A 230686-nucleotide genomic window follows, 5' to 3' on the forward strand; every position below is an offset into this window, starting at 1 on the left:
CGTAGTGGGGAACCGCGGTGTTCGGGTCAGGCATCGGGCGCCGACCACCAGAAGGAGAAGATGACCAGTTCCTCGCCCCGGTCGGCGAACACCTCGTGGACCGACTGCGAGGGAAAACCGACCACCGAGCCGGGGGCGACGGACGACCGCTCCCCGTCCACCATCAGGGTGCCGGAGCCGGCCTGGACCACCCAGATCTCCCGCACCGCGTGCTGGTCGGGGGAGCTGGTTCCCCCGGGCGGCACGGTGAAGCGGGCCATCTTGAACGGCACCGACGAGAAGCACGAGCGCGCGAAGTCCGCCTCGGCGACGGTGACTCCGTCCGGCTCGACCTCGGTGGGCAGGAAGGGCAGCAGAGCCCGGTATGCCTCGGCCGGTTGCTGATGGACCGTCATACCGCGTACCTCGTCTCACCGAGCATGCTGTTCAGGATCACCGCGCTGCGCCACGCGAGCAGGCTCAGATTGGGATCGGCGACTCCCCAGGAGTGCCGCGCGCCGTTCTGGAGGTAGATCCGGTTCTCCGAGGGCCCGTCCCAGGCCAGGGAGAAGTCGTCACGGACGTCGAGGAGCCCGTCGGTGCGCCGCAGCCGGGGGGCCAGGGATGCCATGAACTCGGGCAGCTCATAGGCGTATCCGGTGCACAGGATGACGATGTCCGCGGCGAGTGCGGCGGGGGCGTCGAGGCCAGAGGAGTCCGTGAAGTCCGTGAACAGCTTCCACTCGTCGGGGCCGCCTTCGAGAGCGGTCACCGTGCAGTCCGGCAGGAAGCGCAGCCTGCCGGGGGCGTTCTCGATGAACTCGTCGCGATAGCTCAACCGGTAGATGTCCTGGAGGACTTGGAGGTCGATGCCGTCACTGGTGTACTTCTGCCGCTCCAGCAGCCGGGCCTTGTGGTCCGCGGGCAACCCGTGGAAGTGGCGGACGTACTCGGGGCTGTAGAGGTCGTTGGCGAACGGCGAGTCGTCCATGGGCAGGAAGGACTGGCGCCTGCTGGCCCAAGTGACGCTGTGTGCCGAGCCGTTGGTCGCGAGGTGGCGGACGATCTCCGCCCCGCTCTGGCCGCCGCCCACCACGACGACGCGGCGGCCGGAGACGTCCGGGGCGCGCAGCAGGAACTCCCCGGAATGAAAGACCGTCGGCCCGAGGAAGGGGCGGAACGGCTCGGGGACGCTCGGGGTGAGGCCGGTGCCGAGCACGAGGTGACGTGCCGTCACTTCGCTCTCGTCCGTGCGTACATGGAACGCCCCGTCGTGGAAGTCCACGGTCCGCACCTCGGCGCCGAAGGTCAGATTCGGCAGCTGTCCGGCGACCCACTGGAGGTACTGGTTGAACTCCGTGCGCAGGACGGCCGGGAAGTCCGCCGCGAGGAACCGGTAGAGACGTCCGGTCGTGGACAGGAACGACAGGAAGGAGAACGGGCTGGTGGGGTCGACGAGGGTCACCAGGTCCTTGAGCAGCGAGACCTGCAAAGTGGCCTCGGGCAGCAGCAGACCGGGGTGCCAGGAGAAACTCTCCCGGCGTTCCAGGCAGGCGCCGCGCAGCCCGTCGATCCGGTGGGCGAGGGCGGCCAGGCTCATGTTGGCGGGCCCGACGCCGACGGCGGCGTAGTCGAGTATGTGATCGCTCACGGTGCGCGTCCCGGGGTCAGACGGCGACGACGGCGTCGCCGAGGGCCTGCCAGCGGTCGAGCGCGCCCTGCGGCGAGTCCGCGGTGAACAGGGCGTGACCGAGGCGCGAGCGGCAGTCCTCGACACCGGGGATGAGCTCGCCGGGCGCGAAGTACACGGAGGTCTCCGTCACTTCGGGCAGCGCCGCCATGTCCTGCCAGCCCGTCAGTTCACGGTAGGAGGACCGGCCCTCGGCGGAGAAGAAGCGGATGCCGGCGCTCTTCGCCTGCGGGTCGGCGAAGGCCCCGGCCTCGTCGAGGTCCAGTCCCAGGGAGGTGGCGATCGCCACCTTGGGCAGGCTGACACCGGTGACGAGCCGCAGAAGTTCCACGATCCGGTCGCCGGGCAGGCGCGCGCCGATCTCGATGAGGACAGGCCCCTCGGCGGTCAGCCGCAGCTCGCAGTGGAACGGGCCGCTGGTCAGATGTACGGCGCGGACGACGTCGACGACATACGCCTCGACGGCCTCCAGGATGCCGGAGTCGACCTGGGCCGGGGTGAGATGGCCCATCTCCACGAAGTCGGGCTCGGGGCCGAGGAGCGTGCGGGTGAGAGCCACCAGGGTCACCTCACCGCTGTCCAGGACATAGCCGTCGGCGCTGAACTCGGGGCCCGCGACGTACTCCTCGACGAGCACGCGGTGTTCGTGCAACTGGCCCATGTCCGGGACAGGGTCGGTGACCAGACGCTGGAAGGCGGCGGCGAGCTGGTCCATGTCGTCGGCCCGGCTGACATGGATGCTGCCGGAGCAGGCCACCGGCTTCAGCACACAGGGAAAGCCGACGTGGGCGGCCGCGGCGCGCAACTCCTCGTCGGAGGTGGCCTGGGCGAAGCGCGGTGTGCGCAGGCCCGCTTCGGCCACCGCGGCCCGCATGACGCTCTTGTCGCGGACACGGTCGACCGTCTCCACGGGCAGGCCCGGCAGGCCGAGCGCGGCGGCGACGCGAGCGGTCGCCGAGACATAGATGTCGGACCCGGCCAGGACCGCCTCGAAGGGCTCCTGGTCGTGCAGTTCGCGGACCGCGGCTTCCAGCGCCGCCTGGTCGTTGGTCTCCACCGTCAGCACCGTCTCGGCCGCGCCGCGCACGGCGTCGGAGAGCCGGCGGTCGCCCGTGTCGGCGGAAGCCACCACGACCCGCAGCCCCATCTCGGCCGCGACACCGATCAGGGTGGCGCCTCCGGAAGAAGCGGGTTCGACCACGACGATGCGCGCAGGCTGAAGGGGATCTATGCGTGACAAGGCGAATTCTCTCGGGTCAGAGGAGGGCCGGGCCGGCCTTGTGGGCTGTACGGGCCCGGCGAACCGTTTGTTCTCCGGCGGGGCGGACATCGGAGGCGTTCGTGTGTCGCGCCGTGATCTTTCTATCCGGGGAGCTTGATCGCGGTCAATGCCTGACGGGAAGAATGTCTGCCAATTGGCGTGTGAGCCGCATAACCTCCTGCATCTGGTTGGATTTTTGAATGTTCTGGGCCGTGCAGCCGCCCTTGCAGGATCGCGGCGCCACGCTTTCGGGGCGGCACGCTTCGGGCGGATGTGCCGCGAAGACGCAAGTGCCATAGTCGGGACCGATGTTGATCACTCCGCACAGCGAGGTGGCAGGCATGTTCACGACTCGACCGACGCTCCAGGGCTTCCGGTGCGCGGCTCTCGGCGGGGCAGGCGCCGAGGAAGCGGCGTGAAAGCAATCCCCGCGGGGCCGATGCCCCCTGCCCCCTGCCTGAACACACCATGGGGCAGCTGAGCAACAACGTGAGCCTCAACGAGCCGATGCACATCTGTGGCGGGTCGTTCCGCCACAACTGCCCCGACACCTCCACGACCCGGCGGCACATGCACGCGTACAAACCCCGGCGACCCGGAGTTGGGGCAGCAGTTCGATCTCCCTGCTCTCCAGCTTCGGGTCGACGCCGGTGTTCAACGCTCGTTACGGATGCGTGGCCAGCGGATCGAGGAACGTCAGTACGGAGGCGTCCTCCTCGATCAGCGGGGTGAGGGCGGCGTTGAACGGGGCACCGTACGGGGCGTCCAGGTGTGTCTTGAAGGCGTCCTCGTCCCGGTAGACCTCGAAGATCCAGTAGGCGCGCGGGTTTGCCGCCCTGGTGTAGACGTCGAAGGTCAGGTTGCCTTCCTCTTCGCACACCTTCAGGGCGTAGTCCCGGATCAGGCGGGCGACCTCGTCCTCCGTTCCCTCTCGGGCGGTGAACTCGGCGAGCAGGGTCTTCTTCACGGTGTCGTGTCCTTGTCAGTGGGTGGAGTCGAGGTGCCGGACGACGGCCTTGTCCAGGTTCACCGAGCCGATCTCTCGCATGCAGGCAAGCCGGGCTCCCTGTGCCGACCGACAGACCGTCAGGCATCGCCGGCGGTCGCGAACTGCGCCAACTGGTCCTGCCATGGCGGGTTGGGGCCGGCAACCGAGCAGGTCAGGGCCGCGACCTGCGCGGCGAACAAGCAGGCTGCCTCGACATCGCCGAGACGCAGGTCCGTCAGCCTGCCGCCGAGGAGTCCGCGGGTACCGAGGTGGTGCAGTAGTCCCGCGGTGAAAGAGTCCCCTGCACCGACCGTGTCGACGACCGGCGTCGCCACCGCGGGCACCTGCACCCGCTCCCCGTCGAGTGAGGCCAGGGCGCCGTCGGCACCCCGCGTGATCACGACGAGCCGCGCACCGGCAGCGTGCCAGACGTCGCACGCCTTCTCGGGCGGCGTTCCGGGCAGGAGGAGTTCCAGGTCGTCCTCGCTCAGCCGCAGTACGTCCGCGAGGGCGCACCAGTGCGCCAGCCGGGCGCGGTAGACCTCGGGGTGCACCAGGAGCGGGCGGACGTTGGGGTCGATGCTGATCGTGGCCCGAGGCGCGGCGGCAGCCAGGAAGTCCTCCACCACGGCCGCCCCGGGCTCCTTGACCAGGGCCAGCGAGCCGGTGTGCATACAGGCGGTGTCGGCCAGGTCCACCTCGGCCAGTTCCTCGCCCGTCCACTGCCAGTCGGCGGTGGCCTGCGCATGGAAGGAGAACGCAGCCCGACCCTCGACATCCAGTTCGGCGACAGCCAGCGTGCTGGGCTCGGCGGCCGCGACGGCGTACGACAGGTCCACGCCGGACGCCTCGAGACGGGCCCGGAACAGGCGGCCGAACACATCGCCGGACAGGCGTGCGAGGAAGCGGGCCGGGGTGCCCAGCCTGGCCAGGGCGACCGCCGTGTTCGCGGGTCCGCCGCCGGGCAGTACCCGCAGGGCGAGCTCATCCGGGACGCTTGCGGGTTCGGTGAAGGCGTCCGCGACGCACTCTCCCAGGACGGTGATCTGACGCGGACTCATGGGCTGCTCTTCTCTCGGAATGCGCTGGCAAAACGGGCACGTCCCGGGCAGTCGCAGAACGGCTTCGGGCGGACGACGGTCGCGGGCGTTGCCGATTTGTGACGGGTGCAAGGCATTGACGTTGCCGGGGACCGGAGTCCATCATCCTCGCCAAGCAGTGTCAACGATGACATAAGTCAACGATGACACCGAGGGACGGCATGCCCCGATGCCGGCCGTTCGCCCGCGATCCCGCAGGAGTCGTTCATGTCACGCATCTCTCGTCTGCCCTCCTCCTTGATCAGAGCCGCTGCCTGCACGGGTGTCGCAACCCTCGCCCTGACCGCCTGTGGATCCGGATCCGGATCGGGCACTGCGAGCACCGGCTCGGGCAGCGTCAAGGTCGGTCTGATCACCAAGACCGACACCAACCCGTTCTTCGTGAAGATGAAGGAGGGCGCGGAGAAGGCCGCCAAGGAGAACGGTGCCCAACTGTCCACCGCGGCAGGCAAGTTCGACGGGGACAACGCCGGTCAGGTCACGGCCATCGAGAACATGGTCGCCGCCGGCGTGAAGGGCATCCTGATCACCCCGAGCGACTCCAAGGCGATCGTGCCCGCGATCCAGAAGGCCCGCGCCAAGGGTGTCCTGGTCATCGCCCTGGACACCCCGACCGAGCCGGAGAGCGCGGTCGACGCCCTCTTCGCCACCGACAACCTCAAGGCCGGCCAGCTGATCGGCGAGTACGCCAAGGCCGCCATGAAGGGCAAGACGGCGAAGATAGCTGCTCTCGACCTGGCGCCGGGCGTCTCTGTCGGAGTCCAGCGGCACAACGGTTTCCTGAAGGGCTTCGGCGCCACCGACAAGGACGTCGTGTGTGCCCAGGACACGGGTGGTGACCAGGCCAAGGGCCAGACCGCAATGGAGAACTGCCTGCAGAAGGCGCCCGACATCAACGTCGTCTACACCATCAACGAACCGGCGGCCCTGGGTGCGTACACCGCGCTGAAGGCCAAGGGCCGGGAGAAGGACGTCCTGATCGTCTCGGTCGACGGCGGCTGCACCGGCACCCAGGCCGTCAAGGACGGCAAGATCGCCGCGACTTCGCAACAGTACCCGCTGAAGATGGCCGCCGAGGGCGTCAAGGCCGTCGTGACGTACGCCAAGGACGGCAAGAAGGCGTCCGGTTACACCGACACCGGCGTCACCCTGATCACCGACAAGGCGCAGGACGGGGTCACGTCGAAGGACACCGCCTACGGCCTGGACAACTGCTGGGGCTGAGCCGTTCACCCGCCCCTGGCCGCCATTTCCAAACCCCTCAGCGGGGCGGCCGGCCCCACCTCCCCGACCGGGGACGGCCGCCCCCTTGTCCTCCCACCGGGACTTCTGTCTTCCGACAAGGACTTCGCATGACAGCCACGACCACGCCGTACGCCGAGCTCAAAGCGCCGACCACGGCCCGCAGACTGCTCACGGCACCGACCACCGGCCCTCTGGTCGCCCTCCTTCTCGCCTGCGCCTTCTTCGGCCTCTCGACCGACCAGTTCCTCACCGGCGGGAACTTCTCGCTGATCGTGCAGCAGGTCATGGTCGTCGGCACGCTCGCCATCGGGCAGACACTGATCATCCTCACCGCGGGCATCGACCTGTCGTGCGGTGCCGTGATGGCGTTCGGCAGCATCGTGATCGCCAAGATGGCCGCCGAGGGAACCCTGTCCCCGCTCCTCGCCATCGCGCTGGGCATAGCCGTCTGCGGCGGATTCGGGCTGCTCAACGGGCTGTTGGTGCAGAAGATCCCGCTGCCGCCGTTCATCGTGACCCTCGGCATGCTCAACGTGGCGTTCGCGCTGACCCACATCTACTCCGAGGAGCAGACGGTCACCAGCCTGCCCGGCCCGCTGACGGCCCTCGGGCAGACCTTCCCGCTCGGCCACACGGACATCACCTACGGCTCCCTGGTCACCATCGCCCTGTTCCTGCTGCTCGCCTACGCGCTGAGCAACACCGGCTGGGGCCGGCACGTCTACGCCCTGGGCAACAGCCAGGAAGCGGCGCGGCTGAACGGCATCCGCACCTCGCGACTGACCATCGGCATCTACACCGTGGCGGGTCTGCTGTACGGCATCGCCGCCCTGCTGCTCATCTCCCGTACCGGAGTCGGCGACCCGCAGGCCGGGCAGACCGACAACCTCGACAGCATCACCGCCGTGGTCCTCGGCGGCACCAGCCTGTTCGGCGGACGCGGATCGGTGCTGGGCACCTTCATCGGCGTCCTCATCGTCGGCGTCTTCCGCAACGGCCTCCAACTGATGGGCGTCGCCTCCATCTACCAGACCCTGATCACCGGCGTCCTGGTGATCCTCGCGGTGACCGTCGACCAGATCTCCCGGAAGAAGGCACGATGACCGCCACCACTTCCCCCACGCCCGTTCTGCAGGCCCGCGGTCTGGTCAAGCGCTACGGCCACGTCACCGCCATCGACGGCGCCGACTTCGACCTTCTCCCCGGCGAAGTCCTCGCCGTCATCGGCGACAACGGAGCGGGCAAGACCAGCCTGATCAAGGCACTCACCGGCGCAGTGGTCCCGGACGCGGGCGAGATACGCCTCAACGGGGAGCCCATCACCTTCTCCGGCCCGCAAAGCGCCCGCGCCCACGGCATCGAGACGGTCTATCAGGACCTCGCCGTGGCCGCCTCCATGGACATCGCCTCGAACATGTTCCTCGGGCGCGAGCTGCGCCGCCCCGGCGTCCTCGGCAGTGTTTTCCGCATGCTGGACAAGAAGCGCATGCGCCAGGAGGCCGCCGAGCACATGGCCGACCTGAAGATCGGCCTGCGCTCGCTGACGCAGTCGGTGGAGACGCTCTCCGGCGGACAGCGGCAGGCCGTGGCGGTCGCCCGTTCCGTCGCCTGGGCCCGCAGCGTCGTCGTCATGGACGAGCCCACCGCCGCGCTCGGTGTCAAAGAATCCGGTCAGGTCCTGGACCTCATCCGCCGAGTCCGCGACAAGGGCATGCCGGTCGTTCTGATCAGCCACAACATGCCCCACGTCTTTGAGATCGCCGACCGGATCCACGTCCACCGGCTGGGCCGGCGTGCCGCCCTCATCAACCCCTCCGACTACTCCATGGCCGAGGTCGTCGCCATCATGACCGGCGCGCTCAGCATCGACGAGGCCGGAGATACTGTCGTAGCGGATTCGGAGGCCGCGAAGGCCGCCGGAGTCCAGGCCACCTAACAGAACAACCCAGCTCTCGCAGTTTCCGGCCGAGGCCGCGGCCGGAACCGAGAGCCCACAGGAGACGGTTTCCTCCATGGCAGCGAACCGCCGCCCCACCCTGGCCGATGTCGCCCAAGAAGTCGGCGTCAGCGCCAAGACGGTCTCCCGAGTCCTCAACGAGGACGGACCTGCCTCCGCGCAGACCAGGGCACAGGTACTCGCCGCAGTGGCCAAGCTCGGCTTCCAGCCGAACCTCATGGCCCGCAACATCCGCGTCGGCGGCCCGGACACCACCATCGGCCTGGTCATCCCCGACCTCGCCAACCCCTTCTTCGGAGCCGTGGCCCGCGCCATCGAGGACACCGTCCGCGACCGAGGACTGACCTTGCTCATGGGTTCCTCCGCGGACGACCCCGATCGCGAACGTGCCCTGACGGACAAGTTCCTCGCCCGGCGCGTCAGCATTCTGATCGTCGTGCCGTCACTCGGCGCCGACCACTCCGACCTCAAGTCGCACCGTACGGCGGGGCTGCCCGTCGTCTTCCTCGACCGACCAGGAGTCGGCCTGTCCACGGACAGCATCGTCAGTTCCAACCGTGCGGGGGCCCAAGACGGGGTCGCCCACCTGATCGCCCACGGGCACCGACGTATCGGATTCGTCGGCGACCTGCCCGTCAAGCTGTACACCCGCCGCGAACGCCTCGCCGGATACCGCGCGGCCCTGAAAGAAGCCGACATCCCCTACGACCGCTCGCTTGTCGCCAGCGCACACGACCAGCAGGGGGCGGAGGCCGTGACCTCCCAACTCCTCGAACTGGCCGATCCCCCCACCGCCCTGTTTGCCGGAAACAACATCATGGCGTTCGGAATAGTCGCCGAACTCGCCCGCAGCAAGCGCAAGGACGTCGCTGTCGTCGCCTTCGACGACGTATCACTCGCCGAGGCACTGGAACCGGCCCTGACCGTCGTCGCCCAATGCCCCGAAGAAATCGGCCGCAGTGCGGCGGCCACCGCCCTGACCCGGCTCGACGGCGACCGTTCGCGGGCTCGCACCATCACTGTTCCCACCCAGCTGATCGTCCGAGGCTCGGGGGAGCAACCCGCGCCCAAGGCGTAGGCGGCAGGTGATCCAGCCGGGGGGCGAAGGCTTCCTCCCGCCTTGGGAGGGGGAGGCATCTGCGAGCTCCGGTGGCGCGGGAGTGAGAGCGTCCGATCGGTAGTCTGCTGCCTGATCAGGGCGATCGGAGCCGAGCTGAAACGCCCCAGATTCTCCCCACGGCGGATCCGGAGGACTGTCCGGACCGGCCTACGCACGCAAACACCGAGGTGAGAGATGTACTTCACCACTCGACCCACGCTTCAGGGCACCTTCGGCATGGTGTCCTCCACGCACTGGCTCGCCTCGCAGTCGGCGATGGCCGTCCTGGAGGGCGGCGGCAACGCGTACGACGCCGCCGTCGCCGCCGGTTTCGTCCTGCACGTCGTCGAGCCGCACCTCAACGGACCCGCGGGCGAGGTCCCGATCATCCTCGCCCCGGCGGGCGGCGACGTGCGGGTGCTGTGCGGGCAGGGTGTCGCGCCCGCAGGAGCGACGATCGACCACTACAAGGGACTCGGTTTGGATCTCGTACCCGGTACCGGGCCGCTCGCCGCCGCCGTACCGGGCGCGTTCGACGCCTGGATGCTCCTGCTGCGCGACCACGGAACCAAGTCGCTCGCCGACGTCCTCACGTACGCCATCGGGTACGCCGAGGACGGCCACGCGCCCGTGGAGCGCGTCGGCGAGACGGTCGAGACCGTGCGCGAGCTGTTCGAGACGGAGTGGACCTCGTCGGCGGAGGTGTATCTGCCGGGCGGGGGCAGGGCCCCGAGACCCGGCGAACTGTTCCGCAATCCCGCCCTCGCCGCGACCTGGCGGCGGCTGCTCGCCGAGGTCTCCGCGGAGACGGACCGGGTGGCTCAGATCGAGGCCGCGCGGAGGGTCTGGCGCTCCGGCTTCATCGCCGAGGCCCTGGTACGCCAGGCCGAGCGGCCCACCATGGACACCAGCGGCGAGCGCCACACCGGCACGCTGACGGCCGCCGACCTCGCCGACTGGTCCGCGACCTACGAGGCCCCGGCGACGTACGACTGGCGGGGCTGGACCCTGTGCAAGGCGGGCCCCTGGAGCCAGGGCCCGGTCCTCCTGCAGCAGCTGGCCCTGCTGCCGCCCGAGCTGCCGCGCTACGGCTCCGCCGACTACGTCCACCTCCTCGTCGAGGGCTGCAAGCTCGCCATGGCCGACCGCGAGGCCTGGTACGGGGACGCGGCCGAGGTGCCGCTCGACGAACTGCTGTCCGAGCCGTACAACGCCGCCCGGCGCGCCCTCGTCGGCGACAAGGCGTCGTACGAGCTGTGCCCCGGCAGCCCCGGAGGGCGCACCCCGCGGCTGAGCGGGCACGCGCGCGTGGTGGCGGACGGGGAGCCCGGCTTCGACGCGCTGGCGGTACCCGGCGCGGGCGAACCCACCGTGGCCCGGGCGGCCACGGAACCAGGGGTGGCACCGGACGGCGGAACCCGGGGCGACACCTGCCACCTCGACGTCGTCGACCGGTGGGGCAACATGGTCGCCGCCACCCCCAGCGGCGGCTGGCTGCAGTCCAACCCGGTCGTGCCCGAGCTGGGCTTCCCCCTCGGCACCCGGCTCCAGATGGCCTGGCTGGAGGAGGGACTGCCCAATTCCCTGACGCCGGGCCGCCGTCCGCGCACCACGCTGACCCCCTCGCTCGCGCTGCGCGACGGGGTGCCGGTCATGGCGTTCGGCACCCCGGGCGGCGACCAGCAGGACCAGTGGCAGACGCACTTCTTCCTGTCGGTCGCGCTCCGCTCCGAGGTGCGCGGCGGCCTCGACCTCCAGGGCGCGATCGACGCCCCGAACTGGCACAACGACAGCTTCCCCGGCTCCTTCTACCCGCGCGGCATGCGCCCGGGTAGCCTCACCGTCGAGTCCCGCATGGACGAGGCGGTCGTAGAGGAGCTGCGCCGCCGAGGCCATGACGTCCTGGTCGACGAGGCCTGGTCCGAGGGCCGGCTGTGCGCGGTCGCGCGGGACCCGCGGACGGGGGTGCTGTCGGCGGCGGCGAACCCGCGCGGGATGCAGGGGTACGCGGTCGGACGCTGATCACCGAACCCCCCGAATTCATCGCGATTCCATCCGGAGTGCACCGGGCGGGTGAGGATTGTCAGTGGCGCGTGCTGTCATGGAGCCATGATCGAAGACATCGAAACCATCGACGAGTTTCTCGCCCACCGCACGTCGGACGTCGAAGTAGCAGTACGCAAGGCGGCCGCCGCCGAGATCATGCCGCGCTTCAGGCAGCTCGCCGCGCACGAGATCGACCAGAAGTCCGGCCCGCACGACCTGGTGACGGACGCCGACCGCAAGGCCGAGGAGTACCTCACCGAGGCCCTCACCGCGCTGCTGCCCGGCTCGGTCGTCGTCGGTGAGGAGGCGGTGCACGCCGATCCGGCGACGTACGACGCGATCCGTGGCGCGGCGCCGGTCTGGATCGTCGACCCTGTCGACGGGACCAGGCAGTTTGTGCACGGCGACCCCGGATTCTGCACGCTGGTCGCGCTCGCGGTGGACGGCGTCGTGCGCGCCTCGTGGACGTTCGCTCCCGCGCGCGACGAGTTCGCCACCGCGATACGCGGCCGGGGCGCCGTGCTCGACGGCGTTCCCCTGCGCTCCGGCTCGCCCGAGCCCGGCCGCGACCTGGACATCGCCACGTCCCACCCGGACTACACCACGGACGAGCAGAAGCGCGCGCTCCTGGGCCTGCGCGTCGAGGGCGTCGCCCCGCGCGCGTGCGGCTCGGCCGGCCTGGAATATCTGGCCATCGCCCGCGGCGAGCTGGACGGCGTCGCCTTCTCCTGGGAGGCCGCCTGGGACCACGCCGCGGGTCTGCTGCTGGTCGAGGAGGCGGGCGGCGCGCATCTTACCCTCACGGGGGAGCCCTTCCGCATCACCGGGGGCAACGCGCTGCCGTTCACGGCGGCCCGGGACGAGGCCACGGCCCGCCGGGTGGTGGCGCTGCTGGCGGCCGGAGCCTGATCACCGAGCCCGGCGCGCCACCGGGCTCGACCCGCTACCCAGCCCGGCGGATCACCGGCCTCCCGCGTTCCCAACCGCCCGCGCCGCCAAGGCTGTCAGTCCTCCGGCATATCCTGATCCTCAGAGGCCATCGGCTGACAAAGGAGTCCGAAGGTGCCGTCGATGCTCGATGTGGTCGTGGTGGGTGCGGGGCCCAACGGACTGACCGCTGCCGTGGAGCTGGCCCGCCGGGGCTTCTCCGTGGCCGTGTTCGAGGCGCGGGACACCGTGGGCGGGGGAGCGCGCACCGAAGAGCTCACACTGCCCGGTTTCCGGCACGACCCGTGCTCGGCGGCGCATCCGCTGGGCGTGAACTCGCCGGCGTTCAAGGCGATGCCCCTGGAGCGGTACGGCCTTCAGTGGCTGCACGCCGAGCTGCCCATGGCGCACCCGTTCCCCGACGGCACGGCGGCGGTGCTCTCGCGGTCGGTGGCGGAGACGGCAGCCTCGTTCGGCCCACGCGACGCCGGTGCGTACCGACGACTGGTCGCGCCCTTCCTGCCCAAGTGGGACACGCTGGCCCACGATTTCATGTCGCTGCCGCTGACGGCACTGCCCCGCGACCCGGTCACCCTCGCCCGCTTCGGCCTCGTCGGTCTGCCGCCGTCGACGTGGCTGACGCGCCGCTTCCGCGACGAGCGCGCCAAGGCCCTGTTCGCCGGGCTCGTGGCGCACGTCATCGCCCCGCTCGACGGGATCGCCACCGGCGCCGTCGGCCTCGTCTTCGCCCTGGCCGCGCACGCCGGCGGCTGGCCGGTCGCGCGCGGTGGCTCCCAGTCCATCTCCGACGCGCTCACCGCGTACCTCAAGGACCTCGGCGGCACCGTCCACACCGATTACAAGGTCAAGCGCCTGGACGACCTGCCGCCCGCGCGCGCGTACGTCTTCGACACCTCACCCACCGCACTGGCCCGGATCGCGGGCTTCGGGCGGTACTACGAGCGCTACCGCTACGGGGCGAGCGTCTTCAAGATCGACTACGCGCTGGACGGCCCCGTGCCCTGGACCGCCAAGGAGGCCCGCACCGCCGGGACCGTGCAGGTCGGTGCCAGCAGCGCGGAGATCGACACCGCGCTGCGGGCGGCCTCCCGCGAGGGCCGGGCGCCCGACGTGCCCTTCCTGATCACCGTGCAGCCCAGCGTCGTGGACCCTTCCCGGGCGCCCGACGGCAAGCAGGTCTTCTGGGTGTACGGGCATGTTCCGAACGGCTGGACCGGGGACCTCACGGACGCCATCGAGCGGCAGCTGGAGCGCTTCGCGCCGGGCTTCCGCGACCGCGTACTGGCCCGCGCGACCGCGGGGCCGCCCGAGCTCGCCGCCCGCAACGCCAACTATGTGGGCGGTGACATCGCCTGCGGCGCAGCCTCCGGGCTTCAGCTCCTGCTGCGCCCCAAGCTGTCCCTGTCCCCGTACAGCACCCCGCACCCGGCCGTCTTCCTCTGCTCCTCGGCCACCCCGCCGGGGCCCGGCGTGCACGGCATGTCGGGGCACAACGCGGCGAAGGCCGTCTGGAGGAGGCTGAGGCAGCCATGACCACGATCACGCTGGTCCAGGGCGACATCACCCGCCAGAGCGTCGACGCCATCGTCAACGCGGCGAACTCCTCGCTGCTCGGCGGCGGCGGAGTCGACGGAGCCATCCACCGCCGGGGCGGCCCCGCCATCCTCGCCGAGTGCCGCAAACTGCGTGCTTCCCTCCCCCACTCTCGGCTTCGCTCGAGCGGGGGGACCCCCATCGGCAAGGGCCTGCGCACCGGCCAGGCGGTCGCCACCACCGCGGGCGAGCTGGACGCGCGCTGGGTGATCCACACCGTCGGCCCGCGGTACTCCCACGAGGAGGACCGTTCGGAGCTGCTGGCCTCCTGCTACCGGGAGTCACTGCGGATCGCCGACGAGCTCGGCGCCCGTACCGTCGCGTTCCCGGCTGTCTCCGCAGGTATCTACGGGTGGCCGATGGAGGACGCGGCCCGAATCGCCGTGGAGACGGTGCGGGCGACGGGAACGTCGGTCGAGGTGGTCAGATTCGTCCTCTTCGACGAGCGGGCGTACGAGGCGTTCGCCGCGCAGGTCGGCTGACCTCGACTGGCCGGTCTTGGCCGCTCTCTTGTGCCGTGATGCCTCGCCGAGCGTTCCCTGCGCCCGCCGCGAGGGCCGGTGCGCGCCAACGCCTTGTCCAGCAAGGGTGCGCCACTCCAGGCCTTGCGCAGGTCAGGGTGTCGCCCCTATAACCATCCTGCATGCTTCGGTGGGGATGGCCGGAAATGGCAGTTTGCCACCGACCAGGGGGGTCCCCAGCTCCGCCGGGATCAGCAGCAACACGCGCAGACCGACGGAGACATGAGGACATGACCGACGACGCCTTTCGCGATGCCATGACCCGCCTTGCTGTCGACCCGGCCTTCAGGGCCCAACTCGACGGCGACACCGACGACATCTCACGAAGACTTGGCCTGACGCCCGAGCAGGTCGCCGAGCTCCGTCGGCTTCGTGTCGAATCCGGCACCGCCGAGGGGCCGGGCACGCTCGACGCGAGGCTGTCCAAGTCGTCCCTCTTCTTCGGCGGTGCGGCACACGCGCTGGCGCACCACGACGTGTCCGCCGAGCACGCGCCCGTCGACCACACGCCCGTGGACCACGCGCCGGTCGAGCACGGGGCGCACGATGCCGGCGCCGGCGACGCCACGGCGCCGCACGTGGGTGAGGCCGACCCGGGCGACTATCGGAACGGGACTGGCGCCTTTGACCGCGGTGCGTCCGACTCCGTCAGTCTGATCGGCGGGCAGCTCGACAATGCGGCCCTGGGCAGCGGAGATGGCCTGCTGGGCGACCCCGCCGGTGCGGGCGGATTCGGTGACTTCGGGGGCTTCGGCGGCGAAGGCGCGGGTGGCTTCAGCGGTGGTGAAGACGGCTTCGGCGCCGGGGGCGCGGACGGGTTCGGCGGAAGTGAAGGCGGCCTGGGCGGCTTCGGTGGGGGCGAAGGCGGCTTCGGGAGTTTCGGGGGTTCCGGCGGTGGCTCTGAAGGTGGCTTCGGCGGCTTCGGCGACGGTGGGGGCGGCGGGTCGGAGGGGAACTTCGGCGGCTTCGGTGGCTTCGGGGGGCACGACGGGAGCGAGGGCGGCTTCGGCGGTGGTCACGGCGGAGGCGACGTCGGTGAGTTCGGCCATGGCGGCATCTATGAGCGCGGCGAAGGCGAAGGCGGAGACGGCGGTGGTGAGGGCGGAGGCGGCGAAGGAGGCGGCGGCGACGGCGGCAGCGGGGGCGGCGGCGACCAGGAGAACACCGGCCGGCGACCCGGTGGTGGCGAAGGCGGCGGTGGCGGCGGTGGCGGTGGTGAAGGCGGCGGTGGAGGAGAGGGCGGCGGAGGCGGCGGTGGTGAAGGCGGCGGTGGTGGTGAAGGCGGCGGCCACGGCGGCGGTGGCGGCGAAGGCGGCGGCGGTGGTGGCGAGGAAGGCTCCGGACACGGTGGCGGTCCCTCCGGCGGTGGCGGTGGTGGCGGCGAAGGAGACGGCGGAGGCGGCGGCAGCCAGGAGAACACCGGCCGTCGGCCCGGCGGCGGTGGTGAGCCCGGCGGCGGTGGTGGTGAAGGAGACGGCGGCGGCAGCCAGGAGAACACCGGCCGGCGCCCCGGTGGCGGTGGCGAGCCCGGTGGTGGTGAAGGCGGCGGCCGCGGGGGTGTCCTCGGCGGTTCCGAGAGCATCCGCGGCGGCGTGACCGCCCCCGGAGCGGGCGGCATCAGTACGCATCTGTCGCCTTCCGGACCCGGCACCGCCGCACCCGGCGGTGGCTTCTCCGACGGCACGTTCACCAGTGGTTCCGGAGCGGGCTGAGCCGGATGCTGTGCCATGTCTGTCGCGTTCACGTACGGCGCGACTTCCCTTACTGCCTGCACTGCGGCACGCTCCGCCGTGGTGCGGCGCCGACGTCGTTCGCCGCGCCCCAGCTGCGCGGCGTCGGCGATCCCGCACTGCTCGTACCGCTGACCGGTCCGGTGACGACGCTGGGCCGGGACGCGGACAACGACGTCGTCCTCTCCGACGGCAGCGTGTCGCGTCGGCATGCCCGGATCGTCCGCACCGAGGCAGGCTTCCGGATCGAGGACCTGGACTCGTTCAACGGCACGGCGGTCGGCGGAGTCGACCTGCACGGAGGCTCGGCGCACCTCGCCGACGGCGCCCACCTGTCCGTCGGTGATGTCCGCCTGGTGTTCGAGCAGCCCCGCGATGCCCGGGTCGGCTCACGCACCATGGTCGTCGGCACCCAGCTGACCCAACTGCCCACCGCCCTCCAGGAGGAGGTGCCGGAGGCGACCGGGCCACTCACCGCGCGGCCACGCCGCCGCTCGGGGTGGGCGCTCAAGCAAGTACCCACGGAGCGCGGTGAACCGGGCTGGGTGCTGAACAACACGCGGACAGGCGTCTATCTGCGGCTGGACGAGCGCGAGGTGTTCCTCTGGAACGCCGTCGACGGCGAGAACACCGTACGGGATCTGCTGTTCGCCTACGCGGACCGCTTCGGTGAGCTCGCGTTGCCGCGGATCGAGGCCGCGCTGGCGGCGTTCGCGGACGCGGGACTGCTGCGCGGCCTGCCCGGCCGTCCCGGGGAGGAGCAGACCAAGGGCTGGCGGCGGGCCGGGCGTGCGCTCTACCGGGCCCTGCTGAAACTGGAGGTGTCCGTACCGGGCCTCGACGGCGTCGTGACCCGCCTGTACAGCGCGTTCGGCTGGCGGTTCTTCACCAGGACCGGGGTGACGCTCGTCTGGCTGTCGGTCGTCGGTGGTCTCGTCTCGTTCTTCACGGCGCAGCGACGGCAGCACCTGCTCGACTTCGGCGGAGCCGGCGTCTGGGGCCCGGTGACGCTGGCCGCGGGGTATGTCTCGGCCCTGATGGTGCATGAGCTGACGCACGCGCTGGCCGTGAAGTCGTACGGCCGCAAGGTCCGGCGCGGCGGGTTCCTGCTCATGATGGGGATGCCCTTCGCGTTCGTGGACACGAGCGACATGTGGTTCGGCTCCCGCTGGTCGCGTGTCGTGGTGGCGCTGTCGGGACCGGTCTCGACAGCGGCGCTGGCCGGCTGGTGCGCGGTGGGCGCCGCCTACCTCCCGGCCGGTCCGGCCTCGGCCGTGCTGTTCCACCTGGCTTTCGGTCTGTACCTGAACACGCTCTACAACTTCAATCCCCTGATGCCGCTGGACGGTTATCAGGCGCTGACCGACGCGCTGCGGGTGCCACGGCTGCGTGAGGAGGCGAGCGCGTACTTCCGCAAGGGGCTCTGGCAGGACCTGCGGGCGGGCCGCCGGCCCGGACCGCGCCAGACGGGAATGGCCGCCTACGGTCTCGCGGTCGTCGCCGGTACGTACGGCTTCCTGGTACTTGCCCTGCTGGCCTGGCGTTCCCGGATGGGGGACCTGTTGCACGGACGGGTGTCCGCGCCGTGGGATGCCGTGATCGTGGCGGTCGTGGTCGGCCTGGTGGCGTTCCCGGTGTGGGCCGCACCGGCGCGCTGGCTGATACGCCTGGTGAAGCGGCGGCGCGAGGCCGGCGGCGGTCCGGCGTCCGTGCCCACCGGCGCGGCCGTGGAGGGGGTGGCATGACGGGAGGTGCGGACGGCGCCGGCGAGTGGGCCGTGCCCGGCTACCTTGCCGTACGGACGCTCGGCGAGGGCGCCGGCGGCCGCGTCGTACTGGCCCGGCACGGGGCGACGGGCGTACCCGTCGCCGTCAAGTACCTGAGTGACCGTCTCCGTGACGACCAGGAGTTCCTGGCCCGCTTCCGGGCCGAGGCGCGGCTGCTGGGCGATCTGCGGCACCCGTGTGTCGTACGGCTGTACGAGTATGTCGAGGCGCGCCGGGGTGCCGCGATCGTGATGGAGGCGGTGAACGGAGTCAGCCTCCGTGAACTGCTGCGCGCGCGGGGGGCGACCGGTCCGGAGGCCGCCCTGGTCCTGCTCAAGGGTTCGCTGCTGGGGCTCGGTGCGGCCCATACGGCGGGAGTGGTCCACCGCGACTACAAGCCGGAGAACGTGCTGGTGCGTGCCGACGGTTCGAGTGCGCTCGCCGACTTCGGGATCGCCGTACGGGCCGGCCGTGAGACGGAGGCCGCGGGCACGCCCGCCTATATGGCGCCCGAGCAGTGGCGCGGTGAGCCCGCGGCACCGGCGGGCGACGTGTACGCGGCGGCGGCGGTGTTCTTCGAATGCCTGACCGGTCGGCGGCCGTTCGCCGGTGACGATGTGACGGCCCTGCGCCTGCAGCACCTGAGGGCACCCGTGGCGCTGGACGACGTGCCCGATCCGGTCCGTGGCCTGCTGCGCAGGGGCATGGCCAAGGACCCGGCGGACCGGTCCGGAATCGAGGCGTTCCTCGCCGATCTCGAACGGGCCGCCACCGAGGGGTACGGCGCCGACTGGGAGGAGCGCGGACGCCGTCGGCTCGCTGAACTCGCCGCCCTGGCAGCCCTGTTGTTCCCGTTCGCCATCACACCGGCCGTCTATGAGGCCTCGCGCGCGCTGACCGTACTGGGCCGGCTGAAGCGCGGCGGCTGGAAGGCGGCTGCCGGGGCTGCCGCGCTCGCCGTGGTCGCCGGCGCGGTGACCGCCGCGACAGCCGGCCCGCACGACACGACGACGACCGCGGCCAGTTCCACACCGACGGGATCCTCCGGTACGACCCCGTCCGCCCTCTCATCCCCCTCCGCTTCACTGTCCGCCTCGCCCGGGGCGACCCCGTCCTCGGCCGACGGATCACCGTCCGGTACCCCCTCAGCGGGCCCGTCGCCCGGGGAGACGTCGGACACCCCGTCGACGAGCGTCACACCGCCCGTCGTATCGACGTCCCCGACGACCGGAACCTCGGCCGCGCCGACCCCGGGAACGGTCACGGTCACCATCGGCTCCTGGAGCCGCGGGCAGAACCCCGGCACGCTGATCGCCGACGTCACCGTCCGGACGACCGGCACCGGACCCCTGACGCTGACGGCGGACTTCTACGTCAACACGCCCGCCGATCCCTACGGTTCCCAGACCCGGACGCTGTCGGGCAGCACGCAGTACGCGGTGAGCTTCGAGGCCGACTTCTCGAACCACCCGTGCAGGGGTACGTGGATCGTCGCTCTCACGAGCAGTCCCCAGGCCGCGGACGGGACACAGACGGCTTCCGTGGACGCGCCGCCGTGCTGAACGGCGACGACGTCGAGGCGCCTGTGCCGTACATGGCGCCGATGCCGTACATCGAGGAGAGCACATCGACACATCGACACATCGAGGAGAGCGGGTCGACATGACGACAGCCGCCGTGGTCGCCGGGCGTCCTCTTTCCGGCTGGTCACGTGACACCCGCTGGGGCACCTGGTACGCCCTGTGCCCGGAGTCCGCCGACGCACCGCCGCTCGGCGCGTTGCGGATCGACCGTGCGCTGCTGATGCCGGAGGGAGCACGTGAGCGGCTGGCGAGCGCGGTGCTCGCCGTGGGCAGGCTCCGGCTGCCCGGTGTACCGGCCACGGTCGATCTCGTGGCGGAGGCCGGGGAGGTGTGGCTGATCACCGCGCGGCCGCCGGTTCCCACGCTCGCGGACCTTCTGGCCGCCGACGGCCCCCGACCGGACGCGGGCAGCGTGGCGAGCGTCCTCAACGAGACCGCCCAGACGCTGCTCGCCCTGCACGGGGCCCGACTTGCCCACGGTTCGCTCACCGTGGACAACGTCGTGCTCGCCCCGGACGGCACCGCCCTGCTCGCCGAGTCGGCGCTGGGCATCGCGCTGGGCGACGACATGCCCACGGCATCCGCCCAGCGCGCCGACCTCGCTGCCTGGGCGGCTGTCGCCCGGACACTGGGCGACGCCTGGGCGGCGGCCGGTACTCCGGAGGCCGACCTGTTCGCCCGCTGCGCCGCCACCGCCGAGTCCGACGGCCTCGTCGCCGCCCGCGCGGTTCTTGTCGCCGGGCGCGCGGTCCTCCCCGCGGACTTCCTGCGGCGCACCGCGCTCCGCGCGGCGGCAGCCGCCGCGTCCGCGGACCTCACTCCGCCGGTGACGCGGGACGCGCCGCCCGCCGTGGGGGATACGGCCGGCGAAGCACCCACCGCCCCGGACCCTGACACCGCGGTCCCGGGGCGGGACGACCATGCCGGATTCCCCGCCGTGCCGGACACACAGCTCACGGTCCCGGGGCGGGCCGACCGTGACTCACGCCCCGCCGCCCCGGACGAGCAGGCCACCGTCCTGGGCAAGCGAATCCGCACCCCCGACGCGTTTCGCGCACCAGCCATGGAAGGAGACAACGAGCAGGCCACCGTCCTGGGCAAGCGAAACCGCACCCCCGACGCGATGCGCGCACCAGCCACGGAAGGAGACGGGGACGGCGACATCCTGCTGCGCTTCGGCCCCGGCGTCCCTGCCGACGAGCAGGAGACGCTCCGCGCCCTGTGGCGGGCCGCCGCCCCGGCACCGGCCCGTGAGCGACGACGACGGCGCGCCTGGTTCGGGGCGACCGTGGTCCTGACAGCCCTCGCCGTCGTGGTCTGGCTGTTGCTGCTGCGCCCGACCGCCGGACCGACTGTCACGGCCGCCGAAGTCCAGGCGCCCACCCGGCAGTTGCACTGCGGCCAGACCGCCGACGTCATCGGCGTCATGACCACCGACGGTCGCCGAGGTCCGGTGACCTACCGCTGGCTGCGCAGCGACGGTCACGACTCCGGTGAGCTGATCCACACGGCCCGCCGTGGCGACCGGAGCCTCACCGTTCACCTGCGCTGGACCGTCCGCGGCTCCGGCAGCTTCCAGGGGACCGCCCGCCTCCAGGTCCTGCATCGGAGTGGCTCGGACAGCGGAAGCGCTCCGATCGAGGCGGAAGGCAGCTTCAGGTACTCCTGCCCCTGAGACGTGGGTGAACCCTTCCACGACGGTGGGGACCGCGCGTCCCGCTAGCCGAGCTTCGAGACCTGGTAGTGGCTGATGTACCAGCCGTCCTCCAGGTGTGACACCAGTACGCCGAGGCTGACGCCGAGGGTGGGCCGGTCGGTGAAGGCGAAGTCGACGTCCAGATAGCCCAGTACGAGGTCGTCGGCGGGGCGCCTGGTCTCGAGAATCCGATACGTGGCCGTCATTCCGAGGGGCTGGGAGTCGTAGTAGGCGGCGATGCCCGGCCTTCCGACGCTGTAGGGGTGCAGTCCCTGGAAGATCGCGTCTTCGGTGAACTGGGCGGCGACCTGCTGCGGTTCGTGCCCGTCGACGGCGGCCTTCCACCGGTCGAGGACGTCACGCAGGATCGCCTCACTGTCTGTCGTTCTGTTCATCGGGGTTCTCCTCTCGGCGTGTGTCTTCAGTGGCCGGCGCTCATGCCACCGTCGACGTGGAGGATCTCGCCGGTGACGAACGGGGCGTTCTCCAGGTAGATCACCGCGTCGACGATGTCGCTCGGCTCGCCCATCCGGCCGACCGGATGCAGGGCGGCGAGGGCCTCATGGGTCTCCTCGGGGTGCATGGGCGTCTTGATGGTGCCGGGTGAGACGGCGTTGCTGCGGATGCCGCGCGTGGCGTACTCGATGGCGAGGGACTTGGTGGCGGACTGCAGTCCGCCCTTGGTCAACGAGGCAAGCACGGAGGGGACGTTGGAGTTGGCGTTGTCGACCAGGCTGGTGGTGACGTTGACGATATGGCCGTCACCATGGGCGAGCATGTGCTCGATGGCCAGCTGGGTGATGCGGAAGAAGCCGGCGAGGTTCACACCGGTCACGGCGGCGTAGTCGTCCTGGGTGTAGTCGGTGAAGGGCTTGGCGACGAAGACGCCCGCGTTGTTGACCAGGGTGTCGATACGGCCGAATCGCTCGATGCCGGCGGCGACGGCGCGTTCGGCGGTGGCGGGGTCGGCGATGTCACCCTGGACGGTCAGGATGCCCGCGTCGTCGGAGGGTTCGATCGTGCGCGAGATGGCGACGACGGCGTGGCCGAGCTTGCGGTAGGCGTCGACGAGGCCCGCGCCGATGCCCTGCGAGGCGCCGGTGATGACGGCGACCTTCTGGTCCTGAGAGCTCATGATGATCTTCTCCGGGATGAACGAGTGGGAGTGGGAGTGGGGTTTCCCGACCGGCTCCTCGTTACTAGCCGACCGGTCGACTAAATGGAACGTAAGTCGCCCGGCGAGACGAAGTCAAAGGTCGGAAGGGCCCAGCCCAGGACCGCTTTCCTCCCTGCTGGGAGGCGCGGCCTTCCAGCGCAGGTCAGGCGCAGGTCAGCGGGACCGGTGCGGATCGCCCTCGGGCAGCCAGGCGTCCGGGGCGTGGATCCCGAGGTCGCCCACGCCGGTGCAGAGGGCGTCGATCACGGCGAGCACCGCGGGGCGGTCCTCGCCCTCGCGCCAGACCAGGGACCAGGTCCAGTAGATCTCTGGTGCGACGACCGGGCGTCGGACCAGGTCGTGCGGCAGGGGAGTGGCCTGGCCCTTGGGGGAGTTGACGACCGGGCGGTCGCTGCGGCGGACGTGGTCGAAGAACGCGGGTCCGGTGATGCCGCCGTCCGAGATGCGTACCGCTCGGGCCCCGGTGTCCTGGGCCAGCAGCTCCCCGTAGACGTTCCAGGACGACCAGGAGGTGGTGTCGTCGTCGAGGAGGACGACCGTGTCCCGGGCGGGCACGTCGCTCGTGTCGTCGCCGGTGGCAACGGCGTAGAGCCGGTCGGCGCCGATGAGCCGGGCGTGCAGGCCGCTTCGCTCCAGGTCCTCGGTCCGCACCCAGCACACCGCGAGGTCCAGGCCGCCGCCGGCGACCCGGGCGGCCTGCGTGTGCGAGGGGGCGATCCAGGCGTCGATGTGGAGTTGGGCCACCGCGGCGGTGCGCGCGGTCAGGTCCGGCGGGAGCCAGTTGACGTAGCCGAGCCGTACCGGTTCCGACCCGGACAGCCGACCGGCACGCCGCTGGAGGTCGTCCGCCCGTTCGAGCAGGGCGCGGGTGTGCGGGAGCAGGGCCGCACCGGCCGGGGTGAGGGAGACCGAACGGCGGTCGCGGTCGAACAGCCGTACGCCGAAGTCGCGTTCCAGTGCCTTGATCTGCTGGGACAGGGAGGGGCCCGCGATGAGCAGGCGCTCCGCGGCCCGGCCGAAGTTCAGTTCCTCGGCGACGGCGACGAAGTACCGCAGTTGGCGCAGCTCCACGCCCGTCATGCTACGTCGGTGCGAGGCCACGCCTTCCAGCAGGGAGGAAGCCGGTCGTGGCGGTGCCCGTGGTGCGGGCGGACGATGAGTAAAGGGAAGCCCGGCGGCCTGAGACGGTCAACGATCACCACCAGCGGCGCTCCGGTCCCCGCCGGACGCCCCATCGAGCGGAGCGGGACCATGCGAGAGTTCCTGGTCGAGATCACCACCACCGTCCCCGAGGGCACCAGCCAGGACGAGGTCGACCGGCGGCGCGCGGCCGAAGCCGTCCGCGCCGGGGAACTGGCGGGCACCGGCAACCTGGCGCGGCTCTGGCGCCCGGTCGGTGAGCTGCGCAGCGTCGGCATCTGGCGGGCCGCCGACGAGGAGGAGCTCCACGAGAAGGTGCTCGGCACGCTCCCGCTGCGCCCGTGGATGACTCTCACCGTCACCGCACTGGAGCCCCATCCCAACGACCCGGGCCGGACCGACGCCACGCAGTGACGGCACGCGTTTCCGTTCCCCGCCCTCGCCGCGGGGGCGCACCTGCGCTCCACGGACGCCGCCGTGCTGCGTATCGGCTTCCCGCGCGACATGGTGGTAGTGCGAGACACCGCCCCGGTACGACAGTCCGCGCCTGCGGAAACCGTCCCGGACACGGGCGGACGCGGGCGGGCGCGGTGCCTGACGGAGCCGAGCCGCGGTCGGCCGGCCGTTCGCGGTTCCGGTCCCCGGAGTGACGTGCCGCCGACGACCCCGACTCGTCACCGACGCCTCAGACGTGGAGCCCGTCATGACCACACCGCAGGACCTGTTGATCGTCACCATGGATGTCGAGTCCAGCCGTCCTGTCGATCCGGGCGACCTCTCGCTGGCTCTCGCGGGAGCCGAACTGGTCGACCTCCTCGACGCCCAAGCCCTCACCCTGGACGGCGACCGCATCGTGCCCGGCGCGCACTGGACCATGGATGACCCCCTGCTGGACGAGGCCGTGTCGTCGCTCACCCGGCAGAGGCCGTACGAGTCCGTCGAGGACTGGCTGTGGCGGCGGGGCCGCGGCCTTTCCGCGGCCTACCGCGCCGTCCTGCACGCGGAAGGACACGTCACCCGGCGACGCCGCCGCTGGATTCCCGTCCGGACCGGCCCCACGACTCTGGTCGACTCGCCGGCCCGTCGCCACGCCGCCGACCGCTGGACGTCGGGCGAGCCCGTCCTCGCAGGCTTCGCGGCCGCCGTGGGCATCCACCATGAGCCGACCGAGCCGACCGAGCCGACCGAGCCGACCGAAGAGCCCGCGAACCTCGCCGACGACGCGGTCGTGACCGTACTGGCCGCCGTTCATCACGCCGTGACGGAACTGGAAGGCGTACGGCAACGGCGAAGCGTCGAAGAGGCGGCCTTCGACAACATCTGGCGAGGCCAGTGAGGCGCATCAGTCATGTCGACGCGATGCCTTCGCCCGCAGCGGCGGGCCCCCGGGTGATCGTCCCGAGCCCGCGCGGTCATGGCACGGCCCGGAGCCGTCAGCCGTCAGCCGTCAGCCGTCAGACGCCGGCCACGGCCTCCCGTGGCGCGCGAGCGCCGAGCAGGGCCAGGCAGTTCGCCCACAGGGGGCCGAGTCGATGGGTGCTGTTGTAGAGCTTGGCGAACAACACCTGGCCCTCCAGCTGGGCGACCACCGCCCGTGCGGCCTCCCGGGTGTCGGTCGCGGTGATCTCCTCGCGCTCAAGGGCCTCGGCGATGACCGAGTCGACCAGCTCGACCTGCGCGTCGAAGATCTCCTGAAGCCGTGCGCGGATGGCCTCGGTGTGGTTGCTCAACTCCAGGGTGAGGTTCCCGAACAGGCAGCCCGAGACGGTGCCGCAGCCCTGCTGGCCGGCGCGCTGGCCTGCCTCCGTCTCCTCGAACAGCAGGCGCAGCCGTTGCAGTGGTTCCTCGCCGCTGTTCAGGATGCGTGTCCAGGTGCGCCGCTGGCCGGCCCAGTGCTCGTCGATCACGGCCAGGGCGAGAGCTTCCTTGGAGGCGAAGAAGTAGTAGAAGCTGCCCTTGGGTACGCCTGCGGTCTTGCAGATCTCGGCCACGCCCAAGGCCGAGTAGCCGCGCAGCTCGATGAGCGACTGCGCGGCGCTGAGGATCTTCTCCCTGGCGTCGCTGGTCCGTCCCATGGGGCAAGTGTACGACCGGTCGTCTATCACCCATATGGACTGATAGGCCCGCGTGTTCAGGATGCGTTCAGGGTGTGACTGCCACGTTGATCATCATGCCGTCGAGGCATGCGCACTGCTGAGCCACCCCCCACGCAGGAGAATTGAACATTGGACAAGTCGGAACTCGTCACCGATCCCAGCGTCACCGGTCCGAGGGTCGCCGATCCCGGCACCTATGTGATGAAGAAGCTGCCGGAGGTGACCCTGGCCTTCTGGGTCATGAAGATCGCCGCGACGACACTCGGCGAGACGGCGGGCGACCTCTTCGCCCAGACCCTCAAGCTGGGCTACTTCCTCACCACCATCCTGCTGTTCCTGATCTTCGTGATCACGCTGGTCGTGCAGCTCAGGTCACGCCGGTACAACCCGTTCTTCTACTGGACCGTGATCCTGTCGACCAGCATGGCCGGCACCACGATGTCCGACTTCATGAACCGTGACGCCAGCGCCAAGTACCTCTCGGGCGGCGCCACTTCGCTCGGCTGGGGGCCGCAGGGCCTCGGGCTCGGGTACCCCGCGGGTGCCGCGATCCTGATCTCGCTGCTGATCGTCATCTTCGCCGTCTGGCGGATGACCGGGCAGACGTTCGTCATCCGCGACATCGTGACCTTCCGGGGCGAGGCCCTCTTCTGGGCGGCGATCCTCGTGTCGAACACGCTCGGCACCTCCATGGGCGACTTCCTGTCCGACAGTTCCGGACTCGGTTACGCGGGCGGCGCGCTGCTGGTGGGCGGCGTGCTCGCGGTGCTCCTCGCGCTGACGCGTGTGCCGGTCGTGCCGAATGTCCTGCTGTTCTGGTTCGCCTTCGTGCTCACCCGCCCCCTCGGCGCCACGGCGGGTGACTTCCTGACCAAGCCCGTCGCCAAGGGTGGTCTCGACCTCGGTACGCCGGGCTCCTCGGCCGTGCTCCTCGCGATCCTCGTCGGCCTCATGGGCTACGCCCACGTCAAGGAGCGGCGGTCGTAACGGGTGACTACCAGCCGGGCAGTGTCTCGGCCAGCAGTCGCAGCAGGTCGCCGGTGGCGTCGACCGCGCCGAGCGCGGGCAGCGCGCCCAGGGCGAGGACGGCCGCCCCGATGGGCCACAGGTCGGGCGGCGGAGCCGTCTGCAGCGCCGCGATCCGGCGGGTGACGGCATGCTCGGAGAAGTGCAGGGCGCAGCCCGTGCGGGCGCGCTGGGAGATGAGGGCGGCGCGGGCGAGGGCGCGCGCGGTGGTGCGGCGGTCGCCGACGCTGCCCGCGGCCACCTCGTCGGCCCAGCGCTCCAGCAGGAACGTGACGGTGGTGCGCACCGGCACGAGCAGCGGGTTGGCCGCGGCCGCCAGGGCGACGGCGGTGGACAGCGCCGAGTGCCGGTGGGCGAGATGAGCGCGCTCGTGGGCCAGCAGGACGCGCCGCTCCGCGGGCTCCAGCGCGCCGAGCATCGCGGCCGTGACCAGGATCCGGCCCGGCGTCCCGGGAATCGCGAAGGCGTGCGGCGTCGAGGAGGCGGCGACGATGAGTTCGCTGTCCGGCGGGTGCCCTTCGCACAGCCGGAGCAGGATCCGGCGGGTCGCGTAGTGCGCTCGTACCGCATGGAAGAGCCGGAAGGCGATCACGCCGAGGGCGGCGACCGCCACGACGGCGATGGTCTCCGGGACGGGCTCGGGCAGTGCGCGGCCTTCCTCGCTGGCCTCCGCGGCCACCGAGGGGGCCCGGTTGATCAGTGTGGCGGAGAGCAGGAACAGCGCCCAGGTGGAAGCGGCCGCGGTCAGGACGCCGGCGACGGTGAGGACGCGGGCCGCCAGCGCGGGCGACACCCGCCTGCCCACCTGCGGTGCGACCGCGGGGAGCAGCAGCGACAGGACGATCGGAACGTAGACGTCGATCCTCATGGCCCGTTCCCCCCGAGGAGGTCGCGCAGGGCCTCTTCCTCCTGGGGGCTCAGCCCGGTGACGAACTGCTGGAGGGCCGCGATCGGGTCGGGTCCGCGGTCGAGTGCCTCGTGCATGGCCTCGGCGGTCAGCTCCGCCGCGTTCTTGGCGGGCCGGTATGCGCCGCGCCGTCCGTCCACGTCACGCAGGACCAGACCCTTGTCGTACAGGCGCTTGAGGATGGTGTGCACGGTGTTGTAGGCGAGACCGCCGCCGATCTCGGCCTGGATCTCGGCGGGCGTCAGTGCGTCGTCGGTGGCCCACAGGGCGGCGAGGACTTCGCTCTCCAACTCGCCCGCGCTGCGCCGTTCCGCTCTGCCGTGGGGGCCTGTGCCAGCCATGTCCGTCACCTTACAGCGCGTAGGGGCACGCGGACCGGTGCGGACATCCGGATGGCCTTCCCGGCCTGCACCGGTGGCCGGTACGCGCTAATTTGGCGGTGTTTTCCCGGCTCCCGCCCTCACCCTACGTCTTGTAGGGTGAGGGAGACCCTACATCTTGTAGGGCTGAAGGGTGGACGATGGCCAGGACCTTGAACGTCCCGCTCGTCGGCGCCAGGCGCCACGGCCCGCCCCTGGCTGCCCGTGGGTCGAGACGTCCCGGCGGCGAGCGCTGGCTGGTCCTGGTCGCGGCCGCCTTCACCCTGGCCCAACTCGTTCTCGTACGCCCCGGAATGGGCCTCGGCTGGGACGAGACCGTGTACGTCAGCCAGGTCAGCCCGCACGCCCCCGCCGCGTTCTTCAGCGCACCGCGCGCCCGCGGCGTCCCGCTGCTCGTCGCGCCGATCGCCTCCTGGTCGTCGTCCACCACGCTGCTGCGGGTCTACCTCGCCCTGCTGTCCGGACTCGGCCTGTTCCTGGCGCTGCGCGTCTGGCGGGGGCTGTTCCCGATACGCGTGCTGGCGTCGGCGGGCGCCCTGTTCGCGACGCTGTGGGTGACCCTGTTCTACGGCCCGCAGGCCATGCCCAACTACTGGGTCGCGATCGGCGCCCTGGCCGGCGTCGGCTGCTTTCTGCGCGCCCAGGCGGACCGCTTCGACCGGGCGGCACTGTGGGGAGCGGGCCTGAGCACCGCCCTGATGGCGTGGATGCGGCCCACCGACGCGATCTGGGCGACGCTGCCCCTCCTCGTCCTCGTCGTGGCTGTTCGCCGATGGCGCCGGCCACGACTGCTTCTCGCACTCGTCGCGGGCCTGGTGGCCGGAGCGGGCGAGTGGATCGTAGAGGCGTACGTTGGCTACGGCGGCCTCGGTCAACGGCTCGCCGACGGCTCCCGCATCCAGGGCGGGCTGGGCTGGAACATAGCCGTCGGCGACCAGATGCGCAGCCTGGGCGGACGCGCGCTGTGCCGCCCCTGCACCGGGGCGATGCCGAACCCGGTGGTGATGGTGTGGTGGTTCGCGCTGCCGCTGCTCGCCGTCCTCGGACTCGTGGTCGCCGTCAAGGCCCGGCGCACGGCGGGCACGCTGCTGCTCCTGGCCTGCGCCACGACGGCGGGCACCCCCTATCTGTTCATGATCGGATACTCCGCCCCGCGCTTCCTCCTCCCGGTCTACGCCCTCCTCGCGATCCCCGTCGCCGACGCCCTCGTCCACCTGGTCACCACCACGAGCCGGGCCTGGCGCCCGGTGGCCGTGACCTTGGTGGCGCTCGGCGTCGCCGGGCATCTGGCAGTGCAGTTCGCGGTGCTTCAGGCCACCGTGCAGCGCACCACCGTCTCCCACCGGGGCTGGGCGAGCACGGCGGCCGAACTGCACCGGCTCGGCATACGGCCGCCCTGTCTGCTGACCGGCCATCAAGCCGTACCGATCGCCTTCTACGCCGGCTGCTCCTCCGTCGCGACCAGCGGCCACAACGCCAACACCACCCCGTCGGACATCGTGCGGGCCGCACAGCGCGAACCGGTCGCCGTGGTCACCACCCCGGCAGGACGCCCGCCCGCGTACGCCCGCGACTGGGCCTCGCACCGCGCCGGTGACCTGCGTGTCTACGTCGCCCCAGGGGCCGGAGGCGGAACGGTATGAGCCTTCCGTCCGGCGCCCCTTCGACAGCCGTCGACAGTCCCGCGTCCACCAGCGGCCCGGTGTCAGCCGGCCGACGGCTCTCCTGGCCCGCCGGAGTCACGCTCGTGGTGGTGCTGTGCGCGGTGTATCTCGCCCGGCGTCACTGGCCGGTGATCGAGACCGGAGCGGGCCGGCTCGCCGTCGCCGACCGCGGCTGGCTGCTGGTGGCGGCCGCCGCCACCGTGGCGACCTGGGCGTGTTCGGCGCTCGCCCAGCAGGGCGCGGTGGCCCGGCCGTTGCCCACCGGGCGTCTGGTCGCGGTGCAGTTCGCGGCCTCCGCCGCCAACCACGTGCTGCCCGCCGGTATCGGGGCGGGCGCCGTCAACCTGCGCTTTCTGACCCGGTGCGGGCTGCCCGTCACCCGGTCGGCGACCGCGCTCGCGGTCAAGGCCACCGCCGGGACCGTGGTGCGAGGCTGTCTGATCGCCGCGCTCGCGCCGGCCTGTCCCGGCGCGCTCCGCTTCCCGCACGTCTCCGCGACGGCATGGGCGGTGACGGTCGCGGTGGCCGCCACCGCCGTGGTCCTCGTGTCCGGGCCGCTGCGGCGCGCGCTGCGGGCCGTGCTGGCGGATGTCCGGGCCGTACACGAAGTTCCCGCGCGGGCGGCCGCGTTGTGGGGCGGCTCGCTCGCCTTCGCCTCGCTGCACGCCGCCGTGGTCATCGCCGTCACCCAGGCCATCGACCTGCCGCTGCCCCCGGCCCAGGTGGCACTGGCCTACCTCGCCGCGAGCAGTGCCGCCGTGCTGCTGCCCACCCCCGGCGGCTTCGGCTCCCTGGACGCCGCACTCGCCCTGGCCCTCACCCTCGCCGGAGCACCGGGCAGCGCGGCGGCGACGGCGGTTCTCGGCTACCGGCTGCTGACCGTGTGGCTCCCGCTGCTCCCGGGGCTGCTGGCGCTGGGAGTGCTGGTGCGCCGCCGGGTGCTGTGAAGGACCGTACGGATCAGGTGAGTTCGAGGCGGTAAGCGTGCCCAGCCGTACGCCAGGAGTGATCCCGCACGCAGTCAGGATGTGTTCAGACTCCGGCTGCCAGGGTCGGGCCTCATGACTGAGACTTCTGAGACGTCCGGGGCGTATCTCCGCACCGAGGCCGCCCCCGGCCACCGCCTGCGCTGGAACAAGGTTCCCGAGGTCACCGCGTTCTTCTGGATCATCAAGGTGCTGTGCACGACGGTCGGCGAGACCGCGGCGGACCTTCTGAACGAGAAGCTGAACATGGGCCTGACCGGCGTGTCGCTGCTGATGAGCGCGCTGCTGGTGGTGGTCCTCGTCGTCCAGTTCCGTACGAAGGTCTACAAGGCCGGCGTCTACTGGCTCGCCGTGGCCCTGATCAGCGTCGTCGGCACGCTGATCAGTGACAACCTCACCGACAACCTGGGCGTGCCGCTGGAGACCAGCACCGCCGTGTTCGCCGTCGCCCTCGCCGTGGTCTTCTTCGTCTGGTACCGCCGTGAGCGGACCCTGTCGATCCACAGCATCGACACGACCGCCCGCGAGGCCTACTACTGGCTGGCGGTGCTGTTCACCTTCGCGCTGGGCACCGCGGCCGGTGACCTCGTCGCCGAGAAGATGGCTCTCGGCTACTGGGTGTCCGCCGTCCTGTTCGGCCTCGCCATCGCCGCGGTCGCCGTCGCGCACTTCGCGCTCGGCCTGAACGCCGTACTCAGCTTCTGGATCGCGTACATCCTCACCCGGCCGCTGGGCGCCTCCGTCGGCGACTACCTGTCGCAGCCGACCGGCGACGGCGGCCTGGGCTTCGGCACCGTGATCACCAGCGTGCTGTTCCTCTCGGTCATCCTCGGCCTGGTCGTGTACCTCTCGGTGACCCGCCGGGACGTCACCGACGCCGACCGGCTCACCCCGCGGGAAGGCTGACCACGAACGTCGCGCCCGAGGTGTGCCGCTCGTCGTGGTGCACCTCGCCGCCGGCGGAGCGGGCCAGGCGTCGCGCGAGCGGCAGCCCGAGGCCCGCTCCGCCGTGTCCGTCCCCGGGATCGGCGCGGCGCCCCGGCTGGAAGAGCTCCGCCGTAAACGACGCGGGTACTCCGGAACCGTCGTCCTTGACCTCGACGCTTACGCCGCCCGGGTGGGCGCGGGCCCGGATCTCCACCCGGGTGTGCGCGTGCCGCAGCGCGTTGTCGAGCAGGGGGCTGACGATGCGCTCCAGGAGGGCGTCCGGCACCCCGGCCGACAGTGCGCTGTCCCGCCCGGTGACGACGACCTTCACCTTCACCTTCTCCGCCTTCTCCGTCTTCGCCGCGCGGTCCGCGAGCCGTCTCAGCACAGGCAGCACGTCGGTCGTGCCAGGGGCGGAGGCCGCGCTGTCGCGGGCTTCGTCCAGCAGCGTGTCGCAGATCGTGCGCATGGACTGGGCGGCGTCGGCGATGGCCTCGTGCGTGGTCCGGGTGTCGGCGGCGGAACGGGGTCGGGCCTGCCACCAGTCGAGCTCGGCGATGATCCGGGCGAGCGGATTGCGCAGCTCGTGCGACAGCTCCCGGGTGAGCTGCTGCTCGTGCCGCAGCAACGCGCGGATACGGTCCAGGAGCGCGTCCAGCGATCCGCCCAGCTGGGCGAGTTCGGTGGGCCGGGCCACGCTCCCGAAGCGTTCCTCGGAGGCTATGGCGCTCCACTGGGTGGCGTGCTCGGTCATGGTGCGCACGGGACGCAGCGCGCGCCCCACCGCCAGGCGCGTCAGCGCGTACGTACAGGCCAGCATGACGGCGTCGAGCGCGAGCGACGCGAGGAGCAGGGCCTCGGCCGAGCTGCGGTAGGGGGACAGGTCCAGCGCGGTGACGACGGTCGCGGCGCCCTGGTCGCCGGGCACCGGCCGTGAGCACAGCCGGACCGCGCCGTGGGCGTGAGCGGTGACGCAGTGCGGGCCCGTGCGCGCGGCCAGCTGGTCGGCGGCGCGGGTCAGCGGGCCGGTGGCGGTGGCGGACGGGGGCTTTTCGAGGAGCCGGTCGCCCGCGTAGATCCATACGTTCGTGTCGAGGAGTTCCTCGCCCGGCGTCTCCAGCACCCGCACCTTGGGACCGCTGGCATCGATGGTCGCGGCGACGGCGGCGCCCCGCGTACGCAGTTCGTCGTCCGCCTGGTGCTGAAGGTGGCGCTGGACGACGGTGTTGAACGCGACGGTGAGGATCACCATCAGCAGCGTGGCGGTGGTCAGCGCGACCAGGGAGAGCCGGCCCCGCAGGGTGCGCGGCCACGACCGGGAGACGAACGCCCTCATGACAGGCGGTGCCCGATACCGCGCGCGGTGGTCACGGTCAGCTCGCTGCCGCTGTCCCGGAGCTTGCGGCGCAGCCGGGTCAGATACTGGTCGAGCGTGTTGTCACTGACCTGGGCGCCCTCGGGCCAGCCCGCCCTGATCAGCTCCCGTCTGCGCACGATGTCCCCGGACGCCGCCATGAGCGCCGCCAGCAGCCGGAACTCGGTGGGAGTCAGGCCGACCCGGGTGCCCTGGACGGTCAGGCTGTGCCCGACCGGATCCAGGATCAGATCACCGGTCGTCGCGGTCGGGACGGAGCCGGTGCGCTTGAGGGCCGCCCGCAGCCGGGCGGCCAGCTCGGTGAGATGGAACGGCTTGGGCAGATAGTCGTCGCCTCCGGCCGAGAAGCCCGCCAGCCGGTCCGTGAGGTGGTGATGGGCCGTCAGGAAGATGACGGGGGAGAGGAAGCCGCCCGCCCGGAGCGCCTGGCACACATCGCGCCCGTCCGCGTCGGGCAGCCCGACGTCGAGCACGGCCGCGTCGACGTCGTCCCCGGCCAGCCGCAGCGCGGTCGCGCCGTCCTGCGCGGGCACGGTGTCGAAATCCTCGTCCCGCAGTCCGCGCAACAGGACGTCACGCAGGGCGTGATCGTCCTCGACGACCAGGATCCGGTGCCGCATGCCCCTCCCTCACCTTTTCTCGTACGGCGTTGCCTCGGCGAGTTGTGGCGCGACCAGCAGGGGCCTCAGCCGCGATCCCGTGAGGCGGTGCGCCAGCGTCTCGGGGACCCGCCGCAGCGCCGCCGTCAGCAGCATCGCGATCAGCGTGCCGACCAGGACCCCGGCCACCACATCGTGCGGGTAGTGCACGCCCACCCAGACGCGCGACACGGCCATCGCGCAGGCGGCCACCATCGCGACGGTGCCGAGGCGGCGGGAGACGAAGAGCAGGGCGACGGCGGCCGCGGCGGCGATGACCGCGTGATTGCTCGGGAACGACCAGTCGCCCGGCGCCGGACACGCCTCCAGCGTCTTCACCCGCAGGCTCTGACAGGGCCGGTCCTCGCGCACCAGCATCTTGAACACCGAGTTCACCGCGTACGCCACGACCACGACCACCGGCACGGCGAGCGCGCTCAGCGCGGCCCCGGCGCTCACCCGCCGCGCCTGCCACCAGCCCAGGAGCATGAACACGGCGAACAGCCCGAGCCCGTACGTCGACCAGGCGGACACCAGGCTGTCCAGCCACGAGGGGGAGTCCTGGGCGAGGTCCACCACATACGTGTAGGCGGAGCCGTCGATCGAGGAGCCGTCGAACGCGAGGATCATCCCTGGACCCCCTTCTCCGCGGCGGTGGCCCGGCGGGAGCGGTAGAGCTCGGCGGCGAGCGGGAGCAGGGACACGACGACGATCAGGGCGATCATCGGGAGCAGATACCGGTCGACGTTCGGGATCGAGGAGCCCAGTGCGTATCCGCCGAGTGTGAGGCCAAGGCTCCAGACGAGTCCGCCGATCACCTGCCAGAGGGTGAAGGTCCGCACGGGCACGTGCAGCGCGCCCGCCATGGGGTTCAGGACCGTACGCACCACGGGGACGAAGCGGGCCAGCACGATCGCCTTCGCATGGCCGTAGCGCTCCAGCAGCTCTTCGGCGCGCTGGGCCCCCGCGTGCAGCCGGGGCGAGCCGCTGCGCGCGAGCAGGGCGCCGCCGGCCTTCCGTCCGAGCAGGTAACCGCACTGCGAGCCGGCCAGCGCGCCCACCGCGGCGGCGACCAGGAGCGGGCCAAGGGACAGCTTCAGGCCGCCGTGACCGGACCCGGTGCACAGCAGGCCCGCCGTGAACAGCAGGGAGTCACCCGGCAGGAAGAAGCCGATCAGCAGGCCGGTCTCCGCGAACATCACGACACCGACGCCCAGCACACCGAAGGCGGCGAGCAGGGACTGCGCGCTGAGAACATTCACGGCGAGCTGTGACGCTGCGAACATGGATGCGGCCATTGTCGCGGGCCCTCTCATACTGGACGGGCGGGTACGGTCGACACGTACCCGAGTGACTACAATCCTGTAGACGGTCTACTGAACTGTAGACGATGGCGGGGTGAGGATCGTTCCCATGACCAGCGCGAAGGACGAACGCCGACCGGCGGGCGAGCTCGAGGCCAGCGTGATGGCCGCTCTCTGGGCCGCCGGGGCACCGATCACGCCCGGGCGTGTGCAGCTGGAGCTGGACTCGGGTCTGGCGCGTACGACGGTGACGACGATCCTGTCCCGGCTGCACGAGAAGGGCATCGTCGGCCGCGAGCGGCAGGGCCGGGGCTACGCGTACTTCCCCATCCAGGACCCGCACGGTCTCACCGCCCGGCGCATGCACAGCGAACTCGACCGGGACGACGACCGCGAGACGGCCCTGGCCCGGTTCGTCGCCCAGCTCAGTCCCGACGACGAGCGCCTGCTGCGCGATCTGCTGGAACCGGGTGAGGCATGACGGCTCTGCTGCTGATCCCGCTGCTGGTGCCCTTCGCGGTGCCGGCGCTGGCCCGCCGCTGCCTCGGCCGTCTCGCACCCGTGACCGCGCTGTGGACGCTGACGCTCGCCGTCGTGGTGCTCGCCGGAGCCTCCGTGGCCGCGCTGGGCGCGCTGCTTCTGACCGGCCTGTTCAAACTGCCGGTCTTCGCGGGCCTCGGCGATCTCGTCCACCCCCTGCGCACCGCCTCGGACCTGGTCGTCCTGCCCGCGGCGGCGGCCGCCACCGGCGCGCTCACCATCGGAGCCTGGACCCTCGGGCGTTCGGCCCTGCGCCAGCTCCGCGCCTTCCGCACCGCCCGCACCGAGGCCGACCGCCGCCCCGCCGCGGGTGACCTGTGCGTCATCGAGTCACCGCACCCGGACGCGTACGCCCTGCCGGGCCGCCCGCACCGGATCGTCGTCACCACCGCGATGCTCCGCAGCCTCGGCGCCGACGAACGCGAGGCGCTCTTCGCTCACGAGCGGGCCCACAACGCGGGCGGCCACCACCGCTTCCTCCTCGCGGCCGAACTCGCCGCCCACTGCCACCCCGGCCTGCGCCCGGTCCGCCCGGTCATCGCGCTCGCCGCCGAGCGCGCCGCCGACGAGGCCGCCGCCGTCGCGGTGGGGGACCGGCGCCTGACCGCCCGCGCCATCGCCCGCGCCGCCCTGGCCACCACGGCGTCCCATTCCACCCGCCCCGACTTCGCCCCCGCGGCCACCTCGGGCCCCGTACCCCAACGCGTCGCGGCCCTCCTCGCTTCCCCGCCCCGCCGCCACCGCGCCGCCCCCTGGATCGCCCTACTCCTCGCCACCTGCGCGGCCGCCTCCGCCGGAGCCTCGGCGACCGGCATCCTCGCCTTCCATCACGAGGTAGAGATCGCCCAGGGCGAAGAAACCCCCTGACGCCTCAAGCTGACGGCTCCGCGGGGATCGCGGGGCGCAGCCCCGCTCTTAAGGGGCGCGAGGAACTGCGCGAGCAACCCCCACAGCCCCGCACCCAGACAAACAACGCCGACCCACCCCCACCCAAGGGGCGCGAGGAACTGCGCGAGCAACCCCCACCCACCCGCACCCGACACACAGCCCCCACCCACCCCACGGGGTCTGGGGCGGAGCCCCAGGAACGGGATGGGACGGGTAGGGGCGGCGGGGGCGAAAAACCCCGCGGGGCTAGATGCGGCCCCGCCGCCCCCCTCCCGCACGGCTCCCCAACACACCGCCCACAACCGCCCCGCCCGCGAGCACCACCGCGAGCACCCCGAACCCGTACGCCAATGTCCCCACCGTGGCGACCACCGCAACCAGCAACGGCCCACCCGCATCCCCCAGTTCACGCCCCAGCTCAGCGGCACCCATCGTCTGCCCGAGCCGCTCCCGAGGAGTACCGCCCGCCAGCGCGGCAAAACCCAGCGGAGTGATCAGCCCCGTGCCGACGCCGATCAGCGCGGCCGCGAGCAGAACGCCCGTCAGCCCGGGCAGCATCGCGCAGACGAGCCCCGCGGCGGCGGTCAGCAGCCCGGCACCGATCCCCACGCGGGCGGTCAGCCGGCCCGCGTCCAACGCCCGCCCGGCGCACGGCTGGACCACCGCCGCACAGGCCGCCAGGACCGACACCGCGGCACCGGTCGCCACCGTGCCGAGCCCCACCGCCGCCCCGGAGACGGGCAGGAACCCCACCCCCACGGACAGCGCGGCCGTCGCACCCGCGAGCGCCGCCGTCGGGGTGAGAAACGCGGGATCGGCCAGCCGGCGGGCCAGGTCGAGCACGGTCTGCCGGGTACGCGGCAGCGGCGGCACGCGCGGCACGGAGAACAGCGCCCATACGGCGACGACCGCGCCCAGCACGGTGAGCACGCCGAACAGCAGCCGCAGCCCGCCGGCCCACACGAGCACACCGCCCAGCAGCGGCCCGAGCGTGTAGCCGATGGACTTGTAGAAGCCGTAACTCCCGTACGCCCGCCCGTGCCCCGCCGCCGGACTGAGGCGGGCGACCAGCGCGGAGGCCGCCGGCGAGAACGCGGAGGCCGCCGCGCCCTGACCGAGCCGGGCCGCCCACAGCAGGCCGGGCCGGTCCACCACGACGTACAGCGCGGACGCGGCGGCGAAGGCGACAAGCCCGCCGAGCAGCACGGGCCGGGCGCCGACCCGGTCGGCGAGCGTGCCGAACACCGGCTTCAGCAGCACCTCGGCCCCGTCGTAGAGGGCGAGCAGTCCGCCCAGGACGAGGAGCGAGGTGACCCGGTCCTCGGAGCGCCCGCCCAGGTTCGCGGCGATGCCGTGCGCCCCGAACGCGGTGGTGAACCCGGCGGCGTACAGCGGCCACATCTGCCGCGCGGGCGCCGCCGCCGTCACCTCACTCGGGCGCGTCACTGAGGCCGAGCCGCAGATGCTCCACGTGGAAGACCGCCTGGTCGAGGAGTTGGGCGACATGGTGGTCGTGAAGCGCGTACACCACCGAGCGGCCGCTCCGCTCGCCGACGACCAGGCCCAGGTTGCGCAGCAGACGCAGCTGATGCGAGCAGGCGGACTGCTCCATGCCCACCGCCGCGGCCAACTCCGTGGCCGGGAGCGGTCCTTCGCGCAGCCGGGCGAGGATCAGCAGGCGGGAGGGGGTCGACAGGGCCTGGAGCGTGGTGGCCACCTTCGCGACGTTGGCCGCGTCCAGACGTACACGCGGGGTGGCGTCCTGCGCGGCGGTGACGGCTCCATGACCCATGGGCGGTATCTTACCCACCGTGCATGAAGATATGAATGAGTCTTCATGTGTTCCTGTATGGTCTCCGCGTGACTCCCACTCTCGCCCCGCCACCCGTCACCGAGCCCCCCGCCCCGGCGCCCCCGCGCCGCCGCACGCGCCTCCTCGCGCTGCCCGAGGCCCGCTGGGCGCTCCTCGCGACCGTCGCCTTCCTGCTCGCACTCCCGCCGCACCTCGGCGGCGCGCCGGGGTGGACGTACGGCCCGCTCTACGCGATCGCGTACGCCGCCGGAGGCTGGGAGCCCGCCCTCGAAGGGCTGCGGGCGCTGCGCGAGAAGACCCTGGACGTCGACCTGCTGATGATCGTCGCGGCGCTGGGCGCGGCCGCGATCGGGCAAGTCCTGGACGGTGCCCTGCTGATCGTCATCTTCGCCACCTCCGGAGCCCTGGAGGCCCTCGCCACCGCCCGTACCGCCGACTCCGTACGGGGTCTGCTCGACCTCGCGCCGACGACCGCGACCCGGCTGACGGACGCGGGCGAGGAGACCGTGGCGACTTTCGAACTCGCCCTGGGAGACGTGCTGTTGATCCGCCCGGGGGAGCGGATCGGCGCCGACGGGCAGGTCCTGGACGGGGTGAGCGAGGCCGACCAGGCGACCATCACCGGTGAACCGCTGCCGGTCGTCAAGCGCCCCGGCGACGAGGTCTTCGCGGGCACGCTCAACGGCACCGGCGCGCTGCGTGTCCGCGTCGAGCGCGACCCCGGCGACTCGGTGATCGCCCGGATCGTCACCCTCGTCGAGGAGGCCTCCCGCACCAAGGCGCCGACGCAGCTGTTCATCGAGAAGGTCGAACAGCGGTACGCGGTGGGCGTGGTGGCCGCCACCCTCGCCGTCTTCGCCGTGCCGCTCGCCTTCGGGGCGGACCTCACCGGCGCGCTGCTGCGGGCGATGACCTTCATGATCGTCGCCTCGCCGTGCGCGGTGGTGCTGGCCACCATGCCGCCGCTGCTCTCCGCCATCGCCACCGCCGGACGGCACGGAGTCCTGGTCAAGTCGGCCCTCGCCATGGAACGCCTCGGCGAGATCGACATGGCCGCGCTCGACAAGACCGGCACGCTCACCGAGGGCGCGCCCGAGTTGACGGCTGTCCGTCCGGCGCCGGGCTCGGGCCTGGACGAGGACGCCCTGCTGGCCCTGGCGGCCGCCGCCGAGCACGCCAGCGAACATCCGCTCGCCCGCGCGATCGTCTCCGCCGCCCGGTCCCGTGGCCTGCGCCTGGCGCCCGCCGACGCCTTCACGGCGCGGCCGGGGCACGGCGTCACCGCCACGGTCGACGGCCACGCCGTCAGGGTCGGCCGCCCGGCCGCGCACCCCCACACCGGCGACGGCACGGTCGTCCTCGTGGAACGCGACGGCACCCCCGTCGGCACCCTCACCCTCACCGACCGCCTCCGCCCCGACGCCCCCGCAGTCGTCTCCGCGCTCGCCGCCCTGACCGGCACCACACCCGCGCTGCTCACCGGCGACAACCCGCGCGCCGCCGCCCAGGTGGCCACCGCCACCGGCATCACCGACGTACGCGCCGGTCTCCTCCCGCAGGACAAGGTCGAGGCCGTACTCCAACTCGCCCACCGCAAGGTGCTGTTCGTCGGCGACGGAGTCAACGACGCCCCCGCCCTGGCCGCCGCCCACGCCGGGATCGCGATGGGCCGCGCCGGGTCCGACCTCGCCCTGGAGACCGCCGACGCCGTCGTCGTCCGCGACGAGCTGGCCGCCATCCCCGCGGTCGTACGTCTCTCCCGTGCCGCCCGCCGCCTGGTCGCCCAGAACCTGGTCGTCGCCGGTACGTTCATCACGGCCCTGGTCCTGTGGGACCTCCTCGGCCACCTTCCGCTCCCGCTCGGCGTCGCGGGCCACGAGGGCTCCACCGTCCTGGTCGGCCTGAACGGACTGCGGCTGCTGCGGGAATCCGCGTGGCGGAAAATGGACGCCGGCTAGCCGCAGGCAGCGCCACGTACATGTCGTATTCTCGCCAGCCCCGTCCTCGCGTGTGTCCGATGCTTGAGACATGCAGAACGCGATGCACACGGACACCGAGCGCTGCGTGCGCGCCGTCCAGTCGAAGGACGCGCGCTTCGACGGATGGTTCTTCACCGCGGTGCTGACCACCAGGATCTACTGCCGGCCCAGCTGCCCGGTCGTGCCGCCGAAGCCGGAGAACATGACGTTCCTCCCGAGCGCGGCCGCCTGCCAGCAGGCCGGATTCCGGGCCTGCAAGCGCTGCCGCCCGGACACCAGCCCCGGCTCACCCGAGTGGAACCAGCGAGCCGACCTGGTGGCCCGCGCGATGCGCCTGATCGGCGACGGCGTGGTGGACCGCGAGGGCGTGCCGGGCCTGGCCACCCGGCTCGGCTACAGCACCCGCCAGATCGAACGGCAGCTACTGGCCGAGCTGGGCGCGGGACCGCTGGCGCTCGCCCGGGCCCAGCGCGCCCAGACCGCGCGGCTGCTCATCGAGACCACCGCGCTCCCGATGGCGGAGATCGCCTTCGCGGCCGGGTTCTCCTCCATCCGCACCTTCAACGACACCGTGCGCGAGGTCTTCGCACTGTCGCCGAGCGAGCTGCGCACCCGCGTGCCCAGGAAGCGGGCGGCGGGTATCGCGGGAGCGGGCGCGCCGGGGGTTCTGAGCCTCCGGCTCCCCTTCCGCGCCCCCCTCAACCCCGACAACCTGTTCGGCCACCTCGCGGCGACCGCCGTACCCGGCGTCGAGGAGTGGCGCGACGGGGCGTACCGGCGCACCCTGCGCCTGCCCTACGGCCACGGGATCGCCGCGCTCACCCCGAACGCCGACCACGTCGCCTGCCGCCTCAGCCTCAGCGACCTGCGCGACCTGCCCGTCGCGATCAGCCGCTGCCGCCGCATGCTCGACCTGGACGCCGACCCGGTCGCGGTCGACGGCCAGCTGCGCACCGACCCGCTGCTCGCCCCGCTCGTCGACAAGGCGCCGGGCCGCCGGGTGCCGCGTACGGTCGACGAGGCCGAGTTCGCCGTACGAGCCGTGCTGGGCCAGCAGGTCTCCACGGCCGCGGCCCGCACCCACGCGGCCCGCCTGGTCACCGCGCACGGCGAACCGGTCGAGGACCCGGAGGGCGGCCTCACCCACCTCTTCCCGTCCTCCGAGGCGCTCGCCGCACTCGACCCCGAGTCGCTCGCGATGCCGCACACCCGCCGCACCACGTTCACCACGCTCGTACGCCAACTCGCGGACGGCACTCTCCACTTGGGCGTGGAGAGTGACTGGGCCGAGGCCCGCGCCCGACTGCTGGCGCTGCCCGGTTTCGGCCCCTGGACGGTCGACGTCATCGCGATGCGCGCCCTCGGCGACCCCGACGCCTTCCTCCCCACCGACCTCGGAATCCGGCGCGCCGCCCAGGAGTTGGGCCTGCCCTCGACCCCGGCCGCGCTCACCGCACGCGCGGCAGCGTGGCGGCCGTGGCGGGCGTACGCGGTCCAGTACCTGTGGGCGACGGACAGCCACCCGATCAACTTCCTCCCGGTATGAGCCCGTTGGGCCGAAATTCATTCAAGGACACAGGACACTCAGTGAAACAGCACACGGTCATCGACAGCCCCTACGGCCCCCTCACCCTCGTCGCCGACGACGGCGTCCTGTGCGGCCTCTACATGGTCGGCCAGCGCCACCGTCCGCCGGAGGAGAACTTCGGCGAGCGCGACGACAGCCTCTTCGACGAGGCGGAAGCCCAGCTGAAGGCCTACTTCGCGGGCGAGTCGAAGGACTTCACCCTCGAACTGCGGATGGCCGGCACGCCCTTCCAGCGCAGTGTCTGGGACCAACTGCGCCGGATTCCCTACGGCGAGACCCGCTCGTACGGTGAACTGGCCGAAGCCCTGGGCAACGTGGGCGCCTCCCGCGCGGTCGGCCTCGCCAACGGCAAGAACCCCATCGGCATCATCGTCCCCTGCCACCGCGTGGTCGGCGCCAACGGCAGCCTCACGGGATACGGCGGCGGCCTGGACCGCAAGAAGCGGCTGCTGGACTTCGAAAGCGGAGCGGCTCTCTTCTAAGCGGTCTCCCCTAGACCGCTTAGCTGTTGCCCAGCCCGAGCAGAAGCTTGGGCAACGCCGTGCCGATCGGCTCCCGTAGGACCTCGTCGGCGCGGTCGTCGTACGGTGTCGGCTCGGCGTTGACGATGATCAGGCGGGCCCCGTGGTCGGCGGCGACACCGGCAAGCCCGGCGGCGGGCTGCACCTGCAGACTGCTTCCGACGGCGATGAACACCTGGCAGGCCTTGGTGATGGCAACGGCCTCGCCGAGGACGACGGGGTCGAGCCGCTCCCCGAACATGACGGTCGCCGACTTGAGGATGCCGCCGCACTCCAGACACGGCGGGTCCACCTCACCGGCCTCGACCCGCGCGAGGGCGTCCTCCATCGGTCCCCGAGCATGGCACTTGGTGCAGACGAAACTCCTTGCGGTGCCATGCAGTTCGAGCACCTTCCGCGCCGGCATCCCGGCGAGCTGATGCAGCCCGTCCACGTTCTGCGTGATCACCCGCACCGGCACTCCGGACCGCTCCAGCTCGGCCACGGCCCGGTGCGCGGCGTTCGGCTCCGCCTGAAGCGCGCGGTTCTTGCGCCGCATCTGCCACGAGCGGCGCCGGATCTCCGGATCGCCCATGTAGTAGTCGTACGCGACGAGCTTCTCGGCCTCCGGGTCGCGCCGCCACAGCCCGTTGGGGCCGCGGTAGTCCGGGATTCCGGAATCGGTGGAGATACCGGCGCCGCTCAGAATGGCGACGAGGGGCTTGGTCATGGGACTGAGGGTAGGTCGGGGGACGAGGGGGCGGCGAATGGATATCGCTGGTCGCGTTCTGGTTCCTGGCGGGAGTCGGCGGGCCGCAGTTGTTCGCGGTGGGCCGGGAATCCCGGCGTTCAGCTACGGAGCCGGAGCGCGTCGAGCGCCTCGTCCAGCGTTGTCGCGGCCATGATCAGGGAGAGATGGGTGAACGCCTGCGGGAAATTGCCGAGTTGCTCGCCGCTGGGGCCGATCTCCTCGGCGAACAGGCCGACGTGGTTGGCGTATGTCTGCATCTTCTCGAAGGCGTAGCGGGCCTGCGGAAGGCGTCCCGCGCGGGCGAGGGCGTCGACGTACAGGAACGTGCACAGGCTGAACGTTCCTTCGGAACCGCGCAGTCCGTCGGGGGAGGCCTGGGGGTCGTAGCGGTAGACGAGGCTGTCGGAGACCAGGACGCGGTCCATGGCGTCGAGGGTGCTGAGCCAGGCCGGGCTCCGGGGGGCCAGGAATCCGACGCGGGGGGCGAGCAGCAGGGAGGCGTCCAGGACATCGCCGCCGTAGTACTGGACGAGGGCCTGCTCCTTCTCGTTCCAGCCGCTCTCCATGACCTGTTCGAGGATCGCGTCCCGCGCCTTCGTCCAGAGCACGGTGTCGGCGGGCCTGCTGAACTCGGCCGCCATTTTCAGACCGCGGTCGAAGGCGGCCCAGCACATCACCCGGCTGTAGGTGAAGTCCTTGCGGCCGCCCCGGGTCTCCCAGATGCCCTCGTCGGGCCGGTCCCAGGAGTCGGCGAGCCAGTTCAGAGTCGAGGCCAGGCTCTTCCACGCGTGATAGCCCGCCTGTTCACCGACCGTGCGGCCCTCGGCCAGGGCGTAGAGGGCCTCGCCATAGATGTCGAGTTGCAGCTGGTCGGATGCGGCGTTGCCGGCCCGGACCGGGTACGAGCCGCGGTAGCCCTCGAAGTGCTCCAGGATCTCCTCCGTCAGATGAGGGTCACCGTCGACCCGGTACATGATCTGGAGGGGTTCGTCGTCCGGTCCCTCGCGGGCACCGAGGCGGTCGCGGAGCCAGTGGGTGAAGCGGGTCGCCTCCTCCACGAAACCGAGGTCGAGCAGGGCCCGTACCGACAGCGAGCCGTCCCGCACCCAGGTGTACCGGTAGTCCCAGTTGCGTTCACCGCCGACCTGCTCGGGCAGCCCCATGGTGGCGGCGGCGACCGGTGCGCCCGAGGGGGCGTAGGTGAGGAGCTTGAGGGTGATCGCGGAGCGGTGCACCATTTCTGTCCAGCGGCCCTGGTAGCGCGAGGTGCGCACCCACTTCTGCCAGAAGTCGACGTTCTCCCAGAGCTCTTCCGTGATCCGCTCGGTGGTGGGTGGCGGCGGCATCTCTCCACCCGGCGCGCACACGGTGAACACCACGCCCGCCGTCTCTCCGGCGTTGAGGGTGATGCTGCCCCGGACGTCCTGCCCGTCCTGTTCGAGCGGGATGCTGCCCTGAAGGTAGGCGGTCGTCCCCGGAGCCTGGAACGTCGCGGTGTTCGTGTCGGGCGCGAGGTCGAGTGTGTGGGTGGCCCGCGCGTAGTCGAACCGCGGCCGGCATTCGAGGCCGAAGCGCACGGTGCCGCGCACCGAGCGGACGACCCGTACCAGGCTGTGCCGGTCGGTTGCCGTCAGGCCCGTTTGGACCGGCATGTGGTCGATGACCTCGCCGACCCCGTCGGGTGACATGAAGCGGGTCACCACGAGAGCGGTGTCCGGGTAGTAGAGCTGCTTCCAGGTTCCCTCGGGGTGCTCGGGCGCGAGGAGGAAATACCCGCCCCCATCGTGGTCGAGCAGGGCGGCGAAAACACTCGGCGAGTCGAAGCGCGGTGCCGCGAACCAGTCGATCACACCCTGGGACGACACCAGCGCCGCGGTCTGCAGGTCCCCGACGAGCCCGTGGTCGGCGATGGGCGGATAGCGATCCATGCTGATCTCCTTGTCAGGCTGCCTCTGCTTTGACCCGCCCCGAACGGACCGCGTCGACGAGTGCCTGGTGGTCCTTCTCGTTCTGGTCGGCATAGCGCTCGGCGAACGTCACCAGCGCCCGGTCGAAGACGTCGCCCCCGCCCAGATACGAGGCGATCGCGATCCGGTCGCCCGACCTCGCGTGCGCGCGGGCCAGCGTGGCACCGCACAGCGAACCGAAGGCCCGCAATCCCCTCGGCACCATCGTCTCGGGCTCGGCGATGCCCTTCCAGTCCCGCAACTGCCGTACGTAGAAGTCCCGTCGGCCGCCGTCGATGCCGTCGGCCCGTTCCCAGCCCAGGAAGATGTCGCTGGTGGCCTGCATGAGCCGCTGGCCGGCGACCACGCGCTCGCCCTGCGTCCGGTAGCCGCTGGCCCCGGCGAACGGCGCCAGCACCGACTCGTCGGCCTCCTTGGCCTGGAGAAGCAGCGGATCCGTGTTGTCCCGGCCGAGCAGGAGGATGATCCAGCAGCGGGTGCCGACGCTCCCCACCCCGACCACCTTGCGGGCCACGTCGACCAGCCGGTACTGCTCCAGCAGGAACCGCCGGTCCGACGGGAGGCTCTGACCGTAACGTTCGATCAACCGGCGGATCTGCTTCTCCAGCTCGGCGCGTTCGACGTCCGGAAGCAGGTCCTGGAGCGGCGTGATCAGCGGCGGATCCGGGGCGATGCGGACCTTCCCGTCGACGAGGTGGGTGAGCTTGCCGAAGGCCTGGAGACTGTCCCGGGTGCGTGCCTTCGCCACCGACTGGGTCCAGCGCTGGCGGGCCCGCGTGCTCACGTCTTGGACGAAGTGCTCCCACACCCAATCCTCGTCGAACTGGGAGTACCACACGGGGAGATTGCCCATGGTGGCGAAGCGCCGCATCCACTTGCGGTACGACCGCACGGCCGACATCACGATGTCGGCCCGCTCCCTGGTGCTGAAGCCGTTCGCCCGGCCCGCGATGACGAGACTGGCGGACAGCCGCTTGACATCCCACTCCCACGGGCCGGGCAGTGTCTCGTCGAAGTCGTTGATGTCGAACATCATGCGGCGCTCGGGCGAGCCCAGCAGCCGGAAGTTCAGCAGGTGCGCGTCGCCGCACAACTGCGCTCTGATCCCGCTCCGTGGGGTGTCGGCGAGGTCGCCGGCCATGATGGCGGCGGCCCCCCGGTAGAAGCGGAAGGGTGACTCGGTCATCCTGCCGTAGCGGATCGGTACGAGCTCCGGCACCCGCGTCGCCGACTGCGCCTCGATGATGTCCACCGGGTCGGGCCGCTTGTCCGTGGGCGCGAACTCGGAGTGACTGGAGCGGGGTACGGCAGAGCGGGCGTCCTTGCCGAGTGCGGCGCGCTCCTGCGGTGTTCGGTGCCGGGTGTCGCCGTCGGCCGGGTGGTTGGCGGTCATTGCAGTCGCTCCGCGATGTGGTCACCGACGCGCAGGGCGTTGGCGATGGCGGTCAGCGAAGGGTTGACCGCTCCGATGCTCGGGAAGAAGCTCGTGTCGACGACGTACAGGTTGTCGAGGTCGTGGGCCTTGCAGTTGACGTCGAGGGCGGAGCCGGCGGGGTCATTCCCGAAGCGGACCGTGCCCGCCTGATGCGCGGTGGCACCGATGGGCATGCCCTTGTGCAGGTAGATGCTGTGCGACAGAAGATGGTGTTCGTGCATGCCCAAGTGGCTGAGCATGCCCTGCAGTTTGTGCCGCAGGCGTTGCAGCCCGGCGATGTTGTTCTTCTCGTCGAGGGCCAGGTGGATGCCGCCGTCCCCGTCCAGGGTGACGCGGTTGTCGGCGACGGGCAGATCCTCTCCGCACAGCCAGAAGTCGACCGCGTGGTGGGCGAGTACCTCGAACGGCATGTCGGGAGTGACGGCCCCGGCCCAGCGGGGCGCTTCGCCGTGGATCTGCGCGGAGTCGGACTTGCCGAGCATCTGGATGCCGCCGAGGGGATAGTCCCAGTCGTCGGATCCCAGGTACCAGTCGTGCAGCGCCAGGGTCTTCTGGAACCTGGTGTCGTTCGGCTCCTTGGAGACGGCCATCAGGGCCAGGTTGTTGTGCCGCATGTAGTGCCGGCCCACCACGTCCGAGCTGTTGGCCAGGCCCTGCGGATGGCGGTCACTGGCCGAACGCAACAGCAGAACGGCGGAGTTGACGGCTCCGCAGGCGACGACCACGATGTCGGCGCTGAATTCCACGGTCGAGGCGTCCCCGTCGCCCACCGTCGCGACGACAGAGGTGACACTGCGCCCGGTCGCATCCGTTTCCAGGCGCCGCACGTCCGCGTGGGTGACCATCTCGACGTTGGCGTGTTCGAGGGCGGGGTCGACGCAGATGACCTGCGCGTCGGACTTCGCGCCGACCAGACAGGGGAAGCCGTCGACGCGGTCGCAGCGGATACAGGCGCTGGTGTGTACGGCCCGGCCCCGGTCGTCCTGGGTGAGGTTCACCCCGATCGGCAGGTGGAAGGGGTGTAGCCCCTGCTTCTCCAGATCGTGGCTGAGTTGCTGGATGCGCGGCTCGTGCTGGACCGGCGGGTAGGCGTACTGGCCGCTGGTGGGACCCTCGGTCGGGTCCTCGCCGTGCCGGCCGTGGACGAGATAGAGGTGTTCGGCCTGTGTGTAGTACGGCTCCAGGTCCTCGTAGCGAAGCGGCCAGGCGGGGGAGACGCCGTCGTGGTGGCGGAGTTCGCCGAAGTCCTCGGGGCGCATACGGAAGAGGGCGGCGCCGTAGAACTTGGTGTTGCCGCCCACGTAGTAATTGACCTCGGGCGGGAACTGGTTTCCGTGTTTGTCGAACCAGAACTCCGGGGCGCGGTATTTCCCTTTGACGAAGACCGCGGTGGAATCCCAGTTGTCGCGTTCGCGGGGCAGATAACCACCGCGTTCGAGAAGGAGAATCCGTTTGCCGGTGGGCGCCAGTCGGTGGGCGATCGTGCCACCGCCCGCACCGGTGCCGATAACGATGACGTCATAGTGCTGCGCGTCGGCCATGCCGGCCACCGTCCTTGGAACATGGTTCGGTATTGCCGGGTGAAGAGGGCGTCAACCCCACCAACCAACGTAGCTCCGGGCCATGTTTCCGGCGAGTTGGGCTAGTCGGGTGAGCCGAGGCGCCGGGCCACGGCGGGTTCCCGTGCGATGACGGCGCCAGTGGTGATGCCGACGGCGACGACGACGCAGAGTCCGATCAGCCACGACAGCACGGTGAAGACCGCGCCCAGCGATCCGTACCGGTCCAGGCTGTGGTTGAGCGCGGTGGGCACGTACAGCTTGGCCACCACCGCCAGCACGGTCATGGCAATCCCGGTGATGAGCGCGCCGGGCAGCAGCGGCAGCCAGGGGACGCGGGCGGCCAGCAGCAGGTGCTGGGTCCACCACCAGACGCCCACCTGGGTGACCAGCACCAGCGGCAGGCCGAGCCACAGCCCCGCGCCGAATCCGTTCCGCAGCGGTCCCTGCAGGGCGATCACGGCCAGGAAGGCCACGAGCCACACGAGCCATCTCCATGCGACGATCCGCGCGCTCGTTTTCGGCAGCCGCCAAGCGCGCTGGCAGAGCCGCTGCATCGCACGGCTGCACGCGGTGGCGGAGAGCAGCACCATCAGTGCGCTGACCAGCCCGGTGCTCTGCCGCAGGCTTCCGGAATCGGCGTTGTAGACCATCTTCAGCTGCTGGTCGGCGGCGCCGTTGATACCGAGGACGTCGTGCACGGAGTCGACGATCTGGTTGCGCAGGCCCTCCGGTGCGAAGGAGGCGACCACGAACAGCAGGGGAACGGCGGTCAGGAAGGCCTGGGCCGCCAGCCGCGTCGCGGAGTCCAGCAGGTTCACCGCGATCAGGTGGGAGGTGAGGCGGGTGATCACCGGGAACCGCTCCTCGGCGCTGTTCCGCAGCCGCAGCAGCCGGGCCCCCGTACTCGCCGCCCGCGCGCGCCAGCGGCCCGCCCTGCCACTCGTGGGCGAGCCGGATCCTCTGCCTGCGTGCATCCTGCTCCCCGGGTCGGGCCTGGGTTCCACGCCCCCGAGGCGTGCCCGCGCCACCAGGGTGCCGCCCGGGGCGGCCGCCGGGCCTGCGGCGCGAGCGCCGTTGCGCCGTACGGGGGAAGAGGCCGCCGGTGGCGTTCCGGGCGGAACCGCGGATTTGTGGGTGCGGACGGGGGCGGTGACGATGGGATCATGCGCGCTTCCGGCGCCGCCGTGGGGCTCGCGAGGCCGCATGGAGGCAGGGATGGTCCTTGACCTGGTTCTCATCGGCCTGGCGATCGCCTTGAACCCGTTTCCGGTCACCGGATTCGTCCTGGTGCTGTCCACACACAACGGGATCTGGAAGGGGCTGGCCTTCATCCTCGCGTGGCTGGCCTGCTTCGTCGGGATCCTCGCCGTGGTGCTGCTCATGACCGGCGGGGAGCCGCCACCGCCGAAGTCTCCGCCCTCCACAGCCGCGCTGGCCGCCAAACTGGCCATCGGCGTCGGACTCGTCTGGTACGCGGAGCACGCCCGCCACACAGCGGGCAAGCGGCAGAAATCCTCCGGGCTGCTGTCGAGGATTGACACGATCTCCCCGTGGACGGCGGCCGGGCTGGCGTTCCTCCTTCAGCCGTGGGGCTGCGTGGCCGCCGGTGCCGCCACGGTGGTGGAGGCCGACCTCTCCCGTCCCGCCTCGTACGCCGTCTTGCTGGGTTACTGCCTGCTGGCCAGCTCCAGCCTGTTGACGATGGAGATCTACGCGACCTTCGCCCCCGACGCTGCCCGCGAACGGCTCGGGAGGCTGCGCACGTGGCTGGAAGGCCATCAGGACCAGGCGATCGTGAGTCTGTCGCTGGTGCTGGGGATCTGGCTGGTGAGCAGGAGCATCTACGAGCTGACCGCCTGAGCCGGGTCGGCCGTCACAGGATCGCGAGGGGATTGACCGGGGAGCCGGTGGCCGCGGACAGCCGGAGAGGGGCGATCACGCAGAGGAACGACCAGCGGCCCTCCCGGACGCAGATCGGCGCGAGGTCCTCGAACCGCAGATAGTCGAGCAGATGCAGTCCCATCGCGTGGATGGCGAGCACATGCACCGGGAACGCGACCCCCTCCGCGGCGCTGGGGGCCGTGTCGTTGTTGCCGTCACTGCCGAGGACGGCCACCTCCCGCTCGGCCAGGAACTCCATGGCGGTCGGATGGAGTCCGGCACGGGCGCCGGCCGTGTCCCAGGGGCCGAGCTCCTCACGGCGCCGGCGGTGCCCGACCCGTACGAGCAGGATGTCGCCCCGGCCCACCCGGAGCCCCTGCCGTGCCTCGGCGCCGACGAGGTCCTCGGCGGTCACGTGAGATCCGGGTTCGAGCCAGGACACGCCGTGCACCCGGGGGATGTCCAGGAGCACCCCGCGACTGACGATGCCGTCGCGGGCCAGGTCGACGGACAGGTCGCTCGCTCCGTCCGGCGACAGGACGTCCGCCGCCGGTATGCCGCCGTGCAGCGTGCCGTCGTAGATGACGTGGCACAGTGCGTCGAGGTGGCTGTCCACATCGCCGTGAACGTTCATGGCGAAGCGGTCCCGCGCGAACTCCAGGCCGATCGAGTCCGGTTCACCGCCGGCCGGAGCGGTGAGCCGGTGCTCGGCCGGATCGGCGTCGTCGGGTCCGGGACGGGTGTTCACGGGGGCGGCGAGCGACACCGTACGTCCCGACCGCACCTCGCGGACGGCCGCCAGCACCTGTTCTTCGGTGATCGTGTCCAGAGCGCCCCGGTGCGTGGCACCGCCGGGGGCCGTGTCGCGCAGGCGTCGGTAGAGCGACCGGAAGTCGGATTTGCTCAGCTCGTCGGACGTCCCCATGCCTCCACCCTCCGCCAGTCGGCGGATTCCGGCACGCCGAGTTGCCGGGTCCGGCAGTCGCCGCGTTAATGGATGAGCGACCGGTCCGGACCACATGCCGGCGCGCACCGCACCGATACGCGGAGGTCCGGATGGACATGATCCACGTCCGGGCGGTGTGCCCGCCGGACCTCACGGAACGCACCATGGCCCTGCTGAGCGCCGAGCCGTGCGTCCTGAACCTGCTGCTGCACGGGGGCAGCGTACGCAACCCCGACGGCGACGCCGTCGAGTGCGACGTCCTCACCGGAGCCGCGAACGAAGTGCTGCGCGGACTGCGGGACCTCGGACTGGAACGCCGTGGCTCCATCATCCTCGCGCCGGTCGACGTCGCGTTCTCGCAGCGCGCGGCCAAGGCCGGTGCCGAGGAGCTCGGGGCCCAGACGCGCGCTCCGGTGTGGGAGCAGGTGGAGGCCCGGATCCGGGCCGAGGGCAGTTACCCGCCGAGCTTCTATCTCTTCCTCGTCATCGCCGGAATCATCGGCGCGGTGGGCATCATCACCAACTCCCAGATCCTCATCGTCGCGGCCATGGTGGTCGGACCCGAGTACGGGGCCATCACCAGCGTCGCCCTCGGGATCGACCGCCGCTCCCGGCCGAGGATCCGGCAGGGCCTCATGGCCCTGCTCGTGGGCTTCCTCCTGGCCATTGCCGCGACCTACCTCTTCTCCCTCCTCGTCCGGGGCTTCGGGCTCCAACCGAGGGCCTTCGAGCTGGGACTGCGGCCCGTCTCGAATCTGATCAACACCCCCAACTTCTTCTCGGCCGTGGTGGCGGTGCTGGCCGGGATCGTCGGCATCGTCTCGCTGACCGAGGCCCGCACGAGCGCACTGCTCGGCGTCTTCATCTCGGTGACCACCATTCCGGCGGGAGCCGACATCGGGGTCTCGTGCGCGTACGCCAGCTGGGACGAGGCCTGGGGTTCCCTGCTCCAGCTGCTGCTCAACATCGTCGTACTGATCGTGGTCGGGACCGGCACGCTCAAGTGCCAGCGGGCGCTCTGGCGGCGGGTGAGCGAGCGCCGGCACGAGCACGCGGTCAGACGGCCGGCGTAGGAGTGGGCGGCGTAGGAGTGGACGGCGTGGCAGGGGCGCCGGTGTCCAGGAACTCGCGGATCGCGAAGGCGATCAGCACGATCACTCCCGTCCACACCACGACCCCGATCGTCGGGTAGTTCCAGGCGAACAGGACGATCGCGGCGACCGCGAGGATCACGCCGCCGATCCACCGCTTGAAGCGGTGCACGAACCGGCCGACCGCACCCAGCGGGAGCCCCGCCGACACGGCGACGTCGCGCAGGGCGCCGATGCCCTTCTGGCAGCCCGTACGGGTGAGGACGGCGACCCGGGACGGGCCGATGAGGAAGGCGCCGAGGGCCGTCGCGAGAGCGAGCGCACCGACCGCCCGGATGCCGGAGCGCAGGAACTTGACCAGCGCGTCGAACACCGCGCTGGCGGCGGCCTCGGACGCCCCGACGGGCAGATGGTCGAGATAGACCGACCGCATGAGGGCGAGTGCGACGCCGAGCACCAGCATGGCGACGAACACCCCGAGCGCGACCCCGATCAGCGCCCGGCGGCGGTGGACGGCCAGGTACACGCCCAAGGCGGCGATCAGTACGGCGATGATGGGGAGCCAGGTGCCGATGATCTCCAGCAGCCTCAGATACGTCTTGATCTTGCCGACGTCCTTGGACGCGAACACCACGAAGTCCGTGTGGACGGCCGGGATCCGAGCGGCCGGCTTGAAACCGGCACTGACCAGTTGGTCCTTGACCTGGGCCACGATCGGTCCCACGTCGATGGCGACCTGACCGTTCTTGACGGACACCGCACCGCCGGACTCGCCCGTGAGGGCCTTGTCCAGGGCGCTGTGGACCCGGCGGTTCGCGTTCACCCAGACGGTGTCGAAGGCGTTGCTGGAGACCACCCGTTCCACGGTGCCGCTGACCAGACTCTTCAGGCCGCTCGTGATCGGGCCCTTCAGGTCGCCGAGCAGTTGGGACGCCCTCGGTGGGGCACCCTTCTCGGCCGCCGCCTGCTCCAACTGCTTGACCAGCGCTTCCACGTCGATCTGCGCCAGGACCTCGGTGGTGACCCGGTTGGTGACCGCCTTCTGCACATCCGGATTGCTCGCCAGCGGCCCCACGGTGGCGACGTAGCGGTCCGTGTCCCGCACGATGCTGTTCGCCCAGACCGCGACGACGGCCAGCAGTGACAGCAGTGAGGCGAGGAGAATCAGCAGGACCGAACCCGTCGACCGGAGCCAGTGGTGCCGCGCGGCCCCCGGCGGCCCGGCGCTCTCCAGGGCGCTGACCCGGTGCCGCAGTTCGTCCAGCTCGTTGCGCTCCCGCGCCGAAAGCTGTTGGTCGCCGGACGGCTCTACGGGGTGTTTGTCCGGGTCGGGTGGGGGCGGGCTGCTCGTCATGGTTACAGGAGATCCGTACGGATCTGATCCCGCGACCTGAAACCCGCCCTGTGGGTGAATGACGCATCGAAGTGCGGCGGCTTCCGTCCGATGATGCAATGGCATTCGGGGACGAGAGATCCATGGCAAGTGGGGACAGGGGGAATTCCGTTACCAGCCAGGGGTGAAGCCGTGAGCGAAGAATTCGTTGAAATGGGACCGATCGATTACGTGGTCGTCGAGTTTCCCGGCAACCGGATGACCGGTGAGGGCTTTCCTCTGCTGGTCGATCTGGTGGACCGCGGCCTCATCCGCATCCTCGATCTGATGTTTGTCAGGAAGGATGAGGACGGATCCGTGGTCGGCCTGGAAATCGCCGATCTCACCGGCGACGGAGCTCTGGACCTGGCCGTCTTCGAGGGCGCATCCTCCGGCCTGCTCGGCCAGGACGACATCGAGGAGGCGGCCACCGCCCTGGAGCCCGGCAACTCCGCCGGAATCCTGATCTACGAGAACCTGTGGGCCGCGCCCTTCGCCACCGCCCTGCGACGCGGCGGTGCGCAACTGGTCGCCTCCGGGCGGATCCCGGTGCCGGCCGTGCTGGCCGCGCTGGACGCCACGGACTAGGCCCTGCTCGAAGCGACGGTGCCGCGATGCGCGCTTTGGCGTCATCCGCCTCGGCGTCATCCGGAGAACGACAGGTCGGCGCGGGCGGCTGCCGTCCCGCAGCGCGGAAGGCAACGCGGTGACGGAAGACCAAGTGCTCGTCGGCCTCGGCCTGATCGTCGTACTCGCCGCCGCTTCCCAGCTGGTCGCCCACCTTCTGCACATCCCCGCGCTGATCGTTCTGCTGCCCGTCGGATTCACCGCCGGCGCGCTGACGGACGACGTCAACCCCGAGCGGCTCCTGGGCAGCAGCTTCTCGCCACTGGTCTCGCTGGCCGTCGCGGTGATCCTCTACGATGCCGGGCTCGGCCTGGACCTGAAGAGGTTCAGGGCCCACACACGCCGGGTCGTGGTGCGGCTGATCTGGTGGGGCACCCTGGTCACCTGCGTTTCGGCGGCGCTCCTGGCCATGCCGCTGCTCGGGATGTCACAGGGCGCGGCCGTGATGCTCGGAGCGATCCTGATCGTGTCCGGGCCGACCGTTGTCGGCCCGCTGCTCAACTTCGTCCGTCCCACGGAACGGTTGCAGCGGATCCTCATCTGGGAGGGGTCGCTGATCGATCCGGTGGGCGGCATCCTCGGCGCGCTGGTCTTTCACGGTGTCACGTCCGGAGGGCGCAGCGGCTTCGCAAGCGAGATCGGCCACTTCGCCGTCAGTATCGCGGTGGGAGTGGTGGGGGGTGTCGCCGGAGCGGCCGTACTGACGGTGGCGCTGCGCAGGCTCCGGCTCGGCGAGGTGCTCGGCACCACGGTGCAGCTCGCCGCGGTGGTCGGGGTGGCGGCCGCCTGCGACGTGGTCCGGGACGACACGGGACTCATCGCCGCCGTTCTGATGGGGCTGGCGGTGGCGAACCTGCCCGGCTTGGACGTCTCTGCCCGAAGGCCGTTCTTCGAGACCCTCGTGAATCTGGTCATCGGACTGTTGTTCATCTCCATCTCGGCCACCGTCAGCCCGCACTCCCTGCGGCATGTCCTGCTGCCGGCGCTGGGTCTCGTGGCGGTCCTCGTACTCGTCGTCCGTCCCCTGGTGGCGCTTGTGTCAGCGCTGAGGACCGATCTGACGGCCGGGGAACGGGGCTTCCTCGGGTGGATGGCGCCCCGCGGAATCGTGGCCGCGGCCACCGCCTCGACGTTCTCGTCCTCACTGGTCGACAAGGGCATCGGTGGCGCCGCCAAGATCCTCCCGGCCACGTTCGTGGTGATCGTGGCCACCGTCACGCTGTACGGGCTGAGCGCGAGGCCCGTGGCCCGACGGCTGGGCGTGGTGCGCTCGGCGCGTTCCAGGCCCCTGCTGGTGGGCGGCGATCCATGGGTGGTCGATCTGGGGCTGGCCCTGCGCTCGGCGGGGCTGGACGTGGTCATGTGGGCAGGGCACGAGGCGGAGCGCGACAGCATCAGGGCCGCCGGGATCGAACTCGCCCCCGGAGAGCTGTTCGCCGCGGCCACGGGCGCGGGCGCGGAGCTCGAAGGCCTTACCGGGGTGCTGCTCCTCACCGGCGAGGACGACTTCAACGCGCTGGCGTCGATGAACCTCGAGGGCAGCGTGGAGGGGACGGTCTACCGTCTCGGGCCGCCCGTGGAGAGTCAGGGCGTCATCGCCCCCTACACAGGTGGCCAGGTGCTCTTCGGCCCGGAACTGACCGGACCCGAACTGACGCGCCGCTACGCCCTGGGCGCCCGTGTCGTGACACATCGCGTCGACGGTCCCGTCCCGGCGGGGCACACCGTGCTGTTCCTGGTGCGCGGGGACGGCCGGCTGCTTCCCGTCACGCGTGGCGGCGGTCCGACGCCGCAGGGCGGAGACGTCGCCGTACTCCTGAGCGCCTGACCGGTCAGCGGGCCCGGCCGAGGCGCTCGACGGCGGCCCATACCCGGGCGAGATTCGCCGGAAAGGCGGCTGTGGCATCCAGGGTCATGCCCGGCTCGTCCGGTTCCAGTGGCTCCAGCGTCTCGAACTGCGAGTCGACCAGCCGGGCGGGCATGAAGTGACCGGTGCGCCGGGACACGCGGTCCCACGCGGTGTCCCGGTCCAGGGCGAGGTACAGGCACCAGAGCCTTGAGCCCGCGGCCGCCCGGAACTCGTCGCGGTACCGGCGCCTGAGGGCCGAACAGGCGACGACCAGCCCCTCGCCGGCCTCGGTGGAGCGCCGGATACGGTCGGCGAGGCCGCGCAGCCAGGGCTCGCGGTCGGCGTCGTCCAGGGCGTGGCCGGCGGCCATCTTGGCGACATTCGCGGCGGGATGGAAGTCGTCGCCCTCCACGAACGGCAGGCCGAGCCGCTCGGAGACCGCCTTGCCGACGGTGGTTTTCCCGGAACCCGCTACGCCCAGGACCACGACGACCGGCGGCCCGTCCCAGGCCCCGGTCATGGGTTCTCGGGCTCCCGTCCGGCCGCCGTCTGCCGCAAGTCCGCCTCGGTGAGGGGCTGGAGGGCGCCGCGGGTGTCCAGCCGGTAGAGCAGGACGAGGGGCGGTCCGACGAGCACCACCGCGATGACCGTGACCAGCATCAGCCAGCGCAGCGTCGTCGACGCTCCGGCCGCCTGGGACACGGTCAGCGAGGTGGGAATGAGGTAGGGCCGCTGAGCCAGCCCCCACGCCAGGACGACGAGGGCCACGCTGCCGACCGCGGTGACTCTCGCCCAGCCTGTCGCGGTGCGGTAGAGCAGTCCGGCGGTGGCCAACGCGCTGACGACGGCGACCAGGACGAAGGCGAGACCGATTCCGCTGGTCAGCCCGTCGTGCACGTAGGGCGCGTCGTTGTGGGTCACGGCGAGGCCGACGACCGCCAGCACGGCGAGGACGCCGAGGCTGCACCAGGCCCGCAGCCGGAAGTAGCCGACGAGGTCGGGGGCATCGAAGCGGCGGGCGTCGGCGGTCAGGAACACCGCCCCGAGGAAGGCGGTCGCGGCGACAGTGAGCAGCCCGGCGATCACGGAGGTCCCGTTGGCCCATGCGTGGGCGGTTGCGTTCGTGCCGGGAGCCACCTGGCCCGTGGCGATCCCCCCGATCGCCGCCCCGAGGAAGAAGGGCGTCAGGAGCGAGGAGACGGCGAAGACGGCGCCGTAGACCCTGCGCCGGGCGAGCCGCCGCGTCGGTTTGCGCAGCGCGAAGCCGGCTCCGCGCAGGACGAGTCCCACGGCCGCGAGCGCCAGGGGGAGCCACATGGCCGAGAAGACCGTCTCGAACAGGACCGGGAAACCGGTCCATGTGATGACCAGAACGAAGATGAGCCAGACGTTGTTGGTCTCCCACACCGGTTCCATGGCGTGGTCGATGAGCCACCGGGGGCGTTTGCCGCGTTCGGCGCCGCCGGCGACGAGGTCCCAGAATCCGGCGCCGTAGTCCGTGCCGCCGGCGCACGCGTAGGCGGCCACGGCGGCCAGCAGCACCCAGGCGACGACATCCTCGATCATTCGTCCCCACCCCTGTCCGTGCCCGCGGTCGTGGACAACGGGCGGGGCCCGTAGGGGGTGTCGCCCTCCAGGTCCTCGGCCAAGGCTCCGGCGAGGACGCCCTCGTCGGCCAGCCGCCACCGTCTGCTCATCTTCAGCAGGATGGCCAGGAAGGAGCCGAGGACGAGGACGTAGACGACCACGACGATGCCGAACATCGTCCACAGAGACGCGGCGCGGGTGCCCGTCACCGCCTCCGAGACCCGCATGTTCTGGTAGACGATCCAGGGCTGCCGGCCCACTTCGGTCGTGATCCAGCCGCACTCGACGGTCAGCAGGCAGGCGGCGCCCGCGACAGCGGCGCTCCGGAAGAACCAGCGCGACCTGGGCAGTTCACGGCGGCGCAGCCAGCACCAGCCGTACCAGAGCGCGAGCAGGATGAGCAGGCTCCCGATGGTCACCATGATGTCGAACGCCCAGTGGGCGATGGTGGCCTGGGTCGCCGTCGGGCGGTCGCTCGCGGGAACCGATGTCAGTCCGGTCACCTTGGTGTCCGGGCTGAACCCGGCGAGGATCGAGTCCAGTTGGGGGATCTTGATCCCGCCGGAGATCGACCCGTCGGGATGCAGCCGCCCGAACATGTACTCCGGCACGTGGGTGTCGGTGTTCCAGACGATTTCGGTGGCCGCGAACTTCACCGGCTGCTTGTGGAAGACGGAGCGGGCGATGGCGTCCCCGAGCATGAACTGCACGGGGGTGAGGATCGCGGCGACGGTGAACGGCACGGTGAAGCCGAGCCGGTGGTAGCGGTCCCGGCGGCCCCGCAGCAGACCGACCGCGTACACCCCGGCGACGACATACCCGGCGGTCAGGACCACGCCGACCACGAAGTGCCAGTACTCGGGGCCGAACATCGGGGTGAAGACCGCCTGCCGCACATTGACGTTCACGGGCTTGCCGGACGCGTCGAGCGTGAAGCCGCGGGGCGTGTTCATCCAGGCGTTCGCGGCCACGATGCCGAACGCCCCCATCAGGGCGGTCAGCGGCAGGGGCAGTGCGAGCCAGAAGTGCGTCCACGGCTTGAGCCGGCGCCAGCCGTAGAGATAGATGGCGATGAGGATCGCTTCGAGGAAGAACGCCCATGCCTCGATCCCGAAGCCGAGGCCGAAGACATCGCCCCACCGGCCCATCATCCCCGGCCACAGCAGACCGAATTCGAAGGAGAGCACGGTGCCCGTCACGATGCCGATGGCGAACTGGACGGCCATGACCGCCGACCAGCGCCGCGCGAGCAGCAGGGCGACGGCATCGCCCTTGCGCAGCCCGCGGTAGTGCATCAGGAGGGTGATGGCGGGCAGGGCCACGCCGAAGGGCACGAGCAGGATGTGGGAGGCCAGGGTGAAGGCCATCAGCTCCCGGGCGGGCAGCAGTTGTGGTGGGCCTTCTGCCAGAAAGTGGTCGATCACGCTGTTCACATGGGCCTCGGCGGCTCGTACCGGACGGCTTCGAAGGAGCGGGCTTCAGCCACCGGTGGCGAAACCGGGGAACAGCGTCATTCCGCCGTCCACGTAGATCGTGGTCCCCACGACATAGTCGAAGAGGTCGGATGCCAGCGCGGCCACCACGTTCGCGATGTCGTCCGGGTCGCCTACGCGGCGGTAGGGGACGAGCCGGAGCAGCTCGGCCTCGGCCTCGGGGGTGTCCCAGGCGCTGCGGTTGATGGGCGTGCGAATCGCTCCCGGAGCAACGGCGTTGACCCGGATCCGGTAAGGCGCGAGCTCCTGCGCGAGGGTCGCCATGAGCATCTGCACCCCGCCTTTGGACGCCGCGTAGTTCACGTGGCCCGACCAGGGGATGATCTGGTGGACCGAACTCATGCAGATGATTTTCCCGGCGGAACGGGAGACCTCCGGGACGACACCCCGCCGCAGGAATTCCTTGGCCGCTTCGCGGGCGCACAGGAATTGGCCGGTCAGATTGACGTCCAGTACCTTGTGCCACTGCTCCATGGTCATATCGGTGAGGGGGGCATCGCGCTGGAGCCCCGCATTCGCCACCATGACGTCGATGGTCCCGAATTCCTGGACCATTCGGGAGACCATGTCGGTGACCTGGTCCTCCTGCGACACGTCCGCCTCGTGTGCGTAGGCGCGGACGCCGAAGCCCTCGATTTCGCGCACGACCTCTTCCGCGGCGTCCCGCCCGGCCACGTAGTTCACCACCACATCGGCGCCCGCTCGCCCCAAGCCGATCGCGGTGGCCTTGCCGATGCCGGAATTCGCCCCTGTCACGAGAGCCTTCTGCCCCTTGAGGACCTGGGGGGCCGGGGGCAGGTGGCTTTCGGTGCCGCTGGTTTCCACGCGTGTCTCCCTGTGGGTGCTGCCGCGGATATTCGGAGGAATCCGCCCCACAACGAAAGCACTGATGGGTCCCTACGGCCTGGTGGCGCGTCGCCTGTCAGCCGGTCGTGGTGCTGTCCCGGGCTGAACGGACCAACACCCACCTGCCGGGTTGCCGGGGACGGTGCGTTCGGCTAGCCGGTGGTGCTGGAGTCCCGGCTGGTTCCGACGCACAGTGCCCAGATGACGAAGGCATCCACGGCGATCAGCACGCTGGCCCACACGGGGGAGTACGGCAGCCACATGAAGTTGGCGATCATCGACAGGCCTGCCAGGGCGATACCGACCACGCGTGCCCACATGAGTCCACTGAAGACCGCGATGCCCGCCAGGACGACCAGGACGCCGAGGAGCATGTGGATCCAGCCCCAGCTCGTCAGGTCGAAGCTGTAAGTGTAGTTGCGGGTGGTGACGAAGACGTCGTCCTCGGCAATGGCGGCGATTCCTTCGAATATCGCCATCGCTCCGCCGAAGATCATCATGACCCCGGCGAAGGCGGTCCAGCCGGTCGCCCACACTCGTGCGCCGCTTCCGGTTTCGTGTTGGTGCATACCACTTGTCGTCATTTCGAGCTCCTACCGCGTAGGCCTCGCCACTGACCTGGGACCGGTCGGTGGCCCACGATTCAGCTTGCCACGAGAGTGGCCGACCGGCAGAACTCAGGGATTTCCGCAGGGCAGCACCGAGGTCGGTGTGCGGGGGAATTCATACGGTGCTCCAATAGAAGTATCCGGTGCGCCGAGAATTGCGCGTCGGCCAGGGGAGTTGTCTATTTCCCAGCCTTTCGCGAGAAAAGGAAACTGCCGTGCCAGGTCTCCTCCGCGGGGTCGCCCGCACCGCCGTAGTGGCCGGTACGGCGACCGCCGTATCGGGCCGTGTGTCACGCCGCCAGCAAGGGCGATGGGCCCAGCAGGAAGCTCAAGAGGCCGCGCCGCCGGCCCCCGCCCAGCAGGCCCCCGCGCCGCCGGCCGACGACATGAGCAGCAAGATCGAGCAGCTGAAGCAACTCGGGGAGCTCAAGAACCAAGGAGTCCTCACCGAGGCCGAATTCGAGGAGCAGAAGCACAGGATCCTCGGCTGAGCGATCACTCCTCATCCTGCTGACCGTCCCGGTCAGCCCACCCGGTGGCCGTTCTCCAGCTCCGCCGTCCCCGAGCTCTCCGCGAGGACGTCGAGCCCGGCAAGGACGCGCCGGCCCAGGGCGCCCGGCAGATACTCGGCGAGTTCCTCGCGCGGCACCAGCCGCCAGGACAGCAGCTCCTCCTCCTGGAGGCGGATCGACTTGAGGTCGTCCTCGGCGAGGACCCCGCCGTCGTAGAGGTAGGCGACCACCGGCGGCCGCGCCGCGCCGTGCACCCAGTCGACCGCGAGGAGCCGTCCGAGTTCCACGTCGAGGCCGATCTCCTCGGCCGTCTCGCGCCGGGCGCCCTGGCGCGGGGTCTCCCCGTCGTCCGACTCGACGGTGCCGCCCGGAAGGGCCCAGCCCTCACGGTAGTTCGGCTCGACGAGCAGCACACGGCCTTCGGCGTCGCGGAAGAGGGCGGCGGCCCCGGCGAGGACGCGGGGCAGGCCGGCGATGTACGTGGCGAAGTCTGGAGTGGTCATCCGCGAAGCGTAACGAAGCGGTCATCCACCGTGGGTGACGAGGCCGCGCAGCCGTTCCTCGGACTCGCTGCCCGGCTCGGCGAAGTGGCAGATCAGGCTGAGGCGGGGTGCCTCCTCCAACGCCAGCCGTACGTACGACACTTCGAGGTCGCCGACCTCCGGGTGCCGGTAGCGGCGTACCGAGGAACGGAACTCCACGACGTCGTGGGTCTCCCAGACCTCCGCGAAGTAGGGGCTGGTTTCGAGGAGTTCGGCGACCAGTTCGGAGAAGCGCGGGTTGTCGAGTTCGTACGCCGCCTGCTGGCGCAGCAGCCCGGCCATCCAGCGGGCCTCCCGCTCCCACTCCGGCATCAGAGCGCGGATCTCCGGTACGCGGAACAGCATCCAGGCGCTGTTGAGTTCGTGGCGCGGGCGGTCCAGCAGGGCCGTGCCGAGGATGCTCTCCTGCGCGGGGTTCCACGCGAGGATGTCGAAGCAGCGGTCGATGACGAACGCCGGGTTGGGCATGAGCTTGGCCAGGAAGGTGCGGACGGTGTCCGGGACCTCCAGCGAGCGCTCGGCGGGCTCGGGTGCAGGAAGGCCCGCCAGCCGGAAGAGATGGGACCGCTCCACCTCGTCGAGCTGGAGGACGCGGGCCAGGGCCAGCAGGATCTGCGGGGAGACATTGATGGCACGGCCCTGTTCGAGCCAGGTGTACCAGGTCAGGCTCACACCGGAGAGCAGGGACACCTCCTCGCGGCGCAGCCCGGGGGTACGGCGACGGCCGCCCTGCGGCAGCCCGGTTCCCGCGGGGTCGGCGCGCTCCCGGCGGGAGCGCAGGAACGCCGCGAGGGCCTTGCGGCCGTGATCGTGCGGTGCGGCGGCGAGCGCCTTGCGGTGGTGGTCGCCGGTGCCTGGTTCTGATCCTGGTGTCGCTGCCACCAGTAAATTCTGCACTCTTCAACGGGGCCGCTGCCTGGCGGAGGGTGGGCGGGAAAGCGAACTCCCTGGTGAAAGGCGGCCCTTGTGGCTGAGCTGACCCCTCCCCGAACCGTTCTGATCACCGGCGCCACCGGCGGTGTGGGCGGCGCCCTCGCGCGCAGGCTGAGCGCCGACGGCTGGATCGTGTACGCGGCCCATCGCAAGCCCGCGGATGCCGGACCCCTGCGCGACGCCGGGCTGACCCCCGTCCTCCTCGATGTGACCGACGAGGAGTCCGTCGCCGCCGCCGCGGACGTCGTCGGCCCGCGTCTCGACGGTCTGGTGAACAGCGCGGGCATCATGGGGCAAGGCCCTGTCGAGCTGGTGCCGGCCGAGGCCTGGCGCCGCCAGTTCGAGATCAACGTGATCGGTCAGGCGGCGGTGATCCGCGCCTTCCTGCCCGCCCTGCGCGCGGCCGGCGGCCGGATCGTGAACCTCGGTGCCGTGTCCGCCCGCGTCGCACCGCCCTTCTTCGGGCCGATCGCCGCCTCCAAGGCCGCCCTCGCGGCGCTCACCCAGGCCCTGCGGATGGAACTGCGCCACCAGGGAGTCAAGGTCTCCCTGGTCGAGCCCGGCGCCATGGACACCGCCATCTTCGGCACGGCGGACAAGGCGGGCGCCGACATGGGCTGGGCGGGCTCACCCCAGACCCAGCACCGCTACGCGGGCGCCCTGGACGCCGTACAGGCCGCTGCGGCCCGCCAGCCCCTGGGACCGGTCGCCCCGGCCGTCAACGCCGTCGTACGCGCCCTGACCGCGCGCCGCCCCGGCACCCTCTACACCACCGGACGCGACGGACGGGCCCTCGCCCTGCTGCGCTTCCTCCCGGACGGGCTGCGCGACCGCCTGATGCTGCGAGCGATGGGGGTGACGGCCGAGGTGTTCAGGACGAGCACGGCCGCGACAGTGGGCTAGGCCTCCTCGGCCCCCACCAGTGCGACCGTACGCGACGCCAGCTCGCTGATCCGCACCCCGTCGAAGCCGAACACCGCACTGCGGACGGTGTCCTCCAGCGGGTCCTTCCACTGGGAGGGGATCGCCTCGGCCCCGCACAGGACGCCCGCGACGGAGCCCGCGGTCGCCCCGTTCGAATCGGTGTCCAGGCCGCCGCGGACGGTCAGCGTGATGGTGCGGGTGAAGTCGCCGTCGCCGTACAGAAGCCCGGCGGTGAGGACGGCGGCGTTCGGGATGGTGTGGATCCAGCCGAGCCCGGCCGTCTCCTCGGCCACGGTGCTGAGTGTGTCCTCCCAGGTCATCCGGGTCTCGTGGAGCGTGAGCACCCGGCGCACGGTGCGGGCGAGGCGGCAGCTCGCCGGGATCACCGTCAGTGCGGTGTCCAGCGCGTGCCGCACGGTCGGCGCGGTGAACGCCGCCGAGATCAGCGCCGCCGCCCACATCGCGCCGTACACGCCGTTGCCGGTGTGTGAGAGGACGGCGTCCCGGCGGGCGAGGGAGGCCGCGCGGCGCGGCAGCCCCGGGCAGGTCCAGCCGTAGACGTCGGCGCGGATGAGCGCGCCGATCCACTCCTGGTAGGGATTCTCGTACGTCGCTGTCAGCGGCGGTTTCAGCCCGTTGGCGAGGTTGCGGTACGCGGCCCGCTCCGCCGTGAACGTCTGGAGATACGGCAGCCGCAGCAGCCACAGGTCACCGACCTGCTCCGTGCTGAAGGAGAAGCCGTGGGTCTCCAGCAGGTCGAGCCCGAGAATGGCGTAGTCGACGTCGTCGTCCCGGCAGCTGCCGTGGATGCGGCCGCGCACGCAACTCCGCCACTCGGGCCGCAGCTCGAACTCTTCGCCGCCGCCGTCGCCCGAGGGCTCGGGGAGGTAGTCGGTGAGCGGCAGGGCCGCGGCCTGCCGCAGATAACGGTCGATCCGATCCCGCGTCCAGTGGTCGCCCTGCTCGACCGGTTTGCCGAGCATGTTGCCCGCGATCCGGCCCAGCCAGCCCCCGAGGATGCGGTCGGCGAGCTCAGTGCCCACAGGGGTCATAGCTCCGGTTTACCCAATTCCGGGCGGGCAAGCGCGGTAATCCGGCAGCCGGGCGATTCCGGGGGCCACATGGTTCCGGGGGCTGGGCGGGGCATGACGGCGGGGGCTTCCTCCGGTTAAGGTCACAGCGGCGCGACTGCCTTGACTTGAGCAAGGCCCGGAAAGCAAGGGGAATGCAAGGTGGCGGACGCTGCTGTGAATCGGACTCCGCGTGTGCTCATCGCCGCGGACAAGTTCAAGGGATCGCTGACGGCCGTGCAGGTCGCCGAGCGCGTGACGGCCGGACTGCGCCGGGTCGCGCCGCGCGTCGAGGTCGAGGCTCTGCCTGTGGCCGACGGCGGTGACGGCACCGTCGACGCGGCGGTCGCGGCCGGTTTCGAGCGGCGTGAGGTGCGGGTCGCCGGGCCGCTGGGCGACGAGGTCACGGCCGCGTACGCGCTGCGCGGTGACACCGCGGTCGTGGAGATGGCCGAGGCGAGCGGGTTGCAGCGGCTGCCCGCCGGGGTCTTCGCACCGCTCACGTCGTCGACGTACGGCTCCGGGGAGCTGTTGCGGGCCGCGCTGGACGCCGGTGCGCGCACGATCGTGTTCGGCGTCGGTGGCAGTGCCACGACGGACGGCGGTGCGGGCATGCTGTCCGCGCTCGGCGCGCGCTTCCTGGACGCGGACGGCGAGCCGGTGGCTCCCGGCGGTGCCGCGCTGCGTGACGTCGTGACCGCCGACCTGTCCGGTCTGGACGCCCGGCTCTCCTCGATCGACTTCGTCCTCGCCAGCGACGTGGACAACCCTCTGACGGGCCCCAAGGGCGCCCCCGCCGTCTACGGCCCCCAGAAGGGCGCGAGCCCCGACGACGTGGCCACCCTGGACGCGGCGCTCGCCCACTTCGCCACCGTTCTGGAGAAGGCCATCGGGCCCAAGGCCGCCGAGTACGCGGCGGCGCCCGGGGCCGGGGCCGCGGGCGGTATCGGATACGGGGCCCTTGTGCTGGGCGCCCGCTTCCGGCCCGGTATCGAGGTCATGCTCGACGTCCTCGGCTTTGCGCCCGCGCTGGAACGCGCCACGTTGGTGATCACCGGCGAGGGTTCCCTCGACGAGCAGACCCTTCATGGCAAGGCTCCCGCCGGTGTCGCCGCCGCCGCCCGTGCGGCCGACAAGGAGGTCGTCGCCGTCTGCGGCCGCCTCGCCCTCCGCCCTGCGGCGCTCGGCAAGGCCGGCATCCGTCGCGCCTACCCACTGACCGACGTCGAGCCCGACGTCGCGAAGTGCATCGCCGACGCCGGCCCGATCCTGGAACGCGTCGCGGAAAACATCGCCCGGGACTTCTTGACCACGTAGCCGCGCTGACGGGGGCTTTTTCGCCCCCGCCGCCCCTACCCGTCCCATCCTCCAGGGGCTCCGCCCCCAGACCCCCGCTAAAAGATTGCGCAGTTCCCCGCGCCCCTTTTAGGGGCGCGGGGAACTGCGCAATCTTTTGGACCAGCCCCCACCCACCCGCACCCAAAGAACCCACCCCGCGGTCGAAGGGGAACCCGAAGGGCCCCGAACCTCGTAGGTTCGGGGCCCTTCGGTCACACACAACGGCTCGGCTCCCGCTACGGCAGCTGCGCCGCCCGAGCTTCCCGCCGGTTGTCCCGGAAGTTGTTCACCCTCCGAGCCGTGGCGAAGAGGGGAATCACCGCACCCATGACGAGCTGCAGCGCGCAACCGGTCTGAAGGAGCAGCTGGCCGCTCGGGGCGTCGAAGGCCCAGGCCGCCAGAAGCCCCATGCTGAGCACGATCCAGGACAGCATCGCCACCGCGAGGCGCCCCCGCGGCTTCGGGTACTCGACCCGGCTCACCATCAGCCACGCGGTACCGATGATCGCCATGAGCGTGGCGACGAACGGCAGCTCCAGCAGCACGATGGAGACGACGGTCAGCGCACCGAACGGCGAGGGCATGCCCTGGAACGTGCCGTCCTTGACCGTGACGCAGGAGAACCGCGCCAGGCGGAGTACGACCGCCAGCAGGACCACGATGGCCCCCACCGCCGCCACCCGCTGGTGCGCGTCGTCGGCGACCATGCCGTAGACCAGGACGAAGTACGCCGGGGCGAGACCGAAGCTGATCAGGTCCGACAGGTTGTCCAGCTCGGCGCCCATGGGGGAGGAGCGCAGCTTGCGGGCGACCAGACCGTCGAAGAGGTCGAAGACCGCCGCGCAGAGCATGAGGATGACGGCCGTGGCCGCGCTGTGGCGGGCCATGCCCGTCGACTCGTCGTTGCCCGTCAGGTGCGGGATCAGGATGCCGGTGGTGGTGAAGTACACCGCCATGAAGCCGCACGTGGCGTTACCGAGCGTGAGGGTGTCCGCTATTGAGAGGCGGAGCGAGAGGGGCATCTCCGCCTCGTCGTCCACCTCGTCTGCCTCCGGCACCCAGCCTGCCTGTGTCTCGGGATCAATCACGGTCAATTCGAGTCACCCCAGCCACGGTCTTCTGACCGACCTCCACATCGACCTCGACACCCTCGGGGAGGTAGATGTCGACGCGCGAGCCGAAGCGGATCAGACCGATCCGGTCGCCCTGCTCGACCTTCGTACCCTGAGGGATATAAGGAACGATACGACGGGCGACCGCGCCGGCGATCTGGATCATCTCGATGTCACCGAGCTCGGTGTCGAAGTGCCAGACGACGCGTTCGTTGTTCTCGCTCTCCTTGTTGAACGCCGGAACGAACCCACCGGGGATGTGCTCGACCGACGTCACCGTGCCGGAGAGCGGCGCGCGGTTGACGTGGACGTTGAGCGGGCTCATGAAGATCGCGACGCGGGTGCGTCCGTCCTTCCACGGCATGATGCTCTGCACCACACCGTCGGCGGGCGAGATGACCCGGCCCTGGGCGATCTCGCGCTCGGGGTCGCGGAAGAACCACAGCATGCCCGCCGCCAGCGCGGTGGCGGGTACGGCCACGGCCTTGGCGGCGCCGGAGCGGCGCGCCTTGACCAGGCTGAGTGCTGCGGTGGCAACGGTCGGGAGAAGCCACGGCGATGCTCCGCGCGCGAGGCGGACCCGGCCGCGTGGTGCAGAGGTTTGGCTGTGGGGCATGGATGACCTTCGTAGCGGATGATGCCGCGCTGTAACGGGGGACGGCGGCTTTCCCGGGATCGTACCGGTCGCGGGCCGCAACTGGGCAAGCCAGGAAGCCGAGTCGGCGGCCGAAGAGTGTTGACGGGGTGTGATCTTCTTCTCGAAGAAAACACCCCGAACCCGGACATCTAGCCCTGGAGTCGATACTCTTCGAGCAACCTGCGCCCGATGATCATTTTCTGGATTTCAGCGGTTCCTTCACCGATCAGCAGCATCGGGGCCTCGCGGTAGAGGCGCTCGATCTCGTACTCCTTGGAGAAGCCGTAGCCGCCGTGGATCCGGAAAGCATCCTCCACGACTTCCTTGCAGTACTCGGAGGCGAGGTACTTCGCCATCCCTGCTTCGAGGTCGTTTCGTTCCCCAGAGTCCTTTTTGCGTGCCGCGTTCACCATCATGGCATGGGCCGCCTCGACCTTGGTAGCCATCTCGGCCAGCTTGAACTGGATGGCCTGGTGCTGGGCGATCGGCTTGCCGAAAGTGTGACGCTGCTGGGCATAGGAGACGCCGAGCTCAAATGCACGCTGTGCGACGCCGCAGCCACGTGCCGCCACATTCACGCGGCCGACCTCGACTCCGTCCATCATTTGGTAAAACCCACGGCCCGTGGTCCCGCCGAGCACACGATTGGCCGGAATGCGCAGTCCGTCCATGATGAGTTCGGTCGTGTCGACGCCCTTGTAACCCATCTTGTCGATCTTCCCGGGAATGGTGAGGCCGGGGCGGACCTCTCCGAAGCCGGGCTCCTTCTCGACCAGGAAGGTCGTCATCGACTTGTGGGGCGCCGTGCCCTCCGGGTGACCTTCGTCACTCCGGACGAGGACGGCCACCAGGGTCGACGAGCCGCCGTTCGTCAGCCACATCTTCTGACCGTTCAGGACGTACTCGTCGCCGTCCTTGACCGCCTTCGACGTGATCGCCGACACATCCGAGCCAAGACCCGGCTCCGACATGGAGAACGCGCCGCGCACCTCACCGAGCGCCATGCGCGGCAGGAAGTAGTCCTTCTGCTCCTGCGTGCCGTGCTGCTTGAGCATGTACGCCACGATGAAGTGGGTGTTGATGATGCCGGAGACCGACATCCAGCCGCGGGCGATTTCCTCCACGCACAGCGCGTAGGTGAGGAGCGACTCGCCCAGGCCCCCGTACTCCTCGGGGATCATCAGGCCGAAGAGGCCCAACTCCTTCAGCCCGTCGACGATCTGCTGCGGGTACTCGTCGCGGTGCTCCAGCTCGGTGGCGACCGGGATGATCTCCTTGTCCACGAAGTCGCGGACGGTGGAGAGGATCTCCTGCTGGATGTCGGTCAGACCGGCGGTCTGGGCGAGTCGCGCCATGGCTACTTCTCCTGCTCCTTGAGCTGGGGGCGGCCGGGCTGCTCGCCGCCGCGCTCCTTGATGTACGTCTCGGTGGGGACCATCACCTTGCGGCGGAACACGCAGACCAGCGTGCCGTCCTGCTTGTAGCCCTTGGTCTCGACGTAGACGATGCCGCGGTCGTTCTTCGACTTCGACGGCGTCTTGTCGAGGACCGTCGTCTCGCCGTAGATCGTGTCGCCGTGGAAGGTCGGCGCCACGTGACGCAGCGACTCGATCTCCAGGTTGGCGATCGCCTTGCCCGATACGTCCGGCACGGACATGCCCAGCAGCAGCGAGTAGATGTAGTTCCCGACTACGACGTTCTTGCCGAAGTCCGTCGTGTTCTCCGCATAGTTGGTGTCCATGTGGAGCGGGTGGTGGTTCATCGTCAGGAGACAGAAGAGGTGGTCGTCGTACTCCGTGACCGTTTTTCCGGGCCAGTGCTTGTAGACCGCGCCGACCTCGAACTCCTCGTAGGTGCGTCCGAACTGCATGGTGCTCAGGCCTCCGGGGCTTCGAACTTGCTGGTGCGCTGCATGCCGGCGGCCCGGCCCTTGCCCGAGATGACGAGCGCCATCTTGCGGCTGGCCTCGTCGATCATCTCGTCGCCGAGCATCGCGGAGCCCTTCTTGCCGCCCGCCTCGGACGTGCAGTAGTCGTACGCGTCCAGGATCAGCTCGGCGTGGTCGAAGTCCTCCTGGGAGGGCGAGAAGATCTCGTTGGCCGCGGCGACCTGGTCCGGGTGCAGCACCCACTTGCCGTCGAAACCGAGGGCGGCGGCACGCCGCGCGACCTCGCGGTAGCCCTCCTGGTTGCGGATCTGGAGGTAGGGGCCGTCGATCGCCTGGAGGTTGTTGGCGCGGGCGGCCATCAGGATCTTCATCAGGATGTAGTGGTAGGCGTCCGCCGGGTAACCGGGCGGCTGCTCGCCCACGACCAGCGACTTCATGTTGATCGACGCCATGAAGTCGGCCGGGCCGAAGATGATCGTCTCGACACGCTGGGAAGCCGTGGCGATCTCGTTGACGTTGTTCAGACCCTGGGCGTTCTCGATCTGCGCCTCGATGCCGATCTTGCCGACCTCGAAGCCCATCGTCTTCTCGATCTGGGTCAGCAGCAGGTCGAGCGCCACGACCTGCTGGGCGTCCTGGACCTTCGGCAGCATGATGCAGTCGAGGTTCTGGCCCGCGCCCTCGACCACGGTCACGACATCGCGGTACGTCCACTCGGTCGTCCAGTCGTTGACGCGCACGACCCGCGTCTTGCCGGTCCAGTCGCCCTCGTTGAGGAACTTGACGATCGTGTGCCGCGCCTCGGGCTTGGCGAGCGGGGCGCACGCGTCCTCCAGGTCGAGGAAGACCTGGTCCGCGGGGAGGCCCTGGGCCTTCTCCAGGAAGCGGGGGTTGCTTCCCGGCACCGCGAGACAGGAGCGTCGCGGGCGAAGCCGGTTCACGGGGGCGGGCGTGGTCATGCGGGGACCTCCAGGGGGTCGAGCTTGTTCGCTTTCCGGATCTCGTCGACGATACGGCCGATGATTCCGGTGATGTCGAAGTCCTTCGGGGTGAAGACCGCGGCCACTCCCGCGGCCCGCAGCTGTTCGGCGTCGGCGTTCGGGATGATCCCGCCCGCGATCACCGGTATGTCGGCGGCGCCGGCCTCGCGCAGCCTGTCCAGCACGTCCGGCACCAACTGGGCGTGCGAGCCGGACAGGATGGACAGACCGACACCGTGCACGTCCTCGGCGACGGCCGCGGCCACGATCTCCTCGGGCGTCAGCCGGATGCCCTGGTAGACCACCTCGAACCCGGCGTCGCGGGCCCGCACGGCGATCTGCTCGGCGCCGTTGGAGTGCCCGTCCAGGCCCGGCTTGCCCACCAGGAAGCGGAGCTTGCCGACGCCGAGGTCCTTCGCGGTCCGCGCCACCTTTTCGCGGACGAGCGCGAGCGCGGTGCCCTCCTCGGCGGTGACCGCGACGGGCGCGGACGAGACGCCGGTGGGGGCGCGGAACTCGCCGAACACCTCGCGCAGCGCCCCGGACCACTCGCCGGTCGTGACGCCGGCGCGGGCGCACTCCAGGGTGGCCTCCATGAGGTTGTCGGTGCCCTTGGCGGCCTCCTTCAGCCGCTCCAGCGCCTTGCACGGGCGCGGGTGGTTGAAGGGCGGCTGGTAGCGGGTGTCGCGCCAGTGCTGGAGCGCGGAGATGACCCGGGCCTCGACCGCCGGGTCGACCGTCTGGATCGCCGCGTCCAGGTCGGCCGTGAGCGGGTTCGGCTCGGTCGACTCGAAGATGTTGACGCCGACGATCTTCTCCTGCCCGGACTCGATACGGGCGCGGCGCTCGGCGTGCGAGGAGACGAGCTGCGACTTCAGGTAGCCCGACTCGACGGCGGCCATCGCGCCGCCCATCTCCTGGATGCGGTCGATCTCGGCCAGCGACTCCTCCACCAGGGAAGCGACCTTGGCCTCGATGACGTGCGAGCCCTCGAAGATGTCCGCGTACTCCAGCAGATCGCTCTCGTACGCGAGCACCTGCTGCATACGCAGCGACCACTGCTGGTCCCAGGGCCGGGGCAGGCCCAGCGCCTCGTTCCAGGCGGGCAGCTGCACGGCACGCGCGCGTGCGTCCTTCGAGAGGGTCACGGCCAGCATCTCGAGGACGATCCGCTGGATGTTGTTCTCCGGCTGCGCCTCGGTCAGACCGAGGGAGTTGACCTGGACGCCGTACCGGAAGCGTCGCTGCTTGGGGTCCTCGATGCCGTACCGCTCGCGCGTGATCTTGTCCCAGATCCGCCCGAACGCCCGCATCTTGCACATCTCCTCGATGAAGCGGACGCCCGCGTTCACGAAGAAGGAGATACGGGCGACGACTTCACCCTTGCGGTCCTCGGCGATCTGCCCGGACGCGAACACCGCGTCCAGGACGGCGATCGCGGTGGACATCGCGTACGCGACCTCCTGGACCGGGGTGGCTCCCGCCTCCTGCAGGTGGTAGCTGCAGATGTTGATCGGGTTCCACTTGGGGATGTGGTTCACCGTGTACGTGATCATGTCCGTCGTCAGACGGAGCGAGGGACCCGGCGGGAAGACATGCGTCCCCCGCGACAGGTACTCCTTCACGATGTCGTTCTGGGTCGTCCCCTGGAGCTTGGTGATGTCCGCACCCTGCTCCTCGGCGACAACCTGATAGAGCGCCAGCAGCCACATGGCGGTGGCGTTGATCGTCATCGAGGTGTTCATCTGCTCCAGGGGGATGTCCTGGAACAGGCGGCGCATGTCACCGAGGTGCGACACCGGCACGCCGACCCGGCCGACCTCGCCGCGGGCGAGGATGTGGTCGGGGTCGTAGCCGGTCTGCGTCGGCAGGTCGAACGCGACCGACAGGCCGGTCTGCCCCTTGGCGAGGTTGCGCCGGTACAACTCGTTGGACGCCTCTGCGGTGGAGTGACCGGCGTACGTGCGCATGAGCCACGGCCGGTCCTTCTGGCGCTCAGTCATCTAGGGGACCTCAGATGTTCCGGAAGCGGTTGATGGCGTCGATGTGCTGGGCGCGCTTCTCCTCGTCGCGCACGCCCAGGCCCTCGCGGGGCGCCAGCGCGAGCACGCCGACCTTGCCCTGGTGGAGGTTGCGGTGCACGTCGTACGCGGCCTGCCCGGTGTCCTCCAGGGAGTACACCTTGGAGAGCGTCGGGTGGATCTTGCCCTTGGCGACCAGCCGGTTGGCCTCCCAGGCCTCGCGGTAGTTGGCGAAGTGCGAGCCCACGATCTTCTTCAGAGACATCCACAGGTAGCGGTTGTCGTACTCGTGGTTGTAGCCCGAGGTCGAGGCACAGGTGACGATGGTGCCGCCCTTGCGGGTGACGTACACGGAGGCGCCGAAGGTCTCGCGGCCCGGGTGCTCGAAGACGATGTCCACGTCCTCGCCGTCCGTCAGCTCACGGATGCGCTTGCCGAAGCGCTTCCACTCCTTCGGGTCCTGGGTGTGCTCGTCCTTCCAGAACTTGTAGCCCTCGGCGCTGCGGTCGATGATCGCCTCGGCGCCCATCGCCCGGCAGATGTCCGCCTTCTGCTCGCTGGAGACGACACAGATGGGGTTGGCGCCACCGGCGAGCGCGAACTGCGTGGCGTACGAGCCGAGGCCACCGCTCGCGCCCCAGATGAGGACGTTGTCGCCCTGCTTCATGCCGGCGCCGTTGCGGGAGACCAGCTGCCGGTACGCGGTGGAGTTGACCAGACCCGGAGCGGCGGCCTCCTCCCAGCTCAGGTGGTCCGGCTTCGGCATCAGCTGGTTGGACTTGACGAGGGCTATCTCGGCGAGACCGCCGAAGTTCGTCTCGAAGCCCCAGATGCGCTGCTCGGGGTCGAGCATGGTGTCGTTGTGGCCGTCGGAGGACTCCAGCTCGACGGACAGACAGTGCGCGACGACCTCGTCACCGGGCTTCCAGGCGTTGACGCCCGGGCCGGTGCGCAGGACGACGCCCGCGAGGTCGGAGCCGATGATGTGGTACGGCAGGTCGTGGCGCTTGGTGAGCTCGCTGAGCCTGCCGTAGCGCTCCAGGAAGCCGAACGTCGCCATCGGCTCGAAGATCGAGGTCCAGACCGAGTTGTAGTTGACGGAGGAGGCCATGACGGCCACCAGGGCCTCGCCCGGGCCGAGCTCCGGCACCGGCACGTCGTCCAGGTGGATCGACTTGCGGGGGTCCTTGTCGCGGGTGGCGAGCCCGGCGAACATCTCCGTCTCGTCCTTGTGCACGGTGATCGCGCGGTACGACTCGGGGAGCGGAAGAGCGGCGAAGTCGGCAGACGTGGCCGTCTGCGACTGAATCGCGTCCAGGATTTCCTTCACGGTGTTGCCTCCGGCGATGAGCGTCCGAGGGAAGACGCTGAGGGTTACGTCGGTGCTGCTGCTGGGTGTGAGGGGTGTGCCGTCGGTTCGGCGGAGGTGGTGCTGTGGCAGCGCTTGGTTGGCGCAGGAGGTTGCCTGTGACGCAGGCGTCCGGGCGCGCTCGCCATTGGCTTGCGGGGACAGCCGGCGTACGAAAGGTCTCTGCACGCCGGCCGCCCGGACACCTTCAACGTATGGCACGGCGTGTCACCGTGCAAGGCACGGAGTGCCAGAAGTTGCGCTCAGGTGAAATCTTTACGTAACACGTGAGCGATGATCGATCAGAGCGCGCGATGATCGATCGAATGCGGGGCGCAAAAACGCCGGACGTGCTCAAAATGAGCCCGTCCGGCGATTGAGGAAAAGCGGCGGAGCCGCGGTTCTGTGAGAGAAGTCGCTACGACCGTTCCCTGAGCGCCTGCTCGATGGTGGCCATCACCTGATCCAGCGGGGCATCGACCCGGGCCACGGTCACCAGCACGTCCCCCTCCGTGAAGGAGGAGGCCGACGCCGACCGGGGTGGGGTCTCCCGTCCCGCACCGATCCCGGTCCCGAACGTCTTCCGCACGATCGCGAAGGCGTGGTCCAGCTGGGTCTCGACATCGCCCTGCCCCCCGGCCCGCAGCCAGCGGCGCAGCACGTGGTTGTGCGCCGTGACCACGGCCGACGCGGCGACCTCCGCGAGCAGCGGATCGTCGTTGGCGTCGTCGTCGTGCGCGTGCTCGTCGAAGTGGCCCAGGAGATAGCGGGTGAAGAGCCGCTCGTAGCGGGCCACCGAGGCGATCTCGGCCTCCCGCAGCGTCGGCACCTCGCGCGTCAGCTTGTAGCGCGAGACGGAGATCTCGGGCCGGGCCGCGTACATCCTCATGACTTCCTTGATGCCACGGCACACCGTGTCGAGCGGGTGCTCGTGCGGCGGCGCCGCGTTGAGCACCGCCTCGGCCCGGATCAGGGTGTCGTCGTGGTCGGGGAAGATCGCCTCTTCCTTGGAGCGGAAGTGGCGGAAGAAGGTACGACGGGCAACCCCGGCCTGGGCTGCGATCTCGTCGACGGTGGTCGCCTCGTACCCCTTGGTCGCGAACAGCTCCATGGCCGCGGCCGCCAGCTCCCGGCGCATCTTGAGCCGTTGCGCGGCCGCGCGACTGCCCGCGGCACTTTCCGGTGCGTCGGGCGTAGCTGGTGTACGTGAGGACTTGGCGGGCTGGGACATGACCCGAACGTACTGCATGTGTGCAGGAGAGCGCGCATGTCCGGGGATCCCCCCGCCCTCCACGGGCGGGGGGCTTCCGGGCGGGCCGAGCAGTCCGCCCCAGTCGGCGCTGTCTCGCAGCCAGTCGCCCGGACGCTCAGCGCCGGGCATATTCGCGGAAGCCGCGGCCCGTCTTGCGGCCGAGGCAGCCCGCGGCCACCAGGTGCTCCAGGAGCGGCGCCGGGGCCAGGCCCGGGTCGCGGAACTCACGGTGCAGAACCTTCTCGATGGCCAGCGAGACGTCGAGCCCGACCACGTCCAGGAGCTCGAACGGGCCCATCGGGTACCCGCCGCCCAGCTTCATCGCCGCGTCGATGTCGTCCAGCGACGCGTAGTGCTCCTGCACCATCTTGATCGCGTTGTTCAGGTACGGGAACAGCAGCGCGTTCACGATGAAACCGGCCCGGTCGCCGCAGTCCACCGGGTGCTTGCGGATCTTCGCGCAGACCTCGCGCACGGTGGCGTGCACGTCGTCCTCGGTCAGCACGGTCCGCACGACCTCGACGAGCTTCATCGCCGGCGCCGGGTTGAAGAAGTGCATGCCGATCACGTCCTGCGGGCGCGAGGTGGCGCGGGCGCAGGCGACGACGGGCAGCGAGGAGGTGGTGGTGGCCAGGATCGCGCCGGGCTTGCAGACCTTGTCGAACGTGGCGAACAGCTGCTGCTTGATCTCCAGGTCCTCGGCGACCGCCTCCAGCGCCAGATCGACGTCGGCGAAGGCGTCGTACGAGCCCGCCGGGGTGATCCGCTCCAGCGTCTGCGCAGCCGCCTCGGCCGTCATCCGGCCCTTGTCGACGGAGCGCGAAAGCGACTTGCCGATACGGGCCTTGGCGGCCTGCGCCTTCTCCTCGCTGCGGGCGGCGAGGACGACCTCGTAACCCGCCTTCGCGAAGACCTCGGCGATACCGGACGCCATCGTGCCGGAGCCCGCGACGCCGACCGAGCGGATCGTGCGGCCCTCGACCAGCGCGGCGCCCTCCAGCGGCGTCAGCGCGTCCCGCACGACGGCGGCGCTGCCGGGAGCCTCGTACGAGTAGAAGCCGCGCCCCGACTTCCGGCCGGTCAGGCCCGCCTCGCTGAGCTGCTTGAGGATGGGCGCGGGAGCGTGCAGCCGGTCCTGGGACTCGGCGTACATGGCCTCCAGGACCGTACGTGCGGTGTCGACGCCGATCAGGTCGAGCAGCGCCAGCGGGCCCATCGGCAGTCCGCAGCCGAGCTTCATGGCGGCGTCGATGTCCTCACGGGAGGCGTACTTCGCCTCGTACATCGCGGCGGCCTGGTTGAGGTAGCCGAACAGCAGCCCGTCGGCGACGAATCCGGGACGGTCGCCGACCGCGACGGGCTCCTTGCCGAGCTCGATCGCCAGGTCCGTGACGGCGGCGACGGCCCCCGGCGCGGTCAGCACCGACGAGACGACCTCGACCAGCTTCATGGCCGGGGCCGGGTTGAAGAAGTGCAGGCCGAGCACGCGCTCGGGGTGGGCCGAGTCGGCGGCGAGGCGCGTCACGGACAGGGCGTTGGTGCCGGTCGCGAGGATCGTCTCGGGGCGCACGATGGTGTCGAGCGCCCGCAAGACCTGCTGCTTGATGTCGTACGACTCCGGGGTCACCTCGATGACCAGGTCGGCGTCGGCCGCGGCCTGCAGATCGGTGAACGTGCGGAAGCGGGCCAGGACGTCGGCGCGCTCCTGCTCGGTGCAGCGCCCGCGCTGCACACCGCGGGCGGTGGAGGCTTCGAGCGCCGTGACGGCCTGGGCGGCCGCGGCCTCGCTGATGTCGATGCCGATCACTTCGCGGCCGGCCCGGGCGAGGACCTCGGCGATGCCGGTGCCCATGGTGCCGAGGCCGACGACGGCGACGGTCTTGAGCTGGGACAGAGGGGTGTCGGACAGGGGAGTGGCCATCGCGGGACTCCAGAGAGAGGGTGACGACTGAGGAGCGCACCCGGGTACGCCAACGGGCGCACACAGTGCGGAGGATGCGGGTGTTGCCGGGCTGACGAGCGCACACGCCCGGTGCCGTCCGAGGGCGCCGAAGAACGGACGCCGCGCGGAACGGTGATGCCGACCGGCCCTGTCCCGGAGCCGTGTCGTACGCAGATACCTGAAGTACCGAACCGACTGCTCTCGCGGTGACTGCGTCACCAGGCCACCGCAAGTAAGAGGCGAGTGGGTAACTCGCTCGTCTGAGCTTAACCCGCCAGTAACGAGCGCGCCAGCCCCTGAGTTTGTGATGTACGTCCCGGCGCCTCACAGGTTTCTCTAGGCTCGCCGCCATGGACGAAGCGTTGCGATCACTCACGGAACGTGTACGGAGCGAGGCCGGGGGCTCGGCGGTGTACGAGCGGCTTGTGGCGGCCGAGGACCCCGAAGAGCTCGCGGCCTCGCTGACGGAGCCCGGACAGCCGCTGTGGGCCCGGGAGTTGGTCGCCTTCCGGCTCGGGGTCGCCGGCGACCGGCGGGCCTTCGAGGCGCTCGTCCTGCTGCTCAACCACCGCGACCCGCAGCGCTGCGCGTCCGCCGCCCACGCCCTGGCCCGGCTCGGCGACCCCCGTACGGCCCGCGCGGCGGCCGCGCTCGCCACCAACGAGCTGCGCGTCGCCTACGCGCTCCACCCGGTACGGCTCCTGGTCGAGCTGCGCGCCCCCGAGGCCGTGCCCGCGCTGATCACCACCCTGGAGCGCAGGCTGCGCCCGCACGACCCGTACCGCAGGGTCGCGCTCGCGTGCGTCGAGGGACTGGGAGCCCTGGGGGACGCACGCGCGAGACCTGTCCTGAACGAGGCGCTGGCGCATCCGGCACTCGCGGAGGCGGCCGTGCGTGCGCTGGCGTGGCTGCCCAAGGAGTAGGGCACGGCCAAGCTCGCCCGGCTACCGATGCGCCGGTCGCCAAGCATGCGTGGATGCGAAACCCCGGGCGCGGGTCAGCCGATGCCCACGCCGGTGAGCGCGCGCACGTACCGCACCTCGGGCACCGCGACCCCGTCCACCTCGAAGGGCTCTTCGGCACCGTCGGGACCGAAACCGGCCCGCTCGTAGAAGCGGCGGGCCGGGGTGTTCTCCTTGAGCACCCACAGCAGCATCCGCCCGTGCCCGGCCGCCGCACTCCGGGCGGCCGACTCGCTCAGCAGCGCGCGCCCCACGCCCTCTCCGACCCGGTCGGGACACACATAGATCGCGTACAACTCGACGTCCTCGGCGCGGACTTCGCCGTCCCGGTACGGCCCGTGGCAGGCCCAGCCGACCACCTCGCCGTCCTGCTCCGCGACCAGGTTCACCACGTCGCCGTCGCCCTGCTCGAAGCGCGCGCGTCGCCGTGTCTCGTCCTCGTCCACGCTGAGCGCGTCGAGGTAAGGCTGCGGTATCAGCCCCTTGTACGCGCTCTGCCAGCCCCGGACGCGGATCTCGGCCACGCGTCGGCAGTCGTCCAGGGTCATCTCACGGACACGGAGTCCGCTCACTCGCCGACCACCGCATACGCCTCGATCTCCATGAGGAACTCCGGGCGGACCAGCGCGGCGACCTGGACCGCGGACGCGGCCGGGAGGCGGTCGGCGGGTATGTGCGCGTCCCGGGCGGCGCGGACGGCCGGCATGTGAGCCATGTCCGTGACGAAGAAGGTGAGTTTGACGACGTCGTCGAACGTGGCCCCCGCGGCGGCGAGGCACCGGCGCAGGTTCTCGAAGACCTGGCGGGCCTGCGCGTCCGGGTCGCCCTCGCCGACGAGCTTGCCGTCCTCGTCCAGGGCGAGCTGGCCCGAGACCGCGACGAAGCGGCCCGTGCCCATGACGACGTGCGTGTACGCGGTCGCGGGGGCGACCCCGTCGGGGGCGGAAATGCGCGTCAGCTCACTCATGCGTCCATGGTGGACCATGGGTCTGACAACGCCCCCGACGGGCCGCCGCTCGGGGAGGGTTCAGCCCCGGAAGCCGAGCAGTCCGTGCAGCGCCGAGCCGCGCGAGGAGGTGGATGCCGCCTTGGTGCTCAGCGGCTCCGGGTCGGGCAGTGTCTCGCACACCGCGTCGATCTCGCCACCGCTGTGCGGCACCTTGCCGTCGGTCAGATAGGCCGCCAGGTACTTGTCCAGGCAGGTGTTCCCGCTCAGCGTGATGCCGTGGTTCCCGCCGCCCTGTTCGACGACCAGGCTGGAGCCGCGCAGCTGCTGATGGACGGTGACACCGCCTTCGTACGGGGTGGCCGCGTCGTTCGTGGCCTGGAACAGCAGTGTCGGCGGCAGGGCGTCGTTGGAGACGTCCACCGGCTGGAGCGATTCCGTCGGCCAGAAGGCGCACGGTGCATTGTACCAGGCGTTGTTCCAGGTCATCAGCGGCGCCTTGTCGTACACCGCCCAGTTGTCCGCGCGCCACCGGTTCCAGTCGTGCGACCAGGAGGTGTCACGGCACTGCACCGCGGTGTAGACGCTGTAGCCGTTGTCGCCCGAGGCGTCGACGGCGCCGAAGTTGTCGTACGCCTCGACGAGCGGGTCCGTGTTCTTGTCGTTCACATAGGCCGCGAACGCCTCGGCGAGGTAGGGCCAGTAGCCGTTGTAGTAGCCGCCGGGGATGTAGGTGTCCTCCAGTTCGGAGGCGCCCACCTTCTTCTGTGCGGGCTTCTTGGCGAGCGCCGCGCGCATCGCGTACCACTTGGTCTCGACCTTGGCCGGGTCGGTGCCGAGCTTGTACGTCGCGTTGTGCTTGGCGACCCAGGCCAGGAAGGCCAGGTGGCGGTCGTTGAAGGCGTAGTCCTGACCGATGTTGTCGTCGTACCAGACGCCGCTGGGGTCGACGATGGAGTCCAGGACCAGGCGGCGTACGCGGTTCGGATAGAGCCTCGCGTACACGGCGCCGAGGTAGGTGCCGTACGAGTACCCGAAGTAGTTGATCTTCTCGGCGCCGAGAGAGCCGCGGATCGAGTCCATGTCCTGGACCGCGCTCACCGTGTCGATGTAGGGCAGCACGCTCGCGTACTTCTTGCCGCACGCATCGGCGAAGGCCTTGGCGCGGTCCAGGTTGGCCTTCTCTATGGCCGGGGTGCTGGGCACGGTGTCGGGGCGTACCGCGTTGAAGTGCCCGGGCATGCAGTCCAGGGCGGGCTTGCTCGCGCCCACGCCACGGGGGTCGAAGCCGATGACGTCGTACTGCGCGGCCACCTTCTTCGGCAGCGAGGACGCCACGAAGCCGGCCAGCTTGAGCCCGCTGCCGCCGGGACCGCCGGGGTTCACGAGCAGCGGCCCCTGGTACGTCTTCGCGGTGTGCGGAACGCGCGAGAGCGCCAGTGTGATCTGCGGGCCGCTGGGGTGCGAGTGGTCCAGCGGCACCTTCAGTGAGGCGCACTGCAGCGTCGGATAGGCGCTGGTGCCGCACTTCTTCCAGGTGGGCTTCGCGGTCTGGGTGGTGCGCGGTGCGGTCGCGGAGCCGGCGCTCGCGTCGGCGGGGATCGACGTGATCATCCCGGCCACCACGGCGGCAGCTCCGCACAGAGCAGCTGCGCGTTTCTTCACAAGGCCTCCCAGGACGGAGGATTCTGAGCCGTGCACGCCACGGCCTTCGCCGCATCGTCCCGGAGAGGGGGGCCGGAAGAACCCGTTCTGGCAAGACTTGACCCGATTGCGTCGCGGGATGCGCTCGGATGCCGTCAGAAGTGTTTCGGATGCCGTCGGAAGTGTTCACGGACGTCGTCTGAAGTGTTCAGGGACGTCGGCCGAGCGGCTTCGAAGGAGTCGTCAGAGCAGCGTGAGCTGGGTCGGCTCCTGGGGCGCGGGCGGCTCGGCGGGGGCGGTGATCCTGCGGGGCATCCCCGCGCGCGCGGGACCGATGCCGTACTCCTGGGCCAGCTCGTGGACCTGACGGGTGATCCGGCGCTGGTACCACTTCGGGGCGTAGGCGCCCTCGGCGTACAGCCGCTCGTAACGGCGTACGAGGTACGGGTGGTGGTGCTCCAGCCAGGCCATGAACCACTCGCGGGCGCCGGGCCGAAGGTGCAGCACCAGTGGCGTCACCGAGGTGGCGCCGGAGGCCGCGATGGCGCGTACGGTGGCGCGCAGCTGGGCCGGATGGTCGCCCAGGAAGGGGATCACGGGGGCCATCAGGACGCCGCAGCCGATGCCGTGGTCGGTCAGGGTGCGCACGACGTCCAGGCGGCGCTCCGGGGCCGGTGTGCCCGGCTCGACGGTGCGCCACAGCTCGGGGTCGGTGAAGCCCACGGAGACGGAGATGCCGACGTCGGTGACCTCGGAGGCCTGCTTCAGGAGGTCGAGGTCGCGCAGGATCAGCGTGCCCTTCGTCAGGATCGAGAAGGGGTTCGCGTGGTCGCGCAGGGCCGCGATGATCCCGGGCATCAGCCGGTAGCGGCCCTCCGCCCGCTGATAACAGTCGACGTTGGTGCCCATCGCGATGTGCTCGCCGTGCCAGCGGCGCGAGGCGAGCTGGCGGCGCAACAGGTCCGGCGCGTTGACCTTCACCACGATCTGCGAGTCGAAGTCGAGTCCCGTGTCGAGGTCCAGATAGCTGTGCGTCTTGCGTGCGAAGCAGTAGACGCACGCGTGCGTGCACCCCCGATAGGGGTTGACCGTCCACTCGAAGGGCATCCGGGAAGCCCCCGGCACCCGGTTCACGATCGACCGCGCCCGGATCTCGTGGAAGGTGATCCCGCGGAACTCCGGAGTGTCGAAGGTGCGGGTGGTCACCGCGTCCGCGCCGAACAGCGCGGCGTCCGTAGCGGGGTCCCCGGCGGGGCCCACTGTGAGGTTCTCCCAGCGCATGACGCCTCCTCGATAGCACTGGCCACAGAATAGAACACATGTTCCCTTGATCGTGCGACCTCGTTTTTCGTGCCCTACCGGGACCCCCGATTTGGGTGGCTCGACCGCCTGGTGGTTGGCTGGCCGCACACCCCCGAGGAACCAATTGCTGGAGGAAGTGCCATGGCGCAGGTCGAGGCCACGACGGAGCGGGTCATCGCGGCGGACGCGGAGGCGGTGTTCGACGCCCTGGCCGACTACAGCGGCACGCGGGCGAAGCTGCTGCCCGAGCACTTCAGTGAGTACGAGGTGCGTGAGGGCGGCGACGGTGAGGGCACCCTCGTCCACTGGAAGCTCCAGGCCACCAGCAAGCGCGTCCGTGACTGCCTGCTCGAAGTCACCGAGCCCACCGACGGCGAGCTCGTCGAGAAGGACCGCAACTCCTCGATGGTCACCACCTGGCGGGTCACCCCGGCCGGCGAGGGTAAGTCGCGTGTCGTGATCAGCACCGTCTGGAACGGCGCGGGCGGCGTCGGCGGCTTCTTCGAGAGGACCTTCGCGCCCAAGGGACTCGGCCGGATCTACGACGCGGTGCTCGACAAGCTCGCCACCGAGGTGGAGAAGTAGCCCAAGAGGCGACTCCGCGAGGGCGCACCGTCCAAGAGGCAACTCTCCAGGGCGTGTTGCGCCCTCACCGTTTCGAGTGGATCTCCCTGTCGTGCGACGGTACGCCGTAACTCGTCGCGCTTACTCGCAGTTGTCGCGATAAGCGGGAATTGTGCAGTAGGCGCGACGAGGGGAGCGGTACGTGGGCGGGATCACTCTGGTGAAGGACCAACCGGCTGCCGCGCCCCCGCAGAAATCCACTGAGGCGCCGGCCGGGCCTGTCCAACTCGGACCGCGCCAGGTGCGGTTGGTCTTCTTCGGACTCATGCTCGCCCTGCTGCTCGCAGCCCTGGACCAGATGATCGTGGCCACCGCGCTCCCGAAGATCGTCGGGGAGCTGCACGGCCTGGACAAGATGTCCTGGGCGATCACCGCCTATCTGCTCACCTCCACCGTCGGACTCCCCGTCTACGGCAAGTTCGGCGACCTCTTCGGCCGCAAGGGCGTCTTCCAGTTCGCGATCGCCGTCTTCGTCGTCGGCTCGGCGCTCGCCGGATGGTCGCGCACCATGGACGAGTTGATCGCCTTCCGCGCGATCCAGGGCATCGGCGCGGGCGGCCTCATGATCGGCGTGCAGGCGATCATCGCGGACATCGTGCCCCCGCGCGAACGCGGCCGCTTCATGGGCCTGATCGGAGCCGCGTTCGGCCTCGCCTCCGTTGCCGGCCCTCTACTGGGCGGCTACTTCACGGACCACCTCTCCTGGAGGTGGTGTTTCTACATCAACGTGCCCTTCGGCCTGGTGACGCTGGCCGTCGTCACCGTCGTACTGAGGCTGCCGAAGCCCACCGCCAGGGGACGCGTCGACCTGCTCGGGGTAGTGCTCCTCGCCGCCGCTTCAACGTGCGTGGTGCTGCTCACCAGTTGGGGCGGCACCGAGTACGCGTGGGGCTCGCGGGTCATCCTGGGGCTCGGGGCGGGCGCGCTCGCCGCGACGGTCCTCTTCTTCGTCGCCGAGCGTTTCGCGGCCGAACCCCTCATCCCGCTGCGGCTGTTCAGGGACGGGGTCTTCAACGTCACCGCGCTGGTGGGCCTGGTCATCGGCGTGGCCCTCTTCGGAGCCGCCAGTTACCTGCCCACGTTCCTTCAGATGGTCGACGGGGCCAGCGCCACCGAGTCCGGGCTCCTGATGCTCCCCATGATGGGCGGCATCGTCGGCACCTCGGTCGTCTCCGGGCAACTCATCAGCCGCACCGGCCGCTACAAGGTCTACCCGGTCCTCGGCAGCGCCCTCTCCGCCGTCGGCATGTGGCTGCTGTCGCGCCTCGAAGCCGACACGCCACGCCTGCACTACAGCATCTGGATGGCCGTGCTGGGCGCGGGCATCGGCATGGTGATGCCGGTTCTGGTCCTCGCCGTGCAGAACTCCGTACGCCCGGCCGACCTCGGTACCGCGACCAGTGCCAACAACTACTTCCGGCAGATCGGCGGCAGCGTCGGAGCCGCCGTCTTCGGCACGCTCTTCGCGGGCCGGCTCGCCGACGCGCTCGCCGATCGCCTCCCCGCGCGCGCGGGCACCGGAATTCCGGACTCCAAGTCCATCACCCCCCAGCTCGTCCACGCGATGCCCGCCGCCCTGCGTGACGACTACATCGGTGCCTACGCGGACGCCATGCCGCGGATCTTCCTCTACCTGGTGCCGGTGCTCGTTCTCGGCCTGCTCATCGCCTTCTTCCTCAAGGAGAAACCGCTGGTGTCCCACAACGCTCCCACCGCCGACCCGGAGTCCGCGCAGGTGAACGCCCAGATTCCGCACGCCCGTTCGGCGTACGCCGCCGGGATTCCCGTCTGCGGCACGGTGCAGCACCCCGACGGCACCGTCGTGCCACGCGCCGCGCTCACCCTCATCGACGTCGCGGGACAGCAGATCGGCCGGGGCGCCAGCGGTGAGGACGGGCGGTACGCGCTGTCCACGCCCGGCTCGGGGTCGTACATCCTGATCGCCGCGGCGGGCGGCCACCAGCCGCAGGCCGTCTCGGTGACCGTCGGCGAACGTCCCGTGGAGCTGGACGTCGTGCTCGGCGGCGCCGGACGCCTCGCCGGAAGCGTGCTGACCGCGGACGGCACCCCGGTGCGCGAGGCCACCGTCACGCTCACCAATGTGCACGGCGAGGTGGTGGCCACCACCCGCAGTGGGCGCGAAGGCGGCTATGTCATCACGGAGCTGGTGGCGGGCGAGTACACCCTCGCCGCCAGCGCCCCCGCGTTCCGCCCGGCCGCGCTCCCGGTCACCGTCCAGGCCGCCCGCGAGACCCGCCAGGACGTCGAACTCGCCGGCGGCGCCGTGCTGCGCGGCACCGTACGGGCGGGCGGCGGACGGCCCGTCGAGGACGCGCGCGTGACGCTCCTGGACGCCGCGGGCAATGTGGTGGACACGCTCACCACGGGCGCTGAGGGAACGTTCCGGTTCGTCGACCTGTCCTCCGGCGAGTACACCGTCATCGCGGCCGGCTATCCGCCGGTGGCCACCGTGCTCCAGGTAGCCGGGGGCGGCAGGACGGAACGGGACTTGCAACTGGGGCATGAAGACTAGGGAGGACTGGACAAGACCAGGGAGACAAGACGGGATGAGACCACTGGGGATGGGGGCGTGACGGACCGGGCGGGTGGGGCGTGAGGCGGCCCGCCGTGCGCCGGAGCCGCCCCCGGAGAGGTCAATTCCCGTATTGCCACACATGGCAACGGGCCACCGCCGTACGGTAGTGGAGGCGGCACAGATCTTGCGGAGCCGTGGGAAGAAAGGGCCTGGGCCATGGACCGTGGCACCGAAGCGGGCGCAGCTCCCAGCCGTGAAGCTGGCAACGGCGCGGCGGAGCACGCCGCCGTCGGCCGCATCCCGCTGGCCGTGGTGACCGTGGACCGTGACGGTCTCGTCTCGCACTGGAGCACCGGCGCCAGGCGCCTGTTCGGCGCCCCCAAGGAGGACGCGGTGGGCCGCCCCGCCGTCGACCTGCTCCCCGTCTCGGGCGCGCTCCCCGAGGACGACGACACAGCGCCCTACGGGGCCTACGCGGCGTACGACGGACTCGGCCCCGACCTGGAGTCCTCCCTCGACGGACGGCTCTCCTACCCGGCCGCCGGGCGGGCCCGCCTCACGGCGGCCGGTCACGACCGGATCGACGTCCTGTGGTGGGCCTATCCCCTGGTGGGGCCCGGACGGGAGCGGCTGCTGGTGCTCGCCGCCGACGCGGCCGCGATGCGCCACGAGGGCGACGGCAGCGACGGGGCGGCCGTCGAGCGCATCGCGCCCGGCTTCGCGCTGCACACCGACTTCCCCGGTGCCGAGGCGCTGGCCCGCCGGCTCCCCGAGATTCTGCCCAGCATGAGCGTGGGCGAGAGCGCCCGCATCGTCGCGCAGGTACTGGAACTGGGCTATCCCGTCCTGGAGTTCAGCCAGAACGACCGGGTGCCCGTCACCCCCGACTGGGGTGTGCCCCGGCGGACCGAGCGCAAGGCGCGCCGTGAGCGGGCCGCCCGCGCGGCGGCCTCCGGCGCGCCCGTGCCGCAGGACGTCGTGGACGACGGCGAGGACCTCGAATACGTCGCCGTGCGCGAGCGCCTGGAATTCCTCAACGACGTCAGCGGCCGCATCGGCACCTCCCTCGACCTGACCCAGACCATTCTCGAGGTCAGCCGCGCCGTCGTGCCGCGCTTCACGGATGTGGCGGGCACATACCTGCGCGAACAGGTCGTCGCCGGTGAGGGTTTCCCCGAAGGGGTACCCGACACCACCACCATGTGGCACCGGGTTGCCCTGGAGCACACGGACGAGCCCGGCCGCTGGGACGACGTCGTGCCGGTCGGCGAGGCCATGCCCTTTCCGGCGCACACACCGTTCTTCCAGTGCATGACCACCGGTGAGCCCGTCCTCGTGCCGCACATCAGTGAACAGATGGGGCACATGATCGCCGCGCAGTTCGAGAAGCGCGACATCAGGCCGCTCATCACCAACCGCTCCATGCTGGTCGTGCCCCTGAAGGCCCGCAATGTGGTCCTCGGGTTCATGATCCTGCTGCGCCACCCCGAGCGCGTCGAGTTCAATGACATGGACCGGGTCACCGGCGCCGAACTGGCCGCCCGCGCGGGCCTCGTGCTCGACAACGCGCGCATGTACACCTACCAGGAGAGCGTCGCCGAGACCCTCCAGGACAGCATGCTGCCGCACATCGCGCCCCGCATGGCCGGCTGTGACATCGCGACCCGCTATCTGCCCGGCACGCTCCTCGGGCGCGTCGGCGGTGACTGGTTCGACTCGGTGAAGCTGCCCGGCTCGCGCACCGCCCTGGTCGTCGGCGACGTGATGGGCCACGGCCTCAACTCGGCCGCGATGATGGGCCAGTTGCGCACCGCGGTCCAGACCATGGCCGCGCTCGACCTGCCGCCCGCCCAGCTGCTGCGCAACCTGGACGACCTGGCCCAACGGCTGGGCGACAACTACCTCGCGACCTGTCTGTACGCCGTCTACGACCCCATCGCCGGGGAGCTGCAGATCGCCAACGCGGGCCACATCCCACCCGTTCTGGTCCGTGCCGAGGACGGACGCAGCGAGCTGCTCGAACTGCCGACGGGCGCGCCCATCGGAGTCGGCGGAGTGCCCTTCGAGGCGGAGCGCGTGCGTGTGGCGCCCGGCGACCGGCTCGTGATGTGCACCGACGGACTGGTCGAGGTGCGCGGCGAGGACATCGGCGTCGGCCTCGCGACGCTCTGCGAGTCCGCGGCCCACCCGGCCGCGTCCATGGACGACGCCTGCGACACCATCATCAGAGCGCTCAACACCCGTGGTGGCCGCAAGGACGACGTCGCCCTGCTGATGGCCCGGCTCAACGGCATCGCCTCCGAAGCCGTCGCCGAGTGGCGGCTGTCGCTGGACCCGATCGAAGTGGGCAGGGCACGCGCGGTGGTACGCGAACAGCTGCATGTGTGGGGCCTGGCAGGCCTCGCCGACAGCGCCGAGCAGATGGTCAGTGAGCTGGTCACCAATGCCGTACGGCATGCGCACAGCCGTCAGATAGAGCTGCGGCTCGTCCGGGGCGACACCCTGCTGTGCGAGGTGGACGACGACGACCACACGCTGCCGACGCTGCTCAGCGCGGGACCCGGCGACGAGTTCGGGCGCGGCCTGCGCGTCGTCAGCACGCTGGCCCGCGAGTGGGGGACCAGCCGGACCAGCGCGGGCAAGACCGTGTGGTTCGAACTGACGCTCCCGCGTCGCTGACGTGTTCCCGCGCCGCCCGGGAAGGGCGGGGCGCACGCGGTGTGCGAGGGCGTACGGGTATCGAATGAGCCGTGAAGGAATGCGCCGCCCGCTTGTCGCTTCGCGCCGGGCGCGATAGACCGATCTGGCCTGCCAGGTCCCGGCGGGCCGAGGTCGCAACCTGGGGAGCGGGCATGAGTGTGACGAGCCGGTACAGGCAAGCCTGGGAGGGCTTCTGGAGCGAGGCCTCCGACGAACAGGGGGCGGTCTTCTGGGACTCCGAGCCCGCGCTGACCGTCGGCGTTCATCTCGCCCTCTTCGAACCGTACTTGGCCGCTCCCGGCCTGCCGGTCGTGGACCTGGGCTGCGGCAACGGCACCCAGACCCGCTTTCTGGCCGACCGCTTCCCGCACGTCGTCGGCGCCGACCTGTCGGCCGCGGCGCTGGACCACGCCCGCCACGCCGACCCGGCGGGGCAGGCCGTGTACCGGCTGCTCGACGCGGCCGAGAAGACCGAGGCGCAGACGCTGCACGCGGAGCTCGGCGACGCCAACCTCTATATGCGGGGTGTGCTCCACCAGGCCGAGCCGGACGACCGGCAGCCGTTGGTGGACGGCCTGGCGACGCTGGTGGGGGAGCGCGGCCGGGTCTTCCTCGTCGAACTCGCCGAGGCCGCGGGACTGGTGCTGAGGGGCCTTGCACAGAGCGCCGACGGCCCGCCACCCAAGCTCGCCCCGGTCTTCCGGCACGGCATCGCCCCCGGCGAGGTCGCGGACGCCGCCGTCCCCGAGTACCTCCGCGCCGCGGGCCTCACGGTCCTCGCGAGCGGCGAAACCCCCCTGGTCACGACCGAGTACACGGCCGACGGCTCGCGTATCGAACTGCCGTCGAAGTGGCTGGTGGCGGGGCGTACCGGGTGATGTCAGTGGTCTGGGCCGGTGAGACTTATCCACAGGCTCTGCCGGGCCCGGGCCGAAGCGCGTACGGTTTCGAGCATGAAGATCCTCATCAGCGCCGACATGGAAGGCGCCACGGGTGTGACCTGGCCGGCCGACGTGCTGCCGGGGACTCCGCAGTGGGAGCGGTGCCGCTCGATGTTCACCTCGGACGTGAACGCCGCCGTGCTCGGCTTCTTCGACGGCGGCGCCGACGAGGTGCTCATCAACGAAGCCCACTGGACCATGCGGAACCTGCTCCTTGAGCGGCTGGACCAGAGAGCGGAGATGCTCACCGGGCGGCACAAATCGCTGTCCATGGTGGAGGGAGTGCAGCACGACGACGTGGACGGCATCGCCTTCGTCGGCTATCACGCGGGCGCCGGCATGGAGGGCGTCCTCGCGCACACCTACCTCGCGAACTCCCTCACCGGCGTATGGGTCAACGACATACGGGCCAGCGAGGGGCTGCTCAACGCGCACGTCGTCGCCGAGTACGGGGTGCCGGTCGTCCTGGTCACCGGCGACGACGTGGCCTGCGAGGACGCGCTGGGGTACGCCCCCGAGGCGCTGAAGGTCGCCGTCAAGGACCATGTGTCCCGCTACGCGGCCGTGTGCCGAACGCCCTCCAGGACGGCCGCCGAGATCCGGGCCGCCGCCAAGGAGGCCGCCTCGCTGGCGGTGCGTCACGAGCCGGTCGTCGGCGGCCCGTTCACGATCTCGATGGAGTTCGACGCCGAGCACCTGTCGATGGCCGCCACCGTCGTGCCCGGTGTCGAGCGCATCGGGGAGCGCAAGGTGGCGTACACCAGCGACACCATGTACGAGGGGATTCGTACCTTCAAGGCGGTCACCACGATCGTCTCGGCCGCGGTGGAGGAGCAGTATGGCTGACGCACACGCTCTCGACGATGACGCGCCGGCTCTCGGCGACGACTCACTCGCTCTCGACGAAGTCGTCCGGTTCACCTCCGATCTCATCCGGATCGACACGACCAACCACGGCGGCGGGGACTGCCAGGAGCGCCCGGCCGCCGAGTACGCCGCCGCGCGGCTGGCCGAAGCGGGCCTGGAACCCACACTCCTGGAGCGTACGAAGGGGCGTACGAACGTCGTCGCCCGCATCGAGGGCACCGATCCGTCCGCCGACGCGCTGCTCGTCCACGGCCATCTGGACGTCGTGCCCGCGCAGGCGGAGGACTGGAGCGTGCACCCGTTCTCCGGGGAGATCCGCGACGGGGTCGTCTGGGGGCGCGGCGCGGTCGACATGAAGAACATGGACGCGATGATCCTGGCCGTCGTCCGTGACTGGGCGCGCGGTGGGGTACGGCCTCGCCGTGACATCGTCATCGCGTTCACCGCCGACGAGGAGGCGAGCGCCGAGGACGGCTCGGGGTTCCTCGCCGACGAGCACCCCGGTCTCTTCGAGGGCTGCACCGAGGGCGTCAGCGAGTCGGGGGCCTTCACCTTCCACGACGGTGGCGGCAGGCAGTTGTATCCGATCGCCGCGGGCGAGCGCGGCACCGGCTGGCTCAAGCTCACCGCACGTGGGCGTGCCGGGCACGGCTCCAAGGTGAACCGGAGCAACGCGGTGACGCGACTCGCCGCCGCGATCGCCCGGATCGGGGCGTACGAGTGGCCGCTGCGGCTCACCCCGACCGTGCGCGCCGCACTGACCGAACTCGCCGCCCTCTACGGCATCGACGGCGACCTCGCGGACCCCGAAGGCATGGACACCCTCCTGGACAAGCTCGGGCCGGCCGCCGCGCTCGTCGAGGCGACCGTCCGCAACAGCGCCAACCCGACGATGCTGAGCGCCGGTTACAAGGTCAACGTGATTCCGGGGGAGGCCGTCGCGTATGTGGACGGCCGCTATCTGCACGGCTGCGAGGACGAGTTCCGCACGACCCTCGACCGGCTCACCGGACCGGACGTGGAGTGGGAGTTCCACCACCGCGAGGTGGCCCTCCAGGCGCCGGTGGACTCCGTGACGTACGTGAAGATGCGCGCGGCCGTCGAGGAGTTCGCGCCCGAGGGGCATGTGGTGCCGTACTGCATGTCGGGCGGCACGGACGCCAAGCAGTTCTCGCGCCTCGGCATCACCGGATACGGGTTCGCGCCCCTGAAGCTTCCGGAGGGCTTCGACTACCAGGCCCTCTTCCACGGCGTCGACGAGCGCGTGCCGGTCGAGGCGCTCCACTTCGGCGTCCGTGTCCTCGACCGCTTTCTGCGCACGGCCTAGGGGGACGAGATGCAGACCCTTGCGTACGGTTCGTGGCCCTCGCCGATCGACGCGACGCTCGCCGCCGCGCACGACGGGCACCCCGAGTTCGTGGGCTTCGTCGGCGACGAGGCCTGGTGGACCGAGCCCCGGCCCACGGAAGGCGGGCGGCGCACACTCGTACGGCGGAAGGCCGACGGCACGGAGGAGCCGGTACTGCCGGCCCCCTGGAACGTACGCAGCCGCGTCATCGAGTACGGCGGTCACCCATGGGCCGGGGTCATGCGCCCCGAGGGCCCCCTGGTGGTCTTCGTGAACTTCGCCGATCAGCGGCTCTATCGGTACGAAGCCGACGGCGAACCACGTCCGTTGACCCCCGTGTCACCCGTGGGCGAGGGACTGCGCTGGGTGGACCCGCAGTTGATGGTGGAGCGGGGTGAAGTGTGGTGCGTCCTTGAGGAGTTCACCGGGGACGGGCCGACGGACGTACGGCGCGTCGTCGCCGCGGTGCCGTTGGACGGATCGGCGGCGCAGAACCGGGACGCCGTACGGGAACTGACCGACGGGCGGCACCGGTTCGTCACGGGCCCTCGGATCTCGCCCGACGGCAGGCAGGCCGCCTGGCTCGCCTGGGACCACCCACGGATGCCGTGGGACGGGACGGAGGTGGTCCTGGCGGATGTGGCCGAGGACGGCACGCTGCACGCCGTGCGGTCCGTCGCCGGCGGCCCCGAGGAGTCCGTGGTCCAGGCCGACTGGGCCCCCGACGGCACCCTGCTGTATGTCAGTGACCGCACCGGCTGGTGGAATCTGTACCGGCTCGGCCAGGACGGCGAGGGGACGGCCGTCTGCCCGCGCGAGGAGGAGTTCGGCGGGTCGCTGTGGCGGATCGGGTACCGCTGGTTCGCGCCGCTGGCGAGCGGGCTGATCGCCGTCGTGCACGGACGCGGCGCCACCGCGCTCGGGATACTGGACCCGGAGACCGGCGAGGTCGTCGACGCGGCGGGCCCCTGGACCGAGTTCGCCCCGACGCTCGCCGCGCACGGCAGCAGGGTCGTGGGTGTCGGCGCCAGCCCCCGCAGCGCCTACGAGGTCGTCGAGCTGGACGCCAGCACCGGGCGGGCCCGGGTGATCGGCGCCGCGCACGACGACCCGGTGGACCCGGCGCACTACCCGGAGCCGCAGATCCGCACCTTCAACGGGCCCGCGGGGCGCGAGATCCACGCGCACATCTATCCACCGCACCACCCCGGCCATGTCGCCCCCGGCGACGAGCTGCCGCCGTACGTCGTCTGGGCGCACGGCGGCCCCACCGGCCGGGCGCCCCTCGTCCTCGACCTGGAGATCGCCTACTTCACCTCGCGCGGGATCGGCGTCGCGGAGGTCAACTACGGGGGGTCGACGGGACACGGGCGGGAGTACCGCAACCGGCTGCGCGAGCAGTGGGGCGTCGTCGACGTCGAGGACTGCGCGGCCGTCGCGCACGCGCTCGCCGAGGAGGGCACCGCCGACCGGCGGCGGCTCGCCATCCGCGGGGGCAGCGCGGGCGGCTGGACCACGGCCGCGTCCCTGACGAGCACCGATGTGTACGCCTGCGGCACGATCCTCTATCCGATCCTCGACCTCGTCGGATGGGGTTCGGGGGAGACCCATGACTTCGAGTCGCGGTATCTGGAGACGCTGGTCGGGCCGCTCGCGGAGGTGCCAGGCCGGTACGCGGAGCGGTCGCCCACCGAGCGCGCCGACCGGGTCACCGCACCGTTCCTGCTGCTCCAGGGGCTCGACGACGTCATCTGTCCGCCCGCGCAGTGCGAGCGGTTCCTGGCCCGGCTGGAGGGGGAGGGGCGACGCGTGCCGCATGCCTACATCGCGTTCGAGGGCGAGGGGCACGGCTTCAGACGGGCCGAGACGATGGTGCGGGTCCTGGAGTCCGAACTCTCGCTGTACGCACAGGTCTTCGGGTTGAACCCGCCCGGCATTCCCACGTTGGAGCTGGCCAAGTGAGGCCGGTCGCCCAGGAATTGGAGCACACCGAGTGACGTCAGTGACCCCCCTGACCCGGCCCGGGCGTCTGGTCCGCGGAGCCCGTGTCGCCGTCGTCGCGCCCAGTGGGCCGGTGCCGGAGGCGCGGCTGGAGGCGGGCCTCGACATTCTGCGCGGCTGGGACCTCGACCCGGTGGTGGCGCCCCACGTCCTGGACCGGCATGGCGAGTTCGACTACCTGGCGGGCACGGACGCCGACCGGGCCGCCGACTTCCAAGGCGCCTGGTGCGACCCGGATGTGGACGCGGTGCTGTGCGCCCGCGGCGGATACGGGGTGCAGCGCATGGTCGACCTCCTCGACTGGGACGCGATACGGGCCGCGCGCCCCAAGGTGTTCCTCGGGTTCAGCGACATCACCGCGCTGCACGAGGCGTTCGCGACCCGCGTGGGCCTCGCGACCCTGCACGGCCCGATGGCGGCCGGTATCGACTTCATCAAGAACACGCGGGCGCAGGAGCATCTGCGGGCGACGCTCTTCGAGCCGGAGACGGTACGCACCATCACGTCCTCCGGCCCGGCGGCCGCTCTCGTGCCCGGGCGCGCCCGGGGTGTCCTGCTCGGCGGGTGTCTGTCTCTGCTCGCCGCCGACCTGGGCACCCCGCACGCCCGGCCCTCCGCCCGGGGTGGGCTGCTCTGCCTGGAGGACGTGGGCGAGGAGACGTACCGCCTGGACCGCTATCTCACCCAACTGCTGCGTGCCGGCTGGTTCGACGGGGTCGCCGGGATCCTGCTGGGCTCCTGGGCGGAGTGCGCGCCCTACGAGGAGGTGCGGGCGCTGCTGGCCGACCGGCTCGGTGGGCTCGGGGTGCCGATCGTCGAGGAGTTCGGGTTCGGGCACGGGGAGGGTGCGCTGACGATTCCGTTCGGAGTCGAGGCCGAACTGGACGCGGACGCGGGGACGTTGACGCTGGACGAGCCCGCGCTCGCCTGACGAGGGTGGCAGGGCCCGCGACTGCCCCGCACGGCGGGTCACAGCGGTCACCGCGGTCACGGGCCCGGCACGTTCACTGAATCTCCGTCAAGAAACACTGGGCACGGTGATTGACCGCTGCCTGACACGTGTCACAGCATGACTACCGGCCGGTACTTACCGGCCAGTAGTCGGGTTGTCCTCAGCGTGGAGGTCTACGTGTCCCGTCGCTCGCGTGTGCCCAGATCCCGTGCCTCGCTCGCCCTGGCCCTCGGTGCCGCGCTCGCAGCACCGCTCGCGTTCACCGCACCGCCCGCCTCGGCCACGGGCCAGTACACCGTCACCGCACTGAAGTTCACGGTCCAGGCCGGTGGCCGCACCTGCACCATCGACGCCGATCTGTACCGGCCCGCGGGCGTGGACCGCGAGCACACCGCGCCCGCCGTGCTCGCCACCAACGGCTTCGGCGGGAGCAAGTCGGACGGTTCGACGGACGCGATCGGCAAGGCGTTCGCGGCGCGCGGCTATGTGGGGCTCGTCTACTCGGGGCTCGGTTTCGGCAAGTCGGGCTGTTTGATCTCCCTCGACGACCCGCGCATCGACGGCGTGGCCGCGTCCCGGCTCGTCGACTTCCTGGCGGGCACGCGGGCCGCCGACGACGGCACCAAGGCCGACTACGTCACCCGGGACGGCAAGGGCGACCCCCGCGTCGGGATGATCGGCGGCTCGTACGGCGGCGCCGTCCAGATGGCCACGGCCGCCGTGGACCACCGTGTCGACGCGCTCGTCCCGCTGATCACCTGGAACGACCTGGCGTACGCGCTGGACCCCAACAACGCGGCCGGCGCCCTTGATGTGCCCGGCGCCTACAAGTGGCAGTGGGCCAACGGCTTCTACCTGATCGGCGAGGGCCAGCCGCTGACCGCGGCGAACCTGGATCCCTCCCGGATCAACTCCCTGGCCTGTCTGCACTTCGTGAGCGACGCCTGCGACACGATCCGGACCCTGAACTCGGGGAGCTATCCGGCCGCCAGGACCGGACCGCTGCTCAGCTACGCGCGCAGCGTGTCGCCCGTCTCGTATCTGCGCAAGGTGCAGGCGCCGACCCTCCTCGTCCAGGGGCAGGCCGACAGCCTCTTCAATCTCAACGAGGCGACAGCGACGTACAAGACCCTCAAGGCGCAGGGCGTCACGACGAAGATGATCTGGCAGTCGGGGGGACACAGCGGCGGGCTCACCGACCCGGCGGCCGGTGAACTCAACCTCGGCCAGGGCAACTTGGAGACGAGCTACGTCGGCCGGCGGATCCTCGCCTGGTTCGACCGCTATCTCCAGCACCGCAAGGGCGTCGACACGGGCCCCGCCTTCGCCTACTACCGCGACTGGATCGCCGACCCGGACCACACCTACGCCACGGCCCGGCGGGTACCCGCGCTCAGCCAGAAGCTCTACCTCTCCGGAGACGGCAAGCTCGTCGACAACCGTAAGAAGGTCGCGCTCGGCAGCCGGGAGTACCGCAACTGGCTGGTGCCCACGAGCCACTCCGAGAGCTCCCTCGCCGGGAGCGTCGGACTGCCGGACCCGGCGCCGTACGACACCGAGGGCACCTACCTCGGCTGGACGAGCGAGCCCCTGACCCGGGCGGTCGACGTGGTCGGCGCGCCCCGGGCCACGCTGAAGGTGGTGTCGCCGGCGACCGAGCGCGTGCAGAACTCCGACAACGCCGCCGACAAGCTGGTCCTCTTCGCCAAGCTGTACGACGTGGCGCCGGACGGCACCAAGACGCTGGTGCACCGGCTGGTGGCGCCCGTGCGGGTGCCGGACGTCACGAAGAGCTTCACCGTCACGCTGCCCGGGATCGTGCACCGGTACGAGGCCGGGCACCGGCTCCAGTTCGTCGTCGCCGCCAGTGACGACGCGTACTTCGGGAACAAGGGAGTGAAACCGGTGACCGTCACGAGCGCGCCCGGGGACACGGGCACCCTGGAACTGCCGGTCGTCGGGGACTGAACGCCCCCGGCGATCCGGGTCACCCGGAGGAACCTCCCACCGCGCGGGCCGGCACCTCGCGACTCATGCTGAGCGCATGAGTCCGAAGACCTCCGAGAGTGCCGGCGCGAGCGGCGGGAAGAGCCGCGGCGGGCTGCTGACGCCCGGCAGGGTCAGCGTCGTCTCGCTGGCTCTCCTCGCCCTGATCTTCGTCTTCGAGAACACCCGCAGCACCAAGATCCGGCTGCTCATTCCGGAAGTGACCATGCCGCTGTGGATGGCGCTCCTCGGCACCGGGGTGATCGGCGGGCTGTGCGGGGCCTACGCCATGAAGCGCCGAGGCTGAAGACGCGTTCGCGTAGGGTGACGGGATGTCTGAGAACGCCGGTTACCTCGCCGAAGGCCCTCGTGTCGGTATACGCCACTTCACCTACGCGGACGGTGCCGAGTTCACCGCGCGGGCCCGCGAGAGCAAGGATCTGCACCAGCCGTGGCTCTTTCCGCCCGGCAGCGCCGACGCCTATGCCGCGTACGCGGGCCGGCTCATCCAGGATCCGACCAAGGCCGGGTTCCTCGTCTGCGAACGGGACGGCGGGGGCATCGCCGGGTTCATCAACATCAACAACATCGTCGAGGGCGGCTTCCTCTGCGGGGCACTGGGATACGGCGCCTTCGCGCACGCCGCCGGACGCGGGCTGATGGCCGAGGGGCTCGGGCTCGTCGTGCGGTACGCCTTCACCACGATGGGGCTGCACCGCCTCGAAATCAACGCACAGCCGGGGAACGCAGCCTCCCTCGCACTCGCCCGGCGCTGCGGCTTCCGCCTTGAGGGCTTCTCGCCGGACTTCATATACATCGACGGGGCCTGGCGGGACCACGAACGGTGGGCGATCACGGCGGAGATGGTCCGCAACGGCTGACCGGCTGACGGTTGACCGGCCAACCGGCCAACCGGCCAACCGGCCAACCGGCCAACCGGCCAACCGGCCCCACCGGAACGCCCTTCCCGTCGGCCTCCTCGTGGGTGAGGATGAACCCATGCGGAACATCGTGGTGCTGGACGCCCCCTCCAACCTGGGCCTGCGCCCGCCCGCGCCCGGCACCGTCCCCGGCTGCTACAAGCTCGCCGGCGCGCTGCGAGAACAGCGGATCGTGCAGAGGCTCGGCGCCCTGGAAGGCGGGGTGGTCGTGCCGCCGCGCTACGACCGGGGCGACTGGCAGGACGGCGACGGGGTCTTCAACGCGGCCGCCATCGCCACGTACACCCGCAAACTCGCCGACCGCATCGAGCACCACGTCCGCGCAGGTGACCTGCCCGTCGTCCTCGGCGGCGACTGCTCCATTCAGCTCGGCGCCTCGCTCGCACTGCGGCGCATCGGCCGGTTCGGGCTCGCCGCAGTCGACGGGTCGGCCGACTTCCGTCACCCCGGCAACTCGGACCGGATCGGCGCCGCCGGTGGCGAGGAACTCGCCCTCGCGACCGGCCGCGGGCAGGACGACCTCACCAACCTCGAAGGGCTGAAGCCCTATCTGCAAGACGAGGACGTACGCCTCTTCGGCATCCGCGACTACGACACCGACCGGGACGAGCTCGCCGCGCTGAAGATCCCGACGGTGACCGTCGGCGAGTTGCGCGAGTGGGGCGCGGAGGCGATCGCGCGGGCCACGGTGCAGACCCTCGAACTTCCGCACCTGGAGGGCTTCTGGGTCCACCTCGACGCCGACTGTCTCGACCCGTCCGTGATGCCCGCCGTCGACAGCCCGGACCCCGACGGACTGCTCCCCGACGAACTCCTCGCGCTGCTGCGCCCGTTGGTGCGCTCCCCGCACTGCGTCGGACTCAACATCACCATCTACGACCCCGATCTGGACCCGGAGGGCACGGCGGGCGAGCTGCTCGCGGACCTGGTCGTCGCCGCTCTCGCGGAATCCTGACCGGACCCCGTCGTCGTCGGCTTTGCGGAATCCTGACCGGATCCTGACGAGCGGAGACCCTGGTCAGCTCCCCGAAGGCCATGTTCCATGGTCGTCGTGACGACGATCCGACGTGACGTACTGACGCTTCCCGCCGCCGAGTTGGGTCCGAACAACCCGCTCCCGCCGCTGCGGCCCCTCGACGAGACGCACCGCATCGACGAACGCGACCGCGAGGGTCTGCCCCGCGACATGGCCCGGCAGATCGGATACGAGCCGCTGCGCAGTGTCCTGCCGGAGCGCATCCGCGACGGGTACGACAGAGAGCGGGCGCCCCGCGAGACCGATGCGATCGTGATCGAGAACGACCGGCTCCGGGCCACCGTGCTGCCCGGCTACGGAGGCCGTGTCGTCTCCCTCTTCCACAAGCCCTCACAGCGCGAACTCCTCTACCGCAACCCGGTGTTGCAGCCCGCATGCTTCGCCCTCAACGGCGCCTGGTTCTCCGGCGGCATCGAGTGGAACATCGGCGCGACGGGCCACACCACCCTGTCCTGCTCGCCCGTCCACGCTGCCCGCGTCCCCGCCCCCGACGGCGGCGAGATGCTCCGCCTCTGGGAGTGGGAGCGGCTGCGCGACCTCCCCTTCCAGGTCGACCTGTGGCTGCCGGACGGCTCCGACTTCCTGTACGTCGGCGTCCGCGTCCGCAACCCGCACGAGAAGCCCGCGCCCGTGTACTGGTGGTCCAACATCGCCGTGCCCGAGGAGCGCAGGGTACTGGCGCCCGCCGAGGAGGCATGGCACTTCGGCTACGAGCGACGGCTGCGCCAGGTGCCCGTGCCGTCGTACGAGCAAGTCGACCGGACGTACCCCCTGAACAGCACCTTCCCCGCCGACTACTTCTACGAGGTGCCCGACGGGCGGCGGCGCTGGATCGCCGCGCTCGACGACGCGGGCGACGGGCTCGTGCAGACGTCCACCGATGTGCTGCGCGGACGCAAGCTGTTCGTCTGGGGTTCGGGCCCTGGAGGACGGCGCTGGCAGGAGTGGCTGACCGAGCCGGGAACCGGCGGATACTGCGAGATCCAGGCCGGGCTCGCGCGCACCCAGCTCGAACATGTGCGGCTGGACGCGGAGAGCGATGTGTCCTGGCTTGAGGCGTACGGGCCGCTGACCGGGAACGCGGCGGTGGTTCACGGCGCGGACTGGGAGGCGGCGCGGGCCGAGGTCGAGGAACGGCTCCAGGTCGCCCTGTCCCGGGGTGACGTCGACGCCGCGTACGCCGCCTGGGTGCCGTACGCCGACACCGAGCCCGGTGAGGTGCTCGCCGTCGGATCCGGCTGGGGCGCGCTCGAAGTGCTGCGCGCCGCCTACAAGTTGCCGGGTACGCCCTTCGACGAGTCCACCCTCGGTGACGCGCAGGCGCCGTGGCTTGAGCTGCTGCGGTCGGGTGCGTTTCCGGAGCCTCGGCGGGTCGGGCCGCCCGGTGAGACCCTGGTCGCCTCGCACTGGCGGGACATGCTGGAGACCGCGCCCGCCGTACCACTCGCCGAGTACCACCTCGGAGTGGCCCAGTGGCACGCGGGTGATCTGGCGCAGGCCGTACGGAGCTGGGAGCGGGCGCTCGAACTCGCCCCGTCCCTCTGGCCGTTGCTCCGCTGTCTCGCCGTCGCCGACCAGGAGGCGGGCCATCGGGAGCGGGCCGCCGACCGGTACACCGAGGCGTTCGACGATCTGTGCCGGGAGCGGCGGGATCACGGTGCGGTGTGGACTGCGGCTACGGCGGCGCTGGGGCGTGAGGCGATCGGGGCGCTGCTCGCTGTGCGGCGGGTGGGGGATGCGCGGGCTGTGTGGGAGCGGTTGCGGCCCGCTACGCGCGGGCGGGGGCGATTTCGGTTGATCGAGGCGCAGTTGTTGGTGGCGGAGGGGGAGGTGGGGGTGGCGCGGGCTGTCTTCGACGCGGGGTTCGAGGTTGCGGATCTGAGGGAGGGGGCCGAGGTGATTTCCGAGCTGTGGGCCCGGGTTACGGATGAGTCGCTGCCGGAGCGGTACGAGTTCCGGATGCGGCCGCCGCGTGAGTGAACGCGGGGGGTTCCTCGCCCCCGCCGCCCCTACCCGTCCCATCCCTGGGGGCTGCGCCCCCAGACCCCCGCTTAAAAGATTGCGCAGTTCCCCGCGCCCCTTTTAGGGGCGCGGGGAACTGCGCGAGCAACCCCCACCCGCCCGCAGTCGACACACAACCGAACGGGGTCTGGGGCGGAGCCCCAGAAGGATGGGACGGGTAGGGGCGGCGGGGGCGAAGAACCGCGTTGGCTACTGCGTGGCCCGGCGGTCGGCGTACTCGAACACCGCCCCGTCAGGATGCATCACGATCAGGTTGCGCCCCACCGGCGTCGCGACCGGCCCGGCCAGGATGCGGGCTCCCGATTCGCTGAGAACGCGATGGGCTTCGTCGACATCCTTGACGGCGATGGTGGCGGCGACCTTGCGGAGAATGTCCAATTCGGCCTCGGGCCCGCTCATCAGCAGGAAGAAGCCGACCGCGGCGACCGAGACGCCACCACGCTCGAAGCGGAGGGCGCGCCCGCCGGCCAGTCTCTCGTAGAAGGGGACCGAGGCCTCCAGGTCGTCGACGCAGATACGCAGCGTGGCTCCCAGAATCTCCATACGCAGAAGCCTAGTTGGGCCGTGCGCGGGAGGAGATCGTTTCCCACGGACGGCTCCCGAAGCGGCCGGGTCAGACTTCCTTGCGGCAGAGAATCTCTCCGTGCAGGACCGAGAACCAGGCGTCCTCCTGCCGACCCCACTCCCGCCAGGCGTCCGACACCGCACTCAGCTGCTCCGTGGTCGCGTGACCACCCTCCGTGGCGCGTTCCGCGTAGGCCGACGCCAGGGTGCGGTCCGCCCACAGGCCGCTCCACCAGTCGCGCTCGTCCTCGGTGGCGAAGGTCCAGGTGCTTGAGGTGGCTGTGATGTCCCGAATGCCGGCCGCCAGTGCCCACGACTTGAGACGGCGGCCCGCGTCCGGCTCGCCGCCGTTGGCGCGGGCGACCCGCAGGTACAGGTCCTGCCAGTCGGTCATGCCCTGTGACTGCGGGTACCAGGTCATGGCCGAGTAGTCCGCATCGCGGACCGCGATGAACCCGCCCGGCTTGGTCACCCGGTGCATCTCGCGCAGCGCCTGCACCGGGTCGCCCACGTGCTGCAGTACCTGGTGGGCGTGGACCACGCAGAAGGTGTCGTCCGGGTACTCCAGGGCGTGGATGTCCGCGACGGTGAACTCGGTGTTGTCCAGGCCGCGTTCGGCTGCTGCGGTCCGGGCCTGGGCCAGGATCGCCGGTGCGTGGTCGACGCCGGTGACGTGCCCGTCGGGGACCAGTTCCGCCAGGTCGGCGGTGATGGTGCCCGGGCCGCAGCCGATGTCCAGGATCTTCATGTGGGGCTTCAGTGAGTCGAGCAGGTATGCCGCCGAGTTGGCGGCGGTGCGCCAGGTGTGTGAGCGCAGTACGGACTCGTGGTGGCCGTGTGTGTAGACGGCGGTCTCCTGCGACTTCGACATGACCGTTCCCCTTCTCGCCGGTGTCGGTTACCCATCACCGTACGCTCGCATGTCGAATAGTGAGACCTGCGTCTTGCTATATGGACGAGCTCGAAGTGTCACCTCGCCTTCCACTTCCGTGACTTGACCCTCGTACGTCTCCCCGGCCATGCGTTCTTCGCCCCCGCCGCCCCTACCCGTCCCATCCCCCAGGGGCTCTGCCCCTTCGACCCCGTTCGGCTGTGTGTCGGGTGCGGGTGAGTGGGGGCTTGTCGCGCAGTTCCCCGCGCCCCTAAACAGCTGCCGGTCCGCCCCGGGTGCTTTTAAGGGGCGAGGGGAACTGCGCGACCAGCCCCCACCGGCCCGCAGACGACTCTCTTCAGGGGCGCGGGGAACTGCGCAATCTTTTAGCGGGGGTCTGGGGGCGCAGCCCCCAGGGCGGCGGGGGCGAAGAAGTGCTCGGGCCGGCGCCAGGCGAATACGCGTTTGCCCCGTGACCCCGGCTCCCCGGAGAATGCCTCCCCATGGGACATCTCGAAGCCGCACATCTTGAGTACTACCTTCCCGATGGGAGGGCGCTGCTCGGCGATGTGTCGTTTCGGGTGGGGGAAGGGGCCGTCGTGGCCCTCGTGGGGCCCAACGGGGCCGGTAAGACGACGCTGCTGCGGCTGATCTCGGGGGAGCTGAAGCCGCACGGGGGGACCGTCACCGTGACGGGCGGGCTGGGCGTGATGCGGCAGTTCGTGGGGTCTGTGCGGGACGAGACGACCGTACGGGAGCTGCTGGTCTCCGTGGCACCGCCCCGGATCCGGGAGGCCGCGAAGGCCGTGGACGCCGCCGAGCACGGGATCATGACCGTGGACGACGAGGCCGCGCAGCTGCGGTACGCGCAGGCGCTGTCCGACTGGGCCGAGGTGCGGGGCTACGAGTCCGAGACGCTCTGGGACATCTGCACGATGGCCGCGCTCGGCGTCCCGTACGACAAGGCGCAGTGGAGGCTGGTGCGGACGCTGTCCGGAGGCGAGCAGAAGCGGCTCGTGCTGGAGGCCCTGCTGCGTGGCACCGACGAGGTGCTGCTGCTCGACGAGCCGGACAACTACCTCGACGTACCCGGGAAGCGCTGGCTGGAGGAGCGGCTCAAGGAGACGCGCAAGACCGTTCTCTTCGTGTCGCACGACCGGGAGCTGCTGGCCCGGGCCGCGGAGAAGATCGTCAGCGTCGAGCCCAGCCCCGCGGGCGCCGACGCCTGGGTGCACGGCGGTGGCTTCGCGACGTACCACGAGGCGCGGCGGGAGCGGTTCGCGCGGTTCGAGGAGCTGCGCCGGCGCTGGGACGAGAAGCACGCGCAGCTGAAGAAGCTGGTGCTGAATCTGCGGCAGGCAGCCTCCATCAGCCATGAGCTGGCGTCCCGGTACCAGGCCGCGCAGACCCGGCTGCGGAAGTTCGAGGAGGCCGGACCGCCTCCGGAGCCGCCGCGCGAGCAGGACATCAAGATGCGGCTGCACGGCGGGCGCACCGGCGTACGGGCCATCACCTGCAAGGGGCTCGAGCTGACCGGACTCATGAACCCGTTCGACCTGGAGGTCTTCTACGGCGAGCGCGTCGCGGTGCTCGGCTCCAACGGCTCCGGCAAGTCGCACTTCCTGCGCCTGCTCGCCGGCGACACCGTCGCGCACACGGGCGAGTGGAAGCTCGGCGCCCGCGTCGTGCCCGGCCACTTCGCGCAGACGCACGCCCATCCGGAGCTGCAGGGCCGCGCGCTCCTGGACATCCTGTGGACCGAGCACGCCCAGGACCGTGGCGCCGCCATGTCCCGGCTGCGCCGCTACGAGCTGACCGCGCAGGCCGAGCAGCGCTTCGAGAAGCTCTCCGGCGGACAGCAGGCCCGCTTCCAGATCCTCCTGCTGGAACTGGAGGGGTCCACGGCCCTGCTCCTCGACGAGCCGACCGACAACCTCGACCTGGAGTCCGCGGAGGCCCTCCAGGAGGGCCTGGAGGCGTACCAGGGCACGGTCCTCGCCGTCACCCACGACCGCTGGTTCGCCCGCTCCTTCGACCGCTACCTGGTCTTCGGCTCCGACGGCCGCGTACGTGAGACCCAGGAGCCGGTGTGGGACGAGCGCCGGGTGGAACGGGCCCGCTAGGCCGCCCTGTCCAGCGCCCCCTGGGGCCTGTGCTCCTCCGCCGTACGTCTGTGACGGGACGGGGCGACGCGTAGGGAGGCCCGGGGGCCCGGATGTTCGTAGAGTGGAGGGAGACAGGTGAGATCCATGGCTCCTTCCCGGATGCCGCTCGGGGTACTGCTTGCCGGGCGGGTACGCGGACCGCACCGAGGACACGACGAGCGGGGTACCACCATGACCGGAGTCGACCCGGGCCGGCTGGACGACCAGCAGCTGATGAAAGAGCTGGAGACCATCCACCGCACGCGCCACGACACGCTGCTCCACGGTTCGAACGACGCGCTGCGAACCCACAACGAGCGCATGGCCCTGCTGGAGGGCGAGTACCTGCGCCGCCACCCGCGCCGCCCCGTCCTCGCAGGCCGTACGAGGGACGGGGCCCGGGAGCGGGGACCGGCGGGGGCACCGTCGGAATGACCGCCGCGAACCCGCTGCTCACCCGGCACGCGCAGGCCCTCGACCTGTTCGGCGACCGCGTCCACGCGGTCCGGGACGACCAGTGGGACGCTCCCACGCCCTGCGCCGACTGGACGGTGCGTGATCTCGTCAACCATCTGGTCTCCGAGCAGTTGTGGGTGCCTCCGCTGGTCCGCGACGGAGTCACCGTCGAGGCGATCGGAGACACCTTCGACGGCGATGTGCTGGGCCCCGATCCGGCCGCTTCCTGGGACGCCTCGGCCCGCGCCTCCCACGCCGCCTTCAGCGCGCCGGACGCGCTCGACCGCGTCGTCCACCTGTCGTACGCCGACACCACGGCCGCCTTCTACTGCGCTCAGCTGGTGACCGACCTGGCCGTGCACACCTGGGACCTGTCCCGGGCGATCGGTGCCGACGAGCGGCTGCCGGGCGACCTTCTGGAGTTCACGGTCCGCGAGGTCACCCCGTACGCCGCCGACCTCGCGAAGAGCGGGCTCTTCGCCGCGCCGGTGGAGCCGCCGCCCGGAGCCGACGCACAGACCGAGCTGCTGTGCCTGCTGGGACGTGAGCCTTAGCCGGCGAGCAAGAGGGCCGGGTGTGTGCGCCCTCGCGGGCGGCGGCTGCCGTCTCCCAGGCGTCACCCGCTCGGGCGCCTGTGTCCCGCGAATGGTGCCCGGCCGCGCGCGCCGCGCCGCCGGGCGGGCTGTGATGGGCCCCGAGGGGCACGACGGCCGTGCCCCTCGGGAAAGCCGCCCGCCGAAGGAGCCCAGCCCATGCGCCGTACCGCCCGTGCCCTGTTCGCCACCGCCCTGGCAGGTGCCGCCGTGGGCGCCGCCGCGTCGGCCGCGTTCGCGGATCCGGCCGCCGAGGTCAGCCCGGGCTCCGTCGAGCCCGGGGGCACCCTCACCATCTCCGTCACCTGCGACGAGATCGGCGGAGCCCCGCCCGACTTCATCGACGCCACCTCGCAGGGCTTCGAGGAGGGCAAGGTCCAGCTGAGCCGCGTGCAGGGCGACACCGAGAGCGCGGCGGGCGCCGCCTACCGAGGAACGGCCCGTATCCCGTCCGGGCCGTCCGGGGAGAATGTCGACGACGGCTCCGACGCGATGGGCCCCGAGCCGGAGTGGGGCGTCGACGGCGCGTGCCCCGAGCCCCCGGGCGGCCAGAAGAAGCCGTGGAAGGCCTCGTACACCGTGGCCCGTGGCACCAAAGCCGCGAGCGGCATCGCGCAATGGCCCCCGGATGTTCAGCGTCCCCAGGACGTCCAGCGTCCCCCGGACGTCCAGCGTCCCCCGGACGTCCAGCGTCCCCCGTCCGTCCAGCGCGGGGTACACGCCGGCGAGGGTGGCGCCTTCACCGGGTCCGTGCCTGCCCTGGTCGCCGGAAGCGTCCTGATCGCGGGCGCGCTGGGCGCGGCCGTCCACCGGCTGCGCCACAAGGACGCGTCAGCGGACAGTTGACGCTGTGACGGGCACAACCCGACGGGTGGCCATGGGGTGGCCGAACCCTGGGTACGGAGAGGCCGAGGGCGCGAGCGGAACCGTACGAGGAGCTGTACCAGGACACGGATGAGGCATAAGCAGGTAGGGCTGTACGACGGGACAGGGGCACCGGAGACCGTACGGAGGCGGGAGCACCGGAGCAGGGCACGGCACGCACCACGGACTGCGCGGAGGCACGTATGCGGCGGACGGATCCGGAAGGGCACGGCCCCGTCCGTTACGGCCCGCCCCTTCCCGGCCAGGGCCTGCCCGTGCTGCCGGAACTCCGCTCCGTGCTGGCCGCCGCCGCGGACCGCGCCGACGCCGAGCCCTCCGGCGGCGGCCCCGCCCTCCTCGACGCGGCCTGCACCTACTGGAGCCGGCGCGGACTGCCCACCGCGCACGACCGGGTGGCCGCCGCACCCGGCGCCCCCGCGCTGCTTCTCGCGCTGACCGGCGCGCTCGGCGGTGACGTCCTCGTGCCGCGTCCGTGCGCCGCGTGGTGGGCGCCGCAGGCACGCCTGCTGGGCAGATCCGTGTTCCATGTGGCGACACCCGCCGAGTGCGGCGGCATCCCGGACCCGTACGCCCTCCTGGAGACCGTCCGCAGAGTCCGCGCCGAGGGCGGTGAACCGCGCCTGCTCGTGCTCTCCGTGGCCGACGACCCCACCGCCACCGTCGCGCCGCCCGAGGTCGTCCACGAGACGGTCGAGGCCGCGATGGACGAGGGGCTGCACGTCGTCAGCGACGAGACCTGGCGCGACACCCTGCACCGGCCGCACGGCACGGTGCTGCTCAGCCCCGCCGAGATGCTCCCCGGCGAGGTCACCGTCGTCACGGACCTCGCGGGCGCCTTCCTGCCACAGGGCTGGCCGGCCGCCGTCGCCCGCTTCCCCGACAACGACTCCGGGGTCCGGTTGCGCGACCAGGTCCTCGACGTGCTGACCGTGCTCGGCGCGCGGGTCGCCGCACCGGTCGCCGCGGCGGCCGCGTACGCGCTCGGCGAGCCGGCCGGCATCACCGAACGGCTCACCGCCGCCGTACGCCTGCACGCGCACGTGGCCGCCGCCGCGCACCACGCGGTGGTCGGCGCGGGCGCCCTCGCGCGGCCCCCGCAGGCCGGGAGACATCTGTACGTGGACCTCGGCCCGCTCCGGTCCGCGCTCGGGGCGCACGGCGTGGGCGACGCCCAGGACTTGGAGGACTTCCTCACCGCCCGGCTCGGCATGCCCGCGCCGGGCGGGCACCGGTTCGGCGACGACCTCGCGGCGCTCCGGGTGCGCCTGGGCACGGGGCCGCTGCTCGGCGCGACGGACGAGGAGCGGGCGGAATGCCTCACGTCACCCTCGCCGCTGGAACTGCCGCATGTGCAACGCGCGTTGACCCTCTTGGGGTCGGCCTTCGACGATCTCCGCGACGACGCTCAGCGATGGGAGCCTCCTCGATGACGCAGCAGTCCGAGTCGACCACGAGCACGACGACCCAGGACGCCGACGATCCGGCGTCCTCTTCGAGCCCGGCGGCGACCGGGCACGCAACTCCCGCCATTCCTCTCGTCCCCACCGTTCCTCTCGTCCCCAACACTCCTCTCATTCCCGCCGGTCCCCTCGTTCCCGCCGGTCCGCTCGCCGAGCCCCGTCCGCTCGGCGAGCGGCGTAACTGGCCGCGGTCCTTCGTGGAACGGCTGACCGCGCCGCTGCCCGGACTGCGGGCCTTCGCCAGGTTCGCCCGCGAGGGCGCGCTGTGGCCGGGCGCCGAGGGACTCGCCGACATCCCGTCGCTGCCGTTCGAACCGGAGCCGTTGCCCCAGGTGGGCACGCGCACGGTCGCCGTCTCCTGGGCGGGGCACGCCAGTTGGGTGGTCCGGATGGGCGGGCTCACCGTCCTCACCGACCCGGTCTGGTCCCGCAAGATCCTCGGCACCCCGGCCCGGATCACACCGGTCGGCGTGGCCTGGAGCGCGCTGCCGCGCGTCGACGCGGTCGTCATCAGCCACAACCACTACGACCACCTGGACGCGCCGACCCTGCGCCGACTCCCGCGCGACACCCCGGTGTTCGTACCGGCCGGGCTCGGCCGCTGGTTCAGGCGCCGCCGGTTCACCCAGGTCACCGAGCTCGACTGGTGGGAGGCGGCCGAACTGCGCGGCGTCCGCTTCGACTTCGTCCCCGCGCACCACTGGTCCAAGCGCAGCCTCATCGACACCTGCCGCACCCTGTGGGGCGGATGGGTGCTGACGGCGCCCGACGGCCAGCGGCTCTATTTCGCGGGGGACACGGGGTACGGGCACTGGTTCGCCCGCATCGGCCGACGCTACCCGGGCATCGACCTCGCCCTCCTCCCCATCGGGGCGTACGACCCCCGGTGGTGGCTGAGTGACGTCCACTGCGATCCGGAGGAGGCGGTGCGGGCGGCCGCCGATCTGGGGGCGCGGCGGATGGCTCCCATGCACTGGGGGACGTTCGTGCTGTCGGCGGAGCCGGTGCTGGAACCGTTGGCGAGGGTGCGTGCCGCCTGGGAGCGGGCGGGGCTTGCTCGGGGGGATCTGTGGGATCTGCCGGTGGGGGGTTCTCGGGTTTTGGGGTGACTGCTGTGCGTGGGCGGCTGCGGGTCGTCCTGGGTTGCTCGCGCAGTTCCCCGCGCCCTTAACGGGGCGCGGTCCTGCGCACCTTGCGCCACAGGCTCGGCGTCACGCTGATCGCCAGGGTCAGGACCACCGCCGCGACCACGCCCTCCCACGGCTCGTCGAAGAGGGAGCCGCCGAGGATGCCGATGACCTGGTAGGTGGCCGCCCAGGCGAGGCAGGCGGGGACGTCGCCGCGGGCGAAGGTGCGCAGGGGCGTCTTCGCCAGGAGGCAGGCGAGCATGACCGGGATACGGCCGGCCGGGACGAGGCGGGACAGGACGAGGACCGCGATGCCGTGGTCGCGCAGCTTCTCCTGGGCCTGGGCGAGACGGTCCTCGGGGGCGCGGTCACGGAGGGTCTCCAGCCAGCGCGAGCCGTTCTTTGACCGCATACCGCGCTGGCCGAGCCAGTACAGCGTGATGTCGCCGAGGAACGCGGCGAGCGCCGCCGTCCCGAAGACCAGCAGCAGGGAGAACGGCGCCGACTGGTGAAAGGCCACCACGGCCGCCGAACTCACCAGGGCGCCCGTCGGCACGACCGGCACGAGCGAACCGATCAGCACCAGCAGGAAGAGGGACGGGTACCCGATCGCCTGCTGGGTGGACTCCGGCGGCACGGTCGTGGCCGCGACGGTCAGGAAGGTCACCGGGCGACCTCCGGCCGGGCGCCCGGGCCGTGCGCGGCGTCCGGTTCGGCGGACATGCTGGACGGGAAGGTCACTTCGCGACCTCCGGGCGTACGCTCTCGCCGTGTTCGAGGCGGTGGACCGCGACCTGGGGCGCGCGTTCGGCGGCGAGGCGTACGAACTCCTCGCCCGGCGCGTGGAATTCATGGGGGCGCACGGCGTCCATCCCGATCGGCCAGTACGTGCCGTAGTGCACCGGCACGGCGCTGCGCGGCATCAGCTGGGTGAGCGCCTGCGTGGCGCGCCCCGCGTCGAGGTGTCCCTCGCCCAGGTACGGTCCCCAGCCGCCCACCGGCAACAGCGCCACGTCGACCGGTCCGACCTCCTCCGCCATCGACGCGAACAGCCCGGTGTCCCCGGCGAAGTACGTGCGCGCCTCACCCTCGATGACATATCCGACGGCGGGGGAGCGGTGCGGTCCGACGGGCAGCCGCCGTCCGTCGTGCCGCGCCGGCACGGTGCGTACGACCAGGTCACCGACCTGGGTCCGGTCGCCCGGCGCCACCTCGATGAGCTGGAGATGGTCCAGCCTGCGCAGCCCGGGCACCGCGAGCGGCGCGCCCTTCGGCACGATCAGCCGGGTGCCGGGCGCGAGCCGCGCCAGCGACGGCAGATGCAGATGGTCGGCGTGCAGATGCGAGACGAGCGCCGCGTCGGCGACCGCCGCCCGGGGCGGGGGCGGCGCCCCGCGCCTGCGCCGGAGGTGCGCGAGCCGGCGCGCGAAGAGCGGGTCGGTGAGCAGGCGCATTCCGGAGTCCTCGACCGTGCAGGTGGCGTGCCCCCACCAGGTGATCTCCACCGGCACCTCTTTGCCTCCTTCGCGCGACTCCCCCCGAGCCTACGGGCAGGAGTAGGGTCGGCGGCGAAACCCGGAGGTGAGGGGGACGCCATGGGAGACGCGCGCGGTGCCTCCGGCATGCACGCCCTCAACTGCTCGCTCGACCAGAGCGGTCCGTCGTCGCGCCCCCCGTCGCTTCGTGTGACGGCGATCGCGAGCCTGACACCCCTGGAAGAACTGGAGGCTGATCCCTTCCTGGTCGACTCCCGCAGCCAGCACGCCATGTGCGCCCGCTGGGCCGCCGAACGCGGTTACGTGGTCACGCGGGAACTCCTCGTGCGCGGTCTGCGCCCCGACCACCGCACCCTGTGGGCGGACGTCGAGGCGGGCCTCGTCGATCTCTTCGTCGCCCCCAGCCGACGCGTGCTGGAACGCGCCCTCGCCTCGGTCGACGAGTTCACCGCCGAGTGCGTGCGCCGCGGCGTACGGGTCGAGACGGTCGGCTGCGCGGAACCGTCGTACGACGCCCAGATGAAGGCCCGGGTCCACCGCCGTCTGTCCATGCCGACGGCCGGGTACGACGGCCGCTGAGCCTCGCTCCGGCAACGGGTGACACACGGCTCCTTCCGCCCGTTGTGACAGGGTGGGAGCAGGCCTCGCGCACCGGGCGGGCCGGGACGTGAGGTGGACTGGGCGTGGGTGGAGGACGTTGGCGGCGGATCCTCAGCGGAGTGTGGCGGAGCATCACGGTGTGGGCCGTGTCCACGGTCACGATGCTCGTCCTCGCCGGCGTACTGCCCGACTTCCAGTTGCAGTCGGACGACGGGGACAGCGCCACGCAGATCGCCGTCACCGCGGCGGCGGCAGCGGGTGTCTTCGGTCTGCTGTCGTCGCTCGTGTGGCCCCTGCTGGTCAGGGCGTTGCTGCTGGTGCCGGCCCTGGTGCTCGGGCTGCTCGTCTTCTTCCTCAACGGGTCCCTGCTGCTGATCGCCCTGCGGATCACCCCCTCCGGGCAGAGTGAGGTCGCCCCCGAGACGGCCGTGGTCGTCGCCGCCGTGATGTCCGCCGTCGCCTCGGCCACCGGTGGTGCCCTCGCCGTGCGGGACGACGACGCGTACCGGCGCAGGCTGTACCGGCTCGCCGACCGGCGCCGCAGGCGCTCCGACGGACGGGCCGGGCCCGCGACCCCCGGCGCCGTCTTCCTCCAGCTCGACGGCGTGGGCCACGACGTCCTGGAGGGTGCCATTGCCAAGGGGCTGATGCCGACCGTGGCGGCCTGGCTCGGCGGCAGGCGTCCGACCCACCGGCTCACGCCCTGGCGCACCGACTGGTCCAGCCAGACCGGCGCCAGCCAGCTCGGCATCCTGCACGGCAGCAATCACGACGTCCCGGCCTTCCGCTGGTACGAGAAGGACAGCCAGGAGGTCATGGTCTGCAACCGGCCCACCAGTGCCGCCGAACTCCAGCGTCGCGCGATCGAGCACACCGGTGACGGCGGACTGCTCACCGTCGACGGCGCCAGCCGCGGCAACCTCTTCAGCGGCGGCGCCGACGAGCTGGCCCTCGTGCTGTCCATCGCCGCGAGGAGGGGGAAGGAGAACCGCTCGCGGGCGGGCTACTTCGCGTACTTCTCCGACCCCGCCAACGCCGTCCGCACGGCGATGTCCTTCGTCGCCGAGGTGCTGCGGGAGATGGGCCAGTCCACCTGGGCCCGCTTCAAGAAGCGCCGGCCACGCGTCAAGCGCGGCGGGCTCTACCCCTTCGTCCGCGCCTTCGCGACCGTCGTCGAGCGGGACGTCGTCGTCGCCGCGGTGATCGGCGACATGCTCGCCGGGCGCAACGCGGTCTACGCGGACCTGGTGGCGTACGACGAGGTGGCGCACCACTCCGGACCGTACAGCCGCGACGCCGAGAAGGTCCTGGAGCGCCTCGACCGCTCGCTCGCGCTGATCGCGAAGGTCGCCGAGCACGCCCCGCGGCCGTACCGGATCGTGCTGCTGTCGGACCACGGTCAGAGCCCCGGCGAGACCTTCCTGGCCCGCTACGGGCTCACCCTCGGCAATCTGGTCCGCGCGGGCTGCGGGCTGCCCGTGCCGCGCAGGGCGCAGCGCACGCACAGCGGTGCCGAGGCGCGGGCCGCCGTACGGGCCGCACTGCGCAGGCCGGTCGAGGAGGGCGGTGAGCGGCACCGCCCCTCGCGCGGCTCCGAGCCCATCGTGCTGGCCTCCGGCAACCTCGGCCTGGTCTCCTTCCCCGATGTGCCGCACCGGATGAGCCGCGAGGAGATCGACCGGCGCCACCCCGCGCTGCTGTCGACGCTCGCCAACCACCCCGGCGTCGGCTTCATCCTCGTGCGCAGCGAGGAGCACGGCGGCCTCGTGCTCGGTGCACAGGGCGCGGAGGTGCCGGTGGGCGAGCTCGACGACGAACACCCGGGCCCGCTCGCCGACTTCGGCCCCGGTGCCGCCGACGCCGTACGCCGCACTCACTCGTTCCCGCACGCCGCCGACATCATGGTCAACTCCTGGTACGACCCCAAAGAGGGCGAAGTCCTCGCCTTCGAGGAGCAGATCGGCTCGCACGGCGGACTCGGCGGGTCCCAGGCGCGGCCCTTCCTGCTCTCGCCGGTGGCGCTCTCGGTGCCGGCCGAGGACGGCACCGGACTCGTCGGCGCCGAGCAGATCCACCACGTACTGCGGCGATGGCTGCGCGAGTGCGACGGCCCCCAGGTACCGCTGGCGGCACGCCCGAACGAGCGTGCCGCCTGACGGACCGGCCCCCGGACTCCCGGGGTACGGCCTGGCCCCTGACTACCGGGCCAGTGGCGCGACCACCCAGCGACGCGTTTTGTACCTGCTGCCCTGCTGCCCGATCTCGATCAGCTTGCGGGCTGCGGGGTAGGCCTCGTTGCCCTCGATCTCGTAGCCGACCTGGAGCGTGCCCGGCACGTCCCGGATCTCCAGCCGCTCATGGATCTCGGCGGCGGAACGCTGCTCGTCGGAGCCCACCACGGCGAGATGCTGGACCAGCCTGAGCTGGGCGGCGGCCAGCGACTCGGCCGGGTCCCGCGGAAGCGGTGCCCCGGCGGCCCGCGTCCCCTGCCCGGAGGGCGGCGCGACCACGGAACTCGGCGTACGGGTCGAACCCGCCGCCTCCCTCGTCGACAGGTGCGCCTGGACGACCGTGCCGTCGTTGTCGAGCGCCACCCGGATCTCGCCGCGCCCGGGGGTGATGACGGGCACGCCGTCGAAGGTCTGACGGAACGTCACATGCGTCTGGAGCGACACCGGTTCGCCGAGCTGCGAGCCGTCCTTGCTGCCGGAGTTCTGCCACAGGTCGTGCACCGAGTCGACGATCAACTCGGCGCCGGCAGTTGCCTCGACGTGTTGTTCGGCGAAGGCCCGGGCCAACTCGACGGCCCGGCCGGTGTCCAGCTGATCGGTGTTGCGGTGATTGGCCTCGGCGAGCTTCACCCAGCGCGCGGCGAGCGGCGCTGTCGAGACGTACCGGTCACCGGAGTTGGCGCTCAGCACACCCTGCCGCTCGACCTGGACCTCCTGGAGCGCGGCGTCCGGGAAACTCGCCAGCTGCCCGAGCCGTGCCAGCTCGGCGCTCGGATCGCGCGGCGCCAGCTGAACGGTCTGCTCCGGTACGGCGGTCGCCGCCTCGCGCAGGCTGCTGCGGGCGTAGTACCAGCGCCAGGCGTACCAGGCGTCGGAGACGTGCTCGCGGACGAAGTTCCGTTCGGAGTTCAGGCGGCTCGTCGCCTCCGCCTGGGTCGGTCCGGTGGCGCAGACCGAGGACGCCTGACCTTGGTAGATGTCCCACGACGCGTTCAGCCAGGCGTCCGTGAACGTCTGCCCGGCCCGCCACTTCTCCCAGAACTTCTTGCCGTAGTCGGGGCTGTCGATGCTCGTCGTCTCGAAGCCGAAGATCATCCGTGAGCCGAGGTTGGGGCCCGCCCAGGTGCGGATCGGGGTGTGCCCTTCGAGGACGCGCACCGAGTTGCAGGTGGACCAGAAGACGTAGTTCGCCTTCTCGTTGCCGAACGCCATCCGGTTGGAGATCGCGTCACTGCGGCCGTCCCACACCGCGCCGAGCGGTGCGTAGAACACCCCGTTGCCGTCCATGCCGCCGTGCCCCGAGTGGTAGACGGCGACCACGGCGTCCACTCCGTAGCGGTCCTGCCAGTTGTCGTACGTCTCCTCGTACGCCCACACCTGCACGCCGCCGTCGGCGAACCAGAAGTTCCGGTCGTAGAACTGCTGGAGATAGGCGAGCCAGCCCGTGGCGTCCTCGTGCGTGTGCGAGAGCGGGTTCTGGTTCACGAACTTCTGGATGCTGAACGCACCCCACCAGCCGAACGTCGCATCCCGGTCGGCCGCACCGGGCTTGCCGGAATCCAGCGGTGACGGACCCCGGTCCGAATAGATCATGCGCATGGTCAAACCCCCTGATGGTTCACCTCGCCACGCTCCGTCCCAGAGGGGCGAGAGGCCTCAAACTGGCACCGCCGTGGGGGTTTGCCCAGCGCGTATACCGGCCAACGGGGCCGCGCCCCGGGCATGGCACGGCGCCCCACCGGTCGCTCGGGGACAACTGCTCCGGTGGTACGCGGGAAGTCCCGGGCGCCGGAAAATGGGCTGCGCCGAACGGACTTCGGTGCCCACACTGTTCGTATCGGACACCGCACACCTGCGGGCCCCTCTCGAACACCTCCAAGGAGCCGCTGCGTGCAGGCAGCCGTCACCGTCACTCCCGCCCGTATACCGGAGCTGCTGCTCGGTCTCGCGACCGTGCGGCCGGTCTTCATCTGGGGCGCCCCCGGCATCGGAAAGTCCTCCCTGGTAAGGGAGTTCGCCGAATCGCTGGGACTTGAGTGCGTGAGCCTGCTCGGCACCCAGCTCGCCCCCGAGGACCTCATCGGCGTTCCGCAGATCCGCGACGGCCGGTCCGTGTTCTGCCCGCCGGAGGCGATCGCCCGCGACGAGCCGTACTGCCTGTTCCTGGACGAGCTGAACGCGGCGACGCCGGATGTGCAGAAGGCCTTCTACTCGCTCATCCTGGACCGCCGCATCGGCAACTACGAGCTGCCGAAGGGCTCCATCGTGATCGGCGCGGGCAACCGTGCGACGGACAACGCGCTGGCGCGCCCGATCGCCTCGGCGCTGGTCAACCGTCTCGCGCACGTACACCTGGAGGCGTCCCCGAAGGACTGGCTCGTCTGGGCCGCTTCCAACGACATCCACCCCTGGGTCCTGGACCACCTCACCGACCGGCCCGACCACCTGTGGTCCAAGCCGCCGAAGACGGAGGAACCCTTCTCCACGCCCCGCTCCTGGCACATGCTCTCCGACGCGCTGCGCTCCTTCGGGCCGGCCCTCGACGAGGCGACCCTGGAGGTGATCGCGCACGGCACGCTGACGCCCGCGCACGCCGTGGCCTTCTGCGGTTACGTCAAGATCGTGCGGAGCCGGTTCGGTATCGAGGCCATCATCAAGGGCGACGCCCGCTGGCCCGGCCGCCCGGAGGACCGCGATCTGCTCTACTACCTCGCCGAGTCCTTCCGTGGCCGCCTCGTCAAAGAGCTGCCGGCCAGCAAGGAGCACCTCTCGGAGAACGGCCGCCAGACCGCGTTCCGCGCCAAGTCGCTGCTCGTCCAGCTTGCCGAGATCTCCGTCGAGGTCGCCCAGAGCGTGATCGCCGCCGACACCGACGGCAACCCCGTACTGCCCGCGTGGTTCCTGGTCGAGGCGGCACGGGACATGCCGCGGCTGGTGGAGGCGCGGCGATGAGCGGGGGGCTGCGCGCTCGTCCTCAAATGCCGGACAGGCTGATCCGGCCGTCCGTCGGAGCCCTGCGGTGAGCCGTCCCCGTAAGCCGGCGACAGCGGCCAAGCCGGATCCCGCCGCCGAGGCGTTCGCGGAGGGGATGCGGCTGGTGCGGGCCAATCGGGCGCTGGCCGCCATCGGGTTCAGCACCTGCCGGCAGGAGGACTGCGTCAGGGCGCCGCGCGCCGGTCTGGTGTGCGTCGACTCCGACGGCATCCTGCACGTCCATCCCACCCGCCGCGCGGAACCGGCCGCCTGGGCCTGGGCCATCGCGCACGCCGTGATTCATCTGGGCTTCGGGCACGTTCCCGCCGCGGTCGGCGAGCGCGTACAGCCCGACCGTTTCGACCTCGCCGCCCGCTGCGTCGTGGTCAACCGCTTCCTGCTCGGCTTCCCGATCGGGCTCACCCCCGAGGACCTGCCCGACTCCTACCCGGACGGCGACGAGGAACAGCTCGCCGCGCGCTGGCGCCGCGACGGCATCCCGCCCCGCTACGACCATTGCGGCACGGGACATGACGAGCCGGACCAGCTGCTGGTGCCGTGGAACACCTGGATCGGCGGCACCCCGCCCGACTGGCAGATCGCCTTCGCGCACGCCCTGACCCGCACCATGACCGCCGCGATGGACATGGCGGGCGGCCGCCGCGCGTCCATGCGCGGCGGACCCACCCGGCTGCAGCCCTGGGAGAAGGCGCTGAGCTGGTTCATCTCCTCCTACCCCCTGCTCGGCGGCGTCGCGGCCGGTATCACCCTTGTCGCCGACGCCGAACTCGCTCGCGCCCACGGCATCTCGATCGCGGCGGTCAACCCGGAGGCCGCCGAGATCTACGTCAACCCGCTGTGCCGGTTCGATGCCGAGGAATGGCGGTTCGTCCTCGCCCACGAGATGCTGCACGCCGCCCTGCGCCACGGCGACCGCTGCGGGACCCGCGACCCGTATCTCTTCAACGTCGCCGCCGACTACGTCATCAACGGCTGGCTGTGCGAGATGCAGGTCGGCACGATGCCCGAAGGGCTGCTGTACGACCCGGAGCTGAAGGACCTGTCGGCGGAGGAGGTCTACGACCGGATCGCCGGCGACCTGCGCCGGATGCGCCGCCTGTCCACGCTGCGCGGCAAGGGCGCGGGCGACATCCTCGGCGGCCCGCTCGGCTCGCCGCGCGACTATGTCGACCTCGACGAGTTCTACCGCCGGGGTCTCGGCCAGGGCCTCGACCTGCACCAGCAGCAGGAGCGCGGATTCCTGCCGGGCGGTCTGGTGGAGGAGATCCGCGCGCTCAGCCATCCTCCGCTGCCCTGGGACGCCCAACTCGCCCGCTGGTTCGACGAGTTCGTGCCCCGCCCCGAGCCCGTACGAACGTACGCGCGTCCGGCGCGCCGCCAGGCGGCGACCCCCGACATCCCGCGCGCGGGCCGCTACTTCCCGCCCGAGGAGATCGCCCGCTGCACCTTCGGCGTCGTCCTCGACACCTCCGGCTCCATGGACCGCACCCTGCTCGGCAAGGCACTGGGTGCCATCGCCTCGTACGCCGAGGCCCGCGACGTACCGGCCGCCCGCGTCGTCTTCTGCGACGCGGCCCCGCACGACGCGGGATATCTGCCGGTCACGGAGATCGCCGGACGCGTCCGTGTGCACGGACGCGGCGGTACGGTGCTGCAGCCCGGGATCGACCTGCTGCACCGCGCCGACGACTTCCCGCCCGGCGCGCCCGTCCTGGTGATCACGGACGGTTACTGCGATGTACTGCGGGTGCGGCGCGAGCACGCGTATCTGATCCCGCAGGACGCCCGGCTGCCGTTCACCGCGCGTGGGCCCGTCTTCCGGGTGCGGTGACCTGTCTTCGGGATGCCGTGACCTGTCTTCCGCGTGCGCCGGGCCAGGTTGTGATCGGATGGTGGGTACGGACCCCGAAAACGGGACCTCACTGAAGGGATTCACCGTGGCCACCACGCGCTCTGCACACACCGTCTGGGAAGGCAACCTGCTCGAGGGCAAGGGCGTCGTCACCTTCGACTCCTCCGGCGCCATCGCGCAGCAGCCGGTGACGTGGGCGTCGCGCGCCCAGGACGCGAACGGCAAGACCAGCCCCGAGGAGCTGATCGCCGCAGCCCACTCCAGCTGCTACTCCATGGCGTTCTCGCACGCCCTCGCGGGGGCCGGCACCCCGCCCACCAAGCTCGTCACCTCCGCCGATGTCTCCTTCCAGCCCGGCGAGGGCATCACCGGCATCCACCTCACCGTCGAGGCCACGGTGCCCGGCATCGACGAGGCCGCCTTCCAGGCGGCCGCCGAGGACGCCAAGAAGAACTGCCCGGTCAGCCAGGCGCTGACCGGCACGACGATCACCCTGACGGCGAAGCTCGCCTGACGCTCGTACGCCGATGCCGCGCTCTCCCCGAGGGGGCGCGGCATCGTCATGCGCGCTCCTGTACGCCACCCCGTCCCATTGACAACCAGCCACTCAAGATTTGTGCTGGAGATCGGGCAGAGCCCTGGCGGAAGGGGACGGACATGGCACGTGCGGTCGGGATCGACCTCGGTACGACGAACTCGGTGGTGGCCGTCCTGGAGGGCGGCGACCCCACCGTCGTCGCCAACGCCGAGGGTGCGCGCACCACGCCCTCCGTGGTGGCCTTCGCCAAGAACGGCGAGGTGCTCGTCGGCGAGGTCGCCAAGCGGCAGGCGGTGACGAACGTGGAGCGCACCGCGCGCTCCGTGAAGCGTCACATGGGGGACGTGACCTGGCGTTTTCCGGAGAAGGACGCCATCGACGGCACCCGCTACCGGGCCCAGGAGCTGTCCGCGCGGGTGCTGCAGAAGCTGAAGCGCGACGCGGAGGCCTACCTCGGCGAGGACGTCACGGACGCCGTGATCACTGTGCCCGCCTACTTCGACGACGCGCAGCGCCAGGCCACCAAGGAGGCGGGCGAGATCGCGGGCCTGAAGGTTCTGAGGATCATCAACGAGCCGACGGCCGCCGCGCTCGCGTACGGGCTCGACCGCGGCGAGGAGCAGACCGTCCTCGTCTTCGACCTGGGCGGCGGCACCTTCGACGTCTCGCTCCTGGAGATCGGCGACGGTGTCATCGAGGTCAAGGCCACCAACGGCGACACCCGGCTCGGTGGCGACGACTGGGACCAGCGGATCGTCGAGCACCTCGCCCAGCGGTTCAAGGCCTCGTACGGCATCGATCTCGGCCACGACAAGATGGCGCTGCAACGGCTGCGCGAGGGCGCCGAGAAAGCCAAGATCGAACTGTCCAGCGCCTCGGAGACCACCGTCAACCTGCCCTACGTCACGGCGACCGCCGAAGGCCCGCTGCACCTCGACGAGAAGCTGACGCGAGCTCAGTTCCAGGAACTCACTGCCGACTTGCTCGACCGCTGCAAGACCCCCTTCCACCAGGCGGTCAAGGACGCGGGCGTGAAGCTCTCCGCCGTCGACCACGTGATCCTGGTCGGCGGCTCCACGCGCATGCCCGCCGTCACCGACCTCGTGAAGGAACTCACCGGCAAGGACCCGCACAAGGGCGTCAACCCGGACGAGGTCGTGGCGCTCGGCGCGGCCCTCCAGGCGGGTGTCATCCGGGGAGACGTGAAGGACGTGCTGCTCCTCGACGTCACCCCGCTGTCCCTCGGCATCGAGACCAAGGGCGGCATCATGACCAAGCTCATCGAGCGCAACACCACGATCCCGACCCGGCGTTCGGAGATCTTCACGACCGCCGTGGACAACCAGCCGTCGGTCGGCATCCAGGTCTACCAGGGCGAGCGCGAGATCGCCGCCTACAACAAGAAGCTCGGCGTCTTCGACCTCACCGGACTGCCGCCCGCGCCGCGCGGGGTGCCGCAGATCGAGGTCGCCTTCGACATCGACGCCAACGGGATCATGCACGTCTCGGCGAAGGATCTCGCCACCGGACGTGAGCAGAAGATGACCGTGACCGGCGGCTCCGCGCTCCCCAAGAACGACATCGACCGCATGATGCGCGATGCCGAGCAGTACGCCGAGGAGGACCGGGAGCGCCGTGAGGCCGCGGAGACGCGCAACCAGGGCGAGCAACTCGTCTACCAGACGGAGAAGTTCGTCCGCGAGAACGAGCAGCGCATCCCGGCCGACACGAAGACGGAGGTCGAGTCCGCGGCAGCCGACCTGAAACGGCTCCTGGAGGACTCCTCCACCGACACGGCCGCCCTGCGCACCGGCATCGAGAAGCTGGCCACCGTCAGCCAGCGGATGGGGCAGGCGATGTACGCGCAGGCCCAGCAGACGCCCCCGGAGGACCAGCCGCCCACCGAGCAGGCCCCGGGCGACGAGGAGGGCGTGGTGGACGCCGAGATCGTCGACGAGGACAGGGGGCCCAAGGACGGCGGCACCGCCTGAAGGTCAGGCGTCCGTCTTCTCCCAGCCCCGCCGTGCCGGCCGCGCCCCGAGCTGCTTCGGGTCGCGGCCGCGGTAGACCACGTACGGGCGGAACAGATACTGCACCGGCGCGCTGAACATATGGACCAGCCGCGTGTACGACACCAGCGCGATCAGCGCCATGCCGATCACCGCGTGGATCCGGTAGAGCACCGGCACGCCCTCCATCAGCTCCGTCTTCGGCTGGAGCGTGAACAGACTGCGCGCCCAAGGGGCGATGGAATCACGGTAGTTGTAGCCGGCTCCGGTGGCGTGCGAGAGCTTGGCGACCATGCCCATCACGATCGCGCCGAGCAGCACGACATACATCAGCTTGTCGTTGACGGTCGTCGCCCGGAACACCGGTGAGTTCGTCCGTCTGCGGTAGATCAGCAGCAGGATGCCGGCCACGGTGAGGATTCCGGCCGCCGTGCCGCCGTACAGCGAGAACAGGTGGTACGTGTGCTCGCTGATCCCCAGGGAGTGGGTCCACGACTCCGGGACGAACAGGCCCACCAGATGGCCGACGAGCACGAAGAGGATGCCGTAGTGGAAGGCGGGCGAGGCGATGTTCAGCAGCTTCGACTCGTAGATCTGCGAGGAGCGCGTGGTCCAGCCGAACTTGTCGTAGCGGTAGCGCCAGACGAGGCCCGCGACGAGCAGCGCGAAGGCGATGTACGGCAGGGCGCCCCAGAGGAGGGTCGTCATGAGCGTTCTCCGATGACGGCGAGAGGTTCGTGGCCGAGGGCGCCGCTGGGTTCGACCCCGATGGCGCCGAAGGGTTCGAGGCCGACCTCTTCGCGCGGCGGCCCCGACCGGGCCAGGGCGAGCGCCTCGGCGCGGTCCTTGGGGGACGGGCCGGGAAGGGTGGCGCACACCGCGTCGAGGATCGTCGCGTACGGCGTGCCGAAGTCGGTGAGCGCGATCCGCAGCAACTCCAGGCCGCTGCGGTGCTCTTGGAGAAGTCCGGGTCCGGCGTGCGCGGAGAATTCGAGGACCGCCGGCAGGAAGTCCGGCAGCTCCTCGCCGGTGAACTCCAGGCCGTGCTCCCGGTACACCTCCTTGAACCGCACCAGCGACATCCCGCGCCGCCGGGTGTCCCCGTCGCGCCACCAGCTCAGATAGAGGCTGTGCCGGTTCTTGAAGTCGAAGACCTGGACGTAGTGCGCGGTGAGGTCCTGCGGGGGTTCGGTGTCCGCGTGTTCGAGGAACTCCCGTAGTTCCGGGGCGGCTTGACGCAGCAGCGGCAGCCGTTCGTAGAACTCCCCGTCCGGATAGCCGAGGCAGTACGCGGCGGCCTGATACAGCACGGCGTGCTCTTTCACGCGGACGTTCTCCCGCCGTGTCGTCATGTGTCCTCCCGGTCCGCCGTCTGCCGGTCCCGCAGGGCGTGGAAGTTCTCGATCGTCACGAGCGGCAGCTGTTTGCGGCCCGAGTCCTGGCCGAAGGGCCCGTCGCCGCCCATGCCGGGCCCGCCGTCGTAGTCGAGGCTGCACCCGTCGGGCAGCGCCGACTCCTCCAGACGCCTGGCGTCGCCGACGGCGGCCGTCGGAATGACGTACCGGTCCTCGTACTTGGCGATCGCCAGCAGCCGGTACATCTCCTCGATCTCGTCGGGCTTCATGCCGACGGACGTGGCGATCGACGCGTCGGGCGGCTCGCCGAGGTTGATGGCCCGCATGTGCGAGCGCATGGCGGCGAGTTTGCCGAGCGAGGCCCGCACCGGCTCGACATCGCCCGCTGTGAAGAGCTCCGCCAGGTATTCGAGCGGGATGCGGAGCGTGTCGATCGCGCCGAAGAGATTGTCCAGGTCCTCGCCGTCGTGCCCGGTCTCGGTCAGCGCGTCGACGACGGGGGACAGCGGCGGGATGTACCAGACCATCGGCATCGTGCGGTACTCCGGATGCAGGGGCAGCGCCACCTTGTACGTGCTGATCAGCGCGCGCACGGGGGAGCGGCGGGCCGCCTCCATCCAGTCGTACGGGATTCCGGCGTCCTCGGCGGCCCGTTGCACGGCGGGGTCGTCGGGGTCGAGGAAGACGTCCAACTGGGCTTCGTACAGGGCCTTTTCGTCCTGGGTGGACGCGGCGGCGGTCACCTTGTCCGCGTCGTACAGGATCACTCCGAGATAGCGCAGCCGTCCCACGCAGGTCTCGGAGCAGACGGTCGGGAGCCCGACCTCGACGCGCGGATAGCACAGCGTGCACTTCTCGGCCTTGCCGGTACGGTGGTTGAAGTACACCTTCTTGTACGGGCATCCGGTCACGCACATCCGCCAGCCCCGGCACTGGTCCTGGTCGACCAGGACGATGCCGTCCTCGGCCCGCTTGTACATGGCGCCCGACGGACAGGACGCCACGCACGCCGGGTTGAGACAGTGCTCGCAGATGCGCGGCAGATAGAACATGAAGGTCTGCTCGAAGGCGAACTGCACCTTCTCGGCGGCCTGTTGGCGTACCCGCTGGACCATGGGGTCCTGATCGCCGTGTTCCGGAGCGCCCGCCAGGTTGTCGTCCCAGTTCGAGGACCACTCGATCTTCATCGGCTTGCCGGTGAGCTGCGAGACGGGCCGTGCCACCGGGAAGTCGTCGCCGAGCGGGGCGTCGGTGAGGTTCTTGTAGTCGTACGTCCAGGGCTCGTAGTAGTCCTTGATCTCCGGGAGCCTGGGGTTGGAGAAGATCCCGGCGAGCTTGTGGAGCCGTCCGCCCGCCTTGAGCTTCAGCGCGCCGCGCCGGTTCAGTTCCCAGCCGCCCCGCCACTTCTCCTGGTCCTCGTAGCGGCGCGGATAGCCCTGTCCGGGGCGGGTCTCGACGTTGTTGAACCAGACGTACTCCATGCCGTCCCGGTTGGTCCACGCCTGCTTGCAGGTGACCGAACAGGTGTGACAGCCAATGCACTTGTCGAGATTCATGACCATGGCGATCTGGGCCATCGGGCGCATCAGTACTCGACCTCCTGACTGCGGCGCCGGATGACCGTCACCTCGTCGCGCTGGTTGCCCGTCGGGCCCAGGTAGTTGAAGGCCCACGACAACTGGGCGTAGCCGCCGATGAGATGGGACGGTTTGAGGATCAGCCGGGTCAGCGAGTTGTGGATGCCGCCGCGTCTTCCGGTGGTCTCCGTCTTGGGCACGCCCACCGTGCGCTCCTGGGCGTGGTGCATATAGACCGTGCCGGCGGGCATCCGGTGCGAGACGACGGCCCGGGCGACGACCACGCCGTTGCGGTTGACGGCCTCGATCCAGTCGTTGTCCTTCACCCCGATGGCGTCCGCGTCCTGCGGGGACATCCAGATGTTCTGGCCGCCGCGCGAGAGCGAGAGCATGAACAGGTTGTCCTGGTACTCGGAGTGGATCGACCACTTGTTGTGCGGGGTGAGATAACGGACCGTTACTTCCGTTTGTCCGTCGGACCCGAGGTGCGGCTCACCGAACAGCCGGTGCATGTCGAGCGGCGGCCGGTACACCGGCAGCGCCTCGCCCAGCTCATGGATCCAGTCGTGGTCGAGGAAGAAGTGCTGGCGCCCGGTGAGGGTGTGCCAGGGCTTGAGGTGCTCGGTGTTGAGGGTGAACGCCGTGTAGCGGCGGCCGCCCGACTCGCTGCCCGACCACTCCGGCGAGGTGATCACCGGCACCGGCGCGGCCTGGGTGTCCGCGTACGTGATCCGCTTGCCCTCGTGCTCGGCGGACAGATGCGCCATCTCCTGCCCCGTGCGGGCCTCCAGCGTGCGGAAGCCCTGCGTGGCCAGGCGCCCGTTGGTCGTCCCGGACAGCGCGAGGATCGTGTTCGCGGCCTTCACGGCGGTGTCGAGCGCCGGACGCCCGTCGGCGGGTCCGCCGCGTACGACACCGTTCAGCTCCTTGAGGTGCTCGACCTCCTCGTCCGGCCTGAGCGCGATGCCCTTGGCGGGCAGGCCCAGTTTCTCCACCAACGGCCCGAGCGCCGCGAACTTCGCCCCGACCGCCGTGTAGTCCCGCTCCACCACCGCCAGGTTCGGCAGCGTCTTCCCGGGCACGGGATCGCACTCGCCGCGCTTCCAGTCCAGCACCACCCCGCCCGGCTGCGCGGTCTCGCCGGGAGTGTCGTGCTGGAGCGCGGTGGCGACGAGGTCCTTGCGTACGCCGAGGTGGTCCACGGCGAGTTCGCTCAGCCGCTCGGCCAGCGCCTTGAACGTGTCGAAGTCGGTGCGCGCCTGCCACGGCGGGTCCACCGCCGGGGTGAAGGAGTGGACGTACGGATGCATGTCCGTGGTCGACAGGTCGTGCTTCTCGTACCAGGTCGCGGCGGGCAGCACGACGTCCGACAGAAGGGTGGAGGAGGTCTGCCGGAAGTCCAGGGAGAGCAGCAGGTCGAGCTTGCCCTCGGGGGCCTCCTCACGCCAGGTCACATCCCTCGGCCGGACCTCGGGCTCCGCCTCCTCGGCCCGCAGCGACGAATGGGTGCCCAGCAGGTGTTTGCTGAAGTACTCGGCGCCCTTCGCCGAGGAGCCGAGCAGGTTGGCGCGCCAAAGAGTCAGTACGCGCGGCCAGTTCTCGGGCGCGTCCGGGTCCTCACAGGCGAACTTCAGGGTGCCCGACCGGAGTTCGGCCACGACGTTCGCCACCGGATCACCGAAGACCTCGCCCAGCTTCAACGGATTGCGGTCGAAGGTCGGATACGACGGCATCCACCCCGAACGCGCCGACAGCGCCAGGCAGTCCGCGCCCGTCATCCCCTTGAACCGCCCCTCGCCGAGCGGTGAGGCGAGCACATCGGCCCCGAACTTGTCATAGCGCCACTGGTCGGTGTTGAGGAACCAGTACGCGGCACCGATCATCTGCCGCGGCGGCCGGCTCCAGTCGGCGGCGCCCGCCAGCGTGGCCCAGCCGGTGACCGGGCGGCACTTCTCCTGGCCGACGTAGTGCGCCCAGCCACCGCCGTTGCGGCCCTGGCAGCCGGTGAGCTGGAGCAGTGCGAGAAAGGCCCGGTAGATGGTCTCGGAGTGGAACCAGTGGTTGGTCCCCGCGCCCATCAGGATCATGCAGCGGCCCTGCGACTGCTCCGCCGTCCGCGCGAACTCCCTAGCGATCTTCACGCACTTGGCCGCCGGAACGGACGTGTGCACCTCCTGCCAGGCAGGCGTACCGGGCGCCTCGGAGTCCTTGTACGAGGAAGGCCACTGACCCGGCAGCCCCTCCCGCCCCACCCCGTACTGCGCGAGCAGCAGATCGAAGACCGTCGTGACCAGCGGGCCTTTCGCACCGCCGAGCTGTGTCGCCGGAACACCACGGTGCACGACGTCGCCGCGCCCCTGGCCGTGCTCGCCGCCCTCGGTGTCGAAGCGGGGGAGGAGCACCTCGACACCGCCGGCGGCCTCATGGCCGTACAGGCTCAAATGCGGCTGGATGGCGCCCAGTTCGAGGTTCCACTTGCCCTTGCCGGACTCGGTCCAGCGGAAGCCCAGCGAACCGTTCGGCACGACGGCCCGCCCGGTCACCGCGTCCAGGACCACCGTCTTCCAGGCGGCGCCCTCGCCGAACTTGCCCACATCGGTGGCCCGCAGGAACTTCGAGGGGACGTACGCGCCGTCCTTCTCCGTCAGGGTCACCAGGAACGGCAGATCGGTGAACTTCCTTACGTAGTCCGCGAAGAAGGGCGTCTCGCGGTCGACGAAGAACTCCTTGAGGACGACATGCCCCATCGCCAGCGCGAGCGCGCCGTCCGTGCCGGGGTGCGGATGCAGCCACTCGTCGGCGAACTTGGCGTTGTCCGCGTAGTCGGGGGCGACGACCACGACCTTCTGACCGCGATAGCGGGCCTCGGCCATCCAGTGGGCGTCGGGCGTGCGGGTCACCGGGACGTTGGAACCCCACATCATCAGATACGCGGCGTCCCACCAGTCGCCCGACTCCGGCACGTCGGTCTGGTCGCCGAAGACCTGCGGGGAGGCGACGGGCAGGTCGGCGTACCAGTCGTAGAAGGAGAGCATCGGCGCGCCGATGAGGCCCATGAAACGGGCTCCGGCGGCGTGCGACACCATCGACATCGCGGGGATGGGGGAGAACCCGGCGATGCGGTCGGGGCCGTACGTCTTGATCGTGTGGACATGGGCGGCGGCGACGATCTCGACCGCCTCGTCCCAGGAGGCGCGCACCAGACCGCCCTTGCCGCGGGCCCGCTGGTAGCGGCCGCGGCGCTCGGGGTCGGCCTGGATGTCCGCCCAGGCGAGCACGGGGTCCTGCAAACGGCCCCGCGCCTCCCGGTACATCTCCAGGAGGACCCCTCGGATGTACGGATAGCGCACCCGGGTCGGCGAGTACGTGTACCAGGAGAAGGCCGCGCCCCGAGGACAGCCGCGCGGCTCGTACTCGGGGCGGTCGGGGCCCACCGACGGATAGTCCGTCTGCTGGGTCTCCCACGTGATGATGCCGTCCTTGACGTACACCTTCCAGCGGCAGGAGCCGGTGCAGTTGACGCCGTGCGTCGAGTTCACGACCTTGTCGTGGCTCCAGCGGTCCCGGTAGAAGGAGTCCGCCTCACGGCCGCCGGTCAGCCGGACGCTGTGCAGATCGGGCGCTGCCGCACCGGGCCGGAAGTACCTCCCGGCGCGCAGCAGCGCGGCGCCCGGCTCGGTGGGCGGGATCCGGGTGTCGGTCACGTGCGCTCCCTTGCTTGCCCGTGCTCTCGAAGCTAGGGGCAAGCAGGGGAGCGCACCCGCTCACGGCACCCGTACGGGTCAGAGCTTGAGTCCGACCCCCGCGAACACCGGGACAGCCCCCTCCGCCTGGGCCGCCAGGTCCTCCGCCTCCGGACGCCACTCGGAGACCGCGACCACGCCGGGCTCCTGGAGCTCCAGGCCGTCGAAGAACCGTGAGAACTCGGCGTGCGTGCGCGGGAAGAAGGGAGTGCCACTGCGCCGGAACAGCTCGGCGGCCTTCGCGACGCCCTCGGGACTGATGTCGGAGGTCACCTGGGACAGCACCACCTGGCTGCCGGGGGCGAGCGCCTCGACGTACCGCTTGATCAGGCCGTACACATCGTCGCCGTCCGTGGCGTCACCCAGGTAGTGGGTGAGCGCGACCAGCGACAGGGCGACCGGCCGGGTGAGGTCCAGGGAGGCGGCGGCCAGCCGCAGGATGGTCTCGGGGTCGCGGACATCGGCGTGTACGTAGTCGGTGCTGCCCTCGGCGGAGCCGTGCAGCAGCGCCTCCGCGTGCCGCAGGACGATCGGGTCGTTGTCCGCGTACACGACCTTGGCATCCGGTGCGACCTGCTGGGCCACCTGGTGCAGATTGGGCTCGGTCGGGATGCCCGTACCGATGTCCAGGAACTGGCGTATCCCCGCCTGCGCGGCGGTCCGCGTCGCACGGTGCATGAAGCGGCGGTTGGCGCGCGCCCCGCGCACCGCCGTTCCGTCCGCGGCGAGGATCTTGCGGGCCAGCTCCTCGTCGACCGGGTAGTTGTCCTTGCCGCCCAGCCACCAGTCGTAGACGCGGGCGGGATGGGGACGACTGGTGTCGATACGGGTGGGCGCGGCTTCACTGCCGGTCATGCGCGTGCTCCTCGGTCGTGTTCGGACGGCGTGTATCGGACGGCGTGTGCGGGCGGCCTCTCAGAAGTTCTCGCGGAACTCCCGGAGGATCTCTTTGGTGCGCTGGGCGGAGGCCGCGTGGGCCGACATGTGGTCGAGGACCTCCAGATGCAGGGCGACCTCGGCGCGCGAGTCGAGATACAGGGCACCGGTCACGTACTCGCTGTAGACCATGTCCGGCAGCTCGGGCTCCGCGAAGCGGAACAGCGCGAAGGACGTGTACGTCCCCGGGTGCGGGCCGTTCGCGTACTCGGCGACCTGGAGGGTGATGTGATCGTGCTCGCTCGCTTCGAGGAGCCGGTCGATCTGGTCGCGCATGACCGAGGCGTGGATGCTGACGGGCCGGCGCAGCACCGTCTCGTCCATGATCACCCAGAGGTGCGGCGGGTTCTCGCGGGCGAGCAGCTTCTGCCGGCTCATCCGCAGCGCCACATGACGCTCGATGGCCTCGGGACCGGTCTGCCCGACCGTCCCGGCCTCCAGCACGGCCCGCGCGTAGTCCTCGGTCTGCAGCAGCCCGGGCATGAAGTGCGGCTCGTACGAGCGGATCATCCGGGCGGCGCCCTCCAGGCTGACGTGCATGCTGAACCACTCCGGCAGCACGTCGTGGAACCGCTGCCACCAGCCCGGCTGGTTCGCCTCCTCGGCCAGCGCGACGAAGAAGCCCACCTCGTCGTCGGCCACGCCGTACGTCGTCAACAGCACCTGCACGTACGGGATCTTGAGGGCGACCTCGGCCATCTCCATGCGCCGCACGGTCGCCGGGGCGACCCGCAGCACACGGGCCGCCTCCTCCCGCTTCAGCCCCGCGGCCTCCCGCAACTCCTGAAGCCGCCGCCCGAGCACCACCTGCCCCACGGTGGGCGCAGCCCGCCGCTCACTCACGCCACGCCTCCCCACGCGCCGAAGTACCCGAGCAGTGTGTCATGCCCACCCACAACCCTCACAGGATCCGCCGAGCCGCATTCACCCCGGACGTATCCCGGACGTATCCCGCACGATGATTGACGTTCCCTCAGGAGAGCAGTGACTGAAGGTACTTGACCGTCGCCGGGTCCGCGGGGAGGAACGTCTCGATGGCCAGCTCGGCCACCGTCACGTCCATCGGGGTGTTGAAGGTCGAGATCGACGAGATGAACGACAGGACCCGGCCTTCATGCTCGATCTGCATCGGAAGCGCGAAGTAGGGGACAGGGCCGGGGAGTTCGTCGCCCTCGGCCGGGTCCGCGTCCGGGACCGGATACGCCGCGACCTCCTCGTACAGGGCGCGCAGCGGCTCCGAGCGGCGCAGTGCGATCTGACGGTCCATCTGGGCGAGCAGATGGTCCCGCCACGCGCGCAGGTTGCGGATGCGCGGCGCCAGACCCTCCGGGTGGAGAGTGAGCCGCATGGCGTTCAGCGGCGGCGCGAGCAGCGACTCGGGGATGCCGTCCAGCAGCATGGCGATGCCCCGGTTCGCGGCGAGGACGTTGTACGTGGCGTCGACCACCAGCGCCGGGTAGGGCTCGTAGCCCTGGATCAGGCGCTCCATGCCCTCGCGCAGGGCGTCCATCGACGGGTCGTCGAGCGGGGTCTCCTTGAAGTGCGGCGCGTAACCGGCCGCGAGCAGCAGCGCGTTGCGTTCCCGGACGGGTACATCGAGGTGTTCGGCGAGGCGCAGCACCATCTCCTCGCTGGGGCGGGAGCGGCCCGTCTCGATGAAGCTGATGTGCCGGGCCGAGGAGTCCGCCCGCAGCGCCAGCTCCAACTGACTCACCCGCCGCTGCTCCCGCCAGCCACGCAGCAGCGGACCGATCCCTTCGCCGACACCGTCGCCGGGACCTTTACCGGCTCCCTTGCGGGCGGGGGCAGTTGAGGGTGCGGCGGCTCCGGACGCGACAATCGTCATACGACGACGGTAGTCGAGGAGCGGTGACGACGGTCTGGCGGCGGTCACCGAGGTCGAGGAGCGGCGAGTGAACGACGTATGGAGCCGACGCCTGGGCTGGGAGGCCGAGGCGGTCTACCGCGCACGGGTACGCGGCTGTCTGCTGGGCGGGGCGATCGGGGACGCGCTCGGCTATCCGATCGAGTTCGACTCCCTGGACCGGATCCGCGCCGCGCACGGACCCCGGGGCGTGACCGGGCTGGTGCCCGACGGCGACGGAGTCGTGGGGCGCGTCAGCGATGACACACAGATGACGCTGTTCACGGTGGAAGGGCTCGGGCAGGCCCACGCGCGAGAACGCCGCAAGGGCATCGGCGGCGGGGCACCGCGACTGGTGCGCTGGGCGTACGAGCGGTGGCTGGAGACACAGCGGAAGCCGGGGCCCGGGGTGAGCGCGACGGCCGCGGCGCCCGCCGGCGCACCGGCCCACAATTCTGGCGCCTACGCCGGGCCCACCGGCGCACCGGCCCACGATTCCGGCACCTACGCCGGGCCCACTGGCGGTCTCGCGGCCCAGGCCTGGCTGTACGCCCGCCGCGCTCCCGGCAACGCCTGCCTCTCCGGGCTCGAACGGGACCACGTCCCCGACCCCATGCTGGCACTCGGCCCTCCGGGAGCGGTGAACCCTGACTCCAAGGGCTGCGGTGGGGTGATGCGCTCGGCACCCTTCGGGCTCGCCCCCGCCTCGGAGGACTTCGCGTTCGGGCTCGCCGCGCGGTGCGCCCAGATGACCCACGGCCATCCCACCGGGTACTACGCGGCCGGAGCGCTGGCCGCGATGGTCGTTCACCTGGTCGCCGGGGAGTCCGTCGAGAGCGCCGTACTGCGGGCTCTGCGGCTGCTCGCCCGGTACCCCGGGCACGAGGAGACCGCCGTCGCGCTGCGGCGGGCCCTGGACCTCGCCGACGAGGGTGACCCGAGCGCCGAGAAGGTGGAGCGCCTCGGTGCCGGCTGGATCGCCGAGGAGGCCCTGGCCATCGCGGTCTACTGTGCCCTCGCCGGGCCCCGCGTGACCGACGCCCTCCTCCTCTCCGTCAATCACTCCGGCGACAGCGACTCGACCGGGGCCATCTGCGGCAACCTTCTGGGGGCGCGGTATGGCGACCATGGGCTGCCGTGGGAGTGGCTGGAGCGGGTGGAGGGGCGTGCGCAGATCGCTGCGCTGGCGGATGACTTCGCGACGGAGTGCGCGCGCCGGTGACCACAGGGTTTTCCTCGCCCCCGCCGCCCCTACCCGTCCCATCCCCAGGGGCTCTGCCCCTTCGACCCCGTTCGGTGGTGTGTCGGGTGCGGGTGGGTGGTGGAGCGCCTAAAAGATTGCGCAGTTCCCCGCGCCCCTTTTAGGGGCGCGGGGAACTGCGCGAACGGCCCCCACCGGCCCGCAGCCGACTGTTAAGGGGCGCGGGGAACTGCGCAATCTTTTGGGGGTCTGGGGGCGGAGCCCCCGGGGATGGGACGGGTAGGGGCGGCGGGGGCGAAGAGACCGGTGTGGGGCCGGGTTGCAGGGACTGTGGGACGCTGAGGAACAGCCCCACGCGCACCGCCACGCGCATCTTCACCGGACGAAAGGAGCGAGGTCATGGCCGTCGAACCGTTGTCGCAGAAGGAGATCGAGGACCGGCTCGCGGAGCTGCCGGGCTGGTCGGTGGACGGCGACCGACTCGCCCGCTCCTACCGGCTCGGCTCACACTTCGCGGCGGCCGCGATGGTCGTCCACATCGCCCAGGTCCAGGAGAAACTGGACCACCACTCGGACCTCACGCTCGGTTACAACACCGTCTCCCTCACGGTGAACACGCACAGCGTCGGCGGCGCCATCACCGAACTCGACTTCAACCTCGCCCGCAAGGTGGAGGAACTCGCCCCGGGACACGGGGCACGCTGACCCACGTGCTGGACTACGACAAGGAAGCCGACGCGTACGACGTGACCCGGGGCGGTGAACCCCGGGCCGCCGCGGCCGCCGACGCAGTCCTCGGCCTCGTCCCGGAGCGCGCCCGCGCCCTGCTGGACATCGCCTGCGGCACCGGGATCGTGACGCGGCGCCTCGCGGCCGGACGCCCGGGGCTGCGGGTGACGGCAGCCGACGCGGCGCACGGCATGGCGCGGCGGGCGGCGGCGCGGATGGCGGGTGCCGTCGTCCGGGCCGACTCCCGTCAACTTCCCTTCGGGGACGGCTCGTTCGATGCCGTCTCGGTCATCTGGCTGCTGCACCTGCTGGACGACGCGGCCCCCGTCGTCGCCGAGGCCGCCCGCGTCCTGCGCCCCGGCGGCGTCCTTGTCACCACCGTCGACAAGAACGCCGCCCACCACGTGGGCAGCGACATCGACGCCCTGGCCGCGCCGTACCGCGGGCAGCGCGCCACGGACGAGACCTCGCTCGTCACGGCGTACGCCGCCGAACACGGCCTGCTCCCCAGCGGTACGGCCCGTTTCCGGGGCCACGGCCAGGGACGGATCCCACGCCGCCTGGCCCGCCACGTCCGGGACGGCGAGATCTACGCGGCGGGCGGCACCGCGCTCGCCGAGCGCATCGAGGCGCTGCCGGACCCGGACGCACCGCGCCCGGACCCCGAGTTCACGCTACGGGCGTTCCGGAAGGCCGCGTGAAGTCCATGACCCAGTTGGTCACCCACGTCCTCTCCCCGTCCACGGAGAACGCCTGCTCCCAGCGGGCCGTGGTCGCCGAGATCCCCGACCACACGAACCGCACCCGCACCTCCTTCCCGTCGTGGGTGTCGTCCCCGTGGAACTCACCCCGCCCGTCGGGCCCGAACCGCCCGATCACCGGCGGGAACAGCTTGCCGCTGCGGCTGGACGACCAGTTCAGCGACCACTCGCCCGCCGCGGGGTCGAAGAGCCGCAGGGTCAGCCCCTTCCAGCCCTGACTCGGTACGTCCAGCTCGTCGACGTTCGCGGCCCCGTCGAACAGGCTCCAGCAGCGGCTCGTGGCCCCGAACTCCTCCCAGCCGCTGCCGGCGTCGAGGAAGTCGGTCAGCCGGCGGTGGTGGACGTCCCACTCGCCGTGGAAGAAGTCGAAGTCGTGCGGGGTGCTCATGTGCGGTCTCCAGTCGTGCCCTCGAGGAGGGAGTCGGCGAGGTAGGCGTCGAGGTCGGGGGTGTCCGGCGCGAGCATGTGCCGCACCCAGGCGTCGCGTTCGTGCAGGATCGGCGGGAGCTCCCAGACGCACCCGATCCACGGCAGGCTGGGTGTGATGAAGTGCGTCGGGTCGCGGTCGGGGCAGCCGAGTACCGGCTGGCCCGCCGACGCTCCCCGGAAGTGCAGGACGTTGTCCCAGACCCAGCTGTAGGCGTTGAGGTACGCGCCGTCGTCGCCACCCCGGTGCAGCACGACGAAGGTCGCCGGCGGCGTGCCGTCCGGCTCGGGGAGCAGCTTCGGCAGCATCGCGTACGCCGCCCGCTCCACGGCGGGCGCGATGCCCGCCGCGTCGGCGGTGACGTGGTAACGCTTGATCCGCCGTCCCGCCACCTCGATCGGCGGCGGCACGGTCAGGAGTTTCTCCGTGAAGGCCATGAGGGGAAGCTAGGCGGACTCCCCTGACACCTTCTGTCAGCGAAGTCCGTCGGATCTGGGATTCTGGTGAGGTGAAATCCGCGCGGCTCGTCTCGGTCCTCCTGCTCCTCCAGACCCGCGGCCGTATGACCGCCGCCCAGCTCGCCGAGGAGCTGGAGGTCTCGGTGCGCACGGTCTACCGGGACGTCGAGGCGCTGAGCGCGGCCGGCGTCCCGCTGTACGGCGACGCGGGCCACGCGGGCGGCTACCGCCTCCTGGACGGCTACCGCACCCGCCTCACCGGCCTCACCACCGACGAGGCCGAGGCCCTCTTCCTCGCGGGCGTCCCCGGCCCCGCCGCCGAGCTGGGCCTCGGCTCGGTCCTCGCCGCCGCCCAGCTGAAGGTGCGCGCGGCCCTCCCGAGCGAGCTGCGCGAGCACGCCGACCGGATCAGCGGCCGCTTCCACCTGGACGCGCCCGGCTGGTACGCGGACGCCGACGAGACCCCGTACCTGCCCGCCGTCGCCGATACCGTCTGGAACCGCCGCGTCCTGCACATCCGGTACCGCCGCTGGCGTGAGCCCACCGACGTGGAGCGCCGCCTGGAACCGTACGGCCTGGTCCTGAAGGCGGGCCGCTGGTACGTCGTCGCGGGGCCGGGGCCGCGTACGTTCCGCGTCGACCAGATCCTCGAACTCACCGCCTCCGAGGAGGAGTTCGACCGTCCCGAGGACTTCGACCTCGCCGCGTTCTGGTCCGCGTACCAGAGGGACTTCCACGAGCGGCTGCACCGCGCGGAGGCGGTCGTCCGGCTGGCGCCGGGAGTACCGGCAGCACGACTGAGCGGCCCCGCCGCGCATGCGGTGGCGGTCAACGGACGTACGGACAAGGACGGTTGGACGCGCGCCACCATCCCCATCGAGTCCGTGGACCACGCCCATCACGACTTCCTCCGCCTGGGCACGGACATCGAGGTCCTCGAACCGGCCGAGCTGCGGGAGCGGATCGCCGCGACGGTGGCGGAGCTGGCGGCGCGGTACGCGTGACGCCAGGTCCGCCAGGTCCGCCGGTCAGATGGTGAAGTGCAGGGCGCGGTGCAGGAAGTCCAGTTTCTCGTCCGCCCAGCCGAGCACGCCGAGAGTCGAAGTGAGGTTCCCCGGTGGGCGGTTGATGAGCGTGTCGTGCCGGATGAGGCGTCCGAAGTCCACGAGAACCGGGTCGGGGCGCGGAGTGGAGCTGTGGGGCGGGAAGAACTCGACCCTCGCCCGCCGCATGACGTTGATCAGTTCCTGGGCGAGGATGCCGTACCCGACGGTCGTGGGGTGGACGCCGTCCAGGGAGAACAGGCCCCCGTTCGTGCGGCGCGTCCCGTCACTCGCGAGGAAGCGGCTGTTGGGAACCGGGGTGAGCGCGGCCAGCTCCGGGGGCATCGGGTAGGGCTGCCACCAGTCGGGGCGGGCCTGCGGATCCTCGATGTACCGGCGCGAGCCGAGCCGGTCGAGAAGGCCCGCGGTGTCCAGCAGATACCAGTCCTTGCCGCCGTCACGGGCGCCGCGGACCTCCGCGGTGATCGCGTAGTTGTACTGGTCGACGGCGCCGTCGACGGCACGCGCCTGCTCGGCGGTCAGGTGGGGGTCCTGGCGGGGGTCGAAGTCGCCGTCGCTGATCCACGGGCGCGTGTAGTACGGGAAGTAGGCCGATCCGGGTGCGGTCTTTCCGGCGACACCTCGGGCGATGGGCGCGATCGTTACATGCGGGACGGTGCACCAGATCACGTGCCGCGCCTTGATCTCGCTCACCTCCAGGGCCACTTGGCGCAGCTCGGCGGCGAAGTGCTCGGGCCTCCAGACGGTGAAGGCGCCCTTGCGCTGCGGGTCGTCGTAGCCGTCGTCGCTCCACACCACCCGCAGATCCACCACCGAGCGCAGCGCGTTGTTGGGGCCGAGGAACACGATGAGTGTCTCGATGCCGTGCGCCGGGTCCGTCGCGCCGACCTCGTCGCCGAGCCGGGCGGCCGCGTCCAGCTGGCTCAGGTTCGCCGCCTCCGGCGGCTCGGTCGGCAGCACGCGCAGCGCGGCGCGGTCGTCGGCGTGCTCCACCATCTGGTGGACCAGGTTGTCCTTGGGGGTGGAGATCCGCTTGCGGCACACGTCGGCCGACCGGTCCAGCGCGTCCCGCAGATCCCAGCCGAAGACCGCGAGGTTGTGGTTGACGGCGGTGGTACTGGGCACGGCGGTACCCGCTCCGCGCTCCCAGTAGTCCTCCACCTTGTCCATGAACCGGCGGGCGTGGAACAGCGCGGGCGCCGTCTCCCACCAGTCCAGGTCCCGGCCGTAGCGCGCCTCCAGGTCGCGCAGGAACAGCTCCAGATTGAACGGGAGCCCTCCGAACCCGTTGTAGGAGGGGTATCGGAAGTGCTCGCTCCACCCCAGTTCGTGGGCGATGATCGCGGGATACGCGACATCGGTGTGGAAGACCGCCGCGCTCTGGAATCCCTGGGTGAGTGAATCGCCGACGGCGACCAGCCGGTGGCGGGGCCGTCCGGTCCAGCCCGGATCGACCTGGATTCCCAGGGTGGGGTCCGTGACCGGCACCCGTGGAATCGGCCCGTGCGTGACTACGTTCTCGCCGTTCTCGCTCATGGTTCCCCCTAGGCCTGTACGAGTGCTGTACCGGAGAGCGCGGCGGAGCGGCACGGGGCGGGAAAACAATTACGTCCGAAAATAGGTTGGTTGAGGTGGGGAACCACAACTCGTTGGTGCTACCCGGCAACTCCCTTGAGAACAGCGGCAACTGAGGGAACAGAATCCGTCTGTCCTCTCAGGAGGTACCCACCGTGCAGCACCCGCACAGGCAGCACCGCAGACGCGCGATCGGCTCGGCGCTGGCGGCCACCGCGGCACTCATCGCCGCCGGACTCACCGCCCTCGGCACCGGTTCGGCCGAGGCGGCCACCGCCCGTCAGGTCGAGGCCCTCGACCGGGGCGTCGTCAGCGTCCACACCGACAGCGGCAACCTGGTCAGCTGGCGCTGGCTCGGCACCGATCCGAACGACGTGTCGTTCAACGTCTACCGCGCCGGGACGAAGGTCAACTCGACCCCCATCACCGGCTCGACGAACTACTTCCACTCCGGCGCGCCCGCCCAGGCCGACTACACGGTCCGCGCGATCGTGGGCGGCGTCGAGCAGGCCGACTCGGTGCACGCCATCCAGTTCCGTACGGGCTACAAGGACGTGCCCATCACCCCGCCCGCGGGCGGCACCACCCCCGACGGAGTCGCGTACACCTACGAGGCCAACGACGCCTCCGTCGGCGACCTCGACGGCGACGGCCAGCTCGACTTCGTCCTCAAGTGGCAGCCCACCAACGCCAAGGACAACTCCCAGTCCGGCTACACCGGCGACACGATCATCGACGGCATCAAGCTAGACGGCACCCGCCTGTGGCGCCTCGACCTGGGCAGGAACATCCGCTCAGGGGCGCACTACACCCAGTTCCAGGTGTACGACTACGACGGCGACGGCAAGGCCGAGGTCGCCATGAAGACGGCCGACGGGACGACGGACGGCCAGGGCACGGTCATCGGCAGCGCCTCCGCCGACTACCGGAATTCGAGCGGATACGTCCTCTCCGGACCCGAGTACCTGACCATGTTCAACGGTCAGACGGGCGCCGCCATGGGCACCGTCGACTACGTCCCGGCGCGCGGCACGGTCTCCTCCTGGGGCGACTCGTACGGCAACCGCGTCGACCGTTTCCTCGCCGGAACCGCCTACCTGGACGGAGCCCGGCCGTCCCTGATCATGGCGCGCGGCTACTACACCCGTACCGTCATCGCCGCCTGGGACTGGCGCAACGGCGCGTTCACCCGGCGCTGGACCTTCGACACCAACTCCTCGACCAACAGCGGCAAGGGGTACGACGGCCAGGGCAACCACCAGCTGTCGGTCGCGGACGTCGACGGGGACGGCAAGGACGAGATCGTGTACGGCTCGATGGCCGTGGACGACAACGGCAGCGGCCTGTGGACCACCAAGAACGGGCACGGTGACGCCATGCACGTCGGCGACCTCGACCCGTCCCGCGCGGGCCTTGAGGAGTTCAAGGTCGACGAGGACTCCTCGAAGCCGGCGTCGTGGATGGCGGACGCGAAGACCGGCGCGATCCTGTGGTCCACGGCGGCCAACGGCGACAACGGCCGGGGCGTGGCCGGGGACATCTGGGCGGGCAGCGCCGGGGCCGAGTCCTGGTCCTCGCACGCCGACGGCGTACGCGATCCCCAGGGAAACGTGGTGGCGAGCCGCAAGCCCGGGAGCACCAACTTCCTGTCCTGGTGGGACGGCGACACGGTCCGTGAACTCCTCGACGACACCCACATCGACAAGTACGGCACCTCCGCGGACACCCGCCTGCTGACCGGCGCGTCCGTCCACTCCAACAACAGCACCAAGGCCACCCCGTCGCTCTCCGGCGACCTCTTCGGCGACTGGCGCGAGGAGGTCGTCTGGCCGACGACCGACAACACGGCGCTGCGGATCTACTCCACGCCGTACGAGACGACCACGAAGATCACGACCCTGCTGCACGACACCCAGTACCGCACGGCGCTGGCCTGGCAAAACACTGCGTACAACCAGCCCCCGCACCCGAGCTTCTTCATCGGTGACGGGATGGCGACGGCACCGCGCCCGAGCGTCTACACCCCGTGAACGACGGTGGGTGCGTGCCCCCGCCGGGGCACGCACCCACCACCGGGTCAGACGACCGTGCAGGTCTGATCGCCCAGCTTGAAGCTGGTCGGCTTGCTGTTGGTGCCGGACCAGCTCCCCGTGAACCCGAAGCTCACCGACGATCCCGCCGCCACGTTCGCGTTCCAGCTGAGGTTCTTCGCCGTCACCGCGGCGCCGGTCTGCGTGTAGTCGGCATTCCACAACTGGGTGATCTTCTGGCCGTCCGGGAAGGTCCAGCCGAGTGACCAGCCGCTCCAGGCGCTGGATCCTGTGTTGGCGAGCGCCACATCCGCCTGGAAGCCGCCCGACCACTGATTCGTGATCTTGTACGTCACCGAGCAGGCGCCCGTCGGCGTCGGTGTCGGATCGGTGCCGCCCCCGCCACTGCTGTCGGAGCTGTCGCCGTAGATGATCCCGCGCCCGTTGGTCGCGATGTACACCCGCCCGTAGACCCGCGGGTCACCGGTGATCGCCGCGCCCGTCCAGCCCCACTGGTGGGCGTCGTCGTTGATGCGGGTCCAGCTCGCGCCCTTGTCGGTGGAGCGGAAGATGCCGCGTACGCCGCCGATCTTTGCGCTGGTGTAGAGCGTCTGGTACGAGGCTCCCGTCGCCGCCTTGCCGAAGCCGATGGTGTCGGCCTGGTCGACGTTCGACAGTTTGGTGAAGCTCGCGCCGCCGTCCGTCGAGTGCCACAGCCCGTACGCGCCGTCGCTCGCGCCGCCCGCCAGCCACACATCGCCCTTCGTGCCGGGCAGTGCCTTGAAGCGCACACTGTCACCGCTGGGCAGGCCGGTGGCGGCGGACGTCGTGAAGGTCGCGCCGCCGTCCGAACTGACGTAGAACTTCCCGGACTTGAAGCCGTAGAAGGTCTTCGGGTCGACCCGGTCCGACTCCACGATCGCCCCGGACGGGATACCACTGGACGCCGACCACGACGTACCGAACCCGGTCGTGTACTGCACCCCGGTGCCGGCCGGACTCCACACGAAGCGGCTGCCGTCCGAGGCCGCGGCGACCGTTCCGCCGCCGGTGACGCCCGAAGGGTCGGTGCCCGCGAACCAGTTGGCGCCGTTGTCCGTCGAGAAACCGATGTGCGGACCCGAGTCGAGGTTGCCGACCCGTACCACCGTGTTCGGGCTGGTCTCGGCGTAGTCGAGGCTCGTCGTGCTGGTGAGGTTCGGCGAGGTGTACATCATCGACGGCACCTTGGTGAGGTCCGTGTGCCGGAAGCCGCCGATGTCACCGAGCGCGCTGAGCAGCGGGGCGCCCGACGGGGGAGAGGCGAGGTCGTTGACGGCCGTCTCCTCCAGGCCCTGGACCATGGGCTTGATGGTGAACTGGCTTCCGCTGTCCCAGTTGGTGAGGTTCTCGGTGCCGAAGACCGTCGCGCCCGTCCCGTACATCATCCGGGCGGAGTTGAACGGATCGATCTCCAGCCCCTCGGTCATCCAGCCGAGTTTGGGCGTCTGCTCGGGAAGCGAGGGGTTCGCGCCGAACGTCAGCCAGGGCACGGACGACACGTCCATCGTGTAGCGGTTCGAACGGTTCGGGTACGAGGTGTAGTCCCAGGCCTTCGTCCAGGTACCGCCGCTGTCCGTGGACCGGAAGATCTGCGTGTCCGGCCACCACGAGCTGTACGCCGTCGCCATCACCGTGCCCGGATGCTGCCGGTCCACGGTCAGCCCGCTGAAGCCGTAGTAGGTGTCGGCCTCCGCGACCGGGCTGATGTTCGTCCAGGTGCCCGTCTTCGTCGCGTACCGCCACAACTGGCCCTTGCCACCGTCGTACGGGCCGCCCTTGTCGCTGTAGGCGAGATAGAGATAGCCGTTGGTGGCGTCGAGGACACCCTTGTGGGCGAGATAGCCGGTGGGCTGCCCCGCGAGCCGGGACCAGGTCGCGCCCCCGTCCGTCGAGCGGTAGACCGCGTTGTCCTTGTCGGCGACCCCGACGTAGACGGTCTGCGTCGCGCTCCCGGACGTACCCGTCGACTCGTCGAAGGTCACCCAGACGATGCCCTGGTTGTCGGAGGCGTAGCCGCTGGTGTCGGTCGAATCCTGTACGTAGTTACCGACGTTGGGGAAGTTCGTAACCTGCGACCAGCTCGCGCCCGAGTCCGTCGAACGCCACAGACCCTTGCCGCTGGGCGCGCCGAGATACAGCACGCTGTTCTTGTTGGGGTCCACGGCCAGCCGCTCGCCCATGCCACGCCCCGGCATGTTGCCGCCCAGCTTGAAGGGCAGGTCCGCCTTCTGCCAGCTCGCGCCCCGGTCGGAGGACCGGAGCACGGCGCCGTTCGTCGGATCCCAGCTGTTGGTGTACGTGCCGACCGCCGCGTACACCTTGTTCGGGTCGACGGAGTCCGAGGCCAGGCTCACGACGCCGGTGTGGCCCCAGTCGGCGAAGCCGACCGAGTCGAGCAGCGGTGTCCAGGTCTTGCTCGCCTCCACCCAGCGATAGGCACCGCCGATGTCCGTGCGGGCATACGCGAGGTTCTTCTCGGAACGGTTGAAGACGATGCCGGGGACGAAGCCGCCTCCGTCGATCCGCGCGTTGTTCCAGGTGTACGTGTCGGCGGCGAGGGTCGTCGTCGCCTTGGGGGTGCTCGCCGCCAGGGCGGGCGGGGTGCCGGCCAGCAGACCGGCGGCCAGCGCGAGCACGGCCGTGAGGATGCGGGTTCTTCGCACGGTGGGGGTCCTCTCTGAAGGAGGGCATGAGGACCGGGCGGCCCCCAGTGCGAGTGGGGACCGCCCGGCCGGTCGGCCTCGTCGTCAGGTGACGAGGCCAAGCACGCGGAGCCTTCAAGCGGTTCCGATGAAGCGCGGCGAGCTACCGCGCCCCTATAAGGGGCGCGGGGAACTGCGCGGCCAGCCACAGCCGGCCGGCAGTGTCCATACCGCCCTTCCCGCGGAGCGCTTGGCGGGGACTATTCGAGAAGCTCCGCGTACGAGCCCATGGCGAGGGCTATGTCCGCCTGGGCCCAGAACCGGTGGTACGTGAAGGAGGGCGCGGCCCCGCCCGCCAGATAGCTCTCGATCTTCGACCAGGCCGGGTCGTTCTTGTAGAAGGACCGGAGCGAGGTGAAGGTCGAGGAGGAGTTGACCGCGTCGCCGTTCGGCATCGTGCCGGTCCAGCCGCTCGGCACGTACACGCTGTCGTCGAAGCGGTTGTAGTCGGCGCGGGTCTCCGGGACGGCGATACCGAGGCTGTCCTGGTAGTTGCCCCACATGCCGTCGAGCAGTGCCTTCGCCGTCGTCTTCGCCTGGGCGTTGCCGGACTTGGCGGCGTAGTACGACAGGGTCTTCGCGTACGCGGCCGCCACGCCGACGTCGTTCGTGTAGTCGGCGACGGTCACGTGAAGTCCGCTGTTGGCACCGGGACTTGACGCGTTCCAGGTGTCGGGCGCGCCGGACCACTGGAGGGTGGAGGGGATCTGGTAGGTGCCGTCCGGGTTGATCGTGGTCTTGGACAGCGCCCAGGAGACCCACTTGTCGAGGACCGCCTTCGCGCTCGCGTTCCCCGTCTGCTGGTAGTACTCGGCGACCCGCTCCATGGACCACGCCTGGAAGCCGAACCACTGGTTGGACGGCGGGTCGTGGTACACCGGCTGCTGGTCGTAGTACATGCCGTAGAAGGTCGGCGTACCGGTGGGCGGCGTCGCGTAACGGCCCGCCCAGCTGTTGGTGGCACCGCCCGCGATGGCGCCCTCGTCCGACTGGAGCCAGCGGTAGAATTCCAGCTGCCGGGTGAGGGAGGTTCCCCAGTCCGCCGCCCCTGTCGAGGACTTGGGCTTCAGATCGGCGTTCGTGCTGAGCGCGTACGCCGCCAGGGGGTTCTGGTAGCCGCCGTGGACATGGCTGGAACCGATGCGCCAGGCCCAGCCCGCCGAGGTGTCGTTGGCGCCGCCCCAGGCGTAGTACCAGGAGAGCAGATAGGAGGAGGCGTCCTTGCCGGTGCCGGCCGCGCAGGTCGACGGGCCGACGCAGTTGCCTATTTTCTTGAAGTACTTGTCGTACATGGAGTAGCGCAGATAGTCGCCCATCTTCGCCGCCTTGCCGACGGTCGTCGACACGTCACTGCCCTTGCCCTGGGCCTTGGCCCAGACGTCGGCCCAGTACGCGGCCTGCACGGCCCGCGCGTCGGCGTCGGGAGCGTCGGTGTACTTCCACTGCTTGGCGTACGAGGAGTCCCCGGTGAAGAGGTCCAAGTACCCGTTCGTTCCGCCGTACTTGAAGGAGTCACAGGTCGGCTGCGGAACCGTCTCCCACACCGACTCCTGCGCACCGCGCTGGAAGGTGTTGATGTAGGAGGGGCCGGTGTCGGTCGGACCCGCCTCGCACTTGCCCGGGGAGTTGCCGTACCCATACGTGTTGTCGACGTCCTGGAGCCAGTGCATGCCGTACACGTCGTCCGTGCCGTACGCGCTCTTCAGCTCACCCGCGATCGGGTCCGAGCCGACGGAGACGCTCGTGTCGAGCTTCGCCGGGTATTCGTTCGGAGTGTCCAGCTCCGGCGCGTAGGTCGCGGGCTTCGAGGCGTTGTAGAAGGAGTTCGTCGGCTGGTCGGCGTGGGTGGGGATCATGTACGTCTCCATGGTCGTCCACGCGGCGTTGAACTTCGACCAGTCGCCGGTGACCTTCCCGTACATCGCCTGGAGCCAGATCAGATAGCTGTACGCCTCCGACGTCGTCTCATGACCCTGGTCGGGCGCCTCGACGATCAGTGTCTCCACCGAGTGGTAGGGGATGCCCTCGGGGGAGAAGTAGCCGTTCGCCGGGTTGGTGATCTTGCCGTAGAGGTCCAGGAAACGGGCGTCGTACGCCTTCGACGCGGCCAGCTCCGTCACGGTGACCGTGGCCTTGGTGAAACCGGTCGCTGAGGCGGTGAAGGTCGCTGATCCGGTGCCGGAGGCGTCGGCGGTGATGGTCACCGTCTGCGCCGTGTTCCAGTTGGACGGGGTGAAGGTGAGCGAGGAGCCGCCCGTGACGGACAGACCCGTGTTGCCGTCCGTGCGAGCGGTCGACACCGTCACGTTTGCCGAAGGCTGCGTCGACAGCTTCAGGTCGAAGGTCCCCGTCTTGCCCTGCTGGACGCCGAGTTGGGTCGGCGAGGCCACCACGGCGGGACCCGAGGCGACCGTGATGCCGACCGGTGTGGAGGCCGCGGACGCGCCCAGGCTGTCGTACGCCTTCGCCACCAGTGAATGACTGCCCACGGTCAAGCTGTTGACCGAGAGCGTGTACGGGGAGCTGGTGTCCGTGCCCAGCAGTGTCGTGTCGTCGTAGAACTCGATCTTGCTGATGGTCGCGCTGTCGGCGGCGGCGGCCGTCGCGGCCAGCGGGATCGCGTCGCCCTGCGTGTAGACCGCGCCCGCGGCGGGGCTGGTCAGCACGGTGACCGGCGGCTGGTGCGCGCCGGTGCAGGTGGTGCCGTTGACCGCGAAGGACGCCGGCGCGGTATTGGTGCCGCTGTACGTGAACTGGCCGCCGGCGGTGACGGCGGCCCCGGCGGCGATCGTCCCGTTCCAGGCCGCGTTCTTCACGGTGACCGTCTTGCCGGACTGGGACCAGGTGCCGTTCCAGCCGTTGGTGAGGGTCTGGTTGCCCGTGTAGTCGTACGTCAGGGTCCAGCCGCTGATGGCGTCCGTACCGCGGTTGGTGATCGTGACGTCGGTGGTGAAGCCGGAGCCCCAGTCATTGGTCTTGTAGTCGACGCTGCACTGAACTGTCGCTGCCTGTGCGGGAGTTGAACCGGTTGCCAGTGTCGCTAGGGGGAGCGCGAGGGCCGCCACGACAGCGGTCCACAGCCGCCGCACGGTGCGGCGGTGTCTCCTTCTGGGGCTGGGGTGCATGTGCTGGTTCCTCCTTGCGGCTCGGAACAATGGGGGGAGGAGCAACAAGCCTTGAACCAGTGGGAGCGCTCCCATATTGGAGAGGGGGGTGTGAGGGGTCAAGGTGCTTGAAGAGTCGAAATGATTCGATTGATCAACAGTGCAACACCTCTGTCCTTTACTGACGCTTGGCGCTAACTTCATCCGCACCAGTGGGAGCGGTTCCATCAGTCGACGCGTCCGTCACGACGCGCCCGAGCTGTAAGGACTCGCTCATGCGACACCCTCCGCGTTTAGGACTTTTAGTGGTCGGCGCCGCGGTCGCCCTCGTGGGCACCGCGATCGCGCCGGTCGTCACGGCTTCAGGGGCCACACCCGCGTGCACGGTGGAGTACTCCGTCACCAGCCAGTGGGACACCGGCTTCCAGGGCGCCGTGAAAATCACCAACAACACGGCAGCGGTGAGTAGTTGGAGCCTCACCTTCGATTTCGCCGGCGGCCAGAAGGTCACCCAGGGCTGGAGTGCCAAGTGGTCCCAGTCCGGTACGACCGTGACCGCGGCCAACGAGAGCTGGAACGGCTCGCTGGGCACCGGCGCGAGCGTCAGCGCCGGGTTCCTGGCCTCGTGGTCGGGCAGCAACGCCGTACCGACGGCCTTCAAGCTCAACGGCACGACCTGCAATGTGGATGCCGAGCCGACGCCCACACCGACACCGACACCGACACCGACCGAGCCGCCGGCCACCGGTGAGGCGCCGAAGCTGCATGTCTCGGGCAACAAGCTGGTGGACGCGACCGGTGCCACGCGCCGGATGCTCGGCGTCAACCGCTCCGGCGGCGAGTTCATGTGCGTCCAGGGCTACGGCATCTTCGACGGCCCGGTCGACGACGCCTCCGTCAAGGCGATCGCCGACTGGAAGGCCAACACGGTCCGCATTCCGCTGAACGAGGAGTGCTGGCTGGGCCTGTCCAACATCAAGGCCGAGTACGGCGGCGCCAACTACATCGCCGCCATCAAGGACCTGGTGGCCAAGGTCGAGGCGCACGGCATGACGCCGCTCGTCGAACTGCACTGGTCGTACGGCCAGTACACCGGCAACTCCTCGGGCTGCTCCGATGTGCACGCCACCTGTCAGAAGCCGATGCCGGACGCCCAGTACACCCCGTCCTTCTGGGCCTCGGTCGCCAGCACCTTCAAGGACGACCCGGCCGTCGCGTTCGACCTGTTCAACGAGCCCTACCCGGACCGCGCGACCTCCACGACCACCCAGGCGTGGGAGTGCTGGCGGGACGGCGGCACCTGCCCCGGCATCTCCTACGAGGTCGCCGGAATGCAGGACCTGGTCGACGCGGTACGCGGCACCGGCGCCAAGAACCTGATCCTGGCCGGCGGGCTCGCGTACTCCAACGACCTGAGCCAGTGGCTGACGTACAAGCCCAGTGATCCGACGGGCAATCTCGTCGCCGCGTACCACGTCTACAACTTCAACACCTGCGCCAGTGAGAGCTGCTGGAACTCGACGCTCGCCCCGGTGGCCGCTCAAGTGCCGCTCGTGGCGGGGGAGATCGGCGAGAACACCTGCTCCCACTCCTTCGTCGACACCGTCATGAAGTGGTTCGACGACCGGGGGCTCTCCTACCTCGGCTGGACCTGGAACACCTGGGACTGTTCCTCAGGTCCTTCCCTGATCTCCAACTACGACGGAACGCCCACCGCGTATGGCATCGGGCTGCGCGATCACCTGCGCGCCCTCAACGGATAGGACACCCGCACCCATGAGCCGTACCAGAACAGCGTTACTCGCGAGCCTGATCCTCCTCGGCGGCGCGACGACCACCGGCACCGCTGCCGCCGCCGTCGCGCCGGACGCCTCGATCGCCGCCATCCCCTGCACCGTCGACTACAAGGTGCAGAACCAGTGGGACACCGGCTTCACCGCCGCCGTCACGGTCACCAACAACAGCGCCGCCAAGTCCTCCTGGGCGGTGAAGTGGTCGTACGCCGGAAACCAGAAGGTCACCCAGGGGTGGAACGCGAAGATCAGCCAGAGCGGCACGGACGTCACCGCGGCCAACGAGACCTACAACGGAACGCTGGCGACCGGCGGTTCGGTCAGCTTCGGGTTCAACGCCTCGTACAGCGGCACCAACGCACTGCCGACCACCTTCACCCTCGACGGGGTGACCTGCAACGTCGATGACGGAAGCGGCGGGGGAGGCGGGGGCGGCACCGATCCGTCCGGCAAGGTCGACAACCCGTACGCCGGGGCCAAGGTGTATGTGAACCCCGAGTGGTCCGCGAAGGCCGCCGCCGAGACCGGGGGCAGCCGGATCTCCAGCCAGCCCACCGGTGTCTGGCTCGACCGGATCGCCGCGATCAACGGGACGAGCACCAGCATGGGTCTGCGTGCCCACCTCGACGCGGCGCTGGCGCAGAAGGGCAGCAACGAAGAGGTCGTCCAGCTCGTCGTGTACGACCTGCCCGGACGTGACTGCGCGGCCCTGGCCTCCAACGGGGAGCTCGGCCCGACGGAGATCGACAAGTACAAGACGCAGTTCATCGACCCGATCGCCGCGATCCTCGCCGACTCGAAGTACGCGAGTCTGCGCATCGTCACGACCATCGAGATCGACTCGCTGCCGAACCTCGTCACCAACACGGGCAGCCGCGCCACCGCCACGGCCGCGTGCGACACGATGCTCGCCAACGGCAACTACGTGAAGGGCGTCGGCTACGCGCTCGCCAAGCTGGGCGCGATCCCCAACGTCTACAACTACATCGACGCCGGACACCACGGCTGGCTCGGCTGGGACGACAACTTCGCCCCCTCGGCCACCCTGTTCAAGCAGGCCGCCACGGCCGAGGGCGCCACGGTCGACGACGTGCACGGCTTCATCACCAACACGGCCAACTACAGCGCGCTGAAGGAGAACAACTTCACCATCAACGACACCGTGAACGGCACGTCCGTCCGCCAGTCCAAGTGGGTCGACTGGAACCGCTACGTCGACGAGCTGTCGTACGCCCAGGCCTTCCGCACCCAGCTCGTCTCGGTCGGCTTCAACTCCGGCATCGGCATGCTGATCGACACCTCCCGCAACGGCTGGGGCGGCACCGCGCGGCCCACCGGTCCCGGCGCGACGACCAGCGTCGACACCTACGTCGACGGCGGCCGCTACGACCGCCGTATCCACGTCGGCAACTGGTGCAACCAGTCCGGTGCCGGTCTCGGCGAACGCCCGCAGGCCGCTCCGGCGACCGGCATCGACGCCTACGTGTGGATGAAGCCCCCGGGGGAGTCCGACGGCTCCAGCTCGGCGATCGCCAACGACGAGGGCAAGGGCTTCGACCGGATGTGCGACCCGACGTACACGGGCAACGCCCGCAACGGCAACAGCATGTCGGGTGCCCTGCCGAACGCCCCGCTGTCCGGGCACTGGTTCTCCGCCCAGTTCCAGCAGCTGATGACGAACGCGTACCCGCCGCTGTAAACCGGCTGATCCACCGGGCGACCGGTTGACCGGGCGATCCGCCGGGGTCAGGCCTCCTGGGCCAGACCCCGGCGGATCGCGAACTCCACCGCCGAGTAGTCGCCGTCGGCCCGCTCCAGTTCGTACGGCACGGGCGCGTGCAGCGGCGGCTGCGCCATGAAACGCGGCCGGGTCCCGTGGTGCGGCTGCGCCGCGTGCACCAGGAAGGGGTGACACAGGTATACGTCGCCGGGGCGGCCGGTGGCTTGCGTGAGAGGGCGGTGCGCGGACGCCTCGACCAGCTTCGGCGCGAGGTCGAGGCCCGACACGCCCTCCTCGCCGTACGGCTCCAGCAGCGACGGTACGTCCAGATGGGAGCCGACCCTGATGCGGGTCGGGGCGTCCCGCTCGCCGACCTCGCTGAAGAGGAAGAGCATCAGCAGGGCGCGGCCCTTCGACCTGAGGTTCGTGAAGTACCAGCTCTCGCCCTCGGGCAGATAACTTCCCTCGATGTGCCAGCCGGCGTCGTCCGGCTCCTCCTCGTGCGGGAAACGCAGGGGAAAACTGCCCAGCGAGTAGCGCGGCTCCCAGCGGCCCTCGCCCAGCAGCAGGTCGAACGCCTCATGCAGGGCAGGTGAGTTGGCGGCGGCCGCGAAGGGGCCCTGCGCCATGCCGGAGACCCAGCGCACGGGCTCGGCCCAGGTCGTGGGGTCGGCCGGATCGTAGCCCGTCTCCTGCCACAGCAGCCGGGCGCAGTCCTCGGCGACGCGTGGCGGGAAGGCGCCCTCGATCTTCACGAACCCGTCCTCCAGGAAGCGCTCCACCATCACGTCGTCCATGGGGTCATGCTCGGTGAGCGGCCCGCGCGGGCGCATCCGAATTTCCGCGCGACCGGCTCGTGTGCACGTGCGGTTCTGGCTGCCGCCCCTTTTGCTGTTTACGCAACACGACTGGCCGTTTCCGGGAGTGGCGGAGCACGCTGGCGGCATACCGAACGAGAGGCTTGCCGCCATGGGACAGCACCACGATCACACCGGGCACGACCGGCCCGGGCACGATCACGCCGGGCACGACCACACCGACATGGACTTCGCCGCGATGCTTCCCCTGCTGGTGCGGGAGGCCGAGCTGTACACCCCGGCGTACCGGGAAGCGGCGGCCTGGCTGCGGGAGCAGCAGCCCGAGCCGGGGCTGATCGTGGACGCGGGCAGCGGCCCGGGCGTCATCTCCTGTCTCCTCGCCGCCACGTTCCCGGGAGCACGGGTCGTCGCCGTGGACGGTGCGGGACCGCTCCTGGAGGAGGCCCGGGCCCGCGCGGACCGGCTCGGCCACGGTGACCGCTTCAGCACGCTGGAGGCCGAACTCGCCGACGGACTTGGCGAGTTGGAGTACCCGGCCGACCTGCTGTGGGCCAGCAGGTCGCTGCACCACGTCGGCGACCAGCGCGCCGCCCTCGCCGGCTTCGCGCGGGGTCTCGCGCCCGGCGGCACCCTCGCCCTGCTGGAGGGCGGCCTGCCCACCCGCTTCCTCCCGCGCGACATCGGCATCGGCAGGCCCGGCCTGCAGGCCCGTATCGACGCGGTCCATGAGGAGTGGTTCACCCGGATGCGGGCCTCGCTGCCGGGAGCCGCGGCGGAGATCGAGGACTGGCCCGCGCTGCTCTCCTCGGCGGGACTGCGGCACACCGGCACCCGTACCTTCCTCTCCGACCTCCCCGCCCCGCTCTCCGACGAGGCCCGCGCCTTTGTCGTCACCTCCCTCACCCGCCGACGCGAAGGCCTCGCCGAGGGCCTCGACCCGGACGACCTCGCCACCCTCGACCGCCTCCTCGACCCGGACGACAAGGCGAGCGTCCACCACCGCCCGGACGTGTTCGTCCTCACGGCGCACACGGTGTACACGGCGACCCGCACCGACTAGCAACGTCCGGCCCCGGCGAACGGACGCGGGCACCTCGGTGCCGTAGAGCGTGTGCCGGTACCTGCCCTCGGTTCCCTACCGCGCCACATGCGGTACTTGACTTCGAGAACGCTCCAAGTGATCTACTCCGGGCGTTCATCGCAGACTCAATGGGGGTAACCATGACCGACTCTCCAGTCGCGCTCATCACCGGAGGCGGCAGCGGTATCGGCGCCGCGGTCGCACGGCAACTGCTCGACGCCGGGCACCGGGTGACCGTGACCGGCCGGGGGGAGGAGCGACTGCGCGCCTTCGCCGAGGAACTCGGGCGTCCCGAAGGCCTGTTGACGATCGTGGGGAACGCAGCCGAGTACGACCACGTCCAGGCGGCGGTCCAGGCGACGCTCAAGGAGTTCGGGCGACTGGACACCGTCGTCGCCAACGCCGGCTTCGCCACCCACGACACCGTCGCGGAGGGCGACCCCGCGGGGTGGTCCGAGATGGTGCTGACCAACGTGCTCGGTCCCGCGCTGCTCATCAGGGCCTCCATCGACGCGCTGAAGGAGACCCGCGGACGTATCGTGCTGGTCGGCAGCGTTGCCGGGCATGTGCACGGGCCCGGCAACATCTACGGCGCGACCAAGTGGGCCGTGACCGGACTCGCCGAGAACACCCGACGCCAGGTCACCGAGTTCGGAGTCGGCGTGACCCTGATCTCCCCCGGCCGCGTGGAGACCCCGTTCTGGGACAGCTACGGCAGCCTGCCCCCCGGCCATCTCCTCACCGCCGACCAGCTAGCCCACTCGATCGTCTGGGCGATCGGCCAGCCGACGGGCGTCGACGTGAACGCCGTGGTCGTACGCCCGATCGGCCAGCCGGTCTGACGCGCCTGGTCAGGAGCGCCCCGTAAGGGGCGCGGGGCGGTGACATTATGCGGCTCCGCCGCGTGGGCGCGACCAGCCACGACGAGCCCGCAGCCAAGAAACAACCCAAACCGCGCCCGTCAGTTGTTCTGAAGGAACTGCTTCGCCAGAGAGTCCCCCAACGACACAGCCGCACTGTGACTCTCGATGGGCGACACCTGCGAGTTCTTGAACAGGATGTACGTCACCCCGGAGTCGGCCCCACCCGTCTCCGGGTCCGGGTCAATGCCCAGCGCCTTCGCGGTGGCGTACGAGGCCTCACCAATGATCTTCGTAGGCCCGGTGTCACCCACCACCGCGTACTCGACCTTCCCGTTGTAGATGACAGCGACCACACCACCGCCCTTGATCCCGGCGCTCGTGTACTTCCAGATACTGCTGCTGCTCGGCACCACGACATACGGCAGCGCCTCGGCGCGCAGCGCCTTCCCGTCGGACTGATGGAACGCGGTGTCGTCCTGGAACCATGGGTCGGTGTCGCCATTGCACTTGCTGGTGACCTGACCGTCGCAGTCGATGTCCATGTCGGCCTTCCAGAACACCGCACCGTTCTTGCCGCACACGGGGACGGTGGCCGACGTCTCGTCGTCGGTCTTGTACTTGCCGTTCGAGATCTGTGAACAGGACGTCACCTTGGCGAGCAGATCGGCCGCGCTGACCGAACCCTCCTGTGCCGAACGGGGGTTGACGCTGCCCGAGGCGTTGGCGGCCGGGAGCGCCGCGGTGGCGAGGAGCGCGGCGCCGGCGGCCGCGGCGAGGGTCAGTGTTCGAGTGCGCACTGTGGGGGACCCTTCTGTTAGGAAACTTTCCTTACCGGGTTGCCGTACAAGGTGGACCCCTTTGCATGACCTCGTCAAGCCCCCGGTGTGAACTGCGACGTTCGGAGCCGATTGCGGCCGTTCCCTCGCGGGAGAAGACTGGCTGTATCGAACATTCCGGGTCATCGCCCGGCTTCTGGGAGGCGAAGAGCCATGTTCGTACGGACTGTGTACGTGACCGGCGATCCCGCGAAGATCGACACGGCCATCAAGTCATTGAACACGCAGGGCCGGGACCTGCTCGAGGATCGCCCGGGGTACCGCGGATCCGGCGTCTTCGTGGACCGGGTGCTCGGCAAACTCTTCGTGGCGAGCTGGTGGGAGTCCGAGGAGGCCAGGCAGAGCAGTGACGAGGTGCTGCGCGAGCGGCGTGCGTCGCTCCTGGAGCCCTTCGCGGCGACCCTGGCGGTCGAGAACTACGAGGCGGTGGTCTTCCATCCGGTCCGGCAGCCGCAGGCGGCGGGCGGGCTGCGAGTCAGTAGGCTGGAGTTCGACCCCGCGGACGCGGATCTTCTCGCCGACACCTTCCGGGCCTCGGTGGTCCCCATGCTGGAGAGCCTTCCGGGGCTGGCCAGGACGTCTCTGCTCGTCGACCGGGAGCGGGGGCGTGGCCTGGTCGGCACCCTGTTCATCGACCGGGAATCCCTGGCCGCGTCCCGCGGAGCCACGTCGGCGGCCCGGCACGAGGGCGCGGCCAAGGCGCATGTGACCGTGACCGGACTGGAGGAGTTCGAGGTCGTCTTCGCGGAAGTGCGGGGCGACTGAGGCCCGCCGTAGGCGACTGACGCCTGCCGTGAGTGAGCCGGCCGACCGCGGACCGGTTCCCGTACGCGTACGCCCCGCCGCGAGATCTCGTGCGGCGGGGCGGACGCGTACGGGTGCGGGGCTCAGCCCATGTCGAACGTCGCCGGGTCCGGACCCAGACGACGGTCCTCGTTGAGCGCCGTGAGCGCCGCGAGGTCCTCGGTGTCCAGGGAGAAGTCGAAGACCTCGATGTTCTCCTTGATCCGGGACGGGGTCACGGACTTGGGGATCACCACGTTGCCCAGCTGGATGTGCCAGCGGAGCACGATCTGCGCCGGGGTGCGGCCGTGCTTCTGGGCGATGGCGATGATCGCCGGGACCTCCAGGAGGCCCCGGCCCTGGCCGAGCGGCGACCAGGCCTCGGTGGCGATGCCCTGCTCCGCGTGGTACTCACGCGCGGCGTGCTGCTGGAGATGCGGGTGCAGCTCGATCTGGTTGACGGCCGGGATGACCGACGTCGCGTCGATCAGCTTCTCCAGGTGCTCGGGATAGAAGTTCGAGACACCGATGGCCTTGGCGCGGCCGTCCGCGTAGATCTTCTCGAAGGCCTTGAACGTGTCGATGTACTTGCCCCGGGACGGGAGCGGCCAGTGGATCAGATACAGGTCGATGTACTCCAGGCCGAGCTTCTCCAGGGACGTGTCGAAGGCGCGCAGCGTCGCGTCGTACCCCTGGTCGCTGTTCCAGAGCTTGGTGGTGACGAAGAGATCCTTGCGGGCGATGCCCGAGGCGGCGACGGCCTTGCCGGTGCCCTCTTCGTTGCCGTAGATCGCCGCTGTGTCGATGCTGCGGTACCCGGCCTCCAGCGCGGTGGCGACCGCCCGCTCCGCCTCGTCGTCCGGCACCTGCCAGACGCCGTAGCCCAGCTGCGGCATCTCGACGCCGTTGTTCAGGATGATCGGGGGGACCTTGCTCACGAGCTCTCGATCCTTCAGTCGTCGGGTGGTACTCCCATGGTCAACGATCACGGGCCGTGATGCATTCCTGACAGCGCTTCCCACGGCCCGCATCGCAGATTGGCCGGAAATGGATCCGACCAATCTCGGTCCGGACCATTGACCGGGTCGCGTCATCCCGCAACTCTGGATCGCGGCACCGAACGCATCGATGAACGCGGTGCACGCATGTGAACACCAGCACCTGTCTGGGCTCCACACCCCCCACCCATCAGGAAAGCAGGTACGCACACATGAACGAAAAGGCTTCTGAAGCCCGACATTTGGAACTGGCGATTCGGGAAACATCGGAGGAAAGCCTCTGGGAGACCCCCGGGTATCTCGTCATCGAGACCGCCCTCGAGGTCACCGCGTACGCCCTCGGCGACCGCTAGCCCCACGGTGGTCGAACCGTGACCGCGACAACCGTGCGCGACGACGGTGCCGCGGCCCCTTGGCGGACCCCCGAGTTCACCGAGCGGCTGCGCGCCGTCGCCGAGGAGCGTTACCACGACCGGCATCCCTTCAACATCCGTATGCACCAAGGCGAGTTGACGCCCGACGAGCTGCGCCGCTGGATCGCCAACCGCTTCCACTACCAGCGCCACATCCCCGTCAAGGACGCCCTGATCCTCGCCAAGCTCGACGAGCCCGCGCTGCGCCGCGCCTGGCTGCGCAGGATCCAGGACCACGACGGAACGGCCGACGGCGAGGGCGGCATCGAACGCTGGCTGCGGCTCGGCGAGGCGGCCGGTCTCGACCGCCCGACACTGTGGGACGCGTCCCGGGTGCTGCCCGGCGTGCGGTTCGCGGTCGAGGGTTACGTCACCTTCTGCCGCCTGCGCCCGGCCCTGGACGCGGTCGCCGCCTCGCTCACCGAGCTCTCGGCCCCCGGGCTGATGCGCACAAGGATCGCCGCCTTCGAACGGCACTACCCCTGGATCGACGCCGACGGGCTCGCGTACTTCCGGGCCCGCATCGGTCAAGGTGGCCGCGACAGCGAGGAGGCCCTCGCGCTCGTCCAGGCCTGGGCCCGCACCAGGCGGCAGCAGGAGCGGGCGGTGGCAGCGCTGGCGTTCAAGTGCGAGGTGCTGTGGGCCTTGCTGGACGCGGTGGACCAGGGCGACCGGGTGAACTCGGGCGGCGGAGTGGACCAGGGTGCCGGACTGGCCCCGGGCGCCGGAGTGGCCCCGGTCGCCGAAGTGACCCCGGGCCGCGGGCCGCGCGACCCGGCCGGCGGGCCATGACCTGGCATCCCTCCCTCGCCCGTTCCGTGATGTTCCGTCACGACCACGTCAGAGACGCCGACTTGCTCCTCCTCCCCGAGCGAGTCGTCGTCCTGCGCGGCGCCGCGGGCAGCATCGTGCGGCTCTGCGACGGCAGTCGTGAGGTGTACGAGATCGTCGCCGAGCTGGGCGAACGGTTCCCCAGCGCGCCCGTCGCCGACGAAGTCCCCGCATTCCTCTCCACGTTGCGAAAGGAGGGCTGGCTCCAGTGACCGTGGCTCCCCCCTGGGCCCTGCTCGCCGAACTCACCCACGGCTGTCCGTTGCGCTGCGCCTATTGCTCCAACCCCGTCGAACTGATCAGTCGGTCAAGAGAGCTGAACACCGGACAATGGGTCGATGTGCTGCGCCAGGCCGCTGACCTGGGCGTCGTCCAAACCCATCTGTCCGGCGGCGAACCGCTGCTCAGACGCGATCTCGCACCGATCGTCGAGGCCGCCGCCACCGCGGGCCTCTACACCCAGCTCGTCACCAGTGGCGTGGGCCTGCACGAGCGGCGGCTCGCGGAACTGCGGGACGCCGGACTGCGCTGTGTCCAGCTCTCCGTGCAGCACGCCGACCCCCTCGCCTCCGAACACATCGCGGGCGCCCGCTCGTTCGCCGCCAAGGAGCGCGCCGCCCGGCTGGTGCACGCCGCCGGGCTCCCGCTCGGCCTGAACGTCGTGCTCCACCGCGCCGACATCGACGCCCTCGACGACCTGATCGACCTCGGCCTCGACTGGGGTGCCGAGCGGATCGAGCTCGCCAACACCCAGTTCTACGGCTGGGCGTTACGCAACCGGTCGGCCCTGCTGCCGACCCGCGCGCAGGTCGAACGGGCCCGTGCCACGGTGGCCCGCCGCCGCGAACAGCTCGCCGGAGCTCTGGAGTTGATCTGGGTCGCCCCCGACTACCTCGACGGCACCGCGAAACCGTGCATGGGCGGCTGGGGAGCCGTCTCCCTCACCGTCGCCCCGGACGGCACCGTCCTCCCGTGCCCGGCAGCGGCGACCCTGCCCGGCCTCGACCCGCCGAACGTGCAAGAACACCAACTCGGCTGGATATGGCGTGAGTCGAAGGCCTTCAACGCCTACCGCGGCGAGGACTGGATGCGCGACCCCTGCCGCACCTGCGCCCTGCGCGCCACCGACTTCGGCGGCTGCCGCTGCCAGGCGTACGCGCTCACCGGCGACGCCACCCGCACCGACCCGGCCTGTCGCCACGCCCCCGGCCACCACCTCGTCCGCACGCTCGTCGACGAGGGCCCCCGTGCGACCTCTGCCTACGCCTATCGAGAGGGAGGATCATGAGACGACGACCGCGCGCGGTGCTACTGGCAGGCGCGCTCGCCACCGCCGGCCTGCTGACGGTGTCCGCGACCGTGCCGCAGGAGGCCGCCACCGGCCCTCAGCCGGTCTCCGCCACCGCCCGGTTCCCGGCCGCCGGCACCCAACAATCCCCGGCCGCCGGCACCGGTCGGTCCCCGGTCGCGGCGCCCGACTGGTCGGTCGCCCTGGTCGACTCGACCATGGCCCGCTACACGCCCAGCACCATCGGCGGCTGGTCGTACCCGGTGGGCCTCTATCTCTACGGCCAGTACCTCACGTACCAGCGCACGCACGACGCCCGCTACCTCACCTACATCAAGAGCTATGTCGACCGCTTCGTGAAGAGCGACGGCACCATCAGCCAGAGCTTCAACAGCCTCGACAGCATGCAGGCCGGGCGGCTGCTGACGATTCTGCACCACGAGACGGGCCAGGACCGCTACCGCAAGGCGGCGAAGAAGATCCGCGACAGGCTCACCACCTATCCGCGCACGGCCGACGGCGGCTTCTGGCACGCCGACACCAGCAGCCGCGCCCATCAACTCTGGGCGGACGGCGTCTACATGGTGAACCCGTTCCTCGTCGAATACGGCAAGGAGTTCGGGGACGCGACATACGCCGACGACGAGGCGGCCAGGCAGCTGTACGTCTACGGCAGCCATCTCCAGGTCACGAGCGGCCTGTTGAAGCACGCGTACGACGAGTCGAAGACGGCGAGCTGGGCCGATCCGCAGACGGGCCTCGCGCCCGAGCACTGGTGCCGGGCGGTCGGCTGGTACGCGATGGCGATCGTCAACGTGCTGGACGCGATCCCCGCCGGCCAGCCACGTCGGCCGCAACTGGTCGGCATCCTGCGGAAGTTGGCGACCGGTCTGGAGAAGTACCAGGACCCGGCCACCGGGCGCTGGTTCCAGGTGATCGACAAGGGCGGCAGGAGCGACAACTGGACCGAGACGTCCTGCTCCAGCATGTTCACCTACGCCCTCTCGCGCGGTGTCCAGCAGGGCTACCTCGACGCGCACTACGCCACGGTCGCCCAGCGCGGCTACGAAGGCGTCCTCGCCAGGATCTCCACCGGCTCCGACGGCCGCACCAACCTCACCGACATCTCCATCGGCACGAACGTCGGCGACTACGCGTACTACATCGCCCGCACCCGGGCCACGAACGACTTCCACGGCCTCGGCGCCTTTCTGATCATGAACGAGCAGCTCGGAGCACACCCCCTCAGCACGCGGAGCACACCCCCACTCAGGACGAGGTGAGTCAGCCATGAGCACATCCAGAAGAGCCCTCTTGGGCGCGGCACTCGGCGGAGCCGCCGTCGGTCTGTCCGCGCCGACCGCGCACGCCGCCTCCTGGCAGCTGAAGTGGTCCCCGTCGGCGAGCGGCGACGGACTCGGCGCCTTCGAGACCATCGAGGACGACCGCGCCGACTCGCATCCCGCCGGTCAGCCGCACATCTACGCCACGGGCAACAACTGGCGCTTCAATATGCACACCGTCGACCGCGACACCTCAACGGACCGGCAGCGTCAGGAAGTCACCGGTCTGCGCACGAGCGGCAGCAGCTATCTGAAGTGGACCGAGGGCCAGACCTGGCGGATCACGTACTCGATGTACATCCCCAGCTCGCTGAAGGCGACGACCACCTTCACCCACATCATGCAGATGAAGCAGCCCGGCAACGGCACATCGCCGATCGTCGTGCAGTCGCTGCGGCGGGTGAACGGTGTGCAGACCATCGAGCTCAAGCTGGCGATCGACGACATCCTCATCGGCCGTACGGACCTGGAGCCACTCCAGAACAAGTGGATCGACGTCGACTTCCAGATCAAGGTCGGCAACGGGTCGGCGGGATCGGTCCGTTGGATCCTCAAGAACGGATCGACCACGGTCATCGACAAGTCGAGGACGGGCGTCGACACCTTCCTCGCCGACCGGGTGCGGCCCAAGTGGGGCATCTACCGCTCCCTCGGTGACACCTCCGGGTCCTTGCAGGACACGTACCTGCTGCTCACCAACCTGCGTGGCTACCAACTGGTCTGAGGAGCCGTCATATGAAGCACATCCACTGGGCGGCGTCCGTCTTCTTCGCGTTCGCCGTCGTGCTCGGACTGACCCACCCCCAGGCCCTCGCCGCTCCCCGTACGGCCGAGGCCGGCGTCTTCGACGTACGCGACTACGGAGCCAAGGGCGACGGCTCCACCAACGACACCCCGGCCATCAACAAGGCCATCACAGCGGCCAATTCGGCGGGCGGCGGCACGGTCCGCTTCCCCGCGGGCACGTACAAGTCCAAGAACACCATCCACATGAAGAGCGAGGTCACACTCCAGGTCGACAAGGGCGCGACGATCCAGGGCTCCAGCGCGGACACGTACGACCCGCCCGAGGACAACCCGAACGACGCCTACCAGGACTACGGTCACAGCCACTTCCACAACGCGATGATCTACGGCGACCGGCTCACGAACATCGGCTTCGTCGGCGACGGCGTCATCGACGGCCTGGGCAACCTCATCACCGGCAACCCGAAGTCGGGCGAGGCCGACAAGATCCTTTCGCTGACCCGCTGCAACGGGCTGCGCCTCGGTGACGGCCTCACCCTGCGGCGCGGCGGCCACTTCGCGGCCCTCATCAACGGCTGTACGAACGTCACTTCGGACCATCTGACCATCGACACCGCGAGCGACCGCGACGGCTGGAACATCATCAGCACGACCAACGTCACCGTCACCCACGCGACCATCAAGGCCAACGACGACGCGCTCGTCTTCAAGAGCGACTACGCGCTGGGCGCCAAGCTGCCCAACGGCCATGTACGAGTGAGCGATTCATACCTCTCGGCGGTGTGCTGCAACGCGCTCATGTTCGGCTCCGAGACCTGCGGCGACTTCTCCGACTACCAGTTCGCGAAGATCCGCATCGAGGGCTCCAACAAGTCCGGGCTCGGCATGGTCTCGATGGACGGGGCGAAGATCTCCGACGTCCACTACCGCGACATCACGATGACCAACGTCCATTCCCCGATCATGCAGAAGATCGGCACCCGCAAGCGCTGCGGGAACAGTCCCGGGATCGGCTCGATCAGCGACGTCACGTACGACAACATCACGGCGACCGGGTCGAGTCCGTCCTTCAGCCCGACGCTGTGGGGCGAGAGCGGCCACCGGATCAACGGGGTCACCTTCACCAACGTCAACATCACCGTGCCCGGCGGCAACGGCACCATGTCCACCGCCGTACCGGGCAACGACCCGAACGACTACAACCCGAAGGCCATCGGCACGCGCCCCGCGTACGGCTGGTACCTCCACAACGCGGACAACGTCACCTTCACGGACAGCTCGGTGAAGTACGCGGCCGACGACGGGCGCCCGGCGGTCATCGCCAACGCCGCGAGCGGCATCAAGTTCACCCGGTTCACCGCACAGCGTGGCAGCAACTCGCCGCATGACATGGGATTTCAGAGCGTCACGGGGTATTGCCTGACGGACAGTCACAACACGGCCGGCGGGTCCCTGCGTGTCTCCCACACCGGCTCGAATGAGAACTGCGGTACGGCGGCGACGCCGATGGGCGCCGCGGCCGCGAAGCCGCCGGCGGCAGCTGCGAAGCCGCTCGACCTGGAGAACCCCCGCCAGGCATTCCTGCGCGGCTCCGTCGGCGGCCTCTTCCTGCACTGGGGCGAGCGCACCGCCCCCGCCCACACCAGCTGCACCGCCTGGGAGAACGACGTCACCAGCGGCGGCTGGACCCCCGACTACTGGGTGAAGGAGGCCCAGAAGCTGCACACCCAGTACCTGGTCCTCGCCACCTTCCACAGCCGCCTCGGCTACGCCCGCCCCTGGCCGTCGAAGATCCCCGGCAGCTGCTCCACCCAGCGCGACTTCCTCGGCGAGACGATCGCCGCGGCCAAGGCCAAGGGTCTCAAGGTCATCCTCTACATGACCGACGACCCTCAGTGGCACAACGAGGGCGGCCACGAATGGCTCGACTCGGCCGCGTACTCCGCCTACAAGGGCACGAACGTCGACCTCACCACCCGCGACGGCTTCGGCCGCTTCAGCTACGACAACTTCTTCGAGGTCATGGACCGCTACCCCGACCTCGGCGGCTTCTGGATCGACAACGACAACGCGTACTGGGAGAGCCACAATCTCTACGCCCAGATCCAGCAGAAGCGCCCGAACTACACGCTGAGCAACAACAACGAAGACACGCCGATCATGGACATGATCAGCAATGAGCAGAAGACGGGGATGACACCGTCGTACGACTACCCGCAAGCCGTCTACACGGCCCAACCCCGCCTGACCGAGGCCGACTTCAAGCTCCCGTCGAGCGGCGCCTGGTGGTACGACGGCTCGAACCCGTCCGTCGACAAGACACTCACTCTCGGCCGGCTGATCACCAACGCGGGCTCGTCCGTGAAGGCGCTGATGGCCGAGACCGCCCAGGTCAACGGCAAGTTCCCGAGCAATCAGGCCGCCTTCAACACCTTCGCCGACTCCTACCTCGACCCCATCTGGGAGTCTCTGCACGGCACCGAGGGCGGCGGCTACATGTACGGAGGCCTCAAGCCCGGCTTCTGGAACGACGGTGCGCACGGCGTGACCACGATCAGCAAGACCGACCCGAACCTCCAGTACGTGCACGTGCTGACACCGCCGTCCACCAGCACCCTGCGCATCCGCGACAACGGCTACCGGATCGCGTCCGTCACCAACCTCCGTACGGGGGCGGCCATTTCGTGGTCACAGTCCGGAGGCGTCCTCACCCTGAGCGGACTCGGCGGCTGGGACCCGTACGACACCGTCTTCAAGGTCACGACCGCAGGCCGGCAGGGCATCCTGTCCGGCGTCACGGTGAGCGCGAGCGCCTCGGCGAGCGGGCACGCGGCATCGGCCGCCGGGGACGGCAGTTACCTCAGCTACTGGGACAGCGACAAGACGCTGCCGGTGAATCTCACCTTCGATCTGGGATCGGCGAAGAAGGTGCAGTACATCGGCCTCAACCAGCGCGAGGACTCCGTCGCCTACGCACGCTCCGACACCGAACAGTCCGCGCGGATCAAGGCGTACAAGGTGTTCCTCAGCAACGACGGCGCCGGCTGGGGAAGCGCGGTGAAGACCGGACAGCTGCCAAGTCGCCGCGGAATCCAGGGGATCGACCTCACGGCGGCGAACGCCCGGTACGTACGCCTCGAAGTCGACTCCACGTGGGCGGCGTCCACCGACACCACCCGCTACAAGCGGCTGCGGATCGACGAGGCATGGATCGGCACGTCGTACGCCACCCCGGCGTCGACTGCCCCCGCGCACCCGGCGTCGACCGTCACCCCGTACCCAGCGGCTGCCGTCACCCCGTACTCCGACAACGGCCAGTCCCTCCGCCCCGCCATGGGCTGGAGCAGTTGGAGCTTTGTGCGCCGCTGGCCCACCGAGGCGAAGATCAAGGCGCAGGCGGACGCCCTCATCGCGAGCGGGCTCAAGGACCACGGCTTCGTGTACATCAACCTCGACGACTTCTGGCAGAAGTGCGACGCGAACGGCTTCGTCGTCGACTCGTACGGGCGATGGACCGTCGACACGGCGAAATTCCCCTCCGGGATCAAGGCGCTGGCCGACTACATCCACTCCAAGGGGCTGAAATTCGGCTTCTACGTCACGCCGGGCATCGCCAAGAACGCGGTCACCAAGAACACGCCGATCGAGGGGACCTCGTACCACGCCGCCGATATCGCGGACACCTCGAAGACCGAGAAGAACTACAACTGCAAGAACATGTACTACATCGACTACGGGAAGCCGGGCGCGCAGGAGTTCGTGAATTCGTGGGCGAAGCAGTTCGCCTCCTGGGGAGTCGACTACCTGAAGATCGACGGGGTGGGCAGCGCCGACATCCCCGACGTCCAGGCCTGGGACAAGGCGCTGCGGGCGAGCGGCCGGCCGATCACCTTCGCGCTCTCCAACAACCTGCCCATCGCCAACGCCTCGACCTGGCGATCGCTCGCGAACAGCTGGCGCACCCAGGGTGACGTCGAGTGCTACTGCGGTTCGGGCGCGAACGGCAGCGGCTATCCGCTGACCGACTGGTCGCACGTCTCCGCCCGCTTCACCTCGGCGGCCAACTGGCAGTCGTACGCGGGCCCGGGCGGCTGGAACGACCTCGACTCGCTGGAGATCGGCAACGGCGACCAGGCAGGACTCACCGCCGACCAGCGCCGCTCCCACTTCACCCTATGGGCGATGGCCGGCACACCGCTGCTGCTCGGCACCGACCTCACGCACGTCGACTCCGTCGACAAGGCGATGCTGACGAACGACCGTCTTATCGGCGTCGACCAGGACGGCGTCGCCGCGAAACGGGTGGTGAACAGTGGTGTCAAGCAGGTCTGGAGCAAGAAGGAGAACACCGGCGACTACGTGGTGGCGCTGTTCAACACCGGTACGTCCGGCAACACCACGGTCGGTGTGAACTGGTCGCAGGTCGGATTCACGGGCTCCGGTGACGTCACGGACCTGTGGTCGGGCTCCCACAAGGGCGTGATCGCGGACTCGTACAGCGCGACGCTGCGGCCGGGTGAAACACGGCTGATCCGTGTGAAGCCGGTCAACAGCGCGAATGCCGTGAATGCGGCCGACGGTGCGCGAAGTGTGAACCCGGTTAATCGAGTGAACGTTTCCGCGGCTCCCGACGCGGCAGCCGCCTCGCCGGGCATGGCCGTCGCCCCCTACGAGTACCTCGGCTGGGGCAGCCCCCAGAACCCCACCACCGTGATGGCGGCGACCGGCGTCAAGTGGTTCACGCTCGCCTTCATCCTCTCCGACGGTTCCTGCAACCCGAAGTGGGACGGCTCGCGCCCGCTGACCGGCGGCAACGACCAGTCGAAGATCAACGCGATCCGGGCGGCCGGCGGTGATGTCATCGTCTCCATCGGCGGCTGGAGCGGCGCCAAGCTCGGCGAGAAGTGCTCCAGCGCCTCCGCGCTAGCCGGCGCGTATCAGAAGGTCATCAACGCGTACGGCCTCAAGGTCATCGACATCGACATCGAGAACACCGAGTGGAACAACGCAACCGTGCGGCAGCGGGTGATCGACGCGCTGAAGATCGTGAAGGCCAACAATGCCGGCCTCAAGACGATCATCACCTTCGGCACGACGACCAGCGGCCCGGACTCCACGGGTGTCGACATGATCAAGCGGGGCGCCAACTCGGGCCTGGCGAACGACATCTGGTGCATCATGCCGTTCGACTTCGGCGGCGGCACCACCAACATGGGCACGCTCACCACCCAGGCCATGGAAGGCCTCAAGGCTCGGGTCAAGTCGGCCTACGGATACAGCGATTCGACGACCTACGCGCACATCGGGCTGTCGTCGATGAACGGCAAGACCGACGACTCCGGCGAGCGCGTCCGGGTGGCCGACTTCAAGACCATGCTCGCCTACGCGCAGCAGCACCACATCGCGCGCCTCACCTACTGGTCCGTGAACCGCGACCGGGCCTGCGGCTCCGGTACCGACGGGGACTCCTGCAGTGGTGTCTCGCAGCAGCCGTACGACTACCTCAAGGTCTTCGCCCAGTACACGGGCTGAGGGGACGAACCATGAAACTCAACAGAGCACTTCCCTGGTGCCTTTCCCTGGCCCTGGCCGTGCCGCTCGTCGGGCTGACCGGCGCGACGGCCCGGGCGGCCACCGACTACCAGGCCGAGGACGCCACGATCTCGCAGGGCACGGTGGCCTCCAACCACACCGGCTACACCGGCACCGGCTTCGTCGACTACACCAACACCACCGGCTCGTACGTGGAGTTCACGGTGAGCGCGGCCTCGGCGGGCACCTCGTCGCTGGCCCTGCGGTACGCCAACGGCACGACCACCGACCGGCCGATGAACATCTCCGTCAACGGGACGGTCGTCGCCACCGCCGTCTCCTTCCCCGCCACCACCAACTGGGACACGTGGGCGACCAAGAGCCTCGACGTCCCCCTGAACGCGGGCTCCAACAAGATCCGCGCGACCGCCACCACCGCCAACGGCGGCCCCAACCTCGACCGGATCGGCATCGGCACGGCGGCCGACACCCAGGCACCGAGCCGCCCGGGCCAGCCCAGTTGCTCGGCGGTCACCGAGAACGAACTCACCCTCGCGTGGGGCGCCTCGACGGACAACGTCGGCGTGACGGCGTACGACATCTACGAACACGGCAACAAGCTCAGCGAGGCGCCGGGCGACGCGACGTCCAAGACCCTCACCGGGCTCAGCCCCAAAACCACCTACAACCTGACCGTCATCGCCCGGGACGCGGCCGGCAACGCCTCGCAGGCCAGCCCGGTCGTCGACTGCACGACCCCACCGAGCTCCGACACCACACCGCCGACCAAGCCCGGCACCCTCACCTCCTCCAACGTGACCGCCAACAGCGTCGACCTCGACTGGGGCGCCTCGACCGACGACAAGGCGGTGGCCGGGTACGACGTGCGCAGCGGCACGACGGTCTACAAGAGCGTGGCGAGCGGTACGTCGACCACGCTCACCGGGCTCGCCTGCAACAGCCCGTACACGCTGAACGTGGTGGCGCGCGACGCGGCGGGCAATGTCTCCCCGCAGAGCAACACGGTCACCTTCACGACACAGGCGTGCGCGACGGACGGCGGAGTGCCGTCGTCGATCGGGACCGTCTCCAGCGGCTGGACCATCCCATGGGGCACGTACTGGATGCCCGACGGGCAGAGCGCGCTGGTCACCGAGCGGGACGACTTCCGCGTCTGGAAGGTCACGAAGGACGGCACGAAGACGCAGGTCGGGACCGTGCCGAACGCCGTGACGACGAACGGTGAGGGCGGTCTGCTCGGCGTGGCCGCCGACCCGAAGTGGGAGACCAACCACTACGTCTACTTCATGCACACGGCGTCCGAAGGCAACCGCGTCGTCCGCATGACGTACAACGGCAGCTCGCTGACCGGCTACACGGTCCTCCTCCAGGGCATCAAGAAGAACCGCTACCACAACGGCGGACGCCTCGCCTTCGGCCCCGACGGCTATCTGTACGTCTCCACCGGCGAGGCCCAGACGCCCGACCTCGCGCAGGACAAGAACTCCCTCAACGGCAAGATCCTGCGCATGACGACGGACGGCAAGGCGGCTCCCGGCAACCCGTTCGGCAACTACGTCTACAGCTATGGCCACCGCAACCCGCAGGGCCTCGCCTTCGACCGCAACGGGCGCCTGTGGGAGGCCGAGTTCGGCGACAGCTCCAAGGACGAGCTGAACCTCATCAAGCCGGGCGCCAACTACGGCTGGCCGACCTGCGAGGGCACGTGCAGTGTCGCCGGGATGACCAACCCCAAGAAGACCTGGAACGTCTCCGAGGCCTCGCCCAGCGGCATCGCCATCGTCCGCAACGTCATCTACATGGCATCCCTGCGCGGCGAACGGCTGTGGCGCATCCCCATCAACGGCGACACGGAGAACGTCGGCACGGCGACCGCCTACTACGTCGGCACCTACGGCCGGCTGCGCACGGTCACCAAGGTCCCGGGCGCCGACCAGCTCTGGCTCTCGACCACCAACTGCGATAACAACGGAGGTGCGGCGGACGGCTCGGACAAGATCTTCAAGGTGAGCATCAACTAGCGGTCACCGAGTGGGCGCGGTGCCGAGGTACGCGTCGATGACCTTCGGGTCGGCGCGTACCTCGGCCGGCGTGCCCTCGGCGAGGACGTGGCCGAGGTCGAGGACGACGACGCGGGTGCAGAGTTCCATGACGAAGGCGACATTGTGCTCGACGAGAAGGACGGCACACCGTTCCTCGACTGTCAGATGACGGATGACAGACAGCAGCTGACCACTCTCACTGTCTGTCATCCCACTCGCGGGTTCGTCCAGCAACAGCACCCTGGGCGGATCCGCGACCGCACGCGCCAGCTCCACCATGCGGGCCCGGCCCACCGGGAGCGCCCCGGCATACGAGGTACCGATGTCGCCCAGCCCGCACGCGCGCAGCACGGCCGCCGCACGCTCCCGACGGCTCCTCTCGTACGTACGCCGGGTCGGCGCCGCCAGCAGATCCGCCGCGAGACCGCCGCCGCCCCCGCGCCACTCCTGGGCGACGACCAGGTTGTCGGCCACCGTGAGCTGGCCGAACAGCTGTTGCCGCTGGAAGGTGCGGCGCATGCCGTGGCGGGCGCGCCAGACGGGGGAGCGGCGGGTGATGTCCGTGCCGTCGAGGCGGACGCGGCCGTCGTCGGGGCGGCGGATGCCCGACAGGGCGTCGAAGAGGGTGGTCTTTCCGGCGCCGTTGGGTCCGATGAGGCCGCACACCTCGCCGGGGCGCAGGGCGAGGTCCACTCCGTCGAGGGCACGGACGCCGCCGAAGCGGACGCCGATGCCGACGGCTTCGAGCACCGGAGCAACCGGAGCAACCGGAGCAACCGGAGCGTTCGTCATGGCCGCACCATCTCTCCGGGCCAGCGGCCTTGTTGTCCGGGTCGGGCCTGTGGGCCGGGGCGGCCTGGTTGTCCGGGATCTCCGGGACTTCCTCCGGGACCTCCGGCGCCTTCGGGCGCTCCTGATTCGCTCCCGGCCGCGATCCCCAGGTAGGCCTCCGCCAGCCGGTCCGCCTCCACCTCCTCGCGCGGGCCGCACCACGTCACCCGCCCCTGGGTGAGATACGCGACCCTGGAGGCGATCCCGAGGACCTCGGTGGCCTTCTCCTCGACCAGCAGCAGTGCCGTGCCCGCCCGCTTCAGTTCGGTCAGCAGCCGGAACACCTCCTCGACCACGCGTGGGGCGAGGCCGAGGGAGGGCTCGTCCGCGATCAGTACCTTCGGCGGGCGCTGGAGGAGCGGCGCGAGCGCGAGCATCTGCTGCTCGCCGCCGGACAGCGAACCGGCGAGGACGCCACGGCGTGCCGCGAGGCCGGGAAAGCGGGCGTAGACGGCGTCGCGTTCGTCCTTGGCGCGCAGATGCAGGGCGAGGTTCTCCTCGATGGTGAGGGACGGGAAGATCCCGCGTCCTTCGGGCGCCAGGACGATCCCCGCCCGGGACCGTCCGACGGCCCGCTCGCGCGTGGCGTCACGCCCGGCGACGTACACCTGGCCGGTGAGCGGGGTCAGCAGCCCGGCGGCGACACGGCACGCGGTGGACTTTCCGGCGCCGTTCGGGCCGAGAAGGGCGAGGATCTCGCCGGGGCGGACGGCGAGGTCGACGCCGTGGAGGACGGGGGCGCCGTCGTATCCGGCGTGGACGGCGCGGAGTTCGAGGGCCACTTCGGGGGACGACGCCGAGGGCGCCTCGGAGGGCGTACGGGGTGTGGTCGTCGCGCGCCTGCGGTGCAGCCGGGTGGACACGGCTGCCGCGTACCCGTCCGGGTCATTGGCCAGCGCCAGCCCCGCCAGGCCGAACAGGAGCACCGGCAGATGGACGGACTCGGTGACGTAGTCCGACAGCAGATGCGGTACGACGGCGTAGACGAGCCCCGCGACCACCGCGAACTGGGGGCGGCGCACCCCGGCCGCCACCACGACCGCGAGCCAGATCAGCCCCGTCATCGCGGTGAAGTCGGTCGCGGTGATGCGGGTGCTGTACGACGCGTACATCACGCCGCCGAAGCCCGCGAGCCCGGCCGACAGCGTGAACAGCATGAGCTGGGTGCGGATCACCGACACGCCGGACGCCATCGCCGCCGCCGGAGCCGAGCGGACCGCGAGCATCGCGCGCCCGGACGGCGAGTCGCGCAGCGCGCTGAGCGCCGCCACGGCCAGCGCGACGAGCACGATCATCGCCACGCCCATCGCGCGGTCGTCACTCAGGTCCACCGGTCCGAAGACCGGGCGCGGGATCGCCCAGCCCGTGTCCCCGTTCCTCAACCAGCCCATCTGGAACAGGACTTGGTCGGCGAGGAAGGCCAGCGCGAGGGTCGCCAGGGCCAGCGAGCGTCCGCCGAGCCGCAGCGCCGGCAGCGCCACCAGGGCGCCCAGCACCGCCGCCGCGCACGTCCCCACCGCGGCGGCCGCCACGAACGGCCAGCCACGGCTCATCAGCAGTCCGGCCACCAGCGCCGCGCCCGTCACGAACGTCGCCTGCGCCAGGGAGACCATCGCGCCGAGCCCCGTCACCACGGTGAACGAGACGAACACCAGGGACAGGGCGAGCCCTTGGGCGAGGAGGCCGCTCCAGAAGGGGGTCGTGACCGTGTAGAACGCGAGGGCGAGCAGCAGCCCGGCCGCCGTCCAGGGGCCCCAGCGCCGTATCCACGACCGTCCCGCCAGATAGTCCACCGGCGGCGCGTCCGTGGCCGCCGTGCCCGCCGTCCGCTGCCGTCGGGTCAGCACCAGCAGCCCGGCGAAGAGGATCAGGAACGGAACGGCCGTACGGAAACCGGTGATCCGCTCTGCGAACGTCGCATACCCGGCGACCAGGTTCTGCAGCACCCCGAGCCCGAGGCCGCCCGCGAAGGCGAGCGGAACGGAGGCGAAGCGGCCGAGGACCGCGGCCGTCGCCGACACGAAGAGGAAGAGGGTGAAGTCATGGGCGGACAGGCCGAGAAGAGGGGTCGCGAGGACGCCCGCGAGACCGGCGAGCGCCGACGACAGCATCCACGCGATCGACGACAGCCGGTCCGCGCTCATCCCGCGCAGCTCCACGAGGGAGCGATTGTCCACCGAGGCCCGGAGTCTGAGGCCCAGCGGCGTGTGCCGCATCAGGATCCACAGACCGACGGCGACCACGGCGGTCGCGACCCACGTGATCAACTGGTCGGAGTCGACGCCGACTCCGTCCATCAGCTGCCACGACTTCGCCGGGCTCGGCCCGACCCCCGGAAGCCCGAACTGGTTCTCGGCGGGTTTGACGGACACCCCCGCGTCCTCAAGGAGCTCCACGATCCACAGCCCAAGCGCGGGCAGCGCCACCAACAGCCCTATGGTGGCGACGATCTGGGCCGTCTCACCGACCCGCGCCAGTTTGCGGAACATCAGCCGGTCCAGGCCCCAGCCCAGCGCGGGCGCCATCACGCACACCAGCAGCACGGCCGTCGGCACGGCGGGCCAGCCGAGGCCCGAGTGCAGCTCGTAGAAGGCGAGCGCACACAGGTAAGCGGTGGCGCCGTGCGCGAAGTTGAACAGTCCCGAGGCCGAGTACGACAGCACGAGCCCGGTCGCCAGCAGGGCGTACAGCGCGCCCGACACCAGTCCGCTCAGCACGAACCCCAGCAGGTCCGACATCCCAACCCCCCTCCCTGTACTGCTACTTGAAGGGAATGGGCGGGTAGCACGTGAAGGGCGCCGACACGACGTACTTGCCGCCCTTGAGCTGGACGAGCGCCCCGCAGCCGAACGACTGCTTCTGCCCCTTGGGCTCGGCGCGGTCGCCGACCATCGTGCCCGTGTCGGAGAACGCTCCCGCCGCCTTCTGGAAGGACGCCACCGTCAGGTCCTTGCCCGCCTTCTCGGCGATGGCGAGGAACAGGTCGGCGGACATGTACCCGGTCATCATGTGCATATTGAGCGGGACATCCTTCCCGGCCGCCTTCTTGATGTCCTCCTTGAACTGCCGCATCGCCGCACTGTCCTGCTCGAACGGCTGGAACGACAGCAGGATGTGCACCCCGTCGAGCGCCTGCTTCGTCGCGCTCTTGGCGAGCAGCGAGGGGTCGTAGTCGGTGGGATCGGTGAGCACACCGTCGTACCCCGTGCGCTTGAGCGCGGTGAACAGGCCGATGTTGTACGGGGTCTGCATCACGGAGACCACGGCGTCGGGGGCCTTGCCGCCGTTGCTGCGCAGGATCTCCTTCGTGTACGCCGACCAGTCGCTCGGTACGGTGCCCGCGGGGACGGAGGACTTCGCGAACGTCACCTTGTAGCCCGCCGAGGTGAAGCTCTGCTTGTAGGTGCGGATGGCGAAGGTGCCGGCGTCGCTGTCGTTGGCCAGGATCGCCACGGACTTGCCCTGCGAGCCGCCCGTCACCTGCTTGAGCCCTTCCGGCCAGGTCTGCGAGATGGTGCCGCCGGGCATCGGCACCATGCAGCCGCCGAAGCCGTAGATGTAGGTGGGCCCGCAGAAGGAGGGCAGGGTGCCCCAGCCGAAGGTCGGCACCTTCTGCTGCTGGAGGAAGTCCGACCCCGAGAAGGTCGTCGAACTCATCGGCGCGATCGCGAACACCTTGTCCTGCTGGACGAGTTTGCGTGCCGCCGCGAGGTTCTTCGCCGGATCCTGGCCGTCGTCCTCCGCGCCCAGATAGTCGATCTTGCGGCCGTTGACCCCGCCCTCCGCGTTCGCCCGGTCGAAGCGGGCCTTCGCACCGAGGTCGGTGTCCTTCTTCGAGTACCCGGTGGCGGTCGTCATCGAGACGATCCCGCCGACCTTGATGGAGTCGTCGGTCACCCCGCGTACGGAGCTCCCCGCCTTGTCCGAACTGCCGCCGCCGGAAGCCGAGTTGCAGGCGGTGGTGGCGAGCAGCAGCGCGGCCACGGCGGCGGTCATGGTGCGAATCGGGCGCGACACGTCGGTCCCCCTCCGTCGGGGCTGTGCCTTCTGGGGGGACACCCCCCAGACCCCCCGCGAAAGTCTCGGCTGAATCTGACGACCCGTCAATATCTGACGCGTCGGTAAGTGATGAGGCGTCAGATGATCAGATGAGCCGTCGGATACGGCTCACGCCCGGTACAGCGCCTCGACCTCCGCCGAGTACGCCTTCTCGATCGCCTTCCGCTTCAGCTTCAGCGAAGGCGTCAGCAGCCCGTGCTCCTCGGTGAACTGGTGGGCCAGTATCCGGAACGTACGGATCGACTCGGCCTGCGAGACCAGCGTGTTCGCGGCCACCACCGCCCGTCGCACCTCGGTCTCCAGATCGGTGTCACGCACCAGATCGACGGGGGACAGCTGCGGCTTGCCGCGCATCTGGAGCCAGTGCTCGACGGCCTCGGAGTCGAGGGTGACGAGCGCCGCGATGTACGGCCGGTCGTTGCCGACCACGATGCACTGGGCGACCAGCGGATGGTCGCGCACCCGCTCCTCCAGGACGCCCGGCGAGACGCTCTTGCCGCCGGAGGTCACCAGGATCTCCTTCTTGCGCCCGGTGATGGTGAGATAGCCGTCCTCGTCGAGGGAGCCCAGGTCACCGGTGGCGAGCCAGCCGTCGTGCAGGGTCGCGTCGGTCGCCTTCTGGTTGTTGAGGTACCCCTGGAAGATGTTCTCGCCGCGCAGCCAGATCTCCCCGTCGTCCGCGATGTGCACCGTGGTGCCCGGGATCGCCTGGCCGACGGAGCCGAACCGGGTGCGCTCGGGCGGATTGGCGGTCGCGGCCGCCGTGGACTCGGTGAGCCCGTACCCCTCGTAGATGAAGACGCCCGCGCCCGCGAAGAACAGCCCGAGCCGCCGGTCCATCGCCGAGCCGCCCGACATCGCGTGCTTGACCCGGCCGCCCATCGCGGCGCGCACCTTGGAGTAGACGAGCTTGTCGAACAGCTGGTGCTGCATGCGTAGGCTCGCCGAAGGGCCAGGACCGATGCCCCAGGCCTTCTCCTCCACCGCGTCCGCGTAGCGCACGGCGACCTCGACGGCCTTCTCGAAGGGGCCCGATCTGCCTTCCTTCTCGGCCTTGCGGCGGGCCGCGTTGAAGACCTTCTCGAAGATGTACGGCACAGCCAGGAAGAACGTCGGCTGGAAGGCGGCCAGGTCCGGCAGCAGGGCGGCCGCGTTCAGCTGCGGCTGGTGCCCGAACTTGACCTTCCCGCGGACCGCGGCGACCTGCACCATCCGCCCGAAGACATGCGCGAGCGGCAGGAACAGCAGCGTGGCCGCCTCGTCGCCCCGCTTGGAGTGGAAAACGGGCTCCCAGCGGGCGATGACGGTGTCCGCCTCGAACATGAAGTTGGCGTGCGAGATGACACAGCCCTTGGGGCGCCCGGTGGTGCCGGAGGTGTAGATGATCGTCGCGGTCGAATCGGGCGTGACCGCGCGCCGGTGCCGGTGGACCACCTCGTCGTCGATGTGCGCGCCCGCCTCGTACAGCTCCTGGACGGCGCCCACGTCGAGCTGCCACAGCTTGTGCAGCTGCGGCAGCCGCTCGACGACCGTGGCGATCGTCATCGCGTGGTCCTCGTGCTCCACCATCACCGCCGCCACCTGGGCGTCGTGCAGCATCCAGAAGACCTGTTCGGCGGAGGAGGTCGGGTACACGGGGACGACCTGGGCGCCGATCGTCCACAGCGCGAAGTCGAAGAGCGTCCACTCGTAGCGCGTACGGCACATGATCGCGACCCGGTCCCCGAACCGGATCCCCTGGGCGAGCAGGCCCTTGGCGAGTGCGAGCACCTCGTCGCGGAACTCGGCGGACGTCACATCGCGCCACTGGCCCTGTTCGTCCTTGCGGCCCAGGGCGATGTGCAGCGGGTCCTCCAGGGCATGGTCGAAGACGACGTCGGCCAAGCCGCCCACCGGCGGCGCCGACGCCAACGGAGGGTTGGTGAACTCGCGCAATCCCGCTCCTTGTGGCGCTCCGCACAGCGCCGTGAAAGCTACCCCACCGGGCCGCCGGGCGGGAGGGGGGTCGGAGTGGGGAGGCTCACGGCATCCGCACTGGTCAGTCGAGGAAATGCCCGCACAAGGGGAAGGGCCGGACAGAATCTCTTACGGTTCCGTAAGTTTCGGGCCCGTAATCTCCACGGAATCTGTACGACGCGGTTACGCCGCGAAGCGCGCGTGGCGCCGGTACATGGACCGTACATTTTCCGGTGGGACTAGCCCGGGAGAGGGCATACGGCGTACGAACAATTGACGTGAATCGGGCGGCCCGACACGGGGGCGGTCGCGCGGGCGCGGCGCACGAGGTGCCCGCGACCCGGACGCCGCAAGGTCATCCGGGTCACGGTGGTGGACGAGAACGACATCTTCCGGCGGGGCCTGGTGGCCTGTCCGCAGAGCGACGAGGCGCTGCGGGTCGTCTCCGACGCGCGGACCGGGCCCGTCGCGGGCGTCGCTGACCTGGTCTTCGCCTCGGCCAAGGCCGCCGGCGACCTGACCGGCACCGGACCGCCCCGCCTGATCTGCGGCGACCCCCCAGGCGCCGGGCGGCCGGGCACACCCCTGGAGTGATCCACGTAGATCCGCAGATCGTTCCGTGCGTGACCCCAGAACACCGCCCATGGCCCGGTGCTCAGCTCCGCGGCCCCGCCGCCTCCTTGACCGGCTTTGCCGCCGGGCTCGGCGTCGCCGCCCGCGGTGTCCGTACCAGCGTCAGCACCAGCGCACCGGCGATCATCCCCGTCACGCCCGCGGCCAGCGTCGCCGTGTTCAGCCCCGACGCGAACGCGGCCCGCAGGGCGTGTTCGGAGAGGTTTCCGCGCAGCGCGCCCGCGCCGCCGCCCGCCAGGGTGTGGGCCGCGTCGTGCGACAGCGTGTCCTGCATACGGGAGGTCAGGACCGTGCCGAAGACGGCCACCCCGAGCGCGTACCCGAGCTGGCGGACCGTGTTGACCGCGCCGCCCGCCATGCCCGCCCGCTCCGGCGGTACCGCGGCGAGCGCGGCGCCCGCGATCGCGGGGGAGACGAACCCGGTGCCGATCCCCACCAGCACCAGGCCCGGCACCAGCACCGTCCAGCTCGCGCCCGCGTCCAGTACGGCCTGGCACAGGGCGCCCGAGCCGATCAGCAGCAGCCCGCCGCCTATCGTCAGCCGCGCCGGAACCCCGTGCAGCAGCTTCCCGGCGAGGATCGCCACCACCACCGACGCGCCGGTCAGCGGCAGCAGGGTGAGGCCGCCGCGCACCGGGCTCATGCCCAGCACCGTCTGCATCCAGATCGAGACGTACGGCAGCACGCCGAACGCCACCCCGTTGAAGGCCAGCGCGCCCGTCATCACGCCGATGAACGCCGGCTTGCGCAGCAGCGACAGGTCCAGCAGCGGATACGCCGCCCGACGCTCGACGGCGACGAAGGCGGCGAGCGCGAGCGCCGCCACGGCGAAGGACACCGCCGTCACCGTCGAACCCCAGCCTTCCGCCCCGGCCTTCACCACTCCGTACGTCGTCGCCCCCGCGAAGCACGCGAACGTCGCCGTGCCCGCCCAGTCGACGCGCATCCCGCGCGGACCGCGCGACTCCGGCACCACCTTCAGCGTCAGCCACACCGACGCCACGCTCACCGGCAGGTTCACGAAGAAGATCCACCGCCAGCCGGGCCCCTCGGTGAGCAGCCCGCCGAGCACCGGTCCGACGGCCGCCGCACCGCCGCTCACCGCGCCCCACACCCCGAGCGCTGCCGACCGCTGCCGTCCCTGGTAGACCGAACCCAGAAGAGGCAGCGTCGTCGCGAACATCGCCGCGGCGCCCACACCTTGCAGCCCCCGCGCGGCCACCAGCATCCCGGGCCCCGACGCGAGCCCGCACAAAAGCGACGCCACCGCGAACAGCACGACGCCCGCCACATGCACCCGGCGCCTGCCGAGGATGTCGGCCGCCGCCCCGATGCCCAGCAGCAGCGCGGCGAGCGCGAGCGCGTACCCGTCGATCACCCACTGCAGATCACTCAGCGACGCGTGCAGCGCCCGCGCCATGTCCGGCAGCGCGACGACGGCGATCGTCACGTCCAGCAACAACATGAACGTCCCCAGGCACACCGCTGTGAGCGGCCCCCATGTACGCATGTCCTCAACTCCTTGTGTCACGGATGCGTATGCCTCCGTACGATGAGGTCGCACTGGATGATCGCGGTGGCCTCCGGCATCCGATCGACGGAATCCGACAAGGGCGGGCCCTATGGAGATGGAATCCCACACCTTCGACAAGCTGGATCTCCAGCTGCTGGCCGCGCTGGAGGCTAACGGCCGGGCGCCCTTCAGCCGGATCGCGGAGGTGCTCGGGGTCTCCGACCAGACGATCGCGCGGCGCTTCCGCAGGCTGTGCGCCGAGGGCGGGCTTCGCGTCGTCGCCGTCCGCGACGCCCAACTGCTCGGCCAGGACCACTGGATGCTGCGGCTGCGCTGCGCGCCCGACAGCGCCGAGGCCATCGCGGAAGCGCTGGCCAAGCGCCCCGACACCGCCTGGATCGGGCTCGCCTCGGGCGGTACCGAGGTGGTCTGCATGACGCGCCCCCGCAGCCCCGGTGACCACGACGACCTGCTGCTCGGCAAGCTCCCGCGCACCCCGAGCATCATGGAGATCCGTGCCCACCAGCTGCTGTACCGCTTCTACGGCGGACCCAACGGCTGGCTCGGCAAATTCGCCGCACTGACGGTCGATCAGATCGACGCGCTGCGACCCGAGTTGCCCCCGGCGACCGGCCCCGCCCGGATCGACCCCGAGGACGAGCCGCTGGTCGCCGCCCTCGAACGCGACGGGCGCGCCACCTACCCCGAGCTGCAACGCGCCACCGGCCGCTCCGAGTCCGCCGTCAAACGCCGGCTGGCCGGGCTGATCGCCTCCGGCGCCCTGTACATCGACGTCGAGTACCACTCCGAGACCCTCGGCTACGCCCTCGCCGCCTGCCTGTGGATCACGGCTGCCCCCGCCGCCCTCCACTCCGTCGGCGAGGCCCTCGCCACCCACGACGAGATCGCCTTCGCCTCCGCGACGGCGGGCCCCTCCAACATCGTCGTGACCGCCGTCGCCCGCGACACGGCCGGCCTCTACGCCTACCTGAGCGGCCGCCTCGGCAGCCTCGAAGGCGTGCAGTACGTCGAGACGACACCGTTCCTGCGCCGGGTCAAGCAACTGACGTACACGAAGCCGTCCCGTTAGCCCCGTTGCCCCCGGTGCAGCCGGTCCCCGGCCCCGAGGATCGCCGCCGCCAGTGCGTCCGCCGCCTCCTGCGCGGACGTACGCCGCCGTCCGTGCACCAGGACGAAGTCGACCTCGCCGAGTTCCGGCAGCCCCGCCCGCTCCGGCACCTGGACCAGCCCCGGCGGGACGAATCCCCGTGAGTGGGCCATGACGCCCAGGCCCGCGCGGGCGGCGGCGATGAGGCCGTTGAGGCTGCCGCTGGTGCAGGCGATGCGCCACGGCCGGCCCTGGCGCTCCAGGGCTTCGAGGGCGAGGGCACGGGTGATGCCCGGGGGCGGGTAGACGATCAGGGGGACCGGGCGGTCGGGGTCCAGGCGCAGCCGTTCCGCGCCGATCCACACCAGGCTGTCGTGCCAGACCAGCTCGCCGCGCGGGTCCTCGGGCCGCCGCTTGGCCAGCACCAGGTCGAGCTTTCCCGCCGCGAGCTGCTCGTGAAGTGTGCCGGACAGCTCGACCGTCAGCTCCAGGTCCACCTCGGGATGGTCGTACCGGAAGCCCTCCAGGATCTCCGGCAGCCGGGTCAGGACGAAGTCCTCGGACGCGCCGAAGCGCAGCCGGCCGCGCAGCCGCGTCCCCGTGAAGAACGCCGTCGCCTGCTCCTGCACCTCCAGGATCCGGCGCGCGAAGCCGAGCATCGCCTCGCCGTCCTCCGTCAGCTCCACGGAGTGCGTGTCCCGGGCGAAGAGCTGGCGTCCGCAGGCGTCCTCAAGGCGGCGCACATGCTGGCTGACGGTGGACTGGCGCAGCCCGAGCCGGCGGGCGGCCTGGGTGAAGCTCAGGGTCTGGGCCACCGCCAGGAACGTACGCAGCTGCGAAGGGTCGTACATGGGCTCATGTTATCGCGCATCGTGATGACAGTCAGAGCGGTGAGACGGATTCCCGATCGCGGCTCCGAAGAGGACGATGGAGAGGGCACGACCCGCCCCAGAACGATCACCTTCGACAAGCGAGCAGTGGAGCACCGTGAAACGCCTGCAGTGGCCGAGTTGGATGCCGATCGACCCGTACATCCTGCTGTTGCTCGGGACAGTGGGCCTCGCGGCCCTCCTCCCGGCGCGGGGTACGGGCGCCGACGTGGCGTCCGGCGCCTCCACGGCCGCGATCGCCTTCCTCTTCTTCCTCTACGGGGCCCGGCTCTCCACCCGTGAGGCGATGGAGGGGCTCAAGCACTGGCGGCTCCACGGCACGGTCCTGGCCTGCACCTTCGTGATCTTCCCGCTGCTCGGCCTGGCCGCGCGAGGACTTGAGCCGGTGTTCCTCACGCACAACCTCTACACCGGCCTCCTCTTCCTCACGCTCGTGCCGTCGACCATCCAGTCGTCGATCGCGTTCACGTCGATAGCGCGCGGCAACGTGCCCGCCGCGATCTGCGCGGGCTCCTTCTCCTCCCTCGCGGGCATCGTCATCACCCCGCTGCTCGCGGCGGCCCTGCTCGGCAACAGCGGCGGCGGTTTCTCCGCCGACTCACTTGTGAAGATCGTGCTCCAGCTGCTGGTGCCGTTCATGGCCGGTCAGGTGCTGCGCCCCTGGATCGGCGGGTTCATCACCCGCCACAAGAAGGTCCTCGGATACGTCGACCGCGGCTCGATCCTGCTCGTCGTCTACACCGCGTTCAGCGAGGGCATGGTGCAGGGCATCTCTCACCAGGTCAGCCCCGTCAGGCTGGCCGGACTCCTGGTCGTCGAGGCCGTGCTGCTGGCCGTGATGCTCGCGCTCACCTGGTACGGCTCGAAGGCCCTGAACTTCCACCGGGAGGACCGGATCGCGATCCAGTTCGCCGGGTCGAAGAAGTCCCTCGCCTCCGGACTCCCCATGGCCAGCGTGCTGTTCGGCGCGCACGCCTCGCTCGCCGTGCTCCCGCTGATGCTCTTCCACCAGATGCAGCTCATGGTGTGCGCGGTCATCGCCAAGCGCCGCGCCCACGACCCCGAGGCGGCCGAGGCCGCCGAGACGGCTACGACCCCGGTCCCGCCAGTCGCAGAGTCACGAATCGCGGTCGGTACAGGGACACGTTCCGGCTGAGGTTCGCCTGCGCCGAGGCACCCGTCGCGTCCAGCCAGTTGACGTCGTAGCTGAGCACGAGCCGGTCCCCGTCGCTCAGCTCCGTGTGCATCTGCGGGTTGTACGCCGCCACGTCGCCCTGGGGGAGCGACGGGCTGAAGCCGCGGGTGGGCCCGTGCCAGGGCCCGGTCGGCGAGCACGCCCAGTACGACGTGACCGTCGTCAGCCCCGCGGTGCCGGCGGCCATGGTGAACAGGACGTAGGTGCCGCCGTCGCGCACCACCGTGAACGCGCTGCCCACACCCGTACGCTGCCCGTCCCCGAGCACCGGCGCCGGACGCGCCCGCACCGCCCACCCCGAGCCGTCCCAGTACTCCCAGGCCCCCGGCTCGGCGAGCCTGCCGCGCGGCACCCGTGCGACGTACGCCTTCGAGACGGGACGTGAGGTGGCCTGACCGTCGTCACCGCCGAAGACGTACGTCCACTCGCCCGCGTCGACCATCGAGGTGCCGAACAGCACGCGCCGGGAGGCGTCCGCGACGAGCCGCTGGTCGAGGACCGTGCTGATTCCTTCGAGGCGCAGGTCGGGCAGGGAGAGCGTGGCGACCTCGGTGGCGGTGGGCACGCCGTAGATCCAGGGGGCCTGGCCCGCCGTGCGGGTCCACAGCAGGACGCGGACGACCTTCTCCGACGAGCCGGGGGAGCGGGGCTCGACGCGGGCCGCGACCGGCCAGCGCCACTGCTGCGGCCCTGGGTCAGGGAACACGGGCGCGGGAAGCGTGGACTCCAGACGGCCCTCGCGGGACATCACGACAGCCGAGTTGCGCACCAGGGGCGCGCTCACGTCACGCCAGGCATACGACTCGCCGACCGGGTTCGGCGGCCCGTGCACCAGGCCGAGATAGGTGTCCGAGAACAGCCACAGCACCCGCCCGTCCGGCAGCCGCACCGAGTGCGTGCCGTCGCCGCCGGTCCAGTCGTCGGTGCGGGAGGCGTCGTCCCCGTACCGGGCGAACTCGCCGGTGAGCCTCGCGTCGGCGGACCAGGAGCTGGGCGTACGGGCCGTGCACGCGCCGCCGCCCTCCCGGTCGTGGTCCGGAAGGGCGGTGAGCAGCACGGCCGCGCAGACCAGGGCCAGCAGGATGCCGAGCCCGGTCTGGTTCTGCCGTCGTGCTCGTGCGTCGTCGGGCACGGACGGGACGTTAGTGGCCTCCGCCCACATGGTCCATGGGGAGCCACAGGACGGTGTCCCGGGTCACGCTCCGGGAGGGCGCCGCGGACAACTCCTCGTCGCTCAACGCCCGGTCATAGACCCGTACGTCGTCGATTGCTCCAGTGAAGTACGCCCGGCTGTCGAGCCGTTGGCCGATGTGCACCCCGAACGGCGAGTTCCGGCTGACCGATCCGGGCACGTCGGCCGTACTGACCGTCGTCCCGTCGACGAACAGCGTCAGCTGCCCGCCGCCCCTCCGCAGCGCCAGATGATGCCACTGGCCGTCGTTGTACGCGCCCGAGGTCCGCACCGACGCCGACGTGGGCGCCGCCGCGCCGTTCCTGGTGGTGATCAGCCCGGTGATCCTGTTGGACGCGGGCTCGCCGCGCAGCCACACCTGCGGCTGCGACGTCCCGATCCCGCCCATCCACAGCAGCGGCTGCTCACCGGTGGTGGCGGTATAGCGGAACCACAGCGACGCCGTGAAGTCCTTTGTTCCGAGCGGGAGTTGGTCCTGATACGGCAGTCGTACGGCGTCGTCGGCGCCGTCGAACGCGAGCGCGCCGCCGGACACGCCGTCCGTCTCCTGGGCGCCGCCGAGGACTGCGGCCCGCCGGGTGCCCGGAGCGAGGTCGGCCGTGGTCGGATCGGGGCCGCGACGTGGCGTCAGCCAGTCCTCGGTGAAGCGGGCGAAGCGGATCTCGTCGCGCGCGTCGACCGCGCCGCCCTCGTAGAGCAGGCCCACCGTGTCGCCGTCGACGCGGACCATGTCCGAGTAGCCCGACCAGTCCGTGGTGACGACCGTGCCGCGGTCCACGCTCTCCCAGGTCCGTCCACCGTCGTAAGAGGAGCGGATCATCATGGTCCGGCGGCGGTCCGGGTCACCGGGGCAGGCGAGCAGTATCCGGTCGCCGAGGCGCAGCGACGAGCCCTGGACCTGGGGTGCGTAGAGGTCCGGGAGGTCGCGGAAGGGGCCCTTGAAGCTGTCGCCGCCGTCGCGGCTTACTGCCTGGGTGCGGTGGCCGAGGTCGGTGCCGTCCTGTTCCCGCCCGCTGACGAGGACGGATCCGTCGGCGCGTTCCGTGAGCGTCATCTCGGACGGCTTCTGCCGGAAGGTGCCGTCGTCGGCGATGGGCCACGAGTCGGTCGCGCCGATGTCCCAGTGGTCGCCGTCGTCGTCACTGGTGATCAGCGCGGCGTTGTTCGCCGAGACCCGACTGCCGTCCCACGTCTCGGTGTTGACGCCGAAGACGAGCCGTCCCGCGTGCTTGCCCCGGGTCAGCTGGATGCCGTGCACGGGCCCGGTGGCGTACCAGGAGTTCCAGTTCGCCGGGAGGATCTCGTCGCTCAGGTCGCGCGGCTGCGACCAGGTCAGTCCGTCGTCGTCGCTGTACTGAAGGTGCGGGGTGCGGTTACAGGGGACGGAGCAACTCGCGCTGTCCGTACGGCCCTTGTTGTATGTCTCCGCCAGCAGGATGCGGCCGGTCTCGCGGTCCACGACGGGTGCGGGGTTGCCGTGCGTGTCGCCGCCGCCGTCGTTGACGACCTGGAGGGGGCCCCAGGTGCGCCCGCCGTCGGTGGAGCGCTTGACCACGATGTCGATGTCGGCCGCGTCACCGCAGTTGAGGACGCGGCCCTCGGCGAACGCCAGCAGTGTGCCGTCGGTCGTCTTCACGACGGCGGGGATGCGGAAGCAGGCGTAGCCCGGATCCTGGGAGGCCTTGAAGAGCACCTGCTGCTCGAACTCGCCTGTCGTGGACGCCTGTTCGGCACCTGCCGGGCTGGGCAGTGCGAGCAGTGCGGCGGTGGTGAGAACGGCGGTGAGGACGGCTCTGAGACGTACTCGGTGAGCCGATCTGAGGCATGCGCGGAGAGCGGATCTCAGACGTGCGCGGAGAGTGGATCTCAGGCGTGCGCGGAGACTTGGCGGCATGGTGCGACCTGCCCTTCATGCGGCTGGGCAATCCGGAGACTCTGGACATCCCACGTCCAACGTTCGCGTCACAGACGCTACTTGGGCTCTCAGGTGCCTCACAAGAAGTGTGCACCGGTCATGTTCACGCCAGATTCCGCCGGCGCCGCAGGGGTGGCAGTACCGGAAGTACGGCTGCGGTCTGGGGAGTCGGTGTCGTGCCCGCGCCGCCCTTGCGGCACACCAGGGCGTCCGGGTCGTTCGCCGGCACCTGGAGCGAGTAGCCGTCCGGGCAGGCGGGTCCGGGGTCACCCTTCGGGCCGGGCGGGCCGGGGTCACCCTTGTCGCCGGGGTCGCCCTTGTCACCCGTGTCGCCCTTCGTGCCCGAGGTGCCCGATGATCCCGACACCCCCTGGGGGCCCGGCGCACCCTGGATGCCCTGCGCTCCGGGCGGTCCCACCGGGCCGGGAAGGCCGTCCGTGCCCGGCGCTCCCGAGGGGCCGGGCGAACCGGAGACACCGGTGGGTCCGACAGGACCGGGTACACCGCGTGCTCCGCGCTCGCCGGTGGCACCTGTCCTGCCGCCCGCGCCCCGCTCGCCCTTGGCCCCGGGCTCTCCCGGCGCTCCGGCGGGCACGCGCACCCGGTCGACGAGGTTGTCCACTGCCTCGGAGGGGTCCGGGGCCGCGGGGGTGCCGCCGCCGGCCCGCACCTGCGCGCGCAGCGCGCGTACGTCCTGCGCCAGCGTGGACAGCGCCTTGCCGCGCCGGTCCGCCTCCGAGCGCAGCTCCTCCGCCTTGCGGTCACCGGCGTCGATGCGCGCCCAGAGGATCACCGCGACGCCGGAGAGGGCGATCAGCACGCAGACGAGGAAGATGCTGCGCCAGCGCAGGGCGAGCAGCCGCTGGAACCCGTTCACGGCGCACCTCCTAGACGGTGGATGTCGAGGCGCAGCCGGGCGATCTCCGACTGGTCCGCCGCGTGCAGCGAGGACAACTCGGTGATACGCGAGTCGCGTTCCGCGACCTGGCGTTCAAGGCGGTCGCGCTCGGACTGCAGCTTGTCGGTGAGACTGGAGAAACCGTTCAGGGCGTTCTCGCCCCGCTTTCCCAAGTACGCCACGACGGCCGCGCCCAGCACGCCCGCGCAGGCCAATAACGAGCCGAGCAGGGTGGTGCCGGCATCCAAGTAACTGCCTCCTACCCGGACGACGGGCCGCGCGGACGTGGCCCGATGGAACTCGCCAGGAGTAACGAGCCCGGCGCCACGGGGTTGTGTGCCCTACGCCTCGTACCCCGGACGGGTGGTGACGGGAGGTCAGAGGTTGACGTATCACCCGCCCCTCACCCGCCCCCGCCCTCGCCCGGTCAAGGGCTCAGTACCACCTTGCCGAGGTTGCCCCGCGACTCGATCGCCTCGTGCGCCTTCGCGGCGTCCTCCAGCGCGAACTCCCCGTGCACGGCGGGCTTCAGCGCACCGTCCGTGAACAGCTGCCACAGCTCCTGCCGCCACCGCTCGTACAGCTCCGGCTCCCCGCGGGCGATCCGCGCCATCTGGAATCCGATCACCGACTTGGCGCCCACCAGCAGGTCGTACGCCTGTACAGTCCCGCCGCCCGAGCTGTATGCGACCAGCCTCCCGCCCGGCGTCAGCGCGGCGACGGCCGGGGTGAGCAGGTCGCCGCCGACCGCGTCGAGGACGTAGTCGACGGGGGTGCCCCAGTCGCCGCTTTCGTACGTGATCACCTCGTCGGCGCCGAGACAGCGCACGAACTTCGCCTTCCCGGGGGCGGACACCGCACCGACGACACGCGACGCGCCCCGCAGCCGGGCGAGTTGGACGGCGAGATGGCCGACCCCACTGGCCGCCGCCGTGACGAGCGCCGACTCACCGTGGAGGGGGCGCGCCGCTTCCAGGGCGCCGAGCGCGACCAGCCCGCTGCGGACGAGGGCGACGGCGTCGAGGGCGCTCGCGCTGCCGGGGACGGGCGTGGCCATGGCCTCGTGCAGGAGCGCATAGTCGGCGTACCCGTGCCCGAAGCAGAGCCCGGTGACACGGTCGCCCGCACGGAAGCGGGTGACGCCCTCGCCCGCGGTGACGACCTCCCCGGCGACCTCGCCGCCGAGCGGGATCGGCTCGGCCGCCTCGGTCACCTTGCGTACGACGGGGAGGGTCACGCCGATCGCCTCGGCGCGGACCAGCAGCTCGCCGGGCCCGGCGGTGGGCACGGGGACGTCTTCCAGGAACAGCGGGCCGCCGGTGTGCTCGTAGCGGACGCGACGCATCGCACCTCCAGGGGTGTCGAAAGTCATTGGGAGCCCCAACGGTATCCGGGGATTCGTTGGGAAGTCCAACGGTTATTCGCTATCCTGGCGGCATGTCCGCCCCCCTGTCCTCTATCCGCGCCCTCCCCAGCTGGCTCCTCGGCCGGGCCGCCGCCCGCGGTCGCACCCTTGTCGCCGAGGCCCTGGCCGCCGAGGGCATGAAGATGTGGCACCACGTGGCGCTCTCCGCCGTCTCCGACCTCGGTCCCGTCGCCCAGGCCGAGCTGGGCCGCGGCATTCAGCTCGACCCGAAGGATCTCGTCGGCGTCCTCAACGACCTTCAGGCCGCGGGGCTGGTCGTCCGTGAACCGGACCCGAGGGACCGCCGCAAGAACGCGGTGTCGATCACCGAGGAGGGTGCCCGGCTGCTCAAGCGCTGCGAGAAGGCGGGCCGTGAGGCGAACGACGTCCTGATGGCCCCGCTCTCGGCCGCCGAACGTGAGCAGTTCATGGGCTTGTTGATCCGGATTTCCGGTACGGACGGCTGACGCAAGCTAACGTTCCGTCATGACCGCACCCGAAGCCGAACCCCGGCCCGCCCTCGACCCCGCGCGCACGGCCCTCGTGCTCGTCGACCTGATGGACCGCATCGTCGCGCTGCCCCTGGAGCCCCGTAAAGGCACCGAAGCCCTCTCCACGGCCGAGGAGTTGGCCGTGGCCTTCCGGAAGACGGGCGCGCTGGTCGTCCTCATCCGGGTCGAGCGGCCCGGAGTCGCCGAGCAGCCGTCCGGCAGCGGACTCGCCGCCGGGCTCGCGGCGGAGGGCGACATCGAGATCGTGAAGCGCACCATCGGCGGCTTCCAGGGCACCGGCCTCGACGAGCGGCTGCGCGAACACGGCATCACCACGCTCGTGTTCGGCGGGATCGCCACCAACCTGGGCGTCGAGTCGACCGCCCGCGCCGCAGGCGACCTCGGCTATGACCTCGTCTTCGCCGAGGACGCCATGGCCGCGTTCACCGCCGCCGAACACGACGCCTCCGTGCGCCTGGACTTTCCGCGCCTGGGCACGGTGGTGACGGCGGCGCAGGTGCACTTCGGGGCGGGCTGATCGACGGCAACGTACGGCGAGTGAGCCACAGGCTTCTGCGCCCCGGAGGCGAACCGAGCCTTAAAAAGAGCGGGGCGGCCCGTCCGGCGCAGGGGGCGCTCCCCGCCGTTCGGGCCCCCGCCGCCGTGACGCGGGGGAGCCGGTCAGCCCTGGGCGGCCGCGGCCCGCAGGGCTATGCGGTGCTCACCCGCGTACACGTTCATGGAGGCGCCGCGCAGGAAGCCGACCAGGGTCAGGCCTGTCTCCGCCGCCAGGTCGACCGCCAGGGACGACGGGGCCGAGACCGCCGCGAGCACCGGGATGCCCGCCATCACCGCCTTCTGCGCCAGCTCGAAGGAGGCCCGCCCCGAGACCAGCAGGACCGTCCGGGAGAGCGGGAGCGTGCCGTTCTGCAGGGCGCGGCCGACCAGCTTGTCCACCGCGTTGTGCCGGCCCACGTCCTCACGTATGTCGACCAGCTCGCCCTCCTCCGTGAACAGCGCGGCCGCGTGCAGGCCCCCGGTCCGGTCGAAGACCTGCTGGGCCGCCCGCAGCCGGTCGGGGAGGCTGGCGAGCAGCTCGGGTTCCAGCCGGACCGGGGGAGTGGTGTCGCCCTTCGTGTCGTCGATCGCCCAGCGGGCCGTCGTCCGGACCGCGTCCAGGCTCGCCTTGCCGCACAGGCCGCAGGAGGACGTCGTGTACACGTTGCGTTCGAGCGAGATGTCGGGGATGACGACGCCGGGCGCCGTCCGTACGTCGACGATGTTGTACGTGTTGGAGCCGTCGACGGTGGCGCCCGCGCAGTACACGATGTTCTGCAGTTCGTCGGCCTCGCCCAGCACTCCCTCGCTGACCAGGAAGCCCGCGGCGAGCGCGAAGTCGTCGCCCGGCGTGCGCATGGTGATCGCGAGCGGTTTGCCGTTGAGCCGGATCTCCAGTGGTTCCTCGGCGACGAGCGTGTCCGGGCGGGTGCTCACGGCCCCGTCCCGGATGCGGATCACCTTGCGTCGTTCCGTGACTCGTCCCATGTCCTGATCAGTCCCGGTTCTGTCCGTGCTGGTGGCCGAAGCGGCCCTTGATGCGGAGGTTGCCGTGGGTCACCGGGTCGTCCGGAGAGGTGACCTTCACGCTCTCATTGTCCTGCACGTGCGTGGTGAGCCGGCAGCCCACCCCGGGCCGAGGGCCGCCGGGAGACCGGCGACCCTCGGTGTGTGCCACGCGCCCGGCTCAGCCCTTCGGCGGCGCGGCCCTCCGGGCCGGGTGTCCTCACGCCGCGGTCCGCAGCGCGAGCAGATCCGAGATGGCATGGACGGTACGGAGCGTCGGCACCGGAACCTCGGTGATCTCCGCCAGTTCCACGACGGCCGCGAGCAGCACGTCGAGTTCGAGCGGCTTGCCGCGCTCCAGGTCCTGGAGCGTGGACGTGCGGTGGTCGCCGACGCGCTCGGCACCGGCAAGGCGCCGCTCGATGGACACGCCCACCTTGCAGCCGAGGGCCTCGGCGACGGCGAGCGTCTCGGTCATCATGATCTCGATGACCTTGCGCGTGCCGCCGTGCAGGCACATCTGCCGCATCGTGGCGCGGGCCAGCGCGCTGATCGGGTTGAAGGAGATGTTGCCGAGCAGCTTGAGCCAGATGTCGTTGCGCAGGTCCTGTTCGACCGGGCATTTGAGACCGCCCGTCTGCATGGCCTCGCTGAACGCCTGGCAGCGCGCGGAGCGGGAGCGGTCCGGTTCGCCGATGGAGAACCGGGTGCCTTCGAGATGGCGTACGACTCCTGGTCCTTCGAGCTCGGTCGCGGCGTACACGACACACCCGATGGCACGTTCGGGCGCGAGCACCGCACTGACCGTGCCGCCGGGGTCCACACTCTCGATCCGGTGGCCGTCGTGCGGGCCGCCGTGCCGGTGGAAGTACCACCAGGGGATGCCGTTCTGGGCGGCGATCACCGCCGTGGTGTCGTGCAACAAGGGCTCGATCAGCGGCCCGCACGCCGCGTACGAGTTGGCCTTGAGGCCCAGGAACACAAAGTCGACCGGACCGATCTCGGCCGGGTCGTCGGTGGCGTGGGCCCGTGCGGTGAAGTCTCCGCGCGGGCTGAGGACTCTTACTCCGTGCTGCCTCATGGCCGCCAGATGCGGTCCACGGGCGACGAGGTGCACATCGGCGCCTGCGCGGTGCAGCGCGGCGCCGACGTAGGCGCCGATCGCACCGGCGCCGAGAACTGCGACTTTCACTGTGTGGCGCTCCGTTCGGTCGAGGGTACCGAGGGGCTGTCGAACTCTGTCGACGGAATATTGTCTACAGGATGGAAGGGGTGCCAGCAAGAGGTCGGGCGGTACCCGGGTGGGCTTTTGTACGGCGATCACGGGACCGTCCGTCCGGCTCCACCGACCGTTCGTCGCGCCAGGGGTACCGCTCATCGCATACGGTCGACCAGTTTCTGCTGTGCGACTTCCCCATCGGACAACCGCTTCCTATCGTTCGGGATCATGAGCCCCCCTGTCGCACCGCCCGGTTGGAGCCGCTGGCTCGTCCCGCCGGCCGCTCTGTCGGTCCATCTCTCCATCGGCCAGGCCTACGCCTGGAGCGTCTACAAACCGTCGCTCGAATCCGCGCTCGACCTCAGCGGAACCCAGAGCGCGCTCCCCTTCCAGCTCGGCATCGTCATGCTCGGCCTGTCGGCCGCGTTCGGCGGCACGCTCGTCGAGCGCAACGGGCCGCGCTGGGCGATGACCGTCGCCCTGATCTGCTTCTCCTCCGGCTTCCTGATCGCCTCGCTCGGCGCGGCCACCGAGCAGTACTGGCTGATCGTCTTCGGGTACGGCTTCGTCGGCGGGATAGGCCTCGGCATCGGCTACATCTCGCCCGTCTCGACTCTGATCAAGTGGTTTCCGGACAGGCCCGGCATGGCCACCGGCATCGCGATCATGGGCTTCGGCGGCGGCGCGCTGATCGCCTCACCGTGGTCCACGCAGATGCTGAAGTCGTTCGGCTCCGACTCCTCCGGGATCGCGAAGGCGTTCCTCGTGCACGGGCTGACGTACGCCGTCTTCATGTCGCTCGGTGTCCTGCTGGTGCGGGTGCCGCGCACCGAGAAGCCGGTCGCGTCCGGCCCCAGCTCGCTGGACGGTGTGCAGGTGTCCGCCCGGAACGCCGTACGCACCCCGCAGTTCTGGTGCCTGTGGGTCGTGCTCTGCATGAACGTGACCGCGGGCATCGGCATCCTGGAGAAGGCCGCCCCGATGATCACGGACTTCTTCGCGGACACCTCCACGCCCGTGTCCGTCTCCGCGGCCGCCGGATTCGTCGCGCTGCTGTCGGCCGCCAACATGGCGGGCCGTATCGGCTGGTCCTCGACGTCCGACCTGATCGGGCGCAAGAACATCTACCGGGTCTATCTCGGGGTCGGCGCGCTGATGTACGCGCTCATCGCCTGGTTCGGGGACTCCTCGAAGCCGCTGTTCATCCTCTGCGCGCTGGTGATCCTCTCGTTCTACGGGGGCGGCTTCGCGACGATCCCCGCTTACCTGAAGGATCTCTTCGGCACCTACCAGGTCGGTGCGATCCACGGCCGGCTGCTCACCGCGTGGTCCACGGCGGGCGTCCTGGGCCCGCTGATCGTCAACTGGATCGCGGACCACCAGGAGGCGGCGGGCAAGCACGGCTCGTCCCTCTACGGCCTCTCGTTCCTGATCATGATCGGCCTGCTCGCCGTCGGCTTCGTCGCCAATGAGCTCGTACGACCCGTCCATGCCCGGCACCACATTCCCGCACCGAGGGAGGCCGTCGATGTCGAACAGCAGCAGTCAGAGTCCGCCTGACCGGAGGCCGTTGATCGTCTTCGCCTGGCTCTGGGTGGGCGCTCCGCTTGGTTACGGAGTGTACGAACTTGTGCTGAAAGCGAAGCAATTGTTCACAGGGTGATCCAGGCACACGTACGGACGGTGTTCGGGCGTCCGAGGGTCTGACAGAAGCCGACAAGCCTGGCGCCCCTTTCCTGTGGCATCACCTGCCGCCGTACCCGCGAGTCACTGATCAGACTGGAGGATCCCGCTACCCAAGGCAACGAGGGGGACCACTCATGAACGGCTCACGGATCGCCGCCGTCGGCCATTACCAGCCCGCCAAGGTACTCACCAACGAGGACCTGGCGGGCCTGGTCGACACCAACGACGAGTGGATCAGGAGCCGGGTGGGTATCCGCACCCGTCATATCGCCGGGCCCGACGAGCCGGTCGACGAGCTGGCCGCGCACGCCGCCGCCAAGGCACTCGCGGCGGCGGGCCTCGTCCCGGCCGATATCGATCTGGTCCTGGTCGCCACCTCCACGGCCGTCGACCGCTCCCCGAACATGGCCGCCCGGGTCTCCGCGCGCCTCGGCATCCCGTCCCCGGCCGCCATGGACGTCAACGTCGTCTGCGCGGGCTTCACGCACGCCCTCGCCACCGCCGACCACACCGTGCGCGCGGGTGCGGCGACCCGGGCGCTGGTGATCGGCGCCGACAAGATGTCCGACGTGACGGACTGGACCGACCGCACGACGTGTGTGCTGGTCGGGGACGGTGCGGGGGCCGCCGTCGTCGAGGCCTGTCCGTCCGGGGAGGAGCCCGGCATCGGTCCGGTGCTGTGGGGCTCGGTGCCCGAGATGGGGCACGCCGTGCGCATCGAGGGCACGCCGTCGCGGTTCGCGCAGGAGGGGCAGAGCGTCTACCGCTGGGCGACGACCCAGCTGCCGTCGATCGCGCGCAAGGCCTGCGAGCGCGCGGGCTTCGCCCCCGAGGAGCTCGCCGGAGTCGTGCTGCACCAGGCGAACCTGCGCATCATCGAGCCCCTCGCCGGGAAGATCGGCGCCGTGAACGCCGTCGTCGCACGGGATGTCACCGACTCGGGGAACACGTCCGCCGCGAGCATTCCGCTCGCCTTCTCCAAGCTCGTCGAGCGCGGGGAGATCTCCTCGGGCGACCCCGTCCTGCTGTTCGGCTTCGGCGGAAACCTGTCGTACGCCGGCCAGGTCGTCCGCTGCCCGTGAGTCGACCGTGAGCTGCTCGTACGATCCCTCACACGCCCCCATGCGACAAGCCCAACTCCTGTGCCTCCTGGCGTTTGTGCGCCGTAGACTGTAGGCGAAAGACAATTCATAATTGACTTTCCTATCGCGGCGACGGCGCTGCCCAGGAGGGACCGTGATGTTGTCGACAGGACTGCCGCAGGGAGCGGTGCCCAAGCTCGAACGGCCCGGCCCGCTGCGTGACCGTGTCTACGAAGCACTGCTCGAACTCATCACCACCCGAGCCCTCCAGCCCGGCCAGCACCTCGTCGAGAGCGAACTCGCCGGGCACCTCGGGGTGTCCCGGCAGCCCGTGCGCGAGGCCCTGCAACGGCTCAGCACCGACGGCTGGGTCGATCTGCGGCCGGCCCAGGGCGCGTTCGTGCACGAACCCACCGAGGAGGAGGCGGACCAGCTCCTCACGGTCCGTACGCTCCTGGAGGCCGAAGCCGCCCGGCTCGCCGCCGCCAACGCGGGCAGCGAGGCCATAGCCACGCTCGAAGAGCTGTGCGCGGAGGGCGAGCGGGCGGTCGCCGCCGACGACGTGGACGCCGCGGTCGCGATGAACGCCCGGCTCCACGCCAAGATCATGGAGCTCGCCGGCAACACGGTCCTCGCCGAGCTCGCCGCGCAGGTCGACCGGCGTGTCCGCTGGTACTACACGCCGGTCGCCCGGCAGCGCGGCCAGCAGTCCTGGATCGAGCACCGTGAGCTGATCGCGGCGATCGCGGACCGCGACGAGCAGCGCGCCACGGCGGTCATGCGCGCCCACACGGAACACACGCGGAAGATGTACCACGAGCGCGAGAAGTAGCCGGCCGGTTCCTGGAACGTGGTCGGCCGGTTCGGTTCCCGGAACGTGAGAGACCGTCAGGCCACGGCCGCCGGGGACTCGGCAGCGGGCCGGCACGGTGACCACCGGGCCTCCGCGCCCAGCATCGCCACCAACACCCCGACCAGCGCGAGGAGTTCGACGACCGCCGACAGGCGGATGCCGAGCAGCGCGGTGGCCAGGGCGACGGGCACGGCGGCCGCGCGGTAGCTCACCGGGAAGAGCCGCAGCACCGCCCGGAACGCCACGTCCCCCGTGAGGAAGAGGGCGACCCCGCCCGCGAGCGCGAGAGCCGGACCGGTGTGCAGATGCTCGGTGAGATGCCCGAGCGTCTTCTTCACACCCGCCGCGAAGTAGGCGATGCCGAGCAGCATGGGCAGGAAGGCGTAGTAGTAGGCGTTCATCGCCAGGCGCCAGCGCCGGTCCGGCGCCGTCGCCGTGAACGCGACCTCCGCGCCGTGCTCGTCGCGCACGAAGTACGTCCACCACAGCGCGGCGGTCAGCGCGAGAGCGAGGAAGGCTCCGCCGAACAGGTCCGCCGTGAGCGGCAGATGGCCGATGCCGATGCCGATCGCGATGACGGACTCGCCGAACGCGACGATCAGCAGCAGCCCGTGCCGCTCCACGAAGTGGGCCGGGTCGAGAGCGCCCAACTGGGTGCGCAGCCGCGCGGCGTCGCGTCCGTCCCGGCGCCGCGGACCGTGCTCGGCGATGAACGGCGTGACGAACTGCAGCACCAGCGCGAGCAGCCACAGCCCGTCGGCGACGAGACCGTGGAACAGTCCCGCCGCCGTGACCGACAGCGCGGCCAAGGAGTTCGGCACCGCGTACCAGATGACATCGCGGCCATGGCTACGGGTGTAGAGCGCGCTGTGCACGAGCACCACGGCCAGGAAACCGAGGCCGAAGACGACTCCGCCGTCGTCGAAGGCGCGCGGGATGGCCAGCGCGCACACCAGGAACGCGCCCATGCCCAGCATCAGGAGGAGCCGCCGCGAAGGCCGGTCGGGCGGCACCTGGTTGGTGAGATACGCGTACGCGCCGTACATCCAGAACAGCACCACGAAGATCAGCGCGACGCGCGCCGCCGTCGCGAACGACAGGTCGGCGGCGAGCAGCACGGTGAGCTGCGTGAGGGTGAAGACGAAGACCAGGTCGAAGAAGAGCTCCAGGGTGCTGACTCTGCGCCCTGCCTCGTCAACTGCCGTGTGCCCAGCTGTGTTTGCGGCTGGGTGCTCTGTCCTGTCCGCTGCCGTGTTCATGTGTTCCCCCCGAAACCGATCGATGCCCAGATCGTATGCGGCCTCCGCGGCTGATTGCAGACCTCGCTTTGTCCTGTGAGTGGAGAAAGTTGACGGCAATTCGTGCGCAACTTCTTCCCACTCCCGGCAGCCACTGCTACGTTCCCCTCGAAAGCACGACCGGCGAGGTGGCCGGAACTCGACGCAGGCGCAAGCCGATTGAGGCGGGGAGGGGCTCGTGAGACGGATGACGGCACGACCCGCGAACGCGCACCAGGCCCGGCTGCTACGCCTGTTGCGCGACGGCGGCCCCAACTCCCGTGCCCAGCTGGGCGATCAGATCGACCTCTCCCGGTCGAAGCTGGCCGTCGAGGTGGACCGGCTGCTGGAGACGGGCCTGATCGTGGCCGACGGACTCGCCGCATCCCGCGGCGGCCGCCGCTCCCACAACATCCGGCTCGCGCCCGCCCTGCGCTTCCTGGGCGTCGACATCGGCGCGACCTCGATCGACGTCGCCGTCACCAACGCGGAACTCGAAGTGCTCGGGCACATCAACCAGCCCATGGACGTACGCGAGGGCCCGGTCGCGGTCTTCGAGCAAGTCCTCGCCATGGCCGCCAAGTTGAGGACCTCAGGACTTGCGGAGGGGTTCGACGGCGCCGGGATCGGCGTACCCGGTCCCGTCCGCTTCCCCGAGGGCGTTCCGGTCGCACCGCCGATCATGCCCGGCTGGGACGGCTTCCCCGTCCGCGAGGCGCTCAGTCAGGACCTCGGCTGTCCGGTCATGGTCGACAACGACGTGAACCTGATGGCCATGGGGGAGCAGCACGCGGGCGTCGCACGTTCCGTGGGCGACTTCCTCTGCGTCAAGATCGGCACGGGTATCGGCTGCGGCATCGTCGTCGGCGGTGAGGTCTACCGCGGTACGACGGGCAGCGCCGGCGACATCGGGCACATCCAGGCCGTGCCCGACGGGCGACCGTGCGCCTGCGGCAACCGGGGTTGTCTGGAGGCCCACTTCAGTGGCGCGGCGCTCGCGCGGGATGCCACGGAGGCCGCCCAGCAGGGCCTTTCGATGGAACTCGCGACGCGGCTGGAGACCAACGGCAGCCTCAGCGCCGTCGACGTCGCCGCCGCGGCCGCCGCGGGCGACGCCACCGCACTCGATCTGATCCGCGAGGGCGGCAACCGTACCGGTCAGGTCATCGCGGGCCTTGTCAGCTTCTTCAATCCGGGCCTGGTGGTGATCGGCGGCGGGGTGACGGGTCTCGGCCACACCCTGCTCGCCGCGATCCGCACCCAGGTCTACCGCCAGTCGCTGCCCCTGGCGACCGGCAATCTCCCCATCGTCCTAGGAGAGTTGGGACCCACCGCCGGAGTCATCGGCGCGGCCCGGCTCATCAGCGACCACCTGTTCTCACCCGCGTAAGGCCCGAGGCCGGTACAGCCTCCCGTCACATACCTCATGTCACCTCACCAGTACAGCGCCCTGCTCTGCCGCGCCCTGAAGTCGCTTGCCCTGTAAGCGCCCTGCCCTGAAACCGGTCCGCACGCCCGCCAAGGGGAACCGTCATGGCACCAGAACCACCGCTGCTCACCATGTCCGGCATCACCAAGTCCTTCCCCGGAGTCCGGGCCCTCGACGGCGTCGACCTCGACGTCCAGGCCGGCGAGGTGCACTGCCTGCTCGGCCAGAACGGCGCCGGAAAGTCCACGCTCATCAAGGTCCTGGCCGGCGCCCACCAGCCCGACGGCGGCGCCATCGGCTGGCGCGGTGAACGGGTCACCCTCAGGTCGCCGATCGCCGCCATGCGCCTCGGCATCGCCACCATCTACCAGGAACTCGACCTGGTGGAGGGCCTGTCGGTCGCCGAGAACGTCCATCTCGGCCATGAACCCACGGCCGCCGGCTTCGTCGTACGGGGAAAGACCGCACGGGCATCAACTAGCGCACTCCTCAAGCGACTTGGGCATCCCGAGATCGACCCGGCGCGACTCGTCGGCGAGCTGTCGGCGGCCCAGCGGCAGATCGTTTCCATGGCCCGGGCGCTCTCCCACGAGGTACGCCTGATCGTCATGGACGAACCGTCCGCGGCCCTCGACCCCGACGAGGTCGACAACCTCTTCCGCATCGTGGGCGATCTGACCGCGGACGGAGTCGCCGTCGTCTACATCTCGCACCGTCTGGAGGAGATCCGCCGCATCGGCGACCGTGTGACCGTGCTGAAGGACGGGCGCGCGGTGGCGGGTGGACTCCCCGCGAAGTCCACTCCGACGCGCGAGGTCGTGGCGCTGATGACGGGGCGCAATGTCGAGTACGTCTTCCCGGAACGGCCCCGGTCACGGCCACCCGGTGAGCCCGTCCTCACGGTCCGAGGTCTCGCCCGCGAAGGCGAGTTCGCGCCGCTCGACCTCGATCTGCGCCCCGGCGAGATCGTCGGGCTGGCCGGACTTGTCGGCTCCGGCCGCTCCGAGATCCTGGAGACGATCTACGGAGCCCGCAAACCGACGGCCGGTCAAGTGAGCCTGAACGGCCGCGTGTTGCGCCCCGGCAGCGTCCGCGCCGCCGTCCGCGCCGGACTCGGGCTCGCCCCCGAGGAGCGCAAGGCGCAGGGCCTGCTGATGCTGGAGTCCGTCACCCGCAATGTGTCGGTGTCGTCCATGTCCCGCTTCGCGCACGGGGGCTGGATCGACCGGCGCGCCGAACGCGGCGCGGCGCGGGCGGCGACGCGCGAGCTGTCCCTGCGCCCCGACAACCCGTCGGTGCCGGTCCGGACGCTGTCCGGCGGCAACCAGCAGAAGGCCGTCCTGGCGCGCTGGCTGCTGCGCGGCTGCCGCGTACTGCTCCTCGACGAACCCACCCGAGGGGTCGACGTCGGCGCCCGCGCCGAGCTGTACGCGGTGATCCGCCGCCTCGCCGACGAAGGCCTCGCCGTGCTGCTGGTCTCCAGCGAAGTGCCCGAAGTGCTGGGGCTCGCCGACCGCGTCCTGGTGCTTCGCGAGGGGCGCGTCGTCCATACGGCGCCCGCCCGCGAACTCGACGAACACCGCGTACTCGATCTCGTCATGGAAGGAAGCCCGGTGGCCGATGAAGGGAGCCCGGCGTCGTGACGCAGCCCGTATCCCCGCCCAGGGATGACACCCCCAAGGTGTCACCGCTCAAGGAACACGCCCCGTGGCGCACGCTCGCGGCCGCCGCCGACCTCCGTACGCTCTCGCTCCTCGGCGTACTCGCCGCCCTGATCGTCATCGGCGGCATCACCAAACCCGACGAGTTCCTCGACACCCGCAACCTCCAACTCGTCCTCACCCAGGCCTCGGTGATCGGTGTCGTCACGGTCGGCATGACCTTCGTCATCACCTCCGGCGGCATCGACCTGTCGGTCGGCGCGATCGTCGCGCTCTCCTCGGTGTGGGCGACCACGGTCGCCACGCAGGAGTACGGTTTCGCCGGCATCCTCTTCACCGCGGTGCTCGTCGGCGTCGGCTGCGGCCTGGTCAACGGCCTGCTCATCGCGTACGGCGGGATGGTCCCGTTCATCGCCACCCTCGCCATGCTCGCCTCGGCCCGCGGACTCGCACTCCAGATCACCGACGGCAAGACCCAGATCGTCAGCGTCAACGGGATCCTGAAGCTCGGCGAGCGCGACTCGTACGTCCTCGGCATACCGCCCCTGGTGCTCGTCTTCGCCGTCGTCACCGTCATCGGCTGGCTGATCCTCAACCGCACCACCTTCGGCCGCCGCACGATCGCCGTCGGCGGCAACGCGGAGGCGGCCCGGCTCGCCGGCATCGACGTGCGGCGCCAGCGGCTGTACCTCTATCTGCTCTCCGGACTGTGCTGCGGCATCGCTGCCTTCCTGCTGATCATCCTGTCCGGCTCGGGTCAGAACACCAACGGCAACCTGTACGAACTCGACGCGATCGCGGCCGCGATCATCGGCGGCACGCTGCTGAGCGGCGGCCGCGGCACCATCACCGGCTCCGTGCTCGGCGTCCTGATCTTCACGACGATCACCAACATCTTCGCGCTGAACAACCTCCAGAGCGACGTCCAGCAGATCGCCAAGGGCGCGATCATCGTCGCCGCGGTCCTGGTCCAGCGGCGCACAGCGCACACCACCTGAGCCGTAGGGGGTGTTTCCCCCTGGCGCACCACAGACCTGACACGGGAAGGGTCCACCGCCATGCCAGAACCCACGAGCATCACCAGCCGCAGAGGACTGCTCTTCGGGACCGCCGCCGTCTCGGCCGGTGCCTTCCTCGTCGGCTGCACCAGCAACGACACCAAGGACGAGGAGCCGGCCGCGAACAGCCGGCCGGCCGCCGACGACAAGCCCGGCAAACACGTCACCATCGGCTTCGCCGGCCCGCAGGCCGACCACGGCTGGCTCAACGCGATCAATGACAACGCCAAGAGCCGGGCCAAGAAGTACTCGGACGTCACCCTGGAGATCACCGAGGGCTCCAACGACACGGCCGCGCAGATCGGCCAGATCGAAACGCTGATCAACAAGAAGGTGGACGTCCTGGTCGTCCTGCCCGCCGACGGCAAGGCGCTCACCCAGGTCGGCCTCCAGGCGATGCGCGCAGGCATCCCCGTCGTCAATCTCGACCGTATCTTCAACTCCCCGCAGGCGTACCGCTGTTGGATCGGCGGCGACAACTACGGCATGGGCCTCAGCGCCGGGCACTACATCGGCGAGAAGCTCAAGGACAAGAAGGACGCCCGCGTCATCGAACTCGCCGGGCTCGACAACCTGGAGCTCACCAAGCAGCGCACCCAGGGCTTCGACGCGGCCCTCAAGAACTACCCGAACATCAAGAAGGTCGCCCGGCAGGCCGCCGAGTTCACCGTCGAGTCCGGGCAGGCCAAGATGGCCCAACTCCTCCAGGCCCAGTCGAAGTTCGACGCCCTGTGGAACCACGACGACGACCAGGGCGTGGGCGCGCTACGCGCCATCAAGCAGGCCGGGCGCGACGACTTCCTGATGGTCGGCGGCGCGGGCGCGCTCTCCGCCTTCCAGGCCATCGACGCCGACAACAGCGTGCTCAAGGCCACCGTCCTGTACCCGCCGACCATGGCCGCGTCCGCGATCGACCTCGCCCGCGCGCTCGGCCAGGGCAAGGGAGTCGGCGGCCTCGCCGAGTTCGAGATCCCCGCGTCGCTCACGCTGTACTCGGCCGTCGTCGACAAGGACAACGTCAAGCAGTACATGGCCACCGGCTTCAAGTGAGGAGTCCTGCCCCGGGGATCTGCCCGGCGGATCCGGCCGCGGCGGCGAGCGCCCCCGGAGCCCGCCCGGTGAGTCAGGCCCCCACCCCCCACCGCGCCACGACGACGAGGAGGACATTCCGCATGGCACAGCCGCAGCAGTCAGCAGGGACCGGGGGCGAGAAGCCGCCGCTCCGCGTCGGTATGGTCGGCTACGCCTTCATGGGCGCCGCCCACTCCCAGGGCTGGCGCACCGTAGGGCGCGTCTTCGACCTGCCCCGGCGTCCTGTCCTGGCCGCGATCTGCGGGCGGGACGGCGCCGCGGTGCGCGCGGCGGCCGACCGGCACGGCTGGGCCGCGGCCGAGACCGACTGGCGCGCCCTGATCGAACGGGACGACATCGACCTCGTCGACATCTGCACCCCGGGCGACAGCCATGCCGAGATCGCCCTCGCCGCGCTGGCCGCCGGCAAGCACGTGCTGTGCGAGAAGCCCCTCGCGAACACCGTCGAGGAGGCGACGGCCATGACGGCGGCGGCCGAAGAGGCAGGCGGGCGCGGTCAGTTGGCGATGGTCGGCTTCAACTACCGCCGCGTTCCCGCGACAGCACTGGCACGGCGGATGGTGGCCGAGGGCAGGCTGGGGAGCCTGCGGCACGTCAGGGTGACGTACCTTCAGGACTGGCTGGTCGACCCGGAGTTCCCGCTGACCTGGCGGCTGCGCAGGGAGCTGGCCGGGTCGGGCGCGCTCGGTGACTTGGGCGCGCACATCGTCGACCTCGCGCAGTATCTGGCGGGGGAGCGGCTGACCGGGGTGTCCGCGCTCACCGAGACCTTCGTACGGGAACGGCCGCTGTCCGGCGGACCGACCAGCGGTCTGACTGCCGTCTCGGCCGCCGGCACCGGACAGGTCACCGTGGACGACGCCGCCCTGTTCACCGGCCGCTTCGCCTCGGGCGCCCTCGCCTCCTTCGAGGCCACCCGCTACGCCACCGGCCGCAAGAACGCCCTGCGCATCGAACTCAACGGCGAGCTCGGCTCGTTGGCATTCGACCTGGAGCGCCTCAACGAACTCTCGTACCACGACGGTACGGAGCCCGGAGCGCACGCCGGCTTCCGGCGCATCCTCGTCACCGAACCCGACCACCCCTACCTGGAGGCCTGGTGGCCGCCGGGCCACGGCCTCGGCTACGAGCACACCTTCGTCCACCAGGCCCGCGACCTGATCCACGCGATCGCCGAGGGCCGCCGGCCCGAACCCTCCTTCGCCGACGGGCTGCAGGTGCAGCGCGTGCTGGCGGCGGTGGAGGAGAGCGCCGAGAAGAACTCCGTCTACACCCCCATAGCGGTCTGAGGAGGCCCGGGAATGCCGCGCGACTTCACGCTCTTCACCGGCCAGTGGGCCGACCTGCCCCTCGAAGAGGTCTGCCGCCTCGCCCGCGACTTCGGCTACGACGGACTCGAACTCGCCTGCTGGGGCGACCACTTCGAGGTCGACAAGGCACTCGCCGACCCCTCGTACATCGAGTCCCGGCACGCGATGCTCGACAAGTACGGCCTCAGGTGCTGGGCGATCTCCAACCACCTGGTCGGCCAGGCCGTCTGCGACGCCATCATCGACGAGCGTCACCGGGCCATCCTGCCCGCCCGCATCTGGGGCGACGGCGAACCCGAAGGCGTACGGCAGCGGGCCGCCGCCGAGATCGCCGACACCGCACGCGCGGCGGCGGCCTTCGGCGTCGACACCGTCATCGGGTTCACCGGCTCGGCCATCTGGCACCTCGTCGCGATGTTCCCGCCCGCTCCCGAGTCGATGATCGAGCGCGGTTACGAGGACTTCGCGACGCGCTGGAACCCGATCCTGGACGTCTTCGACGCGCAGGGCGTGCGGTTCGCGCACGAGGTCCACCCGAGCGAGATCGCGTACGACTACTGGACAACGCACAAGGCGCTGGCGGCAGTTGACCACCGTCCCGCCTTCGGGCTGAACTTCGACCCCTCGCACTTCGTGTGGCAGGACCTCGACCCGGTCGGCTTCCTCTACGACTTCCGCGACCGGATCTACCACGTCGACTGCAAGGAAGCCCGCAAGCGGCTGGACGGACGCAACGGCCGCCTCGGCTCGCACCTGCCCTGGGGCGACCCGCGCCGCGGCTGGGACTTCGTCTCCGCGGGCCACGGCGACGTCCCCTGGGAGGACGTCTTCCGGATGCTGCGCTCCATCGACTACACGGGCCCCATCTCCGTCGAGTGGGAGGACGCCGGCATGGACCGGCTCCAGGGCGCACCCGAGGCCCTGACCCGCCTCAAGGCATACGACTTCGAGCCGCCGTCGGCTTCGTTCGACGCGGCGTTCGGCGGCAACGACTAGGCCGCAGCGCAGAGTTCCCATGCTTCCGGGGTGACGGCGCACCCCGGCGTCACGCACCCACCCGTACGACCAGCCCCTTCATGGAGGCATTTCGTGCACCCGTACGCCAGAAACAGGAAGAACAGGAAGAGCAGGAAGAACACCAGCCACTCCAGACGTCCGAGACTGCGCGGGGCAGTCGCCCTGCTGAGCGGCGCGCTGCTCACGGCCGCCTCCCTCACCCTCACCACACCCCAGGCCGGCGCAGCCGTCGCCGATCCGTCCGCCACCACTGCCGCCGCGGCCGAGGACTTCCAGCAAGTCACCCTCGCCAAGGGCGAACCCGAGGTCGGCGAGCCCATGTCGCTCGCCGTGCTCCCCGACCGTTCGGTCCTGCACACCTCGCGCGACGGCGAACTCCGCCTCACCGACGCGGCGGGCAACACCAAGCTCGCGGGCAAGCTCGACGTCTACTCGCACGACGAGGAAGGCCTGCAAGGCGTAGGCACCGACCCCGACTTCATCGCCAACCGCTACATCTACCTCTATTACGCACCGCCGCTGAACACCCCCGCGGGCGACGCCCCGGAGACGGGCACCGCCGCGGACTTTGCGCCCTTCGACGGCGTCAACCGCCTCTCGCGCTTCGTCCTCAAGGCCGACGGCACCCTCGACAACGCCAGCGAGAAGAAGATCCTCGACGTCCAGACCTCGCGCGGCATCTGCTGCCACGTCGGCGGCGACATCGACTTCGACGCGGCCGGGAACCTCTATCTCTCCACCGGGGACGACTCGAACCCCTTCCAGTCGGACGGCTTCACCCCCATCGACGAGCGCGCCGACCGCAACCCGGCCTTCGACGCCCAGCGTTCGGCCGGCAACACCAACGACCTGCGCGGCAAGATCCTGCGCATCAAGGTGAACGCCGACGGCTCGTACTCCATCCCCGACGGCAACCTCTTCGCCCCCGGCACCGACAAGACGCGCCCCGAGATCTACGCCATGGGCTTCCGCAACCCGTTCCGCTTCAGCGTCGACAAGGCGACCGGCATTCTCTACGTCGGTGACTACGGCCCGGACGCCGGCGCGGCCGACCCCGCGCGCGGCCCCGGCGGCCAGGTCGAGTTCGCCCGCGTCACCGCCCCCGGCAACTTCGGCTGGCCGTACTGCACGGGCAAGAACGACGCCTACGTGGACTACGACTTCGCGACCAAGACCTCCGGCGCCGCCTTCGACTGCGACGCGCCGAAGAACACCTCCCCGCACAACACCGGCCTCACCGACCTGCCCCCGGCCCAGCCCGCCTGGATCCCCTACGACGGCGCGTCCGTCCCGGAGTTCGGCAGCGGCTCGGAGTCCCCGATGGGCGGCCCGGTCTACCACTACGACGCCTCGCTCGACTCGCCGGTGAAGTTCCCGCAGGCGTACGACGGGAACTTCTTCGCCGGAGAGTTCGGCCGCCGCTGGATCAAGCGGATCGTGAGCGATTCCTCCGGCGCTGTGCAGTCCATCAACTCCGTTCCGTGGACCGGCACCCAGGTGATGGACATGGCGTTCGGACCCGACGGCGCGCTGTACGTCCTCGACTACGGCACCGCATGGTTCGGCGGCGACGAGAACTCGGGCCTGTACCGCATCGAGAACGCCACCGACGGCCACTCGCCCGTGCCACAGGCGGCGGCCGACCGCACCTCGGGCCAGGCACCGCTCAAGGTCCGCTTCTCCTCCGCCGGTTCGACCGACGCCGACAGTGACGCCCTCACGTACAGCTGGGACTTCGGCGACGGAGGCAAGTCGACGGCACCGAACCCGACGCACAAGTACAAGAAGAACGGCACATACACGGCGACGGTGACGGCCAAGGACCCCGGCGGGCGCACAGGAAGCGCGAGCGTGCAGGTCGTGGTCGGCAACACCGCGCCCAAGGTGACGCTCGAACTTCCCCGTGACGGCCAGCTGTTCAGCTTCGGGGACACCGTTCCTTTCAAGGTGAAGGTGACCGACCCGGAGGACGGGACGATCGACTGCTCCAAAGTGAAGGTCAACTTCATCCTCGGCCACGACAGCCACGGCCACCTGCTGACCTCGGCCAACGGATGCAGCGGCACCATCGACACCGGCGCGGGCAACGGCCACGACGACGACGCCAACATCTTCGGAGTCTTCGACGCCGAGTACACGGACGGCGGAGGAGGCGGCCAGGCCCCGCTGACCAGCCACGACCAGAACGTCACCCAGCCCAGGCACCGCCAGGCCGAGCACTACGGCAAGGCCTCCGGGATCACGGTCCAGTCGCAGGACACCGCGCACGGCGGCAAGACGGTCGGCGACATCGACAACGGGGACTGGATCTCGTTCACGCCGTACGTCCTGAGCGACGCCAAGAAGATCACGGCACGTATCTCGTCCGCCGGTTCGGGCGGCACCCTGGAGGTCCGCGCGGGCTCCTCGACCGGCCGGGTGCTGGGCACCGCGACCGTGCCGGTGACCGGCGGCTGGGACACCTTCCAGGACGTGACCGCGGATCTCTCCCGTGCGCCGCGCGGCACCACCACGCTCTACCTCGTCTTCAAGGGGAGCGGAACCGGCGCGCTCTACGACGTGGACGACTTCACCTTCACGACGGGCTGACGGGACCGGTGACCAAGGAACTGCCCGCGAAGCCCTCGGCTGGTACGGCTTCGCCGGGCGACTGAACGGCGGCGGGCGGGACACGCCGTACTCCCGCCCGCCGTCTCCACCCCTCGCCGTCTCCACCCCTCGCTTTCTCCATGGCTGACGCACGAGCTGACGCAGGAACCGACGTTCGAGCTGCCGTATGACAAGGAGGCTGCCCATGCCCGCGTCCCTTTCCGAACCCCGGGTGGGGGTGTGGCTGATCGGAGCGCGCGGCTCCGTCGCCACCACCGTCATCGCGGGCTGCGCGGCCGTCACCGCCGGCCTGCACCCCCCGACGGGCATGGTCACCGAAACCGACCTCTACGCCGACTGCGGTCTGCCCGCCCTGCCGACCCTCGTCTTCGGCGGCCACGACACGGTGGACTGCCCGCTCCCGAAGCGCGCGGAGGCCCTGGTCGCCAGCGGAGTACTCCCGCACGGTCTCCCCTCGGCGATCACGGCCGAACTGGAGGCCGCCGACCGGGAGATCCGCCCCGGCGGGCCCGTCCCTGGCGACACCCGCGAGCCGGCCGAGCTGGTGGACGCCTTCGCGACGGACATACGGGACTTCGTACGCCGGTGTGGACTCGCCAGGGCGGTGGTGGTGAACGTGGCCTCTACGGAGCCGACGCCCGTCGGGATCGCCTCCACGGAGCACGCGCCCACCGAGACGGCATCCCTGGAGCGCGCGCACGGCGGGACGGCCTCCGTGGCGGCAGCTCGCGGAAGGACGGCACTGCCACCGAGCTCTCTGTACGCGGCGGCGGCGCTGCGGGCCGGCTGCCCCTACGTGAACTTCACCCCCTCGACGGGGCTGCACCACCCGGCTCTGGCGTCCTTGACCGAGTCCAGCGGGCTGCCCTACGCGGGGCGTGACGGCAAGACCGGCCAGACGCTGCTCCGGTCGGTGCTCGGCCCGATGTTCGCCCAGCGCGCGCTGGCGGTCCGCGCCTGGTCCGGCACGAACCTCCTGGGCGGCGGCGACGGAGCAGCCCTCGCCGACCCGGCCGCCGCCGCGGCCAAGAACGCCGGCAAGGAGCGCGTGCTGGCGGACACCCTCGGCACGGCCCCGGAGGGCGAGACCCACATCGACGACGTCCCCGTCCTCGGCGACTGGAAGACCGCCTGGGACCACATCGCCTTCGACGGCTTCCTCGGCACGCGGATGATCCTCCAGACCACCTGGCAGGGCTGCGACTCCGCGCTCGCGGCCCCCCTGATTCTCGACCTCGCCCGCCTGACGGCCCGCGCCCACGAAGCAGGCCTCACCGGCCCATTGACCGAACTCGGCTTCTACTTCAAGGACCCGGTGGGGGAGGGGCCCGCTGCGCTGGGGGAGCAGTACGCGGCGCTGGCGGGGTTCGCGGCTCGGCTTCGGGGACTCTCCGGGGAGGTCCGGTGACGGTGCGAGGGGTGGGAGCGGGGAGGGCGGCCAGGTCGGGTGTGACGGCCTGGTCGAGTGGGCCTAGTGGGCCGAGCAGGTCTAGTGGGTCGGCCGGGTCAGGCACGTTGGCCGCGAGTGGCAGGTTTTCCGGGGCGACCGGGGCGACCGGGGCGACCGGGGCGACCGGGGCGACCGGGGCGGCCGGGTTCGCTGGGTTGGCCCGACTGGGCCCGCGGGCGCGGGGTCAGGCCCGGGCCTGGGCTGAACTTCTTCGGCTGCCCGCCCTGTTCACCGTCCCCGGGGACGCCCTCGCGGGGGCCGCCGCCATCGGCGTCCGCCCGAACTCCCGCACCCTGCTCGCCATCGGTTCCTCCCTCTGTCTGTACGAGGCGGGCATGGCCCTGAACGACTGGGCCGACCGCGCCGAGGACGCCGTGGAACGCCCGCACCGTCCGTTGCCCTCCGGCCGCATACGCCCGGCCGCGGCGCTGGCGGCGGCCGGAGCCCTGACGGCGGCGGGCCTCGCCCTGGCGGACCGCGCGGGCCGTCCCGCCCTCGCGGTCGCCGTGCCCCTCGCCGCCACCGTCTGGGCGTATGACCTGACGCTCAAACGAACGCCCGCCGGACCTGTGGCGATGGCCATGGCGCGGGGCCTGGACGTACTGATCGGCGCTACGGCGACCGGAGTCACCTCTCGGAGCGGGCACGTGCTCCCCGGCGTGACCGCCGCCTGCCGAACCGCCCGACCTGCCTTCCCCTCCGCACTCGCCCTGGCCACCCACACCCTCGCGGTGACCATGGTGTCGCGCGGCGAGACGCAGGGTGGTTCGCCGGTGGCACCGCTGGCCGCGGTGGCCACGACCGGTGCGCTGGCCTGGGCATTGGCGAACGGCCCGGCAGGCACAGGGCGGCCCGGGCACCCCGCGGTCGCACGGTCACAGCCCGCCGGGGACACCCCAACAGCCCCTGAGCCAACGCCCCTTGGCGGAACGAAAGCGAGACTCGGCCAAGCACCCGGCGCCACCCCAAGTCCAAGTCCAGGCCCAAGTCCAGGCCCAGGCCCAGGTCCAGGCCCAGGCCCAGGCCCAGGCCCAGGCCCAGGCCCTGGCCCCCGCCCCTCACCGACCCCTATGACAGACACCCTCCGCGGAGCCCTCACCCTCGCCTACGCCGCGACCTCCGCCCGCCCGCTCTTCCACGCCGCCCTGAACCCCTCACCCCCGCTCACCCAACGAGCCGTCGGCGGCGGAATCCGCGCCATGATCCCCCTCCAGGCCACCCTCGCCGCCCGAGCGGGCGCCCCCGTCACCGCCCTCCTGACGGCCGCGCTCGCCCCAGCTGCCCGCAGGTTCGCGAGGAAGGTGAGCGTCACATGACCGCGAGCCCCCGCCCGACCGGCCAGGCGAGCCTCCACTCGACCGGCCGAGCGAGCCGGCGACCGACCCCGCAGACGAGCCCCGGCTCGACCGCCCACGCGAGCCCCGCCCCGGCCCCCCACCCCCTCCGCTTCGGCTACGGGACCAACGGCCTCACCGACCTCCGTCTGGACGACGCCCTCGCCCTCCTCGCCGACCTCGGCTACGACGGCGTGGGCCTGACCCTCGACCACATGCACCTCGACCCGCTCGCCCCGGATCTGGCTGCCCGCACCGGGAAGGTGGCGCGCAGACTGGCGACCCTCGGCCTTGGCGTGACGGTCGAGACCGGCGCCCGCTATGTCCTCGACTCGCGACGCAAACACGGCCCCTCCCTCCTGGACCCGGACCCGGACGCCCGCGCGCGCCGTGTCGACCTGCTCATCCGTGCCGTGCGGGTCGCCGCCGACCTCGGCGCCCACGCCGTGCACTGCTTCAGCGGAGTCACCCCGGTCGGCACCGACGAGGACACCGCCTGGAAACGCCTGGCCGAGGCGCTCGCCCCCGTGCTGGACGCCGCCACCCGTGCCGGCGTCCCGCTCGCCGTCGAGCCCGAACCCGGTCACCTGCTCTCCTCCCTCGCCGACTTCCACCGTCTGCGCCGAGCACTCGGCGACCCGGCCGCCCTCGGTCTCACCCTGGACATCGGCCACTGCCAGTGCCTGGAACCTTTGCCGCCCGCCGACTGCGTACGCGCCGCCGGCCCCTGGCTGCGGCACGTCCAGATCGAGGACATGCGCCGCGGCATTCACGAACACCTCCCGTTCGGGGACGGGGAGATCGACTTCCCGCCCGTACTCGAAGCCCTGGCCGCCACCGGCTACCAGGCGCTGACCGTCGTCGAACTGCCCCGCCACTCCCACGCGGGCCCCCACTTCGCCGAACAGTCCCTCCCGTTCCTCCACCGCGCGGCCCGGGCGATCCCCACCGGCCCCGAAGGGAGAACCCCGTGAACCACCCGCACCGAACTCAGCGCGGTCAACACAGCCAGGCCGGCCGGGACCGTCAGCCCGGCCACACCGTCCAGCCCGCCCTCGCCGCCCTGCACACCCGGCTGAACACCCACCTGGGCGGAGCCGCCCGCGCCTGGCTCGACCAGGCGCTCGACGAGGCGGCCGCCCACCCCGGCACCCACGGCCCCATCTCCGTCTGGGAGTTGCGGATAGCCGAGGCCGGGCGCCGATGCGGGCCCGAGTACGCCGACGCCGCCCGCGTACTCCTCCTGCATGCCGCCCGCGCCGACCCGGACGCACTCGCCCGCGTCTACCGTCAGGGCACCGCCGCCGAACGCCGAGCCGTTCTGCACGCCCTGACCCACCTGGTGCCGGGACCGGAGGCGCTACCCCTCGTCGAGGACGCCCTGCGCACCAACGACACCGGGCTGGTCACGGCCGCCGTCGGCCCGTACGCCGCACAGCACCTGGACGCGCACAACTGGCGCCACGCCGTCCTGAAGTGCCTGTTCACCGGCGTCCCCGTCGACGAGGTGGCCGACCTGCCCCGGCGCGCCCATTCCGACGTCGAACTCGCCCGCATGCTCGGCGACTACGCCGACGAACGCGCCGCCGCGGGCCGTGCCGTACCCGAGGACCTGTACCGCGTCCTGGCCCTGACCGAGCCCACCGCCACCCCCACCGGCACGCCCGGAAGCCCCGGCGTGCCCGGAGTCCACGGAATCCCCGGATCCTCCGGCACGTCCGGCACCCCCGGCAAGGAGTCCTGATGCGCATCTTCGACCCCCACATCCATATGACGTCACGGACCACCGACGACTACGAGGCCATGCACGCCGCCGGCGTCCGCGCCGTCGTCGAACCCTCCTTCTGGCTCGGCCAGCCCCGCACCTCAGTCGCCTCCTTCCTCGACTACTTCGACTCGCTCCTGGGCTGGGAACCCTTCCGCGCCGCCCAGTACGGCATCGCCCACCACTGCACGCTCGCCCTCAACCCCAAGGAGGCGAACGACCCCCGCTGCGTCCCCGTCCTCGACGAGCTGCCCCGCTATCTCGTCAAGGACCAGGTCGTGGCCGTGGGCGAGATCGGCTACGACTCGATGACCCCCGCCGAGGACACCGCGCTCGCCGCCCAGCTCCAGCTCGCCGCCGACCATGAGCTGCCCGCGCTCGTGCACACCCCGCACCGCGACAAGCTGACAGGCCTGCGCCGCACGCTGGACGCCGTCCGCGCGTCCGCCCTGTCCCCGGACCGGGTCCTTGTCGACCACCTCAACGAGACCACCGTCAAGGAGGCCAAGGACAGCGGCTGCTGGCTGGGCTTCTCCGTCTATCCGGACACCAAGATGGACGAGGAGCGGATGGTCGCGATCCTGCGCGAGTACGGGCTGGAGCAGGTGCTCGTCAACTCGGCCGCGGACTGGGGGAGAAGCGACCCCCTCAAGACCCGCCGGGTCGGCGACGCCCTGCTGAAGGCCGGGTTCACCGACGACGACGTCGACCGGGTGCTGTGGCGCAACCCCGTGGCCTTCTACGGGCTCAGCGGGCGGCTGGATCTGGGGAGCACGACTACGGACGTCACCCACGAAGGCAACTCCATCCTCCGCGGCGGGGAGTGAGCGATGCGCTTCCGCCACCCCGACGGCTCCACCGTCCACCTCGCCTACTGCACCAACGTCCACCCGGCCGAGACCCTCGACGGCGTCCTCGCCCAGCTCCGCGACCACTGCGAACCCGTCCGCCGCCGCCTCGGCCGGGACCGCCTCGGCATCGGCCTGTGGCTCGCCAAGGACGCCGCCCACACGCTGGTCACCGACCCGTCCGCGCTGCGCGGCCTGCGCACCGAACTCGACCGCCGTGGCCTCGAAGTGGTCACCCTCAACGGCTTCCCGTACGAGGGCTTCGGCGCCGAAGAGGTCAAGTACCGCGTCTACAAGCCGGACTGGGCCGACCCGGAGCGACTCGACCACACCACCGCCCTGGCCCGCGTCCTCGCCCAGCTCCTCCCCGACGACGTCACCGAAGGCAGCATCTCCACGCTGCCCCTCGCCTGGCGCACCGCGTATGACGACAAGCGCGCGGGGACCGCCCACACAGCGCTGAGCACACTCGCCGAACGCCTCGACGCCCTTCAGGAACTCACCGGCCGCTCCATCCGCGTCGGCCTGGAACCCGAACCCGGGTGCACCGTCGAGACCACCGCCGACGCCCTCGCCCCGCTCACCGCGATCGGCCACGACCGCATCGGCATCTGCGTCGACACCTGTCACCTCGCCACCTCCTTCGAAGACCCGCACACCGCCCTGGACGCGCTCACCGAGGCCCGCGTCCCCGTCGTCAAGTCACAGCTCTCGGCCGCCCTGCACGCCGAACACCCCCATCTCCCCGACGTCCGCACGGCCCTTGCCGCCTTCGACGAACCCCGCTTCCTGCACCAGACCCGCACCCGTACGTCCGCCGGCCTGCGCGGCACCGACGACCTCGGCCAGGCTCTCGCAGGCGACGCCCTGCCCGACGCCTCCCCCTGGCGCGCCCACTTCCACGTCCCGCTGCACGCGGCCCCCGCCGCGCCCCTCACCTCCACACTCCCCGTCCTGCGGGCCGCGCTGGCCCAGCTCGTCGGCGGCCCGCACCCGCTCACCCGCCACCTGGAAGTCGAGACCTACACCTGGCAGGCCCTCCCGCCCGAGCTGCGCCCCCGAGCCCGCGCCCAGCTCGCCGACGGCATCGCCGCCGAACTCACCCTGGCTCGCGATCTGCTGACGGACCTCGGCCTCAAGGAGCTGCCGTGACCCAGCCCCCGACCCAGCCGCCGCTACCGACACCGCAGCCCGAGACCTCCCGCGGCCACCCCCGGCCCACCCCTCTCCTCGTCCTGGACGTCGTAGGTCTCACCCCCCGTCTCCTCGACCACATGCCGCACCTCAAGGCCCTCGGCCAGTCCGGCTCCCGTGCCCCGCTCGGCACCGTCCTGCCCGCCGTCACCTGCGCCGCCCAGTCCACCTTCCTCACCGGCACCCACCCCCGCGAGCACGGCATCGTCGGCAACGGCTGGTACTTCCGCGAGCTCGGCGACGTACTCCTGTGGCGTCAGCACAACGGCCTGGTGTCGGGCGACAAGCTGTGGGACGCCGCCCGGCGCGCGCATCCCGGTTACACGGTCGCCAATATCTGCTGGTGGTACGCCATGGGCGCCGACACTGACATCACCGTCACTCCCCGTCCCGTCTACTACGCCGACGGCCGCAAGGAACCCGACTGCTACACCCGGCCCCCGGCCCTGCACGACGAACTCACCGAGAAATTCGGCACGTTCCCCCTCTTCCACTTCTGGGGTCCCGGCGCCGACCTCGTCTCCAGCCGCTGGATCATCGACGCGACCCGCCACATCAACCGCACCCGCCGGCCGGACCTGACCCTCTGCTACCTCCCTCACCTCGACTACGACCTGCAGCGCTTCGGCCCCGACGACCCGCGCTCCCTCCAGGCGGCCGCGGACCTCGACGCGGCCATGGCTCCCCTCCTCGACGACGCGAAGGCCGAGGGCCGTACCGTCGTCGCGCTCTCCGAGTACGGCATCACGCGCGCGGACCGCCCCGTCGACATCAACCGCGCCCTGCGCCGCGCCGGCCTCCTCGACGTGCACACGCAGGACGGCATGGAGTACCTGGACCCGATGGCATCCCGTGCTTTCGCGGTCGCCGACCACCAGATCGCCCATGTCTATGTGCGACGCCCGGAGGACCTGGAGGTCACGAAGGCGGCGCTCGCCGATCTGCCCGGTATCGAGCGACTCCTGGACGACGAGGGCAAGAAGACCCATCACCTCGACCATCCGCGCTCCGGCGAACTCGTCGCCGTCGCGGAGCCGGACGCCTGGTTCACGTACTACTACTGGCTCGACGACGCCCGCGCGCCCGACTTCGCGCGGCTCGTCGAGATCCACCGCAAACCCGGCTACGACCCGGTCGAACTCTTCATGGATCCCCTCGACCCCTACGTCAAGGTGAAGGCGGCCACGGCACTGGCCCGCAAGAAGCTCGGCATGCGCTATCGCATGGCGGTCGTGCCCCTGGACCCCTCACCTATCCGCGGCAGCCACGGCCGCCTCCCCCTGAGCGACGACGAAGGTCCGCTCATCATCTGCTCCACCCCCCGCGCAGTCACCGGCCGCGTCGCGGCCACCGATGTGAAATCCCTGCTGCTCGACCTGGCAGGCCTCACCTGAAGAGACCTGACGGGCTGTGACGAGCCCGTGTCGAGCGACTACGGAAAGTGAAACACGCGCCACTGACAACGCGTCCGGTCACGCGTCCCACGCGCGCCCGGCCCGTGTCCCGCACACCTCTGACCTGCACACGAGCCGCACACAGCCCGGCACCGTCAGAGTCCACCAGCGACCCGAAAGAGAGAAACCGTGACCGCGTTCAACGACGAATCCGGAACCGGCGACGCCCTGCGCCGCACTCTCGGCATCGACCGCCGCCGCTTCCTCAGCACCTGCACCGCCGCCGCGACTGCGGCGATCGCCGCACCCGTCTTCGGCGCCTCGCCCGCCGTCGCCCAGGACCGGGACAGAGGCCACCACCGCGGCGGCGACGTCCTCGTCCCCCCGGACAGGCGCGGCATCATCCTCTACACCGTCCGTGACGCGACGGGCCGCGACCCGCTCGCCACCGATCTGCCCTCCGGTTTCCGCGAGGTCTTCCAGCAGCTCTCACGATTCGGCTACCGCCAGGTGGAGTTCGCGGGGTACGGCCAGCACGCCAACGCCCCGGGCGGCGCGAGCCTGGAGTCCGTGGAGGGCGCCAAGCTGCTGCGTTCCTGGCTCGACGAGTACGGGCTGCGGGCGCAGGGCAACCACGGCTTCATACCGCCGTCCTGGCCCTTCACCGCACCCGACCTGGACACCTTCAAGAAGCACCTGGAGATCGCCAACATCCTCGGCATGGCGCACATGGGCACCGGCGGCGACCCCACCGGCAGCGCCTACCGCGCCGACTGGGACGTGGCCGCCGACAAGTGGAACGCGCTCGGCGAGATCGCCCGTCGCGAGGGCATCAAGCTGTACACCCACAACCACGACGCGGCATACGGCTTCCTGCTCGACGGTGGCCCGTTGGACGCCCAGGGCCGTCCGACCCGCAGCTCCGGCATCCGCAAGCTGGAGTACTTCCTGAAGATCACCGACCCGAAGGTGGTCTGGCTGGAGATGGACATCTTCTGGGCGCACGTGGCCCAGTACAAGTTCCCCACGTACACCGCCCAGGACGGCTCCACCCAGGAGAACGTCTTCGATCCCGCGGGGCTCGTCGCCCGCAACAACAAGCGCTACCCGCTCTTCCACGCCAAGGACGGCACCGTCAACACGACGAACGGCATGGGGTACGACATGGTGCCGTTCGGCACCGGAGTCATCGACTACACCACGTTCTTCTCCCGTGTCGGGGCCCGGAACTACCACAACCCGATGGTCGAGCAGGACAACGCCCCGAGCGCCACCGACCCCGCTCAGTCGCTGAAGCACGCGAAGATCGGCTACGACAACCTCGCGGCCCTGCGCAAGAAGTGCGGCTAGCCGCAGCCGCTCCCGCGCGAACGGGCGGCCCTCCCCGCGATACGCGGGGAGGGCCGCCCGTTCACGTGATCTTCCTTGCTCAGCCCACCGGTTGCGGCTGCGGAACCGAGGTGTCCGCCGTGCTCCGCCCCGGCTGCCGCAGCAGCAGAGCGATCGCCGCCGCCACCATGGAGATGCCGCCGGCCAGCGCGTAGGCGCCGTTGTAGCCCCAGGCGGCCACCACCATCGAGCCGAGCCCGCCGCCGAACAGGCCGCTGATCAGCTTGCCGCTGTACACCAGCCCGTAGTTGGTGGCGTTGTAGTTCTCGCCGAAGTAGTCCGGGGTCAGGGCCGCGAACATCGGGTAGAAGGCCCCGCCGCCGAACCCGGAGAGGAAGGCGAAGAACAGGAACAGGGCCTCGCTGTGCATGTCACCGGCCCAGATCACGCCGAACTGGGCCAGACCCAGGACGACGATGACGAACACCAGGGTCTGCTTGCGGCCGTACCTGTCGGACAGCCAGCCCACCACGCCCCGGCCGATGCCGTTGATGACGGCCATGACGCCCATGGAGGACGCCGCCACCAGCGGGCCGAAGCCCACTTCCTTGGCGAAGTCGACCTGGAAGGAGATCCCGAAGATCGACACACCCGCGGTCATGACGAGAGCGATCCACATGAGGGGGAGCATGCCGGTCCTGATGGCCTCCTTCGGTGTGTACTGCTTCACCGCGGGAGGGTTCTTGGCAAGGCTCGCCGCGCCCTTCTCGGTACTGCCGTAGGTCAGCGGGTCGATGTCCGCCGGCCACCAGTTCTTCGGCGGGTCCTTGAAGAAGAACGCGGAGGACAGCACCACGATCATCACGTAGCAGCCGATGAGGTCCAGTACCCGGTGATAGTTGGCCGTGTCGAACGCGTAGTTGAAGATGAAGATGAACGGCAGGGAGCCGTACGCGAATCCGCCGTTGACGAATCCGGTCTTCGCGCCACGTCGCTCGGGGAACCACTTGCCGACCATGTTGATGCAGGTCGCGTACACCAGGCCGGACCCGATGCCGCCGATGACACCGAAGCCGAGGATCGCCAGGAGCACATTGCTCAGGTGCGAGAGGGCGAGGAAGCCGAGCAGGCACATGACCGACCCCGTGTACATGGCCTTGCGGGCGGTCAGGATTCCCTTCTCCCGCAGCCAGCCGGCGGGGAAGGCTATGCCGGCCTGGAAGAAGACCCAGACGCTCAGGATCCAGAAGGTGTTGCTCTGCGTCCAGCCGTGGGCGTGGGACAAGGTGTCCTCGGCCGAGCCGTACGCGTACTCGAAGACACTGATCGCCATCATGGCGAGCCATGGCAGATACACCATGAACTTGCGTGAGTGGCCCAGGATGTCCCGGTCCGTCTCGCCGATCCGGTAGACACGGCCCCGGGGGTCGGTGACTTCACGGTACGCGCGGTGCGAGGCGTCGGGGTCGTCCGACGCTTCCTTCGCGGCGATGGGTTCCGCCGTCATTACGCCATCTCCTCGCCAAGCGGGTGCGGGTTGGGAACGATGCTGCGGGCCTGCGGGCGGCCCGGAGACTTCAGGAACAGCGCCAGCACGGCGGAGGCCAGGCCGACGGACCCGGCGAGCACGAAGGCGCCGTGGTAGTCCCACGCGTCGACGACGATCGCGCCCATACCGGAGCCCAGGAGGCCGGAGATCAGCTTCGAGCTGTAGACCATTCCGTAGTTGGAGGCGTTGTGGTTCTCGCCGAAGTAGTCCGCCGTCATGGCCGCGAACAGCGGGAAGATCGCCCCGCCGCCGAAACCGGAGACCATGGAGCAGAACAGGAAGAACGGCATGCTGCCCATCTGGCCGGAGACCAGCACACCGAACTGGGCGGAGCCCAGCACGAGACAGACGATGATCAGTGTGTGGCGGCGGCCGACGCGGTCGGATATCCAGCCGATGACGCCGCGTCCGGTGCCGTTCACGATGGCCTTCAGGGACATCGCCGTGGCCACGATCCCGCCGGCGAAGCCCATGTCCTTGCCGAACGGCACCTGGAAGGCGATGCCGAAGATATTGATCCCGGCCGTGCACAGCAGACAGAACCACATCATCCAGAGCACGGGGGTACGAGCGGCCTCCTTGGGGGTGTACTGCTTCACCGCCGGCGGGTTCTTCTCCAGCGCCCGCCGGATCTTCGGGTCGTCCGACGCCTTCAGGGGGTCCACGTTCGCGGGCCACCAGCCCTTCGGCGGGTCCTTGAAGAACCAGCCGGCGACGGCGACGACGGAGCAGCACAGCAGGCCGACCGCCACCAGGACGCCCTTGTAGTTGCTCAGGTCCATGTACGAGGTGAACAGGAAGACGAAGGGCACGGATCCGTAGGCGAAACCGCCGTTGACGAAGCCCGTCTTGCCGCCCTTGCGTTCCGGATACCACTTGCCGACCATGTTGACGCAGGTCGCGTAGACGAGACCGGCGCCGATGCCGCTGCACATGCCGAAGCCGAGATAGGCGACGATCACATGCGGCGCGAGGGCCAGTGACAGATAGCCCAGCAGGGTGCCCAGCGCACCCAGCAGCATCGCCGTACGGGCGGGGAGGCGGCCGCTCTCCCGCAGTTGCCCGGCCGGGAAGGCCACGGCCGCCTGGAAGAACACCCAGACGCCCATCAGCCAGAAGATGTGTCCGCTGCTCCACAGGTGAGCCTCGTGGAGTGTGTCCTCCGCCGACGTGAACGCGTACTCGGCGGAGCTGATGCCCAGCATTCCTGCCCAGGGCAGGAAGACCATCCATTTGCGTTTGCGGCCCATGATGTCGACATCGGACTCGCCGACGCGATACACACGGCCGTTGTGGTCCGTCACCTCTTGATAGGGGACGGATGTGGAGACATCGGTGGTTGTCATATAGCTCAAGCACCCCTTGCGTCGAAAGATCTGGTCAGCGCCCCCTGCCAAATGCCTTTCGTGCGCTCACGGGTCCCGGGGGTGGCCGACGCGCACCGTCGGCCGCCCCCGCGCACACTCATGTCATGAACGCTCCCCCCAACAGCCCTGCCGCGCGGGCCCAGCGGTACTTCGCGCCGAGTACGGCCACCGGCTTCTCGGTCGTGTACGGGTAGGCGACGGCCCCCCGCGCCCTGGACGCCCGGACCTCGGCCGCCACGTCAGATCACCCCGCTCGACTTGAGGAGGCGGAGTTCCTCGTCCCCGAGGCCGAGCTCGCCGATGTAGACCTCTTCGTTGTGCTCGCCGAGCAGCGGCGAACTGGTCACGTCCACGGGGGAGTCGGAGAGCTTCAGCGGGCTGCCCACGGTCACGAACTCGCCCCGCTCGGGATGCGCCACCTTCACGACCATCTCGTTGGCGACCAGCGACTCGTCCTCGATGATCTCCTTGGTGGACAGGATCGGGCCGCACGGAATGTTGTGGGAGTTGAGCTGCTCCAGCACCTGCCACTTGGGGAGGGTGGCCGACCACTCCTCGATGAGCTGGAACATCTTCTCCAGCTTGGGCAGCCGGGCTTCCGGGGTGGCCCACTCGGGGTCGTCGGCCAGCTCGGGCCGGCCGATGAGTTCGCTGAGGGGCTTCCAGCCGACGGGCTGCACGATGACGTAGACGTAGTCGTTCGGTCCGCCGGGTGCGCACCTGATCGCCCAGCCGGGCTGACCGCCGCCGGAGGCGTTCCCGGACCTGGGAACCTCGTCGCCGAAGTCCTCGTTGGGATATTCGGCGAGAGGGCCATGTGCCAGTCGCTGCTGATCGCGCAGCTTCACCCGGCAGAGGTTGAGCACGGCATGCTGCATGGCCACGTTGACCCGCTGACCACGCCCGGTGTTCTCCCGCTGGAACAGCGCCGCGAGAATCCCCGCCACGGCGTGAATGCCCGTGCCCGAGTCACCGATCTGGGCTCCCGTCGCCAGCGGTGGCCCGTCCTCGAAGCCGGTGGTCGACATCGACCCGCCCATGGCCTGCGCGACGACCTCGTACGCCTTGAAGTCGGTGTACGGGCCTTCGCCGAATCCCTTGATGGAGGCGTAGACGATACGTGGATTGATCTCGCGGATGCGGTCCCAGGTGAACCCCATGCGGTCGACCGCGCCCGGCCCGAAGTTCTCGACCATGACGTCGGAGCGGCGGATCAGCTCGGTGAGGATCTGCTTGCCGCGTTCGGTCTTGGTGTTGAGGGTGATGCTCCGCTTGTTGCTGTTGAGCATCGTGAAGTAGAGGGAGTCGACGCCCGGGATGTCGCGCAGTTGGGTGCGCGTGATGTCACCCGTCGGCGCCTCCAGCTTGATGACGTCCGCGCCGAGCCAGGCGAGGAGTTGGGTCGCCGAGGGACCGGACTGGACGTGTGTCATGTCGAGGACGCGGATGCCTTCGAGAGCCTTGGTCGTCACAGGTCACCTCACTTGTCCGTTGCTTCGAGCCACCCTGGCGTCGCCACTCCCGGGCCACGTCCGGCACATTGCATACAGTCGACGGATACTGTATGAAGATTGTTATCCCGCATCCGATGGGTGATGTCCAGGGGTCGTGCAGCACTTTTAAGACAGGAGCCGAATCATGGACCTGTACGAGCATCAGGCGCGGGGACTCTTCGAAGAACACGGCATCGTGGTGCCGCGGGCCGAGGTCACGGACTCGCCCAAGGAGGCGCGGGAGATCGCCCGCAGGCTTGGGGGACGCGTCGTCGTGAAAGCCCAGGTCAAGACGGGTGGGCGCGGCAAGGCGGGCGGCGTGAGGCTCGCCGCGGACCCGGCCGCCGCCGAGCTCACGGCACGGCAGATCCTCGGCATGGACATCAAGGGCCACACGGTCCGCAAGGTGATGCTGGCTCAGCCCGTCGACATCGACAGCGAGTTCTACGTCTCGTACGTCCTCGACCGCGCCGCCGGACGCTTCCTCGCGATCGCCTCGGCCGAGGGCGGCATGGACATCGAGGCGGTGGCCGCGACGCGGCCGGAGGCGGTGGCACGCGTTCACATCGACCCGGCGCAGGGCGTCACCTCGGCGAAGGCGACCGAGATCGCCGAGGCGGCCGGGCTGCCGCCGCAGACCGTCGACGTCCTGGTGCGGCTCTGGGAGGTACTGACGCGCGAGGACGCCGTCCTCGTCGAGGTCAACCCGCTCGTCCGCACCGCCCAGGGGCAGATCCTCGCCCTGGACGGCAAGGTCACCCTTGACGACAACGCCCGCTTCCGCCAGGCACGTTGGGGTGAACAGGATGCCGCGCACGACGACCCGCTGGAGGCGGAGGCCGCCACCAAGGGCCTCAACTACGTCAAGCTGGACGGCGAGGTCGGCATCATCGGAAACGGCGCGGGCCTGGTCATGTCGACGCTCGACGTGGTCGCCGGCTGCGGCGCCCGGCCCGCCAACTTCCTCGACATCGGCGGCGGCGCCTCGGCCCAGATCATGGCCGACGGTCTCTCGGTCATCCTCTCCGACCCGGCCGTGAAGTCGGTCTTCGTCAACGTCTTCGGCGGCATCACCGCCTGCGACGCCGTCGCCGACGGCATCGTGCAGGCCCTGGAGACCGTGCGGCTGACCAAACCGCTGGTGGTCCGCCTCGACGGCAACAACGCCGTGCGCGGCCGCGCCGTCCTCGACGACCGCGCGCACCCTCTCGTCCAGCAGGCCACCACCATGGACGACGCCGCCCGCCGCGCCGCCCAACTCGCCAACACCAGCTGAAGGAGCGGGACATGGCCATCTTTCTCACCAAGAAGTCCAAGGTCCTCGTCCAGGGCATGACCGGCGGCGAGGGCATGAAGCACACCCGGCGCATGCTGGCGGCCGGCACGGACGTCGTCGGCGGCGTCAACCCACGCAAGGCGGGCCAGAGCGTCGCCTTCGACGTCCCCCAGAGCCTGAACGGCCTGGGAGGTGCCCCCATCGCCGTGCCCGTCTTCGGATCGGTGCGCGAAGGCATGGCGGCGACCGGCGCGGACGTGAGCGTCGTCTTCGTGCCACCCGCCTTCGCCGGAGCGGCCGTGATGGAGGCCGCCGACGCGGGCATCGAACTCGCCGTCGTCATCACCGAGGGCATACCCGTCCACGACTCCGTCGCCTTCCACGCGTACGCCGCCTCGAAGGGCACCCGGATCATCGGCCCCAACTGCCCGGGCCTGATCACCCCGGGCCAGTCGAACGCGGGCATCATCCCCGCCGACATCGCCAAGCCGGGACGTATCGGCCTGGTGTCCAAGTCCGGCACGCTCACCTACCAACTCATGTACGAACTTCGCGACATCGGCTTCTCGACCTGCGTAGGCATCGGCGGTGACCCCGTCGTCGGCACCACCCACATCGACTGCCTGGCGTCCTTCCAGGACGACCCCGACACCGAACTGATCGTTCTCATCGGGGAGATCGGCGGCGACGCCGAGGAGCGGGCGGCCGCATTCATCCGTGACCACGTCACCAAGCCCGTCGTCGGCTACATCGCCGGATTCACCGCGCCCGAGGGCAAGACCATGGGGCACGCGGGCGCCATCGTCTCCGGCTTGTCGGGCACCGCCCAGGCCAAGCAGAAGGCCCTGGAGGCGGTCGGGGTGCGCGTGGGCGGCACACCGAGCGAGACGGCGCGGCTGGTGCTGGACCGGCTGGGAACGGAGCGTGACGTCACTCATAGTTGACGTGAGGTGACTGCCGGAATCAACGCGGCCTCACTACCTTCCCCCTTACGTACGCGACGCGACCACTGCTCGCGCGGGCCCGCGCATCTGCGGTTCGGCAGCTGCCAGGCCCCCCGCCCCCGACTGTGCACCGAGAGCGGAGACACCCAATGACCAACACCCTCAACCCCGCCACCCTCGTCGTGAAGTCCGGCACTTCCTGGACCGACGCCTGGCAGCGATGCCTCACCGTCGCCCCCGAGGCGTTCCGGGACGACCGTGTCCTCAACCTCTGGGGCGCCGCCTGGCAGGCGGACGGCCGGGCGCTGCCCGCCACCAGCCCCGTCGACGGCAGCCCCATCGCCGGCCCGCCGCGGCTGGACGGCGCCACCGCCCAGCAGGCCGTGCGCGCCTCGCTCGACCAGCACCGCGCCTGGCGCCATGTGCCGCTCGCGGAACGCCGTTCCCGCGTGGCGGCGACCCTCGACGCCCTCACCGAGCACCGCGAACTGCTCGCCCTCCTTCTGGTCTGGGAGATCGGCAAGCCCTGGCGGCTCGCGCAGGCCGACGTGGACCGGGCCATCGACGGCGTGCGCTGGTACGTCGACGGCATCGAGTCCATGGTGGACGGCCGGGCTCCGCTCGACGGACCCGTGTCCAACATCGCGAGCTGGAACTACCCGATGAGCGTGCTCGTTCACGCCATGCTGGTCCAGGCATTGGCAGGCAACGCGGTCATCGCCAAGACTCCGACCGACGGCGGTGTCGCCTGCCTCACCCTGGCCGCCGCGCTCGCCGCGCGCGAAGGGATCCCCGTCACCCTCGTCAGCGGCAGCGGCCGCGAGCTCTCGGAGGCGCTCGTCCGCGCCCCCGAGATCGGCTGCGTCTCCTTCGTCGGCGGCCGGGACACGGGCGCCGCGGTGGCCACCGCCGTCGCCGACCTCGGCAAGCGGCATGTACTCGAACAGGAGGGACTCAACACCTGGGGCATCTGGAACTACACGGACTGGGACGCGCTGACGGCGGTCGTCCCCAAGCTCTTCGACTACGGCAAGCAGCGCTGCACGGCCTACCCGCGCTTCGTCGTCCAGCGTGCGCTGTTCGACGAGTTCCTCGCCGCGTACCTGCCGGCCGTCCGCACCCTGCGGGTCGGTCACCCGCTCGCGGTCGAGCACCCCGACGACCCGTACCCCGTGCTGGACTTCGGCCCTGTCATCAACGCGGCCAAGGCCAAGGAGCTGCACGACCAGGTCGCCGAGGCCATCGACCGGGGCGCCGTCCCGCTGCACCGCGGCAAGCTGTCCGACGCACGCTTCCTGCCCGGCCAGGACACGGCGGCGTACGTCCAGCCCGTCACGCTCCTCAATCCGCCGCCGTCCTCACCGCTGCACCACGCGGAGCCCTTCGGCCCGGTCGACACCATCGTCCTGGTCGACACCGAGGCCGAGCTGCTCGCCGCGATGAACGCGTCGAACGGCGCGCTCGTCGCCACGCTGTCCACGGACGACGAGTCGACGTACGGCCGGCTCGCCCCGCAGATCCGCGCGTTCAAGGTCGGCCACGGCAAGCCCCGCTCCCGCGGTGACCGCGACGAACTCTTCGGCGGCTTCGGGGCGTCGTGGAGCGGTGCGTTCGTCGGTGGGGAACTGCTGGTGCGCGCGGTGACACAGGGGCCGGCGGGGGAGCGGCTGCCCGGCAACTTCCCGGACTATCACCTCATGCCGTGAGGTGAGGGCGGGCGGCGTCCATGACGGGGCGCCGCCCGCCCCCGGCTGGTCAGGGAGTGACCGTGTAGGTCTGCACGTCGAAGGTCTGCCCCAGCGAGTCGGTGGGCGCGACCGTCACCGAGGTGCCGTCCACCGTGACCTTCAGGAAGTGGTAGACCTGCGCGTCGTCCGTGGGAGCGGTCGCCGCGCCGCAGGCCGAGCCGCGGTTACGGCTGTACGACCAGCCGATCGCGTACGCGTCGGTCGCCGAGCAGCCGTTCTCGCCCACGGAGTGCACATCGGCGCCGCCGCCTCCCGTGACATACGAGACGATCCGTCCCGCGCCGGCGCTGTTGCGCTGGTACAGATGCGAGTGGCCGTTGAAGACGAGGTCGACACCGCCGCCCAGCAACGTCTGCTCCACGTCCGCGAGGAAGGTGTCGCTCGGCTCGCTCGCGCTGTCGGAGCGCAGCGGGAAGTGGAAGAACGCGAACTTCGGCCCGGTCGGATGCGCGGCGAGGTCGGCCTTCAGCCACGCGTACTCGGCGGACCCGCTCTGCCAGTGGGCGTGCGCGTCCTGCTCGTAGATCGCGCAGTGCGAACCGCACGAACCACCCGTCGCCGAACCGGTGTTGGAGTTGCCCCACGCCGTGTCGAGGACGTAGAAGCGGACACCGCCGGTCGTGAACGCGTAGTACGTCGTCGGATAGCTGATCGCGTTCGAGCCGAGGTACGACGGGTAGTCGACCATCCCGAACACGCCGCCCGACGCGGCCGTCAGCGCCGGCTGCCTCCACACGGACAGATAGGTGGCCGTCATGCTGTGGTTGCCGACCGTGCCGATGAGCGGGATACGCATGCCGGGCTGGGCCCAATAGGACGGCCCGAACCACGAACTCACGTCGGGGCCGGTCTGGTTGAGGTCGCCGTACTGCGTCTGAGAGGTACCGGGATGGGTGTTGTCGCCGGTCTGCAGGACGAAGCGCGCGCCGCTCGACCCGATCCGGCTCATCACGTTCGACTGGTTCACGTTCACCGAGCCGTCGTCGACACCGCTGTTCGTGGTCTCACCGGTGTCTCCGAGCACCGCGAAGGTGAAGGGCGCGGTCGAGGACGCGGAGTCGGGGGTGGTGAAGCCCGGGGTGGCCAGGGTGCCGAGGAGATCCGTGCCCGAGGCGGTGTAGACGCGGTAGCAGAAGCCGGTGCTCGCGCTCAGCCCCGTCAGCGTCACCGAGTTCGCGTACTCGCGGGTCGACCCGACGGTGATCGGACTGCCCAGAGACGCCGAAGTCGCCGTCTGGGCCGCGCAGTCGCCGAGCGGTCCATAGCGGACGGAACCCCGACTCTGCGTCGTGGTCGCCCAGTTGACCTGAACGGAGGTCGTCGTGGCGTCCGACAGGTACGGCGCCCGCGTCAACTGCGCGTCGGCACCCGGGAGATCGGCGTGCGCGGGAGCCGTGAACGACAGCGCCGCGCCCACCCCCAGCACGAGGGCGAGCGCGGCGAGACGCGCCTTTCTGCTCAGCGAGCCGCGCGGCGAACCGGCCGTCGAACCGACCGGCGAACCGCTCAGCGAAGATCTGCTCATGTTCTTCTTTCCTTTCTCGTTCTGACACTCCGCAGCCGGGCGAGCCCCGCCACCGCGCCCACCAGCAGCGCGGCGCATCCGGCGATGCGCAGCAACCCCGGCCAGTAGCCGAGGCGTTGGTGCCGGACGCCCCCCGAGGAAGCGGGCGGAACCGACGGCGAGGCGGAGGCAGGCACACCGCGCAGCCGGCGCAGCCCGTCGAGGGCCTGCGTGCCGTGCTCCACCGACGGCTCCACATGCGAGTTCTCACTGAACTCGTTCCAGCTGATCAACCCGAGCACATCCGGGCCCGAGGTCTCGGCGGCCGCGTACTCGACCCGCAGCGTCCGCCCCCCGTCGCGCGGCACCGACTTGGTGCCGCCCACCTTCCGCGCGTCGAAACCGGGCGCGAACGGCGCCATCCAGTAGCCGCCCGCCCCGTGCACGGCCTCGGCCATGGCGCGCAGCTTCGTCTCATGGCGGTCATTGGTGTCGGGGTTCACCGACGACCAGTAATACGCGTCCCCGTCGGTGACCCGCGCCAGCCTGCGGCAGCCCTCCGGGTTCTTCTCGGTGCCGAGGACGGTCAGCCGCGACCGCACGGGCCCGGTGATCCGCGCGATGTCCGTCGTCGCGTACTCCCAGGTCCCGCTGAACACGGTGAGCGGCTTGCCGCCGAGGCGGAAAAAGGCAGGATCCCGCGCGTAACGGTCGCGCAGCAGCCGGAAATCGGCGGCGACGCGGGCCGTCGCCAGCGGGCGGCGGTGGAAGTCGAGGCCCTGGTAGATCACCGCGACCTTGAAGTCCTGCGCCCGGGCCTCGGTCAACAGCAGCTCCAGCCGGCGGTTGTTGACGGCAGTGGATTTCCAGCTCACCACGAAACCGTCGATTCCGGCCGACCGCGCCCATGCGATATGCGTACGGATCACGGAGGCGTCGTCGCTCGAATACCGGCCCAGGCGTGGGTAGTCGGTCTTCGCCCGCTGCCAGGACGAGCGCTCGAACCACTGGTAGTAGTACGCGAGAAGCGGCGCCCGGCCCCCGCGCACCGCCGAGGCCGGGGCGGGCGCCGGCAGCAGCCCGGCCACCACCAGGGCCAGGACCACCACCAGCGCCGCTCGTCTCACACCCCACCCCGCCTTCTGCGCAGCCTCCGCCCCGCGAGGAGCAGTCCGAGCGTCACCGTTGCCAACACCCCTGCGGCCAGGGCGAGATCGGCCCGGCTGACCACCCGTACCTGTACCGACTGCGTCCGTGAGAGCCGGATCTGCTGCTCGGCCCGCAGCCCGTTGCCGCCGGTGACCTCCACCTCGTACCGCCCGTGCGGCAGATTCCGCAGCGTGGCCGTCCGGTCGTCGCCGAACGGCACGGCGCGTACGGATCCGTCGGGCAGCGTCACCCGCGCCGTGCTCCCGGCCTCCGAACCGAACACGGCGTCTCGTGCCGAGACGGTCAGATCGTGGAACGGCGTCGTCAAGGTCACCTCACGCTCCTCGGCGGGCCGGAACCGCTGCCGCCCGGCGTCCACGGTGTTCGCGCCGTACGCGGTGGCCGACAGCAGCACATATCCGACCCTGCGCGAGGTGAGCACGCTCTTGCGGTACACGGGCCGTAGCCCGTCGAGCCAGACCGGGCGCCCCACCGGCAGCCGCTGTGTGCGCCCCGTGTCACTGCGTACGGTCACCATCGGCACCAGCGCCCGAGGCACCGCCTTCCCGTCCTGGTCGACGCAGCGCAGCGTCACCCGGTAGCGCGCGGTGAACGCCGCCGTCACCGTGTAGTCCGCCCGCAGCGGCAGACCCTCCACCGTGCGCCGGAACGCCTGGTCGGGGTCCCGCTGCCCGGCCCACCGCGCGAACCTGAACTCCTCGTCAGCAGAGCCCAGTTCACCGTCGTCGACCGCTAGTGTGTGGCCGTCGAAGTCGTGCGTGCCCGTGAAGCGAACCGTGCCGTCCGTCCCCGTCACGCCCGTCCGGCCGTCGAACACGAAGCGCACTCCGGCCAGTTGCGGTGCCGTGCGTACGGTGATGGTGACCGGGCCCGCCGCGAACGCGGGCGTCGGCAGCAGACAGCAGCCCAGGACGACCACGGCCAGCGTCAACCACCTCATGATGTACGCCAATTGGGCCGCACCGCCCCCCACAGCAGCAGCGCCACCAGGGCCGAGGCTCCGCCGTACACCGCGTACACGGGTGTGGGCGAGGGCCGGTGGGCCACGGGCAGGGCGGCCTCCCGCGCGTCGTCGGGGATGAGTTCGGCCTGGCGCGGCGGCGACCGGAAGTCGAAGGCTGCGGCCAGGCTGCGCACTTCGGAGGTCCGCCCGCCGAGCTTCCGCAGCCCCCAGTTCTCCTCCACGAACCGCAGGGCGCTCGCCGCCTCGTACTGGCCGTGCTGCACCTGGCCGCGCGCCGTGTACGGGCTGACCAGCAGCGCGGGCACCCGCAGCCCGCGTCCGGCCGGCGGCTTCACATGGTCGTACCAGCCGCCGGATCCGTCGTACGACCACAACAGGGCTGAGGAGCTCCAGTACTGACTGACCATCAACTGGGAGGTCAGCTCGCGCACCAGCCGCTGCCCGGCGGGGATCGACCGCGCGGACCGCTCGCCCGCGCCCGACGATGCGATGTACGCGACCGCGGGCAGCGTTCCGCGCTCCAGGTCCCGGTAGTACTCGCTGAGATCGGCGATGTGGGAGTTGAGTTTCGGGTCGTCGACGAAACGCGGGACGTCGAGGAGGGGCACGCGCACCGTCTGCGTGGCCGGGTCGGTGGGGGAGGTGGTGCGGTAGGTCTTCTTCGGGTCGTAGTTCTGGACGTAGAACTTCCAGCTGACGCCGGCTTCTTCGAGCCGGTCGAAGACGGTCGCCCCGCTGAGATCGGGGCCGCCGGTCACCCACTGGGCGCGGTTGGCGCGGGTGCCGTCGAGCGAGGACGCGAAGTAGTGGTCGAAGAGTTCGTAGCGGTCCGCCGCGTTCCAGTAGAAGGGCAGGTCCCGGCGGTCGTAGTGGCCCATCGCCACCCGCCCGTCCCGGCCCTGCCGCTCGAAGGCGGCGACGAAGGAGTCCATCCGTCCCCCGTTGTACTGCTGTTGGACCAGACGGGGCCCGGCGCCGGGCGACACGGGTGTCGCGTCGTGCAGCGGATAAGGCGCCACCAGACCGTCGCCCGGATGCTTCGGATCGACCGCCTGACGGGCTCGCGCGGGCAGCCCCTCGGCTCCCGGATACGTGCCGAAGTAGTGGTCGAAGGTGCGGTCGCCCTGCATGAGGTAGACGAAGTGCTCAATCGGCGTACGGGTGGACGGAGTTGACGCCGAACCCGTCCCGGTCCCGGATGCCGACGCCGTGCCGCTTCCCGTGAGGAGCAGCAGGAGCATCGCGGCGAACACCGCCCCGATCCGGGGGATCATGACACCCTCACCCGGTAGACGATCACGACCCGCACCCCGTCCGTGTTCCGCGCGGTGAACACCGCGTCCCCGTGGTAACGCCCCACCAGGTCCTGGAACTTGGCGGTGAAGAAGGGGGTACGCCGGGCGGTGTACGCGTCCCACACCAGGTACTGGAAGCGGCCGTCCCGCAGGGCGCGGTCCGGGTTCTCGACGGCCCGGTAGCTGGGGTTGCGGCGCGCCGGATCGGGCGAGACGGACAGGGCGGAGACGGGCCGCAGCCCGTAGTACTGCACCACGTTCGCCATCGAAGGGCCGATGGCCAGCAGCCGCGCACCCTCCGGCGCGTTCGTCCGCACCCACAGTCCCGCCTCGCGCCCGCCCGGCAGCCCGCCGGTCCCGGCCAGGAACCGGGCGCCGGTCTGCGGCGCGGTCCGCAGCCAGGACGGAACGGCGAGCGAGACGACGACCAGACAGACGGCGGCAACGGCGGCGACGCGCTGGGCGCGCACCACGCGCGGGAACGAGGTGAGCGTGCGCCCTGCCAGCACCGCGAAGACGGGCGCGGCGGGCAGCAGATACTGGAAGCCCTTCACCGGCCAGACCGTGAAGAACAGCGCGGGCACGGCCACCCAGCACACCAGCAGCCGCTCCCGCCAGGTGTTCTCCCGCCGTAGCCACACCAGCCCGGCGACGGCGGCGACGACCACCAACGGGCCCACCGCCCAGGGGACTTCGCGCGCATAGAAGTAGTAGGGGTGGTTGGCGCGGCGGAACATCTGCCACAGCAGATAGTTTCCGCCCGCCTTCGAGTGCCCGGACAGCGCCTGCGACAGCGGATGCGCCACCGCCACCACCGCGATCGCCGCCAGTGCGGGCAGCAGATGCCGCCAGCGGGTCCGCACGGCCGGGGTGAGCGCGAAGAAGGCGTAGAGCGAACCGAGGAAGACGATCGACGTCTCCTTGGCGAGCACCGTGAGCCCGAGCATGCCGCCCGCGGCCAACAGCCAGCGCGGCGCGGGCGATTCGGCGTAGCGCACGACGCAGTACAGCGCACCGGTCGCGCACAGCGTCATCGGCGCGTCGAGCAGTACCTGACGGCTCACGACGACGTGGTACGGCATCACCGCGAGCAGCAGCGCGGCCACGAGCGCGGCCCGCCGCCCGTACAGCCGGCGGCCAAGACCGTACGTCATCGCGACCGTCACCACGCCGAGCAGCGCCGGGACCGCGCGCGCCGCCCAGTCGCTCTCGTGCACCCGCAGCGCCAGCGACACCAGCGACTGGAAGAGCACGGGGTGCGCCCTGAACACCGGGAAGAGCGAGCCCAGTTGGCCGTCCCCGGCGAGCGAGGCCGACGTGCCCGCGTACACCGCCTCGTCGCTGTTGAACCCGGTGTCCGTCAGCCGGTACAGGCGCAGAAACGCCGCGACGAGCAGCACCGCGGCCAGCGGTGCCGCCCGCCGCAGGGACACCCCGGCGCCGGAGGGGGCCGGCGCCGGGGTGGTGCGGGCTGCCCCCGAGGGGAGCACGGACCGTTCGGTCATGCGGCGGCGCCGGGCATGAGCCCCCAGCGAGGCCACGCGTCGACCCGCACCTGTGCGGTGTGCGGCTCCTCCTCAAGGCGCGCGGTGTCCCGCTCACCGGCCAGCAGCCGCGGGATCTCGTCCGCCCAGCCGAAGCAGTCCGACGCGAGGACCCGGGTGCGGACACCGGAGAGGAACCCGGCGAGGATCTCCCGTTCGAGGGCCCGCAGCTCGGCGTGGTCGAGGCCGCCGATACGCAGCGCGGGCGCCAGATAGCGGTACGGCGGAAAACCGTACGCGTCCTCCGTGTTGACGAGCATCCGCTCCAACGCCTCGGTGCCGTCGAGGTCGTACAAGGACGGCGTACCCCGCTCGATGACGAACAGGTCCTTCACCTCGACGCTCGACCCGAGCCGGCAGGGCACGAGCCGGTCGACGCTGTACTTCGGCGGCGGCACCAGGATCTGTGTGATCGCGTTGATGCCCATGATCGGCAGATTGAAGCGGGCCAGCATCAGCGCGATCGACCGGCCGCCCTTGGAGTGCAGCCGCGACTGGAGGTTGAGCCGGCGCCACTCCCTCTTCGTCAGATCCTCGGCGTGCACGGCACGCAGGGTGTGCGCGCTGATGGTGAGCGGCTTCGGGAAGCACACCGCCCGGCCCGTGGCGTCCACCACCGTCATGTCGTCCGACAGGAACCGCCCACCGTGCTCGCGCAGCAGCCGCAGTACGGTCGCGGTCTTGCCGGTGTCGGTGAGCGCGGACAACATCACGCCGTGGCCGTCGAGTTCGACACAGGCCGAGTGCAGCAGCATCCGCCCGCGCGAGATCAGCACGAACCGCAGCAGCGCTTCGACTACGTTCGTGTAGACGACGTGCGGGGAGCGCGCGAGCAGCGGACCGACCTCTACGGTGATCGGTGGACCCAGCCGTACACGGAAGTTGGCGCCGAACCGGCCCAGGTGCTCCTCGTAGCGCAGTGCGGCCGACTCGCCGCGGTCCTCGGTGAGCGCCGCGCGCCGCCGGGGCATGCGCCGGCCGACGTCACCGACGCGTACCGCGATGTCGACCTCCGCGTCCGGGATCCACTGGGCGCGGAAGAACTCCAGCTCGGGCAGCCGGATCTGGGATCCGATGGTGACGGTACCGGCGACGTCGTACCGATAGGGGAGGTAAACGGACCGCTTGCGGCTGGGCGCCTCGGCGGCACTCTCCGCCTCCGGATCCACCAACATCCGTACGGGATCCCGCCGTTGGACCTTCTTCTCGCCACCCCGGTAGATCATGCGATCGCTGATCACGAAGCGGAGCACGAAGAGGAGTACGAGGCTGAGGGCGTTGGCGGTGAGCACGCCCATGCCCGCGAGCACCAGCCATTGGAGCAGCGGCAGCCGGGCGACGAGCAGCAGGTTGTTCATCGCGAAGAACCGGCCCGCGCGCCCGTACCAGGTGCCCTTCCGCTGCCCCCCGCGGTACACGGCGGCATCGGTGAGGACGAAGTTCCAGGCGGTGGAGAACTGCGTGGCGAGAGCCGCGCCGACCAGGTGATGGACACCGAGCAGATCGAAGAAGAGCCACAGCGCCGCCGTGTTGACCGCGACCCCGGACAGACCTACCGCTCCGAACGCGCTCATCCGCAGAAACTGCCGCTGCCCGCCCGCCACTCCGCGGCGCAGCCGCCCGACATGCCGTACGAACGCGATCCCTTCCCGGAGCGAGGCCTTGGAGCGACCCGCCTCGCGAGGCGCGAAGGTGTACGCGACCTCGGCGACCCGGGCCGCCGGGTGCCGCACCAGGATCTCCAGCAGGATCTTGAAGCCGACGGGCCGCAGCCGGTCGGTGTCGATCACGTCCTTGCGGAAGGCGAACAGTCCGCTGAGCGGATCGCTGACGGTGGCCAGTCGACGCGGGAACGCCGCCTTGACCAGGCGCGTAGCGGTCGACGAGGTCGCCTGCCGACCGGCGCCCGCGAGCCCCTCGGACTGACCGGTACCGGCGTACCGGGTGCCGACGGCGATGTCGACGCCCTCCCGCATCGCCGTCCTGGCCAGCAGCGCGGCGGCCCCCGGCGGATGCTGCAGATCCCCGTCCATCACGAGGACCCAGTCGCCGCGCGCGACCCGGGTGCCGGCGACCACCGCACCCGACAGGCCCCCGCCGCGCAGACCTGGCGGACGGTGCAGCACGCGGACCGGGACCCGGCTGCCCGGCGCGAGGGCAGCGATCTCCTCGACCGTGCCGTCGTCGCTGTCGTCCACGAACAGGATCTCCGCGCCGAGCGGCGCGACCGCGGGCGAGAGCCGGGCCAGGAGCAGCGGAACGGTCTCCTGCTCATCGCGCGTGGGCACCAGGACGGTCAGCCGGGGCGCGGCACCATCGCCGTGTGCGCCCCCGCCGAGATCCTGGACCCCGAGATCCTGGACACCTGGATCCTCCGGATGGGCCCCCTCGCGGGCATCCGTACGGGAATTGATGACATGCGTCATGGAGTCCCCCCTGAACGCGCGCCCGTCGGCGACACAGCGCGACGGGCACCGAGTCCGCCCGAGGAAACGGGCGGAGAAGTGAGCGGTGACCCTCGCGGCGTGCGGTCTCGACGCGGCGCGGGGAGGTACAGGACGTGCCAGAGGTACGGGACGTACCTGGCTCCACGGTCAGGAGCGGAAGCCAGAGATTAGCAGCGGGCGTGCGCGGTTCGCCTGGGATTCGGCTCGTATCGGACGGTAATTAGCTTGCTGTTAACCCTAGTTGGTCCGCTGTTGCCCCTTGAGCCACTCCTCGTCCCATCTGTACCGGTCAGACGTAGGCAGATCTACGCATCGATTACATGGAGGTGAAAGTCTGCGCATTCTTCACGTGCGCCCTGCTGAAGCCACCGTTCCGCGACAACCATGACTCGCATGCCTTCCGACGAAACAGCATCCCTGCCGGAAGCCCCCACCGGTGCGCCCGGGGGTGCGCCGCCCTTCCCCGCGCGGGACCACGCGGTCACCCTGATGGACGCGATGCGCGCGGTCCTGGCCATGATCGACGACATGGAGGCCCTGAGAACCGAGAACCGTCAGCTCAAGGAGGCCCTCGAGGGCCGCGCCCTGATCGAACGCGCCAAGGGCATCCTCATGGCCCGCCGCGGCTGCGACGAGGCGACCGCCTTCCGGATGCTCGTCGCCCTCTCCCGCAAGCAGCACCGCAAGGTGCGCGCGGTGGCGGCGGACTTCGCGGAGGGGGTCGGGACGGGTGGGATGGATGTGGGCGTGCATCCCCTGACGTGAGGGCGGCCGACGGCGGAGGCGTTCGCCTCCGGGAAGGCGAGCCCCGGGTAGTCGGCCAGTCACCCATGGTGAGGCCGGAAGCGCACCCCCACCCCGCCCCGCACATCGGCTCCAGCGGCCCGGATATGCAGGTGAAAGGCACTCCGAAACCTTGGTATTGTTGTCCATGTCGCCGCGGGGAACACCCCCGGCCAGGCGGCAGACACCTAGTCCGGGTGGCGGAATGGCAGACGCGCTAGCTTGAGGTGCTAGTGCCCTTTATCGGGCGTGGGGGTTCAAGTCCCCCCTCGGACACAATCTCTGCATACGCGTATGGCGCCGACTGAGTTCCGGTCGGCGCCATACGCGTTTTCGTTGTCTATGGGCCGGGCCGGGGGAGAAAGCTTGATGGTTCAAGTGAATCTCTTTAGGGTTCCTTGAATATTCAAGTTCTGCTGGAGTGGTGCGCGGTCATCGCGCCGCCGTCACCTGAACCGTTGCGCGCTCGTTCCAGACCGCCGTGTGAAATCCCTGACGGCTCCGCGACGTTGCATCACCACAGGCAGCAGTCCGCCCCCACTTCTTCGGAGTTGAGTCATGACCGAGCGAGCCGACCGCATCATCGACGCCCTGCGCAGCGGGCACGACTACCTGACCTCCGTGGTGCGCGGAATCGCCGCCGCCGACCTCGGGCGGCCGTCCGGAGCGTCGGAGTGGGATGTGTCGCAGGTGCTCAGCCACCTCGGCAGCGGCGCGGAGATCGGCCTCGCCACTCTCGAAGGCGCGCTGAACGGCACCGGCCCGCAGGACGGCGACTTCAACAAGTCGGTCTGGGCGCGCTGGGACGCCATGTCCCCGGCCGAGAGGGCCGAGGGCTTTGTGACGGCCAACGAGACGCTGGTACGCCGCTACGAGGGCCTCGACCCGCGGACGCGCGAGGAACTGCGCATCGATCTCGGCTTCCTGCCGGTGCCCGTCGACCTCGCGACGGCGGCCGGTCTGCGACTCAGCGAGTTCGCCCACCACTCCTGGGACGTGGAGGTCGCCTTCGACCACACGGCGAGCCTGGCGCCCGCCGCGACGGAACTCCTCCTCGACCAGGTCGGCCTGCTCATAGGTTTCCTCGGCAAGACCGACGCCCTGGACGGCCGCCGGGCCGACCTCGCCGTGCGGACCACCGCTCCCGCGCGGACCTTCGGGCTCGGCCTGGGCGACACGGTCACGCTCACCGACCCGCCGGCCCAGCCCGACGCGGTGCTCACCGCCCCCGCCGAGTGGTGGCTGCGACTCACCACCGGCCGTCACGCCCCCGCGTACACCCCGAGCACCGTGACCCTCACGGGCGACAGCCTCACCCTCGACGACCTGCGGCGGGTCTTCCCCGGTTTCTGAGCCGCGCGGTACCCGACCAGTCCGGTCCGGGAAGCTCGCCCGGAGCAGAGCCGAACTCGCCCCCACAGTGGGGGCGAGCTCGGCCCGTATGCCTTCCGGGACGGAAACGTTGGTACCGTGCCGCCGCCAGCTGGAGGATCAAGGAAGGACGGCAACGTGCGGGAAGTGACGTGCCACAGCGTCAGCGAGCAGCGGATATCCCACGCCCTGGAGGACATCTGGGGGCGGGCGTTCGACCGCTGGCACGGGCTGCGTTACGACCGCCTGTCCCTGAAGTCCCTTCAGGAGATGGGCGACGAACTCCTCGACCATGTCGCCGCACGTGCCCTGGCGGACCCCACGCTCGGCGCCGCCTCCGCACGCACAGTCCTGCGTACCGCGGCCGAGTGCGCCCTCGGGGTGCTGAGCCTCGGCGCCTTCCCCGACGGCGACTTCGAGGTCCCCTTCCCTCTCGTCGACGAGAGGCTGAGCAGCGAGGACTTCGGGTTCGGGGACGCGGTGGACCTCGCGCCCAACCCGGGGACCTGGCTGGACGCGTTCGCGTTGTGCCTGATCAGTGGCGCGGTCTGGGAGCGGGACCGGGTGATGGGTCTGCTGCTGCGGGAGGACTATGCGCCCGCGATCCGCGACGGGGTGCCGTACTCGCCGCTGGAGTCGCGGTCGGATCCCGCGGGCCTCGCGGAGATGGACGCGCTGTGCGGCTACCTGACTCCGGCACGCGGGCACCTGCCCCGGGACTGGCCCACTGTGACGCTGTGCAAGCCGGACGCCGAAGAACGCCTGGCGGCGACACGGCGATTGGACGCCCTCGATGCGCTGACGCCGGATCAGCAGCTTCTCCGCGTACTCCTGGAGGACGACCAGCCGGCCTTCGAACGGGCCCTGGCCGGACGTCTCGTCCAGCACCGGGAGAGCGCGGCAGCCGATGCGGCCCCCCGGAGCCTGCTGCCGGTCGGCGCGATCGCTCTGGCCGCGCTGGCTGTCCAAGTGCACGGGTGGGAGTTGCGCATCAGGTCCGGCTATCTGCCGGAAGGCCTGCTGCGTGCCCCGGAGGGCGCTCCGCGGGTCGGCCGCGTGGGCGCCATCACACGTGACAGGGGTGGTGAACAAGCGCTTAGATAGTGAGTCTCGGCCTTGCCCGAGTCTCGACCTCGTCCGCGCCGAGCTGGAGGCCCTGTTGCTGTTCTCATCCGTCGACGACGTCTCCGCGCGACTCGCCGAGACCGGCTATCTGGCGTCGCCCGCGGTCGCCACGACCGTCTTCCTGGCCGACCGCCTCGGCAAGCCGCTCCTGGTGGAGGGCCCCGCCGGGGTCGGCAAGACGGAACTGGCCAAGGCCGTCGCGGAGGTCGCCGGAGCCCGACTGGTCCGGCTGCAGTGCTACGAAGGCGTCGACGAGTCACGGGCGTTGTACGAGTGGAACCACGCCAAGCAGCTCCTGCGCATCACCGCGGGCCGCGACGAGTCGTGGGACGAGACGCGCACGGACATCTTCAGCGAGGAGTTCCTGCTGGCGCGCCCGCTGCTCACCGCCATCCGCGGCGACGACCCCAAGGTGCTGCTCATCGACGAGACCGACAAGGCCGACGTCGAGGTGGAGGGCCTGCTGCTGGAAGTGCTCAGCGACTTCCAGGTCACCGTCCCCGAGCTCGGCACGATCGCCGCGACCAGCCGCCCCTTCGTGGTGCTCACGTCGAACGCGAGCCGGGAGCTGTCCGAGGCGCTGCGCCGACGCTGTCTCTTCCTGCACATCGGGTTCCCGGACGAGGAGCTGGAGCGTCGCATCGTACGGCTGAAGGTGCCGGGCCTCGACGAGACCCTGAACGAGTCCGTGGTGCGGGTGGTCGGGGCGCTGCGCGAGATGGATCTGCGGAAGGTTCCGTCGGTCGCCGAGACCATCGACTGGGCGCGCACGCTGCTCGCGCTCGGGGCCGACACCCTCGACGAGAGCGTCGTACGCGACAGCCTCGGCGTGATCCTCAAGCATCAGGACGACATCCTCAAGGCGGCGGCCAAGCTCGACCTGGACGCCATGTGAACGCT

The 230686-nt window shown here is 70.5% G+C and carries 195 protein-coding genes, 1 tRNA gene and 2 pseudogenes (2 of these 198 cut by a window edge); 105 read left to right on the forward strand and 93 right to left on the reverse strand.

The window, feature by feature from the left end; all coding sequences use genetic code 11:
- The 7 genes from OG975_RS39405 to OG975_RS39435 all read right to left on the reverse strand — a co-directional run.
- Positions 1 to 34, reverse strand: the 5' end (the start) of a protein-coding gene (locus OG975_RS39405) for an NAD(P)/FAD-dependent oxidoreductase (RefSeq protein WP_406334290.1). The gene continues 1061 nt to the left of window position 1, outside the view; the window shows 34 of its 1095 coding nt (coding positions 1–34); it begins with the start codon at positions 32 to 34; its stop codon lies off the left edge, out of view.
- Positions 27 to 395: a cupin domain-containing protein gene (locus tag OG975_RS39410; RefSeq protein WP_406334292.1), complete on the reverse strand. Its 369-nt coding sequence runs from the start codon at positions 393 to 395 to the stop codon at positions 27 to 29. The genes OG975_RS39405 and OG975_RS39410 overlap by 8 nt, the downstream gene beginning before the upstream one ends.
- Entirely contained in the window at positions 392 to 1630 is a 1239-nt protein-coding gene (locus tag OG975_RS39415) for a lysine N(6)-hydroxylase/L-ornithine N(5)-oxygenase family protein (protein WP_406334294.1), read from the reverse strand. The genes OG975_RS39410 and OG975_RS39415 overlap by 4 nt, the downstream gene beginning before the upstream one ends.
- A gap of 16 nt (positions 1631 to 1646) precedes the next feature.
- Positions 1647 to 2909, reverse strand: coding sequence for an ATP-grasp domain-containing protein (locus OG975_RS39420; RefSeq protein WP_406334296.1), 1263 nt, complete (start codon positions 2907 to 2909; stop codon positions 1647 to 1649).
- 145 nt (positions 2910 to 3054) lie between these two features.
- Positions 3055 to 3273, reverse strand: coding sequence for a hypothetical protein (locus tag OG975_RS39425; RefSeq protein ID WP_406334298.1), 219 nt, complete (start codon positions 3271 to 3273; stop codon positions 3055 to 3057).
- Between the two features lie 321 nt (positions 3274 to 3594).
- Positions 3595 to 3897 carry a putative quinol monooxygenase gene (locus OG975_RS39430; RefSeq protein ID WP_406334300.1) on the reverse strand — a complete coding sequence of 101 codons (303 nt, stop codon included), beginning with the start codon at positions 3895 to 3897 and terminating at the stop codon, positions 3595 to 3597.
- A 119-nt stretch (positions 3898 to 4016) separates the two neighbouring features.
- The gene (locus OG975_RS39435) at positions 4017 to 4979 is read right to left on the reverse strand and encodes a carbohydrate kinase (RefSeq protein ID WP_406334302.1); all 963 of its coding nucleotides are present in this window, start codon (positions 4977 to 4979) and stop codon (positions 4017 to 4019) included.
- 246 nt (positions 4980 to 5225) lie between these two features.
- Between OG975_RS39435 and OG975_RS39440 the strand changes: the two genes are divergently transcribed.
- The 8 genes from OG975_RS39440 (at position 5226) to OG975_RS39475 (ending at position 14388) form a co-directional block, all read left to right on the forward strand.
- Positions 5226 to 6242: a sugar ABC transporter substrate-binding protein gene (locus OG975_RS39440; RefSeq protein WP_406334304.1), complete on the forward strand. Its 1017-nt coding sequence runs from the start codon at positions 5226 to 5228 to the stop codon at positions 6240 to 6242.
- Between the two features lie 128 nt (positions 6243 to 6370).
- On the forward strand, positions 6371 to 7366 hold the full coding sequence (locus tag OG975_RS39445; RefSeq protein WP_406334306.1) for an ABC transporter permease: 996 nt from the start codon (positions 6371 to 6373) through the stop codon (positions 7364 to 7366).
- The gene (locus OG975_RS39450) at positions 7363 to 8199 is read left to right on the forward strand and encodes an ATP-binding cassette domain-containing protein (protein ID WP_327433199.1); all 837 of its coding nucleotides are present in this window, start codon (positions 7363 to 7365) and stop codon (positions 8197 to 8199) included. The genes OG975_RS39445 and OG975_RS39450 overlap by 4 nt, the downstream gene beginning before the upstream one ends.
- A 76-nt stretch (positions 8200 to 8275) precedes the next feature.
- A complete protein-coding gene (locus tag OG975_RS39455) occupies positions 8276 to 9298 on the forward strand; it encodes a LacI family DNA-binding transcriptional regulator (RefSeq protein WP_406334309.1) in 1023 nt (340 codons plus the stop codon).
- A gap of 216 nt (positions 9299 to 9514) precedes the next feature.
- The gene (locus OG975_RS39460; protein WP_406334311.1) at positions 9515 to 11341 is read left to right on the forward strand and encodes a gamma-glutamyltransferase family protein; all 1827 of its coding nucleotides are present in this window, start codon (positions 9515 to 9517) and stop codon (positions 11339 to 11341) included.
- 87 nt (positions 11342 to 11428) lie between these two features.
- On the forward strand, positions 11429 to 12274 hold the full coding sequence (locus OG975_RS39465) for an inositol monophosphatase family protein (protein WP_406334313.1): 846 nt from the start codon (positions 11429 to 11431) through the stop codon (positions 12272 to 12274).
- 162 nt (positions 12275 to 12436) lie between these two features.
- Positions 12437 to 13846 (forward strand): phytoene desaturase family protein, encoded by a 1410-nt coding sequence (locus OG975_RS39470; RefSeq protein ID WP_406334315.1) that lies wholly within the window; start codon positions 12437 to 12439, stop codon positions 13844 to 13846.
- A complete protein-coding gene (locus OG975_RS39475; protein WP_406334317.1) occupies positions 13843 to 14388 on the forward strand; it encodes an O-acetyl-ADP-ribose deacetylase in 546 nt (181 codons plus the stop codon). The genes OG975_RS39470 and OG975_RS39475 overlap by 4 nt, the downstream gene beginning before the upstream one ends.
- A 359-nt stretch (positions 14389 to 14747) precedes the next feature.
- Here OG975_RS39475 and OG975_RS39480 read toward each other — a convergent pair whose 3' ends face one another.
- Positions 14748 to 16055, reverse strand: a complete 1308-nt coding sequence (locus tag OG975_RS39480) for a hypothetical protein (RefSeq protein WP_406334319.1) — start codon at positions 16053 to 16055, stop codon at positions 14748 to 14750.
- Positions 16056 to 16144: 89 nt separating this feature from the next.
- On the opposite strand from OG975_RS39480, the gene OG975_RS39485 reads away from it, so the two are divergent.
- From OG975_RS39485 to OG975_RS39495, 3 genes are all read left to right on the forward strand, one after another.
- Complete coding sequence (locus tag OG975_RS39485) at positions 16145 to 17902, forward strand: FHA domain-containing protein (protein ID WP_406334321.1); 1758 nt, start codon at positions 16145 to 16147, stop codon at positions 17900 to 17902.
- Positions 17899 to 19485 carry a protein kinase domain-containing protein gene (locus OG975_RS39490; RefSeq protein WP_406334323.1) on the forward strand — a complete coding sequence of 529 codons (1587 nt, stop codon included), beginning with the start codon at positions 17899 to 17901 and terminating at the stop codon, positions 19483 to 19485. Before OG975_RS39485 ends, OG975_RS39490 begins: the two co-directional genes overlap by 4 nt.
- A 100-nt stretch (positions 19486 to 19585) precedes the next feature.
- The gene (locus OG975_RS39495; RefSeq protein ID WP_406334325.1) at positions 19586 to 21181 is read left to right on the forward strand and encodes a hypothetical protein; all 1596 of its coding nucleotides are present in this window, start codon (positions 19586 to 19588) and stop codon (positions 21179 to 21181) included.
- A gap of 44 nt (positions 21182 to 21225) precedes the next feature.
- Here the strand turns inward: OG975_RS39495 and OG975_RS39500 are convergent, their stop codons facing one another.
- The 3 genes from OG975_RS39500 to OG975_RS39510 all read right to left on the reverse strand — a co-directional run bounded on the left by OG975_RS39500 (position 21226) and on the right by OG975_RS39510 (position 23459).
- The gene (locus OG975_RS39500) at positions 21226 to 21597 is read right to left on the reverse strand and encodes a YybH family protein (protein ID WP_406334327.1); all 372 of its coding nucleotides are present in this window, start codon (positions 21595 to 21597) and stop codon (positions 21226 to 21228) included.
- A 26-nt stretch (positions 21598 to 21623) separates the two neighbouring features.
- The gene (locus tag OG975_RS39505; RefSeq protein ID WP_327433210.1) at positions 21624 to 22337 is read right to left on the reverse strand and encodes an SDR family oxidoreductase; all 714 of its coding nucleotides are present in this window, start codon (positions 22335 to 22337) and stop codon (positions 21624 to 21626) included.
- Between the two features lie 195 nt (positions 22338 to 22532).
- Entirely contained in the window at positions 22533 to 23459 is a 927-nt protein-coding gene (locus tag OG975_RS39510; RefSeq protein WP_406334330.1) for a LysR family transcriptional regulator, read from the reverse strand.
- Between the two features lie 171 nt (positions 23460 to 23630).
- Here OG975_RS39510 and OG975_RS39515 point away from each other — a divergent pair, with 171 nt between their 5' ends.
- Together OG975_RS39515 and OG975_RS39520 are read left to right on the forward strand one after the other, a co-directional pair.
- Positions 23631 to 23933, forward strand: coding sequence for a muconolactone Delta-isomerase family protein (locus tag OG975_RS39515; protein WP_406334332.1), 303 nt, complete (start codon positions 23631 to 23633; stop codon positions 23931 to 23933).
- Between the two features lie 289 nt (positions 23934 to 24222).
- On the forward strand, positions 24223 to 24855 hold the full coding sequence (locus OG975_RS39520; RefSeq protein ID WP_406334334.1) for a GPP34 family phosphoprotein: 633 nt from the start codon (positions 24223 to 24225) through the stop codon (positions 24853 to 24855).
- A gap of 118 nt (positions 24856 to 24973) precedes the next feature.
- Here OG975_RS39520 and OG975_RS39525 read toward each other — a convergent pair whose 3' ends face one another.
- Positions 24974 to 25594 carry a TetR/AcrR family transcriptional regulator gene (locus tag OG975_RS39525; protein ID WP_406334336.1) on the reverse strand — a complete coding sequence of 207 codons (621 nt, stop codon included), beginning with the start codon at positions 25592 to 25594 and terminating at the stop codon, positions 24974 to 24976.
- Between the two features lie 150 nt (positions 25595 to 25744).
- On the opposite strand from OG975_RS39525, the gene OG975_RS39530 reads away from it, so the two are divergent.
- Positions 25745 to 26602: a hypothetical protein gene (locus tag OG975_RS39530; protein ID WP_406334338.1), complete on the forward strand. Its 858-nt coding sequence runs from the start codon at positions 25745 to 25747 to the stop codon at positions 26600 to 26602.
- Between the two features lie 7 nt (positions 26603 to 26609).
- Here the strand turns inward: OG975_RS39530 and OG975_RS39535 are convergent, their stop codons facing one another.
- Positions 26610 to 27509, reverse strand: coding sequence for a M48 family metalloprotease (locus OG975_RS39535; RefSeq protein WP_406334340.1), 900 nt, complete (start codon positions 27507 to 27509; stop codon positions 26610 to 26612).
- The gene (locus OG975_RS39540; RefSeq protein ID WP_327433217.1) at positions 27506 to 27889 is read right to left on the reverse strand and encodes a BlaI/MecI/CopY family transcriptional regulator; all 384 of its coding nucleotides are present in this window, start codon (positions 27887 to 27889) and stop codon (positions 27506 to 27508) included. The genes OG975_RS39535 and OG975_RS39540 overlap by 4 nt, the downstream gene beginning before the upstream one ends.
- A 179-nt stretch (positions 27890 to 28068) precedes the next feature.
- On the opposite strand from OG975_RS39540, the gene OG975_RS39545 reads away from it, so the two are divergent.
- The 3 genes from OG975_RS39545 (at position 28069) to OG975_RS39555 (ending at position 31484) form a co-directional block, all read left to right on the forward strand.
- Positions 28069 to 29571, forward strand: coding sequence for a hypothetical protein (locus tag OG975_RS39545; protein ID WP_406334342.1), 1503 nt, complete (start codon positions 28069 to 28071; stop codon positions 29569 to 29571).
- Positions 29568 to 30539 carry a lysylphosphatidylglycerol synthase domain-containing protein gene (locus OG975_RS39550; RefSeq protein ID WP_406334344.1) on the forward strand — a complete coding sequence of 324 codons (972 nt, stop codon included), beginning with the start codon at positions 29568 to 29570 and terminating at the stop codon, positions 30537 to 30539. Before OG975_RS39545 ends, OG975_RS39550 begins: the two co-directional genes overlap by 4 nt.
- Before the next feature lie 114 nt (positions 30540 to 30653).
- Complete coding sequence (locus OG975_RS39555; RefSeq protein ID WP_406334346.1) at positions 30654 to 31484, forward strand: hypothetical protein; 831 nt, start codon at positions 30654 to 30656, stop codon at positions 31482 to 31484.
- Here the strand turns inward: OG975_RS39555 and OG975_RS39560 are convergent.
- The 4 genes from OG975_RS39560 to OG975_RS39575 are packed head-to-tail and all read right to left on the reverse strand — an operon-like array spanning position 31465 to position 34804.
- The gene (locus OG975_RS39560; protein WP_406334348.1) at positions 31465 to 32841 is read right to left on the reverse strand and encodes a sensor histidine kinase; all 1377 of its coding nucleotides are present in this window, start codon (positions 32839 to 32841) and stop codon (positions 31465 to 31467) included. The genes OG975_RS39555 and OG975_RS39560 overlap by 20 nt on opposite strands.
- On the reverse strand, positions 32838 to 33500 hold the full coding sequence (locus tag OG975_RS39565; protein ID WP_406334350.1) for a response regulator transcription factor: 663 nt from the start codon (positions 33498 to 33500) through the stop codon (positions 32838 to 32840). The genes OG975_RS39560 and OG975_RS39565 overlap by 4 nt, the downstream gene beginning before the upstream one ends.
- Before the next feature lie 9 nt (positions 33501 to 33509).
- Positions 33510 to 34148 (reverse strand): phosphatase PAP2 family protein, encoded by a 639-nt coding sequence (locus OG975_RS39570; RefSeq protein WP_406334352.1) that lies wholly within the window; start codon positions 34146 to 34148, stop codon positions 33510 to 33512.
- Positions 34145 to 34804 carry a DedA family protein gene (locus OG975_RS39575; protein ID WP_406334354.1) on the reverse strand — a complete coding sequence of 220 codons (660 nt, stop codon included), beginning with the start codon at positions 34802 to 34804 and terminating at the stop codon, positions 34145 to 34147. The genes OG975_RS39570 and OG975_RS39575 overlap by 4 nt, the downstream gene beginning before the upstream one ends.
- Positions 34805 to 34931: 127 nt before the next feature.
- On the opposite strand from OG975_RS39575, the gene OG975_RS39580 reads away from it, so the two are divergent.
- On the forward strand, positions 34932 to 35303 hold the full coding sequence (locus tag OG975_RS39580; RefSeq protein WP_406334356.1) for a BlaI/MecI/CopY family transcriptional regulator: 372 nt from the start codon (positions 34932 to 34934) through the stop codon (positions 35301 to 35303).
- Positions 35300 to 36229 carry a M48 family metalloprotease gene (locus tag OG975_RS39585; protein WP_406334358.1) on the forward strand — a complete coding sequence of 310 codons (930 nt, stop codon included), beginning with the start codon at positions 35300 to 35302 and terminating at the stop codon, positions 36227 to 36229. The genes OG975_RS39580 and OG975_RS39585 overlap by 4 nt, the downstream gene beginning before the upstream one ends.
- A gap of 267 nt (positions 36230 to 36496) precedes the next feature.
- On the opposite strand, the gene OG975_RS39590 is transcribed toward OG975_RS39585, so the two are convergent.
- Together OG975_RS39590 and OG975_RS39595 are read right to left on the reverse strand one after the other, a co-directional pair.
- Complete coding sequence (locus tag OG975_RS39590) at positions 36497 to 37651, reverse strand: MFS transporter (protein ID WP_406336674.1); 1155 nt, start codon at positions 37649 to 37651, stop codon at positions 36497 to 36499.
- Positions 37652 to 37679: 28 nt separating this feature from the next.
- Complete coding sequence (locus tag OG975_RS39595) at positions 37680 to 38042, reverse strand: ArsR/SmtB family transcription factor (protein WP_406334360.1); 363 nt, start codon at positions 38040 to 38042, stop codon at positions 37680 to 37682.
- A gap of 35 nt (positions 38043 to 38077) precedes the next feature.
- Between OG975_RS39595 and OG975_RS39600 the strand changes: the two genes are divergently transcribed.
- The 3 genes from OG975_RS39600 (at position 38078) to OG975_RS39610 (ending at position 42112) form a co-directional block, all read left to right on the forward strand.
- On the forward strand, positions 38078 to 40021 hold the full coding sequence (locus OG975_RS39600; RefSeq protein WP_406334362.1) for a heavy metal translocating P-type ATPase: 1944 nt from the start codon (positions 38078 to 38080) through the stop codon (positions 40019 to 40021).
- Between the two features lie 70 nt (positions 40022 to 40091).
- Entirely contained in the window at positions 40092 to 41588 is a 1497-nt protein-coding gene (locus OG975_RS39605; RefSeq protein WP_406334364.1) for an AlkA N-terminal domain-containing protein, read from the forward strand.
- 41 nt (positions 41589 to 41629) lie between these two features.
- Positions 41630 to 42112 (forward strand): methylated-DNA--[protein]-cysteine S-methyltransferase, encoded by a 483-nt coding sequence (locus OG975_RS39610; protein ID WP_406334366.1) that lies wholly within the window; start codon positions 41630 to 41632, stop codon positions 42110 to 42112.
- A 19-nt stretch (positions 42113 to 42131) separates the two neighbouring features.
- Here the strand turns inward: OG975_RS39610 and OG975_RS39615 are convergent, their stop codons facing one another.
- From OG975_RS39615 to OG975_RS39635, 5 genes are all read right to left on the reverse strand, one after another.
- The gene (locus tag OG975_RS39615) at positions 42132 to 42860 is read right to left on the reverse strand and encodes an SIR2 family NAD-dependent protein deacylase (protein ID WP_406334368.1); all 729 of its coding nucleotides are present in this window, start codon (positions 42858 to 42860) and stop codon (positions 42132 to 42134) included.
- Between the two features lie 119 nt (positions 42861 to 42979).
- The gene (locus tag OG975_RS39620) at positions 42980 to 44809 is read right to left on the reverse strand and encodes a glycoside hydrolase family 15 protein (protein ID WP_406334370.1); all 1830 of its coding nucleotides are present in this window, start codon (positions 44807 to 44809) and stop codon (positions 42980 to 42982) included.
- A gap of 13 nt (positions 44810 to 44822) precedes the next feature.
- Positions 44823 to 46241, reverse strand: coding sequence for a DUF2252 domain-containing protein (locus OG975_RS39625; protein WP_406334372.1), 1419 nt, complete (start codon positions 46239 to 46241; stop codon positions 44823 to 44825).
- The gene (locus OG975_RS39630; RefSeq protein WP_406334374.1) at positions 46238 to 47824 is read right to left on the reverse strand and encodes a GMC oxidoreductase; all 1587 of its coding nucleotides are present in this window, start codon (positions 47822 to 47824) and stop codon (positions 46238 to 46240) included. The genes OG975_RS39625 and OG975_RS39630 overlap by 4 nt, the downstream gene beginning before the upstream one ends.
- Positions 47825 to 47925: 101 nt before the next feature.
- The gene (locus OG975_RS39635; RefSeq protein ID WP_406334376.1) at positions 47926 to 48819 is read right to left on the reverse strand and encodes a YhjD/YihY/BrkB family envelope integrity protein; all 894 of its coding nucleotides are present in this window, start codon (positions 48817 to 48819) and stop codon (positions 47926 to 47928) included.
- Between the two features lie 241 nt (positions 48820 to 49060).
- On the opposite strand from OG975_RS39635, the gene OG975_RS39640 reads away from it, so the two are divergent.
- The gene (locus OG975_RS39640) at positions 49061 to 49705 is read left to right on the forward strand and encodes a GAP family protein (protein ID WP_406334378.1); all 645 of its coding nucleotides are present in this window, start codon (positions 49061 to 49063) and stop codon (positions 49703 to 49705) included.
- A 13-nt stretch (positions 49706 to 49718) separates the two neighbouring features.
- Here the strand turns inward: OG975_RS39640 and OG975_RS39645 are convergent, their stop codons facing one another.
- Positions 49719 to 50651 carry a cyclase family protein gene (locus OG975_RS39645; protein ID WP_406334380.1) on the reverse strand — a complete coding sequence of 311 codons (933 nt, stop codon included), beginning with the start codon at positions 50649 to 50651 and terminating at the stop codon, positions 49719 to 49721.
- Positions 50652 to 50782: 131 nt separating this feature from the next.
- Here OG975_RS39645 and OG975_RS39650 point away from each other — a divergent pair, with 131 nt between their 5' ends.
- On the forward strand, positions 50783 to 51745 hold the full coding sequence (locus OG975_RS39650) for a DUF389 domain-containing protein (protein ID WP_406334382.1): 963 nt from the start codon (positions 50783 to 50785) through the stop codon (positions 51743 to 51745).
- Here the strand turns inward: OG975_RS39650 and OG975_RS39655 are convergent.
- Entirely contained in the window at positions 51729 to 53117 is a 1389-nt protein-coding gene (locus OG975_RS39655; RefSeq protein ID WP_406334384.1) for a hypothetical protein, read from the reverse strand. The two genes, OG975_RS39650 and OG975_RS39655, sit on opposite strands and share 17 nt — an antisense overlap.
- 192 nt (positions 53118 to 53309) lie before the next feature.
- Between OG975_RS39655 and OG975_RS39660 the strand changes: the two genes are divergently transcribed.
- Together OG975_RS39660 and OG975_RS39665 are read left to right on the forward strand one after the other, a co-directional pair.
- Positions 53310 to 53723: a DUF6325 family protein gene (locus OG975_RS39660; RefSeq protein ID WP_381262324.1), complete on the forward strand. Its 414-nt coding sequence runs from the start codon at positions 53310 to 53312 to the stop codon at positions 53721 to 53723.
- Between the two features lie 118 nt (positions 53724 to 53841).
- On the forward strand, positions 53842 to 55590 hold the full coding sequence (locus OG975_RS39665; protein WP_406334385.1) for a cation:proton antiporter: 1749 nt from the start codon (positions 53842 to 53844) through the stop codon (positions 55588 to 55590).
- A gap of 4 nt (positions 55591 to 55594) precedes the next feature.
- Here the strand turns inward: OG975_RS39665 and OG975_RS39670 are convergent, their stop codons facing one another.
- The 5 genes from OG975_RS39670 to OG975_RS39690 all read right to left on the reverse strand — a co-directional run bounded on the left by OG975_RS39670 (position 55595) and on the right by OG975_RS39690 (position 60121).
- Positions 55595 to 56131 carry a gluconokinase gene (locus OG975_RS39670; RefSeq protein WP_406334386.1) on the reverse strand — a complete coding sequence of 179 codons (537 nt, stop codon included), beginning with the start codon at positions 56129 to 56131 and terminating at the stop codon, positions 55595 to 55597.
- Positions 56128 to 57177 (reverse strand): cytochrome d ubiquinol oxidase subunit II, encoded by a 1050-nt coding sequence (locus OG975_RS39675; protein ID WP_406334387.1) that lies wholly within the window; start codon positions 57175 to 57177, stop codon positions 56128 to 56130. Before OG975_RS39675 ends, OG975_RS39670 begins: the two co-directional genes overlap by 4 nt.
- Positions 57174 to 58565 carry a cytochrome ubiquinol oxidase subunit I gene (locus tag OG975_RS39680; RefSeq protein WP_406336676.1) on the reverse strand — a complete coding sequence of 464 codons (1392 nt, stop codon included), beginning with the start codon at positions 58563 to 58565 and terminating at the stop codon, positions 57174 to 57176. Before OG975_RS39680 ends, OG975_RS39675 begins: the two co-directional genes overlap by 4 nt.
- A gap of 111 nt (positions 58566 to 58676) precedes the next feature.
- The gene (locus OG975_RS39685) at positions 58677 to 59516 is read right to left on the reverse strand and encodes an SDR family oxidoreductase (RefSeq protein ID WP_406334388.1); all 840 of its coding nucleotides are present in this window, start codon (positions 59514 to 59516) and stop codon (positions 58677 to 58679) included.
- A gap of 173 nt (positions 59517 to 59689) precedes the next feature.
- On the reverse strand, positions 59690 to 60121 hold the full coding sequence (locus OG975_RS39690) for a hypothetical protein (protein WP_406334389.1): 432 nt from the start codon (positions 60119 to 60121) through the stop codon (positions 59690 to 59692).
- 239 nt (positions 60122 to 60360) lie between these two features.
- On the opposite strand from OG975_RS39690, the gene OG975_RS39695 reads away from it, so the two are divergent.
- The gene (locus OG975_RS39695; protein ID WP_406334390.1) at positions 60361 to 60636 is read left to right on the forward strand and encodes an SHOCT domain-containing protein; all 276 of its coding nucleotides are present in this window, start codon (positions 60361 to 60363) and stop codon (positions 60634 to 60636) included.
- Between the two features lie 32 nt (positions 60637 to 60668).
- On the opposite strand, the gene OG975_RS39700 is transcribed toward OG975_RS39695, so the two are convergent.
- Both OG975_RS39700 and OG975_RS39705 read right to left on the reverse strand, forming a co-directional pair.
- Positions 60669 to 61160 carry an NUDIX domain-containing protein gene (locus tag OG975_RS39700; RefSeq protein WP_406334391.1) on the reverse strand — a complete coding sequence of 164 codons (492 nt, stop codon included), beginning with the start codon at positions 61158 to 61160 and terminating at the stop codon, positions 60669 to 60671.
- Between the two features lie 21 nt (positions 61161 to 61181).
- Positions 61182 to 62081, reverse strand: coding sequence for a helix-turn-helix transcriptional regulator (locus tag OG975_RS39705; protein ID WP_406334393.1), 900 nt, complete (start codon positions 62079 to 62081; stop codon positions 61182 to 61184).
- An 84-nt stretch (positions 62082 to 62165) separates the two neighbouring features.
- Here OG975_RS39705 and OG975_RS39710 point away from each other — a divergent pair, with 84 nt between their 5' ends.
- Positions 62166 to 63035 (forward strand): SDR family NAD(P)-dependent oxidoreductase, encoded by an 870-nt coding sequence (locus tag OG975_RS39710; protein ID WP_406334394.1) that lies wholly within the window; start codon positions 62166 to 62168, stop codon positions 63033 to 63035.
- On the opposite strand, the gene OG975_RS39715 is transcribed toward OG975_RS39710, so the two are convergent.
- On the reverse strand, positions 63032 to 64108 hold the full coding sequence (locus OG975_RS39715; protein WP_406334395.1) for an ADP-ribosylglycohydrolase family protein: 1077 nt from the start codon (positions 64106 to 64108) through the stop codon (positions 63032 to 63034). The two genes, OG975_RS39710 and OG975_RS39715, sit on opposite strands and share 4 nt — an antisense overlap.
- Positions 64109 to 64288: 180 nt before the next feature.
- Here OG975_RS39715 and OG975_RS39720 point away from each other — a divergent pair, with 180 nt between their 5' ends.
- Positions 64289 to 65443, forward strand: coding sequence for a glycerate kinase (locus OG975_RS39720; RefSeq protein WP_406334396.1), 1155 nt, complete (start codon positions 64289 to 64291; stop codon positions 65441 to 65443).
- A 257-nt stretch (positions 65444 to 65700) separates the two neighbouring features.
- Here OG975_RS39720 and pssA read toward each other — a convergent pair whose 3' ends face one another.
- From pssA to OG975_RS39765, 9 genes are all read right to left on the reverse strand, one after another.
- Positions 65701 to 66522 carry a CDP-diacylglycerol--serine O-phosphatidyltransferase gene (gene pssA, locus OG975_RS39725; RefSeq protein WP_406334397.1) on the reverse strand — a complete coding sequence of 274 codons (822 nt, stop codon included), beginning with the start codon at positions 66520 to 66522 and terminating at the stop codon, positions 65701 to 65703.
- 22 nt (positions 66523 to 66544) lie between these two features.
- Positions 66545 to 67192: a phosphatidylserine decarboxylase gene (locus OG975_RS39730; RefSeq protein ID WP_369263841.1), complete on the reverse strand. Its 648-nt coding sequence runs from the start codon at positions 67190 to 67192 to the stop codon at positions 66545 to 66547.
- 170 nt (positions 67193 to 67362) lie between these two features.
- On the reverse strand, positions 67363 to 68568 hold the full coding sequence (locus OG975_RS39735; protein WP_327433252.1) for an acyl-CoA dehydrogenase family protein: 1206 nt from the start codon (positions 68566 to 68568) through the stop codon (positions 67363 to 67365).
- 2 nt (positions 68569 to 68570) lie between these two features.
- A complete protein-coding gene (locus OG975_RS39740) occupies positions 68571 to 69083 on the reverse strand; it encodes a MaoC family dehydratase (RefSeq protein WP_100591523.1) in 513 nt (170 codons plus the stop codon).
- 5 nt (positions 69084 to 69088) lie between these two features.
- Positions 69089 to 70060: a CoA ester lyase gene (locus OG975_RS39745; protein WP_327433253.1), complete on the reverse strand. Its 972-nt coding sequence runs from the start codon at positions 70058 to 70060 to the stop codon at positions 69089 to 69091.
- On the reverse strand, positions 70057 to 72084 hold the full coding sequence (locus OG975_RS39750; RefSeq protein ID WP_406334398.1) for a protein meaA: 2028 nt from the start codon (positions 72082 to 72084) through the stop codon (positions 70057 to 70059). Before OG975_RS39750 ends, OG975_RS39745 begins: the two co-directional genes overlap by 4 nt.
- A 10-nt stretch (positions 72085 to 72094) precedes the next feature.
- Positions 72095 to 73432, reverse strand: a complete 1338-nt coding sequence (ccrA, locus tag OG975_RS39755) for a crotonyl-CoA carboxylase/reductase (RefSeq protein WP_406334399.1) — start codon at positions 73430 to 73432, stop codon at positions 72095 to 72097.
- A 436-nt stretch (positions 73433 to 73868) separates the two neighbouring features.
- Positions 73869 to 74681: a TetR family transcriptional regulator gene (locus tag OG975_RS39760; protein WP_406334400.1), complete on the reverse strand. Its 813-nt coding sequence runs from the start codon at positions 74679 to 74681 to the stop codon at positions 73869 to 73871.
- Positions 74682 to 74817: 136 nt separating this feature from the next.
- Complete coding sequence (locus OG975_RS39765) at positions 74818 to 76623, reverse strand: 3-hydroxyacyl-CoA dehydrogenase family protein (protein ID WP_406334401.1); 1806 nt, start codon at positions 76621 to 76623, stop codon at positions 74818 to 74820.
- A gap of 371 nt (positions 76624 to 76994) precedes the next feature.
- Between OG975_RS39765 and OG975_RS39770 the strand changes: the two genes are divergently transcribed.
- Positions 76995 to 77567, forward strand: coding sequence for an adenylosuccinate lyase (locus tag OG975_RS39770; RefSeq protein ID WP_406334403.1), 573 nt, complete (start codon positions 76995 to 76997; stop codon positions 77565 to 77567).
- Positions 77568 to 77641: 74 nt separating this feature from the next.
- On the opposite strand, the gene OG975_RS39775 is transcribed toward OG975_RS39770, so the two are convergent.
- From OG975_RS39775 to OG975_RS39790, 4 genes are all read right to left on the reverse strand, one after another.
- Positions 77642 to 78154 (reverse strand): GNAT family N-acetyltransferase, encoded by a 513-nt coding sequence (locus OG975_RS39775; protein ID WP_406336678.1) that lies wholly within the window; start codon positions 78152 to 78154, stop codon positions 77642 to 77644.
- 20 nt (positions 78155 to 78174) lie between these two features.
- Positions 78175 to 78573 (reverse strand): RidA family protein, encoded by a 399-nt coding sequence (locus OG975_RS39780; RefSeq protein WP_330308597.1) that lies wholly within the window; start codon positions 78571 to 78573, stop codon positions 78175 to 78177.
- 60 nt (positions 78574 to 78633) lie between these two features.
- Positions 78634 to 80217, reverse strand: coding sequence for an alpha/beta hydrolase (locus OG975_RS39785; protein ID WP_406334405.1), 1584 nt, complete (start codon positions 80215 to 80217; stop codon positions 78634 to 78636).
- A gap of 222 nt (positions 80218 to 80439) precedes the next feature.
- Complete coding sequence (locus OG975_RS39790; protein ID WP_406334406.1) at positions 80440 to 81477, reverse strand: Rv2578c family radical SAM protein; 1038 nt, start codon at positions 81475 to 81477, stop codon at positions 80440 to 80442.
- Between the two features lie 162 nt (positions 81478 to 81639).
- Here OG975_RS39790 and OG975_RS39795 point away from each other — a divergent pair, with 162 nt between their 5' ends.
- From OG975_RS39795 to OG975_RS39855, 13 genes are all read left to right on the forward strand, one after another.
- Positions 81640 to 82083, forward strand: coding sequence for an SRPBCC family protein (locus tag OG975_RS39795; RefSeq protein ID WP_406334407.1), 444 nt, complete (start codon positions 81640 to 81642; stop codon positions 82081 to 82083).
- 181 nt (positions 82084 to 82264) lie between these two features.
- Complete coding sequence (locus OG975_RS39800) at positions 82265 to 84655, forward strand: MFS transporter (protein ID WP_406334408.1); 2391 nt, start codon at positions 82265 to 82267, stop codon at positions 84653 to 84655.
- A gap of 219 nt (positions 84656 to 84874) precedes the next feature.
- Complete coding sequence (locus OG975_RS39805) at positions 84875 to 87337, forward strand: SpoIIE family protein phosphatase (protein ID WP_406334409.1); 2463 nt, start codon at positions 84875 to 84877, stop codon at positions 87335 to 87337.
- Positions 87338 to 87510: 173 nt separating this feature from the next.
- The gene (locus OG975_RS39810) at positions 87511 to 88236 is read left to right on the forward strand and encodes a class I SAM-dependent methyltransferase (protein ID WP_406334411.1); all 726 of its coding nucleotides are present in this window, start codon (positions 87511 to 87513) and stop codon (positions 88234 to 88236) included.
- Between the two features lie 75 nt (positions 88237 to 88311).
- Complete coding sequence (locus OG975_RS39815) at positions 88312 to 89145, forward strand: M55 family metallopeptidase (RefSeq protein WP_406334412.1); 834 nt, start codon at positions 88312 to 88314, stop codon at positions 89143 to 89145.
- Positions 89138 to 90493 carry a M20/M25/M40 family metallo-hydrolase gene (locus OG975_RS39820; RefSeq protein ID WP_406334414.1) on the forward strand — a complete coding sequence of 452 codons (1356 nt, stop codon included), beginning with the start codon at positions 89138 to 89140 and terminating at the stop codon, positions 90491 to 90493. The genes OG975_RS39815 and OG975_RS39820 overlap by 8 nt, the downstream gene beginning before the upstream one ends.
- Before the next feature lie 9 nt (positions 90494 to 90502).
- Positions 90503 to 92476, forward strand: coding sequence for a prolyl oligopeptidase family serine peptidase (locus OG975_RS39825; RefSeq protein ID WP_406334415.1), 1974 nt, complete (start codon positions 90503 to 90505; stop codon positions 92474 to 92476).
- Positions 92477 to 92507: 31 nt separating this feature from the next.
- Positions 92508 to 93446 carry an LD-carboxypeptidase gene (locus OG975_RS39830; RefSeq protein WP_406334416.1) on the forward strand — a complete coding sequence of 313 codons (939 nt, stop codon included), beginning with the start codon at positions 92508 to 92510 and terminating at the stop codon, positions 93444 to 93446.
- A 186-nt stretch (positions 93447 to 93632) separates the two neighbouring features.
- Positions 93633 to 95435 carry a CocE/NonD family hydrolase gene (locus OG975_RS39835; RefSeq protein ID WP_406334418.1) on the forward strand — a complete coding sequence of 601 codons (1803 nt, stop codon included), beginning with the start codon at positions 93633 to 93635 and terminating at the stop codon, positions 95433 to 95435.
- A 76-nt stretch (positions 95436 to 95511) separates the two neighbouring features.
- On the forward strand, positions 95512 to 95760 hold the full coding sequence (locus OG975_RS39840) for a DUF1049 domain-containing protein (RefSeq protein ID WP_381247126.1): 249 nt from the start codon (positions 95512 to 95514) through the stop codon (positions 95758 to 95760).
- 25 nt (positions 95761 to 95785) lie between these two features.
- Entirely contained in the window at positions 95786 to 96334 is a 549-nt protein-coding gene (locus tag OG975_RS39845; protein WP_406334420.1) for a GNAT family N-acetyltransferase, read from the forward strand.
- 118 nt (positions 96335 to 96452) lie between these two features.
- Positions 96453 to 97349 carry an arginase family protein gene (locus tag OG975_RS39850; RefSeq protein WP_406334421.1) on the forward strand — a complete coding sequence of 299 codons (897 nt, stop codon included), beginning with the start codon at positions 96453 to 96455 and terminating at the stop codon, positions 97347 to 97349.
- 87 nt (positions 97350 to 97436) lie between these two features.
- Complete coding sequence (locus OG975_RS39855) at positions 97437 to 99410, forward strand: DUF5107 domain-containing protein (RefSeq protein ID WP_406334422.1); 1974 nt, start codon at positions 97437 to 97439, stop codon at positions 99408 to 99410.
- Positions 99411 to 99641: 231 nt separating this feature from the next.
- Here the strand turns inward: OG975_RS39855 and OG975_RS39860 are convergent, their stop codons facing one another.
- Together OG975_RS39860 and OG975_RS39865 are read right to left on the reverse strand one after the other, a co-directional pair.
- Positions 99642 to 99995, reverse strand: coding sequence for a VOC family protein (locus OG975_RS39860; RefSeq protein ID WP_406334423.1), 354 nt, complete (start codon positions 99993 to 99995; stop codon positions 99642 to 99644).
- A gap of 70 nt (positions 99996 to 100065) precedes the next feature.
- Positions 100066 to 100887 (reverse strand): class I SAM-dependent methyltransferase, encoded by an 822-nt coding sequence (locus tag OG975_RS39865; RefSeq protein ID WP_406334424.1) that lies wholly within the window; start codon positions 100885 to 100887, stop codon positions 100066 to 100068.
- 503 nt (positions 100888 to 101390) lie between these two features.
- Here OG975_RS39865 and OG975_RS39870 point away from each other — a divergent pair.
- The 6 genes from OG975_RS39870 to OG975_RS39895 all read left to right on the forward strand — a co-directional run bounded on the left by OG975_RS39870 (position 101391) and on the right by OG975_RS39895 (position 107534).
- Positions 101391 to 103010 (forward strand): ABC-F family ATP-binding cassette domain-containing protein, encoded by a 1620-nt coding sequence (locus OG975_RS39870; RefSeq protein WP_369263866.1) that lies wholly within the window; start codon positions 101391 to 101393, stop codon positions 103008 to 103010.
- A 141-nt stretch (positions 103011 to 103151) separates the two neighbouring features.
- Entirely contained in the window at positions 103152 to 103466 is a 315-nt protein-coding gene (locus OG975_RS39875; protein ID WP_406336680.1) for a DUF6158 family protein, read from the forward strand.
- The gene (locus tag OG975_RS39880) at positions 103463 to 104041 is read left to right on the forward strand and encodes a TIGR03086 family metal-binding protein (RefSeq protein ID WP_406334425.1); all 579 of its coding nucleotides are present in this window, start codon (positions 103463 to 103465) and stop codon (positions 104039 to 104041) included. The genes OG975_RS39875 and OG975_RS39880 overlap by 4 nt, the downstream gene beginning before the upstream one ends.
- 198 nt (positions 104042 to 104239) lie before the next feature.
- Positions 104240 to 104926: a hypothetical protein gene (locus OG975_RS39885; protein ID WP_406334426.1), complete on the forward strand. Its 687-nt coding sequence runs from the start codon at positions 104240 to 104242 to the stop codon at positions 104924 to 104926.
- Between the two features lie 221 nt (positions 104927 to 105147).
- A complete protein-coding gene (locus OG975_RS39890; protein ID WP_406334427.1) occupies positions 105148 to 106395 on the forward strand; it encodes an aminotransferase class I/II-fold pyridoxal phosphate-dependent enzyme in 1248 nt (415 codons plus the stop codon).
- Positions 106392 to 107534 carry an MBL fold metallo-hydrolase gene (locus tag OG975_RS39895; RefSeq protein ID WP_406334429.1) on the forward strand — a complete coding sequence of 381 codons (1143 nt, stop codon included), beginning with the start codon at positions 106392 to 106394 and terminating at the stop codon, positions 107532 to 107534. The genes OG975_RS39890 and OG975_RS39895 overlap by 4 nt, the downstream gene beginning before the upstream one ends.
- A gap of 58 nt (positions 107535 to 107592) precedes the next feature.
- On the opposite strand, the gene OG975_RS39900 is transcribed toward OG975_RS39895, so the two are convergent.
- A complete protein-coding gene (locus OG975_RS39900) occupies positions 107593 to 108219 on the reverse strand; it encodes a DedA family protein (RefSeq protein ID WP_406334430.1) in 627 nt (208 codons plus the stop codon).
- Between the two features lie 70 nt (positions 108220 to 108289).
- A complete protein-coding gene (locus OG975_RS39905; protein WP_406334432.1) occupies positions 108290 to 109063 on the reverse strand; it encodes an MBL fold metallo-hydrolase in 774 nt (257 codons plus the stop codon).
- A gap of 111 nt (positions 109064 to 109174) precedes the next feature.
- Here OG975_RS39905 and OG975_RS39910 point away from each other — a divergent pair, with 111 nt between their 5' ends.
- Both OG975_RS39910 and OG975_RS39915 read left to right on the forward strand, forming a co-directional pair.
- Positions 109175 to 109627, forward strand: coding sequence for a hypothetical protein (locus tag OG975_RS39910; RefSeq protein WP_406336681.1), 453 nt, complete (start codon positions 109175 to 109177; stop codon positions 109625 to 109627).
- A 104-nt stretch (positions 109628 to 109731) separates the two neighbouring features.
- Positions 109732 to 111804 carry a phage holin family protein gene (locus OG975_RS39915; protein WP_406334433.1) on the forward strand — a complete coding sequence of 691 codons (2073 nt, stop codon included), beginning with the start codon at positions 109732 to 109734 and terminating at the stop codon, positions 111802 to 111804.
- 42 nt (positions 111805 to 111846) lie between these two features.
- Here the strand turns inward: OG975_RS39915 and OG975_RS39920 are convergent, their stop codons facing one another.
- Positions 111847 to 113478, reverse strand: a complete 1632-nt coding sequence (locus OG975_RS39920; RefSeq protein WP_406334434.1) for a DUF6345 domain-containing protein — start codon at positions 113476 to 113478, stop codon at positions 111847 to 111849.
- A 291-nt stretch (positions 113479 to 113769) separates the two neighbouring features.
- Between OG975_RS39920 and OG975_RS39925 the strand changes: the two genes are divergently transcribed.
- From OG975_RS39925 to dnaK, 4 genes are all read left to right on the forward strand, one after another.
- Entirely contained in the window at positions 113770 to 114831 is a 1062-nt protein-coding gene (locus OG975_RS39925) for an ATP-binding protein (RefSeq protein WP_406334435.1), read from the forward strand.
- Between the two features lie 136 nt (positions 114832 to 114967).
- The gene (locus tag OG975_RS39930; RefSeq protein WP_406336683.1) at positions 114968 to 116704 is read left to right on the forward strand and encodes a DUF2201 family putative metallopeptidase; all 1737 of its coding nucleotides are present in this window, start codon (positions 114968 to 114970) and stop codon (positions 116702 to 116704) included.
- 106 nt (positions 116705 to 116810) lie between these two features.
- Positions 116811 to 117239, forward strand: coding sequence for an OsmC family peroxiredoxin (locus tag OG975_RS39935; protein ID WP_406334436.1), 429 nt, complete (start codon positions 116811 to 116813; stop codon positions 117237 to 117239).
- A 143-nt stretch (positions 117240 to 117382) separates the two neighbouring features.
- On the forward strand, positions 117383 to 119254 hold the full coding sequence (gene dnaK, locus OG975_RS39940; RefSeq protein WP_406334437.1) for a molecular chaperone DnaK: 1872 nt from the start codon (positions 117383 to 117385) through the stop codon (positions 119252 to 119254).
- Positions 119255 to 119257: 3 nt separating this feature from the next.
- Here dnaK and narI read toward each other — a convergent pair whose 3' ends face one another.
- The 7 genes from narI to OG975_RS39975 all read right to left on the reverse strand — a co-directional run bounded on the left by narI (position 119258) and on the right by OG975_RS39975 (position 128729).
- Complete coding sequence (gene narI / locus OG975_RS39945) at positions 119258 to 119980, reverse strand: respiratory nitrate reductase subunit gamma (protein WP_406334438.1); 723 nt, start codon at positions 119978 to 119980, stop codon at positions 119258 to 119260.
- Entirely contained in the window at positions 119977 to 120624 is a 648-nt protein-coding gene (narJ, locus tag OG975_RS39950) for a nitrate reductase molybdenum cofactor assembly chaperone (protein WP_406334439.1), read from the reverse strand. Before narJ ends, narI begins: the two co-directional genes overlap by 4 nt.
- On the reverse strand, positions 120621 to 122213 hold the full coding sequence (gene narH / locus OG975_RS39955) for a nitrate reductase subunit beta (protein ID WP_406334440.1): 1593 nt from the start codon (positions 122211 to 122213) through the stop codon (positions 120621 to 120623). Before narH ends, narJ begins: the two co-directional genes overlap by 4 nt.
- A complete protein-coding gene (locus OG975_RS39960) occupies positions 122213 to 125908 on the reverse strand; it encodes a nitrate reductase subunit alpha (protein ID WP_406334441.1) in 3696 nt (1231 codons plus the stop codon). Before OG975_RS39960 ends, narH begins: the two co-directional genes overlap by 1 nt.
- Positions 125909 to 125986: 78 nt before the next feature.
- The gene (locus OG975_RS39965; RefSeq protein WP_406334442.1) at positions 125987 to 126802 is read right to left on the reverse strand and encodes an SAM-dependent methyltransferase; all 816 of its coding nucleotides are present in this window, start codon (positions 126800 to 126802) and stop codon (positions 125987 to 125989) included.
- 60 nt (positions 126803 to 126862) lie between these two features.
- Entirely contained in the window at positions 126863 to 127726 is an 864-nt protein-coding gene (locus OG975_RS39970) for a helix-turn-helix domain-containing protein (protein WP_406334443.1), read from the reverse strand.
- Positions 127727 to 127856: 130 nt separating this feature from the next.
- Complete coding sequence (locus tag OG975_RS39975; protein WP_406334444.1) at positions 127857 to 128729, reverse strand: helix-turn-helix domain-containing protein; 873 nt, start codon at positions 128727 to 128729, stop codon at positions 127857 to 127859.
- Positions 128730 to 128796: 67 nt separating this feature from the next.
- Between OG975_RS39975 and OG975_RS39980 the strand changes: the two genes are divergently transcribed.
- From OG975_RS39980 to OG975_RS39990, 3 genes are all read left to right on the forward strand, one after another.
- Positions 128797 to 129969, forward strand: coding sequence for an ADP-ribosylglycohydrolase family protein (locus OG975_RS39980; protein WP_406334445.1), 1173 nt, complete (start codon positions 128797 to 128799; stop codon positions 129967 to 129969).
- Positions 129970 to 130347: 378 nt separating this feature from the next.
- Positions 130348 to 130653 (forward strand): 4a-hydroxytetrahydrobiopterin dehydratase, encoded by a 306-nt coding sequence (locus OG975_RS39985; protein ID WP_406334446.1) that lies wholly within the window; start codon positions 130348 to 130350, stop codon positions 130651 to 130653.
- Positions 130654 to 130658: 5 nt separating this feature from the next.
- On the forward strand, positions 130659 to 131378 hold the full coding sequence (locus tag OG975_RS39990) for a methyltransferase domain-containing protein (protein WP_406334447.1): 720 nt from the start codon (positions 130659 to 130661) through the stop codon (positions 131376 to 131378).
- Here OG975_RS39990 and OG975_RS39995 read toward each other — a convergent pair.
- Entirely contained in the window at positions 131347 to 131826 is a 480-nt protein-coding gene (locus OG975_RS39995; RefSeq protein WP_406334449.1) for a hypothetical protein, read from the reverse strand. The genes OG975_RS39990 and OG975_RS39995 overlap by 32 nt on opposite strands.
- Complete coding sequence (locus OG975_RS40000) at positions 131823 to 132302, reverse strand: hypothetical protein (protein WP_406334450.1); 480 nt, start codon at positions 132300 to 132302, stop codon at positions 131823 to 131825. The genes OG975_RS39995 and OG975_RS40000 overlap by 4 nt, the downstream gene beginning before the upstream one ends.
- A 71-nt stretch (positions 132303 to 132373) precedes the next feature.
- On the opposite strand from OG975_RS40000, the gene OG975_RS40005 reads away from it, so the two are divergent.
- Positions 132374 to 133327 carry a helix-turn-helix transcriptional regulator gene (locus tag OG975_RS40005; RefSeq protein WP_406334452.1) on the forward strand — a complete coding sequence of 318 codons (954 nt, stop codon included), beginning with the start codon at positions 132374 to 132376 and terminating at the stop codon, positions 133325 to 133327.
- A gap of 24 nt (positions 133328 to 133351) precedes the next feature.
- On the opposite strand, the gene OG975_RS40010 is transcribed toward OG975_RS40005, so the two are convergent.
- Complete coding sequence (locus OG975_RS40010) at positions 133352 to 134923, reverse strand: hypothetical protein (RefSeq protein WP_406334454.1); 1572 nt, start codon at positions 134921 to 134923, stop codon at positions 133352 to 133354.
- Positions 134924 to 135117: 194 nt separating this feature from the next.
- Between OG975_RS40010 and OG975_RS40015 the strand changes: the two genes are divergently transcribed.
- Positions 135118 to 136992 carry a rhamnogalacturonan lyase gene (locus tag OG975_RS40015; protein ID WP_406334455.1) on the forward strand — a complete coding sequence of 625 codons (1875 nt, stop codon included), beginning with the start codon at positions 135118 to 135120 and terminating at the stop codon, positions 136990 to 136992.
- Between the two features lie 47 nt (positions 136993 to 137039).
- On the opposite strand, the gene OG975_RS40020 is transcribed toward OG975_RS40015, so the two are convergent.
- Together OG975_RS40020 and OG975_RS40025 are read right to left on the reverse strand one after the other, a co-directional pair.
- The gene (locus OG975_RS40020; RefSeq protein WP_406334456.1) at positions 137040 to 139697 is read right to left on the reverse strand and encodes a cellulose binding domain-containing protein; all 2658 of its coding nucleotides are present in this window, start codon (positions 139695 to 139697) and stop codon (positions 137040 to 137042) included.
- A gap of 239 nt (positions 139698 to 139936) precedes the next feature.
- The gene (locus tag OG975_RS40025; protein ID WP_406334458.1) at positions 139937 to 142861 is read right to left on the reverse strand and encodes a glycoside hydrolase family 48 protein; all 2925 of its coding nucleotides are present in this window, start codon (positions 142859 to 142861) and stop codon (positions 139937 to 139939) included.
- 254 nt (positions 142862 to 143115) lie between these two features.
- Here OG975_RS40025 and OG975_RS40030 point away from each other — a divergent pair, with 254 nt between their 5' ends.
- Both OG975_RS40030 and OG975_RS40035 read left to right on the forward strand, forming a co-directional pair.
- Complete coding sequence (locus OG975_RS40030; RefSeq protein ID WP_406334459.1) at positions 143116 to 144603, forward strand: cellulose binding domain-containing protein; 1488 nt, start codon at positions 143116 to 143118, stop codon at positions 144601 to 144603.
- Between the two features lie 13 nt (positions 144604 to 144616).
- Positions 144617 to 146332, forward strand: coding sequence for a glycoside hydrolase family 6 protein (locus OG975_RS40035; RefSeq protein ID WP_406334460.1), 1716 nt, complete (start codon positions 144617 to 144619; stop codon positions 146330 to 146332).
- 47 nt (positions 146333 to 146379) lie between these two features.
- Here OG975_RS40035 and OG975_RS40040 read toward each other — a convergent pair whose 3' ends face one another.
- On the reverse strand, positions 146380 to 147150 hold the full coding sequence (locus tag OG975_RS40040) for a phytanoyl-CoA dioxygenase family protein (RefSeq protein ID WP_406334461.1): 771 nt from the start codon (positions 147148 to 147150) through the stop codon (positions 146380 to 146382).
- A 172-nt stretch (positions 147151 to 147322) separates the two neighbouring features.
- Here OG975_RS40040 and OG975_RS40045 point away from each other — a divergent pair, with 172 nt between their 5' ends.
- Both OG975_RS40045 and OG975_RS40050 read left to right on the forward strand, forming a co-directional pair.
- Positions 147323 to 148231, forward strand: coding sequence for a class I SAM-dependent methyltransferase (locus OG975_RS40045; RefSeq protein WP_406334463.1), 909 nt, complete (start codon positions 147323 to 147325; stop codon positions 148229 to 148231).
- Between the two features lie 161 nt (positions 148232 to 148392).
- On the forward strand, positions 148393 to 149094 hold the full coding sequence (locus OG975_RS40050) for an SDR family oxidoreductase (RefSeq protein ID WP_406334464.1): 702 nt from the start codon (positions 148393 to 148395) through the stop codon (positions 149092 to 149094).
- A 119-nt stretch (positions 149095 to 149213) separates the two neighbouring features.
- Here OG975_RS40050 and OG975_RS40055 read toward each other — a convergent pair whose 3' ends face one another.
- Positions 149214 to 149912, reverse strand: a complete 699-nt coding sequence (locus tag OG975_RS40055) for a glycoside hydrolase family 75 protein (RefSeq protein WP_406334466.1) — start codon at positions 149910 to 149912, stop codon at positions 149214 to 149216.
- 192 nt (positions 149913 to 150104) lie between these two features.
- Here OG975_RS40055 and OG975_RS40060 point away from each other — a divergent pair, with 192 nt between their 5' ends.
- Positions 150105 to 150716, forward strand: a complete 612-nt coding sequence (locus OG975_RS40060; RefSeq protein WP_406334467.1) for a hypothetical protein — start codon at positions 150105 to 150107, stop codon at positions 150714 to 150716.
- A 122-nt stretch (positions 150717 to 150838) separates the two neighbouring features.
- Here the strand turns inward: OG975_RS40060 and OG975_RS40065 are convergent, their stop codons facing one another.
- Complete coding sequence (locus OG975_RS40065; protein ID WP_406336684.1) at positions 150839 to 151630, reverse strand: aldo/keto reductase; 792 nt, start codon at positions 151628 to 151630, stop codon at positions 150839 to 150841.
- Between the two features lie 344 nt (positions 151631 to 151974).
- On the opposite strand from OG975_RS40065, the gene pqqA reads away from it, so the two are divergent.
- Genes pqqA through OG975_RS40105 form a run of 8 tightly spaced genes read left to right on the forward strand, consistent with a single transcriptional unit; the run spans position 151975 to position 163928 of the window.
- Positions 151975 to 152085, forward strand: coding sequence for a pyrroloquinoline quinone precursor peptide PqqA (gene pqqA, locus OG975_RS40070; protein WP_406334469.1), 111 nt, complete (start codon positions 151975 to 151977; stop codon positions 152083 to 152085).
- Positions 152086 to 152103: 18 nt separating this feature from the next.
- Positions 152104 to 152937 (forward strand): pyrroloquinoline-quinone synthase PqqC, encoded by an 834-nt coding sequence (pqqC, locus tag OG975_RS40075; RefSeq protein WP_406334470.1) that lies wholly within the window; start codon positions 152104 to 152106, stop codon positions 152935 to 152937.
- Positions 152934 to 153188 carry a pyrroloquinoline quinone biosynthesis peptide chaperone PqqD gene (gene pqqD, locus OG975_RS40080; protein WP_406334471.1) on the forward strand — a complete coding sequence of 85 codons (255 nt, stop codon included), beginning with the start codon at positions 152934 to 152936 and terminating at the stop codon, positions 153186 to 153188. Before pqqC ends, pqqD begins: the two co-directional genes overlap by 4 nt.
- Entirely contained in the window at positions 153185 to 154264 is a 1080-nt protein-coding gene (gene pqqE / locus OG975_RS40085; protein WP_406334472.1) for a pyrroloquinoline quinone biosynthesis protein PqqE, read from the forward strand. Before pqqD ends, pqqE begins: the two co-directional genes overlap by 4 nt.
- Positions 154258 to 155547, forward strand: coding sequence for a glycoside hydrolase family 105 protein (locus tag OG975_RS40090; RefSeq protein ID WP_406336685.1), 1290 nt, complete (start codon positions 154258 to 154260; stop codon positions 155545 to 155547). Before pqqE ends, OG975_RS40090 begins: the two co-directional genes overlap by 7 nt.
- Positions 155548 to 155554: 7 nt before the next feature.
- The gene (locus OG975_RS40095; RefSeq protein WP_406334473.1) at positions 155555 to 156331 is read left to right on the forward strand and encodes a heparin lyase I family protein; all 777 of its coding nucleotides are present in this window, start codon (positions 155555 to 155557) and stop codon (positions 156329 to 156331) included.
- 11 nt (positions 156332 to 156342) lie between these two features.
- On the forward strand, positions 156343 to 161886 hold the full coding sequence (locus tag OG975_RS40100) for a glycosyl hydrolase family 28 protein (protein WP_406334474.1): 5544 nt from the start codon (positions 156343 to 156345) through the stop codon (positions 161884 to 161886).
- Positions 161887 to 161897: 11 nt separating this feature from the next.
- A complete protein-coding gene (locus tag OG975_RS40105) occupies positions 161898 to 163928 on the forward strand; it encodes a PQQ-dependent sugar dehydrogenase (RefSeq protein WP_406334476.1) in 2031 nt (676 codons plus the stop codon).
- Positions 163929 to 163931: 3 nt separating this feature from the next.
- Here the strand turns inward: OG975_RS40105 and OG975_RS40110 are convergent, their stop codons facing one another.
- The 4 genes from OG975_RS40110 to OG975_RS40125 form a co-directional block, all read right to left on the reverse strand.
- A complete protein-coding gene (locus tag OG975_RS40110; RefSeq protein ID WP_406334477.1) occupies positions 163932 to 164741 on the reverse strand; it encodes an ABC transporter ATP-binding protein in 810 nt (269 codons plus the stop codon).
- The gene (locus OG975_RS40115) at positions 164738 to 167518 is read right to left on the reverse strand and encodes an ABC transporter permease subunit (protein WP_406334478.1); all 2781 of its coding nucleotides are present in this window, start codon (positions 167516 to 167518) and stop codon (positions 164738 to 164740) included. The genes OG975_RS40110 and OG975_RS40115 overlap by 4 nt, the downstream gene beginning before the upstream one ends.
- A 22-nt stretch (positions 167519 to 167540) precedes the next feature.
- Positions 167541 to 168797, reverse strand: coding sequence for an ABC transporter substrate-binding protein (locus OG975_RS40120; RefSeq protein WP_406334479.1), 1257 nt, complete (start codon positions 168795 to 168797; stop codon positions 167541 to 167543).
- A 150-nt stretch (positions 168798 to 168947) separates the two neighbouring features.
- Positions 168948 to 170774: an AMP-dependent synthetase/ligase gene (locus OG975_RS40125; RefSeq protein WP_406334480.1), complete on the reverse strand. Its 1827-nt coding sequence runs from the start codon at positions 170772 to 170774 to the stop codon at positions 168948 to 168950.
- A gap of 393 nt (positions 170775 to 171167) precedes the next feature.
- Between OG975_RS40125 and OG975_RS40130 the strand changes: the two genes are divergently transcribed.
- Positions 171168 to 171389 carry a hypothetical protein gene (locus OG975_RS40130; protein WP_406334481.1) on the forward strand — a complete coding sequence of 74 codons (222 nt, stop codon included), beginning with the start codon at positions 171168 to 171170 and terminating at the stop codon, positions 171387 to 171389.
- A 61-nt stretch (positions 171390 to 171450) separates the two neighbouring features.
- Here OG975_RS40130 and OG975_RS40135 read toward each other — a convergent pair whose 3' ends face one another.
- Positions 171451 to 172938 (reverse strand): MFS transporter, encoded by a 1488-nt coding sequence (locus tag OG975_RS40135; protein WP_406334482.1) that lies wholly within the window; start codon positions 172936 to 172938, stop codon positions 171451 to 171453.
- A 112-nt stretch (positions 172939 to 173050) separates the two neighbouring features.
- Between OG975_RS40135 and OG975_RS40140 the strand changes: the two genes are divergently transcribed.
- Entirely contained in the window at positions 173051 to 174031 is a 981-nt protein-coding gene (locus OG975_RS40140) for an Lrp/AsnC family transcriptional regulator (RefSeq protein ID WP_406334483.1), read from the forward strand.
- Here the strand turns inward: OG975_RS40140 and OG975_RS40145 are convergent.
- Positions 174028 to 174900 (reverse strand): LysR substrate-binding domain-containing protein, encoded by an 873-nt coding sequence (locus OG975_RS40145; RefSeq protein ID WP_330308668.1) that lies wholly within the window; start codon positions 174898 to 174900, stop codon positions 174028 to 174030. The genes OG975_RS40140 and OG975_RS40145 overlap by 4 nt on opposite strands.
- Positions 174901 to 175036: 136 nt before the next feature.
- Between OG975_RS40145 and OG975_RS40150 the strand changes: the two genes are divergently transcribed.
- Positions 175037 to 176095 (forward strand): bile acid:sodium symporter family protein, encoded by a 1059-nt coding sequence (locus OG975_RS40150; protein ID WP_406334484.1) that lies wholly within the window; start codon positions 175037 to 175039, stop codon positions 176093 to 176095.
- Here OG975_RS40150 and OG975_RS40155 read toward each other — a convergent pair.
- From OG975_RS40155 to OG975_RS40175, 5 genes are all read right to left on the reverse strand, one after another.
- Entirely contained in the window at positions 176028 to 177266 is a 1239-nt protein-coding gene (locus OG975_RS40155; protein WP_406334485.1) for a DUF4185 domain-containing protein, read from the reverse strand. The genes OG975_RS40150 and OG975_RS40155 overlap by 68 nt on opposite strands.
- Positions 177267 to 177276: 10 nt before the next feature.
- Positions 177277 to 179220 (reverse strand): exo-alpha-sialidase, encoded by a 1944-nt coding sequence (locus tag OG975_RS40160; RefSeq protein ID WP_406334487.1) that lies wholly within the window; start codon positions 179218 to 179220, stop codon positions 177277 to 177279.
- A gap of 124 nt (positions 179221 to 179344) precedes the next feature.
- Entirely contained in the window at positions 179345 to 180118 is a 774-nt protein-coding gene (locus OG975_RS40165) for a collagen-like protein (RefSeq protein ID WP_406334488.1), read from the reverse strand.
- Positions 180115 to 180387, reverse strand: a complete 273-nt coding sequence (locus OG975_RS40170) for a hypothetical protein (RefSeq protein ID WP_330308673.1) — start codon at positions 180385 to 180387, stop codon at positions 180115 to 180117. Before OG975_RS40170 ends, OG975_RS40165 begins: the two co-directional genes overlap by 4 nt.
- A gap of 179 nt (positions 180388 to 180566) precedes the next feature.
- Positions 180567 to 181484, reverse strand: a complete 918-nt coding sequence (locus OG975_RS40175; protein WP_406334489.1) for a zinc-binding alcohol dehydrogenase family protein — start codon at positions 181482 to 181484, stop codon at positions 180567 to 180569.
- Between the two features lie 92 nt (positions 181485 to 181576).
- On the opposite strand from OG975_RS40175, the gene OG975_RS40180 reads away from it, so the two are divergent.
- Both OG975_RS40180 and OG975_RS40185 read left to right on the forward strand, forming a co-directional pair.
- Positions 181577 to 182011, forward strand: coding sequence for a MarR family winged helix-turn-helix transcriptional regulator (locus OG975_RS40180; protein WP_406334490.1), 435 nt, complete (start codon positions 181577 to 181579; stop codon positions 182009 to 182011).
- 19 nt (positions 182012 to 182030) lie between these two features.
- The gene (locus OG975_RS40185; RefSeq protein ID WP_406334491.1) at positions 182031 to 182573 is read left to right on the forward strand and encodes an isochorismatase family protein; all 543 of its coding nucleotides are present in this window, start codon (positions 182031 to 182033) and stop codon (positions 182571 to 182573) included.
- Between the two features lie 143 nt (positions 182574 to 182716).
- Here OG975_RS40185 and fdhD read toward each other — a convergent pair whose 3' ends face one another.
- The 3 genes and pseudogenes from fdhD to OG975_RS40200 all read right to left on the reverse strand — a co-directional run bounded on the left by fdhD (position 182717) and on the right by OG975_RS40200 (position 184790).
- Complete coding sequence (gene fdhD / locus OG975_RS40190) at positions 182717 to 183580, reverse strand: formate dehydrogenase accessory sulfurtransferase FdhD (protein WP_406334492.1); 864 nt, start codon at positions 183578 to 183580, stop codon at positions 182717 to 182719.
- 7 nt (positions 183581 to 183587) lie between these two features.
- Positions 183588 to 183725 (reverse strand): annotated as a pseudogene (locus OG975_RS40195) (Fe-S-binding domain-containing protein); the annotation flags it as partial.
- Positions 183726 to 183818: 93 nt separating this feature from the next.
- Positions 183819 to 184790 carry a 2-dehydropantoate 2-reductase gene (locus OG975_RS40200; RefSeq protein ID WP_406334493.1) on the reverse strand — a complete coding sequence of 324 codons (972 nt, stop codon included), beginning with the start codon at positions 184788 to 184790 and terminating at the stop codon, positions 183819 to 183821.
- Positions 184791 to 185045: 255 nt separating this feature from the next.
- Here OG975_RS40200 and OG975_RS40205 point away from each other — a divergent pair, with 255 nt between their 5' ends.
- The 3 genes from OG975_RS40205 to OG975_RS40215 all read left to right on the forward strand — a co-directional run bounded on the left by OG975_RS40205 (position 185046) and on the right by OG975_RS40215 (position 188417).
- The gene (locus OG975_RS40205) at positions 185046 to 186377 is read left to right on the forward strand and encodes an OFA family MFS transporter (protein ID WP_406334494.1); all 1332 of its coding nucleotides are present in this window, start codon (positions 185046 to 185048) and stop codon (positions 186375 to 186377) included.
- A 260-nt stretch (positions 186378 to 186637) separates the two neighbouring features.
- Positions 186638 to 187585 carry a beta-ketoacyl-ACP synthase III gene (locus OG975_RS40210; RefSeq protein ID WP_330308680.1) on the forward strand — a complete coding sequence of 316 codons (948 nt, stop codon included), beginning with the start codon at positions 186638 to 186640 and terminating at the stop codon, positions 187583 to 187585.
- 157 nt (positions 187586 to 187742) lie between these two features.
- A complete protein-coding gene (locus OG975_RS40215; protein ID WP_406334496.1) occupies positions 187743 to 188417 on the forward strand; it encodes a GntR family transcriptional regulator in 675 nt (224 codons plus the stop codon).
- A gap of 56 nt (positions 188418 to 188473) precedes the next feature.
- Here the strand turns inward: OG975_RS40215 and OG975_RS40220 are convergent, their stop codons facing one another.
- Positions 188474 to 189697: a low temperature requirement protein A gene (locus tag OG975_RS40220; RefSeq protein WP_406334497.1), complete on the reverse strand. Its 1224-nt coding sequence runs from the start codon at positions 189695 to 189697 to the stop codon at positions 188474 to 188476.
- Positions 189698 to 189923: 226 nt separating this feature from the next.
- Here OG975_RS40220 and OG975_RS40225 point away from each other — a divergent pair, with 226 nt between their 5' ends.
- The 15 genes from OG975_RS40225 to OG975_RS40295 all read left to right on the forward strand — a co-directional run bounded on the left by OG975_RS40225 (position 189924) and on the right by OG975_RS40295 (position 209227).
- Positions 189924 to 191105, forward strand: coding sequence for an ROK family transcriptional regulator (locus OG975_RS40225; protein WP_330308682.1), 1182 nt, complete (start codon positions 189924 to 189926; stop codon positions 191103 to 191105).
- Between the two features lie 143 nt (positions 191106 to 191248).
- On the forward strand, positions 191249 to 192787 hold the full coding sequence (locus OG975_RS40230) for a sugar ABC transporter ATP-binding protein (RefSeq protein ID WP_406334498.1): 1539 nt from the start codon (positions 191249 to 191251) through the stop codon (positions 192785 to 192787).
- The gene (locus OG975_RS40235) at positions 192784 to 193803 is read left to right on the forward strand and encodes an ABC transporter permease (protein WP_406334500.1); all 1020 of its coding nucleotides are present in this window, start codon (positions 192784 to 192786) and stop codon (positions 193801 to 193803) included. The genes OG975_RS40230 and OG975_RS40235 overlap by 4 nt, the downstream gene beginning before the upstream one ends.
- A 60-nt stretch (positions 193804 to 193863) precedes the next feature.
- The gene (locus OG975_RS40240) at positions 193864 to 194913 is read left to right on the forward strand and encodes a substrate-binding domain-containing protein (RefSeq protein WP_406334501.1); all 1050 of its coding nucleotides are present in this window, start codon (positions 193864 to 193866) and stop codon (positions 194911 to 194913) included.
- Between the two features lie 122 nt (positions 194914 to 195035).
- A complete protein-coding gene (locus OG975_RS40245) occupies positions 195036 to 196244 on the forward strand; it encodes a Gfo/Idh/MocA family protein (RefSeq protein ID WP_406334502.1) in 1209 nt (402 codons plus the stop codon).
- Positions 196245 to 196256: 12 nt separating this feature from the next.
- On the forward strand, positions 196257 to 197261 hold the full coding sequence (locus OG975_RS40250; protein WP_406334503.1) for a sugar phosphate isomerase/epimerase family protein: 1005 nt from the start codon (positions 196257 to 196259) through the stop codon (positions 197259 to 197261).
- A gap of 93 nt (positions 197262 to 197354) precedes the next feature.
- Positions 197355 to 199871, forward strand: coding sequence for a PQQ-dependent sugar dehydrogenase (locus OG975_RS40255; protein ID WP_406334504.1), 2517 nt, complete (start codon positions 197355 to 197357; stop codon positions 199869 to 199871).
- A gap of 205 nt (positions 199872 to 200076) precedes the next feature.
- On the forward strand, positions 200077 to 201300 hold the full coding sequence (locus OG975_RS40260; protein ID WP_406334506.1) for an inositol-3-phosphate synthase: 1224 nt from the start codon (positions 200077 to 200079) through the stop codon (positions 201298 to 201300).
- A 197-nt stretch (positions 201301 to 201497) separates the two neighbouring features.
- On the forward strand, positions 201498 to 202658 hold the full coding sequence (locus tag OG975_RS40265; RefSeq protein ID WP_406334507.1) for an SCO3242 family prenyltransferase: 1161 nt from the start codon (positions 201498 to 201500) through the stop codon (positions 202656 to 202658).
- Positions 202655 to 203650: a sugar phosphate isomerase/epimerase family protein gene (locus OG975_RS40270; RefSeq protein ID WP_406334509.1), complete on the forward strand. Its 996-nt coding sequence runs from the start codon at positions 202655 to 202657 to the stop codon at positions 203648 to 203650. Before OG975_RS40265 ends, OG975_RS40270 begins: the two co-directional genes overlap by 4 nt.
- Positions 203647 to 204420: an EboA domain-containing protein gene (locus tag OG975_RS40275; protein WP_406334510.1), complete on the forward strand. Its 774-nt coding sequence runs from the start codon at positions 203647 to 203649 to the stop codon at positions 204418 to 204420. The genes OG975_RS40270 and OG975_RS40275 overlap by 4 nt, the downstream gene beginning before the upstream one ends.
- Complete coding sequence (locus OG975_RS40280) at positions 204420 to 205268, forward strand: TatD family hydrolase (RefSeq protein ID WP_406334511.1); 849 nt, start codon at positions 204420 to 204422, stop codon at positions 205266 to 205268. The genes OG975_RS40275 and OG975_RS40280 overlap by 1 nt, the downstream gene beginning before the upstream one ends.
- 3 nt (positions 205269 to 205271) lie before the next feature.
- Positions 205272 to 206441: a metabolite traffic protein EboE gene (eboE, locus tag OG975_RS40285; RefSeq protein ID WP_406334512.1), complete on the forward strand. Its 1170-nt coding sequence runs from the start codon at positions 205272 to 205274 to the stop codon at positions 206439 to 206441.
- Positions 206442 to 206524: 83 nt separating this feature from the next.
- Positions 206525 to 207877 carry a nucleotide pyrophosphatase/phosphodiesterase family protein gene (locus OG975_RS40290; RefSeq protein ID WP_406336686.1) on the forward strand — a complete coding sequence of 451 codons (1353 nt, stop codon included), beginning with the start codon at positions 206525 to 206527 and terminating at the stop codon, positions 207875 to 207877.
- A 189-nt stretch (positions 207878 to 208066) separates the two neighbouring features.
- On the forward strand, positions 208067 to 209227 hold the full coding sequence (locus tag OG975_RS40295; protein WP_406334513.1) for a sugar phosphate isomerase/epimerase family protein: 1161 nt from the start codon (positions 208067 to 208069) through the stop codon (positions 209225 to 209227).
- A 79-nt stretch (positions 209228 to 209306) separates the two neighbouring features.
- Here OG975_RS40295 and OG975_RS40300 read toward each other — a convergent pair whose 3' ends face one another.
- The 4 genes and pseudogenes from OG975_RS40300 to frc form a co-directional block, all read right to left on the reverse strand.
- The gene (locus OG975_RS40300; RefSeq protein ID WP_406334515.1) at positions 209307 to 210713 is read right to left on the reverse strand and encodes an OFA family MFS transporter; all 1407 of its coding nucleotides are present in this window, start codon (positions 210711 to 210713) and stop codon (positions 209307 to 209309) included.
- A complete protein-coding gene (locus OG975_RS40305; RefSeq protein WP_406334516.1) occupies positions 210713 to 212101 on the reverse strand; it encodes an OFA family MFS transporter in 1389 nt (462 codons plus the stop codon). Before OG975_RS40305 ends, OG975_RS40300 begins: the two co-directional genes overlap by 1 nt.
- A gap of 118 nt (positions 212102 to 212219) precedes the next feature.
- Positions 212220 to 212330: pseudogene (locus OG975_RS40310) on the reverse strand (hypothetical protein); the annotation flags it as partial.
- Between the two features lie 31 nt (positions 212331 to 212361).
- Positions 212362 to 213594 carry a formyl-CoA transferase gene (gene frc / locus OG975_RS40315; protein ID WP_406334517.1) on the reverse strand — a complete coding sequence of 411 codons (1233 nt, stop codon included), beginning with the start codon at positions 213592 to 213594 and terminating at the stop codon, positions 212362 to 212364.
- 166 nt (positions 213595 to 213760) lie between these two features.
- On the opposite strand from frc, the gene sucC reads away from it, so the two are divergent.
- From sucC to OG975_RS40330, 3 genes are all read left to right on the forward strand, one after another.
- Complete coding sequence (gene sucC, locus OG975_RS40320) at positions 213761 to 214891, forward strand: ADP-forming succinate--CoA ligase subunit beta (protein WP_406334518.1); 1131 nt, start codon at positions 213761 to 213763, stop codon at positions 214889 to 214891.
- A gap of 11 nt (positions 214892 to 214902) precedes the next feature.
- Positions 214903 to 215835: a succinate--CoA ligase subunit alpha gene (gene sucD, locus OG975_RS40325; RefSeq protein ID WP_406334519.1), complete on the forward strand. Its 933-nt coding sequence runs from the start codon at positions 214903 to 214905 to the stop codon at positions 215833 to 215835.
- Positions 215836 to 215984: 149 nt separating this feature from the next.
- Complete coding sequence (locus OG975_RS40330) at positions 215985 to 217541, forward strand: aldehyde dehydrogenase family protein (protein WP_406334521.1); 1557 nt, start codon at positions 215985 to 215987, stop codon at positions 217539 to 217541.
- 49 nt (positions 217542 to 217590) lie between these two features.
- Here OG975_RS40330 and OG975_RS40335 read toward each other — a convergent pair whose 3' ends face one another.
- Genes OG975_RS40335 through OG975_RS40360 form a run of 6 tightly spaced genes read right to left on the reverse strand, consistent with a single transcriptional unit; the run spans position 217591 to position 226486 of the window.
- Positions 217591 to 219108 (reverse strand): fibronectin type III domain-containing protein, encoded by a 1518-nt coding sequence (locus OG975_RS40335; protein WP_406334523.1) that lies wholly within the window; start codon positions 219106 to 219108, stop codon positions 217591 to 217593.
- Positions 219105 to 220214, reverse strand: coding sequence for an endo-1,3-alpha-glucanase family glycosylhydrolase (locus tag OG975_RS40340; protein WP_406334525.1), 1110 nt, complete (start codon positions 220212 to 220214; stop codon positions 219105 to 219107). Before OG975_RS40340 ends, OG975_RS40335 begins: the two co-directional genes overlap by 4 nt.
- Complete coding sequence (locus OG975_RS40345; RefSeq protein ID WP_406334527.1) at positions 220211 to 221197, reverse strand: hypothetical protein; 987 nt, start codon at positions 221195 to 221197, stop codon at positions 220211 to 220213. Before OG975_RS40345 ends, OG975_RS40340 begins: the two co-directional genes overlap by 4 nt.
- A complete protein-coding gene (locus OG975_RS40350; protein WP_406334528.1) occupies positions 221194 to 222495 on the reverse strand; it encodes an alkaline phosphatase family protein in 1302 nt (433 codons plus the stop codon). Before OG975_RS40350 ends, OG975_RS40345 begins: the two co-directional genes overlap by 4 nt.
- A complete protein-coding gene (locus OG975_RS40355; RefSeq protein WP_406334529.1) occupies positions 222492 to 224021 on the reverse strand; it encodes an ArnT family glycosyltransferase in 1530 nt (509 codons plus the stop codon). Before OG975_RS40355 ends, OG975_RS40350 begins: the two co-directional genes overlap by 4 nt.
- Positions 224018 to 226486 (reverse strand): glycosyltransferase, encoded by a 2469-nt coding sequence (locus tag OG975_RS40360; RefSeq protein WP_406334531.1) that lies wholly within the window; start codon positions 226484 to 226486, stop codon positions 224018 to 224020. Before OG975_RS40360 ends, OG975_RS40355 begins: the two co-directional genes overlap by 4 nt.
- Before the next feature lie 414 nt (positions 226487 to 226900).
- Between OG975_RS40360 and OG975_RS40365 the strand changes: the two genes are divergently transcribed.
- The 6 genes from OG975_RS40365 to OG975_RS40390 form a co-directional block, all read left to right on the forward strand.
- A complete protein-coding gene (locus OG975_RS40365; RefSeq protein ID WP_406334532.1) occupies positions 226901 to 227272 on the forward strand; it encodes an ANTAR domain-containing response regulator in 372 nt (123 codons plus the stop codon).
- Between the two features lie 209 nt (positions 227273 to 227481).
- Positions 227482 to 227566, forward strand: a tRNA-Leu gene (locus OG975_RS40370).
- A gap of 282 nt (positions 227567 to 227848) precedes the next feature.
- Complete coding sequence (locus OG975_RS40375; protein WP_406334533.1) at positions 227849 to 228643, forward strand: maleylpyruvate isomerase family mycothiol-dependent enzyme; 795 nt, start codon at positions 227849 to 227851, stop codon at positions 228641 to 228643.
- 156 nt (positions 228644 to 228799) lie between these two features.
- Positions 228800 to 229765 (forward strand): immunity 49 family protein, encoded by a 966-nt coding sequence (locus tag OG975_RS40380; RefSeq protein WP_406334534.1) that lies wholly within the window; start codon positions 228800 to 228802, stop codon positions 229763 to 229765.
- 58 nt (positions 229766 to 229823) lie between these two features.
- Positions 229824 to 230681 (forward strand): AAA family ATPase, encoded by an 858-nt coding sequence (locus OG975_RS40385; protein WP_406336687.1) that lies wholly within the window; start codon positions 229824 to 229826, stop codon positions 230679 to 230681.
- Positions 230678 to 230686 carry the start of a VWA domain-containing protein gene (locus OG975_RS40390; protein ID WP_406334535.1) on the forward strand. Its footprint extends 1362 nt past the window's final position, so only the first 9 of its 1371 coding nucleotides appear in the window; its start codon is at positions 230678 to 230680; its stop codon lies off the right edge, out of view. The genes OG975_RS40385 and OG975_RS40390 overlap by 4 nt, the downstream gene beginning before the upstream one ends.

The organism is Streptomyces sp. NBC_00203 (assembly GCF_045206325.1).
Lineage (GTDB): Bacteria > Actinomycetota > Actinomycetes > Streptomycetales > Streptomycetaceae > Streptomyces > Streptomyces lutosisoli.

Coding starts and splice junctions, on each gene's coding strand:
- OG975_RS39410 (WP_406334292.1), bottom strand. CDS start 395: ATGACGGTCCATCAGCAACCGGCCGAGGCATACCGGGCTCTGCTGCCC.
- OG975_RS39425 (WP_406334298.1), bottom strand. CDS start 3,273: ATGCCTGCCACCTCGCTGTGCGGAGTGATCAACATCGGTCCCGACTAT.
- OG975_RS39435 (WP_406334302.1), bottom strand. CDS start 4,979: ATGAGTCCGCGTCAGATCACCGTCCTGGGAGAGTGCGTCGCGGACGCC.
- OG975_RS39440 (WP_406334304.1), top strand. CDS start 5,226: ATGTCACGCATCTCTCGTCTGCCCTCCTCCTTGATCAGAGCCGCTGCC.
- OG975_RS39445 (WP_406334306.1), top strand. CDS start 6,371: ATGACAGCCACGACCACGCCGTACGCCGAGCTCAAAGCGCCGACCACG.
- OG975_RS39450 (WP_327433199.1), top strand. CDS start 7,363: ATGACCGCCACCACTTCCCCCACGCCCGTTCTGCAGGCCCGCGGTCTG.
- OG975_RS39455 (WP_406334309.1), top strand. CDS start 8,276: ATGGCAGCGAACCGCCGCCCCACCCTGGCCGATGTCGCCCAAGAAGTC.
- OG975_RS39460 (WP_406334311.1), top strand. CDS start 9,515: ATGTACTTCACCACTCGACCCACGCTTCAGGGCACCTTCGGCATGGTG.
- OG975_RS39465 (WP_406334313.1), top strand. CDS start 11,429: ATGATCGAAGACATCGAAACCATCGACGAGTTTCTCGCCCACCGCACG.
- OG975_RS39470 (WP_406334315.1), top strand. CDS start 12,437: ATGCTCGATGTGGTCGTGGTGGGTGCGGGGCCCAACGGACTGACCGCT.
- OG975_RS39475 (WP_406334317.1), top strand. CDS start 13,843: ATGACCACGATCACGCTGGTCCAGGGCGACATCACCCGCCAGAGCGTC.
- OG975_RS39480 (WP_406334319.1), bottom strand. CDS start 16,055: ATGCGTACTGATGCCGCCCGCTCCGGGGGCGGTCACGCCGCCGCGGAT.
- OG975_RS39485 (WP_406334321.1), top strand. CDS start 16,145: ATGCTGTGCCATGTCTGTCGCGTTCACGTACGGCGCGACTTCCCTTAC.
- OG975_RS39490 (WP_406334323.1), top strand. CDS start 17,899: ATGACGGGAGGTGCGGACGGCGCCGGCGAGTGGGCCGTGCCCGGCTAC.
- OG975_RS39495 (WP_406334325.1), top strand. CDS start 19,586: ATGACGACAGCCGCCGTGGTCGCCGGGCGTCCTCTTTCCGGCTGGTCA.
- OG975_RS39500 (WP_406334327.1), bottom strand. CDS start 21,597: ATGAACAGAACGACAGACAGTGAGGCGATCCTGCGTGACGTCCTCGAC.
- OG975_RS39505 (WP_327433210.1), bottom strand. CDS start 22,337: ATGAGCTCTCAGGACCAGAAGGTCGCCGTCATCACCGGCGCCTCGCAG.
- OG975_RS39510 (WP_406334330.1), bottom strand. CDS start 23,459: ATGACGGGCGTGGAGCTGCGCCAACTGCGGTACTTCGTCGCCGTCGCC.
- OG975_RS39515 (WP_406334332.1), top strand. CDS start 23,631: ATGCGAGAGTTCCTGGTCGAGATCACCACCACCGTCCCCGAGGGCACC.
- OG975_RS39520 (WP_406334334.1), top strand. CDS start 24,223: ATGACCACACCGCAGGACCTGTTGATCGTCACCATGGATGTCGAGTCC.
- OG975_RS39525 (WP_406334336.1), bottom strand. CDS start 25,594: ATGGGACGGACCAGCGACGCCAGGGAGAAGATCCTCAGCGCCGCGCAG.
- OG975_RS39535 (WP_406334340.1), bottom strand. CDS start 27,509: ATGAGGATCGACGTCTACGTTCCGATCGTCCTGTCGCTGCTGCTCCCC.
- OG975_RS39540 (WP_327433217.1), bottom strand. CDS start 27,889: ATGGCTGGCACAGGCCCCCACGGCAGAGCGGAACGGCGCAGCGCGGGC.
- OG975_RS39545 (WP_406334342.1), top strand. CDS start 28,069: ATGGCCAGGACCTTGAACGTCCCGCTCGTCGGCGCCAGGCGCCACGGC.
- OG975_RS39550 (WP_406334344.1), top strand. CDS start 29,568: ATGAGCCTTCCGTCCGGCGCCCCTTCGACAGCCGTCGACAGTCCCGCG.
- OG975_RS39555 (WP_406334346.1), top strand. CDS start 30,654: ATGACTGAGACTTCTGAGACGTCCGGGGCGTATCTCCGCACCGAGGCC.
- OG975_RS39560 (WP_406334348.1), bottom strand. CDS start 32,841: ATGAGGGCGTTCGTCTCCCGGTCGTGGCCGCGCACCCTGCGGGGCCGG.
- OG975_RS39565 (WP_406334350.1), bottom strand. CDS start 33,500: ATGCGGCACCGGATCCTGGTCGTCGAGGACGATCACGCCCTGCGTGAC.
- OG975_RS39570 (WP_406334352.1), bottom strand. CDS start 34,148: ATGATCCTCGCGTTCGACGGCTCCTCGATCGACGGCTCCGCCTACACG.
- OG975_RS39575 (WP_406334354.1), bottom strand. CDS start 34,804: ATGTTCGCAGCGTCACAGCTCGCCGTGAATGTTCTCAGCGCGCAGTCC.
- OG975_RS39580 (WP_406334356.1), top strand. CDS start 34,932: ATGACCAGCGCGAAGGACGAACGCCGACCGGCGGGCGAGCTCGAGGCC.
- OG975_RS39585 (WP_406334358.1), top strand. CDS start 35,300: ATGACGGCTCTGCTGCTGATCCCGCTGCTGGTGCCCTTCGCGGTGCCG.
- OG975_RS39590 (WP_406336674.1), bottom strand. CDS start 37,651: ATGTGGCCGCTGTACGCCGCCGGGTTCACCACCGCGTTCGGGGCGCAC.
- OG975_RS39595 (WP_406334360.1), bottom strand. CDS start 38,042: ATGGGTCATGGAGCCGTCACCGCCGCGCAGGACGCCACCCCGCGTGTA.
- OG975_RS39600 (WP_406334362.1), top strand. CDS start 38,078: ATGAGTCTTCATGTGTTCCTGTATGGTCTCCGCGTGACTCCCACTCTC.
- OG975_RS39605 (WP_406334364.1), top strand. CDS start 40,092: ATGCAGAACGCGATGCACACGGACACCGAGCGCTGCGTGCGCGCCGTC.
- OG975_RS39615 (WP_406334368.1), bottom strand. CDS start 42,860: ATGACCAAGCCCCTCGTCGCCATTCTGAGCGGCGCCGGTATCTCCACC.
- OG975_RS39620 (WP_406334370.1), bottom strand. CDS start 44,809: ATGGATCGCTATCCGCCCATCGCCGACCACGGGCTCGTCGGGGACCTG.
- OG975_RS39625 (WP_406334372.1), bottom strand. CDS start 46,241: ATGACCGCCAACCACCCGGCCGACGGCGACACCCGGCACCGAACACCG.
- OG975_RS39630 (WP_406334374.1), bottom strand. CDS start 47,824: ATGGCCGACGCGCAGCACTATGACGTCATCGTTATCGGCACCGGTGCG.
- OG975_RS39635 (WP_406334376.1), bottom strand. CDS start 48,819: ATGCACGCAGGCAGAGGATCCGGCTCGCCCACGAGTGGCAGGGCGGGC.
- OG975_RS39640 (WP_406334378.1), top strand. CDS start 49,061: ATGGTCCTTGACCTGGTTCTCATCGGCCTGGCGATCGCCTTGAACCCG.
- OG975_RS39645 (WP_406334380.1), bottom strand. CDS start 50,651: ATGGGGACGTCCGACGAGCTGAGCAAATCCGACTTCCGGTCGCTCTAC.
- OG975_RS39650 (WP_406334382.1), top strand. CDS start 50,783: ATGGACATGATCCACGTCCGGGCGGTGTGCCCGCCGGACCTCACGGAA.
- OG975_RS39655 (WP_406334384.1), bottom strand. CDS start 53,117: ATGACGAGCAGCCCGCCCCCACCCGACCCGGACAAACACCCCGTAGAG.
- OG975_RS39660 (WP_381262324.1), top strand. CDS start 53,310: ATGGGACCGATCGATTACGTGGTCGTCGAGTTTCCCGGCAACCGGATG.
- OG975_RS39670 (WP_406334386.1), bottom strand. CDS start 56,131: ATGACCGGGGCCTGGGACGGGCCGCCGGTCGTCGTGGTCCTGGGCGTA.
- OG975_RS39675 (WP_406334387.1), bottom strand. CDS start 57,177: ATGATCGAGGATGTCGTCGCCTGGGTGCTGCTGGCCGCCGTGGCCGCC.
- OG975_RS39680 (WP_406336676.1), bottom strand. CDS start 58,565: ATGGCCTTCACCCTGGCCTCCCACATCCTGCTCGTGCCCTTCGGCGTG.
- OG975_RS39690 (WP_406334389.1), bottom strand. CDS start 60,121: ATGACGACAAGTGGTATGCACCAACACGAAACCGGAAGCGGCGCACGA.
- OG975_RS39700 (WP_406334391.1), bottom strand. CDS start 61,160: ATGACCACTCCAGACTTCGCCACGTACATCGCCGGCCTGCCCCGCGTC.
- OG975_RS39715 (WP_406334395.1), bottom strand. CDS start 64,108: ATGACCCCTGTGGGCACTGAGCTCGCCGACCGCATCCTCGGGGGCTGG.
- OG975_RS39730 (WP_369263841.1), bottom strand. CDS start 67,192: ATGCCCCACAGCCAAACCTCTGCACCACGCGGCCGGGTCCGCCTCGCG.
- OG975_RS39735 (WP_327433252.1), bottom strand. CDS start 68,568: ATGGCGCGACTCGCCCAGACCGCCGGTCTGACCGACATCCAGCAGGAG.
- OG975_RS39740 (WP_100591523.1), bottom strand. CDS start 69,083: ATGCAGTTCGGACGCACCTACGAGGAGTTCGAGGTCGGCGCGGTCTAC.
- OG975_RS39745 (WP_327433253.1), bottom strand. CDS start 70,060: ATGACCACGCCCGCCCCCGTGAACCGGCTTCGCCCGCGACGCTCCTGT.
- OG975_RS39750 (WP_406334398.1), bottom strand. CDS start 72,084: ATGACTGAGCGCCAGAAGGACCGGCCGTGGCTCATGCGCACGTACGCC.
- OG975_RS39760 (WP_406334400.1), bottom strand. CDS start 74,681: ATGTCCCAGCCCGCCAAGTCCTCACGTACACCAGCTACGCCCGACGCA.
- OG975_RS39765 (WP_406334401.1), bottom strand. CDS start 76,623: ATGGCCACTCCCCTGTCCGACACCCCTCTGTCCCAGCTCAAGACCGTC.
- OG975_RS39770 (WP_406334403.1), top strand. CDS start 76,995: ATGGACGAAGCGTTGCGATCACTCACGGAACGTGTACGGAGCGAGGCC.
- OG975_RS39775 (WP_406336678.1), bottom strand. CDS start 78,154: ATGACCCTGGACGACTGCCGACGCGTGGCCGAGATCCGCGTCCGGGGC.
- OG975_RS39780 (WP_330308597.1), bottom strand. CDS start 78,573: ATGAGTGAGCTGACGCGCATTTCCGCCCCCGACGGGGTCGCCCCCGCG.
- OG975_RS39790 (WP_406334406.1), bottom strand. CDS start 81,477: ATGCGCTGGGAGAACCTCACAGTGGGCCCCGCCGGGGACCCCGCTACG.
- OG975_RS39795 (WP_406334407.1), top strand. CDS start 81,640: ATGGCGCAGGTCGAGGCCACGACGGAGCGGGTCATCGCGGCGGACGCG.
- OG975_RS39805 (WP_406334409.1), top strand. CDS start 84,875: ATGGACCGTGGCACCGAAGCGGGCGCAGCTCCCAGCCGTGAAGCTGGC.
- OG975_RS39810 (WP_406334411.1), top strand. CDS start 87,511: ATGAGTGTGACGAGCCGGTACAGGCAAGCCTGGGAGGGCTTCTGGAGC.
- OG975_RS39815 (WP_406334412.1), top strand. CDS start 88,312: ATGAAGATCCTCATCAGCGCCGACATGGAAGGCGCCACGGGTGTGACC.
- OG975_RS39820 (WP_406334414.1), top strand. CDS start 89,138: ATGGCTGACGCACACGCTCTCGACGATGACGCGCCGGCTCTCGGCGAC.
- OG975_RS39825 (WP_406334415.1), top strand. CDS start 90,503: ATGCAGACCCTTGCGTACGGTTCGTGGCCCTCGCCGATCGACGCGACG.
- OG975_RS39840 (WP_381247126.1), top strand. CDS start 95,512: ATGAGTCCGAAGACCTCCGAGAGTGCCGGCGCGAGCGGCGGGAAGAGC.
- OG975_RS39845 (WP_406334420.1), top strand. CDS start 95,786: ATGTCTGAGAACGCCGGTTACCTCGCCGAAGGCCCTCGTGTCGGTATA.
- OG975_RS39850 (WP_406334421.1), top strand. CDS start 96,453: ATGCGGAACATCGTGGTGCTGGACGCCCCCTCCAACCTGGGCCTGCGC.
- OG975_RS39855 (WP_406334422.1), top strand. CDS start 97,437: ATGGTCGTCGTGACGACGATCCGACGTGACGTACTGACGCTTCCCGCC.
- OG975_RS39860 (WP_406334423.1), bottom strand. CDS start 99,995: ATGGAGATTCTGGGAGCCACGCTGCGTATCTGCGTCGACGACCTGGAG.
- OG975_RS39865 (WP_406334424.1), bottom strand. CDS start 100,887: ATGTCGAAGTCGCAGGAGACCGCCGTCTACACACACGGCCACCACGAG.
- OG975_RS39870 (WP_369263866.1), top strand. CDS start 101,391: ATGGGACATCTCGAAGCCGCACATCTTGAGTACTACCTTCCCGATGGG.
- OG975_RS39875 (WP_406336680.1), top strand. CDS start 103,152: ATGCCGCTCGGGGTACTGCTTGCCGGGCGGGTACGCGGACCGCACCGA.
- OG975_RS39880 (WP_406334425.1), top strand. CDS start 103,463: ATGACCGCCGCGAACCCGCTGCTCACCCGGCACGCGCAGGCCCTCGAC.
- OG975_RS39885 (WP_406334426.1), top strand. CDS start 104,240: ATGCGCCGTACCGCCCGTGCCCTGTTCGCCACCGCCCTGGCAGGTGCC.
- OG975_RS39890 (WP_406334427.1), top strand. CDS start 105,148: ATGCGGCGGACGGATCCGGAAGGGCACGGCCCCGTCCGTTACGGCCCG.
- OG975_RS39895 (WP_406334429.1), top strand. CDS start 106,392: ATGACGCAGCAGTCCGAGTCGACCACGAGCACGACGACCCAGGACGCC.
- OG975_RS39910 (WP_406336681.1), top strand. CDS start 109,175: ATGCACGCCCTCAACTGCTCGCTCGACCAGAGCGGTCCGTCGTCGCGC.
- OG975_RS39920 (WP_406334434.1), bottom strand. CDS start 113,478: ATGCGCATGATCTATTCGGACCGGGGTCCGTCACCGCTGGATTCCGGC.
- OG975_RS39930 (WP_406336683.1), top strand. CDS start 114,968: ATGCGGCTGGTGCGGGCCAATCGGGCGCTGGCCGCCATCGGGTTCAGC.
- dnaK (WP_406334437.1), top strand. CDS start 117,383: ATGGCACGTGCGGTCGGGATCGACCTCGGTACGACGAACTCGGTGGTG.
- narI (WP_406334438.1), bottom strand. CDS start 119,980: ATGACGACCCTCCTCTGGGGCGCCCTGCCGTACATCGCCTTCGCGCTG.
- narJ (WP_406334439.1), bottom strand. CDS start 120,624: ATGACGACACGGCGGGAGAACGTCCGCGTGAAAGAGCACGCCGTGCTG.
- narH (WP_406334440.1), bottom strand. CDS start 122,213: ATGCGCCCGATGGCCCAGATCGCCATGGTCATGAATCTCGACAAGTGC.
- OG975_RS39965 (WP_406334442.1), bottom strand. CDS start 126,802: ATGACCGGCAGTGAAGCCGCGCCCACCCGTATCGACACCAGTCGTCCC.
- OG975_RS39975 (WP_406334444.1), bottom strand. CDS start 128,729: ATGACGATTGTCGCGTCCGGAGCCGCCGCACCCTCAACTGCCCCCGCC.
- OG975_RS39985 (WP_406334446.1), top strand. CDS start 130,348: ATGGCCGTCGAACCGTTGTCGCAGAAGGAGATCGAGGACCGGCTCGCG.
- OG975_RS39995 (WP_406334449.1), bottom strand. CDS start 131,826: ATGAGCACCCCGCACGACTTCGACTTCTTCCACGGCGAGTGGGACGTC.
- OG975_RS40000 (WP_406334450.1), bottom strand. CDS start 132,302: ATGGCCTTCACGGAGAAACTCCTGACCGTGCCGCCGCCGATCGAGGTG.
- OG975_RS40010 (WP_406334454.1), bottom strand. CDS start 134,923: ATGAGCGAGAACGGCGAGAACGTAGTCACGCACGGGCCGATTCCACGG.
- OG975_RS40025 (WP_406334458.1), bottom strand. CDS start 142,861: ATGCACCCCAGCCCCAGAAGGAGACACCGCCGCACCGTGCGGCGGCTG.
- OG975_RS40030 (WP_406334459.1), top strand. CDS start 143,116: ATGCGACACCCTCCGCGTTTAGGACTTTTAGTGGTCGGCGCCGCGGTC.
- OG975_RS40035 (WP_406334460.1), top strand. CDS start 144,617: ATGAGCCGTACCAGAACAGCGTTACTCGCGAGCCTGATCCTCCTCGGC.
- OG975_RS40040 (WP_406334461.1), bottom strand. CDS start 147,150: ATGGACGACGTGATGGTGGAGCGCTTCCTGGAGGACGGGTTCGTGAAG.
- OG975_RS40045 (WP_406334463.1), top strand. CDS start 147,323: ATGGGACAGCACCACGATCACACCGGGCACGACCGGCCCGGGCACGAT.
- OG975_RS40050 (WP_406334464.1), top strand. CDS start 148,393: ATGACCGACTCTCCAGTCGCGCTCATCACCGGAGGCGGCAGCGGTATC.
- OG975_RS40060 (WP_406334467.1), top strand. CDS start 150,105: ATGTTCGTACGGACTGTGTACGTGACCGGCGATCCCGCGAAGATCGAC.
- OG975_RS40065 (WP_406336684.1), bottom strand. CDS start 151,630: ATGCCGCAGCTGGGCTACGGCGTCTGGCAGGTGCCGGACGACGAGGCG.
- pqqD (WP_406334471.1), top strand. CDS start 152,934: ATGACCTGGCATCCCTCCCTCGCCCGTTCCGTGATGTTCCGTCACGAC.
- OG975_RS40095 (WP_406334473.1), top strand. CDS start 155,555: ATGAGCACATCCAGAAGAGCCCTCTTGGGCGCGGCACTCGGCGGAGCC.
- OG975_RS40100 (WP_406334474.1), top strand. CDS start 156,343: ATGAAGCACATCCACTGGGCGGCGTCCGTCTTCTTCGCGTTCGCCGTC.
- OG975_RS40105 (WP_406334476.1), top strand. CDS start 161,898: ATGAAACTCAACAGAGCACTTCCCTGGTGCCTTTCCCTGGCCCTGGCC.
- OG975_RS40110 (WP_406334477.1), bottom strand. CDS start 164,741: ATGACGAACGCTCCGGTTGCTCCGGTTGCTCCGGTTGCTCCGGTGCTC.
- OG975_RS40115 (WP_406334478.1), bottom strand. CDS start 167,518: ATGTCGGACCTGCTGGGGTTCGTGCTGAGCGGACTGGTGTCGGGCGCG.
- OG975_RS40135 (WP_406334482.1), bottom strand. CDS start 172,938: ATGCGTACATGGGGGCCGCTCACAGCGGTGTGCCTGGGGACGTTCATG.
- OG975_RS40140 (WP_406334483.1), top strand. CDS start 173,051: ATGGAGATGGAATCCCACACCTTCGACAAGCTGGATCTCCAGCTGCTG.
- OG975_RS40145 (WP_330308668.1), bottom strand. CDS start 174,900: ATGTACGACCCTTCGCAGCTGCGTACGTTCCTGGCGGTGGCCCAGACC.
- OG975_RS40160 (WP_406334487.1), bottom strand. CDS start 179,220: ATGCCGCCAAGTCTCCGCGCACGCCTGAGATCCACTCTCCGCGCACGT.
- OG975_RS40175 (WP_406334489.1), bottom strand. CDS start 181,484: ATGCGTCGCGTCCGCTACGAGCACACCGGCGGCCCGCTGTTCCTGGAA.
- OG975_RS40180 (WP_406334490.1), top strand. CDS start 181,577: ATGTCCGCCCCCCTGTCCTCTATCCGCGCCCTCCCCAGCTGGCTCCTC.
- OG975_RS40185 (WP_406334491.1), top strand. CDS start 182,031: ATGACCGCACCCGAAGCCGAACCCCGGCCCGCCCTCGACCCCGCGCGC.
- fdhD (WP_406334492.1), bottom strand. CDS start 183,580: ATGGGACGAGTCACGGAACGACGCAAGGTGATCCGCATCCGGGACGGG.
- OG975_RS40205 (WP_406334494.1), top strand. CDS start 185,046: ATGAGCCCCCCTGTCGCACCGCCCGGTTGGAGCCGCTGGCTCGTCCCG.
- OG975_RS40210 (WP_330308680.1), top strand. CDS start 186,638: ATGAACGGCTCACGGATCGCCGCCGTCGGCCATTACCAGCCCGCCAAG.
- OG975_RS40215 (WP_406334496.1), top strand. CDS start 187,743: ATGTTGTCGACAGGACTGCCGCAGGGAGCGGTGCCCAAGCTCGAACGG.
- OG975_RS40220 (WP_406334497.1), bottom strand. CDS start 189,697: ATGAACACGGCAGCGGACAGGACAGAGCACCCAGCCGCAAACACAGCT.
- OG975_RS40225 (WP_330308682.1), top strand. CDS start 189,924: ATGACGGCACGACCCGCGAACGCGCACCAGGCCCGGCTGCTACGCCTG.
- OG975_RS40230 (WP_406334498.1), top strand. CDS start 191,249: ATGGCACCAGAACCACCGCTGCTCACCATGTCCGGCATCACCAAGTCC.
- OG975_RS40240 (WP_406334501.1), top strand. CDS start 193,864: ATGCCAGAACCCACGAGCATCACCAGCCGCAGAGGACTGCTCTTCGGG.
- OG975_RS40245 (WP_406334502.1), top strand. CDS start 195,036: ATGGCACAGCCGCAGCAGTCAGCAGGGACCGGGGGCGAGAAGCCGCCG.
- OG975_RS40250 (WP_406334503.1), top strand. CDS start 196,257: ATGCCGCGCGACTTCACGCTCTTCACCGGCCAGTGGGCCGACCTGCCC.
- OG975_RS40260 (WP_406334506.1), top strand. CDS start 200,077: ATGCCCGCGTCCCTTTCCGAACCCCGGGTGGGGGTGTGGCTGATCGGA.
- OG975_RS40270 (WP_406334509.1), top strand. CDS start 202,655: ATGACCGCGAGCCCCCGCCCGACCGGCCAGGCGAGCCTCCACTCGACC.
- OG975_RS40280 (WP_406334511.1), top strand. CDS start 204,420: ATGCGCATCTTCGACCCCCACATCCATATGACGTCACGGACCACCGAC.
- eboE (WP_406334512.1), top strand. CDS start 205,272: ATGCGCTTCCGCCACCCCGACGGCTCCACCGTCCACCTCGCCTACTGC.
- OG975_RS40300 (WP_406334515.1), bottom strand. CDS start 210,713: ATGACGGCGGAACCCATCGCCGCGAAGGAAGCGTCGGACGACCCCGAC.
- OG975_RS40305 (WP_406334516.1), bottom strand. CDS start 212,101: ATGACAACCACCGATGTCTCCACATCCGTCCCCTATCAAGAGGTGACG.
- sucC (WP_406334518.1), top strand. CDS start 213,761: ATGGACCTGTACGAGCATCAGGCGCGGGGACTCTTCGAAGAACACGGC.
- sucD (WP_406334519.1), top strand. CDS start 214,903: ATGGCCATCTTTCTCACCAAGAAGTCCAAGGTCCTCGTCCAGGGCATG.
- OG975_RS40330 (WP_406334521.1), top strand. CDS start 215,985: ATGACCAACACCCTCAACCCCGCCACCCTCGTCGTGAAGTCCGGCACT.
- OG975_RS40335 (WP_406334523.1), bottom strand. CDS start 219,108: ATGAGCAGATCTTCGCTGAGCGGTTCGCCGGTCGGTTCGACGGCCGGT.
- OG975_RS40345 (WP_406334527.1), bottom strand. CDS start 221,197: ATGAGGTGGTTGACGCTGGCCGTGGTCGTCCTGGGCTGCTGTCTGCTG.
- OG975_RS40350 (WP_406334528.1), bottom strand. CDS start 222,495: ATGATCCCCCGGATCGGGGCGGTGTTCGCCGCGATGCTCCTGCTGCTC.
- OG975_RS40355 (WP_406334529.1), bottom strand. CDS start 224,021: ATGACCGAACGGTCCGTGCTCCCCTCGGGGGCAGCCCGCACCACCCCG.
- OG975_RS40360 (WP_406334531.1), bottom strand. CDS start 226,486: ATGACGCATGTCATCAATTCCCGTACGGATGCCCGCGAGGGGGCCCAT.
- OG975_RS40365 (WP_406334532.1), top strand. CDS start 226,901: ATGCCTTCCGACGAAACAGCATCCCTGCCGGAAGCCCCCACCGGTGCG.
- OG975_RS40375 (WP_406334533.1), top strand. CDS start 227,849: ATGACCGAGCGAGCCGACCGCATCATCGACGCCCTGCGCAGCGGGCAC.